159 protein-coding genes, 2 pseudogenes and 3 riboswitches (1 of these 164 only partly in view) are annotated in these 176,440 nt (G+C 48.7%); of the genes and pseudogenes, 29 read left to right on the forward strand and 132 right to left on the reverse strand.

All coding sequences use genetic code 11. From position 1 onward, the window contains the following. From ACFYU8_RS16240 to ACFYU8_RS16460, 45 genes are all read right to left on the reverse strand, one after another. Positions 1-407: the 5' portion of a peptidoglycan DD-metalloendopeptidase family protein gene (locus tag ACFYU8_RS16240; protein ID WP_390300737.1), read on the reverse strand. The gene continues 328 nt to the left of window position 1, outside the view; the window shows 407 of its 735 coding nt (coding positions 1-407); the start codon lies at positions 405-407; the stop codon falls past the left edge of the window. Between the two features lie 87 nt (positions 408-494). Further along, positions 495-1,511: a stage II sporulation protein D gene (gene spoIID, locus ACFYU8_RS16245; protein ID WP_390300739.1), complete on the reverse strand. Its 1,017-nt coding sequence runs from the start codon at positions 1,509-1,511 to the stop codon at positions 495-497. Between the two features lie 172 nt (positions 1,512-1,683). Next, positions 1,684-3,009, reverse strand: coding sequence for a UDP-N-acetylglucosamine 1-carboxyvinyltransferase (gene murA / locus ACFYU8_RS16250; protein ID WP_390300741.1), 1,326 nt, complete (start codon positions 3,007-3,009; stop codon positions 1,684-1,686). An 18-nt stretch (positions 3,010-3,027) separates the two neighbouring features. Continuing rightward, positions 3,028-3,771, reverse strand: a complete 744-nt coding sequence (locus tag ACFYU8_RS16255; RefSeq protein ID WP_390300743.1) for a YwmB family TATA-box binding protein — start codon at positions 3,769-3,771, stop codon at positions 3,028-3,030. A 97-nt stretch (positions 3,772-3,868) separates the two neighbouring features. Then, on the reverse strand, positions 3,869-4,099 hold the full coding sequence (locus tag ACFYU8_RS16260) for a DUF1146 family protein (protein WP_390300745.1): 231 nt from the start codon (positions 4,097-4,099) through the stop codon (positions 3,869-3,871). Between the two features lie 104 nt (positions 4,100-4,203). After that, positions 4,204-5,736: an NADH-quinone oxidoreductase subunit NuoN gene (gene nuoN, locus ACFYU8_RS16265; protein ID WP_390300747.1), complete on the reverse strand. Its 1,533-nt coding sequence runs from the start codon at positions 5,734-5,736 to the stop codon at positions 4,204-4,206. Positions 5,737-5,739: 3 nt separating this feature from the next. Continuing rightward, positions 5,740-7,272 (reverse strand): complex I subunit 4 family protein, encoded by a 1,533-nt coding sequence (locus ACFYU8_RS16270; RefSeq protein ID WP_390300749.1) that lies wholly within the window; start codon positions 7,270-7,272, stop codon positions 5,740-5,742. Continuing rightward, positions 7,265-9,178, reverse strand: coding sequence for an NADH-quinone oxidoreductase subunit L (gene nuoL, locus ACFYU8_RS16275; RefSeq protein WP_390300751.1), 1,914 nt, complete (start codon positions 9,176-9,178; stop codon positions 7,265-7,267). Before nuoL ends, ACFYU8_RS16270 begins: the two co-directional genes overlap by 8 nt. A 27-nt stretch (positions 9,179-9,205) precedes the next feature. Continuing rightward, positions 9,206-9,517: an NADH-quinone oxidoreductase subunit NuoK gene (gene nuoK, locus ACFYU8_RS16280; RefSeq protein ID WP_007722089.1), complete on the reverse strand. Its 312-nt coding sequence runs from the start codon at positions 9,515-9,517 to the stop codon at positions 9,206-9,208. Then, entirely contained in the window at positions 9,514-10,023 is a 510-nt protein-coding gene (locus ACFYU8_RS16285) for an NADH-quinone oxidoreductase subunit J (RefSeq protein WP_390300753.1), read from the reverse strand. Before ACFYU8_RS16285 ends, nuoK begins: the two co-directional genes overlap by 4 nt. Position 10,024: 1 nt before the next feature. Continuing rightward, complete coding sequence (gene nuoI, locus ACFYU8_RS16290) at positions 10,025-10,438, reverse strand: NADH-quinone oxidoreductase subunit NuoI (RefSeq protein WP_007722093.1); 414 nt, start codon at positions 10,436-10,438, stop codon at positions 10,025-10,027. A 134-nt stretch (positions 10,439-10,572) separates the two neighbouring features. Beyond that, entirely contained in the window at positions 10,573-11,583 is a 1,011-nt protein-coding gene (nuoH, locus tag ACFYU8_RS16295) for an NADH-quinone oxidoreductase subunit NuoH (protein ID WP_390300755.1), read from the reverse strand. After that, positions 11,580-12,728, reverse strand: coding sequence for an NADH-quinone oxidoreductase subunit D (locus ACFYU8_RS16300; RefSeq protein ID WP_390300757.1), 1,149 nt, complete (start codon positions 12,726-12,728; stop codon positions 11,580-11,582). Before ACFYU8_RS16300 ends, nuoH begins: the two co-directional genes overlap by 4 nt. Before the next feature lie 3 nt (positions 12,729-12,731). Further along, positions 12,732-14,048, reverse strand: a complete 1,317-nt coding sequence (locus ACFYU8_RS16305; RefSeq protein WP_390300759.1) for an NADH-quinone oxidoreductase subunit C — start codon at positions 14,046-14,048, stop codon at positions 12,732-12,734. Further along, a complete protein-coding gene (locus ACFYU8_RS16310) occupies positions 14,045-14,563 on the reverse strand; it encodes a NuoB/complex I 20 kDa subunit family protein (protein ID WP_390300761.1) in 519 nt (172 codons plus the stop codon). The genes ACFYU8_RS16305 and ACFYU8_RS16310 overlap by 4 nt, the downstream gene beginning before the upstream one ends. Next, entirely contained in the window at positions 14,554-14,925 is a 372-nt protein-coding gene (locus tag ACFYU8_RS16315) for an NADH-quinone oxidoreductase subunit A (RefSeq protein ID WP_007725457.1), read from the reverse strand. The genes ACFYU8_RS16310 and ACFYU8_RS16315 overlap by 10 nt, the downstream gene beginning before the upstream one ends. A 303-nt stretch (positions 14,926-15,228) precedes the next feature. Then, positions 15,229-15,969: a DUF6042 family protein gene (locus ACFYU8_RS16320; protein WP_390300763.1), complete on the reverse strand. Its 741-nt coding sequence runs from the start codon at positions 15,967-15,969 to the stop codon at positions 15,229-15,231. A gap of 222 nt (positions 15,970-16,191) precedes the next feature. Further along, positions 16,192-16,590, reverse strand: a complete 399-nt coding sequence (locus ACFYU8_RS16325) for a F0F1 ATP synthase subunit epsilon (RefSeq protein WP_017252349.1) — start codon at positions 16,588-16,590, stop codon at positions 16,192-16,194. A 27-nt stretch (positions 16,591-16,617) separates the two neighbouring features. Next, positions 16,618-18,027: a F0F1 ATP synthase subunit beta gene (gene atpD / locus ACFYU8_RS16330; protein WP_007725462.1), complete on the reverse strand. Its 1,410-nt coding sequence runs from the start codon at positions 18,025-18,027 to the stop codon at positions 16,618-16,620. Positions 18,028-18,075: 48 nt separating this feature from the next. Further along, positions 18,076-18,939, reverse strand: coding sequence for an ATP synthase F1 subunit gamma (gene atpG / locus ACFYU8_RS16335; RefSeq protein WP_390300765.1), 864 nt, complete (start codon positions 18,937-18,939; stop codon positions 18,076-18,078). Positions 18,940-19,013: 74 nt separating this feature from the next. Beyond that, entirely contained in the window at positions 19,014-20,525 is a 1,512-nt protein-coding gene (atpA, locus tag ACFYU8_RS16340; protein WP_106839721.1) for a F0F1 ATP synthase subunit alpha, read from the reverse strand. A gap of 43 nt (positions 20,526-20,568) precedes the next feature. Further along, positions 20,569-21,096, reverse strand: a complete 528-nt coding sequence (locus ACFYU8_RS16345; RefSeq protein WP_390300767.1) for a F0F1 ATP synthase subunit delta — start codon at positions 21,094-21,096, stop codon at positions 20,569-20,571. After that, the gene (atpF, locus tag ACFYU8_RS16350; RefSeq protein WP_390300769.1) at positions 21,093-21,596 is read right to left on the reverse strand and encodes a F0F1 ATP synthase subunit B; all 504 of its coding nucleotides are present in this window, start codon (positions 21,594-21,596) and stop codon (positions 21,093-21,095) included. Before atpF ends, ACFYU8_RS16345 begins: the two co-directional genes overlap by 4 nt. A gap of 174 nt (positions 21,597-21,770) precedes the next feature. After that, complete coding sequence (gene atpE / locus ACFYU8_RS16355; RefSeq protein ID WP_017252354.1) at positions 21,771-22,001, reverse strand: F0F1 ATP synthase subunit C; 231 nt, start codon at positions 21,999-22,001, stop codon at positions 21,771-21,773. A gap of 44 nt (positions 22,002-22,045) precedes the next feature. Next, a complete protein-coding gene (gene atpB, locus ACFYU8_RS16360; RefSeq protein WP_390300771.1) occupies positions 22,046-22,840 on the reverse strand; it encodes a F0F1 ATP synthase subunit A in 795 nt (264 codons plus the stop codon). A 112-nt stretch (positions 22,841-22,952) separates the two neighbouring features. After that, positions 22,953-23,321 (reverse strand): ATP synthase subunit I, encoded by a 369-nt coding sequence (locus tag ACFYU8_RS16365; protein ID WP_390300773.1) that lies wholly within the window; start codon positions 23,319-23,321, stop codon positions 22,953-22,955. Positions 23,322-23,334: 13 nt separating this feature from the next. Next, the gene (locus tag ACFYU8_RS16370) at positions 23,335-23,508 is read right to left on the reverse strand and encodes an AtpZ/AtpI family protein (protein WP_390300775.1); all 174 of its coding nucleotides are present in this window, start codon (positions 23,506-23,508) and stop codon (positions 23,335-23,337) included. Positions 23,509-23,673: 165 nt separating this feature from the next. After that, positions 23,674-24,864, reverse strand: a complete 1,191-nt coding sequence (locus ACFYU8_RS16375; protein ID WP_390300777.1) for an acetyl-CoA C-acetyltransferase — start codon at positions 24,862-24,864, stop codon at positions 23,674-23,676. A 148-nt stretch (positions 24,865-25,012) separates the two neighbouring features. Beyond that, positions 25,013-25,747, reverse strand: a complete 735-nt coding sequence (locus tag ACFYU8_RS16380; protein WP_390300779.1) for an ABC transporter substrate-binding protein — start codon at positions 25,745-25,747, stop codon at positions 25,013-25,015. Continuing rightward, positions 25,719-26,615 (reverse strand): helix-turn-helix domain-containing protein, encoded by an 897-nt coding sequence (locus tag ACFYU8_RS16385; RefSeq protein WP_390300781.1) that lies wholly within the window; start codon positions 26,613-26,615, stop codon positions 25,719-25,721. Before ACFYU8_RS16385 ends, ACFYU8_RS16380 begins: the two co-directional genes overlap by 29 nt. Before the next feature lie 99 nt (positions 26,616-26,714). Further along, positions 26,715-27,533, reverse strand: coding sequence for a malonyl-ACP O-methyltransferase BioC (gene bioC, locus ACFYU8_RS16390; RefSeq protein WP_390300783.1), 819 nt, complete (start codon positions 27,531-27,533; stop codon positions 26,715-26,717). Then, positions 27,511-28,239, reverse strand: a complete 729-nt coding sequence (locus ACFYU8_RS16395) for an alpha/beta fold hydrolase (protein WP_390300785.1) — start codon at positions 28,237-28,239, stop codon at positions 27,511-27,513. Before ACFYU8_RS16395 ends, bioC begins: the two co-directional genes overlap by 23 nt. 1 nt (position 28,240) lies before the next feature. Beyond that, positions 28,241-29,434 (reverse strand): 8-amino-7-oxononanoate synthase, encoded by a 1,194-nt coding sequence (bioF, locus tag ACFYU8_RS16400; protein WP_390300787.1) that lies wholly within the window; start codon positions 29,432-29,434, stop codon positions 28,241-28,243. A 15-nt stretch (positions 29,435-29,449) separates the two neighbouring features. Next, the gene (bioB, locus tag ACFYU8_RS16405) at positions 29,450-30,445 is read right to left on the reverse strand and encodes a biotin synthase BioB (RefSeq protein ID WP_390300789.1); all 996 of its coding nucleotides are present in this window, start codon (positions 30,443-30,445) and stop codon (positions 29,450-29,452) included. Between the two features lie 21 nt (positions 30,446-30,466). Continuing rightward, positions 30,467-31,186 carry a dethiobiotin synthase gene (gene bioD, locus ACFYU8_RS16410; protein WP_390300791.1) on the reverse strand — a complete coding sequence of 240 codons (720 nt, stop codon included), beginning with the start codon at positions 31,184-31,186 and terminating at the stop codon, positions 30,467-30,469. Positions 31,187-31,191: 5 nt separating this feature from the next. After that, positions 31,192-32,574 carry an adenosylmethionine--8-amino-7-oxononanoate transaminase gene (bioA, locus tag ACFYU8_RS16415; RefSeq protein ID WP_390300793.1) on the reverse strand — a complete coding sequence of 461 codons (1,383 nt, stop codon included), beginning with the start codon at positions 32,572-32,574 and terminating at the stop codon, positions 31,192-31,194. Positions 32,575-32,698: 124 nt separating this feature from the next. Continuing rightward, positions 32,699-35,863, reverse strand: coding sequence for a phosphodiester glycosidase family protein (locus tag ACFYU8_RS16420; protein WP_390300795.1), 3,165 nt, complete (start codon positions 35,861-35,863; stop codon positions 32,699-32,701). A 215-nt stretch (positions 35,864-36,078) separates the two neighbouring features. Then, complete coding sequence (gene wecB, locus ACFYU8_RS16425; protein ID WP_390300797.1) at positions 36,079-37,227, reverse strand: non-hydrolyzing UDP-N-acetylglucosamine 2-epimerase; 1,149 nt, start codon at positions 37,225-37,227, stop codon at positions 36,079-36,081. Between the two features lie 18 nt (positions 37,228-37,245). After that, positions 37,246-37,875: a uracil phosphoribosyltransferase gene (gene upp / locus ACFYU8_RS16430; RefSeq protein WP_106839707.1), complete on the reverse strand. Its 630-nt coding sequence runs from the start codon at positions 37,873-37,875 to the stop codon at positions 37,246-37,248. Between the two features lie 182 nt (positions 37,876-38,057). After that, complete coding sequence (locus tag ACFYU8_RS16435; RefSeq protein WP_390300799.1) at positions 38,058-39,308, reverse strand: serine hydroxymethyltransferase; 1,251 nt, start codon at positions 39,306-39,308, stop codon at positions 38,058-38,060. Positions 39,309-39,366: 58 nt separating this feature from the next. Beyond that, positions 39,367-39,936, reverse strand: coding sequence for a TIGR01440 family protein (locus ACFYU8_RS16440; protein ID WP_390300801.1), 570 nt, complete (start codon positions 39,934-39,936; stop codon positions 39,367-39,369). Next, on the reverse strand, positions 39,937-40,392 hold the full coding sequence (gene rpiB / locus ACFYU8_RS16445) for a ribose 5-phosphate isomerase B (protein WP_007725502.1): 456 nt from the start codon (positions 40,390-40,392) through the stop codon (positions 39,937-39,939). It lies immediately after the preceding gene. A gap of 139 nt (positions 40,393-40,531) precedes the next feature. After that, positions 40,532-41,002: a low molecular weight protein arginine phosphatase gene (locus ACFYU8_RS16450; protein WP_390300803.1), complete on the reverse strand. Its 471-nt coding sequence runs from the start codon at positions 41,000-41,002 to the stop codon at positions 40,532-40,534. Between the two features lie 32 nt (positions 41,003-41,034). Further along, positions 41,035-41,595: a manganese efflux pump MntP gene (locus ACFYU8_RS16455; RefSeq protein ID WP_390300805.1), complete on the reverse strand. Its 561-nt coding sequence runs from the start codon at positions 41,593-41,595 to the stop codon at positions 41,035-41,037. 56 nt (positions 41,596-41,651) lie between these two features. After that, positions 41,652-42,731, reverse strand: a complete 1,080-nt coding sequence (locus tag ACFYU8_RS16460; RefSeq protein WP_390300807.1) for an L-threonylcarbamoyladenylate synthase — start codon at positions 42,729-42,731, stop codon at positions 41,652-41,654. Between the two features lie 230 nt (positions 42,732-42,961). On the opposite strand from ACFYU8_RS16460, the gene ACFYU8_RS16465 reads away from it, so the two are divergent. Then, positions 42,962-43,759, forward strand: a complete 798-nt coding sequence (locus ACFYU8_RS16465) for a DUF3298 and DUF4163 domain-containing protein (RefSeq protein ID WP_390300809.1) — start codon at positions 42,962-42,964, stop codon at positions 43,757-43,759. Between the two features lie 57 nt (positions 43,760-43,816). On the opposite strand, the gene spoIIR is transcribed toward ACFYU8_RS16465, so the two are convergent. The 15 genes and pseudogenes from spoIIR to ACFYU8_RS16545 all read right to left on the reverse strand — a co-directional run bounded on the left by spoIIR (position 43,817) and on the right by ACFYU8_RS16545 (position 57,319). After that, positions 43,817-44,608: a stage II sporulation protein R gene (spoIIR, locus tag ACFYU8_RS16470; protein WP_390300811.1), complete on the reverse strand. Its 792-nt coding sequence runs from the start codon at positions 44,606-44,608 to the stop codon at positions 43,817-43,819. Between the two features lie 110 nt (positions 44,609-44,718). After that, entirely contained in the window at positions 44,719-45,609 is an 891-nt protein-coding gene (gene prmC / locus ACFYU8_RS16475; RefSeq protein WP_390300813.1) for a peptide chain release factor N(5)-glutamine methyltransferase, read from the reverse strand. Then, entirely contained in the window at positions 45,593-46,669 is a 1,077-nt protein-coding gene (gene prfA, locus ACFYU8_RS16480; RefSeq protein ID WP_390300815.1) for a peptide chain release factor 1, read from the reverse strand. Before prfA ends, prmC begins: the two co-directional genes overlap by 17 nt. Before the next feature lie 235 nt (positions 46,670-46,904). Further along, positions 46,905-47,402: a sporulation protein gene (locus ACFYU8_RS16485; RefSeq protein ID WP_390300817.1), complete on the reverse strand. Its 498-nt coding sequence runs from the start codon at positions 47,400-47,402 to the stop codon at positions 46,905-46,907. Between the two features lie 85 nt (positions 47,403-47,487). Next, the gene (locus ACFYU8_RS16490) at positions 47,488-48,063 is read right to left on the reverse strand and encodes a thymidine kinase (RefSeq protein ID WP_390300819.1); all 576 of its coding nucleotides are present in this window, start codon (positions 48,061-48,063) and stop codon (positions 47,488-47,490) included. A gap of 28 nt (positions 48,064-48,091) precedes the next feature. Next, positions 48,092-48,901, reverse strand: a pseudogene (locus ACFYU8_RS31495) (cryptochrome/photolyase family protein); the annotation flags it as partial. A gap of 107 nt (positions 48,902-49,008) precedes the next feature. Next, positions 49,009-49,206, reverse strand: coding sequence for a 50S ribosomal protein L31 (rpmE, locus tag ACFYU8_RS16505; protein ID WP_144618749.1), 198 nt, complete (start codon positions 49,204-49,206; stop codon positions 49,009-49,011). A 105-nt stretch (positions 49,207-49,311) separates the two neighbouring features. Further along, positions 49,312-50,577, reverse strand: coding sequence for a radical SAM family protein (locus tag ACFYU8_RS16510; RefSeq protein WP_390300825.1), 1,266 nt, complete (start codon positions 50,575-50,577; stop codon positions 49,312-49,314). Positions 50,578-50,647: 70 nt separating this feature from the next. Beyond that, complete coding sequence (locus ACFYU8_RS16515) at positions 50,648-51,550, reverse strand: peptidoglycan DD-metalloendopeptidase family protein (protein ID WP_390300827.1); 903 nt, start codon at positions 51,548-51,550, stop codon at positions 50,648-50,650. 75 nt (positions 51,551-51,625) lie between these two features. Then, positions 51,626-52,906 (reverse strand): transcription termination factor Rho, encoded by a 1,281-nt coding sequence (gene rho / locus ACFYU8_RS16520; RefSeq protein WP_390300829.1) that lies wholly within the window; start codon positions 52,904-52,906, stop codon positions 51,626-51,628. A 67-nt stretch (positions 52,907-52,973) separates the two neighbouring features. Then, positions 52,974-53,936, reverse strand: coding sequence for a class II fructose-bisphosphatase (glpX, locus tag ACFYU8_RS16525; protein ID WP_390300831.1), 963 nt, complete (start codon positions 53,934-53,936; stop codon positions 52,974-52,976). A 28-nt stretch (positions 53,937-53,964) separates the two neighbouring features. After that, positions 53,965-55,248: a UDP-N-acetylglucosamine 1-carboxyvinyltransferase gene (locus ACFYU8_RS16530; RefSeq protein ID WP_390300833.1), complete on the reverse strand. Its 1,284-nt coding sequence runs from the start codon at positions 55,246-55,248 to the stop codon at positions 53,965-53,967. 79 nt (positions 55,249-55,327) lie between these two features. Next, a complete protein-coding gene (gene fsa / locus ACFYU8_RS16535; RefSeq protein WP_007725535.1) occupies positions 55,328-55,972 on the reverse strand; it encodes a fructose-6-phosphate aldolase in 645 nt (214 codons plus the stop codon). 14 nt (positions 55,973-55,986) lie between these two features. After that, positions 55,987-56,841, reverse strand: coding sequence for a class II fructose-1,6-bisphosphate aldolase (fba, locus tag ACFYU8_RS16540; protein ID WP_327951251.1), 855 nt, complete (start codon positions 56,839-56,841; stop codon positions 55,987-55,989). A 103-nt stretch (positions 56,842-56,944) separates the two neighbouring features. Further along, positions 56,945-57,319, reverse strand: coding sequence for a response regulator (locus ACFYU8_RS16545; RefSeq protein WP_007725537.1), 375 nt, complete (start codon positions 57,317-57,319; stop codon positions 56,945-56,947). 171 nt (positions 57,320-57,490) lie between these two features. Here ACFYU8_RS16545 and ACFYU8_RS16550 point away from each other — a divergent pair, with 171 nt between their 5' ends. Continuing rightward, entirely contained in the window at positions 57,491-58,285 is a 795-nt protein-coding gene (locus tag ACFYU8_RS16550) for a lipid II flippase Amj family protein (protein WP_390300836.1), read from the forward strand. A gap of 72 nt (positions 58,286-58,357) precedes the next feature. On the opposite strand, the gene ACFYU8_RS16555 is transcribed toward ACFYU8_RS16550, so the two are convergent. From ACFYU8_RS16555 to speE, 18 genes are all read right to left on the reverse strand, one after another. After that, a complete protein-coding gene (locus tag ACFYU8_RS16555) occupies positions 58,358-59,953 on the reverse strand; it encodes a CTP synthase (protein WP_390300838.1) in 1,596 nt (531 codons plus the stop codon). 206 nt (positions 59,954-60,159) lie between these two features. Then, positions 60,160-60,720, reverse strand: coding sequence for a DNA-directed RNA polymerase subunit delta (gene rpoE, locus ACFYU8_RS16560; RefSeq protein ID WP_390300840.1), 561 nt, complete (start codon positions 60,718-60,720; stop codon positions 60,160-60,162). A gap of 257 nt (positions 60,721-60,977) precedes the next feature. Beyond that, positions 60,978-64,229 (reverse strand): fused isobutyryl-CoA mutase/GTPase IcmF, encoded by a 3,252-nt coding sequence (icmF, locus tag ACFYU8_RS16565; RefSeq protein ID WP_390300842.1) that lies wholly within the window; start codon positions 64,227-64,229, stop codon positions 60,978-60,980. A 120-nt stretch (positions 64,230-64,349) separates the two neighbouring features. Further along, entirely contained in the window at positions 64,350-64,982 is a 633-nt protein-coding gene (locus ACFYU8_RS16570) for a TetR/AcrR family transcriptional regulator (RefSeq protein ID WP_106839687.1), read from the reverse strand. A gap of 172 nt (positions 64,983-65,154) precedes the next feature. Further along, positions 65,155-66,297, reverse strand: a complete 1,143-nt coding sequence (locus ACFYU8_RS16575; protein ID WP_390300845.1) for an acyl-CoA dehydrogenase — start codon at positions 66,295-66,297, stop codon at positions 65,155-65,157. Positions 66,298-66,333: 36 nt separating this feature from the next. Beyond that, the gene (locus tag ACFYU8_RS16580; RefSeq protein ID WP_390300847.1) at positions 66,334-67,476 is read right to left on the reverse strand and encodes an acyl-CoA dehydrogenase; all 1,143 of its coding nucleotides are present in this window, start codon (positions 67,474-67,476) and stop codon (positions 66,334-66,336) included. Between the two features lie 31 nt (positions 67,477-67,507). Then, entirely contained in the window at positions 67,508-68,359 is an 852-nt protein-coding gene (locus ACFYU8_RS16585) for a 3-hydroxybutyryl-CoA dehydrogenase (protein WP_390300849.1), read from the reverse strand. A gap of 15 nt (positions 68,360-68,374) precedes the next feature. After that, positions 68,375-69,553: an acetyl-CoA C-acetyltransferase gene (locus tag ACFYU8_RS16590; protein ID WP_390300851.1), complete on the reverse strand. Its 1,179-nt coding sequence runs from the start codon at positions 69,551-69,553 to the stop codon at positions 68,375-68,377. A gap of 161 nt (positions 69,554-69,714) precedes the next feature. Then, positions 69,715-70,830: a hypothetical protein gene (locus ACFYU8_RS16595; RefSeq protein WP_390300853.1), complete on the reverse strand. Its 1,116-nt coding sequence runs from the start codon at positions 70,828-70,830 to the stop codon at positions 69,715-69,717. Then, positions 70,827-71,366 (reverse strand): sigma-70 family RNA polymerase sigma factor, encoded by a 540-nt coding sequence (locus tag ACFYU8_RS16600; RefSeq protein WP_390300855.1) that lies wholly within the window; start codon positions 71,364-71,366, stop codon positions 70,827-70,829. Before ACFYU8_RS16600 ends, ACFYU8_RS16595 begins: the two co-directional genes overlap by 4 nt. A 114-nt stretch (positions 71,367-71,480) precedes the next feature. Beyond that, positions 71,481-73,556, reverse strand: coding sequence for a heterodisulfide reductase-related iron-sulfur binding cluster (locus tag ACFYU8_RS16605; RefSeq protein WP_390300857.1), 2,076 nt, complete (start codon positions 73,554-73,556; stop codon positions 71,481-71,483). 268 nt (positions 73,557-73,824) lie between these two features. Further along, complete coding sequence (gene kamA, locus ACFYU8_RS16610; protein ID WP_390300859.1) at positions 73,825-75,189, reverse strand: lysine 2,3-aminomutase; 1,365 nt, start codon at positions 75,187-75,189, stop codon at positions 73,825-73,827. A gap of 164 nt (positions 75,190-75,353) precedes the next feature. Next, positions 75,354-76,772 (reverse strand): sigma-54 interaction domain-containing protein, encoded by a 1,419-nt coding sequence (locus ACFYU8_RS16615; RefSeq protein WP_390300861.1) that lies wholly within the window; start codon positions 76,770-76,772, stop codon positions 75,354-75,356. Between the two features lie 77 nt (positions 76,773-76,849). Next, complete coding sequence (locus ACFYU8_RS16620) at positions 76,850-77,242, reverse strand: hypothetical protein (protein WP_390300863.1); 393 nt, start codon at positions 77,240-77,242, stop codon at positions 76,850-76,852. Positions 77,243-77,317: 75 nt separating this feature from the next. Next, positions 77,318-77,731: a YwiB family protein gene (locus ACFYU8_RS16625; protein ID WP_390300865.1), complete on the reverse strand. Its 414-nt coding sequence runs from the start codon at positions 77,729-77,731 to the stop codon at positions 77,318-77,320. Between the two features lie 58 nt (positions 77,732-77,789). Next, positions 77,790-79,031 (reverse strand): MFS transporter, encoded by a 1,242-nt coding sequence (locus ACFYU8_RS16630; RefSeq protein ID WP_390300867.1) that lies wholly within the window; start codon positions 79,029-79,031, stop codon positions 77,790-77,792. Between the two features lie 179 nt (positions 79,032-79,210). Next, a complete protein-coding gene (gene speB, locus ACFYU8_RS16635) occupies positions 79,211-80,080 on the reverse strand; it encodes an agmatinase (RefSeq protein ID WP_390300869.1) in 870 nt (289 codons plus the stop codon). A gap of 19 nt (positions 80,081-80,099) precedes the next feature. Further along, positions 80,100-80,933: a polyamine aminopropyltransferase gene (gene speE / locus ACFYU8_RS16640; RefSeq protein WP_026043396.1), complete on the reverse strand. Its 834-nt coding sequence runs from the start codon at positions 80,931-80,933 to the stop codon at positions 80,100-80,102. A gap of 196 nt (positions 80,934-81,129) precedes the next feature. Here speE and ACFYU8_RS16645 point away from each other — a divergent pair, with 196 nt between their 5' ends. Beyond that, the gene (locus tag ACFYU8_RS16645; RefSeq protein ID WP_390300871.1) at positions 81,130-83,181 is read left to right on the forward strand and encodes a transglycosylase domain-containing protein; all 2,052 of its coding nucleotides are present in this window, start codon (positions 81,130-81,132) and stop codon (positions 83,179-83,181) included. 50 nt (positions 83,182-83,231) lie between these two features. Here the strand turns inward: ACFYU8_RS16645 and ACFYU8_RS16650 are convergent, their stop codons facing one another. The 9 genes from ACFYU8_RS16650 to ACFYU8_RS16690 all read right to left on the reverse strand — a co-directional run bounded on the left by ACFYU8_RS16650 (position 83,232) and on the right by ACFYU8_RS16690 (position 94,836). Next, positions 83,232-83,489, reverse strand: coding sequence for a hypothetical protein (locus tag ACFYU8_RS16650; RefSeq protein WP_390300873.1), 258 nt, complete (start codon positions 83,487-83,489; stop codon positions 83,232-83,234). 238 nt (positions 83,490-83,727) lie between these two features. After that, positions 83,728-84,225, reverse strand: a complete 498-nt coding sequence (locus ACFYU8_RS16655; RefSeq protein WP_390300875.1) for a YwhD family protein — start codon at positions 84,223-84,225, stop codon at positions 83,728-83,730. A gap of 82 nt (positions 84,226-84,307) precedes the next feature. Continuing rightward, positions 84,308-84,640, reverse strand: a complete 333-nt coding sequence (locus tag ACFYU8_RS16660; RefSeq protein ID WP_390300877.1) for a hypothetical protein — start codon at positions 84,638-84,640, stop codon at positions 84,308-84,310. A gap of 26 nt (positions 84,641-84,666) precedes the next feature. Continuing rightward, a complete protein-coding gene (locus tag ACFYU8_RS16665; RefSeq protein ID WP_390300879.1) occupies positions 84,667-87,453 on the reverse strand; it encodes a lipase/acyltransferase domain-containing protein in 2,787 nt (928 codons plus the stop codon). Positions 87,454-87,519: 66 nt separating this feature from the next. Continuing rightward, positions 87,520-91,197 (reverse strand): ABC transporter permease, encoded by a 3,678-nt coding sequence (locus ACFYU8_RS16670; RefSeq protein WP_391365889.1) that lies wholly within the window; start codon positions 91,195-91,197, stop codon positions 87,520-87,522. A 312-nt stretch (positions 91,198-91,509) separates the two neighbouring features. Further along, on the reverse strand, positions 91,510-92,409 hold the full coding sequence (locus ACFYU8_RS16675; RefSeq protein ID WP_390300883.1) for an S-layer homology domain-containing protein: 900 nt from the start codon (positions 92,407-92,409) through the stop codon (positions 91,510-91,512). A 36-nt stretch (positions 92,410-92,445) separates the two neighbouring features. Beyond that, on the reverse strand, positions 92,446-92,835 hold the full coding sequence (locus ACFYU8_RS16680) for a thioredoxin family protein (protein WP_390300885.1): 390 nt from the start codon (positions 92,833-92,835) through the stop codon (positions 92,446-92,448). Between the two features lie 182 nt (positions 92,836-93,017). After that, positions 93,018-93,548 (reverse strand): YwgA family protein, encoded by a 531-nt coding sequence (locus ACFYU8_RS16685; RefSeq protein ID WP_390300887.1) that lies wholly within the window; start codon positions 93,546-93,548, stop codon positions 93,018-93,020. Beyond that, positions 93,541-94,836 carry an HD domain-containing protein gene (locus tag ACFYU8_RS16690; protein ID WP_390300889.1) on the reverse strand — a complete coding sequence of 432 codons (1,296 nt, stop codon included), beginning with the start codon at positions 94,834-94,836 and terminating at the stop codon, positions 93,541-93,543. The genes ACFYU8_RS16685 and ACFYU8_RS16690 overlap by 8 nt, the downstream gene beginning before the upstream one ends. A gap of 197 nt (positions 94,837-95,033) precedes the next feature. Here ACFYU8_RS16690 and ACFYU8_RS16695 point away from each other — a divergent pair, with 197 nt between their 5' ends. Continuing rightward, complete coding sequence (locus ACFYU8_RS16695) at positions 95,034-95,852, forward strand: CPBP family intramembrane glutamic endopeptidase (RefSeq protein WP_390300891.1); 819 nt, start codon at positions 95,034-95,036, stop codon at positions 95,850-95,852. Between the two features lie 60 nt (positions 95,853-95,912). Here the strand turns inward: ACFYU8_RS16695 and ACFYU8_RS16700 are convergent, their stop codons facing one another. The 7 genes from ACFYU8_RS16700 to ACFYU8_RS16730 form a co-directional block, all read right to left on the reverse strand. Then, entirely contained in the window at positions 95,913-99,023 is a 3,111-nt protein-coding gene (locus ACFYU8_RS16700; protein ID WP_390300893.1) for an efflux RND transporter permease subunit, read from the reverse strand. Continuing rightward, positions 99,020-100,252, reverse strand: a complete 1,233-nt coding sequence (locus tag ACFYU8_RS16705) for an efflux RND transporter periplasmic adaptor subunit (RefSeq protein ID WP_390300895.1) — start codon at positions 100,250-100,252, stop codon at positions 99,020-99,022. Before ACFYU8_RS16705 ends, ACFYU8_RS16700 begins: the two co-directional genes overlap by 4 nt. 34 nt (positions 100,253-100,286) lie before the next feature. Further along, positions 100,287-100,910 carry a TetR/AcrR family transcriptional regulator gene (locus ACFYU8_RS16710; RefSeq protein ID WP_390300897.1) on the reverse strand — a complete coding sequence of 208 codons (624 nt, stop codon included), beginning with the start codon at positions 100,908-100,910 and terminating at the stop codon, positions 100,287-100,289. 127 nt (positions 100,911-101,037) lie between these two features. After that, positions 101,038-101,766, reverse strand: coding sequence for a polymer-forming cytoskeletal protein (locus tag ACFYU8_RS16715; RefSeq protein ID WP_390300899.1), 729 nt, complete (start codon positions 101,764-101,766; stop codon positions 101,038-101,040). A 14-nt stretch (positions 101,767-101,780) separates the two neighbouring features. Beyond that, positions 101,781-102,404, reverse strand: coding sequence for a YhbD family protein (locus ACFYU8_RS16720; RefSeq protein ID WP_390300901.1), 624 nt, complete (start codon positions 102,402-102,404; stop codon positions 101,781-101,783). 125 nt (positions 102,405-102,529) lie between these two features. Continuing rightward, a complete protein-coding gene (locus ACFYU8_RS16725) occupies positions 102,530-103,462 on the reverse strand; it encodes an RluA family pseudouridine synthase (protein WP_390300903.1) in 933 nt (310 codons plus the stop codon). A gap of 519 nt (positions 103,463-103,981) precedes the next feature. Beyond that, complete coding sequence (locus tag ACFYU8_RS16730; RefSeq protein WP_390300905.1) at positions 103,982-105,094, reverse strand: aminopeptidase; 1,113 nt, start codon at positions 105,092-105,094, stop codon at positions 103,982-103,984. 572 nt (positions 105,095-105,666) lie between these two features. Here ACFYU8_RS16730 and ACFYU8_RS16735 point away from each other — a divergent pair. Further along, a complete protein-coding gene (locus tag ACFYU8_RS16735) occupies positions 105,667-106,905 on the forward strand; it encodes an MDR family MFS transporter (RefSeq protein WP_390300907.1) in 1,239 nt (412 codons plus the stop codon). Positions 106,906-106,997: 92 nt separating this feature from the next. Next, positions 106,998-107,651, forward strand: a complete 654-nt coding sequence (locus ACFYU8_RS16740; RefSeq protein WP_390300909.1) for a hypothetical protein — start codon at positions 106,998-107,000, stop codon at positions 107,649-107,651. A gap of 50 nt (positions 107,652-107,701) precedes the next feature. Here ACFYU8_RS16740 and ACFYU8_RS16745 read toward each other — a convergent pair whose 3' ends face one another. Both ACFYU8_RS16745 and ACFYU8_RS16750 read right to left on the reverse strand, forming a co-directional pair. Then, positions 107,702-110,437, reverse strand: a complete 2,736-nt coding sequence (locus ACFYU8_RS16745) for a DUF4855 domain-containing protein (protein WP_390300911.1) — start codon at positions 110,435-110,437, stop codon at positions 107,702-107,704. A gap of 75 nt (positions 110,438-110,512) precedes the next feature. Further along, entirely contained in the window at positions 110,513-111,670 is a 1,158-nt protein-coding gene (locus ACFYU8_RS16750; RefSeq protein WP_390300913.1) for a THUMP domain-containing class I SAM-dependent RNA methyltransferase, read from the reverse strand. Positions 111,671-111,873: 203 nt separating this feature from the next. On the opposite strand from ACFYU8_RS16750, the gene ACFYU8_RS16755 reads away from it, so the two are divergent. Beyond that, on the forward strand, positions 111,874-112,680 hold the full coding sequence (locus ACFYU8_RS16755; RefSeq protein WP_390300915.1) for an Fpg/Nei family DNA glycosylase: 807 nt from the start codon (positions 111,874-111,876) through the stop codon (positions 112,678-112,680). Positions 112,681-112,698: 18 nt separating this feature from the next. Here ACFYU8_RS16755 and ACFYU8_RS16760 read toward each other — a convergent pair whose 3' ends face one another. After that, positions 112,699-113,607 (reverse strand): GNAT family N-acetyltransferase, encoded by a 909-nt coding sequence (locus ACFYU8_RS16760; RefSeq protein ID WP_390300917.1) that lies wholly within the window; start codon positions 113,605-113,607, stop codon positions 112,699-112,701. A gap of 143 nt (positions 113,608-113,750) precedes the next feature. On the opposite strand from ACFYU8_RS16760, the gene ACFYU8_RS16765 reads away from it, so the two are divergent. Both ACFYU8_RS16765 and ACFYU8_RS16770 read left to right on the forward strand, forming a co-directional pair. Then, entirely contained in the window at positions 113,751-114,155 is a 405-nt protein-coding gene (locus ACFYU8_RS16765) for a 2Fe-2S iron-sulfur cluster-binding protein (RefSeq protein WP_390300919.1), read from the forward strand. Between the two features lie 46 nt (positions 114,156-114,201). Next, the gene (locus ACFYU8_RS16770) at positions 114,202-114,843 is read left to right on the forward strand and encodes a thiamine diphosphokinase (RefSeq protein ID WP_390300921.1); all 642 of its coding nucleotides are present in this window, start codon (positions 114,202-114,204) and stop codon (positions 114,841-114,843) included. An 87-nt stretch (positions 114,844-114,930) separates the two neighbouring features. Here the strand turns inward: ACFYU8_RS16770 and ACFYU8_RS16775 are convergent, their stop codons facing one another. Beyond that, on the reverse strand, positions 114,931-115,620 hold the full coding sequence (locus ACFYU8_RS16775) for a uracil-DNA glycosylase (protein ID WP_390300923.1): 690 nt from the start codon (positions 115,618-115,620) through the stop codon (positions 114,931-114,933). A gap of 224 nt (positions 115,621-115,844) precedes the next feature. Here ACFYU8_RS16775 and ACFYU8_RS16780 point away from each other — a divergent pair, with 224 nt between their 5' ends. From ACFYU8_RS16780 to ACFYU8_RS16790, 3 genes are all read left to right on the forward strand, one after another. After that, positions 115,845-116,360, forward strand: coding sequence for a stalk domain-containing protein (locus ACFYU8_RS16780; RefSeq protein WP_390300925.1), 516 nt, complete (start codon positions 115,845-115,847; stop codon positions 116,358-116,360). Between the two features lie 203 nt (positions 116,361-116,563). Beyond that, positions 116,564-117,457 carry an arylamine N-acetyltransferase gene (locus tag ACFYU8_RS16785; RefSeq protein WP_390300927.1) on the forward strand — a complete coding sequence of 298 codons (894 nt, stop codon included), beginning with the start codon at positions 116,564-116,566 and terminating at the stop codon, positions 117,455-117,457. A gap of 76 nt (positions 117,458-117,533) precedes the next feature. Further along, on the forward strand, positions 117,534-117,857 hold the full coding sequence (locus ACFYU8_RS16790; RefSeq protein WP_390300929.1) for an antibiotic biosynthesis monooxygenase family protein: 324 nt from the start codon (positions 117,534-117,536) through the stop codon (positions 117,855-117,857). A gap of 56 nt (positions 117,858-117,913) precedes the next feature. Here ACFYU8_RS16790 and ACFYU8_RS16795 read toward each other — a convergent pair whose 3' ends face one another. The 4 genes and pseudogenes from ACFYU8_RS16795 to ACFYU8_RS16810 all read right to left on the reverse strand — a co-directional run bounded on the left by ACFYU8_RS16795 (position 117,914) and on the right by ACFYU8_RS16810 (position 123,291). Next, entirely contained in the window at positions 117,914-119,365 is a 1,452-nt protein-coding gene (locus ACFYU8_RS16795; RefSeq protein WP_390300931.1) for a sigma-54 interaction domain-containing protein, read from the reverse strand. A gap of 26 nt (positions 119,366-119,391) precedes the next feature. Next, on the reverse strand, positions 119,392-120,600 hold the full coding sequence (locus tag ACFYU8_RS16800) for a trans-sulfuration enzyme family protein (RefSeq protein ID WP_390300933.1): 1,209 nt from the start codon (positions 120,598-120,600) through the stop codon (positions 119,392-119,394). Positions 120,601-120,818: 218 nt separating this feature from the next. Continuing rightward, positions 120,819-122,532: pseudogene (locus ACFYU8_RS16805) on the reverse strand (GMC family oxidoreductase). Between the two features lie 15 nt (positions 122,533-122,547). Further along, positions 122,548-123,291, reverse strand: coding sequence for a gluconate 2-dehydrogenase subunit 3 family protein (locus ACFYU8_RS16810; protein ID WP_483862289.1), 744 nt, complete (start codon positions 123,289-123,291; stop codon positions 122,548-122,550). 156 nt (positions 123,292-123,447) lie between these two features. Here ACFYU8_RS16810 and ACFYU8_RS16815 point away from each other — a divergent pair, with 156 nt between their 5' ends. Continuing rightward, positions 123,448-124,143 carry a hypothetical protein gene (locus ACFYU8_RS16815; RefSeq protein ID WP_390300937.1) on the forward strand — a complete coding sequence of 232 codons (696 nt, stop codon included), beginning with the start codon at positions 123,448-123,450 and terminating at the stop codon, positions 124,141-124,143. A gap of 39 nt (positions 124,144-124,182) precedes the next feature. On the opposite strand, the gene ACFYU8_RS16820 is transcribed toward ACFYU8_RS16815, so the two are convergent. Genes ACFYU8_RS16820 through ACFYU8_RS16840 form a run of 5 tightly spaced genes read right to left on the reverse strand, consistent with a single transcriptional unit; the run spans position 124,183 to position 128,097 of the window. Beyond that, the gene (locus ACFYU8_RS16820) at positions 124,183-125,034 is read right to left on the reverse strand and encodes an alpha/beta fold hydrolase (RefSeq protein ID WP_390300939.1); all 852 of its coding nucleotides are present in this window, start codon (positions 125,032-125,034) and stop codon (positions 124,183-124,185) included. Positions 125,035-125,050: 16 nt separating this feature from the next. Continuing rightward, positions 125,051-125,839 (reverse strand): energy-coupling factor transporter transmembrane component T, encoded by a 789-nt coding sequence (locus ACFYU8_RS16825; protein ID WP_390300941.1) that lies wholly within the window; start codon positions 125,837-125,839, stop codon positions 125,051-125,053. A gap of 1 nt (position 125,840) precedes the next feature. Beyond that, complete coding sequence (locus tag ACFYU8_RS16830; protein WP_390300943.1) at positions 125,841-126,656, reverse strand: energy-coupling factor ABC transporter ATP-binding protein; 816 nt, start codon at positions 126,654-126,656, stop codon at positions 125,841-125,843. Continuing rightward, positions 126,653-127,495 (reverse strand): energy-coupling factor ABC transporter ATP-binding protein, encoded by an 843-nt coding sequence (locus tag ACFYU8_RS16835; RefSeq protein WP_390300945.1) that lies wholly within the window; start codon positions 127,493-127,495, stop codon positions 126,653-126,655. The genes ACFYU8_RS16830 and ACFYU8_RS16835 overlap by 4 nt, the downstream gene beginning before the upstream one ends. Then, positions 127,492-128,097: a QueT transporter family protein gene (locus ACFYU8_RS16840; protein ID WP_390300947.1), complete on the reverse strand. Its 606-nt coding sequence runs from the start codon at positions 128,095-128,097 to the stop codon at positions 127,492-127,494. The genes ACFYU8_RS16835 and ACFYU8_RS16840 overlap by 4 nt, the downstream gene beginning before the upstream one ends. 528 nt (positions 128,098-128,625) lie before the next feature. Between ACFYU8_RS16840 and ACFYU8_RS16845 the strand changes: the two genes are divergently transcribed. Then, the gene (locus tag ACFYU8_RS16845) at positions 128,626-129,054 is read left to right on the forward strand and encodes a GNAT family N-acetyltransferase (protein ID WP_390300949.1); all 429 of its coding nucleotides are present in this window, start codon (positions 128,626-128,628) and stop codon (positions 129,052-129,054) included. Between the two features lie 70 nt (positions 129,055-129,124). Here ACFYU8_RS16845 and ACFYU8_RS16850 read toward each other — a convergent pair whose 3' ends face one another. From ACFYU8_RS16850 to ACFYU8_RS16860, 3 genes are all read right to left on the reverse strand, one after another. Beyond that, complete coding sequence (locus ACFYU8_RS16850) at positions 129,125-130,459, reverse strand: APC family permease (protein ID WP_390300951.1); 1,335 nt, start codon at positions 130,457-130,459, stop codon at positions 129,125-129,127. 121 nt (positions 130,460-130,580) lie between these two features. Next, positions 130,581-132,248 carry a glutamine--tRNA ligase/YqeY domain fusion protein gene (locus ACFYU8_RS16855; RefSeq protein WP_390300953.1) on the reverse strand — a complete coding sequence of 556 codons (1,668 nt, stop codon included), beginning with the start codon at positions 132,246-132,248 and terminating at the stop codon, positions 130,581-130,583. 79 nt (positions 132,249-132,327) lie between these two features. Next, on the reverse strand, positions 132,328-132,945 hold the full coding sequence (locus tag ACFYU8_RS16860; RefSeq protein ID WP_390300955.1) for an SET domain-containing protein: 618 nt from the start codon (positions 132,943-132,945) through the stop codon (positions 132,328-132,330). A 279-nt stretch (positions 132,946-133,224) separates the two neighbouring features. Next, positions 133,225-133,313, forward strand: a riboswitch (cyclic di-GMP riboswitch). 182 nt (positions 133,314-133,495) lie between these two features. Here ACFYU8_RS16860 and ggt point away from each other — a divergent pair. Together ggt and ACFYU8_RS16870 are read left to right on the forward strand one after the other, a co-directional pair. Beyond that, the gene (gene ggt / locus ACFYU8_RS16865) at positions 133,496-135,214 is read left to right on the forward strand and encodes a gamma-glutamyltransferase (protein ID WP_390300957.1); all 1,719 of its coding nucleotides are present in this window, start codon (positions 133,496-133,498) and stop codon (positions 135,212-135,214) included. 79 nt (positions 135,215-135,293) lie between these two features. After that, complete coding sequence (locus ACFYU8_RS16870) at positions 135,294-137,282, forward strand: methyl-accepting chemotaxis protein (protein ID WP_390300959.1); 1,989 nt, start codon at positions 135,294-135,296, stop codon at positions 137,280-137,282. 55 nt (positions 137,283-137,337) lie between these two features. Here the strand turns inward: ACFYU8_RS16870 and ACFYU8_RS16875 are convergent, their stop codons facing one another. From ACFYU8_RS16875 to ACFYU8_RS16905, 7 genes are read right to left on the reverse strand one after another with little or no spacing between them, the layout of a single operon-like run. Then, positions 137,338-138,057, reverse strand: a complete 720-nt coding sequence (locus ACFYU8_RS16875) for a glycerophosphodiester phosphodiesterase (protein WP_390300961.1) — start codon at positions 138,055-138,057, stop codon at positions 137,338-137,340. A gap of 30 nt (positions 138,058-138,087) precedes the next feature. Next, complete coding sequence (locus ACFYU8_RS16880) at positions 138,088-139,416, reverse strand: ABC transporter substrate-binding protein (RefSeq protein WP_390300963.1); 1,329 nt, start codon at positions 139,414-139,416, stop codon at positions 138,088-138,090. 30 nt (positions 139,417-139,446) lie between these two features. Continuing rightward, a complete protein-coding gene (locus tag ACFYU8_RS16885; RefSeq protein WP_007720517.1) occupies positions 139,447-140,274 on the reverse strand; it encodes a carbohydrate ABC transporter permease in 828 nt (275 codons plus the stop codon). Between the two features lie 26 nt (positions 140,275-140,300). Beyond that, entirely contained in the window at positions 140,301-141,257 is a 957-nt protein-coding gene (locus ACFYU8_RS16890; protein ID WP_390300965.1) for a carbohydrate ABC transporter permease, read from the reverse strand. Then, positions 141,257-142,324 (reverse strand): ABC transporter ATP-binding protein, encoded by a 1,068-nt coding sequence (locus ACFYU8_RS16895; RefSeq protein ID WP_390300967.1) that lies wholly within the window; start codon positions 142,322-142,324, stop codon positions 141,257-141,259. The genes ACFYU8_RS16890 and ACFYU8_RS16895 overlap by 1 nt, the downstream gene beginning before the upstream one ends. A gap of 6 nt (positions 142,325-142,330) precedes the next feature. Further along, complete coding sequence (locus ACFYU8_RS16900; protein WP_390300969.1) at positions 142,331-142,993, reverse strand: HAD family hydrolase; 663 nt, start codon at positions 142,991-142,993, stop codon at positions 142,331-142,333. After that, a complete protein-coding gene (locus ACFYU8_RS16905) occupies positions 142,971-143,570 on the reverse strand; it encodes a glycerol-3-phosphate responsive antiterminator (RefSeq protein ID WP_390300971.1) in 600 nt (199 codons plus the stop codon). The genes ACFYU8_RS16900 and ACFYU8_RS16905 overlap by 23 nt, the downstream gene beginning before the upstream one ends. Before the next feature lie 304 nt (positions 143,571-143,874). On the opposite strand from ACFYU8_RS16905, the gene ACFYU8_RS16910 reads away from it, so the two are divergent. After that, positions 143,875-145,599 carry a SulP family inorganic anion transporter gene (locus ACFYU8_RS16910; RefSeq protein ID WP_390300973.1) on the forward strand — a complete coding sequence of 575 codons (1,725 nt, stop codon included), beginning with the start codon at positions 143,875-143,877 and terminating at the stop codon, positions 145,597-145,599. 24 nt (positions 145,600-145,623) lie between these two features. Continuing rightward, entirely contained in the window at positions 145,624-145,950 is a 327-nt protein-coding gene (locus tag ACFYU8_RS16915; RefSeq protein ID WP_390300975.1) for an ArsR/SmtB family transcription factor, read from the forward strand. A 317-nt stretch (positions 145,951-146,267) separates the two neighbouring features. Here the strand turns inward: ACFYU8_RS16915 and ACFYU8_RS16920 are convergent, their stop codons facing one another. The 7 genes from ACFYU8_RS16920 to ACFYU8_RS16950 all read right to left on the reverse strand — a co-directional run bounded on the left by ACFYU8_RS16920 (position 146,268) and on the right by ACFYU8_RS16950 (position 154,403). Next, positions 146,268-146,990, reverse strand: coding sequence for a nucleoside phosphorylase (locus ACFYU8_RS16920; protein ID WP_390300977.1), 723 nt, complete (start codon positions 146,988-146,990; stop codon positions 146,268-146,270). 1 nt (position 146,991) lies between these two features. Beyond that, complete coding sequence (locus ACFYU8_RS16925; protein WP_390300979.1) at positions 146,992-147,669, reverse strand: sulfite oxidase-like oxidoreductase; 678 nt, start codon at positions 147,667-147,669, stop codon at positions 146,992-146,994. A 43-nt stretch (positions 147,670-147,712) separates the two neighbouring features. Further along, positions 147,713-148,627, reverse strand: a complete 915-nt coding sequence (locus ACFYU8_RS16930; protein ID WP_390300981.1) for an ABC transporter permease — start codon at positions 148,625-148,627, stop codon at positions 147,713-147,715. Next, entirely contained in the window at positions 148,614-149,684 is a 1,071-nt protein-coding gene (locus ACFYU8_RS16935; RefSeq protein WP_390300983.1) for an ABC transporter permease, read from the reverse strand. The genes ACFYU8_RS16930 and ACFYU8_RS16935 overlap by 14 nt, the downstream gene beginning before the upstream one ends. Next, entirely contained in the window at positions 149,659-151,188 is a 1,530-nt protein-coding gene (locus ACFYU8_RS16940; protein WP_390300985.1) for an ABC transporter ATP-binding protein, read from the reverse strand. Before ACFYU8_RS16940 ends, ACFYU8_RS16935 begins: the two co-directional genes overlap by 26 nt. A 106-nt stretch (positions 151,189-151,294) precedes the next feature. Then, positions 151,295-152,323, reverse strand: coding sequence for a BMP family lipoprotein (locus ACFYU8_RS16945; RefSeq protein ID WP_390300987.1), 1,029 nt, complete (start codon positions 152,321-152,323; stop codon positions 151,295-151,297). Between the two features lie 200 nt (positions 152,324-152,523). Beyond that, a riboswitch (SAM riboswitch) is annotated at positions 152,524-152,646 on the reverse strand. A gap of 281 nt (positions 152,647-152,927) precedes the next feature. Beyond that, on the reverse strand, positions 152,928-154,403 hold the full coding sequence (locus ACFYU8_RS16950) for a methyl-accepting chemotaxis protein (RefSeq protein ID WP_390300989.1): 1,476 nt from the start codon (positions 154,401-154,403) through the stop codon (positions 152,928-152,930). Between the two features lie 155 nt (positions 154,404-154,558). On the opposite strand from ACFYU8_RS16950, the gene ACFYU8_RS16955 reads away from it, so the two are divergent. Together ACFYU8_RS16955 and ACFYU8_RS16960 are read left to right on the forward strand one after the other, a co-directional pair. Beyond that, entirely contained in the window at positions 154,559-155,176 is a 618-nt protein-coding gene (locus ACFYU8_RS16955; protein ID WP_390300991.1) for a DUF3298 and DUF4163 domain-containing protein, read from the forward strand. 201 nt (positions 155,177-155,377) lie between these two features. Beyond that, positions 155,378-155,791 carry a MarR family winged helix-turn-helix transcriptional regulator gene (locus tag ACFYU8_RS16960; RefSeq protein ID WP_390300993.1) on the forward strand — a complete coding sequence of 138 codons (414 nt, stop codon included), beginning with the start codon at positions 155,378-155,380 and terminating at the stop codon, positions 155,789-155,791. Positions 155,792-155,842: 51 nt separating this feature from the next. On the opposite strand, the gene ACFYU8_RS16965 is transcribed toward ACFYU8_RS16960, so the two are convergent. From ACFYU8_RS16965 to ACFYU8_RS16975, 3 genes are all read right to left on the reverse strand, one after another. Then, on the reverse strand, positions 155,843-156,118 hold the full coding sequence (locus ACFYU8_RS16965) for a hypothetical protein (RefSeq protein ID WP_173619803.1): 276 nt from the start codon (positions 156,116-156,118) through the stop codon (positions 155,843-155,845). After that, positions 156,111-156,425 (reverse strand): hypothetical protein, encoded by a 315-nt coding sequence (locus ACFYU8_RS16970; RefSeq protein ID WP_390300995.1) that lies wholly within the window; start codon positions 156,423-156,425, stop codon positions 156,111-156,113. The genes ACFYU8_RS16965 and ACFYU8_RS16970 overlap by 8 nt, the downstream gene beginning before the upstream one ends. Before the next feature lie 184 nt (positions 156,426-156,609). After that, a complete protein-coding gene (locus tag ACFYU8_RS16975; protein ID WP_390300997.1) occupies positions 156,610-158,043 on the reverse strand; it encodes an NAD(P)/FAD-dependent oxidoreductase in 1,434 nt (477 codons plus the stop codon). 53 nt (positions 158,044-158,096) lie between these two features. Then, positions 158,097-158,196: riboswitch (purine riboswitch) on the reverse strand. A 289-nt stretch (positions 158,197-158,485) separates the two neighbouring features. Between ACFYU8_RS16975 and ACFYU8_RS16980 the strand changes: the two genes are divergently transcribed. Together ACFYU8_RS16980 and ACFYU8_RS16985 are read left to right on the forward strand one after the other, a co-directional pair. Next, positions 158,486-159,673, forward strand: coding sequence for an amino acid deaminase/aldolase (locus tag ACFYU8_RS16980; protein WP_390300999.1), 1,188 nt, complete (start codon positions 158,486-158,488; stop codon positions 159,671-159,673). Then, positions 159,661-160,980: a D-arabinono-1,4-lactone oxidase gene (locus tag ACFYU8_RS16985; RefSeq protein ID WP_390301001.1), complete on the forward strand. Its 1,320-nt coding sequence runs from the start codon at positions 159,661-159,663 to the stop codon at positions 160,978-160,980. Before ACFYU8_RS16980 ends, ACFYU8_RS16985 begins: the two co-directional genes overlap by 13 nt. A gap of 75 nt (positions 160,981-161,055) precedes the next feature. Here the strand turns inward: ACFYU8_RS16985 and ACFYU8_RS16990 are convergent, their stop codons facing one another. After that, on the reverse strand, positions 161,056-162,465 hold the full coding sequence (locus ACFYU8_RS16990) for an amino acid permease (RefSeq protein WP_390301003.1): 1,410 nt from the start codon (positions 162,463-162,465) through the stop codon (positions 161,056-161,058). A 72-nt stretch (positions 162,466-162,537) separates the two neighbouring features. Beyond that, complete coding sequence (locus tag ACFYU8_RS16995; protein ID WP_390301040.1) at positions 162,538-163,302, reverse strand: dimethylarginine dimethylaminohydrolase family protein; 765 nt, start codon at positions 163,300-163,302, stop codon at positions 162,538-162,540. 346 nt (positions 163,303-163,648) lie between these two features. Here ACFYU8_RS16995 and ACFYU8_RS17000 point away from each other — a divergent pair, with 346 nt between their 5' ends. The 5 genes from ACFYU8_RS17000 to ACFYU8_RS17020 all read left to right on the forward strand — a co-directional run bounded on the left by ACFYU8_RS17000 (position 163,649) and on the right by ACFYU8_RS17020 (position 169,289). Beyond that, the gene (locus ACFYU8_RS17000; RefSeq protein WP_390301005.1) at positions 163,649-164,389 is read left to right on the forward strand and encodes an IclR family transcriptional regulator; all 741 of its coding nucleotides are present in this window, start codon (positions 163,649-163,651) and stop codon (positions 164,387-164,389) included. 58 nt (positions 164,390-164,447) lie between these two features. Next, positions 164,448-166,082: a M20/M25/M40 family metallo-hydrolase gene (locus tag ACFYU8_RS17005; protein WP_390301007.1), complete on the forward strand. Its 1,635-nt coding sequence runs from the start codon at positions 164,448-164,450 to the stop codon at positions 166,080-166,082. Between the two features lie 97 nt (positions 166,083-166,179). Further along, on the forward strand, positions 166,180-166,563 hold the full coding sequence (locus tag ACFYU8_RS17010) for an OsmC family protein (RefSeq protein WP_390301009.1): 384 nt from the start codon (positions 166,180-166,182) through the stop codon (positions 166,561-166,563). A gap of 18 nt (positions 166,564-166,581) precedes the next feature. Then, positions 166,582-168,246, forward strand: a complete 1,665-nt coding sequence (locus ACFYU8_RS17015) for a helix-turn-helix domain-containing protein (RefSeq protein ID WP_390301011.1) — start codon at positions 166,582-166,584, stop codon at positions 168,244-168,246. A 68-nt stretch (positions 168,247-168,314) separates the two neighbouring features. Beyond that, positions 168,315-169,289, forward strand: coding sequence for an ABC transporter substrate-binding protein (locus ACFYU8_RS17020; RefSeq protein ID WP_390301013.1), 975 nt, complete (start codon positions 168,315-168,317; stop codon positions 169,287-169,289). A gap of 366 nt (positions 169,290-169,655) precedes the next feature. Here ACFYU8_RS17020 and ACFYU8_RS17025 read toward each other — a convergent pair whose 3' ends face one another. Beyond that, a complete protein-coding gene (locus tag ACFYU8_RS17025) occupies positions 169,656-171,005 on the reverse strand; it encodes a nucleobase:cation symporter-2 family protein (RefSeq protein ID WP_390301016.1) in 1,350 nt (449 codons plus the stop codon). 205 nt (positions 171,006-171,210) lie between these two features. Between ACFYU8_RS17025 and ACFYU8_RS17030 the strand changes: the two genes are divergently transcribed. Further along, on the forward strand, positions 171,211-172,191 hold the full coding sequence (locus tag ACFYU8_RS17030; protein ID WP_390301019.1) for a Rieske 2Fe-2S domain-containing protein: 981 nt from the start codon (positions 171,211-171,213) through the stop codon (positions 172,189-172,191). Positions 172,192-172,270: 79 nt separating this feature from the next. Here the strand turns inward: ACFYU8_RS17030 and cls are convergent, their stop codons facing one another. Both cls and ACFYU8_RS17040 read right to left on the reverse strand, forming a co-directional pair. Further along, a complete protein-coding gene (gene cls, locus ACFYU8_RS17035; protein WP_390301022.1) occupies positions 172,271-173,719 on the reverse strand; it encodes a cardiolipin synthase in 1,449 nt (482 codons plus the stop codon). An 82-nt stretch (positions 173,720-173,801) separates the two neighbouring features. Further along, complete coding sequence (locus ACFYU8_RS17040; RefSeq protein WP_390301025.1) at positions 173,802-174,746, reverse strand: aminopeptidase; 945 nt, start codon at positions 174,744-174,746, stop codon at positions 173,802-173,804. 294 nt (positions 174,747-175,040) lie between these two features. On the opposite strand from ACFYU8_RS17040, the gene ACFYU8_RS17045 reads away from it, so the two are divergent. Continuing rightward, complete coding sequence (locus ACFYU8_RS17045; protein WP_390301028.1) at positions 175,041-176,324, forward strand: haloacid dehalogenase-like hydrolase; 1,284 nt, start codon at positions 175,041-175,043, stop codon at positions 176,322-176,324. The last annotated feature ends 116 nt before the right edge of the window (positions 176,325-176,440 follow it).

A 176,440-nucleotide genomic window follows, 5' to 3' on the forward strand; every position in this document is an offset into this window, starting at 1 on the left:
ATACCTGTATGCGGGTAGAAGGAGTGGTCGAAGCTCACCAATGCTTTTTGCTGATTGTCCTTGGAGGCCTTCTCATCGTAGTAGTTCATACCCACATTGTACTGCACGCCTTTTCCTACTGGCCAAGCGAGTGGTTGTACGCCACTTGTAGCAGGTACCGCTTCTTCGTTTTTCGGTGTAGTCGTCTCAGGAGCAGTAGGAGTTGTCACTGCCACGCCATCTCCGCCATTCGTCATTTTGGATACCGTGTTCATGACATTGCCCTGATACCACATCACAAAAGCGAGAATGATTGCTGCGGTGCCGATGTAGATTGCAGGAAACGCCCATTTCTTGCCCAAAACTTTTTTCCAAGAACTTGCCTTCTTGAATGGAATCGGTTGATTTTGATTTTTTTGATCTTCCATTTTATTCATCACCTCATCCCTCAGTATCGCCAGAATTTTGACGTATAAACCTGAGAGAGTAGGGAAAAGTAAAAATTTGCTTTTCTTTTAAGCTGGGATCACTTTTTTATACTCTTGCAGATTTATCCCTTGGTAGAAGTGCTTGACGATTTGCTCCGCGCTTTTGCCGCTTTTGGCCATTCCATTCGCTCCCCACTGGCTCATCCCGACACCATGTCCGTACCCTTTGGTCGTAATAAAAACTTGATTGCCGCGCAAGTCCAACGTAAAGGATGAAGAGTTCAGGTTGAGCTTTTCACGGAATTCTCGTCCGGAAAATTCCTTGCCACCTATACTGATCGTTCCAACGCGATTTCCGGTTGTACGTGACTCGATCCGATACCAGGAACCATTGGAGGAGGCCTCCTGCGTGAGCTTGACGCCCAAATTCTTTTCTAGCTCCCCCGTGGACATCACGACGGTTTCCTCATAGCGAGGAGATTGAATATCCCACGGACTCGCAACACTCTTCAAATAAGGAATGGGTTTTTCCCAATATTCATCCGAGTTTTCTGTAAAACCATTACTGGTGGAAAAAAACGTCGCGTCAATGGGCTCGTTCTGATAGGTCAGGATAATCCCTGCTGTCGCCATAACCGCTTGCTGAATGCGTTTGTGTTTCCATTCATACTGATCTCCCCAACGCTCACGCCGCTGCTTTTCATCCATATAGACTTGATGCTGCACCGTATCCAAGACCTCACCGCCTGATGGCACATCATCAAACTTGCCCTCTTTTAATCGGCGCACGATATAGGTCCTGGCCGCCAACGCCTGTGCTTTTAAAGCCTCCAGCTCGAACTCAGCTGGCATTTCTGCCGCTACCACTCCGGTAATATACGTTTCTAGCGGAAGTGTTTCCACGACCTTTTTTTCCGTACGGTACACCTTTACCGGCAGAGAGGAAGCTGCTTCTTTCATCGCCGGTATGGCAGGCTCTGAGACGGTCACAGTCGGCTGACTGACAGGGCTCATTGTTGGTGAAAACCAAAAGACCAAAGCAGCAGGCATCATGACGAGCAAGATCGGCAAAGCGATAAACCACATAAGTAGATAGCGTTTCATGCAAGAGATCCTCCCCGTTACGTACTAGACACAAAAAGTCTGAATAACCTACTAAAGTCTATGTTCTGTAACAGAGGGGTAGAACGAGAGAATGAGAGAGTCGAGAGAACGAAAAAAAGACCCCCTGCATACGCAGAGAATCTTTCGTTTTGCCATATGGTTGACGCATTTATCAAGCAAAATTAGGAGAGAAGCTCACTTTGATGGTTTCGGGAACTGCTTTTTCACGAGCCTTTTCTTCTGGAACCACACGTTCTACATCTGCCCCCAAAGCCAGCAGCTTTTCCGTAAAGTTCACGTAGCCACGGTCAATATGGTGCAGGGCAGAAACCTCAGTCTCTCCCTCAGATACGAGCCCAGCCAGTACAAGTGCTGCACCCGCACGCAAGTCAGTTGCTGCTACTTTGCTTCCTGTCAGCTTGGAACCGCCTTCGACAATGGCACTGCGGCCTTCGATCTTGATATTCGCATTCATGCGACGGAACTCTTCCACGTGCATGAAGCGGTTCTCAAATACCGTTTCGGTCACGATGCTCGTTCCTTCCGAAACAAGTAAAAGCGCCATCATTTGCGATTGCATATCCGTCGGGAAACCAGGGTAAGGCAGCGTTTTGAGGTCAACTGCTTTCAGTGGGCCTGTGCGGCGTACACGAATGCCGTTTTCTTGCTCCTCAATGTTCACGCCCATTTCACGAAGCTTGGCAGTCACGGATTTGAGATGATCGCAAATCGCACCTTCCACAAAGACATCCCCACCGGTAATCGCTGCAGCAACCATGAAAGTTCCTGCTTCAATGCGGTCAGGAATGACACAATGTGTGCAGCCCTTCATCATTTCCACGCCTTCGATACGGATCGAGCCTGTACCCGCTCCGCGAATCTTTGCTCCCATCCTGTTCAGGAAGTTCGCCAAATCAACGATCTCCGGCTCTTCTGCCGCATTTTCGATCAATGTGGTTCCCTCTGCCAAAGCAGCGGCCATCATAATATTTTCTGTTGCACCGACGCTAGCAATATCCAGGTAGATTTTCGCACCCTTCAATCGTCCTTCTACCGTCGCTTCAATAAACCCTTGTCCGATTTCGATCTTGGCTCCCATAGCCTCAAACCCTTTTAGGTGCTGGTCGATCGGGCGCGTACCAATGGCACATCCACCCGGAAGAGCGACACGAGCTTGTCCTTTTCTGGCTAAAAGCGGCCCCATCACGAGGAAAGATGCGCGCATTTTGCGAACCAGTTCATAGGACGCTTCTACACTCGTAAGCTTGGAAGCATCGATCGTCAGCACTTCATGATCATATGTAAGGGAGATTCCCATCGATTTCAAGAGGTCGCATATCGTCCGGACATCGTCAAGGCCTGGTACGTCTGAGATGACGCAAGTCCCTTCTTCTGCCAAGATAGATGCTGCAATAATAGGGAGTACGGCATTTTTGGCGCCAGATACTTTTACATTTCCAGACAATGCCTTACCACCACGGACAATAATTTTATCCAATGTGTACCCCTCCGCGTGCTAATATTCCACAGTGATGATTGGTGTACCTACCGTAATCCATGTCCCAGAATGGCTATCACGATGCGTAGCCACCTGTAGATTCATCTTTTGACCGTTTAACGCGATGAATGATTCCCACATGGGGGTATACCCTGAAATACTGACAACCGTTTCATCTTGCAAACGTTCCAATTCTGTCGCCTGGAGAGTGCCAAAAATCGACAATATTTTACCCTCCTGTTGGTCAACACCCATCTTAACATTGTACAATCCGCGAATACAAGTGCTAATTTGCGGAATAAAGTCGGCGCTTTGCAGGGCATTCGTGAAGGTTTCCTGTACTTGTCCAATATATAGTAGCGAATCACGGTTTCCAGATAACTGAAATACTAGATATACAGAAAATGCCCCATTTTTAGGAACTCCTGTCACCTCGTAGCTCAGCTCCACGCCGTTTTGTGTGTATGTAGTCCTATATGCGAGTATGTTGTGTTTACCCGATTGTTCGCTTGGGGAAAACGGAATCTCAAGTTGTTGTGCCCATTTCGTCGCCAACTCTTTTACTTGTTCAGGACGCAGGCCTTCTCCCATCGCCGTACGCATACGTACCTGAACCGATACACCCGTTGCGCCCGTTTCTTCTAGTACTTTCATCATTTCTGTCACAACCGGCTTTTCTTCCTTTGCTTGTGCAGGCATCCAGTACACGGCCCCCATCACGAGCAATAGAGCCAGCACGAACCAACCAGACCATTTCCCCATTGATATCCTCTCCCTATGCTTACATGTATCTCTTTGTACTTCTCATTTTGTACATGTAGCTGGGTGGATATACCAGCGAATCGTCGTCTTTGGGTATTTAGTTGAACAAATTCCCGAATGTCAGGGACCAGCCCAAGTAATCAAGGAAAAAGCGGGACAGTTCATATCCAATTACAATGGCAAGAAAAATTTGCAACAGCTTCGCCTGAGCACCATTTGGTTTTTTCAAAATCTTATCAAAGCGAAAAGATTGCAACGCCCACCAAGCGAGCCCAATAAACGCAATCGATAAAATGATGCTCAACAAGCCATATACTTCTTGTGACATGCTAGTTACCTCCTCATTGCCCAACCGAGAATCATAGAAAAAGGGACGGCCCGATCACGAGCCATCCCTTCTATTGTACCTGATGTGCTATTCAGTTACGAGTATCACTGAGAGCTGGGAGAGAGCATGTTCCCAAAATCAAAGGACGGATTGAAATGAATCTGGATATAGTCGGTGACCAGACCCGGAAAAGCACCGAAGAATACGGTAGCGATTGCCATGATGAGAATAAACGTCCAAATGCCTTTGGGCACAACCATTGGTGCTTCGGTTGTCCCAGGACGCATGTACATCTGACGAATAATCCCAAAGTAGTAGTAGTAGGAAATGACGCTGGTGATGATCATGATCGCCGCCAGCCAGTAGTTTTCTACCACTAATGTACCCATGAACAGATAGAACTTCCCGAAGAAACCAACCGTAATCGGGATACCTGCCAAGGACAAGAGGAAGATGCTCATCGCAATTGCCATCACTGGTGAGCGATGATACAATCCGGCGAATCCTTTCAAATCCTCTGTCTCTTGTTCACGAGATACTACCATAATTACAGCGAAAGCACCAAAGCTGACGAGCAAGTAACCGAACAGATAGAAGATCACTTCACTGAAAAAGAGAGAAGTCGGCGGTACAAACGGTACGAGCAAATAGCCCGCTTGCGCAATACCTGAGTAAGCCATCATACGCTTGACGTTTGTCTGTCTGAGCGCCATCGTGTTCCCGATAATCATCGAGGCCGCTGCCATCAGCCCTAGATAGAGACTTCCCTCTTCGAAAAAGAACCTCCCTGATCCCGTTCCATCGGAAACGTTGAAAAACGAGATCATCATCACTCGAAAGATCAGCGCGAACCCTGCTGCTTTTGACACAACTGCCAAGAAAGCTGTGACTGGGGTAGGAGCACCCTGATAAACATCTGGCGCCCACATGTGGTTCGGCGCTGCAGATATTTTGAAGGCAAGACCTACTGCGAGAAACGCAAACGCCGTATAGACGAGGAATTGATAGCCCGCCATTCCCGCTTCTGCCAATCGAAACGAGATTTCATAAATATGTGTGGTTCCCGTGAGTCCGTATACGTAAGACATCCCGAACAGGAGTACAGCCGTGGCAATACTTCCCGAAACGACGTATTTGAACGCCGACTCGTTGGAAAGCCGTGATTTTTTTCGCAAACCGACCAGTACATAGGACGAGAGAGACAACAGCTCCAGTCCCACAAACAAGGTAATCAAGTCAGCTGACGAAGCCATGACCATCGCCCCGAGAAGCCCAGTCAGCAACAAATAATAGTACTCGCCTCTGTGCTGGATTTCCCCTGATTTCAGATAGGACAGGGAGATGAGAATCGCAAAAGCCGTCCCTGTCAGGAAAATCAGCTTGAACGCATTGCCGTAATCATCGATCCGGATCATGTCGATCATGTAGCTGTATGGCTTATCGAGAGCATTCATATTGATGATCACAAAGATCGCCGCTATCACAGTTCCCAAGAAGGATAGCCAACCGATGACCTGCTTGCCGAGACGCTTACCCGCAAAAAGATCCAGCAGTGATAAAAAGGTAGCGAAGCCAAGAATGATAAACTCGGGCAGAAGGTAGCTCCAGTCATATGAGAAAATATCTTTAACTTCCATGGATTACCCTCCTATTCCCGTTACGATAGGTACGATCGTTTTCAGCGCCTGCTGCATCGGATTCCCCAGAACTGCTGGATAAACCCCGATGAGAATAATACATCCCATCAGGACCACCATCGGAATGACTTCCATCGGCTGTGCATCAGCAAGTCCTGTACATCTACCTGGAGTAGGGCCAAAAGTCGTTTTCATGATCGCTCTGAGCAAATAAACCGCAGTGAGGACAATCCCGATCGCTCCCACTGCTGCCAATACCGGCAAACGACCAAACAGACCGAGGAAGGCAAAGAACTCACTAATGAATCCGGACATGCCCGGGAGTCCGAGTGAAGCCATCCCGCCTGCCAACAATACGCCGCTGACAAACGGCATGGACTTGGCTAAACCGCCCAAATCGTCGAGCATCGATGTCTGCGTCCGATCCCAAATGATACCGATCAAGAAGAAGAGCAGTGCCGAGATAAAGCCGTGGGATACCACCTGGAACATCGCTCCCTGAAACCCGATCGTATTCATCGATGCGAAACCGAGCAAGACGATGCCCATATGGCTGATACTGGAGTAAGCCAGCACCATTTTTAAATCCTTCTGTACAAAAGCCAGTACCGCTCCGTACAAAATGTTGATAATCCCCAAAACTGCCATCGTTGTTGAGAAATCATAAGCCTGCTCTGGGAAGAAGCCGATTCCCATCCGCAAAAGACCGTACGCCCCCATCTTCAGCAAAATACCGGAGTGAATCATGACGATAGAAGGTGGAGCCTGTACGTGTACACGTAGCATCCACGTGTGAAACGGAAATACTGGCAGCTTGATCGCAAAAGCGATAAATAGCGCTAGGAAGATTCCAAAACGCATTTCCGGCGTTAGAATTTCGGTAATCGGATGCCCTGGTGTCGTCAGGATCGCCGTGATTTCATCCATATTGAGCGTCCGCATGATGACAAAAATCACAATGAAAGCCAACAGCATGATCCCGGAACCGATTCCGTTATACAAAAGGAACTTATTCGCCGCGTGCTCGCGCTCCCCATATCCCCAAATCCCGATGAGGAAGTACATCGGTACGAGTGTCAGCTCGAAGAATATGAAGAACAGAAACAGATTGTCAGCAGCAAAGACTCCCAACATGCCGATCAGCAGCAGGTGAAACAGGATAAAATACTCCTTCTGCCTCTTCTTGATCTGCCACGAAGCAATTGCCGCGAGGGTACCGATAATCGCCGTCAATAAAATCAATGGCATCGAAATACCATCTACGCCGAGTTCATAGTTGATCTCAAAAGCAAAGACGGTACCTGCCTGAGCCATTCCAATCGGAATCGAAATCCAACTGTACTTTTCTACGAACTGCAAGTTGGCTGTCTCGTAATCAAACATGCCGAACATCCAACCTGCCAAGATAAGTGCTGGCAACGTTCCAAAAATCCCGACCTGTTTGATCACACCTGCTTGTCGACTAGGGATAAAAGCCATGACGAGAATCGCCAGCAGTGGAGAGAACACCAGTGATGACAAAAGGATATTACCCAAAGAGTCCACCTCCCTTGGCCGTCAAACTGATGGCGATGATCAATAGTACCAGACCGAATATGACCATTGCCCCATAGGACTGAATCTGCCCACTTTGTACTCTTGCGTGCAAAGCTCCGATTCCTTGGGTAATTTTTGCTGTCAATCCAACCAAACCATCCACAATATACTTATCAAATACATCTAGGACAAATCCAAGCCAGCCTAATGGACGAACAATGACGTTGTGATACAGCTCATCGATGTAGTACTTCTTGTATGAGAGCTGATAGAGCCACGGCATTGCTTCTGGAATCTTGTCCGAGGAGATAGATCTCTTGCCGTACATCAAGTAAGCCAGTACGACTCCAAGGATGGAGATCAACAGTGCCACAATCTGCAACCAAGCAGCCGCGTGCTCTGTGCCTTCCCCAAAAATGCTCGTGATTGCCGTCCCTGTGTTCGTTGACATTAACCAATCAGAGAGTAATGGCGCGTACGGCGTATTCACAAAGCCTGCGACAACCGCAAGCAATGCCAAGACCAAAAGCGGACCTGTCATGACACTTGGAGATTCGTGTGCTTCGTGTTTGCCACGTGCCTTCCCTGCAAATGTCAGGAAGAACAAACGGAACATATAGAATGCGGTAAAGAATGCTGCTAGCAGCGCGATGAATAGCAAGTCGTAGCGGTGCGCTCCGTAAACAGCCCCCAGGATCGCTTCTTTGGACCAGAAACCAGCGAACGGAAAGATCCCCGCAATAGCCAAGCAACCGATCAAGAATGTCAAAGCGGTGATCGGCATCTTTTTCCACAAGCCACCCATTTCGAATACATCCTGCGTATGAACAGCATGGATGACACTACCTGCTCCAAGGAAGAGCAGTGCTTTGAAAAAGGCGTGCGTCATCAAATGGAAGGAACCTGCTACATAACCTGCAGCACCCGCTACACCTAATGCCAGCATCATGTACCCGAGCTGACTGACTGTGGAATATGCCAAGACACGCTTGATATCCCGTTGGGTCAGACCGATAGAAGCTGCAAATATGGCAGTGAATCCTCCTACATACGATACAACTGTCAAAGCTGTATCGGATGCGATGAACAGCGGATAGGTAGCAGCGACCAAATAAACACCAGCCGCGACCATCGTTGCCGCGTGAATTAATGCAGACACAGGAGTTGGACCTTCCATGGCATCAGGCAACCACGTATGAAGCGGAAATTGACCCGATTTCCCCATGGCCCCGACGAAAATGAGGATCGCCGCGAGCGTAATCATCCATGGTTCCAGCCGCCCGAGCGCGATACTTTCAAAAATAGCCCCGTACTCGAAACTTCCGGTCCACCAGAACAGAAGACATATCCCGATGAACAGACCAAGGTCCCCGATGCGTGTAACGATAAAAGCCTTTTTGGCGGCCGCTTTTGCCTCTGACTTGAAGTAATAGTAGCCGACGAGCAGGAAGGAACATACCCCTACCAGCTCCCAGAAAATATACACTTGCAACAAATTTGGCGAAATAACTAATCCTAGCATAGAGAACGAAAACAGTGCCAGGTATTGATAAAACACCGGAAAACGTTCATCCCCATGCATGTAGCCCTTGGAATAAATTTGGACCAATAGACTGACCAATGTCACAATGACGAGCATCATGGCATTTAGCGGATTCACTTCGAATCCCATGTTGATCACGATATCGCCAATATGCAGCCAATCTATCACATAATTGTAATCGGTACCCCCACCCTGGAATCTCTCCCAAAAGATGAGCACTGCGATTCCAAAAGAAACAGCCGTCAGGGTAATACCCACTATGGCCGCTCCTTCTTTCAATTGGCGACCAAATGAGACGATCACGATGAAAGCAAGAAGCGGAAACAGAGGGATCAGCCAGGCATAGTGCATTAGAGTATCCATCTTTGTCCTCCTTTTCAGGTTTCCCTCTTATCGTTTCATTTGGTCCATTTCATCTACATTCACGGTCTCCTTGTTGCGGTACAGCGCAATCAGAATTGCCAACCCTACGGCAACTTCGGCAGCTGCAACCGTCATCGTGAACAAGGTAAAGATTTGTCCTGTCACAGATGGATACAGTCCGAATTTGGAAAAGGCGACCAAATTAATATTTACAGCATTCAGCATCAGCTCGATTGATAACAAGACGACGACTGCATTTCGCTTCGTCAATGCCCCGTACAAGCCTACACAAAAGAGAATCAGAGCGACCATTAAGTAGGAGGAAATGCTTACTGTCATTCGTTATCCCCCTCCTTTTTCGCCATGATGATCGCACCGATCAACGCAACCAACAACAGAACAGACAATAGCTCAAATGGTATGACGAATTTGGTGAACACTTCGATACCGATTTCTTTTGGATTGTTTACAGGAGCCTCTGCAGGTGGCGGTGGCGCAGGCCACGGTGTATTTTGCACACCCCAGAACAATAATCCGAACAGAACGATTACGAAGAGCAGGACAAAACGGTTTTTCCATGTCCGGCCTGTTCCTTCATCGTTCGCATCGTGCTTGGTCAGCATGATTCCAAAGAGCATCAGAATGGAGATAGCCCCTGAATAAACCAAAATTTGCGCGACCCCGACGAACTCCGCTCCCAGCAAAACAAACAGACCTGCAATGCTGATAAACGTAACGCCCAATGAGATGACCATGTGAACGACGCGCGTAAAGCTGATCATAAACACCGCGCCACCGATCGTCAGGAGAGATAGGATAAAAAAGGCAACAAATTCGCCTGTCATACTAATTCTCCTCCCTGACGTTCGTATTGTTGTCGTCCAGCCATTTTAAGTTCTTGTATAATTCGTCCCGGCTATAGGCAGCCAGTTCGAAGTTGTTTGTCATTACAATCGCTTCTGTCGGACAAACCTCTGTACACAGATCGCATAAAATGCACAGCTCAAAATTGATATCGTACGTATCGATGATCTTTCCCTTTTTCTCCGGATCAGGATGGGGCTTCCCTGTCAGTTGAATACACTCTGTCGGACAAATGCGTGCGCATTGGTTACAGACGATGCATTTTTCAGGAGAAAAGTGCTGAATACCGCGAAAGCGAGGCGGCATTGGAAAGGGCACATCCGGATAGAAGTGGGTTACTTTTTTCTCCGTGAGCTTTTTAAATGTATACCCCAGGCCTTTGGCCAGTCCTAGCATGTGTGTCACCCCTCAGGATTTGAGAACTTGGCTGCACCACGTTTTTGATGAAGCAAGCTTTTGGCGAAATAAGCCTATGGTGAAGCCTGCGCTATGAAAACAATGGGACATAGTCGTTTTCGATCAAGTCGCTACTAGAACATGCCATTTTGGTAAGATACCACGACGGCTGTGAGCAGGATGTTGAACAATGCCACGGGTAACAGCACTTTCCAGGCAAACGACATCAGTTGATCGACACGTAAGCGCGGCATCGTGGCGCGAATCCAAAACTGGAGGAAGACGTAAAGAGAAAATTTAAGGATAAACCAGACGATTCCCGGAATGAAATCCAGCGATGGATGAATCGGCAACCATCCACCAAAAAAGAGAATCGTGATCAAGGCACCCATCCCGAACATGTACACATACTCCGCCAACATGAACATCGCAAAACGGAAACCGGAGTACTCGACGTGGTAACCGCCAACAAGCTCCGACTCTGCTTCTGGCAAGTCAAACGGTGTTCGATTCAGCTCAGCTTGGGCAGCAATGATAAATACAGCAAATCCGATAAACTGCGGAACAATATTCCAGACATCCCGCTGCGCCTCGACAATATCCTTGAGATTCATGCTGCCCGTCAATAGAACGATACCCACCACGGACATGACCAGCGGTACTTCATAGCTGATCATCTGCGCAGCGGAGCGGAGACCCCCGATCAGCGAGTACTTGTTATTCGAGGCCCAGCCAGCTGTGATCACGCCTAATACTGTGATCCCAGACAAGGCGATATAGTACAGCAGCCCTATTCCCAGATCAGCAAACTGAATGCTGTCTGAAAAAGGCATGACCGCCAATACGGCAAAAGCAGGGGCATAGGCCAATATTGGCGCTAAAGTGAACAACGCTTTGTCAGCGTGCTGCGGACGAACATCTTCCTTTAATAGCAGCTTGGCAACATCCGCAACCGTCTGGAGAAGTCCCAATGGTCCCACTCGATTCGGCCCGATGCGTAGCTGCATCCACCCAATCACTTTACGCTCAAAGTAAATGGCGTATGTAACGAATCCCAACACGACTGCAAGCAGTAAAACTGCCGCAATGATAAACCAAAGCGTGGTTCCCCATGAGGGTGCTTGCTCCAAAAGAGTACTCATCAACAGTCAACCTCCCCGAGGACGATGTCGATACTGCCCAGGATAGCAACCATGTTGGCGAGGTTTTCCCCCTGCAACAGCTTAGGCAGAATTTGTAGATTGGTAAACGAAGGCCGTCTAAACTTCAATCTCCACGGTTTATCCTTACCTTGACTGGCAATGTAACAGCCAATTTCTCCCCGCGGTGACTCGATGCGCACGTATGTCTCCCCAGCAGGCGGGCGAATCACACGTGGCACTTTCCCCATGACTTCGCCTTCACTCGGAAATTGCTCCAATGCCTGCTCCAGAATGCGCAGCGTTTGTTCAATTTCAGCCATACGCAGATGATAGCGCGCCATGCAATCTCCCTCAGTTGCAGTCGGCACATCAAATTCAAAACGATCGTAAATACAATACGGTTCGTCCTTGCGCAGGTCCCACTTGACACCTGTCGAGCGGAGCATGACACCTGATAGCGAGTAATCCAGTGCCGTTTTTGTATCGAACTTTCCAATCCCTCTGAGACGGCTGATAAAAATCTCATTCCCTGTCACCAGCTGGTGGTAGTTATTCAATTCTTTCTTCATGTATTGGACAAATTCTTTGGCTTTGTCGATCCAGCCTGGAGGTGCATCCCATTTCACTCCGCCTACGCGCATGTAGTTAAAGGTCATCCGCGCCCCGCATAGCTCGTTAAACAAATCCAGGATCGTCTCCCGATCTCGGAAAGCATACAGGAAAGGCCCCATTGCACCAATGTCCAAAAGGAACGTTCCCCACCAAACCAAATGGCTCGCCACCCGATTCAGTTCCATCGCGATCAATCGCAAAAACTGAGCTCGCTCTGGAATCTCCAATCCCATCATCGTTTCTACTGCGTGGCAGAGTACGTAGTTGTTGGTCATGGCGGACACGTAGTCCATACGGTCTGTATAGGGAATAATTTGTGTATAGGTCAAGTTTTCTGCCAGCTTCTCTGTACCTCGATGCAGGTAGCCCATCACCGGAATCGCTTCTTTAATGGTTTCCCCATCGATTTTTACTACCAAGCGAAATACCCCGTGTGTACTCGGATGCTGTGGACCTACGTTTAATAACATCTCTTCCGTACGAAGTCCTGTTTCAGAAGAGGTATCAACATGAGTCGTGAGGATGTTATGGTTCATCTGCTAAACCTCCTCGTCGTATTGCACATAATCTTTGCGCAGCGGATACCCTATCCAATCATCCGGCAACAGGATTCGACGTAAATCCTTATGTCCCGGGAAATGAATACCCAAAAGGTCAAAAGTCTCTCTTTCATTCCAATTTGCGCCATGCCAGAGGTCCATCACAGAAGCAACTTTTGAATCTTCTCTGCTCGTTTTGACCTTTACTGCCAAGCTTTGGCGATTTTTGTAGGAATAAAAGTGGTAGTATACCTCCAGGCGATCCTCGTAATCGACACCGTGAAGATCGGACAGGTACTCAAAGCTCAATTGCTCGTCATCTTTTAAAAATTGGGCAACCTGGTGCCAACGTTCGTTTTGAATGGTGAGTGTAGGCACTTCCTTTGCCAGCTCGTTAATATACGAAGCCTCGATGACTTCCTGTCCAAATGCTTCGGAAATTCGTGACACGTATTTATCAAGATAGGGCTGGTTTTTGGAAGGTGCTTTTGGTGCTTCCTCTGCCGGGGTCTCATCCCCAGTCGCCTGCGATGCTTTTGCCTTCGCTGCTGCTGCGGCGGCTGCTTTGGCTTTTGCTGCGGCAGCTGCCTTTGCTTTGGCATCGTCATCACCGGATTCATCGCCGCCTGCTTCCCGTGCGGCTTTTGCCTTTGCAGCGGCTGCTGCGGCAGCCTTGGCTTTTGCGGCAGCTGCGGCCTTCGCCTTGGCATCCGCATCCGTAGCTGAATCAGCTGTATCGGCACCATTTTCCGCGGCTTCTTTTGCTTCCTTCGCTGCTTTTGCCTTTGCTAGCGCTTCTGCGGCTGCCGCTTTCTTCGCTGCGGCTTTTTCCTCAGGCGTCATTTCGGATACAGGCTTTGTTGGTGGTGGAGCAGCTTCTGCCTGTTCCTTCGCCGCTTTTGCCTTTGCTAGTGCTTCGGCCGCTGCTGCTTTTTTGGCTGCAGCTTTTTCCTCTGGCGTCATTTCGGATACAGGTTTTGCTGGTGGAGCAACTTCTTCTGATTGTTGCTCGGCAACTGGAGTTTCCACTTCCGCAGCCTCTTTTGCTTCCTTCGCCGCTTTTGCCTTGGCAATTGCTTCAGCTGCAGCTGCTTTCTTCGCTGCGGCTTTTTCCTCAGGCGTCATTTCAGATACAGGTTTTGCTTCCGGAGCAGATACTTCCTCTTGTGTCTCTTGTGCTGCTTCCACTGGGCTCGCCTCTTGAGATGCCTGCGCTTCCTGTTCTCTTAATTTTCGCAAAGCTTCGGCCTTGGCACGGGCTTCAGCTGCTGCCGCTGCCTTTTCCTCCGGCGTCGGCTTGCGTTTCTCGTCGCTCATAGATTGGTCACCTGCTTCCCAGTCTTCGCTTCGTAACGGATTTTTTCTTGGAGCTTATTGATTCCGTAGATCAAAGCGGCAGGGTTCGGGGGACAACCCGGAATATATACGTCGACAGGCACAATCTGGTCTACACCTTTTACCACGCTGTACGAGCGCACGTACGGACCTCCTGCTGTCGCACAGGAGCCCATGGCAATCACCCACTTTGGTTCAGGCATTTGATCATACAGCCTGCGCAGTAGTGGTGCCATCTTTTTCGTGACGGTTCCGGCTACGATCATGACATCAGATTGTCTTGGGGATGCTCGAAAAATAACGCCAAACCGGTCGAGGTCATAACGCGCTCCACCCGTTCCCATCATTTCGATCGCGCAACAGGCCAAACCAAAGGTTAATGGCCACAACGAGTTGCTGCGAACCCATCCCTTCACTGTCTCCAATGACGTGAACATGACGTTCCGATTCAGTTCCTCTTGCAATTCAGGCGCAATGCTTGTCAGGTCTAGTTCCATTCCAGCACCTTCTTTCTCCACGCGTAAATCAATCCTACGATGAGCAAGGATATAAAGATGACCATCTCAACTAAGGCAAAAAGCCCCAGTTCTTTATAAGCGACGGCCCACGGATACAGAAAGAGTGTTTCTACATCAAAAATGACAAACATGAGGGCAAAGATGTAATACTTCACGTTGAAACGCACCCAACTGTCACCAACAGGAATGTTACCGCTTTCATAAGTAGTTTGCTTCTCCCGTGTCGGTTTCTTTGGACGAAGCAATGGACCAACAAAACTGACTGTAGCCACGGGCAACAACACACCTAGAATCAAAAAGATCGCGACAATCACATAATTGTTGGTATAGATGTCACTCACCCACGTTCCCTCCGCTCTTGAGAAAGGTATGAATCGTCTTGCGCTTTCCTCCAGAAGAAGTCGAGACTCCCTCAAAAGGGTACTGCTCGCAGCATCAAAGGTGTAGATATGAACGCTGTCGCTTATCGACACTGCTAGAAAAAAATACCTTTATCATTATAGCAAATTGCCAATAGGGTGTCTAACGAAAGCCTTCCTTTTGTGCCATATAAAGGGAAAAAACTCAGAGATTTCTCCCTGAGTTTTTCCAGCATAGTATGATGACCAAACGAATATGCCCGTCTGGCCCTCTTATTCTCTTAATTATTGAACGTTCTTAGAAAATTGCTGTCCGAGGAAATCCTCGTAAATGCGCTCCCATACAATCGTAAAGTTCATCTTCTCGTCTTCTGGGATCTCCAGCATATTTTCAATTGCCTCTTCCATATATGGAGTCAGCTTGATCAGAATCTCTGCCAGCATCTGGTCATTGGTGTTCAGCAATTGCTTTATTTCTGCTTTGGACATGCTAAACGTATTTTCTTCTTCCTCATGCAGCTTCATCACCAGGCGGCTAAACATCGGATGAACCAATGCTTCCAGTTTAACATGAGCCAAAGCAAGAGATTCTGCTTCACTCAACTTGAACAACTCAGATGCATCTGGGAATGGATAAACCGATACATCCCAAGCATCTCCATTATCAATTATCAGACCCCACTTCACGAAAAGCTCAATAGCCTCGTCAAGAGATGTCGGATATGCATAATCGGAACGGCTCATGAATGCTTTGAATCTGTTCAAGAGGTTCACGTAGCCTTTAAAATCATCTTCAGACTTAAAGCCTTCTTGAACAGGCTCGGTAAATGTGCCTTTCAATGCATCGAACTCGTCCAGAGCTTTTCTCATTTCTTCTTTTGTCTCATGCTTGGTTACTACATAGCACATTGCCTGGAACAAAACATTCATTTCATGAGATAGCACGCTTGTCCAGCCATTAGCCGCAAAGCTGCTAGGAATCACTATGCCATCTTGATTGTGGCGGATATCGCGAACGGTTTGCATCAATTACACTCTCCTTTAATCCCAATAGCCAATGCCGCTTTTTCCCGCTGTTTTTCATGCTAACGTAGCTCGTCGGCAGGGCATTAGGTCTATTATACACAGAAACATTAGGCAATTACCAACTGGAAATATCATGCCCGATTACCATGGCTCATCATTCATCGCCTGTTAACCGAAAAATCCCCGCAGCCACATGGGCGCGGGGATATCTAAGCTTACGCTTTACTTCGCTACGTCGAGACGTGCCATCGCACGTTGCAGCGCGCGTTCTGCACGCTTGACGTCGAGCTCGGCATATTTCTCAGCCAAACGCTTTTCAGCACGCTCTTTCGCTGCCTTCGCGCGTTCAACATCGATGTCTCCCGGCAATTCAGCCGTTTCAGCAAGGATGGTCACTTTATCGCCGCGAACTTCCATGAAGCCGCCGCTTACAGCCATCTTTACTTCTTTATCGCCTTCTGTCTTAATCCGAACTGGCGCTGTTTTCAGCGGGGTTACCAACGGCACGTGGTTCGGCATAATACCGATTTCCCCTTGCAAGCCGCGAGCAATCACCATTTCAGCCTGACCGCTGTAGACAACCCGTTCAGGAGTTACGACTTCAACTGTCATCTTACTCACTTACTCGTCTCCCCTTTCCAGGGTGTCTTACGCCATTTTCTTCGCTTTTTCTACCGCTTCTTCAATGGTACCTACGTACAGGAACGCGCCCTCTGGCAGGTGGTCATGCTTACCTTCGAGGATTTCCTTGAAGCTGCGAACGGTTTCTTTCAATGGCACGTATTGGCCTGGGTTACCAGTGAACTGCTCGGCAACGTGGAAGGACTGGGACAAGAAACGTTGAATGCGGCGTGCGCGTCCAACTACTTGCTTGTCGTCGTCGCTCAACTCGTCCATACCGAGAATCGCGATGATATCTTGCAGTTCTTTGTAACGTTGCAGGATTTTTTGAACGCTACGAGCCACATCATAGTGTTCTTGTCCTACTACATCAGGAGCCAGAGCACGGGAAGTGGATGCGAGTGGGTCTACCGCAGGGAAGATACCCAACTCAGCGATGGAACGCTCCAAGTTCGTTGTAGCGTCCAAGTGAGCAAACGTAGTAGCAGGAGCCGGGTCAGTGTAGTCATCCGCTGGTACGTAGATCGCTTGAATGGACGTTACGGAACCTTTTTTCGTGGAAGTAATACGCTCTTGCAGCTGACCCATTTCGGTAGCCAATGTTGGCTGGTAACCTACCGCAGATGGCATACGGCCCAAGAGAGCAGATACCTCAGAACCCGCTTGAGTAAAGCGGAAGATGTTATCAACAAAGAGTAGAACGTCGCGGCCTTCTTCATCACGGAAGTATTCCGCCATAGTCAGACCAGTCAACGCCACACGAAGACGTGCACCAGGCGGTTCGTTCATCTGACCGAATACCATCGCGGTTTTCGGCAGTACGCCTGCGTCTTTCATCTCGTGGTACAGGTCGTTACCTTCACGGGTACGCTCACCTACACCTGCGAATACGGAAATACCACCGTGCTCTTGCGCGATGTTGTTGATCAGCTCTTGAATAGTAACGGTTTTACCTACACCCGCACCACCAAACAGACCGATCTTACCACCCTTGATGTACGGAGCCAAGAGGTCAATAACTTTGATACCTGTTTCCAGGATCTCAACAGTCGTTGCTTGGTCTACGAACTCAGGAGCTTTACGGTGAATAGGGTCACGACGATCTACTTGACCAAGTTCTTGCAGGTCGATCGGCTCACCCAATACGTTAAATACGCGTCCAAGGGTTATTGCACCCACTGGAACGGAGATAGCTGCACCGGTATCAACTGCTTCCATGCCACGAACCAAACCGTCAGTGGAAGACATCGCAACGGTACGAACCAAGTTATCGCCCAAATGAGTAGCAACCTCAACAGTCAAATTGATGTCGCGCTCACCGGCGCTTTGTGCTTTATGTTGAATCTTGATCGCATTGTAAATGGCAGGCAGGTGTCCGCGGTCGAACTCGACGTCAACAACCGGACCCATTACCTGAACCACGCGTCCATTCGCCATCTTACTTCTTCCCTCCTGTAAAGCTAATTTGGGAGCTATTCGCTGCCACTAAGCCTGTGCGTTTGCACCTGCAACGATCTCGGAAATCTCTTGTGTAATGGCTGCCTGACGAGCACGGTTGTAGCTCAACGTTAAACGGTTGATCATATCCGTAGCATTGTCTGTCGCGCTGCCCATTGCCGTCATACGGGAACCTTCTTCGGAAGCTTTTGCTTCGAGGAGTGCACTGTAAACCAGTGTTTCCGCATATTTCGGCAACAGATCCGCCAATACTTCTTCCGAGGACGGCTCATACTCGTAATTCAATTCGCGCGCATTGTTGCTCTCGGGAGCTTCCAATGGCAGCAATTGTTTTACGGTAGGTATTTGCGAAATTGCACTTTGGAACTTGTTGTAGCACAGGTACAGTTCGTCAATCTGCTCGTTCTCGAACATTTGGACTGCTGCACCGGCAATTTTCTTGATATCAGCAAAGGCTGGGCTGGCTGGCAGACCTGTAACTTCCTCCAAAAGCGGGTAGTTCCGCTTGCTGAAGAAGTCACGACCTTTGCGGCCAATCACAAAAATACCATACTCATCCTTGGACTTATGCTTCTCGTTAATGGTAGTTACCACTTTACGGAGAATGTTGGCATTGTAACCCCCAGCAAGTCCACGGTCGGAAGTGATGACAATATAACCAGTCTTTTTCACCGGACGATTTTGCAACATTGGATGTTTGGAACCAGAGGTCCCACTCGCGATGCTTGCGATCACTTCTTGGATCTTGTCAGCATACGGGCGTGCCGCCTCAGCTTTATCCTGGTTACGGCGAAGCTTTGCAGCCGCCACCATTTTCATCGCTTTCGTGATTTGGCGCATATCTTTTTTACTTTTGATACTGCGTCGAATCTCACGTATTCCTTTAGCCACTCGTTTTCACCACCTTGAGGACGCATGCACGGGCAAATGGCCCGGCATGCATCTGATGTCTATCAGGTTAACGATTAGCGAGTTACCGAAAAGCCTTTTTTGAACTCTTCGATCGCTGCGTTGAATTCTTTTTCATCTGGAAGGTCTTTCGTTGTGCGGATGTGCTCCAACAGTTGCGGTTTGTTGGAATCCAAGAAAGACAACATCTCTTTCTCAAAGCGGCGCACTTCTGCTATTGGAATGTCATCCAGGAAACCTCTTGTAGCGCTATAGATAGAAGCAACTTGCTTCTCAACAGACATTGGATCGAACTGACCTTGTTTCATGATTTCCATCAAGCGCTCACCACGGGTCAGACGAGCTTGGGTCGCTTTGTCCAGATCGGAACCGAACTGAGCAAACGCAGCCAACTCACGGTATTGAGCCAACTCGAGCTTGAGTGGACCTGCTACCTTTTTCATCGCCTTGATTTGCGCGGAACCACCTACACGGGATACAGAAAGACCGGTGTTAACCGCTGGACGTTGACCTGCGTTGAACAAGTCTGTCTCCAGGAAGATCTGACCGTCCGTGATGGAGATCACGTTGGTTGGAATGTACGCGGAAATGTCACCCGCTTGGGTTTCGATGAATGGCAGAGCTGTAATGGAACCAGCACCCAACTCATCAGACAGTTTCGCAGCGCGCTCCAGCAAGCGGGAGTGCAAGTAGAATACGTCACCAGGATATGCTTCGCGACCTGGAGGACGGCGAAGCAAGAGGGACATTTCGCGGTATGCAGAAGCCTGTTTGGACAGGTCATCGTATACGCACAGAACGTGTCCGCCTTTGTACATGAAGTACTCAGCCATTGTTACACCAGTATAAGGAGCCAGGTACAACATTGGAGCTGGGTCAGACGCAGTTGCAGAAACGATGATGGTGTAATCTAGAGCACCTGCTTTACGCAGTGTTTCTACGATGTTTGCAACGGTGGATTGCTTTTGACCGATTGCAACGTAGATACAAATCATGTCTTTACCTTTTTGGTTGATGATCGTGTCGAGCGCCACTGCTGTTTTACCAGTTTGGCGGTCACCAATGATCAACTCACGCTGTCCACGACCAACTGGGATCATCGCGTCAATCGCTTTGATACCTGTTTGGAGTGGCTCGTGTACGGATTTACGCGCCATAACGCCAGGAGCTGGGCTCTCGATTGGGCGGAAACCGTCATTTGCGATAGGGCCTTGACCATCGATTGGTTGACCCAGTGGGTTTACAACGCGGCCGAGCAGTGCTTCCCCTACTGGAACTTCCATAACGCGGCCGGTACGTTTTACAGTGTCGCCTTCCTTAATGTCGCGGAAAGGTCCCATAATAACGACACCCACGTTATCTTCTTCCAAGTTGAGTACCATACCCATTACGCCATTTTGGAACTCGAGAAGCTCCCCTTGCATGGCCTTTTCCAAACCGTGAACACGAGCAATACCGTCACCTACTTGGATGACTGTGCCTACATCCACAACTTCGATTTCAGATTTAAAGTTAGCGATCCGCTCTTTAATGAGGGAGCTAATCTCTTCTGGTCTGATTGCACTCACTTAATTCACCCCATTCATCCAACTTCTTAAAAGCCATCGAACTTTACGCCTTTTGCGCAAAGGTTTCCAACTTCGTTTTCAGACTGCCATCGTACAGACGGTCGCCAATTTTGATAATAATGCCGCCGAGAATCGCTGGATCTACAACTGCTGTCATACGCAGCTTTTTGTTCAGCGTTTGACCGAACTTCTCAGCCAGCTCATTTTGCTCTTCAACAGAAAGCGGCTTTGCACTTGTCACAATTGCATCTGCGAATCCACGAGCTTCGTTCGCCAATTGTACAAAAGAACGGTAGATATCAACCAGGTCAACTTCGCGTCCGTTCTCAATCAGGACGTTCAGGAAATTGAAGGTCTCTTCCCCTACATGGCTTTTGAACAATTCGTCAGCGAGCTGGCTTTTCGCATCTGCTGCGATGTGCGGGTGCAACATGATCTTTTTCAGATCTTCATTGCCTTCTACCGCTTCCACGATCGCACCCAGGTCTCTCTCTACCTGATCAATCTTGCTACGCTCACTCGCTACTTCAAAGAGAGCGCGAGCATAACGTTTACCTACTGCGCTACTCATAGGCGATCTCCCACTTGTGCGAGAAATTTGTCAACAGTAGACTTTTGAGCTGCTTCGTCCAGTTCTTTCTCGATGATCTTGGAAGCCAAGAGCACGGAAAGACCTGTCATTTGCTCACGCAGTTCGAGTTTTGCTTTTTCTACTTCACGAGCCAGTTCAGCACTTGCATCTGCTTTCATGCGCTCAGTAGCTGCTTGTGCTTCAGCAACGATTTTGCTTGCTTCATCAGACGCTTGCTTTGCAGCACGGTCGATGATCGCTTTGGATTCAGCGCGAGCTTCATCCAAAAGACGGCGTTGTTCAGCCAAAAGCTTTTCGGATTCCTTGTGGTTGCGTTCCGCAGTAGCAAGCTCGTTCTCAACATGAGCACGGCGCTTTTCCAATACGCTCGCAATCGGTCCTGTTGCATATTTGGAAACAACGATCAACAGCAAAACGAAAATAATCACCTGGAGTAGTAATGTGCCCCATTCCAGGGATACGGCTCCAAACTCAACCATTTTTAGTTCACTCCTTCCTGACAAACGAAAGATTCTGCAATAAGTTCTTTGCGTACTTACCAGAATTATTACTAGAAGACTTCATTGCCAAGCTTTGGCCGAAGCCTGATTTTTCCCTACTAAAAGATAGGCGAAGGTGACCCTCCGCCTCTTAAATACTGTTCAACTGTTCGCTTAGCCCAGACGTCCCATCAAGATGAAACCTACAGCTACTGCGATAATTGGAATCGCCTCTACGAGACCCATACCGAGGAACATGATACCCATCAGGTTACCACGAGCTTCAGGTTGACGAGCAACACCTTCAATTGTTTTAGAGATTACGTTACTTGCACCAAAAGCACCACCAAGTGCTGCCAATCCGAAAATAAGACCCATAGCAATAGCTACACCCATAACTTCCATGTTAAAAATACCTCCCTAAATTGTTGTTAACAAAAAACTAGATTTTAGTGTTCATCATTCACAAGTTGTGAAATGTAAACCATAGAAAGAGTCAAGAAAATGAACGCCTGAATTGCACCTACGAAGACGGAGTAGCCGAGCCAAATAAACAATGGTGCCGCGGCCAAAACCCCTCCACTCAACAGGAAGGCAATCATGATCTCTTTTGCAAAGAGGTTACCGAACAAACGCAGAGGAAGCGTTAACGGTTTAATAATAAACTCCTCAAGAATGTGGATCGGATTGAGGAATACGTGCTTAAACCAACCACCTGGACTTTTCTTGATACCAAGGTAGTGGGAGTAAAGCAACACTACCAATGCCAAACCAAATGTTACGCTTGGTGTAGCAGTTGGAGACTTCCACCAGATTACATGAGCTCCTTTATCAGCCAGCTCGTGCTCAACGGTTTCGCGCTTCTTCGCTTCGGCTTCTGGCGTAGGAGCAATCGTCAGCATCTTCATAACACTTTCGCTGATTTCACCTTTGTGCACTGTGGTGACGTTGGCGATAACACCTAGCTGGTTCCCAATGAAGATGTAGAGAAACAACGTAATACCAAGCGTCATCATCATCATGACTTTCTTGTGATCCATGTATCCTGAAGTAACGTTCTTGACAAAGTCAAAAATCCACTCAACTGCATTTTGCTTAGCACCAGGTACTCCGGTTTCTAGCTTTCGTGTCATTACAAACAGGAAGATAAACACAAGCAGTGCGGTAAGAACCATCATGAGAATCGTAGCGATGTCAAATACCATGCCGCCTAACCCAAACCGTAACGTATAATGATGACCCATCTTTTCACCCCTTTCCATCGATAGATAGAGGTTGTCCGAAACTCTGTCTACACATTGCTATCGAACGCTCTCTGGTAAAATCACTTCATTAAAGATAATGCTGGTAACAAATCTATTTTGAATTGCGGAATACGAGTAGATAGCTGATCCCTTGGATCAAAAACACCCCAAGTAGAACCCCTGATAATGTGAAGATGTGAGGGAAAAGAAAGGTAGTATAGGCGGCTAGCCCGGCAATCATGAACCGAAGCATCGTGCCCGTTCCTTTTGGCCTGACATTAGGGTCATCTGCCATTTGCCCAACAACCCAGACCTTGCTTGCGAGAACGCTGGTATTTATGATTCCTGTCACTGTTCCAAGCAACAAACTCTGCAAGAAAACCTTGTGTTCAGGCAATACAACCATCAGTATCACAAACAATGCCATACACCACAAAGAATAGCGAAAAGTCTTTCGCATCGCCAAAGCAAACGCTTCCATCGTTCGTCACCCCCTACAAATATGGGCGAATGAGTCGATAGACAGTGTATACACCAACCGCAATCCCTGTAATCAAGCCAATGAGCAAGAACAAAGGATCAGTCGCTAGTAGGCGATCCGCGTATCTGCCGATCATAAAACCGGCAACCACACAAATGGCAAAGTCAAGACCAAGTACGCTGACCAAACCAATTGCTCGCCATGGATTGTCAAGTTTCGCCAGTTTATCCTTCTCCTTTCACATAAGGAGAGGGCACACAATTTCCAAATGCCCTCATCCATATTAACGAAGATTTATTCCCTTTGTCAACGCAAGCGTTTCTGTGTACACAAAGCGTTCACAATTTAAAAATTAAATTTTCTCGACAATTGTGGAGACCCCTTGTCCACCACCAATGCAAAGAGTCGCTAACCCATATTTTACCCCTTCGCGCTTTTGCAATTCATGCACGAGCGAGACCAAAATTCTCGCGCCACTCGCACCGATTGGATGTCCGAGCGCGATGGCTCCGCCGTTGACATTCAGCTTCTCGCGATTAAAGCCTAGTGCTTTGCCAACAGACAGTGATTGAACGGCAAACGCTTCGTTCGCTTCGATCAAATCGATGTCAGCAATCGACAGACCCGCTTTTTCCAGTACGCGTTTGGTCGCAGGAACAGGACCGTACCCCATGATGCTCGGATCGACACCTGCACTCGCATTGGCTACGATACGGGCGAGAGGTTTCACTCCCAGCTCTTCCGCCTTCTCGCGTGTCATAATCAAGAGAGCTGCTGCTCCATCGTTGATGCCGGATGCATTCCCTGCGGTCACGGTTCCATCCTTTTTAAATGCAGGCTTTAGCTTGCCCAGCGCTTCAGCTGTCACGCCAGCACGCGGGAATTCGTCCACGGCAAACAGCACCGGGTCACCCTTTCGCTGCGGGATCGGAACCGGCACGATTTCTTCTTGAAAACGACCACTAGTGAGCGCTTGCTGAGCCTTCTCCTGGCTCCACGCTGAAAATTCATCCTGCTCTTCGCGTCCGATTTCGTATTTGGTACAAAGATTCTCCGCTGTGATGCCCATGTGATAGTCGTTGAAAGCACACCACAGTCCGTCGCGAATCATGGAATCCACGACTTTTTGATCTCCCATGCGATACCCTGAGCGCGCACCTTCCATTAAATATGGTGCCTGACTCATATTTTCCATCCCACCAGCCAAGACAACTTCTGCCTCACCAGCAAGGATTGACTGAACAGCCAGATGAACGGCTTTGAGACCTGAACCACAAACCTTGTTGATTGTCAGGGAGGGAACTTCATGAGCAAGGCCCGCTTGAATAGAAGCCTGGCGCGCCGGGTTTTGACCCAAGCCTGCTGCCAGTACGTTCCCCATAATCACTTCATCGACCACATCCTTGGAAACACCTGCACGCTCTAGCGCTGCTTCCAGTACAATCCCGCCCAGCTTTGTCGCGCTGACACTTGCAAGTGTTCCTTGAAAGCTACCTATAGCAGTGCGTACAGCACTCGCAATGACGATTTCTCTTTGACTCATCTTCCACACACCCCTCGAATACACAGGATAGGCAACCTTCTTAAGATTCCATCTTTTCATGATAATTCCTGCCAGGAAATCGCTTTCTTTTCCAGTTCATGAAAAACCGTCACAGCTCTTGGGAGAAGAGGGTGACGGTCTGTATGATTTATAGCAGTGCTTCTGCAATTTCATCGACGATATTGTTGATGGCAATCGGGCCGTAGTAGGCGATCCACACGGTTGTGTTTACCTCGTACACCTTATTTTCCTTGGCGGCTTTTAGCCCTTTCCAAATGGAGCTGTTTTTGTACTCGTCCGTTAAAGCTTGATTCGCTTTGTCCGTTACGACAAATATGTGATCGGCATTTACCTCTGGCAACACTTCCAGAGAAATCATCGTCGCAGTATCTGATTTATCCATCGCTGGCTTGGGAGGAGTCAGTCCCAAATCGGTATATAAGATGGCGGCTGTACGGTGTTCAACGGTATGCAGTCGAATGGCATTATCACGCGGACGAATCAGTGCGACGGACTCACCCTTGAGCTTGGTTGCCAGTTCTGCTTTCAATTTGTTCGTTTTGTCCTGGTAGTCCGCTACGATTTGCTCCGCTTCTTTTTCTTTTTCGAGAATTTTCCCGAATGTAATCAGTGTCTCGCGCCAGTCTTCATTTCGATCAAGCATGATGGTTGGTGCGATTTTGTTCAAATTATCATAGATTTTATCTTGAAACTCCGTGCATATGATCAAGTCAGGCTCCATAGCAACTACCGCTTCTGAATTGGGCTCATCTTTTGTTCCGAGTACGTGAACATCTTTTAGCTTGTCCATGAGATACTCTGGAAACTTCGAACCGTCCCCCGTTGTAATGACACTACCAGCAGGCAGCTCGGCCCAAGGCAATCATTTGATCTGCGTACTGCGTATCCAGCACAGCGATTCTGACTGGTTTAAAATCAAGCGTCAACTCGCCTTTCATGTGCTTGTTTGTACGCGTCTCGCTTTTCTTCACTTCTTGATTCGCGCTAGATTGCGTAGTATTCGACTGCGTCGCCATCTGATTCGAAGCGCCTGTTGCTGTGTTACCCGAATTGCTAGTATTCGTACTGCCGCCTGAGCAGGCTCCCAGCAGCAAGGTAAGACTCAACATCAGATTCAGCGCCAGCATCGCTTTTGTACTCTTATACATCGGTACGGCTCCCCCATCTCTTGATCGCAAATGATTTTCATTTTCAATGTGATCATTATATTTCCACAGCTTTTGACCAGCAATGGAATATCGCGACAAGAGTAATGGACTTTGGCGACGAATTTCCGATGTCTGCGGATTTTCCTTATAAGCAGACGGTGAGAAGCCTGTATATTTTTTAAAAATACGACTGAAATAATAGCTGTCTGTATAACCTACTGATTCCGCTACCTCTTTTAGACCCAAATTCGTTTGACGCAGCAGTTCCTGCGCTTTTTGAATGCGCACCTGGATCAGATAGTCGATAGGGCCGACCGCCAACTGGGTTTTAAAGGTGCGTTGCAGGGACCGGGGGCTGCAGTTTAAGAGCGTCGCAAGATCATCGAGTGTGAAAGCCTCTGCGTAATGCTCCTCAATATACCGGACGGCCTGAACGACCAAATTCGGTACCGTTACGCCGATTCCTTGCGACTGCATCTGTGCCATTAGCTCACATACGAGTTGATAAAGCAGGGCCTTGGCCCGAAGCTTGTCCAGATTGCCGTTCTGATTCCATAACAAAATATGATCATCCACGTTCATTATCTGGCGCTCAACTCCTTGTTAGCCCTCCCATCGTTCTTCTTTTCATTTTATTTAATAATCATTCTCATATATATAGCAAAAATCATTTCAAGCACACTACATGGATGAAACCGCGCGAACGTAAATAACTTCGTAGGTGACAGGGATGCCCGTTTCTCTTTTATGCGTTTGCTCATAATGACGTATCATTTCTACAAGCAGCTTTCTGCGTCCAAGACCGCTCCCCTGCTCCCTACTTGCACTGGCGCCCACGGCTTTTACGGCATGCAAAAAATCTCTTACACTCGGGTAAGTAAGCCGTTCATACTTCCTAATCACCTCGATATCCGTAAACCCTGCTTGCTTCAACAGCTCGTACCAATCACGTGCAGAGAGAAATTCCAAGCCATGGCGTACTCCCTTCTCCCCCAAAATCGCATGAGCATTCGCAAACGAATCATGCAGCTCCCAAAAAGTATCGGGGCCAAATGTTGAAAAAACCAAAGGTGCTCCGGGCTTCAGGATTCTTCCCAGTCCTTTTAGCGTATGCGCTGGCTTGGCAAACCACTGAAAACACGCTCCTGAAACCATCAATTCCTTTGACTTCGCCGGTTGTTCCCAAACCCATTCTTCGGCATCGGCATGAAAAAATGAGCAATTCAGGCCGCCCTGCTCTAGATTGTTCTTCGCCTGCTCCAGCATGCCTGACGCAATCTCTACCACTTCGTAATGGGCATCAGAAAAATGGCTGCGAATGACGCGGGTTAATCCCCCTGTCCCACAGCCAATCTCCAGGATGTTTCGCATCTCGTTCTCGATCGTTATTTCTGTAATCATTTGACTCAAATGATCGGCCATCTTCTTTTGCACGAGTGCGTATTTTTCGTATGAGGCAGCCTTCTCACTGAATCGGCTACTGATTGTCCTTTTCTGCAAGCTGCTCCACCATCCTCTTTAGCGAATCTCCTACAACCTCCGGAGCAAATACATGCGGGGCATGACCACAATCAGGAATTTGCACGAAATGGGCACCTGCAAGACTACTCGCCAGTTCTTCGCCGGCTGCGAGCAAACAAACAGCATCCTCTGTTCCATGAATGACGAGAGTAGGAGATGCCAGGGAAGACAGGAACGGACGGCAATCCTCTTCTTCTAAATAGGTCAAGCCCGCAATCAACGCCGCCGTACTCCACTTCTGGCTGTCCAATCCCACATGCAGACCTGTTTGCTCGCGCTCACCTGGTGTTAGCATCTGTTCGACAAATGCGTCCATCACCCGCTCGCGTGCTACGGAAAGCTGCCTTTTCATCCTTTGCAAAACAACAGGATGCCACCCTTGGCGAAGGGCAGGCTGTTCGCAGATAAAGCGTGCTGTGGTGCCTATCAGAACAAGTCCTGAGACTGGGTACTGAGCAGCGAGACGTATTCCGAGCATCCCTCCCATAGACCACCCCACTACAATCAGCTCCTGGCCCGAAAGAGAGCGAACTTCCCCCTCTACCTTCTCGAAAAATTGCATGGGCGCAGCGACGTCCGAAAAATCGGGAGTGATATGCTCATAGGAAGGAAATTGTGAGCGTACTGCATCCCAAGAGCCATCCGACATCCCCCAGCCTGTTAGCCACAACATCACTTTTCTCACGTTACCGTCCCTCCCTTTGAAGCTCGTTCCTGATTTCCATCACTTGTTCGCAAGCCCACTCCAGCTCCTCGCGCTTATGCTCAGCCATCACCGTAAAACGGATACGGGCGGTTCCTGCTGGCACAGTTGGTGGTCGAATGGCAACCGCTGCAATCCCTCGCTGCCGAAGCCTTTTGCTAAATTGCAACGTCCATTCATTCTCTCCTAACGTGAGCGGGATAATTGGTGTATCTTCTTCGTCTACAGTAAACCCATGTGAGCGAAGCAACTGGCGAAACATGAACGCATTTTGCCTCACCGCACTTCTGCGCCAAGACTCCTTCTGCACCAAAGACAAGGCCGCCAGATTCGAGCCAATCACAGCAGGGGGCAGGGCGGTCGAATACACCAGCGAGCGTGCTTTCGTCATCAAATAACGAATGATGATCTCATCTGCACATACGTATGCACCATATACACCAAATGCCTTGCTAAAGGTTCCCATCAAAACATCGACTTGTCCAGAGATGCCCAGTTCATGGCATAAACCCTGCCCTTCTTCACCACGCACTCCCCCTGCATGGGCTTCGTCAACCATCAGCATGGCATTGTAGCGGTCTCGCAGTTGTACCAATTCAAGAAGAGGAGCTTTATCTCCGTCCATGGAGAATATGCTGTCCGTGACAATCCACTTCCGTCTTGCATCCTGATGCTTTTTCAGCAAAAATTCCAGATGCTCCATATCGTTATGTCTGTATCGAAAATGCTCCGCCCGACTGAGCACGATCCCATCGACGATGCTGGCGTGATTCAACCGATCACTAAAAACAGCGTCGCCCCTTCCGGCAAGCGCTGCAATTACCCCCGTATTTGCCTGATAGCCGTTTGCAAAGACAAGCGCGCCTTCTCTCTGCTTCCACACCGCCAGTTGCTTTTCCAGTTCGTCGTACAAAGCGTAGTTGCCATGGACGAGACGAGAGGCAGTTGCTCCTGCCCCCCACTCCTCTGCCGCCTTCTTGCCAGCTTCCACGATTCGTTGATCGTGGGCGAAGCCCAAATAGTTGTTCGATGACAGGTTTAATAATGGTTTCCCTTCGACTTGAATCCACGTGCCTACGCGATCACTGGCTGATTCTACGGTGTTCCATTCTCTTGCCAGCGATTGTTTCCGCAGCGAATCATATTCTTCTTCCAACCATGCGTACCGTTTGTTCATGGCAGACCTACTGTCCTACAGCGCACACAGCTCGATTTCAAACCCGAGGTCTTCAATCATCTGATGGTCTGTCGTGATTTCCTGCCCGGGCGTCGTCAAATAGTCGCCCACGAACAATGAGTTAGCCGCATACAAGGAGAGCGGCTGCAAGGTACGCAAATTCACTTCGCGACCACCTGCAACGCGAATTTCTTTGTCTGGGCAAATAAATCGGAACAAGGCGAGAACACGTAGAGCCTTCATTGCTGGAGTGCGTCCTTTATCCTCCAACGGGGTTCCTGGAATCGCATTTAAAAAATTGATCGGAATAGAATCTGCGTCGAGATTGCGAAGGGCAAATGCCATATCGACGATCTCCTCATCACTCTCCCCCATGCCGATGATCACGCCTGCGCATGGTGACATCCCTGCTCTTTTCACGGTGTCTACAGTCTGTACACGTTGATCGTACGTGTGCGTCGTCGTAATCGATTCGTAATGGTTGCGACTCGTATTGAGATTATGGTTGTAGCGGTGGACGCCTGAATCTTTTAGGCGGGTTGCTTGTTCGTCGCTTAATATCCCTAAGCAAGCACAAATTTTCAGTGGCATCGTCTCACGGATTTCTTTGACCGCCTCTATGACCTGCCCCAGCTCTTTTTCAGTGGGACCACGTCCTGAGGCGACGATACAGTATGTACCTGCTTGTCGATTCATGGCTTCTCGCGCACCTGCGAGCAATGTCTCCTTGTCCAGCATCGTGTACTTGGATACCGGAGCATTCGAAACAATCGATTGCGAGCAGTAACCGCAATCCTCCGGGCATAGGCCGCTCTTGGCGTTGATGATCATGTTCAGTTTGACCTTTTTCCCGAAAAAGTGCTTTCTGACGCGAAAAGCTTCGTTCATGACCAGCAGCAGCTCATCATCTGACGCTTGCAACACGTTCATTGCCTCTTCCTGCGTAAGCAGTTCTTTACCAATCGCTTTAGAAGAGTATCCCTTCCAATCCAGACAGGTGCTTTGCTCCATTTTCTCGTCTCCTCTTTTTTATTATTTATGGCTCCACTGACACAACTGTCCGATGTCTACACATTCTTGGATCAGCTGTGTCAGCTGCTGGCGCTCTAACGGTTGTTTTATCCACGGAAGTACGCCCCATACGGGAACTCCTCCATAGCTCTCGATCATGCTCGCGTTTGTTTTGACACTCTCATCAGTGATACCGGCTGAGTTGATTTGATTCAGGATGACACCTACCACCTCGATCCCGAGTTCCCGTGCATACCACACAGACAAGAGTGTATGGTTAATCGTGCCGAGCCCGGCCCGAGCCACGATGAGCATGGGCAGATTCAATCGAACAGCGAGATCGGCCATCGTTTCGGTTCGAGTCAATGGAACAATCAGACCACCGGCTCCTTCGACAAGGAGTGCCGGATAACGTTCCATCAGAGGTCGCCCTGCAGCGATTACTTCCTCCATGGTCAAGCTTTTCCCCTCTGCTTCAGCAGCCAGAAGAGGGGTAAGCGGTGCCTCAAAACAGAGCGGGGCTATCTCCTCACACGAATCAGGCACTCCGCTCCACAATCTCAAGTGCCTAGCGTCACTGTTTTCATCATGCGCTCGTGCTCCTGACTGGACTGGCTTCCAAACCCCTATATCCACTCCGGTCTCACGCAACACGGATGCGATTCCGGCGGTCACAACCGTTTTGCCTACCCCTGTATCTGTTCCAGTGATGAACAATCCGGAAAAGGGTCGATCAGACATGTCAATCACTCCTCCGCATTACCTGTGGTTACATCCTGAATCGATTCAGTCAAAATCCGAACCATGTCAGTCAATTCTTCGATTGTAGATACGAGCGGCGGGATGAAAACGATGATGTTGCCCAACGGTCGTGTCAGAAGTCCTTTTTCTCTCGCTACCTGACAGACACGCACACCGATCCGCTCATTCCAGTGATAGGGCTCCTTGGTCTCTTTTTCCAGAATCAGCTCGATTCCCGCCATCAAGCCTTTTTGCCGGATATCTCCTACATGGGGCAGGTCGTACAGTGGCGCTAGCAATTGCTCCAGATCGCTTGCTTTTTGTGCTACTTGTTGAACAATTCCGCGCTCCTCCATCAGCCGCAGGTTGGCGAGGGCAACTGCACAGCCAAGTGGATTTCCCGTGAACGAATGTCCGTGGAAAAAAGTTTTCTGTTCCTCATAGTCGGCGAAAAAGGCATCGTAAATCTGCTCGGTTACTAACGTAGCCGCTACAGGCAAATACCCTCCCGTAAGCCCTTTTGCAACTGCCATGATGTCTGGCACGACCCCATCATGCTCACAAGCGAACATTTTGCCCGTGCGTCCAAAGCCTGTCGCTACTTCGTCTGCGATCAAGAGTACATCATGGGCGCGCAACAGCTCCGCAATCTTTTTCAAGCATCCATCCGGCATGATAATCATGCCGCTTGCTCCCTGCACGACAGGCTCCACGATCATCGCCGCAATCTCATGAGCTCTTTCCTTCAGCAAACTTTCCAGATTGCTCAATGTGGCCTGCACGGCTGCTTCTTCGCCGCCTTGCCTGTATGGATACGGGTATGGAATGACATGTGGAGAAAAGAGGAGCGGTTTGTAGACCTGATGGTAGAGAGGAATGGCTCCAACACTGGTAGCTCCGATCGTATCCCCGTGATAGGCATTGTTCATTGTGATAAACGAATGCTTGCCGGTCTGCCCGCGATTTTGCCAGTATTGGAACGCCATTTTCAGTGAGATTTCGACCGCTGTTGCCCCGTTGTCAGAGTAAAAGACTTTGCTCAATCCTCTTGGCGCAAGGTGGATCAGCTGTTCTGCCAATAGAATGGATGGCACATTTGCCATGCCCAGCAAGGTAGAATGGGCGATCTGGTCGAGCTGCTCCGTGATCGCTTGATTCAGCTCGGGAACGTTGTGGCCATGGACGTTCAACCACACAGAGGAAAAACCGTCGTAGTAAGCCTTGCCGTTCACATCGAACAGCTTGATCCCTTCTCCTCTCGCAATAATCAACGGCTCCTGTGCGACGTAGTCTTTCATCTGGGTGAAGGGATGCCAAACGTATTGCTTGTTTTTGGCGGAGAGCTCTGCATAATTATTTAACAACCAAATCACAACCTTGGTTAACATATATTTGTTAACCGTTATTTTAAAATGGTTAACTCATTTTGGCAAAGCTTTTTTCTTCGCCTTGGGAAAAGAAAAAGGTCAAGCTCCTCTCCGCTAGAGAAGCTTGACCTTTCCTACTGCCATTTTATTTGGTTTGATGCAGGATGCGATATAGCGCTACGACACAAACTGCTCTTGTCGTCGATTTATTCGGCTGATAATTTCCTCCGACTGGATCAATCAGACCGAGTCCGACCATGTTGTTGATGGATGTAGATGCCCAGGATGGCCAGGTCCCTTTATCAGAGACCGTTTTCGTCGCTCCCTTTTTATTCACGAGGCGATCGAGAATGACTGCGGCCTCTGCACGAGTCACCGGCTGATCCGGACGGAAGGTGTTATCGTTATACCCCTTCACCAGGCCTTTGGAAACAGCAACCTGTACGGCACCTTGCGCGTAGGAAGGCACCTTATCCTTGAAATTCAGCTTTGGTGAGGAAGGGAGCTCCCATTCAAAAGTGCGCGCGAGCAGTGTGACGAATTGTGCTCTTGTCAAGGAAACCTCTGGACCGAACGTCGTCTCCGTCAAACCCTTCACGTAGCCCTTTTCCGCCATATACGTGATTTCTGCCTTGGCTGAATGCTTTGCAATATCTGTGAATCCAGCGCTGCTCGTGCCTGCATTGTCCAGGTAGTACGGAATATACTTGCCGTAGCTGTTGACTTCATATACCCACTGACCTTGTGCATTCACGGTTCCCATAAGCGGATCCAATGTATTGTTTACTTCGTTTACATACAAGAGTCCAACGCCTTTTCCAGCGAGCCATTGCTTCGGTGCCAAGGTCAACTTAATCGAAGAAGTCGAAATCGCGTCCTCTTGTCCTGCTTTTAGTTCGCCCGGCTTAATCGCAAACGAATAATCAGCAGGCACATAACCTGGCATTGGCTGGGTCACGATCGACTCCACATCAATCAGCGCACTATCCAGGTAAGATGCAGTATTTTCAAAGGAATAATGGAGATCGAGCTCCGCTCCGAGTGACATGCTGCCTGGCAGTTCAGGGACAACGGCCGCATCGCTCGGTTGACCTGTCTGGTTGCCCAAGAGGAGCGAGAATTCGTCGAAGTACAGTGTCCCTTTGTCGTGTGTAATACCATCATTGGCTTGGTCAACGACATACACACTCTTCAGTTGCAACGGATACGCAACATTGCTTGGGAAGTAGCCTTTGACCTGCTTCCAGCCTGTCCAATTGATCTCTTTTGCCAGATCGAGGTAGACCGGCTTGCCGTTTGCATCGACTACTTCTGCACGGAGCCAATGTCCGCTGTTGTCACCATTGACCCACAAGCCCAATCCGAGCGGCTTGCCAGGAATGGTCACAGGCTTCGCTCCCATAACGCCGTACGAAATCCGCATGTTGTTTGCTGGAGCTCCAGAGAAGTTATACACCAGCTTCGCTGCCTTTTTCGTGCGGAATGTCTGATCGGAGACAAGCGCGAACGAACCTGCGGAACTGATGCTGGTTGGATTTGCTGCATGGTACAAGCCAGCCTGATTATCAAAGGTGAGCCATGGCTGTTCAAATTGTCCGACGGCAAATGGTACGGTTGTCGCCACGCCATCATACGTAATCGTCAGGTTTCCGGTGCCTGGCTCATTGCCTGCTACCAGTTGCAGATTGTCGTTAATCGTCGCTACAGAAGAATCGACACTCGTTTTTACGCTAAGTGGCGTCGCTTGTACGGTAGAGCCCTTCTTCGTTTTGATTTTGACATCGAGATTAAGGGATTGTCCCGGTGCAATCGTAATTGGATTCGGGGAAACGACGATTTGCTGGACATCATTGCCGGAAATGACTTGAATGTCTTTATTTTGCGTCACATTGCCCAGTCGCGCAGTCAAAGTGATCTTGCCGGAACGAGCTGGTGTGAAGTGCTTGCCATTTACGGTTCCTGCTTCGGACTGACTAGCATCCCAGCTCACATCGCCTGCATTGATCGCATACGGCTGGTAATGAACGTCATAACCTTTGGATGCGCTGAGCGGGATAGATTGTCCGATAAGCACATCTGCTGGTACATCGATTTGGAAGCCTCTCAATTCTCCAGCAGGTGCCGTGTTGTATACGGCCAGTCCAGTAGGCACTCGACGCTCAGCACCGCCACTCGGCTTATTCGACAGATTCGCGTGTGTCTCACCCAGCATGCGAGCTGACATGGTCGTAGAGCCGCCACCGTCAAAGTTTACAGCCCGATAAGAGCCGAGCTCCGCCATGATTTTTGCCAGTTCGTCCAAATAAACACCTTGGCTCGCATCGATTGTGACCATGTACAAGGTCTTCCCGTCCTGGGAAACACCGACCGCTGTACGCGCCGTTTTGTTCGTGATGGACTTGTCCGCCTGAAAGGACGACAGTGCTTTCCCTTGATTGACTAAAAGGACATTACCACCCACCGCATGGTTTAAATCGAGTGTTTGCGGTGTCGTTTGATACTCAACTGTTGCAGTAGCGCCTACTGGGAAGTTTTGTTTGAGAAATGCTCCTGCTGCTCCATGTCCCCAAAGGACATAGCCGTTGTAAGGTATGTATACGCCAGGTTGATTCACACGAACTTCCTTGGCTACGTTGTCTACAAACAGAATCTCGACGACATCTTTGTAGCCCGATATCGTCCCTAAGCTGGTTTTGCCAAAGGAAGGGGTATAGACGTTCAGCTGGTTCTGGTGACTCTTTCGTCCGTCACTCGGGTTGTACTCTTCCTTATTGACACCCTGAATCGAATAGGTAGCGCCATTAGGAGCAGTAACCTTACCGCCAAAACCAAACTTATCGACGATAGCCATCTTGTCTCCGGTCAAGCCTAGGGCGTACCAGTAGGAGACCAAGCCCATGGAAGAAATGAGTTCATCGTCTTTCATGACAATACCAAACGGCGCTCCCCGCTTCGACATGTTAAAAAAGTCGGCATTGATCGCTGCTACAGCTCCGGTTTCACGCGCCATTTGTGTAACCGTCTGCCTGTCTGTCAGCTTGCCATTCGTTCCGTATACCGGTTTGACCTCAACGTAAGGATTGTTCAGATCAACCTTGGTCACCATGATCGTGACTACTTGGTTGGCAAATGATTTCGTATATTTCTGCAAAGTGGTCCCCTCACCAATTGGGGTTTGCCACATCATATTCAATGCACTGGTTTCCGCTCTGGCGTGTGCGACATTGGTCGCAAACGGCACAAACGGAACAAAAGCTCCCCAGGCCATGGTCGTGGCCGTGAGCAGCGTCACTATCCTTTGCGCTCTCATGTTGGTAACTCCTCTCCGTATTCCAAACTCTGTCTTTCTATCTCAGCAACTAAATATTAGACGCAAAAGGTCATGGATAGTTTCGCCAATTCTCTCGATTCTCTATTAGAAAAACATACCAAATCGTCAGTCTTCGAAACAAAAATTTCCCGCTTCCAACAAGAAACCCGCCTGGTTTTGACGAACGGTACCTGGCGGGTTTTCCTAGCTGTATGTTACTGACCTGGTTGGAAAGGCTCCGGTTTTTCAGCTCGCAAACCAAAATGATAGAGGATTGCTTCTACGATACGACGGGAAGCCTCGCCATCCCCGTATGGGTTGACAGCGTGCGCCATTGCATCGTATGCCGCTTGATTGGTCAGCAGTTCTTTTGCCATTGCATAAACTTGCTCTTCTTCGGTTCCCACGAGCTTCAACGTGCCTGCTTCAATACCCTCAGGACGTTCTGTCGTATCGCGCAAAACCAAGACTGGTACGCCAAGAGATGGCGCTTCCTCCTGCACCCCGCCAGAATCGGTCAGGATGAGATGGGCACGACGAGCGAAGTTGTGGAAATCAAGTGCATCCATTGGTTCGATCAACGAAATGCGATCGTGGTTTCCGAGAATCTCCTGCGCCACTTCTTGTACGGCCGGATTCAAGTGAACCGGATACACAACAGCAATCTCAGGATGTTCATCCACCAGTCTTCGAACTGCACGGAAAATTCGGCGCATCGGCTCGCCCAAATTTTCGCGGCGGTGTGCCGTCATCAGCACCAGCTTTTGACCAGCTACGCGATCAAGCACCGGATGCGTGTAATCCTCGCTAACCGTTGTTTTCAGCGCGTCAATCGCTGTGTTTCCTGTCACGTAGATGCTCTTTTCCGGCTTTGCTTCGCGACGAAGATTGTCAGCCGATCCATCTGTCGGAGAGAAGTGAAGGTCAGCCATTACACCTGTCAACTGACGGTTCATTTCTTCCGGGAACGGCGAGTACTTATCCCAAGTGCGCAAGCCCGCTTCCACATGTCCGATCGCGACTTGATTATAAAAAGCAGCCAGACTCGCAACAAAGGTGGTTGTCGTATCCCCGTGTACGAGGACAATGTCCGGTTTTACTTCCTTCATTGTTTCATCCAGACTCTCCAATGCGCGAGTGGTCACACCCACCAGCGTTTGGCGATCCTTCATGATGTTCAAATCAATGTCTGGTTGAATATCAAAAATGTCCAAAACCTGATCGAGCATTTGACGATGTTGGGCAGTCACGCAAACGACCGATTCGATCTGTTCGCTGTGCTTGTTCAATTCATGGACAAGCGGCGCCATTTTGATCGCTTCCGGACGTGTGCCGAATACCGTCATTACTTTTACAGTTTTCATCCGTTTTTCCCTCTCCGACTACTTCGTGCCGTACAAGCGGTCACCCGCATCGCCCAAGCCGGGCACGATGTATCCATGGTCGTTTAAATATTCATCAACAGCTGCTACGTAAATATCTACATCAGGATGCTCGTCCTGAACCAGCTTGATGCCTTCTGGAGCAGCGATAAGGCACATCAGCTTCAAGTTTTTCGCTCCACGTTTTTTCAAAGCGGTAATAGCGGCAACAGCAGAGCCACCAGTCGCCAGCATCGGGTCAGTCACGATCAACTCACGTTCAGCAACATCAGATGGCAGTTTCACATAATACTCAACAGGCTGCAGGGTTTCCGGATCACGGTAAAGACCTACGTGTCCTACTTTGGCAGCAGGGATCAGCCTCATCAGGCCATCCACCATACCAAGACCAGCGCGCAGAATCGGTACCAGCCCTACTTTTTTACCGGCAATTACATTCGACTGACAGGTAGCCACTGGCGTTTCGATGGTGGTTTCCTCCAACGGCATATCACGGGTAATTTCATAGCCCATCAGAGTGGTCACTTCATCTACCAGTTCGCGAAATTCCTTGGTCCCTGTATTCTTGTCACGAATATACGTAACTTTATGCTGAATCAGCGGATGGTCAAACACATATACACGGCTCATGTCATTTCCTCCGTTTCCCTATCAATACATCCTTTCTATAATAGCTGGTGAGAGTGGCGTCGTCAATTTGCCTAATCTTCGCACTTTTTTCGCATCCTTGATCCCTGTCAACAGCTGAGAAGTGGAAAAAAAGCAGACCCGTATGGGAAAAATTCCACGGGGTCTGCTTCTCGTTGCCTTGATTAGATATTCAAGCCTTCGTACATCGGGAAACGTTGGCACAAAGCTGCCACACGTTGGCGTGCTTCCTCGTGCTTCGCAGCATCCTCTGGGTTTTTCAATGTCAGAGCGATAATTGCTGCTACTTCTTTCATTGCTTCCTCATCAAAACCGCGGCTTGTTACTGCTGGCGTACCCATGCGCACTCCGCTTGTGACAAACGGGCTTTGTGTATCGTAAGGAATCGTATTTTTGTTCGTAGTAATGCTTACTTCGTCCAACAGATGCTCGGCTACTTTACCTGTCAGGCCGATTTTGCTTACATCAACCAATACGAGGTGGTTATCCGTTCCGCCGGAAACGAGAGTCAGACCTTCAGCAGTCAGCGCTTCAGCAAATGCACGTGCATTCTTAATGATGCGAGCTGCATAATCCTTGAAGTCTGGTTGCAGGTTTTCGCCGAAGGCAACTGCTTTCGCTGCGATGACATGCATCAATGGACCACCTTGAACGCCTGGGAACACGGATTTGTCGATGCCTTTCGCAAATTCTTCTTTGCACAAAATCAAACCGCCGCGTGGTCCACGCAAAGTCTTGTGCGTTGTAGAAGTAACGAAATGCGCGTGCGGTACTGGATTTGGATGCAGACCTGCCGCAACCAGACCAGCGATGTGCGCCATGTCCACCATGAAGTACGCGCCCACTTCATCCGCGATTTCACGGAACTTGGCAAAATCAATCGTACGCGGATAAGCACTCGCACCAGCAACAATCAGCTTTGGCTTGTGCTCCAACGCTTTTGCACGAACATCTTCATAGTTGATCAGGTGAGAGTTTTCGTCTACACCGTAATCAACGAAATTGTACAGCGTACCGGAGAAGTTCACTGCACTACCATGCGTCAAGTGACCACCGTGGGACAGGTTCATTCCCAGTACGGTATCGCCTGGCTGAAGAATAGTGAAGTATACAGCCATGTTTGCCTGAGCACCGGAGTGTGGTTGTACGTTTGCATGCTCAGCGCCGAAAAGTTCTTTTACGCGGTCGCGCGCGATGTTTTCCACGATATCCACATACTCGCAACCACCGTAATAGCGGCGGCCTGGATATCCTTCTGCATATTTGTTCGTCAATACGGTTCCCATTGCTTCCATGACTGCGCGGCTTACGAAGTTCTCAGAGGCAATCAGCTCAATCTTGTCGCGTTGTCTTCCGAGCTCCAATTGAACGGCTTCCAGTACTTGCGGGTCTTGTTTACGCAAAAAATCTAGCATAATAGTTTCTCCTCCTTAAAAGTTCGTGATCAAAAAGTGGGCTTGTCCCACATTCTTTTTAGGTACAGCTTTCATTCGGTGGTGTCTTCTCATACACGGCACGCGGCCCGCCAATTAGCTTGGGACGCGTTCGTGCTGCTGTAACATGTGCTTGTCCAACGAGTCGCTGTGTCGGACGCACCGGCACTGCCACATGCTTCAAATGCATGCCGATAAGCGTATGGCCGATATCAATGCCTGCATGCGCACGGATTTGCTCTACAACGGCTGCATCCGAGAATTGTGTAAATGCATGCGCGGCCATAGAGCCTCCAGCAGTTGGAACCGGAACAACCGAGACCTCTTCCAGTCCGTATCGCAATGCAACATCGCGCTCGACGACCAGAGCCCTGTTCAAATGTTCACAACATTGAAAGGCAACAGCAAAGCCGCGCTTCTCTGCAACAGATTGGATCCCACGATACAGAGCTTTTGCAACATCTTGGCTGCCAGCTTTACCGATATGCTCCCCAAGTACTTCGCTGGTACTGCAGCCGATCACCATGAGTTGTCCGGACCTCAGCTCTGCCAAATCGGCTACTTCTTCGACAATTTCACTGATTTGTGTTTCGATAGCGGATAAATCCACTTACTTCACTCCCGCATGCTTCGCTTCAATTTGGGAAATCTTTTCCACACGGCGCTCGTGGCGACCACCTTGAAACTCTGTTTCCAACCAAATTTTCACGATATCAAGCGCAAGACCCGGTCCAATGACCCGCTCCCCCATCGCCAACACATTGGTGTTGTTATGCTCACGGGTAGCTCGTGCAGAAAACGTATCATGCACAAGTGCACAACGTATGCCGGGAACCTTGTTGGCCGCGATCGACATGCCGATACCTGTTCCGCAAACGAGAATGCCTCGATCAAACTCCCCCGCTGCCACCTTTTCCGCTACTGGCAAAGCATAATCGGGATAATCAACCGATTCCTCGCAGGTGCAGCCGAAGTCTTCCGTCTGGATGTTCATGGAGGCCAGCAGAGTCTTGATCTCCTCTTTTAGCTTGTATCCACCGTGATCAGCAGCAAGTGCTACTTTCATCTGTCATCCCTCGCTTGTCTCATAATCTTCGTCTAGTATACATCAAAAAACGATAAGTAAAAAGTGAACATTTTTATGAAATCACTAAAAATCGTTCGTACTCTCGCAAAAAACAAGGCCCTGGCTATACACCAGCACCTTATTCATCCACTGATTTACGAAGACCCGGGTCCTTGAGTATCATGGAGAGCCTTTGGAGTGACTCATCGATTTCATCGGCACACCTGCGATAATCCATCAGTGATCCCCCATACGGATCTGCAATATCACTGAAGCCTTCTATCCCAACGAACTCTTGCAGGGTATGCACCTTTTCAGCCACTGAGGGGAAATACGTCAAGATCGCGCGCTTGTGACCGTGCGTCATCGTCAAAATGACATCAGACCATTCAATCAGCCCTTCGTCAACCTTGCTGGCCTTATGATCGTGGGCAATTCCTCGCTCATCTAATACTTGTTTGGCGTGCAAGGAGGCATCTTGACCGGCGAATGCCGCCACTCCAGCTGAGCGTATTTCAAACCCCTGCCCGTCTGTCTTCGCACGAAACATCGCTTCTGCCATTGGGCTTCGGCACGTATTTCCCGTACAGACGAAAAGTATCCGTTTCACGTATCGTTCCTCCTCTCCTATTAATTAGTCGGTTATATCATAAATTTTAACCCAAAACCAAACAAAATAAGTCCGCCTATTAATTCGCTATAATCCCCAAGCCACCCTCCCACACTCCTGCCTAACAATAAACCGAAGTAGGACATGGTGGCACCCATGATTCCAAAAAGGGAGATGGCCAAAAATCTGTTGACCTCGATCAAGCCGAACGAGAAGCCGACAGTGAAAGCATCCAGGCTGACACTTAATGCGAAGAGCATCAGTCCGAACCCTTTTGTCTTCAAAACACTTTTTTGATCCCCTTGAATGAAACCATTCCATAGCATATGCAAGCCGATGATCATCAGGACTCCGCCGCCAATAAACACGGCTATATCTCCAACCAAATCGGACAAATACGCTCCAACGACAATCCCGATGATCGGCATCATAATATGAAACAGTCCGATGGTGATACTTACTTTGATAATCTCTCGTAATCGAATCCCAACCATTCCTACGCCAATTCCCAACGAAAAGGCATCCATGCTTAAGGCGAAAGCAATAATGAGCAAGGTCAAAAATTGCCCCCATTGGAATAACACCTGATCCAAGTAGCTCCCCTCCCGTCTCTTCACCTTATGCGAACAAGGGGGAGTTTAGGACAGGTTTACATGGACAAGACACGGCCTCCAGCAGCTTTTTCCAATCGATTCATCACAGCCATACCCAACCCGTTTCGCGGGAAAGTCTCACCGACAATATACTGCACTTCTTGATCGTCGAATTCTCGTAGCACTGCATACAGCTGTTGGGCAACTACTTCCAGATCCGCTTGAGATCCGACCACAAGAACGACATCTGCCGCCGTGTGGCTTTGCCAAAAGGGAGCTGTTTCTTCCGTTGCCAGCACTCCCGTTTTTTGACCGTGCTGCTTCGCCTGTTGCAGCATATCTTCCATTTTCGCCCGAACTTTTTCACTCTCTCCTGACACTAACCACATTTCACCTTCAGGGGCGTAGTGGGTATATTTCATCCCGGGAGAGCGCGGTGCCTCGGCTGCTCCCACTTGAAAAGAAGGGTCTAGCTCTACGTAGCCAATCACTGGTTCCATTTGCTCTCGGGTGATTCCGCCTGGGCGCAGAATCATGGGTGGGTCCTGCGTAACATCAATAACAGTAGACTCTACCCCAACACCTGTTGCCCCACCATCGACCACACCTGCTACTCGTCCATCCAAATCAGCCAATACATGCGCGGCTGTCGTTGGACTCGGACGACCAGAGCGATTGGCACTCGGTGCTGCAATCGGCACTCCTGCTTCCTTGATCAACGCCAAGGCAATCGGATGGTCAGGCATGCGAACCCCGACTGAATCCAGCCCTGCCGTTACCAGCGAAGCTACCTGATCCGTTTTTGGCAAAATCACCGTCAAGGGACCTGGCCAAAACGCCTCCATCAGCTTTTTCGCTTTCTCCGGAACCTCACTTGCTACCGTAGACAACTGGTCCCATGCTCCAATATGTACAATCAGCGGATTATCGCTGGGTCTACCTTTTGCTGTAAATATTTTTTCCACTGCTTCATTTAATAATGCATTCGCTCCCAAGCCGTAAACCGTCTCCGTGGGAAACGCAACAACTGCCCCTTCTTGAAGAAAACGGGCTGCATCCACAATCTGTGCACAACTATGCTGATTTTCCACATCGTTATCCACAGACCAGACTTTTGTCACAAAATTCATTTCCATCGTTAAAAATTCCTTTCTCAAGCTCGTTTCTTTGTAAGGAGTGCCTTAAGTATAGATGTGCTCCAAAAAGTTTTCAACAGGCTGTGGGTAACTTGTGAATAACTTTTCTGAACAGCGTGGAAAACGGAACATTGTTACCTTTTCTTAACTTCATCCGTCTTAGCCTTGTAGTAGAATGAACACGAAAACAAAACAATAACTTTCCCTTTATCGAAAGGACCGTGAAAGAAATGTCATCTTTTAAATCCTTAGCTTCCAGCCTGCTTGGCACAGCTGTATTGTTAACAGCCGTCGCTGCTCCAGTATTTGCAGCACCTGCTGCACCTGCAACCTCCACAAAACCTGCTGTACAAGCGCCAAAGCCACAAGCTAACGGTGTCGTGTTCACACCGAAAACGATTACGGTCAATACGAAGGAATTTGAAGGTAAAGTGTCGATCCCGGTAATTAGCGGGATGAAGGATAAAGCTTTTGAAGCAAAATTGAACGCTACTCTGTTGAAAGAAGCGCAAACAGGCTTGGCGGAAGGGCAAAAAGCCGGCAAAGAAGATGCGGCAGAAGCGAAAAAACACGGATGGGAACCACGCCCTCATGCCCTCGACATCTCCTATGAGGTACACAATGCTGGCAAGCTCGTTTCTTTCTCCGTACAGACATACATTTATACAGGCGGAGCACATGGCATGACGGATGTTACGTATTACACTATCGATAATCAAGCCAAGGCAAAAGAGCTGAAGCTGGCTGACCTGTTCCAGCCTGGCTATTACTACCGTCCTATTCTCAATCAAATCATTTCCCAACAAATCAAAGCAAAAACCGAGGCGGATGGCTTTAACCCTTACGATGCATTCGAAAGCATCAGAGAGGACCAAGGCTTCTCCTTTAAAGATGGCAACCTGGTCATTCATTTTGGTCAATACGAAATTGCCGCTTATGCAGCAGGAATGCCAGAGTTCGCGATCCCTGCTCAACGTTACCAAAATCTGTTGAAGCCTGAGATTCGTGAGGCTTTGTTCAAAAAGTAAGCATAACAATTCAAAACGACACCTGCACATGCGGCGGGTGTCGTTTTTATGTCCAGCTTAGGAGAGCCAGCTCTCGATTTTTTCCCATAAGTAAAATCGTACTTCTACTTCAGGAGCAGAGGCAGTTGCTTCTTCTACTTCTTCTACTTTTTCTACCTCTTCGGACTCTTCTGCCTCTACTTTTGTTTGCTCAGCGTCCACCTTATTTGTTTCGGAATGTAGCCCTACTTCGTTTTCTTCTGGGGTTAAGACCGCTACTTGCCTTCTATCCAATCGATCGTAGTCTTCTTCCTGCTCGGATATGGATGCAGTCGTTTGCTCTGATTCTTCAGGTTCTGGAGTTGGCTCGGCTTGTACAGCATCGCCATTGGACATGTCAATAAAGCAGAGCGGCGGGAAAAGGACACACCACCAATTTTGACCTTTTGCTTCTCCAATTTGTACACGGACCGCTCGGTAATTACCCGCAGGATACACATAGGAGCCATACAGCTTCGTCGGAAAAGGGACTTGTCCGAAATCGACTACAGCTTTGTACGAAAAACCACGTTCCTTGATCGTCTTGTCTACGACTTGTTGAAGGACAGGCAATTGTGATTGAATCACTTGCTCCGCTTCCTCCAAAGACTCGATATCATCCGCCCACGTATTCATCTGAGCGATAATCGCATCTCTGACTTCTCGTTTTAACCATTGATCTTGGACAGAATCGCTGTTCGCAATAATGCGCAAGCGAACGGATTCCTGAGGGATCGGCCCATTATCCAACACATTAGCCGAAGTAAGCTGCCCCTCCCAGCTCATCATTAACATAAACAGGGTAAATGCCATTAACATGATCCGTTTCATCGTTATCCGTCTCCCTCTATACTGATCTTCTCTCTTTAGCAATCAGTATGGACGGATTCACACGATTCCAAACATTCATCCCTATGTAAAAAAGGCGAGACGAGCAAGCGCTATCGTCTCAAACCAATAACGACCCGCTCGATCCCCGCCAAATCCGGAACAATCTCTACATCATCCATGACACCGGATGCTTTCATCAATGCCGCTACATCCCCAGCCTGATAAATACCTACTTCAAACGCTACGACTGCTCTTTCTTTCAAAAGATTCGGCAGCGCCTCACACAGTCGACGATAGCAATCCAGACCATCTTCGCCACCATCCAAAGCCAAGCGAGGTTCGTGTACGAGCACCTCATCGTCCAACTCCTCGACATCGTGACTCGGGATATAAGGTGGATTGGATACGAGGATATCTACCTTTTCGCCTGCTTCCAAAAGCGGCTGCACCAAATCACCCTGTAAGAAGCGGACATCTGCACCAAGACGGCTTGCATTTTCCCGGGCGATTTTCGTTGCCTCAGGAGACAGGTCCACCGTAGTCACGCGCCATTGCGGTTTTTCTAACGCGAGTGTAATACAGATGACTCCGCTCCCTGTTCCGATATCCACTACCGCTAGCTCTTCACCCTCAGGCCAGAGCTTTGCAGCAGCAGCCATCACTTGCTCCACCAGTATTTCCGTTTCAGGTCTTGGAATCAGCACACCTGGACGCACCGTAAAGGGACGCCCGTAAAACTCCTGTTCGCCAAACATATATTGCAATGGCTCGTTATTCGCCCTGCGTATGCACAGTCCGTCCAGCTTCTCCAATGTTCCTGCATCAATTGAATCTGTCATCGCCATTAAAAAGCGCGTCCGATCCCAGTCGAGACAATGGCGGATCATTAGCTCCGCTTCGAACAAAGGATCCTTTGTCCCTTTTTCCCGCAAAAAGGAAGAAGCCCGTAATAGGGCTTCTCGAATCGTCGTAACATCAGACCAATCAAGCTGAGTGTGCATGGCTTTTCAAAAGCTCCGTTTGTTCATGCATGATCAGGTTGTCGATCACTTCATCCATTTCGCCTTCCAATACCGATTCCAGTCGGTGCAGGGTCAGACCGATGCGGTGGTCGGTCACGCGGCTTTGTGGATAGTTGTACGTGCGGATGCGCTCGCTTCGGTCACCAGTACCCACCAAGCTTTTGCGCGTAGCATCTGCTTCCGCATTTTGTTGTTGCATGTAGAAATCATACAGACGAGCACGCAATACACGCAGCGCTTTGTCTTTGTTCGAATGCTGAGATTTCTCGTCCTGACAAGATACCATGATCCCTGTAGGAATATGCGTTACGCGAACCGCCGACTTGGTCGTGTTAACGCTCTGACCGCCTGCACCACTGGAGCAGAACGTATCGATGCGGATATCTTTTTCATGTACTTCCACTTCCACGTCTTCTGCTTCTGGCAGAACCAGTACAGTCGCAGTAGAAGTATGGATACGTCCACCGGATTCAGTAGCCGGGATGCGTTGTACACGATGCGCGCCGCTTTCGAATTTCATTTTGCTGTAGGCACCACGACCGGACAGCGAGAAGACAATTTCCTTGTATCCGCCGATATCGGTTGGGCTTGCCTCCAACACTTCAATTTTAAAAGCGTTGCGCTCTGCAAAACGCGTGTACATACGGAAAAGCACAGCGGCAAACAGTGCAGCTTCATCGCCGCCCGCAGCACCGCGGATTTCCACAATCACGTTTTTCTCATCGTTCGGGTCTTTTGGAAGCAACAGGATCTTCAAGCGTTCTTCCAGTTGCTCCTTGCGTGCTGACAATTCATTGAGCTCGAGCTTGACCATTTCACGCATCTCGTCATCCAGCTTCTCTTCCAGCATCGCTTTGGCGTCGTCGATTTGACTCACCACTGATTTATATTCACGGTATGACGTTACCGTCTCTTCCAACGAAGATTGTTCCTTGGACAGTTCACGCAAGCGTTTTGTATCACTAATGACGTCGGGGTCACATAGGAGATTGGTTACTTCTTCAAAACGCTCTTCAACTGCAGATAAGCGTGTAAACATTTGTATTTCACCCCATCGCAAAGAATAATAGCCTTTTGGCGCAGGCGAAGCCTTGGTAGCATTTATGTCGATATGAATTGCGATAAATTATGTTCTACCAAAAAAACGGTTATAACAGATAAATTATAGGAGGAATGTCGCAAGAAGTCAAAGTACAATATTACTGGAAATGTTTTACGTGATGCCAAACAGGCCCGGCAATGCCGAGCCTTGCTACATACGTCCTGCTCACCTGTCAGCGATGGTAACCATCATGTGAGGTTAAATGAAAATCGTAGTTTGGAATTCTTTCTCGAAGAAGCGAAATCACCTGCTGCTCGATGGTACGCGCTTGATTCGCAGTGATGTTATGCACAAGGTCAAGAGTAACATATGCATTGCCATCACTGAGTGTGATGCGAGCATTTTCCACACCTTTCACCGACATAGCGAGCCTCTCCATATTGGTCACTTCGACGGGCGTATTGCGCACATTCGATTGACCGGTAACCATATTCGGATTCTGATTGCGCCCCATCAACGAATCACGATCCATAGCAATAGGTGCGCGTCCTTGCAATGTGTCGCCACTTTGATCCCCTTTTATCGTAGCACGGTGCTGCGTGTTTCTCATATCTGTACCATAGCTTTGTTGCTTCGTTGTGTTTCCACCGCAGCCGACGGTGAGGGCAGAAGTCAGTGTCACCAAGCCCAGTATGACCAACGAGCTTCGCCAAATAGGCTGTGTCCGCATGAAAAAGCCACCTCCTGTTTTGCTTAGTCTGCGCATCGCCTCTTGGGCTCATGCACGGAACAAACAGGGGTGGCTTATGCTTTCTTTATTCTGCTGCTGGAGGCGTATAGTAATGCTTGCGACAGACGCTGCTGTATGTATCATTTCCAGCAATTTCAATCGTCTCCCCGGAGTAGACGGGTTGTCCATTTTTGAACTTGAGAATATGCGTCGCCTTTTTATTGCAGTAGACGCAAACGGTTTTAATCTCTTCTACCTTGTCAGCCTCACACAACAGGGCGGCGCTGCCAGGGAAGAGCTCATTCTTGAAGTTTTTCAACAAGCCATAGACGATTACAGGGATGCCCAGCTTGTCTACAATCCTGACGAGCTGATCCACATGGTGGCGGCTGATGAACTGAGCCTCGTCAACCAATACGCAATGCGGCTTGACTGACTCTGCCTCTACGATTTGATACAGATCGGTCTCTTCGATAATCGGAATTGCTTCCCGGCTAATCCCAACTCGTGAAGCAACTTTTCCCACGCCATAGCGATCATCCACTGCTGGAGTAAACACTACTACTTTTTTCCCCGATTGCTCGTAGTTGTGGGCAACTGTCAATAATTGAATGGATTTGGAAGCGTTCATCGCTCCATACCGAAAATATAGTTGTGCCACGTCTCTATCTCCCTTTGCCTAAAAGTCGTTACTCAGTCTTTGCATGGCGGTCTTTTGCCTCCTGAAACAAGGCCATGGCCAGCTTTCTTCTTTAGTGCATGATCCACACAAGGAATCGGGTAGTCGAAGCCAATCTTGCAGCCTGCTTGCTCTTGGATAGGCTCCGGCATGTCCCACGGTTTATGAATATATTGTAGAGGTACTTCACGCAATACGGGAAGATATTTTTTGACGAATGCACCGTCTGGATCAAACTTTTCTCCTTGTGTGACAGGATTAAAAATTCGAAAGTACGGTTGCGCATCGGTACCAGTCGAAGCGCTCCACTGCCAGCCTCCGATGTTTGCCGCTTCATCGAAATCGATCAAGTGCTGTGCGAAATACGCCATGCCCCAACGCCAATCCACAAGCAAATCCTTTGTCAAAAACGAAGCGGTAATCATCCGCAGCCGATTGTGCATCCATCCCGTCTCATTCAACTGCTTCATCGCGGCATCGACAATCTCTCTTCCAGTGCGCTATGATACACCGTCCGGATAGACAGGGTACCTGCGTTAAGGGCAAAAGACAGCCGAGAGGTCGCATTCATCCCAGGCATGTCGCGTTTTTCTTTATAAGAATAAATGTCTCCATCTAAAAATTGCTGCAATCGTTTACGTGCCGCTTGCTCCCCGAACGGCTCTATTTCCCACTCGGTACCGATCGGTCGTTTTCGTCCAAACGCTTCCACAGTAGGAACTGGCTCACTCGCCAACTCCTTCAATCGATCAAATAGATTCCATTTTGTCGGCCGAGGGAATGGCACGTCTTTCGGTAGTGTCTGCCAAACGCGGCGATAACCAGACTATGGCAGTCATCGTTTAGTCCTCCCGAAAAATATCAGTGCCAGAAAAAGACAAAACCAGGCAGATTGCTCTACCTGGTTGTTCCCATACATTCTGATTATTACAGATTGTATTTGCGTTTGAAACGGTCTACACGGCCGCCTGCATCAACGAATTTTTGTTTTCCTGTGAAGAAAGGATGGCAGTTGGAGCAAACCTCCACTTTCAGCACTTGTTTCACGGAACCGGATTCAAATTCGTTACCACATGCGCAGCTAACGGTTACTACGTTGTACTTAGGATGAATGTTTTGTTTCATCTTATCTACACCTCTTTCCGCCCTGAATCGTTTGCCGAAACAGAGTTATATCAACACATATCAGATAGTAGCATGCCCACTGCCGAAATGCAACAGGTTGGCTGATTACGCCATGTTTTTCCTACGTTGGAGCTGATCTGGAGGAATATGTGTAAACGAACCGATCACCACATCTGGCAGCTCCTGCTGATAAATTTCGATGGCTTGCTTCATGCCGAATACTTCGCCTTGTGCCTTTGGAATCATCGCCAGATAACTCTCTGGATCGATATTCAGATTCCGCAGCTGAATCAGCTTAATATCTGTTCTACGGATGAACTCGATCATCGCTTCCATTTCCTCTTCGCGGTCAAACACGCCAGGGAAGCACAAGTAGTTAATGGAAGTATAAACACCCTTGGATGCAGCGTACTCGGCAGAACGCGCTACATTTTCCAACGTGTAGTTGCGCGGACGGTAGTAGGCATTATAGTGTTCGTCAATCGCACTGATGATACTCACGCGCATCAGATCAAGTCCAGCATCGACTATGCCTTTGATATGATCCGTCAAACCTGCATTCGTATTGATGTTGATAAAGCCCATATCTGTCGTTTCCCGTACACGACGCATCGCTGGAACGATAATGGAAGCCATCGTAGAAGGCTCACCCTCACAGCCCTGTCCGAAGCTGATGATGCTCTCCGGTGTCTTCAGGTGGTGCAGCATGACTTCCACCAGCTCGTCCTCTGTTGGCTTGAAGTTCATCCGCGTCTGTGGAGAAGGGAACCCACTATCATCTGGTTGCTCGGAAATACAGCCGTAGCAACCGGCATTACAGGTATAGGAAACAGGCAAGCTGCCTTCCCAGCGGTTGAAAAAGTTATTGGAGGCCGTCAAGCATTCGTACTCCAACGCACAGTTGGACAAGTGGTTCAAAATGCGGTTTTGCGGAAACGTCTCCAACGTCTTTGCCACTCGCTGGCGCAGTTCATCCATCGGGAAGTTCAACGGATCCCATTTGTAGATATCGTCACTCGCCCGACCCGTTACCCAGAAACGGTTATCCTTCCAAACGACTGCGGAGTAGCCGAACAACGGCAGCTTGCTTTCCTTGTTCGTTTTCACGTAGCCTGGCAGCAAGAGCCTTGTAATTCCTTGTGGAACCAGTGCGCCAACTGCCGTACAGCCATCTAACTTGACCATTTCACCTGTGTCGGGGTCCATCCCGATCGGCTCAGTGTCCGGCAAACTGACCAGCGTCGATCCTTCCGGGAGCGGGATCAGTTCTTCTTCCAGAATTTCTGTCAATATATCTCCGTTACGAGCCACTGCAAAAAGACCAGGGTGGTCGTATACATTGCCTTTTTCATCTGCGTAAACTAAATACATGGGAAAATCGCCTCACTTCTTTGCTTTGCCCATTGTATCGCATTGAAAAAGCAATGTAAATTGTATAGGGTTACCTGCCAAGATAGGGAAGCGGATTGATCGCCACATCATCCTGTCGCACTTCAAAATGCAAATGGTAGCCCGTAGAGTTACCTGTCTGTCCCATGTATCCGAGCATCTCACCAGCTTCAACGGTTTGACCTGGAGACACTAACAGCATACGCATATGGGCATAAAAGGTTTGCAAGCCATCTCCGTGATCGATCACGACCATCCGACCGTACCCAGAGCGATTGGCACCTGCCTCCACTACGATGCCTGCCCTCGCTGCCAAAATCGGGGTCTTCGATTCCTGTTCATTCCACAAATCCACGCCCTTGTGTGTTTTCCCCCAACGTGCACCAAAGCCACTTGTAATCGTAGCCTCTCTGACAGGCCAATCGAATCCTCCGCGAATCCTCGCGATGACTTGCCGACTAGCTGCTTGCACGGTACCTCGCTTCTGCTGCGGATCGTTACCTAACATCGGATTACCTTTTGCGATAGGGACATACACGACCTGTCCTACATACAGGTTGTCCGACAGCCATTTTAGCAGCGGATTTCGTTCGATTAACGATTCCCGACTCACACCGTACCGCCTTGCTATGTAATCCAGCGTTTCTCCGCGTTTCACCATATGTCCGACTTCATCACGTTTGATAATTAGTTTCATGCCTACGCTTAACAGATGGGGATTCGTAATGCTATTGGCCTCTACCAGTTTTTTTAAAGTAAGACCGTAGCGCTGGGCAATACCAGATAGCGTATCCCCTTGGCGAACAGCGTACACGACTGAATTTGCTTTTGTTGCTGGTGCAGGTGAAGCCAGACTGGCATACGGATTAAACGCTTGAAATAGCGCCTGCTCCACGACTGCTTTTTTGGCTTCCATCTGTGACTCCACCGGAGCGCTAACTTGCACGTACTCCACGAAGCATCTCCTCCTTCTTTTCCAGCTCCCTTCCTAACGGTATGCCAACGTCACAAAAAAAATGACGGTGAGTCATCATGAACTCACCGTCGTGTTAGCTGCTTTCCCTCTGCCGTGTTGCTTGGACTCCAGGGTTTGCAAAAATTCTTCGTTTGTTTTTGTATCAGCAAGCTTTTTAATAAAGGAGTCTACAAACTCATTTGTTTCATTCATGTTCTTCCGGATCATCCACAGCTTATCCAGCTCTTCTTTCGTGAGGAGAAGCTCTTCGCGGCGCGTACCCGAACGACGGATATCGATCGCCGGGAAAATTCTGCGCTCCGCCAGCTTGCGATCCAAATGAAGCTCCATGTTTCCGGTTCCTTTGAACTCCTCATAGATCACATCGTCCATACGGGAGCCGGTCTCTACCAAAGCAGTCGCCAAAATGGTCAAGCTGCCGCCTTCTTCAATGTTCCGCGCTGAGCCAAAAAAGCGCTTCGGACGATGGAAGGCTGCCGGATCAATACCACCGGACAACGTTCGACCACTTGGAGGAATAACCAGGTTGTAGGCACGAGCCAGACGTGTAATGGAATCCAGCAGGATCACTACGTCTTTTTTGTGCTCAACCAGTCGCTTTGCGCGCTCCAAAACAAGCTCAGCAACTTTGATGTGATTCTCAGGCAACTCGTCAAAAGTCGAGGCAACTACCTCTCCTTTGACAGATCGCTGCATATCCGTTACCTCTTCCGGACGCTCATCAATGAGCAGGACAAACAAGTGGATATCCGGACGGCTTTCGGTAATGCTGTTGGCGATCTCTTTGATTAGCATGGTTTTCCCCGCTTTTGGCGGAGCCACAATCAATCCACGCTGACCAAGTCCAACAGGAGAGAGAAGATCCATCAGGCGAGTGGACACACGTGCAGGGGCTGTCTCCAGTACTAGCTTGGTTTGAGGATACAACGGTGTCAATGCGGGGAAATGAAGACGCTCTGCTGCTATCTCAGGGTCTTCTCCGTTCACTGCCTCTACTTGAAGGAGTCCAAAATAACGTTCATTCTCCTTCGGTGGTCTTGCTTTTCCTGATACCACATCCCCCATCCGCAGATCAAAACGGCGAATCTGCGACTGGGAGATGTAGATATCTTCCGAGCTAGGGAGATAGTTAATGGGACGGAGGAAACCGTATCCCTCCGGCAATATTTCGAGAACGCCCTCCATAAACATGAGACCATCCCGCTCCGCCCGTGCTCGAAGAATCGCAAAAATCAATTCCTTCTTCTTCAGCTGGGAATAATACGGAATATGGTATTCCTTGGCCAGCTTATAGAGGTCGGTCAGCTTCTTTTCTTCTAGTTCAGAAAGTAACATACATCCACCACTCTTTATTTACTCTTGAAAAATCCTAGCTCAACATATAAATGCGAAAATTGTTTTCTTACAAACCGTTCTTCGGATTGCGTTCTAAGCGGTGGTTCCCTTCAATGAAACGTACCGTTCCGGTTTTTGCACGCATGACAACGGAATTGGTCGTCGCACGAGTTCCTTGAAAGCGTACCCCTTTGAGCAACTCGCCATCCGTCACACCTGTCGCTGCAAAAATGGCGTCATCACCTTTCACCAAATCATCCATGAACAGTACTTGATGAGGGTTCGTCAATCCCATTTTGACACAGCGTTTAATCTCTTCTTCATTTTGCGGCAAGAGCTTACCCTGAATTTCTCCCCCGAGGCATTTCAAGGCAACAGCTGCCAGAACACCTTCAGGAGCTCCACCAGAACCGAACAAAATGTCTACACCAGTATCCGGGAAAGCGGTATTGATCGCAGCGGCAACGTCTCCGTCTGAGATGAGGCGAATGCGAGCACCTGCCTCACGAATTTCATGAATGACCTTCGAGTGACGATCACGGTCAAGCACAATGGCGACCAAATCACTGATATCTTTCCCCTGTGCTTGCGCTACCGCTTTCAGGTTATCGCGAACCGGTGCGTTGATATCAACCTTGCCCACGGCTTTTGGCCCTACTGCCATTTTCTCCATATACATGTCAGGAGCATGCAACAAATTTCCCTGGTCTGCAATGGCAATGACCGAAATCGCTCCCCACGTACCTTTTGCGAGGATATTAGTTCCCTCCAAAGGGTCAACAGCCACATCGACTGCTGGAGCTACTCCTTGGCCCAGACGCTCACCGATATACAGCATTGGCGCTTCGTCCATTTCGCCCTCGCCAATTACTACGACGCCATCCATCGGCACTTTCATAAATTCATTGCGCATTGCGGTCGTTGCCGCATCGTCAGCCTCATCTTTTTTTCCGAGACCCATCCAACTGGCAGAAGCCAAAGCAGCCGCTTCAGTCACACGTACCAGTTCAAGTGTTAAACTGCGTTCCATTCTGGAAGACTCCTCTCCTGGTGATTGGTTAACGCTGGTGGTTTTCTAAGCTCTGCAAGCCCATCCGAGTAATGTCGGCTCCCAATGCTTGCAGCTTGCCCACCAAGTTTTCGTAGCCACGATCTATATGTTCGAGCCCTTCTAATTCTGTGGTGCCATTCGTTGCCAAGCCGGCAATGAACAAAGCTGCTCCCGCACGCAAATCCGAAGCTACCACCTTGGCACCATTCAGTTTGCTTCCGCCTTCAATGACAGCGGATCTTCCTTCAATCTTCAAGGAAGCTCCCATACGACGCAGTTCATCTACATGTCGAAAACGCGAGCTGTAAATATTGTCGGTCACGATGCTTGAGCCTCTGGCAAGAGTCAGCAAGGTCGTGATCGGCTGCTGTAAATCCGTTGGAAAACCCGGATACGGACTTGTTTTCACATCGATTGATCGATAAGAATCATGTCCGATGACTTGTATACTGTCATCCTGTTCTACCACATGCGCACCGATTTCGCGCAACTTGGCAGTAACAGACTCCAAATGCTTCGGAATGACATTCTCCACCATCACATTGCCGTTCGTAGCCGCTGCCGCAATCATGTACGTCCCCGCTTCGATCCGATCGGGGATAATCGTATGACGGCATCCACGCAAGCTCTCTACGCCTTGAATGCGGATCATGTCCGTTCCGGCACCTTTGATGTTCGCTCCCATATTGTTGAGCAAAGTCGCTACATCGACGATCTCAGGCTCACGAGCAGCGTTTTCAATAATCGTCACACCGTCCGCTTTGGCGGCAGCCAGCATGATGTTAATGGTCGCACCGACACTAACCAGATCGAGATAAATGCGCGCACCCTGCAAACGTCCATTTTGGGCACGAATAGTCATGACGCCGTTTTTGTTTTCCACCTCGGCGCCCATTGCTTCAAAGCCCTTGATATGCAAATCTACTGGACGCGGGCCCAAATCACAGCCACCTGGCAAGCCAACCTGCGCTTCACCGAACTTGGCGAGCAAGGCTCCCCACAAATAGTACGAGGCGCGAAGCTTTTTGATACGCCCATTTGGCATGAGCATCAGTTGCATCATGCGTCCGTCAATTTCCATCCAATCTTCTTCGAACAGCACGTCAGCTCCCATTTCCTGCAAGAGCTCGTGATAAATACCTACATCCTGAATACGGGGGAGATTCTCAATAACAACGGGCCCATCTGCCAGCAACGCGGCTGGGATGAGTGCGACTGCGCTGTTTTTTGCTCCGCTGATGGTCACCGTCCCCGCGAGCGGTTTTCCACCGTTGATGATCAGCTTATCCATGCTTTGCTCTCCTCAGGCTTAATCGGGAAAGAAGCACCTTCCCCAATGGAAAAGGTGCTTGGACTTTCAACTCGTGTCCTTATTTTTGCATGCTTGCCCAGTCAGCGAGGAATTTCTCCAAGCCACTGTCCGTCAGTGGATGGGCAATGAGTTGTTTGAAAACTTTCGCTGGAATGGTAGCGAAGTGAGAACCACGGCGAGCTGCCTCCGTTACGTGAACTGGGTGGCGCACAGATGCCGCAATGATCTCGGTATCGATACCGTGAACGGAAAAGATTTCTGCAATATCTTCGATCAATTGCATGCCGTCTTGACCAATATCATCCAAGCGTCCCAAGAACGGAGACACGAAGCTCGCGCCTGCGCGCGCAGCCAAAAGTGCCTGGTTCGCAGAGAACACCAGTGTTACATTTGTTCTGATTTTGCGCTTAGCAAAATACTTGGTTGCCTTCAAACCTTCTGCAGTCATCGGCAGCTTGATAACGATATTTTTGGAGAGAGCAGCGAGCTTCTCTCCCTCTTCGATCATGCCTTTTGCATCTGTGCTGATGACTTCGGCACTGATCGGACCGTCAACAATATCAAGAATTTCTTTCAGCGTTTCTACAAAATCACGCCCCTCTTTCGCTACCAAGGACGGATTTGTTGTTACTCCCGCTACAACTCCCCATTCGTGAATCTCGCGGATTTCTTCAACGTTTGCTGTATCGATCAAAAAACGCATGATTAGCCTCCCAGTTACGCGCGGTTGCTGCTTCCGAACAAGCGCATTTTTCCTTTAACAACTTCCTTGATCGCATCGCGAGCAGGGCTTAGGTATTTGCGTGGGTCGATCTCATTCGGCTTGGCAGCCAATACTTTGCGAACCGTTTCCGTGCATGCGACTTGGCTTTCTGTATTTACATTGATTTTTCCTACGCCCAAGCGAATCGATTCGATAATCGCATCGTCTGGTACGCCGGAACCACCATGAAGAACGATTGGCGCTCCAATGTTGCTCGCTACTTTTTCGATGATGTCGTAGCGGATTTTTGGTACACCTTTGTACATACCGTGTGCTGTACCTACAGCAATCGCTACGTAGTCTACTTTTGTTTCTTCCCAGAAGCGGATTGCTTCCTCAGGATTTGCCAGGGTAGCATCTTCCTCGTCAACAGACAGGTCGTCTTCTACCCCACCGATGGTACCGAGTTCACCCTCTACCGATACGCCAACAGCGTGAGCAGCCTCTACAACCTGTTTGGTCAGGCGAAGGTTATCTTCAAACGAATGGTGGGAACCATCGAACATAACAGAAGAGAACCCAGCGCGAATGCACTTCATTACCATGTCGAAATTGCTACCATGGTCAAGATGCAAAGCAACAGGAACTCCTGCGCGTTCAGCAGCCACTTTTGCAATCGCTACTGTATAATCGATCCCCATGTATTTCAGTGCTCCCTCAGAAACACCAAAGATCACAGGAGATTTTTCTTCCATCGCGGCTTCAGTAATCGCTTGAGTAAACTCCAAATTGTTCAGGTTAAATTGTCCGACGGCGTATTTATGCTTTTTGACGTCTTCGGTAAAAGCGGTCATAGGTACCAGTGGCATTTTGTAAATCCTCCTCTAGCAGACTTCAGTCATGTGGCTTATTATACCACAGACAAGCATTTGTTAACAGGGACGCTAGTACCCTGACCTTAGCAGTCAGTTCCTAGCAAGCTAATTGCTGATGCACTGCCATTCGTAGTTCATCAATATCAAACGGCTTCGTAAAATGAGTCAAAGCTCCCAGTTGCGTTGCTTCTTTGATCATGTCCAGCTCTCCGTAAGCTGTCATCATGATGACTTTGATTTCCTGATTGATCTTCTTGATGTGTTTCAAGATCTCAATACCATCCATCCCAGGGATCTTCATGTCGAGGATAACCAAATCCGGCGATTCTTTTTCCACGATTTCCAATGCCATTTTCCCGTTTGCTGCCTGAAAGGTCTTGTACCCTTCTTTTCCCAGCACCTCATACAGTAAAATGCGAATCCCATACTGGTCATCCACAACCAGTACCTTTTTATCTTGTTTGTCGAACATTCTGATTCCCCCCTGACGAATGCGTTTTCTTAATTACTATGGGTTCGCCTAAAATCAGGAAACTCCTTCACCTTTTTTACTGAACGTCCGCTTAAAATTTCCCATAGGCCTCATTTCGAGTATAATGGGAAAAACCAATTTCCCCTACACACAAGGAGCCAGATACTCAATATGGATGCTCTGTGGCTGATTTGCTTGTTAACATTTATTATCCATACGACAGAGACACTTACCTACGGAATCCGTTTTGCAGGGGTACAAACGGGCAGGATTGCTGTAGCAATGTCTCTGGTCGGAATCGTATTGCTCCTATCCCGTACTTCCAACCTGATTCAAGGACCATTTACTGGGGGATTGATGGATCAAGCCGCTATCGAACACTTTGATCCCAGCACGCAATTGCATGTGATCATTGCCGCGTCTTCACTCGGAACCTTAGCGGCTATCGTACTGTTTCCCACTTTTGTCCAAATCTCGAAGCGGTTGATTTCGCACTTGGAAATAGCGGGCTCGATTCCGCAAATGATTCGCACGGCGGTAACCGTCGAAAGCATCCGACGTGTCCGCTATCATGTCCGGATTCCTAGCTGGCAAGCCATCTCTCGGTTTCGAATCAAAGGAGTTCCCAAACGATTACTGCTATTAAATGCATTTGGGACAGCTATTTACACAAGCAGCGTACTGTCCGTATTGTACGCGACATTACTAGCCCCGGATTACAAAGCAACCGTGTTGATGTCTTCAGGGTTAATCAACGGTTTTGCCACGATTTTCATGACGATTCTGGTAGACCCGCAAATTGCCCTTTTGACAGAAAAAGCAATACAAGGGAAAACCACGCAGGGATCGATTCGTGACATGTACCTGTGGCTGATGATCTCACGTTTTATTGGAACGATTTTGGCTCAATTCCTGCTCATTCCCGCCGCCTACTGGGTAGCCTGGCTCTCGCCCTTGTTTCACTGATCTGCTTTTAAAAGCACAAGACGCACCAGCGACTCTACATCGCGGGTGCGTCTTTCTATTTATCGACCTATGTTATTTGTTCAGGGAAGCTTTCACGAAGTCACGGAACAGTGGCTGTGGACGGTTCGGACGGGATGTGAACTCTGGATGGAACTGTGTCGCTACATACCATGGATGTTCTGGAACTTCCACGATTTCAACCAGACGACCATCTGGAGTTGTACCCGCAAAACGCAAGCCCATTTGCGCCAATTGATCACGGTATTCGTTATTCACTTCATAACGATGACGATGACGCTCATAAACCAGGGTACTTCCGTATGCAGCCTCAGTCAGCGTGCCCTCTTCCACTTTGGTTGGACCGAGACCAAGACGCATTGTACCGCCCTTGTCCTCGATATCTTTTTGCTCTGGCAAGAGGTCAATAACCGGATACGCTGTATTCGGGTTGATCTCGGAGCTGTTTGCGCCGTCCATACCCGCTACGTGGCGAGCGAACTCGATCACAGCGATTTGCATACCCAGGCAAATTCCGAGGAATGGCACTTTATTTTCACGAGCATAGCGCGTAGCGATGATTTTACCTTCGATACCACGATCGCCAAAGCCGCCTGGTACGAGGATACCCTTTACATCACCGAGCAGTTCGCCAACATTTTCTGGCGTAACTTCTTCTGCGTGCACCCATTTGATTTCTACTTTGGAGTCGTTCGCATAGCCACCATGGTACAGCGCTTCTGCTACAGACAAGTACGCATCATGCAATTCTACATATTTACCAACGATTGCAATGGTAGTCGTTTTGGACAAGTTTTTGATTTTCGATACGAGCGAATTCCACTCGGTCATATCCGCTTCCTGGCAAGTCAGACCCAAGTGACGGCATACATAATCGTCCAAGCCTTGTGCTTGCAATTGCGGTGGTACATCGTAAAGACTATCAGCGTCTACACATTCCACTACCGCATTTTTATCGATATCACAGAACAGAGCCAACTTGTCTTTCATTTCTTGCGTCATCGGTTGCTCCGTACGTGTCACGATCACATTTGGTTGAATACCCAAGCTGCGCAGTTCTTTCACGCTGTGTTGCGTAGGCTTGGTTTTCATTTCACCTGCTGCCTTGATATATGGTACCAGGGTTACGTGAATGTACATGACGTTTTCACGACCGATGTCACTTTTGATCTGGCGAATGGATTCAAGGAATGGCAAGCTCTCGATATCCCCAACAGTTCCACCAATCTCGGTAATCACTACATCTGCACCGGTTTCGCGACCTGCACGGAAAATGCGATCTTTGATTTCGTTCGTGATGTGAGGAATAACTTGAACGGTTCCTCCCAAATAGTCGCCACGGCGTTCTTTGGCGATGACTGTAGAGTAAATTCTACCCGTCGTCATATTGGAGTTCGCGCTCAGGTTGATATCGATAAAGCGCTCATAGTGGCCCAAGTCCAGGTCTGTTTCCGCACCATCGTCCGTTACGAAAACTTCACCGTGCTGATACGGACTCATCGTACCCGGGTCAACGTTGATGTATGGGTCACACTTCTGGATGGTTACTTTCAGACCCCTATTTTTCAAGAGTCGGCCCAGAGAAGCCGCTGTAATTCCTTTTCCCAACGAGGATACAACCCCGCCTGTCACAAAAATATACTTCGTCATCGTTAACGTCCCCTCTTTCCCTCACCCTTAAGTTGTTATAAAAATCGAATGAAGACGGCTCCAAAAAAAAAGAAAAACAAAAGCGAGTCCTATCCCGTAAAGAAATGGGGTAGGGGCACTTTTGTTTTATAGTTTCCCATATTTGATCCTTCTTCATGTGAAGCCCAAGGAGTATTTTATCTGTCCCTCAGGCGGAAGTCAAGAACCTATTTCTCGTCTTCTTCGTCGAGCTCTTCGTCCGATTCTTCTTCCGCCTGCTCTTCGTCCTCTTCGAACATCTCATCATCTTCGTCTTCGAGTTCTTCCTCTTCGATTTCTCCATCGATTTCTTCTTCTTCGATTTCAGAATCTTCGTCGACGAATTCCTCTTCGTCCTCAAAGATGACAACATCGTCGTCTTCGTATTCTTCGACACCTTCGTCTTCGGAATCGTAATCGTCGAAGTCGTCTTCCGTGACGATTTTCTTCTTCTTCGTTCCGCCACCCTCTTGGGTTTCTTCCACGGTGTCGGTTGGGTACCAGCGTTTCAATCCCCATACATTGTCACCGAGGCACACGAAACGGCCATCAATGTTAATTTCTGTGTATACTTGCGCGATGATTGCCATGAGTTGTTCATTTGTCAGCTTGCGCACTGCAACCAGTTCATTCATCAGCTCGCGGAAGTTGTAAGTGCGGTTAGTTTCACGCAAAATTTCATACGCAATGTCAACTAACGCCATCTCACTCAGTTTCTCGGAATCAATATGAGCAAACAATTGACTCACTCAGGGCACGTCCTTTCCATATAAAAACGATTGATTTGAATACTGACCCGGTGCCCTGTTCGGGGGACGCAGGCTTGTATAAGTCATTCATAAATGATATCGATTTCTTCGATTGTACATCGTACAACATAAGAAGGCTATCATACAGTATTCCTTATTTTAGACGAAAATGCAAGGCTTTCAAACAGGGGCTGACTAATTCTTGTCGACACCAAAACCAAAGACATCCCTCGGCAATCGCTACCGAGGGATTTGTCTTACATATTTCTGCGGTATTGGCCGCCTACTTCATACAGGGCAGCACTGATTTGTCCAAGCGATGCTACATTGACCGTCTCCATCAGTTCGGCAAAGATGTTCTCTCCCGCCATAGCCACTTCCTGAAGACGTCGCAGAGCAGCCGCAGACACATCCTTGTGGCACTCCTGGAATGCTCGCAGGTTCACGATTTGCTGTTCTTTTTCCTCTTCGGTTGCCCGAGCCAATTCAATCTCGTAATCGTCCTCGGACGCATTCGGATTAACAAAGGTGTTCACTCCAATAATTGGCAGCTCACCCGTATGCTTTTTCATTTCGTAATACATGGACTCATCTTGAATTTTGCCGCGCTGGTATTGAGTCTCCATCGCCCCCAGCACGCCTCCGCGAGAACTGATGCGCTCGAACTCTTGCATGACTGCCTCTTCCACCAGATCAGTCAGCTCATCGATGATGAATGCACCTTGAAGCGGGTTCTCATTTTTTGCGAGTCCCATTTCCTTGTTGATGATCATCTGAATCGCCATGGCACGTCGCACAGAGTTCTCTGTCGGGGTCGTAATCGCTTCATCGAACGCATTCGTATGAAGAGAATTACAGTTGTCATAAATCGCAATCAAGGCCTGCAAGGTCGTTCTGATATCGTTAAAATCCATCTCCTGCGCGTGCAAGGAACGGCCGGATGTCTGGATGTGGTACTTCAGCTTTTGACTGCGGTCATTAGCACCATAACGGTTTTTCATCACAGTTGCCCAAATCCGGCGAGCCACTCGTCCAATCACGTTGTATTCCGGATCAAGACCATTGGAGAAGAAGAAGGACAAGTTGGGCGCAAAGTCATCGATGTTCATTCCGCGGCTCAAATAGTACTCGACATAGGTAAATCCGTTAGACAGCGTAAACGCAAGCTGGGTAATCGGATTCGCCCCCGCCTCCGCAATATGATAGCCGGAAATCGACACGGAGTAGTAGTTCCGCACCTTCTGGTCGATAAAATACTGCTGGATATCCCCCATCATTCGCAAGGCAAATTCTGTCGAGAAGATACACGTGTTTTGCCCCTGATCCTCTTTCAAAATATCTGCCTGAACGGTTCCGCGAACAGTCGACAGCGTGTACGCTCTGATTTGCTTCGCTTCGTCCTCGGTAGGCTGACGCCCTTCTTTTTGGACAAAAGCATTCAGTTGCTGCTCGATTGCCGTATTCATGAACATGGCCAAAATCATGGGCGCAGGACCGTTGATCGTCATGGACACCGAAGTGCTGGGTGCGCAAAGGTCAAAGCCGGCGTACAGCTTTTTCATGTCATCCAGGGTGCAAATGCTGACTCCACTCGTACCGATTTTTCCGTAAATATCAGGGCGGTAGTCAGGGTCCTCACCATACAGCGTAACCGAGTCAAAAGCCGTACTGAGTCGCTTCGCATCATCATTTTGAGACAGGAAGTGAAAGCGCCTGTTCGTCCGCTCTGGAGTACCTTCACCTGCAAATTGCCGCTTGGGATCTTCTCCCTCGCGTTTAAACGGAAAAACTCCTGCCGTATATGGGAATTCACCGGGGACATTTTCTTTTAACGACCACTTTAAAATTTCGCCCCAATCCTCGTAATCAGGGACGGCGACTTTTGAAATGCGTGTACCCGACAACGATTCGCTGAATAGCTTGGTAACCAATTCTTTGTCGCGAATTTTCGTAACGAATTGATCCTTCCGATACGCTTCCTTGAGCTTCGGCCAATTTTCGAGGATACGTCGGCACTCCGGATGCAGCTTTTCTTCAAAGAGAACGATTTGTTTATTGAGCACCACCGCCAGCTCGGCAGCAGCAGAATCTCCCGAGGCAAGCACCGTCTCCTTTGCCCCTTGCAACTGAAACACCTTACGTGCAATCGCCGACTGCTCTTCTGCATAGACCCGGTATTGGCGGACAGTGTTGGCAATGTCTTGCAAATAATTGATTCTCTCTGTCGGAATCAACGAAGTTTTATGAATATGAACAGGAGTCGTATCCAAATGCTCTACAGACCAGTCAACGCCAGTCTTTTCTGCAATTCGATGCATCAGGGCAGCAAACAACACATTCGTTCCCGGATCGTTAAACTGGCTCGCAATCGTACCATATACAGGAACCTTCTCATCCGGCAGCTCAAAAAGCTGATGATTGCGTCGATATTGCTTGCGAACCTCGCGAAGAGCGTCTTCCGAGCCTTTGCGCTCAAATTTGTTGATCGCAATTACATCAGCAAAGTCGAGCATATCAATCTTTTCCAGCTGGGATGGTGCCCCGAACTCACTGGTCATGACGTACATGGAGACGTCACACACTTCAGTGACCTGCGCATCCCCCTGACCGATCCCGCTCGTTTCCACAATAATCAGATCAAAGTGGGCAGAACGCGTTACTTGAATCGCGTCTTTTAATGCAGCAGACAACTCCATGCCCGATTTGCGGGTGGCGAGACTGCGCATGTAAACCCGCGGCGTCGAATTGGCATTCATGCGGATACGGTCACCTAGTAACGCTCCGCCTGACTTTTGCTTGGACGGATCGACAGACAAGATCGCGACCGTCTTCTCAGGATAAGTGCGAATAAATCGACGAACAAGCTCATCAGTCAATGAGCTTTTTCCTGCTCCACCCGTACCCGTAATCCCTAATACCGGAATGGTTGAATCGGCTTCCACTAAACTTGTGCGGAGAGGTTCTGTCCATTCGGGCTGATTTACTGCATACTCTGCAACGGAAATAAGCCGGGCAATCGCCTGATGGTTTTGCTCGTGCAAGCCTGCTACTTCCTCCTCCAACTGCTTGACGGTCGGGAAATCGCTATGTCTGATCATGTCATTGATCATGCCCTGCAAGCCCAATCGTCTGCCGTCATCTGGCGAGTATATTTTACAGACTCCGTACTCTTCCAATTCCCGAATCTCGCGTGGAACGATAACGCCGCCACCGCCGCCAAAAACACGGATATGCTCTGCTCCCCGCTCGCGTAATAAATCAATTACGTATTTGAAATACTCCACATGACCGCCTTGGTAGGAACTGATGGCAATCCCTTGCACATCCTCCTGGACAGCGGCTGTTACAATATCGTCAACAGAGCGGTTGTGTCCGAGATGGATCACTTCTACTCCCGACGATTGTAAAATACGGCGCATGATATTAATCGAGGCATCGTGACCGTCATACAGACTGGCTGCGGTCACAAAGCGAACCTTGTTTTGCGGACGATACACTTCCGTTTCCATCGTTCCACTCTCCTTTTCATAAGCTTAAAAAGGAGGAAAAACAGGGCCAAGCAAATCAAAGCGCAGTAGACGCGAGGTATGCTTGGCACCCTATATTTCCAGGCTTTTTAAACTCTCTTCTTAATCGGAGACACTGATTTCGCGAAGCAGAAGCGCGATCTGCTTCTCTGTGTACTCCTCAATGGTATAGTGCTTTTTCAATGCCCAGCGGCGGAAGACCCACATTTCGCCCAGCACCATGATATTGTCCGCCATCAGCTTGACGTTCTTTTCGTCTATGCGCAGCGAACCGTCAGCAATCCCTTTTTCCAGGATTTCGACGAAAATGTGTGAAATGGCTTCTTCACGCCCCAACACGTAGCGGAGTGTTTCTTTTGGCAATGACTTGGCTTCCTGATAAATAAGCAAAACGCGGTCGCTCATCTGATCCATCACGCGGATCAGGCTCTTTAGTGCTACTTTTAATGTTTTCAAGCCAGTTCCGTTGAAGTTGATCGCTTCACGCAAACGCGTCTCCATCTCCGCATGAATGGCATCACAAACAAGATAGAGCACGTCTTCTTTTGACTCGATATACTCGTACAGCGTACCAATACTAAATCCAGACGCCCTGGCAATCTCCCTCGTCGTCGTTTTATGAAAACCTTTATTAATGAAGAGATGAACCGCAGCCTCAATGATCTGCTCTCGTCTTCTCTCGATCAGTTTTGGGTCCTTTACCAGGGACGGTATCGCTTTTCTCTTATCAGACATTCCAAAATCCACCTTTCCAACCGACTGAGCGTTTGGTCAGACACCTCATAGAAAAGAAGGCGCAAACACTCTACTTTTGTATCATTCGCAGATCATTATACGCGAGTAAGAGCACAAAGCCAAACTTTTCTTTTCTACGCTTTCAATCGTGTTGGATGACTGGACCCGCTTCCTACTCTTTTAGCAGAAAGCTGCTGATCACGACACGTTGGATTTCATTTGTTCCTTCATATATCTGTGTAATTTTGGCATCACGCATGAAGCGCTCCACAGGATACTCACGCGTATAACCGTAACCCCCAAAAACTTGAACGGCCTCGGTAGTCACTTCCATCGCGGTATCCCCGGCGAAAACCTTGGACATGGCCGATGCTTTACCATAAGGAAGACCTTGATCCTCCAACCACGCTGCTTGGTAAGTGAGCAAACGGGATGCCTCGATCTTGGTTGCCATGTCTGCCAGCTTGAACTGAATTGCCTGCAAGGATGCGATTGGTTTGCCGAACTGATTGCGTTCTTTGGCATAGTTCCGCGCATGCTCGTATGCACCTTGTGCTATTCCCAATGCTTGAGCAGCGATACCGTTTCTTCCACCGTCCAACGTCATCATCGCGATCTTGAAGCCTTGGCCTTCTTCACCCAGTCTATTTTCTACCGGCACACGCACATCTTCCAAATTGACCGCAAGTGTTGGCGAGGAACGGATACCCAGCTTTTTCTCCTTTTTCCCCATCGTGAAGCCATCCATGCCTTTTTCTACGATGAATGCCGTGATGCCTTTATGCTTCAACTCAGGTTGGGTGACCGCGAATACGATGTAGATTTCTGCTTCACCCGCATTGGTAATGAAAATTTTGGTGCCATTAATAATGTAGTGATCACCATCGCGTACGGCTGTCGTGCGCATCCCAGCAGAATCGGAGCCAGATCCCGCCTCGGTCAAACAGTACGCGCCCATCTTCTTGCCTTCTGCTAATGGACGCAAAAACTTTTGCTTTTGCTCCTCTGTCCCGAATTTGTAAATCGGCCAGCTCGCCAAGGAAACATGTGCGGACAGTGTCACACCGATAGAGGCATCCACACGGGAGAGTTCTTCCACTGCAATGACGTAGCTCAGGTAATCTGCACCTGCCCCGCCGTATTGTTCCGACCAAGGAATTCCTGTCAGTCCAAGCTCAGCCATTTGCTCAAAAATGGAACGATCAAAGCACTCTTCTTCGTCGCGCTCGGCTGCTGTCGGAGCAACTTGATTCTCTGCAAAGTCGCGAATCATTTTGCGCATCATTTCATGTTCTTCCGTCAGTTGGAAATTCATATGGATCACTCCCCCATGTCTTTTTCATCTGTCTATTTAATCAGCAAGCAAATGCTTGGCGATAACGATTCGTTGAATTTCGTTGGTTCCCTCATAGATTTGCGTTACTTTCGCATCCCGGAATAGACGCTCTACCGGATATTCTCTGGTGTAGCCATAGCCCCCAAAGATTTGCACGGCTTCAGTGGCAAGCTCCATCGCGGAGTCTGTGGCAAAACGCTTTGCCATCGAGGCTTCCATTCCACAAGCGACTCCTTGACTGCGCAGCCATGCCGCTCGGTATACCAGCAAACGGGCTACTTCTGCTTTCGTCGCCATGTCAGCCAGCTTGAAGGCGATGGCTTGTTGCTTGGCAATCGATTGCCCGAACTGCTTGCGTTCCCGCGCGTACTCTGTCGCGTACTGGACTGCAGCCTCGGCAATACCAAGTGCCTGTGCAGCAATACCGATTCGACCGGAATCCAGATTCGCCATCGCGATACAGAAGCCTTCCCCTTCCTGCCCCAGCAGGTTGGCAGCCGGTACACGCGCATTGTCGAATACGAGCTCTGTCGTATAGGAACCGTGAAGTCCCATCTTCTTTTCTTTTTTCCCAACCGTGAAGCCCGGTGTATCCTTGTCTACGATAAAGGCCGATATTCCCTTGGTTCCCTTTGTAGAGTCGGTAACGGCAAACGCGATATACGTATCTGCCTCCCCACCGTTTGTGATGAACACCTTGTTTCCGTTCAGGATGTACTCATCGTCTTTTTTCACGGCTGTGGTTCGGATACTGCTCGCGTCAGAACCTGCATGCGGCTCGGTCAAGGCAAAAGCTCCGAGGTATTCCCCACTCGCAAGCTTGGTCACGTATTTGCGTTTTTGCTCCTCGGTACCGAAGTAGAGAATCGGGTTCGTCCCGACTGAGGTATGCACGGACAAAATGACGCCTACAGTCGCACTCACCTTGGAAATCTCGTGAATGGCCAAAATGTAGGAAATAAAATCCGCTCCTGCTCCTCCCCACTCCTCGGCGACCGGAATGCCCATGAGTCCCATCTCGCCCATCTTTTTGAGGATCTGGCGCGGGAACTGGTCCGTCTCTTCCATCACAGGGACGAAGGGTGCGATCTCTTTCTGGGCAAAGTCTCGCACCATGCGGCGCATCATCTCTTGCTCTTCGTTCAATCGGAAATCCATGTCCGTCCTACCTTTCTGCGAAAATCTTCGGTTAGCTATACACGTAGAAACCGCGACCGGATTTTTTGCCTAGCCATCCTGCTTTGACGTACTTGCGCAGCAATGGGCATGGGCGGTATTTCGAATCACCGAACCCTTCGTGCAGTACCTCCATAATGTAGAGGCAAGTGTCCAGCCCGATGAAATCAGCCAGCTGAAGTGGCCCCATCGGATGGTTCATACCCAGCTTCATGACTTCATCGATCGCTTCCGGTGTTGCAACTCCTTCGTACACACAATAAATCGCTTCATTCAGCATTGGCATCAGTACCCGATTGGACACAAACCCAGGGAAATCGTTTACGCTCACGGGTACCTTGCTCATTTGCTTGGACAAATCTTCTGTCAGTTGATAAACCTCATCGGATGTTTGCAGGCCGCGGATGATCTCGACCAGCTTCATCACCGGAACGGGATTCATAAAATGCATCCCGATTACTTGTTCCGGCCGCTTCGTAACTGCGGCAATCTCTGTAATTGGCAGGGAGGATGTATTGCTCGCGAGCACCGTATGCGGCGGACATACCTCGTCCAGCTTGGAAAAGATTTGCGTTTTGACCGCCATGTTTTCCGTCACCGCTTCTACCACAAAATCTGCATCAGACGCATCTGCCAGATCAGTAGACAATGTCAAACGACCGAGAATCGCTTCCTTTTCCGCTTCGCTGAGCTTGCCTTTTTCCACGTTGCGCGACAAGTTTTTCGTAATCGTAGCAAGACCGCGTTCCACAAACGCCTGCTGAACGTCGTTCAAATAAACGCGAAAGCCAGCCTGCGCCGCTACTTGGGCAATCCCACTGCCCATTTGTCCTGCCCCGATAACCATAATCGTTTGTACGTTCATGCAAAAAGGCCTCCCTTACTCTACTTTAATCAAGATGGCGTCACCCTGTGCGGCACCACTGCAAATTGCCGCGATCCCCAAGCCGCCGCCTCGTCTTTTCAATTCATAGGCGAGGTGCATAATAATCCGAGCCCCACTCGCCCCAATCGGATGTCCAAACGCGATCGCTCCGCCGTTCACATTTACTTTCTCCGCGTCCCAGCCGACAATTTTGCCACTGGTCAAAATCACCGCAGCAAACGCTTCGTTCACCTCGAACAAATCGATGTCAGAAAGAGCTACTCCTGTCTTCTCCAGGAGCTTGTTAATGGCAAGCCCCGGAGTTGTCGCGATATAAGGTGCATCTGCGCCGACCTCGGCGTGACCAAGAATCGTCGCAAGCGGCTTGATACCCAGTTGCTGTGCTTTTGCATCCGACATCAACACCATCGCTGCCGCTCCGTCGTTGATTCCTGGAGCATTGCCTGCCGTGATCGTCCCGTCCTTTTTGTACACAGGAGGCAACTTCGCCAATCCTTCCTCGGTGGTATCTGGACGCGGTCCTTCATCCACGATTACTTGCAGCGGCTCCCCTTTTCTTTGCGGAATGGAAACCGATACTAGCTCTTCGGCAAAAAGTCCTTTTTCCATCGCTTGAGCAGCTCTCTGCTGACTGCGCAGTGCCCACGCATCCTGCTCTTCTCGCGTAATCCCGTTCTCTTCCGCCACATTGCTGCCATGCACAGCCATCGCTACTTGATGAAACGGGCAAGTGAGGCCGTCATACATCATGAGATCGCGAACCGTCGCATCTCCCATCCTCATCCCGTTACGTGCATCCGGCAGTGCGTACGGTGCGTTGCTCATGCTCTCCATGCCGCCAGCGACGATGATTTCTCCGTCTCCTGCGCGAATGATCTGGTCCCCCAACGTCACTGCACGCATCCCGGACGCACATACCTTGTTAATCGTCTCGCTCGCTACATTCCATGGCAAACCAGCCTTACGAGCTGCTTGGCGTGAGGGCACCTGACCCGCACCTGCCTGCAAGACCATGCCCATAATCACTTCGTCTACCTGTTCGCCAGAAATGCCCGCGCGCTCTACCGCTTCCTTGATTACGATGGAGCCGAGCTCTACTGCCGATAGCGCTTTCAAAGATCCGCCAAACTTACCAAACGGGGTACGCGCTGCCCCCACAATGACTGTTTTCATCGAATGACCTCCATTCGGATGATGTTTCACATCAACAATAACTAAATTGATCGAGCGTTCGTTCACTTTTCATACTTTTATTTTGCCGTCTTACGTACGAATAGTCAATCAATAATGAAAAAAAGAGCAGCCTGACTTTTGGGAGAGTCAGGCTGTTCTTGCTATTGTCGTGCCATCCAGCTTAGTTTCCAGATGCCTTGTTTGTTTTTCTGCATTTTATATCCAACCTTATCACTGTTGTCCTTGAAGGTCACCCATACAACCGCTTCCTTTTCAGACGTTTGCTCAAGCGTTATGTCACTTGCCAATTCTCGCATCTTTTTCAACTGCTTCCAGCTATTTCGTGCTCCAACCGGATCTTTCTTCATATCTTCCAAGTATTGTTCCGGTGTTGGCTTCTCTGATCCATCGTCCTCGATATGCAAAGCGTACTGCATTTCGAGTTGACCCTCTTGCTGTGCTTTCACATACAGCTTCAATACATCGATTGGAGATAAACCACGCAAAAGCTCATCTTTTTTCTCATACATGTAATTGTAATAACGATCCTGTTCCTCTGGCTTTAAATCAAATACGGACGTAGCTACTGGTGTTTGTGTGCCATCCTGGGGGACATCTACGACATCCTCATTAACGGTACCGTTACTGTTCATTTTGAAAAGATAGACGTCTTTGCCTTGGACATAGCTTACGGTATACCAATGAAGCTTTTTATCCTTCCATCCAACTAACAGCTCCAAGCCCACGTCTCTTTTTAACAGACCTTCTGTTTCGATCATCGCCCAATCTTTTCGTTTATACCCTTCTTTTGCGAAAATCGAATAGCCCCAATACTCATCTGCACCATCGTCCCCGCCGGCTCCGTAATCATCCATGGCTGTGTAAGTCATCGAAACTTTGTCTTTGATTTGATCTTGTGTCATCCCAACACGCAAGACACCGACGATTTCATCCACCGTTTCCATAATCGCCTGATCATCAGAGGCAGGGTGAGCCTTTGGATCGGGCTTTTGATTGGTACCTGGCTCGGCAGACGTTCCGTTCGGCGTATGTGTACTCGTAATTTCCTTTTGCAGTAGATAAGGGGTAAACCCAATGACAAGCACAACCGCAACAAGTGCTGCGCTTACAGGGTAGATGAAACGAAACCTTTTCTTGCCTTTCTTCTCGATATTCATGCGAATCCGCTCCTCCAAGCCAGTCGTATCGTCCATTTCGCGCAACAGTGTCCGGTCAGCCGCTTCCTTGAATTCCTCCAGCAATTTATCCAATTTCATTCGATCCCCTCCTTTTCCAGGAGCACTTTGAGCTTTTGACGTGCACGGTGCATTTTCGTATAAATCGCTCCTGCGGACGTGTCCATAATCACCGCAATCTCCTCGACGGACAACTCTTCGTAGTAGTGAAGAACAATCAACTGACGATAGCTATGCGGCAGCTTCATGACGAGATGGGCAAAACGGGCGCGAAGGTCATTTTGCAAAACGGTCGACTCTGCTCCCTCGACTACCTCTATGTCCACTTCTGGCTTGAAAAACAGATGACGAAACGACCACGAGCGCAGATGCTTTTTCGCTTCGTTTACGGCAATTCGGTACACCCATGTTTGCATCGAGCTTTGTTGGCGGAATTTCCCCAAGTTTTTGTAAGCTATCAGGAACACTTCCTGTGTGATATCTTCTGCCAGACTCCGGTCCTTGACTATCAAGTACACAAGTCGCAGCACCTTTTTCAAATAGTGTCGGATTAACTCATCAAATAATGCCTCTTTTGTTTTGGTTAAGCCTTTCTCTGCAAGCTCCAGCTTCCTCACTCCCTTCCCACTCCTTTAGATTCAGCTGGCTCCTCTATCTTACAGTTTTTTTGCAAAAAAATAATGCGCAAGCCTCGTCGCTTGATCAGCACGAGACTTGCGCATGGTATGAACCTAGATGGCGTCTGCGAGAATTTCCGCGACGTCGCGTGTTTTGACGTGATCTTCCTGCTCTTTGGTCTTGATTCCGTCGTTCATCATTGTCAGGCAGTACGGGCATGCACTGGCGATTTCCGTCGGCTTGACCTCCAGAGCTTGCTCTGTACGTGTGACGTTGACACGGGAGCCCTCATGCTCCTCCATCCACATCAAGCCGCCGCCCGCTCCGCAACACATACTGTCGCAGCCGCTGCGCTTCATTTCGACCACCTCTACGCCAGGAATGGCTTCGAGAATCACGCGTGGCTTGTCATAAATTTCGTTGTAGCGGCCCAAGTAACAAGAATCGTGGTAAGTGATGCGCTCTTTGACTTCCTTGGTTGGCTTCAATTTGCCTTCCTTCACCCACTCCGCCAACAGCTCGGAGTGGTGATACACCTCTGCATTCAATCCAAACTCTGGATACTCGTTCTTAAACGTATTGAACGCATGCGGGTCGCAGGTGACGATTTTTTTGACTTCATACGCTTCAAACAAAGCGATATTTTCTTGGGCGAGCTGCTGGAATAAGAACTCGTTACCAATGCGGCGAGCGGTATCGCCAGAGTTCTTTTCCTCGTTGCCCAAAATGGCGAACTTCACGCCCGCTTCGTGCATGAGCTTCACAAATGCCTGCGAAATTTTTTGGCTGCGCAAGTCAAACGATCCCATCGAGCCTACCCAGAACAAGTACTCAAACTCCTCGACCTGCTTGACCGTCGGCACCTCGTACTCGCCATTCAGACCTTCAATCCACTTCGTCCGGTCTTTACGGTTGATTCCCCACGGGTTGCCCTGACGTTCAATATTGTTCAACGCACGCTGCGCTTCAGCTGGCATGCTGCCTTCTGTCATAACCAAATAGCGGCGCATGTCGATGATTTTATCTACGTGCTCGTTCATTACCGGGCATTGATCTTCGCAGTTACGACAGGTCGTACAAGCCCACAGCTCCTGCTCGGTAATGACATCGCCGATCAAGCTTTTCTCATAGACCGCAGTTGCTCCTTCCGCCGTCGCCGCTACTTCAGATGCTTGGATCGCAATCTGGTTGGCAGTCGTCTGCGAAAAGGCGAAGTTCGGCATCCAAGGTGTACGTGATGTCACCGACGCACCTTTTTCGGTCAAATGGTCGCGCATTTTCGTAATCAGATCCATCGGGGAGAGCATTTTTCCCGTTCCCGAGGCTGGGCACATATTCGTACAGCGGCCACACTCTACACAAGCGTACAGGTCGATCAGCTGTGTTTGTGTAAAATCCTCAATCTTGCCGACACCGAATACTTCCTGCGTCTCGTCCTCGAAGTTGATGCTGGTCAGCTTGCCTGGTGGGTCCAGCTTCTTGAACCATACGTTAACGGGTGCAAACAGCAAGTGCGCGTGCTTGGACTGCGGCACATACACCGCGAAGCTGAGCAAGATGATCAGATGCAGCCACCAGAAAACGTAAAAGCCTACCGCTGCACCTGTTGTCCCTACCCCAATCGCGGAGAATACAATCGCGAAAACAGATGAGATCGGAGCAAAGCCGGACGGTTCGTGTCCGAGCCAAATTTGTTCAAAAGCGAGCGAGAGCAACACGGTCGCCATCAGAGAGGAGATCAGCAAGAGGACGAGTCCTGATTTGAAGCCGCGCTTCAGACGCTTGAGCTTTTCGATATAGCGACGGTAGAAAGCGTAGCCGACCGCTGCCAAAATGAGAAACGTGGTGATCTCCTGCATGACAGAGAAGTATTTGTGAGCGCTACCAAAAGGGAGCTCGTAGCCTTTCGAAAGCCCTTTGATAACAAGCTCGATGGCTCCGAATTGCAGAGTGATAAAGCCGTAAAACATGACGACGTGCATAACGCCGCTCTTTTTGTCCTTCAGCAGCTTCTTGTGGAAAATGACGTTGTCCAGCATCAGATTGATGCGTGCCCCAAAGTCATTTTTCACATCTGGCTTTTTCCCCAGCTTGATGAACAAGTATCTGCTGTATACGACATGCCCAGCTAAATACAGCCCGTAAGCGAGAACTAGGAAAAAGGCGATCAAATTAATGAGTGCCAGCATGATTTCTACTCCCCTCTAGTGCTAGTTTGTCTTTGGACGTGAAAATCGTTTTTTTCTATCTTATCAGAATCATGGAAATAAATGAATGAGTATTCAGTCAGTTTGTTTATTTTTTTCGAAAAATGAAACGATACTGAGCGACCGCTCATAATGGGTACAACTCGATCTTATCACACAAGTTGCGAATCATCCATCCTCTTCGAAGAGTTGGAAATATTCTTACGAAAAAAGAAACAGCTACCTTCATACGGGTAGCTGTTGATCCTGCTTATTTTCCCGAGGCTTCCTTCGTCTCGGCAGTAGGCTGTTCTTTTTTGGTCTTTTGCTCCGACCGCACATCTGCGAGTGATTTGACCTTGGTGGCCTTGATGCGCTTGTTGCGCGGGAGATCAGTCGGCTCCAGATTGTCTACCTCGTCTTGCATGAGTGCTGCGATACCAACTGCTTTGCCTTTTGCAGCAATGCAGTATTCGCAGTTGTCTTCATCATGCTCATGGTATTGCTTCGGCTCTGGGTAGGAGGTGATCACACCTTCAAAGTTGCGCAGGACGACTTTATCAGATGCTTGCGAAATGATGTAATTCGGGCTTACAGGAATTTTGCCTCCGCCGTGTGGAGCGTCTACTACAAAGGTCGGAACTGCATAGCCAGAAGTATGGCCGCGCAGGTGCTCAATGATTTCGATACCTTTGCTAACAGGCGCGCGGAAGTGTCCGATTCCTTCTGACAGGTCGCATTGATAGATGTAATACGGGCGGACACGGATTTTGACCAGGTCCTGCACCAGCTTTTTCATCGTATTCGCACAATCGTTAATGCCAGCTAAAATAACTGCCTGATTGCCGAGCGGAACACCAGCGTTGGCGAGCATTTCGCAAGCCAGCTTCGCTTCTGGCGTAATTTCTTTCGGATGGTTAAAGTGTGTATTGAGCCAGACTGGATGGTATTTTTTCAGGATATTGCACAGGTTTTCGGTAATGCGCTGCGGGAATACAACTGGTGCACGCGTACCGATTCGAATAATTTCAACATGCGGGATGTCGCGCAGGCTGCTAATGATGTATTCCAATACGCGGTCGTTGATCAACAGACCGTCTCCACCGGAGAGCAGTACATCGCGGACTTCTGGTCTGCTACGGATGTAATCGATACAGGCATCTAACTGTTTCTTAGGCACGCCCATGCCAATCTGTCCGGAAAAGCGGCGGCGCGTACAGTAACGGCAATACATGGAGCATTGGTTTGTTACCAGGAAAAGCACGCGATCTGGATAACGATGCGTCAGACCAGGTACGGGAGAATCGGTGTCCTCGTGGAGTGGGTCTTCCATGTCGTATTTCGTACGAACCATCTCAGAGGACAAAGGTACAGACTGCATGCGAACCGGATCGCTTGGATCATCTGGATCCATCAGATGAGCATAGTACGGTGTGATGTTGAGTGGAATGGTTTGCGTAGAAATACGTACGCCCTCTTCCTCTTCCGGTGTCAGGTTGATTACCTGCTTCAAATCATCGACCGTCTTGATGGTGTGTGTAAGCTGCCACATCCAGTCATTCCATTGCTCGTCCGTGACATCCTTCCAAAGTTCTATCGAACGCCAATCGCGTTTTGTCGCTACTGTCATGTGCATCCCGTCTCCTCTCGTCTTATGGTGAACCCATTCGTTTCACTCAACCAACAAGAGATGCAAGTGCCATGCCAACAAATCAAAAGATTTAGAAAATAAGGAATAGAGCGTTTTGTGAGCGTTTCATCCTGATTTGCGCTTATGTGAGTCTGCCGAATTTTCGGCACTCAACAGGGAGGGACCATCCGCTGAGAGAGCTTATATTGCAGCGTCTGTCTTGGGATGCCCAAGAGCTTGGCGGCACGAAGGACATTGCCTTCCGTTTGCTGCATCGCATCTTTGATCACCTTTTCCTCCACCTCACGTAAAATCTCGGGCAACGTACAGCCTTCCTTTGATAGGAATTGCGGAGAGATAGGCGCTTCTATTTTCTCTGACTGCGAGCGTTCCAGCAAATGAGCCGGAAGATGATCCAACAAAATGATGTCAGACTCCACCATGTTCATGGCTGCTTCGATGACATGTTCCAGTTCACGTACGTTCCCCGGCCAATCATACGCAGCAAACAAACGCGCTACTTCACTGCTGATTCCACGCACATTCATATCGAAAATCCGATTGAATTTTTGCAAGAAATGATCAATCAGCATATCCACGTCTTCTCTGCGCTCACGCAGCGGCGGCAATTCAAAAGAGACGACGTTGATCCGGTAGTACAGGTCCGTTCGCATGACTCCCCGCTCCACGAGTGACTGTGGTGCTTCGTTGACTGCGGCGATTACCCGTACGTCCACTTTGGTCGATTGGCTCCCGCCGATTCGTCTGATCTGACCGTCCTGGAGGACTCGCAGCAGCTTTGCCTGCAAATCGAGCGGCATACTGTTCAGTTCATCGAGAAATAAAGTACCACCATCCGCCAGCTCGAATAACCCTGGTCGATCATCTGCTCCCGTGAAGCTCCCTTTTGTCGTGCCAAAGAGCAAGCTTTCGAGCAGCGAGGCTGGCAGCGCGGCACAGTTTTGTGCGATGAATGGCTTGCTGCTGCGTATGGAAGCCTGATGGATAGATTGGACAAACAATTCTTTTCCCGTCCCAGTCTCGCCGTATATCAACACGGGAGAGGTTGTCCGGGCAGTTTTTCGAGCGCGTTCTTTGAGGCGCTTCATTTTTTCACTCATCGTCAAAATGTCTTCGAAATGGAAAGTCGTCTCATCTACCGTGCGTTTTGTTCGTTTCGGCTTACTAATCTTGGCCTGAAGATCGACCAAGCGCTCCGATAGTTCCTTTAGCTTGCCGATATCCTTCGCCACCTCGACTGCACCGACTAACCGTTTGCCTACTCTCACCGGAAGTGTCGTGTTGATGGTCTCCACACGCATTCCCTTCCAGTTCTTATATGTCTGTGTCTGGTTGTAGATTGATTCGCCACTATCGATGACACGAAGCAGGGTACTCGACTGTCGATCAAGCGAAGGAAAGACTTCCAACAACGGCTTCCCCAATACCTCTTCTGAGGTCAGCCCATCGAGCTTGGCTGCGACGTGGTTGTAAAAAATGGTAATGCCATTTGCGTCTACAACGTGAATTCCTTCATCGATTGCACCCAAGATTGCCTGCAACATTTCTACCGTATCTGACAACGGCATCCTCGCTTTCACTCCTTCCTTCCATCCATGCTGCCAAAAAATCATCACTTCGCCGAATATTCGGCACTTTTACGATATTATCGATTACGTCCCACCTGAATGGCAAGCATTCCGGTATACAGTAAATGTCCCAATACCCAGATGAGAAACGCTGTCAAACTCATCGCGGATTGACTCAACAGGCTAAATGGGAAAAACGCGACAGAGAAACCGAGCATCCAGTACAGCAAGTATCGTACCGATTGGGCTTTTCGTTCCCGCGGATAAAAATGCATGAGAAAAAAGGCTACGATCACACTGATCAACAAGTGTATCAAGAGTTCTACAATAGAGGGCAGGTTTTCCATGCCCGGTACATAGCTGACATCAATTAAAACGGGAAAGGTATTGGTATCAAACAAACCATCTCCAAGCGCCAAAAAAGCAGCAAGACCCAGACCGGCTATTAGTCCATTTACGAGTACAAACATGCTGTATCCCCCTTTCACATCCAGCCGCAAGTACTCCTATTGTACGTGCAAAAAACCGCCCTTGCAAAGGGCGGCTTATTTTCCTAGCACTATTTTCAGCTCATGCTCACCAGCGTACTGCTCATTCATCCACAGCTGATACGCGATTTCTACCTGTACAGGAACCTCTTCTTCGTAGCGGATTCGCAGCTTGTTCGTATGCGTCTCCATCGCAAACGGGCCATAGGGACTTTGATAGGTAGAATGGGTGCTGGCTCCTTTTTCGAATTGCTGTCTGGTTGATACACCACCCTGACGAACCAGCGTAATGGACGTATCTGTCAGCTTCAGTGTCGTGCTTACTTCGCCTACGCCTTCCATCTGCTCTTTGTAGGTCAAGTACCACGCGGATGCTTTTTGCACGCGCTTGCCTTCATAGCTGTGGGTCGTTTCTTCCCAGTTGCCTTCGACATGATGCCGTGCCGTCAATTTCACTTGTATGTCTTGCATGCTGCTTCCACACTCCACTTTCTTTCGCTTCCCATTTATCCCTACATTCTACCCTTCATCACTCTTGTGTGGCAACCGCCGCCTCTGCTTTGGCATCCGCCAGCAGGTATCTCATGGTAGCAGCAATCCCGATCGCCGCAAGCAACAGCAGACCTGCCAACACCAAGTACCCGACTCCTGCCCCCGTATAATCGATCATAGACGTAAATAAACCGATAAGAACCAAACGCATCATCATGCCGATAGAGTTGAAAAAGCTCATCACCCGCCCCATCTGATGCTTTGGCACAACTGTCATATAGAGCGATTGCCGAATCAAGCGGACAGAAGCATTACTCCACCCGTAAAACGTGTACGCCGCAATCAGCGCCCAGCCATACGGCAAAGCAATCATGACGACAATGGCAATCGCGAACAATATAGTATTGCCGATCATGGCTGCCAGTTGCCCCATCTTGCGAACAACGACAGCAACGAGCACACCTGCTGCTACCGCACCCAGCGCATACGTGACCTCGCCTAGCGAATAAACCGAGACACCCGCCTGCAACGTTTGGCTTATGTAGACAGGCTTCAATAAGTTCGTAGCCATAACAGCAATGAAGGGCATGAGTGCCGATATACCAAACAGGAGGAAGCCTTTCTTTTGCCGAATGTACCGCCAGCTTTCCATCAGCTGCCCCGTCCAGGCGACACCCTGGTTTTGCTTCGCTTCTTTTTCCAGCGTGAATGTATACGTCATGGTAGTCAGCAAGGCAAAAGCGAACAAGTACGTAATGGCATTAAAAATAATGACCACATGCAGCCCGTAGGAACTAAGCAAAATCCCTGCAAATGCGCCAGCAAGAACAGATGCCGTTTGTCCTTCGATTTCGAGCAGACTGTTGATGCTGTTGTAATGCTTGGGCTCGAACGTCTCCTGAACTAGTGCGGACTGCGTCGGATAATGAATCTGGTACATAAAGGTCGTCGTCAAATAGATAACGATCAGCATCCACTCGGTGTACTCTCCGAAAAAGCCCCAGATCGCAAGCATGCCAAGTACGCCAAATCCGATCAAGTTTTCTACCAGTAGCATTTTTTTGCGGGAATAACGATCGATGAGTGTACCAATATACGGACCGATGAAAAACATCAGTACCGCTGAAGTAAACATGGTGGAGCCTAGCAACTGAGCGGAGCCCGTCGTTTCCACGAGGAACCAAGCAATGCCGATCATCGTCATGCCTTGCCCAAAACCGGAGAAAAGATTGGAAAAGAACAGCTTTCGAAATGGTGCGTAGGCAAATACTTCTCTCATACAGACAACCCCTTTGTAAGAAAACCTCCGTTTACTCATCAATCATCTCACTATTATGATTGTACTGACAATTCTATACTTTGTAAATAAAAATGTTTATTAATATATTTGAACGTCTACCTCCAATAGAAAAAGCCCCCGGTTCTTATACAAAACCGGAGGCTTTTTCAGTGGATATCTTATTTTACAAAGCTCAAGAGCAGCTCACGAACAATTTTGGATGCCGCGATTTGCGTCATTTCACTGTGGTCATACACAGGAGCAACCTCCACCAGGTCACAACCGATGACATTCGCACCGTTGTTTGCCATGAAGTGAATGGTATCGAGCAACTCACGAGACGTGATGCCGCCTGCTTCTGTTGTACCTGTTCCTGGAGCGTGCGCAGGGTCCAATACATCGATGTCAATCGACAGGTAGATCGGACGGTTGCCGATGGTAGGCAGCACTTGCTTCACTGGCTCCAGTACATCGTATTTGTACAAATGCATGTTTTCTTTTGCCCACTCAAACTCATCCTTCATCCCGCTGCGGATTCCGAAAGAGTATACATTTTTACCGCCAATCAGGTTGCATACCTTTTTGATCGGGGTGGAGTGGGAGTATTCGTATCCCTCGTAGTTGTCGCGCAGGTCGGTATGCGCGTCAAAGTGGAACACGACCATGTCTTTGTACTTTTCATAAACGGCTTGGAATACTGGCCAGGAAACCAAGTGCTCTCCGCCCAGACCCAATGGGAATTTGCCATCTTCCAATACTTTTGCCACGAATGTACGGATCGCATCCAGACTACCTTCCACGTTTCCAAAAGGAAGTGGAATATCGCCAGCATCAAAGTATTTGATATCTTCCAACAGCCTGTCCAAGTACGGGCTGTACTCTTCCAGACCGATGGAAACCTCACGAATACGGGAAGGGCCAAAACGAGAGCCTGGACGGAAGCTCACTGTCCAGTCCATCGGCATTCCGTAAATAACCGCTTGGCTTTCTTCATAATTCCCGTGACTACGGATAAAAACATTTCCAGAGTATGCTTCGTCAAAACGCATAGTTGTTGTTCTCCCCCGATTAGTCGCGGGTCAGCTCAGCCACAAAGTTAGGCAGTTTGAAAGCAGCGTGGTGAACTTCCGCATTGTAGTATTTGGTGCCCAAATCTTTGATTTTCGCTGGATCTACTTCCAACGGATCATGTTGCTTGGAAGCGATGGTGAAGCTCCACAGTCCGGATGGATAAGTAGGGATGCTGCAAGTGTAGAGACGAGTAACCGGGAAGATCGATTTCAGGTCTTTGAACACGCGCTTGATCAGTTCACGATTGAACCAAGGAGATTCGGTTTGAGCAACCATGATACCGTCTGGTTTCAAAGCATCGTGAATGCCTTGGTAGAAACCTTTTTCGAACAGACCTACAGCTGGGCCAACTGGCTCTGTAGAGTCTACCATGATCACATCGTACTCACCTTTGTGGTCATGGATATGTTTAATACCATCGATAACTTGTACATCTACACGCGGATTACCTGTCAATGCACTCGCAATCTCAGGGAAATATTTTTTGCAAGATTCAATGACGCCACCGTCGATTTCAGCCAGAACTGCTTTTTCTACTGACGCGTGCTTTACGATTTCACGAATAGCACCGCCATCGCCGCCGCCTACAACCAGAACCTTTTTCGGGTTTGGATGCGTATTCAACGCGATATGAGAAATCATTTCATGGTAGACAAACTCATCGACATCGGTAGTCATAACCATGCCGTCGAGCACTAACATGCGACCGAACTGCTTCGTATTAATTACGTCGATTTGTTGAAACTCGGATTTCTCACTGTATAGGGTTTCTGTAATTTTCGTTGTTATCCCGTGATTTTCCGTCTGTTTTTCGGTGTACCACAATTCCATATTCATGGCTATGTAACCTCCTTCAATTAACCGCATGAAAATACAATATAACAAGAAAATTATAGTAGCTGTCTTCCAAATTGCAAGATATTTTTCTGACGAGGAAAGTTTAACCAGCTTGCAAGAGACACATACTACTAGTAACGTAGTATGTCCTATTTTATTGATTCAACCGCAGAAAGGAGGAGAGGCACACATGGAAGTCATTCGCGAAGCCCCATTGCTGCGCTATTTGCGTTGGGCTAAGAAATTCTTAAAATTTACCATTCTCAGCCTATTATGTTTCTCTTTTGCCATTTTGCTACTCATTTTGTACTTACGCTCACAACCACTCCCAGAAACGTTCGTGAAGCAAACCACGACAATTTACGCTTCCAATGGAGAGGTTTTGGATACGATGCACCGTGGCGAGAACCGGATTTCTGTGCCACTTGCAGAGATTTCACCAGCATTGCTTGATGCGACCATCGCGATCGAGGATCGTTCGTTCCGCGAACATTTCGGCTTTGATTGGAAGCGATTGGCCATGGCCGCTTATGTCGATGTCATTAACATGGACAAGCGTCAGGGTGCCAGCACCATCACCCAACAATTGGCAAGAAATTTGTACCTCAGTTTGGACAAGACGTGGGAGCGGAAAATCAAAGAAGCCCTGCTTTCGATTCAGCTTGAACTGAATTACAGCAAGGATGAAATTTTAGAGATGTACGTCAATCAGATTTATTACGGGCATTCAGCCTATGGCGTACAAGCTGCTGCCCAAACTTATTTCGGCAAAGACGCTAAAGATTTGACCGTTGCGGAAAGCGCCATGCTGGCAGGCATCCCTAAGGGTCCTACTTATTTTTCACCATTTGTCGATTTAGAACGCGCCAAAGCCAGACAAAAGCTTATTTTGAATGCCATGGAGCGTGACAACCTACTGTCATCGAAGGAAGTAGAGCAAGCCTACGCGGAACCACTCAAGCTGAAGCAGCGAACAAACGAGAATGTAACCGAGCCAGCTCCGTATTTCCGCGATTACATCGCCAATTTGGTAAAAAACAAATATGGGATTGATGAAGAAAAATTTATCCATGGCGGTCTGAAAATCCACACGACCCTTGACCCCGTTATACAAAAAAAGGCCGAGGATATTGTTGCCTCCGTCTTGCCGAAGAATAATCCGAATTTGCAAGCAGCCCTCGTCGCCATGGACCCTTCTACCGGCTATATTAAAGCGATGGTAGGAGGTCGCGATTACAAGGTGAGCCAGTACAATCGCGTGCTGGGCAAGCGGCAACCCGGTTCCTCTTTCAAGCCGATCATGTATTTGTCCGCCTTGCAAAACGGCTATACACCGCTCACTTTGATGAAAAGCGAACCAACTGTTTTTACCTACGATAACAATAAACAGTACATTCCCGGCAATTTTGGTGGGAAATATGCAAACGCACTGATCAACATGCGCGAAGCGATCAAAACCTCCGACAACATTTATGCTGTTAAGACCATTGATTTTCTCGGGCCGCAAAAAGTGGTTGATCAGGCAAAGCAATTAGGTATTACCAGCTCGATGCAAGCAGTTCCCTCTCTGGCATTAGGAACTTCACCTGTCTCTCCCTTAGAGTTAAACGCAGCTTATGTAGCAATCGTCAACAAGGGACAAGCAGTGAAGCCCATTGCCATCACCTCCATCGAGGACAGCGAGGGCAATATTTTAGCCGAGGAAAAGCCAGAGAAAACACAGGTAGCTGATCCTGTTGCGTCTGCTCTCTTGGTGAATATGATGCAAAGCGTATTCGAACAAGGCGGTACGGGATATCGCGTTGCGGGTGAAATGAACCGACCTGTAGCAGGGAAAACAGGATCAACGGACTATGACGCTTGGCTGAGTGGATTCACTCCGCAGCTGGTTTCGACCGTATGGATAGGTTACGACAAAAATCAAAAGGTCGATGATGTAAAGGAAGGCTATCTGTCCAAAAAAATCTGGGCCCAGTTCATGGAAAGTGCGCTCAAAGGTCAGCCCCCAGCACTCTTTGACATGCCAGCTGGTGTTGTTTCTGTCTATATTGATCCTGCTTCTGGAAAATTGGCGACCGAGCATTGTCCGAATCCACAGCTCTTTTATTTCGCCAGTGGCACAGAACCACAAGATTACTGCACGGATCACATCCCGGCGAATGAGACACCGACACCTTTGAAGCCGCCAGATTCTTCAACCTTCTGGCAGCGCATGGGCAGTTGGTGGAAACCGAATAACTAAAGAAAAAAGGACGTTTCTCTTCAGCGAGTACGTCCTTTTTCGTATGCCTATTAACCTTGCGTGCTCTGATTGTCCCCGCCGCCCACGACTCCATCTCCATCGGCAAAAACATGGTCGTTGACGATCGTAATCAGACCGGCACTATCAAGCTGTTCCAATACTTCAAACAAGCTGTCCCTTTTTCCAGCAGGGAGCTTGCGTACAAAGTTGTTTATCTCGGTCGGAGTCACGTGTGTGCGGAAATGGACGCCACCGTGCTTCACAAAATGATCATGCGATTGTTCATTACCACGGAGATCTTCTCCCAATGGGTACCGCCCCTTCCGTCAAACAGTTTGGTTCAATCCTCATTAGTGTTCCGCGATATCCCAAAAACTATGATCAATAAAAGAAAATGTATACACAAACAGGGAAAGAGTGACGGCTCTCTCCCTGTTTGTTGACCTAGTGTACATATACACAGATATGGAAATAAGTTTACCTGACTTCAATTGTGTGAACAATTGATTTCACGATTTGTTCACAGACCGTTCACGATTTCCAACTTTAGGACAAATTTTGCTTCAATTCCTCGGTGGAGTTCTCAAACATGTCCGCGTTATTATCAATCAAAAGCTTTTTCAGAGCGGCTTTTTCCTTCTCGGACAAATCAGACAGCATAATACGTCTCTTCATGGAGTAATCCATGCGATTCACGTGATCTGCCAAAATTTTATATCCCCGACGCGCTTCCCGATCGATTTCCATGTAGCACGCAGTTGCCCCTGCATAGTAAGGACCAACTTCATTGCGATCGACTGTTACCCAAACGAGCCAATAAGGCTTTCCATTTGGTACTTCTTCTTTATTCATCGTCCATTTGATGCCCTTTTCAACTGCACTCTTGGCATGCAAAGCACCCATGTCAATGTACGCTTCGTCCCCATCGATAATGACCGAGGACACAGCATTCAGGTCGAGTACACCTTGACCAAACCCTCCGTGTACATCGGTTTTTCCACTCATGATGGTAAAGCCGCCTTTTTTATTATCAAAAATATCCATTTACATAACCTCCAGCAATCATTCTCCTTCCTTTTATTCTACTCGAAATACGTGCAGTGACGCAATTTGCCTATGTGCCCAGTTATTTATCCATGGACTTTTGGCTGTTTCGTTTTTTGTTTACGAACCGGATGGCTTTTTCGACTCCCCATACGATCAGGATCGTTACGACTGCTGTGTTGACAGCCATGGCAGCTTTCATGACTAACAGTTCACCTAGCATCGTGTCAGAGGGAACAATAAACAGGTAGTACACGAAGCTGATAAAAAGGACACTTAGAAAGATCAACCAGCCTCGAAAGCCTAGCGTGAAGCGAATGAAAGCGGCGATGAGCAAACCGATCAAAGGTCCCGCAAACATCAATGAGAAAATGAAAGGACCGAGTATGAACCAGACAAACCAATTATCATCCATTGTCTTACTCCCTTTGCTTTTGATGGCTACTCATCATGAGAATCCGTAGATTCTTCTACCTCTGCCAGTCCACGTTCATCGAGTACGTAACGTCTGCCTGTTTCTTTGTAACGCTCCGAATCATCTGAAGAGAAACGTTTGATCAGAAAGCGCGCTGGCTCCTCTCCCTCTACAACTACAGGCGGCTGGAATTCCAGGTCTTCACCATCTCGAACATGGATGACAACGATGCGATCGTGGTATTCAATAGACAGATCTTCCCGTACTTCTTTTTTATTGGCATCGAGCGTAAAGTTCTGGCCCGATTTGTGTATCGTCACTTCAGGAAAGCTTTTGTCATCTTGTGCAATGATGTAGTACAGGTAGTCAGCATTTTGATCCGGGGCATTGCGCAATCCTGGTTGTGATTCCTCATCTCCCTGTAGCAGCCGCGTTACTTGGTCGATGACTTCCGGTATGGTCGGCAGCTTGGCGTGTTCACCTTTCACGTAGTAACGTTTTTTCATATCCTTTTGGGCGTAATTGGCACTCATATACGGAACGGTACCGTCCCCAACGCCAGGATCGAGAATCGGGGACCATTCGTTATAAAACGAATCATAAAAGTAACCGAGTAGTGTTACTTGGCCTGTACCCACGATGGAATACTGTGGAACATTGATCGTTTTGTTATCCCACTTTTCATGCATCTTGCCGCCATGTCTGACGAGCGGCGCATAGTCGAGGCGAATATTTTTGTCTTTTAAAAATTCATCGTAGGTGTAGTACTGGATGTTACTCTTTTTCAGGAAGCCAACCGTTTCAAAGTATTTTTTGGAGGGTAACAGCTCGTAAACGGCAGGTGCATAAGAGGAAATCACTTTCCCTGTTTCCTCATCCAGCCAAGGGATCGAAAAATTGTATCCGTGCTTAAGAGCCTGATAGGCCCGTGGAGAGCCAAGGAAGGGTGTGCCCATATACACGACACGATTCACTTTGCGCTGGTAGGACACATTGGATAAGAGTGTTTCTTTTACCAAGAGCCCACCCATGCTATGTGCCACCAAATGTACCTGATTTGCTCCACTTGCCTTCAGTGCAGCATCGATTTCTTCTTTTAGAAGTTGGGCATTTTTGGTGCTGCTGTATCGCCAATCGTACGGCAGTGCAAATAAGCTGCGATGCTTTTTGTACCCTGCCTTCTCCAGTTCCTTCACCATGCTGTAATACTGTTCGGTAAGTTCTTTTAAAAATGGCGCATAGGAAAGATATTCGATCGCGTAAAAATCGTCTTTCTCCGGGTGGATCGTCGCATCACGAACGACTGGCTGTACTTCTACACTATTTGGTTTGATCGGCTCCAGGGAGAGTAGCCTGCGGTGTTTGGGATCATTAATACCAATGAGACTATCGCCAAGTCCCAACCAGATTTCCGATCTCTTTCCATTCTCCTCTACTTCGAGTCGCGATCCACCCACTCCCGGGATTAAGATGACCGGGATCGTTCTGTCACCTATATAAAGACTGTAGGAATTCGCGGTAAATCCCGAGCGTTTACTGGCCATTACCTTGACTTTGTAGGTTCCAGGATAGGCATTGAAAATAATATGCTCATCCGAGTTCTTCGCTTTCTCGGATTTGGCGACTACTTTTCCTGCCTCGTCGAGCAGAAATACATCCATATCCATTCCAGTAGGGATATCCTTGAGGGAGACCTCCACAGTAGAGGAGAGCTTAAAGGATAAGCTATAAAAATCCACATCCGTCTTTGAATGAAGATTTCCTACGATATTTCGGTTATACGCATCAAGCTCGTAGGCCTCTTCCATTGTGTTATTCGGCTCGTATCCATCTGCCTTGCCCCCTCCTTGATCCACAAGAAAATCGGCTCGCAAACGGTAGTAGTAATCTTTTGAAAACGAGCCCTGCTTTCCAACGACCTTGATGTAATACCATTTGTCTTTTTCCAGTGCCAGTCCCTCGATTAACTCAGGCTCATTTCCATGCTGATCAGAACGGGCAAGCTCCCGCTCCTCCTCATCATACACATACAAATCGTAGTCCTCATTTGCCTGAATATCTCTAAGGGATATACTCATCTGCCCATTTGTTGTTCCTCTGATTTTCCAAAAATCAACATCATCTTTGCTGCTAATCTTCCCATGACTATCCTTTCCATCAAATAGCCAGTCCGATTTGCTGCCCAACGTATCATTCGGTTCTACCTCAAAGCGAGCTTCTCTACTGCGCAATTCTGCTTCTTCTGGCTTATTCTCGCCTGAATAATGCGCATAAAATTCCTCTGCCAGCCGCGAAAGCTCTTCATCGGTGGTATCCTGCACCTGTTCTTGTTCTGCCTCTTCTGGCGGGGCTTCGTATTGGTCTTCGATCTCTATTTCGATCAACTCTAATGCTTCTTCCTGATCGGGAGCCATTTCGTCCCAAGGTGCCTTTTTGCTTTTTATTTTCTCTTCCGTCAGCTCTATATGTTCAGGCAACGCTAGCTCCCAGCTACTTAATGGCTCCTCTGAATCATCTATGAACATAGTTATCTGGATAGGACTATCATCCATCGGCATTACTGCAAGGGAAATCTGAGACTCCTCGTGAAAAGAACGGGTTATGCTGTCTCTGTCCTGATTGAAAGACAGCTCGACTTTATCCGGAGTATCCGATAATTGTGCCTGAAAGCGCACCTCTCCCTCTTCGAGCCATGCCCACGCCTCCTCTACGAATATCTCCCGTTCATTTGCCCAGCCCTGCTCCACTGTATTTCCCAAGCATAATGCGAATAGGAGAAGTGCACATAGCAAGCGCCGCGTGATTGTTCTCACAAAAATCCCCCTCATCCTTTTTCTAGCTTTACAGTAGAAAAAGACAGAGAGGGGGTGCAAATATTTTTACTGAGTCGTATGGTTGCGGATTCCTTGTCGTTCCCATGCATTTGCAATAATACGGAAGGGTAAATGATAATCTTTTAGCTCGTGCCCTTGCCCGGAAGCTTTCTTTTGATAGGGAAAGCCTTTATTCACGTCAAAACGAAAGGAAACAGAGTAATAGACAACGTAGCTTGCATCTTTTTGGAAGCCATGTTGTTTATCCCCCATCAAAGGCGTATCTACGCCCACTTCACGAGTTCCTAGCTTGGAAGCAGAATAGGAAGGTCCTCTCCATAGCTGGGGAGTCGCTTGTTGCAAGGTTAACAACGATTGTAACGGCGTTTGGCGTAAGCCAGTTTCTGAAATCCACGCCCGTGCAGATGTCATTACAGGAAACTGGTTGCTCACGGGATGGCGGTGTCGTTCCTGCAGCTCCACTTGTGTCAAGATGCGCTCCCCCGCGTAGTAATCGTTGGGCTGGCTGTTTGGATATCGATCTCTGGCATGGTACGCTGCCCATTCGTCTGTATGGAGAATCGAGCCTGTTGCATTCGGTTCAAACACTTCAAAGGAACGCTCTCCCCCTTTTACCGTAATGGTATAGCGTCCTGCCATTGTTTTGGAAATGTTCTGTGGTTCGCACACCTCTTCATCTTCTTCGTTCATAGCACAGCTCTCGTAGGACAGTTCAAAATCGACTTGATAATCCATCACGATGACAAAGCCGTTGATTTCCGCTTTGTACTTTTGCGATTGCAGGACTTGGCGCCAAGTCGTCTGCGTTGGGACAGTGGTTCCTGTATACACGACCTCTGTGCCTGTAGATGCACTGCTTACCTGCCATTGCATCGGTGCCCCAGGGCCTGTCAGCTTCAAATCAAGCTGCGACGGTGTATATACTGCCATGCTCTTAGCATCTGAAATCCACCCCGGATTCGCAGTGACGGTTATGTTTTTACTATTTTCCCCGCTAACTGCTCTCTCTAATTGTGCTTTGAATTCCGTTATCTTCTGATTGAGTTCCTGCTCTGTTTTTTGGAAGCCTTCGTTTATTTTCGTCTGATCAATGACCACGCGAATCGTAGCAGGCTCACGTTCCCACACACCATCTGCATGTAGCGGCAGTTTTTGTAGCTGTCGACCATCACTGTCATAAATCTCCAAACCAATTTCACCGCCATCAAAATCACCTCCACCACCAGGCGGATTGGGAACTTCTCCACCGACAATCTTCACTGGCCAAGTCGCACGATTGTCCGTCCAGATCGTCTCATTCTCCGGCATAGATTTCGCAGGGTTGATATGGGCGATGAAATCCTCGGATTTTTGCGGATACTTCGTCGGAACCGTGATCTTACGTACCTCGCCCGGCTTGAATTCATCCACGTCCAAGCTGGTTTCCTTTTCTGAGCTAGCCCAGCGAACAGCCAATTTCGTATCATGCGTTAATTTCCCGGCATTCTTCACGTTGAATGTAATTGTCGCATCGGTTCCTGCGGCTTGAGGGCTCTTCGGATCAATTTGAAAGCTCGATTTCACAATAAGCAAATTCTCTCCATCCGGTTTCGGAGAGCCTTTGCCGATTTGCACAAAAAAATGACCGTCGCACCCATCACTCTGGGTTGAATAAAATTGCACCTTGTACAGCCCTTCTAAAAGAAGATCATTTTCATCCTTAGGGAAATACACCCAGTGGCTATTTGTGGAGTTGTTTGAGCTATCGAGTGCTTTTCCGTTTCGCTTTCTTTCCCAGGAGCCTATTGCTGGGTCGAACCATCTCATAGAAAAGTGACTATCATCCGACAAAAACATACGAAACCGAAACTTGTCCGGAATCTCATCTGCTGTTAGTTCAATTGTTTCACCACGTTGAATATCCTTGCTCCACTTTTGGTTGTTTCTATCGATTTCTACTGACGCTAGAATATCCCAGCATTTTTGGTCAGATTCAATAGTAAATCGTACCTCACCCGTGCAGTCCGTCTCAGACTCAAACAGCAGTACGATTTCATCGCCAACATCCACGCTTGCCGGCAACATGAGCCTGAATTGCTCGTTCGCCGCAAGCTTGTCGGTTAACGCTATTTTTCCTCCGGGGTTCTTCCAATACCAAGTACCAGATACCTTCGAGGAAAACGATAGATTGGTATCGTATTGATCTCCGGCCTCCGTAAAGTACTTGATGTATACGGGGTCTTTCAGTGTAAAGCCTGAGCTGACTGACCCATTCATGCTTTCCCCTTCAGGAGAAAATGGCAGAGGTGGTTCGCTATGCACCAAAAACGCCACCTTTTTTTGATCAGCGATTGTGCAGGAAGCATCTTTTACGACGATCGTGATTTCCCAGTTGCATTCAGGTCGCTCCCTCCACTTTGTCCCATCAAAGTTTAGCTTCAGTTTGTATGTTTTTCCGCGCTCGAATTGAAAATGATACGGGTTATGAACATTCTCGTACGGAAGCTTTAAACTGGAGGAAGGATAGGGTCCCCATCTGCCATTGTCATTTTCCTGAACCGGCAAGGTATAGATCTTTCCGTTTGGAAGGGTTACGTCCCACTTGAGTGATGCTTCCGAGCTATCCCCGTATTTGGTTGTGTATTTGGCTCGGAACGTAAGCGTGTCGAACGGCATAATCTCAATCGTTTCACCGTTTCTCACTGCAGATGCCGAAAGTGTAACGATGGGGCATGAGTCTTCGCCGTCTGGCGACTCGACTCTCAAATATTTCTCCCAGCATTCCGTTCCATCCTCACTGATGTAGACGACTTTCACTCGGCCAGAACTCCCCACACTTCCCGTTGCGACCTTCCGATTCCCATTCGCTCCAGGCTTCATGTCATAACCATTCATCGTGTATTTTCCAGGTTTATTGGCATAAAGAGTGATTTCGGCATTTTTTTCGACAGGGATATCTGAACCGCCGCTTGCAACAGCATTGTGGTCTTTTATATCCTTATCGCCAACGACTTGAATGTTCAGCTTGGTTTTTGTCGACCCAATTGAACATGCTGGACCTGGGTCTGGCTTTTCGGGGTCTGGCTTTTCCGGTGGAGTTACATCGCCTACCGTGAATTGTGCTGTGTACGGTGTGGAAACGCTTATGCTGCTTGATCCTTGGCGGCTCCTTTGATGCAGGTCAGTGACTGTTAGCGATACCTCATAGACGCCCGGCTCCGTAGGTCTATATGCTGTATTCGTATAGGTCCACTTGTAGCCTGGGGGACTGCTTGTCTCGTTCACCGTGGGAATAGCCGTGCTTGGATCGTTGAATTTTTGATTAGATAAGATGCTTTTGTATCCACGTCCTGTTGTCTTGTTGATCACATTTAAAGACCATACAAAAATGCCGCGGTCATAGTAAGAAAAGTCCGTGGCATTTGCATGGATCTCAACTGTTTCGTTGAGATTGTATTTGGTTTTGGCGGTGGTTACGCTGCCGCTGGGTTGTGGGGTTGTTCGGAAGTGGCCTACGGAGATGTAGCCGCCTTTGCCGTCGGGGACGAGGTTGTCTCCTTTGGTGTAGCCTGCGCCGCCTGAGGCGGAGGCTAGTTCTGCGAGGTTGTAGGCTTGGTATGGTTTGAATTCTGGAACTTCATTAGCTGTTACCCATTTACTATAAACATTGGCAGATCCGCCAAGTATGTAGTTGGGATTCCCGCCAAACTTGCTGATCCAATAGGGAGCCTCATCTCCGTCCACATAGTACCATCCTCTGTCTGCCTTTTTATGTGTGTCAGCAAAACCTAACACTCTATTACTATCAATAACTCTGTCAATTTCAATTTGCGAAACTGTTGAACCAAGCTGTGCATCAATTTCTTCAATTGAAATGATATCGAACCTCCCCTTTGGAGCAAGCTCTTTATTAGAATCTACAGTCGCAACTGCAATACCGTGATAGTTAGGTGAAGCATCAACAAAATTTGGCTGTAGTGTAATTAACCCACACAAAAGGACAAAGGAAAGCACAGAAAAAGATAATTTTCTGTGCTTAGTTAATTGTTTTCTCAATTACTCGTCACCCTTTTCTATATAAAATCTTCGGGTGTTATTCTTTTGTTCTAAATTAGGTAATTTTGTATACAAGTAGATACCTGCATCAGTTGAATCATTTGTATTTATTACACTAAAAGATAAAGAACTTACATTGCTTAAAGAAATGTTAAAAGATTGGTTATTTAGGAATCCTTCTCTACCATTTTCTTTCGTAATGAACATTGCTTTTATCATAAAATTACTATCACCCTTTGGCACCTTCCCACTAATCTTCCCATTCACAACCTTCAAGCTCTTATGAAACTCATCCGCATACTTCGCCCCCTGCTCAAGCTGCCACTTATCCTTCCACAAATAACGCAAAATCTCGGCCGCTTCCCCTCGCGTCACAGGTAAATCCTCACGAAATTTAGGCTGACCACTAGGCGCAGGCTTCATCCATCCCCACGTGATAAGCGCACCGGTATTAGTTAAATTCGGATTCTTTTCACCCCGAATCGGCTTCCATGCAGCATACACCAGCGCTGCCGTCTCTTCCTTCGTCAACAGTCTGTTCGGCTCTACCTTCACCCCCGCCAAAATCCCCGCTTTCTGCGCCTTCTCATAGCTCGTCTTTGCCCAATGCCCTGCTGGGAGCTGCTGTACGGCCGCTACCTCCTTCAAACCGCGAATGGCTACTAAACTCGCGATAAACTGCCCTTGCGTCATTTGACTATTCGGATAAAAGTTCCCCTTGCTATCCAGCCATAAGTATTTCTTCTGTACACCGAATTCAATTGCTGCCTTTGCTGAATGTAAATTGTAATCCTTCGCTGGTGCAGCAGCTTGTACGATATGATTGTCAGCAACTCCAGTAAACCCTGCCATTGCAAGGACAGATGCTAGTAGGTATGACAACATTGCACGTTTGTTCATGGAATGACCCCCTCTTTATCGGATATTTTACCTATATTATCCATTTTTAGATAGAGTCTGTTCTAGGTTCCTTTGCAAAAAACTTCGCAACATATTCTCGGGAACGGCTCCTTCCAGCTTGTCGACCACCTTACCTTTTTCGACGACAAAAACAGTGGGGGTTGCCTCTGCACCGAGGCGCGACGCTTCATCCAGCTCTTTCTGCTTATGGATATCCAGTCGTTGGATCATTTCCGGTGGATACGCCTTCACGACTCTCTCGAAGGTCGGGCCAAACTCCGTACAATATCCGCAGCTATCACTATAGACGTACACCACTCTTACTTCATGCGCACTGGCTATCCCCCACGCACTTATACCGACGGCAAAAATAACGGCACCGAGCGCGATCCACAACCACCATTGCTTGATTCTACTCAAGTCCATCTTCCCTCCGCTAATCAAAATGTTTCATACCTATGTACTTGTCAAAGAACGATGCCCGTATTATGCAGCTCCAATCTGAGACAAAAAAAGCCAGCCCCATTGGACTGGCTGACATGGATAAAAAAAGACGTACCACAACTCTTGCAAGTTCGTACGCCGTGCTTGTCCTCGTATGATGTTCCCTATTGCTCAAGTGCAGTGCCGCCGTCTTCCTTCATCAGCACACGTAGTTCTTCAATAAACGCCTGTCCTTTTTGAATCTCTTCTTCGGTGTAGCGTTGCTTGCTCTTAAACGTAAAGATTTTGCCCTTCATTTCCTCATACGATAGGTGGTTGAAATACAGAATCGTAGAAACCAGCTCGAGAAAACGGGAATTCTCCTCATTCATACGCAAAATTGCACGTTCTCCACTACCGAAGTCAACCTCATGAAACTTGAGAAAATCATGACCGGTTTCGTTCAAGGAGTAACGATACATATGAATGGCACCTTTACTCTCCATTTGCTCATCCAGAAGCCCCATGTTGCACAGCTCGTCGACTCTGAGCGTCAGTTCCTCCGAATATGGACCGTACATGTGAAACTCGTAGCGCTCATCGAAATCCATCTCCAGATGTTTTCCTATGTACACCATCTTTTGCAATTTTTTTCGCCCGCTCACTTCGCCGACTATCTCAATCAGGCGTATGATCTTGGCGTGACGATTAAGCATCCTCCATCACTCCCAGACGTTCTCGAATCTTACGGGAGAGATCCCCCGGCAAAGCCATGACTTTATCCAATGGAAAGTACAGCTTGTAATCAAAACGCCGCTTTCCGCTAATGGCCTGTACAATCTCTGACTTCTGTGACAGCTCGACCAGTTCGCCTGAAGGCATTTGGAGCATAATCGGAATGCGCTCCTCTTCTTCTCCGGCACGGTAAAAATCATACGGAAGATCGGAGGTCGTGTCTACCTCCAAATAATACATCGGATCAATTCCGGCAGATTGAAATAGTTCTTTGAGCTCAGACAACAAGCGAAAATCCCTCGGATTATATTCGACGTATTTAAAGAGATTCCTGTCCAAAAAACGGCCGCACAAATCTTTCAACACCGGGTCTTGCTCTCTGCGCCATAGCTGCATATAGAAAAGAATAATCGACTCATCGAGCGCCAAATAGTCAGCGAGCTCTACCTTTTCCTGCAAGAAAGGAAGCAGCATGACAGGCTCCTGCATGAACGGATAGCCTTGGGAGAACAAGAGCTTCGCCCGTTGAAAAATTTTGCACAAGATTACTTCGGCACTGCGTGTCACGGGATGAAAATAGACCTGCCAGTACATTTGATAGCGAGACATGATGTAGTCCTCGACGGCATGCATCCCGCTGAACTTAAAGACAATGCCATCCTCCTGCGGCCGCATGACGCGCAAGATTCGCTCAATCTCAAAATTGCCGTAATTGACGCCTGTATAGTAGGCATCACGCAGCAAGTAATCCATCCGATCAGCATCGAGCTGGCTGGAGATCAGGCTGACAATCAGTTTGTTGTCATATGTCTTATTAATCACTTCTGCCAATTTCTTCGGGAAGCTCTCATCAAAACGACGAAGAATTCGGTTGATTTGCGTATCTCCGAGCAAAATGGCGCGCGTCCAATCCTCGTGGTGGTACTTGAACACCTTTTCAAACGAATGGGAAAACGGACCATGTCCCACATCGTGGAGCAAAGCCGCACATAGGCATAATAACTTTTCTTCATAAGTTAACTGGATTCGCCCTTCGAACGTCTCCAAAATTCTGCGCATCAGTTCATATACACCAAGCGAGTGGTTAAAACGACTATGCTCTCCACCATGAAAGGTAAAAAAACTGGTGCCCAGTTGCCTGACTCGGCGCAAACGCTGGAATTCTGCCGAGTTGATCAAATCCCAAATGAATTTGTCACGCACGTGGACGTAGCGGTGGACAGGGTCTTTGAATACCTTTTCTTCATGAAGAAGCTGTGGCTGTTGCATCCTGGACACTCCCTTCCTGTACTGCGTTCTCTCTATTAGTGACAGTGAATGTTGATTCTATCATATCATACGTCTGCTACCGTTTCTTGCTCAATCAAACTCTTACAAAAATCTGAAGAATGCCGCTTTAACTTAGACCAGTTAATTACTATATAGGATTATATAGGAAAACCCGTGTGATTGAGAGGTTTTTACGAATGTGGACAAACACATTTCGATACGTTACCAAAAACCCACTTTTACTCATTTTGTTGATGAGTCTACTCTTTCTGCCCTTGATTGCCTCTTGGGGGCAATTTCTCTCATCAGGCTTTTTGCGAGAAACGGATTGGAAGATCGCTGTCCCGCTTCCCGGCTGGCTCATTTTTGGTGTGAATTCACTGATTTACACTGGCGGAATCTTATGGCTCGTACAAAAGAAAAAATTGGGCCAAGTATTTCTTTTCATCCTCGTCGGTCTCATAGTGGCAAAAGCCGGCGGAGTTGCCTTTCAAGCGATTAGCGGTTGGTCTACCACGCAGCAAATCGACGCACAGCAAATCGCTGGCAAAGCAAACCTGCTTGTGTTTGCCACTTGGCATAATCCTTTGTGGGAGGAGCTTGTCTTTCGCGGTATCCCACTTTTATCGCTAACACTCATCTATCGAAGCCGCGCGGACCTACCCGCTGTTGCGAGGTGGATCTATCTTCTCATTCCTTCGATGATTTTCGCCTACTACCACATACCTGGGCATGGTCTAGGAGCTCTTTTCGAATCGTTTCTCATTGGTGTTTTGTGGGCATGGGCAGCACTTCGCTGGGGATTGCTCTCTCCGATCGTCCTGCACATTTATGCAGACGCGATGATCATTCCTTCTCTCCCCAAAATGAAAAACATGCCTCTGGAGGAGATTCCCTGGCTGGTCAACCAAAGCATGCTGCTACAGTCGATCTGGGCTCTATGTGTACTCGTTTTTCTCATACTGGTTCTTGCTCTTTTGATCGTCGGCTGGCGAAAAGCAAGAAAAGCTTACTAAAACAAACAGCGACAAACTCCCGAAGAAAATCTATCAGAGAGTTTGTCGCTGTGAAATGCGTTATAATGTCTCCGCCTCTGGCCCATACAAATCCGGACGCTTCGCGGCTTTTTTCGCCAGCTTTTTGATCTTGCGCTGCGTCAGTACCGTATAAAAGGATGGCACGACGATCAAGGTCAACAGCGTCGAGAACGCCAAACCGGAAATAATGGTGACCGCAAGTGGTTTGAACAAAACGTCACCCGAAATGGCCAGCGGCATCATACCTGCAATCGCTGTAAGCGAGGTCAAAAGAATCGGCCGCAGTCGCGCCTCGCACGCAGAAATAACCGCTTGCTTGAGCTCCATGCCCGTATGGCGTGCCTCCTCGATGAACTCGATCAAAACGATCCCGTTACGCACCACGATACCCGCCAAAGCAATAATTCCCATCATCGTCATAAAGCCAAGCGGCGTCTGCGTTACGAATAATCCAATCAAGCTACCCGCTACAGCGAGATAAATTGTACTCGTAACCAGTACAGGAATGGTCAAGGAGTAGAATTGCATCGCAATCAAAATCAGGATTAGGAATACGACAAGGATCGAGAGTTTGCCCATGTCGATAAAAATATCGGTCTGCTCGGAAGTCTCGCCACCGATTTCATAGCGGTATCCTTCTGGGAAGGACATGCTATCGAGCATCGGCTTGATCTCTGCCATCACTTCTGTCGCAGTTCGGTCTTTCAAATCACTGGTAACTGTCACGCTCCGCGACAAATCACGGTGCGGGATCGTCTGTGTGCTAAAGGTCGGTTTTACTTCCGCGAGCTGTGACAACGGAATCAGCTCACCCCGTGCATTTGCGATACTGAGTCGTTGGAACAGCAAGGCAGGGTCTTCCTCGCCTTTTTGCAAGAACAGCTTCATATCTACCAGGTCTGAGCCTGTATCAAACTCGCTGACGGTAATGCCTTCACTCACCAGACGCAATGTCGTGGACAAGTCCGTGTAGTTGACGAGCTTTTGCTCCATTAATTCTTTATTGACGACAAATTCCAAGGTGTAGCGTTCTACCCCGAAATCGTCTTGCACGTTGTACGTTCCCTTTAAACCGGCAACCTTGTCTTTTACTTGTGCGGAAAGAGAGCGCAGTGTCTCAATATCCTCTCCGTACAAACGAATCACGACTGGTTTGCCTACCGGAGGACCTGCCTCCAACTGCTTCGGCAGGATACTCGCTTCCGGATACAGCTTTTTGAATTCCTCCGTCCACGGCTCCAGCATGTTTTCGAGTTTTGTCTCTTTTTCATTATAGCGAACGACGAGTTGGCCGACGGTAATGCCACTTCCGGCACCTGTATCGCCCCCAAACATTTTCGGAGCGCTGTTACCCGCGTACGCAGATACTGTCTCGATCCCTGGCTGCTTCAAAACCCAATCCGCCGTCCCACGTACCACTCGGTCTGTTGCCTCCAGACTGTTACCCACAGGGAGACGAATATCGATGAGAAACTGCGGGCGATCATCATTCGGGAACAATTCCACCGGAGTGAGCGGTATCAATCCATATGCCGCCGTTCCGATCAATACCCCAATCATTCCCGCCAAGAGCGGACGCTTCAAAATTCTCGGCATGAGCTTACTCGCATACCACTTGGTCAGCTGCTGCAATTGTTTCCCCAACAGTCCAGCAGGCTTGCGATAACCCTCTACGCCAGCTTTTCTCCGTTGCTCATACCACTGGCGAAAGATCGGGATGATCGTCAGCGACATGACCATCGACGCCAGCATCGTCATGGAAATAATAGCTGGAACCGGACGAATGAACTGCCCGACGTTACCGCTAAGAAACATCAACGGGGCAAACGACGCAATCGTAGCCAACGTAGCGGTCGTGATCGAAATCGATACTTCCTTGGCGCCATTAACGGCCGCAGCCATTGGTTTTTCGCCCAGGACAGACAGTCTCCGCTCGATATTGTCATTCACTACTACGGCGTCATCGACCAAGATCCCAAGCACAATAATCAAGGAAACGATCGAGATCATGTTGAGTGAAATACCCAGAGAAGGCAGGAACATGAGTCCCACTGCCAAAGAAATCGGAATCGCCATCGCTACTACCAGCGATGTGATCAGGTTCAATCCAAGCGCACACACCACCAAAACAGCGACGATAGCAATCATCATTTCCCGGGTAAGGTCGCTAAAAAGCTCATCTACGCGTTCATTTTGACTGTAAATCGAGTGTCTCTCGGCCCCTGCTGGAAGTGTTTTATCCAAGGTGACCATCATCTCGTCTACACGCTTCTGCAAGGACGGCACATCACTGCCCGTCTCTGCATTGACACTGATCGTAATCGAAGGCTTTCCATTGAAATACGAAGTCGTTTTAACCGTCTCCGTCGCCATTTTGACCGATCCGATGTCCTTCAAATAAATCGGGAAGCCCTCTTTTGAACGGGAGATAATGACTTTGTTCAGTTCTTCGACATCTGTATTTTCCGCCAGCTTGAGCTGATAGGTCCGTTTTTCTGTGGTCAGGTCGCCAAGCGGAATTTTTTCATTTTCCTTTTTGACTGCCATCAACACCTGGCTCCACGTGATCCCGTACTGGCTCAGCTTTTGCGTATCGACCTCGATGTGGACTTCTTGCTCCGGTAGACCTTCCACTAATACATCCGCGACGTTTGGAATCGTTCGCAGTTGTTCTTTCCACGATTTCAGCATGGTACGCATGCTGTACAATTCCTCACGAGTGTTAGCGGTAACCGCAAACGATTGGACAAACGTACGGTTCAAATCATCATTGATGATCGGTTGTTTCGCATCGGCTGGCAGATCCGCTTCTGCGTCCTTTACCTTCTTCCGCAGCTCATCCCATTTTTGCTTCGGGTCTACATCACTCTTTGTTTCCACCATGATAAAAGAGACCCCGAGGGAAGACGAAGATGAAATATAATTGAGTCCCTGTAATTCATTGATTTTTTCTTCCAGCTTTTTCGTAACGGCCTGCTCGACCTTTTCCGGCGAAGCTCCCGGGTAAATCGTCGTGATCGTCGCGAGGTTAATAATGATATCTGGCGACTCTTGCTTGGGCAGCTGAAAAAAGCTGAGGGAGCCTACAAGTACAATCATGGTGAAAAACAGGAGCGTGATTTTGCGCTTTTGAACGATGTACTTGATCACGGTTGTGTACCTCCTGCCGCCTCGATTGGATCACCGTCAAACAAACGGTCCACCCCTTTGACGATCAGTTGGTCTCCTTCTTTTAGTCCGTTCTTGATCTCGAGCTTGTCACTAGCAATCTGTCCAATGACTACGCTTGTTTTGACAGCCTTACCGCCTGTATTGACGAAGACATGCGCGTCATCCTTTCCTCTGCTGATGACTGCTTCTACTGGAACGTAGATACCTTCCTGCCCTGTTACCATTTTGGTCGCTTTCACCACCTGTCCAGCAAACCAGTCACGAGCTTGGTTGGCGATTTGGACCTCTACGCCAATCGTTCCGGTGCTTTGGTTCGTGGCAGGAAATATTTTTGTCACTTTGCCATCCCGTTTTTGTCCATATAGGTCAAGGGAAATCGCCTCGCCTACTTTCCATGCAGAGATTTCACGATCGGGAACGGGCAATACGACTTTTAATGTGTCGATGTTGCCGACTTGATAGACAGGGGTACCTGAGCCGACCAAATTGCCCGCAGACGAGAGCTTGGCGATGATCGTCCCGTTAATCGGTGAACGAAGCTGCGTTTTTGCAAGCGTATTGGCTGCCACTTCTTTAGCGATAACCGTCTGATTGAACACAGCCTGCGTCAACTGTTTGTCTTCCGTACGAGCCCCTTGGGTAACCAGCGAATAGGACTGCTGGGCATTTTGCAAATCTTTTTGCGCAATCGTCAGTCCATTTTGTGCGCTTTCATACTCGCTCTTGGAGATAGCATTTTGTTGGTAGAGCTTTTCAATGCGGTTGAAATCATCCTGCATTTTTTGCAGACCCACCGTTGCCTTCTCCACCAGCAATCGCGCCTGCGTCACTTCTTGCTCTCTCGCCCCATTGTTTACCTTGCTAAGATTTGCTGCACTCTGCTGCATGGCAGCGTTGGACGAAGCGACTTGGAGCGAGTAATCTGTGGCGTTCACGCGGGCGAGTACATCACCCGCTTTGACCGTGTCTCCTTCTTTACGGCTCATCTCCACGATACGACCGCCGACTTCAAAAGAGACGAGTGCTTCCTCCAAAGGAGCCAGCGTACCAGACAACTCCGTGACGGTAACAGCCTGTTCCTTCTTCACTTGTGCAACGACGACATGCTTCATTTCCTTCTGGGGTGCCGCAGCAGGCTGTTGCTCGCTGCAAGCCGTCGTTGCCAATAGTCCGATCATCATTACAGATACAAGCCATCTTCTCTTCATGACTTCCTCCACCCCTATGTAGCTATGCTGTTTTTTAAAGTCCCTTGATGCCTTGTAGCAAGATTTCAGAAGCATTTTCAAAAAGCTCTTCTTCTACCATTTCGATATCGAGATTGACCCGATGCTTCGCCATGAAGGCATAGAAGAAGGTGGAGACGAACATAAGAGCTGCCGTGAGCGGATCTGCCTTTGGCAAATGACCTTGCTCCTGAAACGCTAAGAGCTTGTGGGATAGTACCTCGACTGCGGTCATCGGCAAGCTGCTGAAGATCTGCACGACTTCCGGATGGTTATCCGCTTCAATCATGCAGATCATGAAAATTTCTTTGCGCTCGACCAATAAGCCGTAATACGTGCGTGCGTAGCTGACTAGCATTTGCTTGAGATCAGAAAACTCGCCTTGCAACCCTTGCTCCAGCTGCTCCCGGACATCCATGATTTCTTTCAGGAGTTCTGTCAAGATGCCTACCTTGTTCTTGAAGTGACGAAATACCGTCACCTCATTCACCCCTGCAAGCTCAGAAATCTTGCGTGTAGTCGCTCCCTTGTATCCCTTTTGTGCCATTAGCTGACGTGCGGCTGATAATATTCGCTCACGGGTTTCCTGTTCCTCTTCGCCTCTCCCCCCCAGCTTCTGTTCTATACCTGGGTGATCCATAACGCACCTCCGTGCCAAGCAAGCAATTACTTGCATTTTCATTTTTTTCCAAACTCATTATATAAAGGAACTGCATGCATGTAAATACTTGCATACAGTTCCGAATGTTAATTTTTCCTTGTCAGCCTTACCGTTGTGTCAGCGTCTTGATCTGTGAGCTTGGGTCTTGCTTACATTCTGTACTGTATTCAACCAAATCGATTTCGCAGTCGGGCCCAATCTCGATCTTGTTGCCGCGAACGACCTTGGCCTTTGTGTTTTCCAGATAGATTTCGTCTCCTTCAATCGTCTCTACGGACAAGGTATTGTTGAGAAAATGCTTCAACAATTTGCCCAAGGTGCTATTCCCAGTCCGGCGCACCTCGATGTACTCTCCGCCCATTTCTTTTGCTTCACAGCTACCATGCAGAAGTACCTCGATTCGCCCCGCATTCAGCAGTCCCCCGATACTAAACGCACCGTTTGCCCGGAACACTTCCGCTTCGCAATCCCCTGCGGCTTTCAATGACCCGAGAACCTTTACGTCCTCGCCTGCCATATTGCCCTGTACCTTGACGTTGCCACCTACTTTTAGACTCGTAAAATTCAAATCCTCCGCAACATCAAGCTGACCATATACGGATAACGTATCCATTTTCACTTTGCCTTTAATAGACGCGTTGCCCTCTACTCTTGCCGAAGAGCCAGTGAGATCTCCCGTGATACTGACATGTCCCGCACAATGAAGCGACTCGCACTCTACGTCGCCATTGATCTTACCGTAACCCTGCACATCTACTTTGTTGTATACGCCACCCGTAGCATTCACTGCCCCATGAAAGATCAAATCTGGTTTGTTATTGTTCTCGTTCTGCATGGTATAGTCTCCTCCTACATAAATTTTGCTTTTAATTCTTCGATGCAATTGGCAAAAACGAGCCGCGTCACTACCTTTACACCGCTGTCAAAATACATTTCGGTAGAGCCAGATACCAACACGAACGTGGAAATCCCCATCTTGCGCATAAAAATCAGCTCACAAGGCTTCCCTTCGAATTTGGGATAGTGGCTAGCCAGTACCTGCAGCAATCCGCCGCCTTCTTCTACAGTTAAGTCTCCTGCTGCCAAAAGCTTCTCCAACACATAGACGTACAGCGCTTGCTGGAAGGTAAAGGTTCTTAGGCTCCCGAGAAAAACATTGAACACTTCTAAAGAGGTAACAGAAACAATGTTTCGTGCCAATAGTTCATCTGCGGACAACGACGTTTCACTCATATTCGGTGAAAACATATCCGCCAATTCATCTAGCGACAAGTCGTCTTTCATATTAAGGATCTTGTCGATTCGAGCTAAAATCTGTTCGCGCGGAAAGAAGGTTTCTTGCCCTGTAAAAGTCGCTCGGCGAATGAACCACTCCTCTGGAATCAAGTTCTTTCGTTTCCAACGGTATAACTGTCCGTACGAAATGCCTGTCAGCTCGAGCAGGTCCTTCTTCGAGATTACATTTGCGTCCAAGTGAAGCACCTCCAAAAACAATGTAACATAACACTGTTACGTTATTCAACTACGGACTGTTTGACACTCGGAAGACTTTTGCACAGAAAAAAGGACTTCTGTCGTAGAAGTCCTTCTGTCCGTTCTTATTTAAACTCCGCTTGCATCAAGCGTTTCATATCAGTTGGTATCGGTGCCTCGACCACAATCTCTTTTTCGAGAAGCGGATGCAAAAAAGACAACTTTGAAGCATGCAGAGCCTGTCGGCGTAACAAACCTCTCGCTCCCCCGTACATCGTATCGCCAGCAAGCGGGTGTCCCATGTGGGCAAAGTGAACGCGAATCTGATGGGTACGACCCGTTTCCAGCCAGACGCGAGAGAGAGTCATTCCCTCAGAGGTCTGTTGTACTTCGTAATGCGTGATAGCAGGATCGCCACTCTCCACGACACGGCGCTTCGTCGGATGGCGCGCATCTCTGCCGATTGGCGCATCAATCGTTCCAGCCTGCTCTGACAGTACACCACTGGCAACCGCTAGATACTCCCGGTGAATGCCCCCTTCGCGCAGCAGCCTGTCAGCCAATTGATGACCATAGCTGCTTTTGGCTACGAGGATAGCACCTGATGTATCCTTATCTAGCCGATGCACGGGATGTACGCTCGCCTGCTCGCCACGTGCCGTCAGTACGGCAGCAAGTGCATGTACCAACGTGTCGGTCTCCTGTTTAATCGGGTGCACCATCATGCCTGCCGGTTTGTTTATAATCAAGAGATGATCGTCCTCGTACAAAATGTCGATGGACGGCATTGGCGTGATCGGTCCCTCGGGCTTCGTATCATGCTGGGGCTGGCTAGACGGTTGCTCTTGTCGCTCGATGACCCGAACAGCGATTGTATCTCCTGCTTTTACTTGTCTTTGCAGGAAGGGCTGCTTGCGATTGAGCAAAATCCCCTTGCTTCTCGTCAGCCGCTGCATCATACGACCCGACACGTTGAGCTTTTGCCGGACGATTTGTTCCACGTTCATTCCCGCGTCTTGTTCACTGACGATGTATTCGATCCAATCTTTGCGGCTCACGTCTAATCCCTCTGTTCCATGCTTTTTTCTTATTGTAGCAAAAGGATGCCAGAGATGCTCGTTTGTAGTCGTTCTCTTACGTTTTGGGGGAAGCCCTGCCACATGTCTTCCAGTCGCCTGTATCCTCTCTGCGTTCGGGCGGTCTCCTTCCAGACATGTGACAGTGCTTACGGACAGCTTGTGTTTACTTCGTGCTTTTAGAGCGGTCTGTTTGTTACTCAGGAGGGTAAAGAAGTTAAACAACAGCCACATAGAAGAAGCCCATTTCCAGTCCAAGCGCCTCTGGAGCCCGACCCAGCGGAGGGATGAATGGCGGGGAATTTCACTTATGAAATCCTTCCTCGGAACTTCTACGTTTGAAGCGCTCCCGCCATTTATTCCGGTGCGAACAGTCAATCCCCCCTTGTGGGGCGTAGGCCGAAGCGTAGACTGGAAATGCGATTCTTCCCTCACGACAGCCACTATTTAAACATCATAAAAAAACCACCATGCTAAGCATGATGGCCCTGTAATTTAACTTTACCCTTTTAAGTTTTCCGGATTGAGTCCTTGCAGCTCTGGCAAAACGAACAAACCGTCTTTGCGAATCAGCACATCATCAAACCAGATTTCTCCGCCGCCGTACTCGGGACGCTGGATGTTTACCATATCCCAGTGGATTTGGCTGCGGTTACCGTTATCTGCGTTGTCGTATGCACGGCCTGGCGTGAAGTGGAAGCTGCCGGCAATTTTTTCATCGAACAAGATATCATTCATTGGGTGCAGGATGTACGGATGCACACCAATTGCGAATTCTCCGATGTAGCGCGCGCCTTCGTCCGTATCAAAAATTTGGTTGAGTCTCTCGGTGTTGTTAGAAGTCGCCTCGACGATTTTTCCGTCTACAAACTTCAGACACACATTTTCGAATTTCGTACCCATGTAGCTTGTTGCTGCGTTGTACGTAATCGTTCCATTCACAGAGTCACGCACAGGGGCTGTAAAAATTTCACCGTCTGGAATGTTGCGAAGCCCGGAGCAAATGATACTAGGGATGTCCTTGATCGAGAATTGAAGATCTGTTCCAGGTCCAACAAGACGCACTTTGTCCGTGCGATCCATCAATTGCTGCAAAGGCAAAAAGGCTTCGTGCATCTTTTTATAGTCAACGGAACATACGTCAAAATAAAAATCTTCAAAAGCAACTGTAGACATGTTGGCATTTTGCGCCAAAGCCGTGGTCGGGTAGTTGAGCAGTGTCCAACGTACATTGTTGGTCAGGTAGTCATTCAATTCTTGCATCACACTTTGGTGTGCACGACGACGCTCTACCGGGACATCGGCCATCTCACTGTCGTTGGACGGACCATTGATGACGATATATGTATCCAAATCTTTGTACATTGGCTCTTCCCATCTCGCCAAATGAGTCGCACGCTCTGCACTTGCACCGAGCATCAGCTCACGTTGGATAGACGGGTCAATAATCCGTACGAACGGATAAGCTCCCAATTCATACGCCTGCTTAACCAATTCTTTTGCTAAAGCGTGACCCTCGCCACGAACTTCAATCAACAAGCTTTCTTTTTCCTTCAGGCGTACAGAATGGCTCAGCAAATTTGTAGCCAGCTTGACGATGCGTGCATCCAGCATGCGATATCCCCCACATTCCTAACATGATTGGTTATTGTTAAAAAATATTTTACCGAATGAAAGCACCTTTTTCAATTCTCGATGTTCTTGGTACTATTCAAAAAAAACCCAAAAATTATCTTGCATAAATTCGACTCTTTCGAGTATTCTAATCAACAAGAGTTTACCTATGTAAAAAATTTGAAAGACGGGAGTGCTGAGTTCATGGTGTTTTCTGTAGTTATCTTCGCTTAGGTGGGGCCTCTGTTAAGGGGCACTGCCTCTTACAACCCTATCCAAAAGCTAGAAGCTGCAGGATGCCTGAACCGCTTCCGTCTTTTTCCCGATATGAATTGCGGGCCTTGTTCTACGGGTGAGCAGTCGGTTTAATGTACCTAAAATCAGTAGGTATAGAACCGTCTCTCTTTTGTCCTCCGTTGAACGGGTTATTTCCCGCCACCCTTGTATCGTCTGATAAAGCGCAAGCGGAAGAGCATCGTCTCTATCCCGTTTGCGCTTTTTTACTTGCCATTTATCCAAGAAAGCAATCGAGTTCAAGGCACCTGCAGATAAAGAATGGAGGAATCTGTGTCATGATTTGGCGTTCGTGGGATCTTAACTTGAAAGTACGTCTGTTTGGCGAATTGATCACGCACACCTTCTTTTGGATGTACTTTCCGTTTATGGCGATTTATTTTAGCGATACGTTTGGGAAGGATGTAGCGGGACTTCTGTTGATGGTGCCGCCGCTGCTCGGGATGCTGTCCAACCTGTTTGGCGGATATTTGGCTGACCGGGTAGGGCGCAGATTCACCATGCTGCTCTCGCTCTGTACATCGACGGTGATGTTCGCGCTGTTTGCGTTCTCTCCGTCTCCTTGGATCGATTACATTGCCTTCATCGGGATCGGAATCGCTGGGGCTCTCTACTGGCCTGCCAGCTCCGCCATGGTGGCTGATTTGACGACAGAAGAAGATCGAAGAATTGTCTTTGCCACCTTTTACACAGCGATGAACGTCGGGGTGGTCGCGGGTCCCGTATTGGGTTCAGTCTTTTTTGTTCATTATCGCCCGCAGCTGTTGATGTTCTGCACTATCGTTGAGCTGCTTTTTGCGGTCACCGTCTTTTTCCTGATCAAAGAAACGCTGCCTGAACACGTCCGTCAGGAGAAGGCAAAGGAGCGTTTTTCCCTGATTCAGCAATTCAAGAGTTACGCCATTATTTTCCGAGACAAAGCATTTGCCCTGTACATTGGCGCAGGGGTTTTGATCGCCATTGGATTCATGCAGCTGGATATTTACATGGCGTTGTATGTCAAAGAGCATGTCATGCAGCAATCATTATTTTCATGGGGCAATTGGAGTTATTCTGTCGGCGGAACCAGCGCATTCGGCTGGCTCATGGCCTTAAATGGTTTTTTGGTGGTTCTGTTTACACTGCCGGTCACACGCTGGTTTGAAAACTGGAGCGATCGAAATAGCCTCGTCATCTCCTCAATCTTATTCGGTGTCGGTCTGTTCTTGATGGCCTTTACGACGAATATCTGGCTCCTGTTCGGCTGTATGGCGATTTTGACATTCGGCGAGCTGATGCGCACACCAGTCGCCCAGAGCTTCATCAGTAAATACTCGCCGGAGGATGCACGCGGTCAGTACATGGGAGCTTCTTCGCTCCAGTTCTCGATTGGTCGCTTCATCGCTCCCCTGACGATCGGTCTATCCCAATGGGTCGCTCCTGTCGGCGTATTCGGTGTCATCCTGGGCTTAACCTTAGTCAGTGCGTATCTGTATATCATTTTGTTCCGGATGATTGGTGCCAAAGAAGTTAGCTAGAGTAGCTAGCTAGAGTAGAGCATATCCGTTCTACCAAATCCCCTCCTCTCATATAAATGGGTCATAGATAGCTTGACCAGGAGGGGATCGTCATGAATCAGCCGAATGCCTTTGCTACATTCAGAGAACATCGAGGGGTCGTCTACCGAACTTCTACCTATCTTCAATGGGGACCGAATTCAGAGGGCCATCATTCTCTTGGGAGCTGTCTCTTACTCAATCCTGGTAGTGCCAAGCTTTTTCGTGAAAGACCTGCATCCGGTCATAGCATGATGGGTCAAACCACACTCGATCCTACGATGCGACAACTGATCCGGCTGGTGGAGACGCTCTACGGAAAACGGGCATTGGCAGGCAGATTTCACATTTACAACCTGTTTTCCGTACAAAATGCTGCTGCCGTGAATGCCATTTCTCATTTCGAGCAACTCATTCATGAGAAAGAGACGACGCTCGAGGCTCAGCTCGTATCTACACAGGAACTGCAAAAGCATCCGTGGCTCCTGCTCGGTTGGGGGCTTTCCCACCACCATTCCTGGCAGCATTTTTCTTCGCTCAAGAAACTGTGGAAACAACGGATCGCAGCAGCAGGAGTACCGACTTTTGGCAAGCCATGTCCCAAGAGAATTGACTACTACCATCCGAGTCCCCCTCTACATGCATCGAAAGAAATGATCGTGGAGGAACTGGTGGAGATCTATAGGAAAACGATTGGGCGAAAGTCTACCCATCCGCTTTCGCATTGAAAAAAGAGTCTGTCTCCCCACAAAGCGGGAAACAGACTCTTTTCCTTTCACTACGGCATCTCGCTGCCCTCGAAAAATTCGGTTCTATCAAAACGTCCGCGCATCCATTTGTACGTATCATCATAGATGGCGCGCTTGACAGGGTCCGTGCTCTTGACAGACTCTAGCAATGTCTTGGAGCCGAAGTAGTAAGCGTGTACGTTGTTTTTATCCATCCCCAGCTTGTGGGTAGCTACTAGCTGATTATAGTAGGTCTGATAGAACTTCGGATCGTTGTACATCTTCCAGTCGCCTTCGATCTCGATGTCCATGTCGTACTTGTTAACGACGTCCAGTACCCCTTGAATACGGTCAATTCCCACCGGCTTGTCGCTGTAATAGCTCGGCTGCAGGAATGCCTTATCGAAATAAAGAGATTTCCACTCGGACACTCCCGGTGCACCGAAATACGGAATCCAATAGTAACGCAATGCCTCGTCATGTACCATGCTACCCATGTCACGAATCAGTTGGCGTTCTTTCGGTGCACTATCCTCCACCAGCTCATGGAACCAATAGATTCCTTCCAGTTTCAGATAGGCGTATCCTTCCTTGTTCCAGCGCTTCATGAGCTCTTGGAAGTACCATTCCATCGCAACTTTGCGGTTCAGATACGCTTGCTCTTCCCCGATTCCCGCAGGGCTGAAGGAAAGGGATGGTTTCTTTTCATCCAGCTGGCCAAAATTGGTCTGACTGGCATTCGGATACGGCAGCGCCAGCACGACATTTTCCTGCGTCGGTGTTGAATATAGCGTTCCGCGCAGGCGGTTGTACTCTCTCATAGCCTGGTTGAGAGCGTCGAGCTGCTTATTCGAGCCGAACAAATCATTCATATACTTTGTCCAGCTTTCCTTCGTAGCAGGAATAGTCTGATACGGCAGGAACAGAATCGTGTCAAACATCTGGTCACGCATATAACCATCTACGGTGCGATAGCCAACCATCGGAAGGAAATCCTCTTTGGTCCATGTCCCAAGTTCGGCATGCTCCCCAGTATAAGCGAGCAGCATATTTTCCACACGACGACCTGCTTGTTTGGCTTCTTCCAGCTTCGCCGGGTTTGGTGGCGGCAGCAAGACAGCGCCATTGTTCCACTCGCTATCCGATTTTGCCCATACCTCTAGCTGGCGAGCGAACGTAAATACTTTCACCGGGAAGGATACCCGGACGTAGCGAGTGTTGACGTCAGGCAAGGTCACGCTCAATGTGCGTGTAACCAGCTTGTCCTCTTTGGCGGAAACATCGTGAACGGCTCTTCCCGCATACGACCACACTTTCCCGTCGCGAGATACCTCGACTTCCATGTATTCTGGCATCGTGATTCCCGATGTCTTCTGCTGTTTAAACGTCAGCGCAACTCTCTCCAATGGCTTCGCCTCTGCGAGCTCAACGGTCACCTTGCGCCCAAACTGACGGTGATACCCCGTCCAATCTTCCGTAGGCGTTACAAGCCCGCCTACCGGACCCGGGTACTGCTTCTCCAGCTCTTGGAAATACGAGTCTGGCGCTCCAAAAGTAGTAACAGATGTATAACTGCCTGGTGCGATATTGACCAGTTCGTCCTTCTCTGCTGGCTCCTTTGTCTCTTCCTCTGGATCAGCAGGCTTCGTTGCATCCGTTTCTGTTGCTGCCTTGTCTGCGTCTGACTTTTCTCCGTCGACTCCCGTCTTGCTTTCATCGACTTTCGTTGCGGAGTCATTGGAGGAAGTCACCGGTGCAGTCTTTGGCGTGTCCTCTGCCTTTTCGACAGCTGGCTTACCAGCGTCCTTGATCTCAACGGGAATCGTCGTCGTTTTGTAGCCGACTGTTACCGTGAGATTCCCTTTTCCTGCTGTAGAACCAGCAACAAAGGTTCCGTCAGCTGAAACAGTTCCCAGCTCGGGACGATCAAAAGCGAAAATAGGTGTAAATGGCAGTTCATCTCCGCCGGCACTGCTTACCTTCAAGCGTTGGCTCGTGCCAGCAGCCAAACTCAGCCGCTCTACATCTACCTTGTATTTCACCTGTTCTGCTTGCTGATAGCGTGCATCCAAGACACGCTCAGCGATCACAGCAGCCTCCGCACGCGTGACGGTTCCTGTCGGATTAAACTTGCCGCCTGCACCTTGCATCCAGCGCTGATTCGTCACTTCTTCCACTGCCGTTTTGGCGTAGTCGGCGATTTCTTCTTCATCGCTGTAGGCAACAGCAGTCTGACCTGCCACTTTGGTCACAGCGCTCTCTTTCATCAAGCGAGACAGCATGACAGCCAGCTCTTGTCGTGTAAGCGGGTCTAGAGCACCCATGGTATGCTCACTTCTGCCGTTCATCACACCTAACTCAGAGAGTCCATATACGTACGGTGCATAAGGACTTTCCAATGGTACATCTTCAAAAGCGGCATCCTCAATTTCTGTTGGTTGAAGACCGATCACTTTTGTCAAAAGAACCGCAATATCCTGTCGAGAAATCGTGTTTTGCGGATGGAAGCGGTTATCTCCCTGACCACTGATCATATGAAGGGATGCAAGTCTGTTTACGGCTTTACTGGCGTAGCTGTTACCCAAATCCGTAAACTCCGTGCGCGCTTCTTCTTGTTTTTTGAACTGATCATCCAGCTTTTTGGTCTCGTCTGCTGGTTTCTCACTCTCCACCGCCGATTTCACTGGCTCTGTCGCAGCATGAGTCAACGGCGTGCTTTGGACCAGTAATGTAGTCGCTGCCAATAGAGCGGCTAGCATTCTGCTCCCGAATCGTTTCTTGCTCATTGCATTTTCTCCTCCAATTATGCCCCTTCTTTATGAGATGGTTCAAACAGTCAACTGTTGAACACACCCCTTTGTCTACTCGGTCGGGGTAACCATTGGCCCGCGCGGCGGTCTAGGTCCGAAAAACTGATAGTAATCTACCTTGATATTTCCGTTGTAGAGCTTGCGTTTTTTACTTGCTGTACGGCCAAAATGCTCCTCAAACTGTTCGTCGGACGTAATAACGTAGAAAGACCACGTATCCATGGCAGCAAAGGTTTCCCCCATTTCACCATACATCTTGGCAACCTGCTTCCATTCTCCCAAGCGCTCCCCATAAGGTGGGTTGCAAATCAAGTAACCGTACTTGCGCTTAGTTCGCACATCCCGCACATCCATGCGCTGAAAGTGAATCAGGTCATCTACACCAGCCTCGGTTGCATTGTGGCGGGCAATTTTCAAGATCTCGTCATCCATATCTGTCCCGATAATCTCCAGCTTTTGATCATACCGCGCCAAATCATGTGTTTCTGCGCGAGCTTCACGCCAAGCTGTTTTCGGAATAATAGGCCACGACTCCGAGACGAATTCGCGGTTCATCCCCGGAGCAATGTTTTGCCCGATCAGCGCCGCCTCAATCGGAAGTGTTCCCGATCCACAGAATGGGTCCATGAATACGCGATCCGGCTTCCAGCGAGACAGCATAATCATTGCTGCCGCCATGGTTTCCTTCAATGGCGCTTGGCCGATCAATTCCCGGTAGCCGCGCTTGTGCAGGCCCGGTCCTGACGTATCAATCGTCAGCGTCGCCACATCCTTGAGAAGTGCCACCTCGATCTTGTACAGCGGACCTTGCTCATCGAACCATTCGCGCTTGTAGGTCTTTTTCAGACTTTCTACCACTGCCTTTTTCACGATAGCTTGGCAATCCGGCACACTGAACAAGGTCGATTTGACCGATTTCCCTTCCACAGGAAACGTCCCGTCCTCGGTGATCCAATCAGCCCACGGCAATGCTTTTGTCTTTTCAAACAGTTCGTCAAACGTAGTCGCTGTGAACTCCCCTATCTTAAGACGCACGCGGTCGGCAGTTCGTAACCACAAATTTGTGCGGGGAATCGCAGAAATATCTGCGGTGAACGTTACCCTGCCGTTTTCCACCTGTACCGGACCGTATCCGAGCGCCTTCACTTCTTCTGCTACTACTGATTCCAAACCAAAAGTCGCCGTAGCGATCAATTCTACTTTTTGCATATGTAATCTCCTGTCCGTCCATTAATCCTTCGGGCTATGCCCTGATCCTACTACCTATATTATATTACCCCATTTGATAATAGGGTTGGTAAACTTGTCTAAATTAAAACGACCCCCTCACCGAATAACAGTGAAGGGTACGGCATGCGAATCATCCATATGGGAAATCCTATCAAAAACTTTGCGTACGGGAGGGAGTCAGCATGCCGGAATTGCCTGAGATGGAGACCTATCGTCGATTGCTACAGGAGAAAATCGGTGGAGGAACGATCACAGCCACACACGTTCAGCGGGAAAAAACGATCAATCTGCCACCTGCGGAATTTGCTCGTCTTTTGCAAGGCAATCGCCTGACACTTGTCGATCGACGTGGCAAGCATCTTCTTTTCCATCTGGAAAGTGGGCATGTCTTGCTGCTTCATTTGATGCTCGGCGGCTTTTTATACGTGGGCTCTGCAGAAGACAAACTGAAGCGAACGGCCCAAGTGACTCTTGCCTTTGGGGAACGCATCTTATATTTTCACGGCCTCCGCTTAGGCTACCTGCACTTGCTCACCAACGTTCAGATCGACGAAAGGCTTTCTCCTCTTGGGCCAGAACCTTTGGACCCCCTGTTTACCTTCACCCGTTTTACAGAACTCCTCGCTGACAAGCGCAGTGTCCTCAAAACAGCATTAGTCAATCAGCATTGGCTGGCTGGCATCGGTAACTGCTATGCGGACGAAATCTGCTTTCATGCCGCCATTCTGCCTACCCGGACAATCCCGACGCTTTCTTACGAGGAACAAAAATGTCTGTACCAATCCATGCAAACCGTACTCAAAGAAGCGATTCGATTCGGCGGTTACATGCAGCCGCTCTTTTCCGGCGATTCCCTGACAGGTGGCTTCGATGAGCGTTGCCAGGTGTACGATCGCGGCGGAGAGCCTTGCCCGCGCTGTGGACAGCCTATCGAAAAAAGCGAGCTCTCCTCCCGCAAAGTATTCGCCTGCACGAACTGCCAGCACTGATTGAGACGTTTCCACGCTCTAGACGACAGGGGTCTGTGCAGTTTCCATCTGCTTGACCATATACACCTGCTCCGTCTCGGAAGGACCGAATCCCGCCGCTTGCAGTATTTCGACGAGCATAGTATCAGCCACGCGCAAATTAAACGTAGACCGGCGACAATCATGCGCAATCGGGCCATACACATGAGCGAGGGCGGTTTTCAAAATGTCTTGTGCATCAGGATGCTCTGGTTGCGCTACACATTGACGCAGCACGATCCCACTCACTTTGCCTTCTTCGTTTATCGAACTCTTGTACATCGCATAGCCGACTGCCTGACCCTCTTTGTCTTCTACGAGCACAGCTTGCGCATCTCGCAAGTTCAGCCAATAATTTTGCCAAGGGACATCAGTCACGTAAAACGGGAGCATAGCGGCTTCCGGGGCCAAAATGCGTCGAACCCGATAATCAGCCTGTAAATTTGTCCGAAAAGCGTTCTCTGCCAAAGGTCCACTCTGCTGCAAAAACAACAGACGATCCACGACGTCATAGCCTTTTTGCTCATATAAGGCAATCGCTTTTGTATTTTGGCTCAATGCTTCCAAGGTAGCTACATCCACCCCAGCTGCCCGGTATAAATCCAATGTCGCCTCAATCAGTTGCTTCCCTACTCCTTGTCGACGATATTCCGTGGCGACACCTGTTCCACCATTCCACGCGACTTTTTTCCCGGCAATGGTCCTCATACCGCTGGCCACTACGCCAATCGGCTCCGTGTCGTCAAAAGCAACCACAGACAAGGACAGCACGTATCCCTCGCCCCCCAGTCGCTGAACAAGCATTTCTTCTGTCATCGTAAACTCGATAAAATAACCTTCAAATCCTCTGTTCCACGCTTTGGTTACTTCTGCAAGGGTACAGTCACTCATCCGTTTGATGGTAATCATGGTATCACCTTCCTGATTTTTGATAAAATTATTTTAATCGATAAAATCTAAAAATTCAATTATTTTCGAGCGCTTTCTCTAGCTTTGTCACCTACTCACCTGACATGGTAATATGAAAAAAATCACTTACTCGGGAGGTTCCTATGCGCAAACAGCTTACGGTCGGCTCGCTCATTCCTGGACGATCTGACGTACAGATGTCGAGTCCAGCTCCCGTTCCCCTGTACACGCCGTTGAAAAAAACAGAAATGAGCCCGGCACGCCCCAAATCAGAGCAGAAGCTCGTACAGGTGAAGCAGCGCTCAAAAACGATGCCAGTCGAGTACACTCCCTCTCAGACACTATTACAAGCTGCACTCACGCAAGATCAACCCATCGCTTACAAATGTCAACAAGGGCATTGCGGCAAGTGCAGTGTACAAATCGTAGCTGGTGCATCATTACTCGACACCCCAACCGGACAGGAAAAAGCAAAGCTGGGAGAAAAACTCGCTACAGGCTATCGCCTCGCTTGTCAGAGCACATTCCGCTCTTCGATTACTTCATAGAGGTTGTTCCAATGAACACTCACTCATAGAAAAAGGTGGCCGTAGCATGAATCCTACACGCATCCTACTATTCGCTGGGGGCAATCTGGGCAACTGGGCGATACAAGAAATACGCGAAAATGATTGGCTCGTCGGTGTTGACAGAGGTGCCTTGTTCCTCATTCGCAACGGTCTTGTGCCGAGATTGTCGATCGGTGACTTTGATTCTGTCAGCAACACGGAAATGGCAGAAATTGAACGCCACAGTATGCACGTCTCCTCCTGCGATCCCGTTATGAAAGATTTAACCGATACAGAGATGGCCCTTACTTGGGCAATCGAGCAACAGCCGGAGGAAATCGTGCTGCTCGGTGTGCTCGGTTCTCGTTTTGACCATATGCTGGCAAACGTACACTTGCTGAACAAAACGTTGCAGACTGGCATCAGCTGCCGTATCCTCGACGATACGAATGAAATCCGTCTGATTGACCGCCATAGCACGATAGAGCAGGATCATTTTGATCACATCTCCCTGCTTCCTTTTACACCGGAAGTCACAGGGATTACCTTAACCGGATTCCTCTATCCGTTGAAAGACGCCACCCTGCGCATTGGCGACACGCTTGGCATCAGCAATCTACTAACGGCACAGACTGGAACGATCACGATTCAAACAGGCAAACTGCTCGTTGTAAAAAGCAAAGACTAATTGCTAGAAAAAGAAAGGATCTCCCGAATGATGCAAACAATGGAGATCCTTTTCCTTTACATTCATAAATACATTCACAAATCCAGGTTACTCTTCCTCTACCTGCATCGGCAACTGCCAATCAATCTCTTCGATCCCACGCGAACACAAAAACTCATTTGTCCGCGAAAAAGGACGACTGCCAAAAAAGCCGCGATTCGCCGAAAACGGGCTCGGATGCGGGGAGGCGATGACGAAATGCTTGTTTCGATCAATGAATGCCGCCTTCTCCTGCGCATGCTTTCCCCACAGGACGAAAACCAGCGGTGTCTCCCGGTCGTTCAACAAATGAATAATTCGATCCGTAAACGTCTCCCACCCAATGTCCTTGTGCGAATTCGGAGTGCCACGACGAACCGTCAGAACGGTGTTCAGCATCATGACGCCTTGCTTGGCCCAATGGTTCAGGTAACCATGCTGGGGAATTTCAAAACCGACATCGCTTTTCAGCTCTTTGTAGATGTTGACCAGAGAAGGCGGCGGCTTGATTCCTGGCTTGACCGAAAAGCTCAATCCATGTGCTTGTCCCGGTCCGTGATACGGGTCCTGTCCCAAAATCACGACCTTTGCTTTCTCATATTCAGTCAGGTGCAGCGCTGTGAATATATGATACATATCTGGATAGATTGTCTGCGCCTGATACTCTTCTTTCAACGTCTGACGAAGCTTTACATAATAGGGCTTCTCGAATTCATCAGCCAATACGGGGGCCCAGTCATTTTGCAATATGGTAGTCATGTTCCTCACCTTGTCCGCTGTTTTTTTTCTACCTTACCACAAACCTTTCAATCACTGAACCACTGATTCGAGAACTAGGACTATTCTGATTTAGTCCTATCTTTCCCATGATTCCTAGTCCTTGTTTCCTAGTACCCTCGTTTGATAGCTTTTCTCCTATGATCTTTGACATAATGATTGCTGGGAAGATTTAGAGAAAAGAGAAAGGGAGAGGGTTTCACATCATGAAATGGGACATCAAGTCATTTTTGGGGGGCATTGTTGTAGGTTCGGTGCTCTTCTCCGGAATTGCAATTGCAGCACCCGCTTTTCCAGATGCGAAAGAAGGCATGAAAACACCGTTCACCTACTACTTTGACGGGTTGCCGAAATCACCAAACAGCGACGTACAAGGCATTATGTACAAAAACTCCGTCTATGTGCCAATCCGCTTCGTAGCAGAGAACCTGAACAAACCGGTCATTTACGATGCGAGAACCAAATCGATTTTCATCGGTAAAATTCCAACAGCAAAAATGTACTCCAAAATGGAAGCGATTGAGCTGGTGAAAAAGAAATTCGCTGGCAAACTCTCGCCGACACATGTAGTCGAGTACGCTCATGACGACGAAAAAGGGCACTATGTCATTCAAGTGTACCAAACGGTCGTGAACAACTTCCAATCTGGCGACAGCTACACCAGTACGTATGGCTGGTTCGTAGTGAACCCGAATAACGGGGAAATTAAGTCGTTGCTATAATTTAATTGCACTTATCTATTTGTACAAAAAAGACAGCGGACTAGGGACCCGCCAGCACCGAAGGAATTATCTTCGGTGCCTTTTTTTGTTTCTTGGAAAATTTTTGATTGATTACCACTTGTCCGTTGTGATACTATCTCCATACCGCTAATTAATAAACATTTTTATTTACTATTTATTTTATATAAGGAGTGAACTTGTTTATGTCCACCTTACCGAACTGGGCGAGTTTATACCTTCAACGTCTACAGCTAGACCATAAATCCCCTAGCCTCTCTTATCTTAGCCAGCTCTGTCGCGCGCATCTGCAGACCTTCCCTTATGAAAATGTAAGCAAGCTGCTCTTCTTCCAAGCTGGGAAACACGTGGTACCGACCCCTGAGGAATATGTACACAATGCGATCCACTATCATTTCGGCGGCACATGCTATACCAACAACCATAGCTTTCTCGCACTGCTTCGCGCCCTTGGATTCTTCGGTCACCTCATCTTGCCAGGCGGTGGGCATGCTGCTATCCTAATCGATGGTCCGAACACAGGGGAGACACCCGTCTACGTAGATACGGGGGCTACCGCTCCTATCTTTGAGCCGATTCATTTTCTGGAAAGCGGGAACCATGCCAGACCCTTTGGCACTATTTCGATGGAATTGACCAAAAGTCCCGATCATCCTGAGCACTATCGCTTTACTCGGTATGAAAACGGAAAAGTGGCAATTCCTCCGTGGGATTTTCATCCGAATGAACGAAAAGAACCGTCTGACTTGTCGGAAGTCATTCGCTCCTCTTTTTTACCAGACGCCTTCTTTTTGAATCGACTTCACATTCATCGTTTTCAGCTGGAGCAAGATCGCTTCGTGCTCCTCAAAAACAACACTCTCCACATCGGTTATTCAGATGGCACAGACCAGATAACACCCCTCCACACGATCTCTGATATAGAAGCTGCCGTAGCCGATGAAATGCAATTGCCACTTCTCCCTGTTCGCAAAGCGGTAGAAATCCTACTCGAACGCGGTATTGATATTTTCACTGCCCCCAAAAAAGAAGAAGTCCCACTTGAAAACGAAGCTCTCGATCGCCCTACCATTTGCTAATATTTGGTTGACAATGATAATATTTCTCACTAATATGAAAAAGTAAGGAAATGGGATATAAGGAGTGTCGCACTTCATGATGATGGAGATAAAAACATTCGTCGTCCAGGAAGGTCATTCTGACAAAATTGTACAAGGCTTTAGCGAGCCTGGTGTTGTTGAGAAGGCTCCTGGTTTTGTAGATTTGAGCGTTCTGGTACAGAAACCGCGCAAAGGTGAAGAAGAAGTGGTCGTCATGATCCGCTGGGAATCAAAAGAAGCGTGGAAGCAGTGGGAGCTGAGTGATGTTCATCTGGCAGGTCACCGCGAAGCACGCGAAGAAAAAACCCCTGAGTGGTACATTAGCGGCAATACCGGTCATTACGAGCTGAAAGCGAAAAAAGAACCGCAGCCTTCGTAAATACAAACAAACCAGCCCAGACCTCGGAAAAACTCCGATCCATCCAGGCTGGTTTTTTATTTTTCCAATCCGTATTTCTCCATCTTCCGGTACAAGGTCGACAAGCTGATTTGCAGCTCATTGGCAATCGCGGCTTTATCCTGTCCATACTTGCCTGCGTTCAAGTAGCGCTGGAGAATGGAGCGTTCATAGTCTGCTACCAGCTTTTCCAATCCCAAATCGCTGCTTACTGTCGTCAGCTCATCCTCCAACAGCAGATACTCAGGAAGTTCCTCGTTGCCAATGACTTGCCCTTCTGCCATGTTGGCCATATACTCGACGGCATTTTCCAGCTGACGAATATTCCCCGGCCATTCGTATGCTTGTAAACGCTGGACGAGCTGAGCTTCGAGCTCCAGTCTACCTTTTTGCAGCAACGTCCCGTACCGATACAGGAAGTGTTGCAAGTAAAGCGCGATATCCTCCGTTCGTTCACGCAACGGCTTTAACCGCAGGGGGATGACGTTGAGTCGATAATACAAATCCTCGCGAAACGTCCCTTCCCTGACCATGCTCTCCAAATCTCTGTGTGTAGCAGCAATGACGCGTACATCGACATCCAGCGTTTTTACGCCGCCTACCCGATCTACTGTTTTCTCCTGAAGGACGCGAAGCAGCTTGGGCTGGAGAGACAACGGAATATCCCCTACCTCATCCAGAAAAATCGTCCCCTTGTGGGCCAATTCAAATTTCCCCGGCTTCCCTTCGCGCCTGGAGCCTGTGAATGCCCCGCCTTCGTACCCGAACAATTCGCTTTCTAACAAGGTCTCGGGAATCGCCGCGCAATTGACCGCGACAAATGGCTGTCTGCTGCGCCCACTCTCGCAGTGAATGGCTTTTGCCAACAGCTCCTTGCCCGTTCCGCTCTCCCCCCGGATCAAAACAGTGGAAATACTGTTCGTCACTTTTTTCGCTTTGGCAATCACATCACGCAAGCCTGTTTCTGCACCAATTAGCTGGGCGAAATACACCGGATGAACCGAGGCCTGCGGCATTTCCTCCTGAATGTTACAGCTCTTCTCCCGCTCCGCATCCAGCTCCAGCAGCTTGTGCTCAATCAAGGAGCTCGTATGCTGCAAAAACGGCATCCACTTTTCCGAATGGTGCAGCATTTTTTCTTTTTGTTCAGGGGAAAAACCGATAATTCCGATGACCCCTACCGTCTTCTCCCGTTTGTGCACCGGAAATCCAATCGTCGCCAGCTCCCGGCATTGCTGCAAGAACTTGCAATTCCCACACTCCGCCTCGTTCTTTTTCATGTCAAAAATCATTCCCGGCTGTCCGGTTTGCAGGATCATTCGAAAAAACGATCCCTCCGGTGCAGGCAATCCAATCAGGTCCTGATAGTAGCCGGTTCCGCTCACACGTATCCCTTGTTCATCCAGGATGGTGACATCGAGTCCCAGTACCTTGGAAATATTGTCGGCGTACGATTGAATGAATTCCTCAATCCGGGAAAACTCTGTCATGCCCCATCCTCCAGTTTCACGTTCCTTTATCCCCTCGACGCTGCCGCCATTGGCAGACTAGCTAGCGCCTGCTCCAAATCCGCGATGATATCCTCCACATCCTCCAAGCCAGTCGATAAGCGAATCAGACCGTCCGTAATGTTGAACTTGATCCGCTCGCTGGCTGGGATTGAGGAATGCGTCATCGAGGCAGGATGCTGTACCAGCGTCTCAGGATCTCCTAAACTAAACGATATCATAGCCAGGTGCAGAGCGTTAATGAAAGATTTGGCTGCCTCGTAGCCGCCCTTTACTTCAAAGGAAACGATCCCGCCCATTCCAGCCATTTGGCGTTTGGCCAGCTCATGCTGTGGGTGCGAAGGCAGACCAGGGTAGTAGACGTGTGAGATTGCCGGGTGCTGCGCCAAAAACTCCGCTACTGCCTGCGCGTTTTGCCCATGCTGTCTGACGCGCAAGCCGAGTGTCTTCAGCCCGCGCAGGATCAAGAAAGCATCCCATGCATTCAAATTTTGCCCCAAGTCTCCCATGACGTTTTTGCGCATGAATTGGATGTGTTCCTGCTTCCCGACGATGAAGCCCGCGATGACATCGCCATGTCCGTTCAAATATTTGGTGGCGCTATGCACGACGACATCCGCCCCCAGCTCAAGCGGTCGCTGCAAATACGGCGTGAGGAAGGTGTTGTCGACGATTACCACAATGCCATGTTCGTGCGCCAAACGTGACAACGCTGCGATATCTAATACAGTCAGACACGGGTTCGAGGGTGTTTCGATGTACAGGACTTTTGTATTCGGCAAAAAAGCTCTCTCGACTGCCAGCAAATCGGTACAATCGACGAAGTCCGTCGTAATGCCATAACGAGGGGCCATCGTTGTTAGAAACTTGTAGCTGCCTCCGTATACATCTCGCGTACACACGACATGATCACCCTGCTTCAAAAAAGCGAGCAAAGCTCCCGAAATGGCTGCCATCCCACTGCTCACGCCCAAGGCAGCTTCACCATTTTCCAACGCGGCGATTTTTTGCTCCAAGGTAGTAATTGTAGGGTTGCCGTATCTTCCGTAGTACGTTCCTTCCCGCTCGCCAGCCACGCAAGCCGCTGCTGAGTCTGCATCTGGAAACGCGTAAGCCACGGCAGGCACTACCGCGGATACGACTGCTCCTGTTTTTTGGCAAGGCTTTTGTGCGATATGAATAATGGAGGTGTCCATCTTCCACTTGTTTGTTGTCATTTCTCGTCTCTCCCTTTGGCTTCAACTGTTACCAAAGGGTATAGCAAGGAGCATGCCAACATGGGAAACCGCATCATTCCAACGTTCTTCCCTTTTTGTACACGCAGACATTCGCAATCATGCAAATAGACTTTTTCAGATACACGAAAAAAAGCCGTTAGTTGCCCCAACGACTTTTCGCATAGTTGCAATTGTGTTTTGCATAACTAGAAATACAATTATACGAGCATGCCGCCCGCGCTTTTCCTGTATTTCAAAATGCCTTCTGCCGCTCGATAGGAGAGAGCACCCATCGTTCCGGTCGGATTGTAGCCGCTATTGTGCGCAAAGGCAGAAGCTCCGACGACAAATACGTTTTCCGCATCCCACATCTGCAAGTAGTTGTTAACTGCTGAGGTTTCTGGAGAGGCTCCCATGATGACGCCACCTGTATTGTGCGTCGATTGGTATGGTGTGATATCGTAGGGGCCGAGCTTGCGGTTGATTTCGAGCTTCTCGTTCGCTCCCATTTCTTTTACAATTTCCGCGCACTTATCTGCACAAAAAGCCGCCAGCTCCCTGTCCTGATCGACGAAATCATACGTAATGCGAATCAACGGATCTCCAAATGCGTCCTTGTACGTCGGGTCAAGATCAAGGAAGTGCTGTCGAAATGGCATGGAAGATCCTTGGGCGCCTACCGATATGAACCGGTTCGTGTATTTGATCGATGCTGCCTTGAACTCCTTGCCCCAGCTAGGGGTTCCCGGCGGTACCTTGTTCGTGCCGATTGGTCGGAAGCCGGTTTGTGTGACAGAGATATTCGCACCATGGATAAACTTCAGATCGGAATGATCGAAGTTGTCGCCGTTGTAGTCATCCAGACACATCCCCAAAGATCCGGCTCCCGCGAAATTGTTAAACTCCCTGTCGTCGAAAAAGCCGACTGCGCCTCCTCTCATGACCTGGTAGGCGTAGTTTTTACCGATTGCGCCTTTTCCTGTAGCTGGATCATACGGTTTCCCCAGTTTGGACATGAGTAGGATTCTCGTGTTGTTGAATACATAGCTGGTCATCACCACAATATCGGCGGGCTGTTCGAATTCCTCCCCTGTCGTGACGTCCGTATACAAGACGCCTGTCGCCTTGTTCCCTGTATGTAAAATTCTGCGGACATGGGAATGCGTACGAATATCAAACTTTCCTGTCTTCTTAGCTACCGGGATCACCGTCACCACTGGATCGGCTTTGGCTCCGTACTCGCAACCGAACCTTTCACAGAAGCCGCAATATTGACAAGCTGCCCGTGCCACCCCGTCTGGATTGGTATACGCTTCCGAGAGGTTTGCTGATGGCAGGATGCAGGTTTTTCTTTTTCGCCGTATCCGCAAACAATTTCATACTCGGTGTAGTACGCATCGGTGGTACCGGATAAGGACTGGAGCGTTTTCCCCCCAATGGATTCTCTTCGCCCGCGATTCCTGCCATCTTTTCAAACTTATCGAAGTACGGCTCCAGTTGATCGTAAGTAATACCCCAATCCTGGATCGTCATTCCCTCCGGAATTTTCTTTGCGCCATACCGTTCAATCGTCTTGGAGTGGATTTCGAAATCATACGGCAGAAAGCGGAAGGTCTGTCCGTTCCAGTGGATGCCAGCTCCCCCAAGCCCAGTACCCAGCAAAAAGGAACCGTATGACCGCATAGGAAGCGCACGAACGTCCATTTTACTACGGAACGTGATCGTTTCCTTGGACAAATCTTGCATCATCTCGTAACGGAGAGCGTAACGCAATTCGTCGTGTACCATGAAGTAATCTTCGGTTTTGCGCTCCTTGCCTCGCTCTAGTCCCACTACCGTCAGACCTTGCTTGGTAAGCTCGGAAGCAATAACACCTCCACCCCAGCCCACCCCCACGATCACGACGTCAACCTTGGGCAACTTTTTGGCCATGTGTACAGTCCTCCCTCAATGTTGTTGATGATCCCGCAGACTTAAGGGAGCCATCTTCACAAACTCAGGCTTATCGATCAGCTGTGTATACGCCATCTGATTCCCTGGGAAATTCTTCATTTTCCAGCCGTCCATATTTTTATTGCCTCCGTACAGAGGGTCTGCGTAAACACCTTCGATCGTACTGGCCCGCAGCATATTGAAAAAAGTGCTCGCCGAAATGGTTGTCAATTTTACTTCATCGGTTTCAAAGTCCTTTAAAACAGCGTCCTGCTGTTCCGCCGGAAGTTCATAAAACCGTTTTCCATGGGTACTGTTGCTGTAGTTGTTCATCTCTTGAAGGCCGATATCGAATATTTCCCTTCGTTTCAACCGGCCTTGATAGCCCTGTGTAATCTCACCCGGAAAAAAGGGCGCTTGCATGTATTCACGAGAGTTAAAACCCCAATCACCTGCTAGCTGGTGGTCAATGAAATAAGCTGCACCGAGTGCCTTGGCGCCAGGGCCCAGCTCATCCTCAGGAAAAATGCGCTCACAGGCGGCATCCGCCACCTTAAATTGCTCAGGAGTAAAAAACATGAGCGCCTGGTTGTAATCGGCAGCAGGGGGCGGTGCTGCTGGCTGCGGCGGAGGTTCCGGTTTGCGGAGCAAGCTCCCTGCTACGCCACCCACTACCAAGCTGCCGAGCACCAAGCCGGAGTTTTTCAAGAAGTTCCTTCGGGATACTGGCTGCTCTTTCACGTTGTTTGAATCTGCCAAATCTACCACCTCCAGTGATTTCCTTTCTTTGGTTTGTGCATTTTTTCTCCAAGATAATCGTGGGCAACGGAATTTTTTCCAACATGCTCCACTCATAACTTGATGAAGCAAACAAAGGATAAGTTTATCTTAGTAGGAAGACTTGGAGGGATCGTGATGAAGTATTTCCATACATGGGTAGGAACTGCGGGATTAGGGGCTGTACTTTTGATGACAGCTTGTACGAATCAGGCGGCTCCACCTACGAAGCCGCATCCACCTGCACACACACAATCCACCGTACAGACTCCCAATGGCGCAACCGTTATTCCAAGCGTGGATCGTAATAAGAAATTCACGACAAACTCGCATGGCCATACGTATAGCGGAATGGGCAATGCTCTCTACAGCTCCATGGGCAGCTCACACCTGCACGCGGGTGGTCCTTCTACAAAGCTGGAAGCCCAACTGAAGGCAGCGGGCGTTCACGGTGTTCAGGCGTTGATCGTAAATGATGCCATCTACTTGGCCCCTTCTACTGCCAATACGCAATCGATCAATCAAATGGACCCGATGCAATCCCATCTCATCAGCAATTACTCCGGTAGCTCCAGTCGAGGGCATGATGCTGCCCGTACAAAATCAGGGAGCGGAACCGCGGGAACATTGGGTACGAGCGATCATCAAAACACATTCGCACAAGCACGCTCTCAAATCGAGCGTATCTACGGAACAGATACACCCGTGAAAGTCGTGAGCTCGAAAAAAGGCATCAAAGCGTTAGAAACGGTGAAAAAGGAAATGAGTGATCAAAAGAATAAGCAAGTCATGGCTGAACAGCTGAACGTGCTTATGCGCGAAGCGAAGCGGTAAACAAAGAAAAAGGGACAAGCATTTTCGCTTGTCCCTTCCTTATTTCGATAAGAAATCATGGATTTCGTTCACTGTCTCTTGCGGATGCGTCACCATCAGTAAATGTTGTGCTTCCGGTATCATTTTCACCTTGGCCTGCTTCACAATTTCCTGATAATTGGCGATTGCCTGGCGATGAAACTGCTGCTCTTCTTTTGACAATAAGCTGCCGTCAGCCAGCAGTAAAAGCACGGGACATGTCAGCTGTTGGAACAAATCCGGTTGGCTATGGACGCTGTACTCTTGGAAATAAGCGGAGAACGCTTCCCTCGGCAAACGGTATCCGTAGCTGCCGTCTTCCCTTTTCAAAAGCTCCTCTCGCATCCAACCCTCTGGCATCACTCCCGTACCATACCGCTCTGCGAACTGCCTTTCTGCTTCCTCCACGGAAGAAAACCGCGTGGCAGCCAGCCGCTCGACAACCTTCTCCCTATTGAATCCGGGCACTTCTCCCAAGGAATAATAGCCTCCATCAAGCAAAACGAGCGACGCTACTCGCCTGGGTTCGCGAATCGCAAGCATTTGAGCAGGCACAGCAGAAAAAGACGCTGCGACAATCGTCACTTGTTCGAGTTGTTCTTTCTCCAAGAGTTGAATCAAGTCCGTTACGATCTTCTCAAACGAATAGGAGTTTCCCTGGCTCTCAGAATTCCCGTGACCACGGATATCTACCGCAATCACCCGATATCGCTCTGCCAGTGCTGGCAAGATGGGCGCAAACAGTAGCTTGGTGTTGCGAATGCCGTGCAAAAGCAGCAGTGTGGGGGCATGTGGCTTTCCTGTTATGCCGTACTCCAGCGTGCCCCCTTCTACCTGTAAACGATTGACATGCGAAAACAACGCCTCGTCCATTTTGCTTGCCTCCTTACTAAATACGCCCCGGAATCAGCACGCCAATATGATCAGGATGCAGCCTGGCGATGTAAAACAGTGCTGCGACAATACATACACCAGCCACGAGTGTGATTACTTCTGTTTTTTCCCATCGCTTGCTGCGGTAAAACCGGTGCTGACTATTTCGCATGCGAAAGCCTTTGGCATCCAATGCATTGGCGATCAATTGCACACGTTTTAGAGAGTTGAATATGAGTGGTACGAGCAAATAGCTGTACTTCCTGATGCGTTCTGGAATATTCCCTTCGCTCGTCGACATCCCTCGTACCATCTGCGCCTCCCGAATGATCGCCAAATCATTTTTGACGAGTGGGATAAAGCGAAAAATGAGCGAGAGCAAATAGCTAATCGAAAACGGAACGCCAATCCCGCGAAGTCCCATTGCTATTTCTCTGGGCGAAGTCGAAAGCACATAATACATCGACAATAATGCTACATTTGCCAGTCGTAGTCCCATTCCCAATGCCCATAAGACACCGACATCGGTATTTTGCACGGGATAGTGGATCAAAGGAATTGTGCTGCTCCAGTACGGATTGCCTACATTGGTAAACGGTAGCCACGTAATCACAGCAAAGCACGAACCGACTCCACCAACCAATACATACGCCTTAATCATGGAGCGCTCCCAGCCCAGCTTGGCAATCAACGCGATGTTTATCGCCAACAGAATGATAAGCGCGCGCGGGTCCTGGAATAAAAAAGGGAGCAAGCCCAGCAGCACAAATACAAGCAGCGCGTAGCTCGGGTGGGCATTTTTCATCTTACTTCCCCTCTCCCAGCAGCTGTTTTTTCATCGCTGTCAGCGTGAGTGGAATCGGGTCATCGACCTGCACAGCCTTCCCGAAACGATAAATGGCAGGCGCTTCTACTTGGGCAGCTGCTAATACTTGCGGCTGCGAAAATACGTGCTGTGGGTCCCCGTCGCATAGCAGCTTTCCTTTATGCATAACGATCACTCGCTGGGCGTACTCAGCTACCAGCCGCATATCATGCGTGATGACGATGATCGTATGACCTTCCGCGTGCAAATGCCGCACCAACTCCATCATTTCTTGCATGCCTCGGTAATCGAGACCGGTCGTAGGTTCGTCCAACACGATCACTTGCGGCTTCATCGCCAGGATCGAAGCGACCGCAATCTTTTGCCGTGTGCCTTTGCTCGAAAAATGGGGCTCTTCGTCACCCTTGTCGGATAACCCCACTGCTGCCAACGCCTCCGCGACAGCTTGCTCTATTTTTTCAGGCGGCCAGCCCATGTTTTTGGGCCCGAATGCTACCTCCGCCTTTATGGTCGAATGAAAGATTTGATGATCAGGATTTTGATAGCAATACGCCACGATTCTCGATAGTTGGGCAACGTTCATCGTCTTGGTATCGAGACCATTCACTTTGACGGTACCTTGTGTCGGCTTGTATAGACCGTTACAATGCTTGGCCAATGTCGTTTTACCGGAACCGTTTCCCCCGATGATGGCGACGAATTCTCCCTGTTTCATTTGGAGCGAAACGCCATGCAGCACGGGCTTTTCCTTTTCATAGCTATACCAGACATCATTAAATTCAATGACGACACTCACAGGCTACCCTCCCGAACGAGCCGTGCTGCTTTGAAGTGGAGTGCCAGCTCCTCAACAGTCAGAGGCACACCAGCAGAGAACGCCGACATGACGCCTTCCTGGCATAGCATGTGATAAAGTCGGATGACATCTGGAACCAATATGCCCTGCTCGTCCAACACGTCTACTTGGGCAAAAAATTGGCGAGTTGGCAGGTCCAAAATGATTTTCCCCTCTGCAATCAGAATCATTCGGTCGCAAAAGGCGGCGAGCTCTTCTGTCGCATGGGACGATACGACAATCGTCATGTCTTTTTCCTGCTTGAGTCGTGAAAGCAGTGAGAAGACCTCCCGCGCTCCCACCGGGTCCAGCTCAGAAGTAGGCTCATCCAAAATGAGCAACTGTGGACTGTGGGTGAGAGCAGATGCAATCGCGACTCGCTGTTTTTCTCCTCCCGACAGCTCAAGAGGTGAACGATCAGTAAAACCATTCAATCCGATCAGGTCCAGCACCTCTACCATGCGTTGTTCTATGCGTTCATCCGACCACCCGGCATTCTCAAGCGAGAAGGCTAGCTCCTCCTCGACTGTCAGCCCGATGAACTGGGTTTCCGGGTCCTGAAAGACGATGCCCTGCTCGCTTTTGGACTCGACGCTCCCCACGAAATGTCCACCGTAGTTAGATGGAATCAGGCCTGACATCGTTAATAGCAGCGTCGTTTTCCCAGCGGCAGCAGGCCCGACAACTCCGACCACTTCTCCTGGATAGAGAGCCAGATGAATGTCCGCTAGCGCTGGCTGTGCTCCTTCTTCATAGTGCCAATAGACTCCGCTTACTCGCAGCAATGGTTCTGTTTTCACCTTGCGATCCTGCTTTCATTCCCGAGGTAGTTGTAATCCTGCAAGGGACGTCCCCGGTACAGTCCAGAGCGCTTCACGAATGGGTACAACAGCTTCAAGAGGATTGGCCCCAGAATCGCCGTTGATATGGCTTGGTTCAAGAACACCGTCGGGATGAATACAGCAACTACCTCTTTCGGAGTCAAGCCCAGTGCAAAATTAACGAGAATCCCGCATGCTACTACTGCTGAGCTGATGAAAACGACAAACACAATGTATTGAAGCACACTGCGTTTTGTTTTCAGGGCAGGGTGACTCACAGCAAGCAGCCCGATAAAGCCACCCATAAAATTTGAAAAGAAACCGACCGCGATCGCATGAGGCGGTGCGCTTCCGGTTAACAAATCACTGACCATATTTCCAAAGGCAAGGCCGATGCATCCCGGAAGGCCGAATAACATGCCAAATACGGGCTGCAGGGCATTGGCTGGACGGATTGGTACGGAAGGAATGAGCTTGATATTGGCAAGCGTAATAATAGCAACAGCGTAGAGCGCGGCGGTGACGACAATCAGGACGTAATCTACTGTTGTCCACTTCCGCCGGAACAGATTCGAAAGCATCAGAATAACCCCTCCTTGTGTCAAGTGTTAATGTTTGGAATATTCCTGTAGCCAGTTTACTCTCTCTTCTCTAGAACGTCTAGCAGGGGATGGGGGAACACTTTGATCTGGCTGTAGTGGTGGGGAGGAAACAGGAGAAAACGCTTAGCTTCTAGGGCCACCCCCTGGGGGATTGACTGCACGACTCCATGCAAAAAGCGAAACCGCGTCCAAAGTGGTCCGTTCAGGATGTGTTTCAGAGGTGGACGCTTAAGGGCGTGTTTCGCTTTTTGCATTCCGTCTCGGTCGGTGCCCTAAGATCTTCGCTGTTTTCTCCTGCTTCCTCTGCGAAGCTGCTTGCTGTTACCCTGCTTTTTTAAGGATCAAAAATGAATAAAAAAAAGAGAGAATCATTGTTCTCTCCCTCCTGAAGTCACTTTCAAATATTGGTTACCAAAGCCACGTGCGGCGGTGTCTTCCATACACCCTCGTGATATACTAGTAGTCAAACTAATCAAATATTCAAGATAACTAAATAAAGGAGTTATCATGGGACAATATTTAATCAGAGAGAGCACGAAAGATGACGCTGATTTAATTGAGCAAAGAATCGTTGAATACAATGAATCGAATGTTCCGTTTGAACTGACCATTCCTTTTTCAAAAATCAATAAACACGTTCGTGATGAAGATGGCAATATCATTGCGGGAATAAACTGTGTGTACTATTCTTGGAGATGTTTGTATATTGATGCTTTATGGGTCAGAGATGATTTGAGAAAGAACGGATTGGGAACCAAGCTTCTTCTTGAAATTGAAAACACAGCTAGGGAGTATGGAATTCATTTGATTCATTTAGATACTTTTGATTTTCAAGCAAAGGACTTTTATGTAAAACACGGGTACGAGATACATGGTGTACTCGATGATTGCCCTCTTTCCCATCAGAGATTTTACCTACAGAAGAGAATTGATTAGCAGTCTAATCTTCCGCAAAAATGTAGCCCCACATCCAGTAATGGGTGTAGGGCTCTTTGTGTTCCACATGTTACTCCTCAAACTTCATCATTTTCAAATTGCTTTTCTTGATTTTCACCAAATACAACAAATAAATCAGTCCGATAAAGCTCCATAGCAAGCCCAGCATCATGGACGTTGTTTCGAGGTTGACCCACAGAAAGGCGATGAACGTCGTCCCGATAAGTGGAGACAACACGAAGCCCCACCAATCCTTGATATGCTTGTTCTTTTGTTTGCGGAAATAGTAAGCCATCACGCTGATGTTCACAAAGCTAAAGGCGATCAGCGCACCGAAGTTAATAAAGGAAGTTGCCGTTATCAAATCCATATACAAAGCGAACAGCATCAATGCTCCGACCAGCAAGACGTTAAGCAAAGGTGTTTTCAGCTTCGGATGTACATAACCAAACCAGCGTCGAGGCAAAAATCCATCCCGTCCCATTGCGTACAACAAGCGCGTCACGCTCGTGACAGATACGAGCCCGGATGCCAACGTCGAAGACAAAGCTGCCGCCAAAAACACCAATTGAAAAATCGTCCCTCCGATAAACAATGCAATCTCCGCAGAGGCCGCTTCTGGATCAGACAATACCGAAACATCAGGAAATAATGATTGCATGAAATAAGAGGCCGTAATAAATAACGCTCCCCCTGCGATTGCCACGAGCATGATCCCGCGAGGAATTGTCTTTTTCGCATCGACGGTTTCCTCTGTTAACGTGGTTACTGCATCAAAGCCAAGGAAGGAAAAGCAAAGAATCGACGCACCGGAAAGGAGTGCAATTACAGACAGGTCCGGTGACACAAATGGACGAAGATTAAATACTTGCCCAAGCCCATCGCCTTGCATAAGACCACGGATTGCCAATCCCGCAAACAACACGACGACCACGACTTGAAAAAGCACCAGAAACGAGTTGACGGATGCTGTCACCGTTACGCGAAATACGTTTAACCCCGTCACCAAAACAATGAAGCCAATAATCCACCACGCCGTCGACACGTCAGGAAACACAGACGATAGGTATACCCCCGTCAACAAGGCGTTAATCATCGGTAAAAACAAATAATCCAGCAAGGACGCCCACCCTACCAAAAATCCTGCATAGGGATGAATCGTTTGCTGCGTATACGTATACGCGGTTCCTGCTGAGGGGAATAGCCGTACCATCTTTCCGTAGCTTGCCGCCGTAAACAGGATCGCAAGAAGTGTGACTGCATAAGCAGCAGGAACGTGCCCCCCCGTTTCTCCAGAAACAATGCCAAAGGTGTCAAAAACGGCCATCGGGGCCATGTAGCCCAGTCCAATTACGACAATATGCCGCAACTTCAAACTACGTGTTAGTTCTGCTCTCCCGTTCACTGCCTGTCCCCCTTTATGTAACAGAATAATTATACACGCTGATTTATAATCACGAAAGAAAAAAGCACTGCTGCACACGGGTTCTCCATGCACAGCAGCGCTTGATTTATATGAGTATTCCCTATGCTTTTGGCAGTTCAAAGGAGCTCTTCAACGATACAATCCGGTTGAATACGAGCTTATCATCTGTCGTATGCTTCGGATCGACATTGAAATAACCATGACGGAAAAATTGATACTTGTCTTGTGGTTTGGTTTCTTTCATATTTGGCTCCACATATCCTTGCACGACTTCCAACGAATTCGGGTTAATGTTGTCGAGGAAAGTACCCTCCGCATCTTCATCATCCATAATCAATGGCTCGTACAATCGGAATTCAGCAGGAACCGCATTAGTCGCATCCACCCAGTGAATCGTACCTTTTACCTTGCGACCTGTAAAACCGCTGCCGCTCTTGGTCTCAACATCATATGTGCAGTGCAGCTCGATCACGTTGCCGTCCGCATCCTTCACGACGTCATTGCATTTGATGAAATACGCGTGCTTCAGACGCACTTCATTTCCCGGGAACAAGCGGAAATACTTGCTCGGAGGGTTTTCCATGAAGTCGTCCTGCTCGATGTAGATTTCGCGGGAGAACGGAATTAGGCGGTTGCCCATTTCTGGGTTCTCTGGATTGATTTCCGCATCAAGCATCTCGACTTGTCCTTCCGGATAGTTCGTGATGACGACCTTCAACGGATTCAAAACAGCCATCGTACGTGGTGCCTTCAACTTCAGGTCCTCGCGAATGAAATACTCCAGCATTTTCTCGTCAACGGTGCTGTTGGCGCGCGCTACCCCTACTTCACGAGCGAATGTACGAATCGCTTCCGGTGTATAGCCGCGACGACGGAAGCCTGCGATGGTTGGCATGCGCGGGTCATCCCAGCCGTCTACTACATTCTCATCGACGAGCTGTTTCAGCTTGCGTTTACTCATAACGGTATTGGTCAGGTTCAAGCGGGCGAATTCGTACTGGCGTGGTACACTCTCCATTTCGCACTCGCGGACTACCCAGTCGTACAGTGGGCGATGATCTTCGAACTCCAGTGAGCACAAGGAGTGTGTCACGCCCTCAATGGCATCCTCCAACGGATGAGCGAAGTCGTACATCGGATAGATGCACCATTTGTCGCCCGTATTGTGATGGGTTGCATGGGAGATTCGATACAGAACCGGATCACGCATGTTGAAGTTCTGAGAGGCCATATCGATTTTCGCACGCAGCACCTTTTCCCCGTCCTTGAATTCCCCTTGGCGCATCCGTGCAAACAGATCCAGGTTTTCCTCCACAGATCGGTTGCGGAACGGACTATCTGTGCCTGGCTCTGTCCATGTTCCACGCATTTTACGCATGTCTTCTGCAGACAGATCGTCTACGTAAGCCAGACCTTTTTTAATCAACAGCACTGCACGGTTGTACATCTCTTCAAAGTAATCAGATGCAAAAAACAACCCGTCCCATTTAAAGCCAAGCCATTGAACGTCCCGCTTGATTGCTTCTACGTATTCGATGTCTTCCTTCACCGGGTTGGTATCGTCAAAACGCAGGTTGGCCTTTCCGGAAAATTCCTGTGCCAACTCAAAGTTGAGGCAAATCGCTTTCGCATGTCCAATATGAAGATACCCGTTCGGTTCTGGGGGAAAGCGGGTAATGATTTCCTTTACTTTGCCCTCTTGCAAGTCATCAATCATGATATTGCGGATAAAATTGGATGCCGCTACCTTGTTTTCCAATGAAATCAACCTTTCACTTCACCTTTACATTCCATAATACTGATTCTCTACCCAGAGTTCAACAAAATCGGGTCGTTGACCGACCCGCTCACGTCTTCCATTGCTGCCTCGTTTGCCATTGTGGCCTGCAATACAGATGAATGACAGAATCAACCGCTAAGCGCTGCTCCGTGATCCCTCGAATCGTTGCGAGATGCTTTGGGGAAATCAGATGCAGCAAGGGCTGTTCAACATGATTGAAACGTTGGAATGCTTCCACTGCAATTCGATCCCACTGTGGATAATATCGAAGCAAATCATCAGGCATCACCCTAGAGCGATCCGTGTCGGACTCTGGCAAACAATCAAAAGGTTCATCCAGATTCAACGTCCCATAATCATCAGTCAGCTCTTCACCCGGCAAAATATCCCGTGCAGCCAATTCCAGATCATACATGGTAGGCACACAATTCGCGTGAAAGCTGTGGTTCACGTACCTTGCCTTATCCCAACAAAGAATGTACTTTCCGAACTGGTTCTTGAATGAATATTTTTGTACGTCCTGTTTTCGTAATGAGTCAAGTCTTTCCACAAATGCCGGGTCCAATACCTGATCCAGATCGTCTTGTGCCCATACAATGGTTCCTTTGGGAATCAGCTTTGTCGCAAACACACCGTACCCGATCTGAGCGTTCCTATAGCGCAATTCTGTATCGGGATGCATCATGGCTGATGTTTCACTCCTTGGCAATTACAATGCCTTTTTACTATCATAAGCAGTTCAGCCCCAGGAGGTGTGTGAAACTATGACAATCCACACTCCATTTTTCAAGCCCCTTTTTCACATTGGAGCCATCTTCAACACTTATTTTCTGGATGAAAATAATTTTTCTTATTTACCCCAAATGTTAAATAGTCTATATTATTGGCAAACGGAGTTTTATTAGGAACATTTTCCCACGACGATCAAATCAGTATATGTGTCAATTTACTACTTCATCCATTGATATCGAAACGGCATACCCGGGGAAATCCGGCGACGCAAAGCTACAGGGGCTACCTCCGGAACAGCGGACACGCTTGCCAGCTACCGAAGTATTGATGTAGGACGAGACCAATGATCCTATATCATTGGTCTTTTTTTGCGCTCATTATGTCTATTTTTGTCTATTTTTGTATGTTTGTGTATTTTTAACTTTTAAAGGAGGTGGGGCAACAGCGGATAGCCGGTTTAATGAAATCATTATTCTATTCATCATGAAGGAGGTTTCATAGGAATGTCATTCTGGAAGAAACTCTCGACCGTCGCGCTGACTGCTGTCTTCGGGTTATCAACATTCTCTGGGGCACAAGCTGCAAACCGTCCAACATCGATGTCACCGAACGCAATGGTGACGACTCCTCACTATCTGGCTACGGCTGCGGCCCTGAAGACATTGGAAGACGGTGGAAATGCAGTAGATGCTGCTATTACAGCCGCTTCCACATTAGCTGTCGTCTATCCTCATTACACAACCATTGGCGGAGATAACTTCTGGCTCATCTACAATGCCAAAACAAAAGAGCTGAAGGCGCTGAACGGCAGTGGTCGCGCAGGCGAAAAGGCAACCATCGACTATTACAAAAACAAAGGCTACGAAAAAATCCCGTCCCGCGGTTATGAATCGGCAAACACTGTCCCTGGTGTCGTCTCCGGCTGGTGGGAGGCGTACAACTACGCCCATAAAAGCATGGGCAACAGTAAGCTTCAATGGAACAGACTGCTGGAGCCTGCCATTGGATACGCCGAGAACGGATATCCAGTCTCCCCCAACCAAGTATATTGGACGAAATACGCCACAGATCCAACTGACAATGACTTGAAGAATCTTCAACGTTTTGATGGATTCCGTAAAACATTCCTGAAGCCCAACGGCGATCCCTATGCAGCAGGCGAAATCCTCAAACAAAAGAATCTTGCCAATACTTTGCGAATCATTGCAAAAAAAGGCGCTGACGGTTTTTATAAAGGAGAAGTTGCTAAAAAAATCGTAGCAGACATGCAAGCCAACGGCGGATTACTCACGTTGAAAGATTTTGAGAAGCACACCTCCACTTGGGCAGATCCAATTTCGGTAGACTACCGCGGTTATAAAGCGTACAACGTTCCGCCTAACTCCCAAGGCATGGCATCACTCTCTATTCTTAATGTTTTGAATAACTTTGACCTCAAGAGCATGGGTGAAGGAACACCCGATTACTATCACACGATTGTGGAAGCTACCAAACAGGCTTTTGCTGACCGCGACAAATGGCTGACTGACCCTGCCTTTGTGGATATCCCTGTGGATGAGCTGTTGTCCAAGCAGCACGGGAAAGATTTAGCTGCGCGCATTGATATGAAGCAAGCCGCCAAATCCGTAGAACCGCTTGATCCAAAAGGCGATACAACCTGGTTCGGGATCGTCGACAAAGATGGAAATGCAGTGTCCATCATTCAGAGTCACTATTTTGACTGGGGTTCCGGCATCGTAGCGAAAGATACGGGCGTCCTTTTACAAAACCGCGGAAGCTATTTCTCTTTGGATTCCAAACACATCAATCACTTGGAACCAGGAAAACGCACCTTCCACACAATTAACCCAGCTATGCTCTTTAAAAGGGACAAGCCTTATCTTCTCTACGGAACACAAGGGGGAGAAGGACAGCCGCAAACGCAAGCCGCTCTCGTCACGCGTATCATCGACTTTGGTTTCAGCGTGCAAGACGCAATCGAAGCGCCAAGATGGCTGCATGGACGCAACTGGGGATCTGCTTCCAACAATCTCAAGGTGGAAAGCCGCATCCCTCAAGAAGTCCTGGACGAGTTAATTAAACGTGGGCATCCAGTCGAAAAGCTGGAAGCAGCCTATACCGATACGATGGGACAATCCGGCGCAATCCTGATTGACCCACAAACCAATGTAAAATTTGGCGGTGCTGACCCTCGCGGTGAAGGCGCAGCAATGGGATATTGATATTTTGTCAGACTGCTGAGTTAATCTCAGCAGTCTACCTTTATTATATTCAATCACGGATTAGGAGCGGAAAAACCCTATGTTTTTGTTCAACAAACTCAGGAACAAAATGATCCTTTGGTTTCTCGTCGTGGCCGTCATTCCACTTGCTGCCGTTTCGTTGTTTATCACGAGTAGCTTTTCATCCATTCTGATTGATAAACAAAAATCATCCTATGTTGACCTTACTTCCAGTACAGCCATAGCTATGGATCAATATCTGGACCGGCGTATGACAGAAATTCAAATTTTAGCCCGTACCTCGGATATTCAATCCGATGATGCAGCGGCAAAAAATGAATTCATCCGCAAGTTTACCGAGGAAATGAAACTGTATGACGGAAATACGTTTATCGCAAGCGATGGAAAAGTAACGGCTGATACGTTCCCCAAAAGCGTTGGAATCAATCTTGGCGAGCGCCAATTCTTCAAAGACGGTATGCAGGACAAGCCCAGCTTCTCCGATGTCCTTGTTGCGAAGACAACTGGCAATCGCTCTATCATCGTCGCTTCCCCTGTAAAAGCGAAAAACAATGAGAAACTTGGTGTCTTGACCGGGCTCGTCAATGTAGATGACTTCACAGCTACATTTCTCAAGAATTTGAAAGTAGGCAATGATGGTTATCCGATTCTCGTTGATAACAAGGACCAGATTCAGTACCATCCTACCCAGGATCTGATCGGAAAACCGCTTGAGGAATCCGCTCTGCCGCAACCATTAATAGAAATCCTTAAATCAGGAAAAACGGAAAAGGGCTCATACAGCTACTCGGACAATGGCAAGGAATACGTTGTCACCTACTCCCCCATTCCTAAGACCAACTTTGGCTTGTATCTGCATATCCCTGTCGAATCCATAACGTCTGCGGTTTCATCCGTTACCACCATGGTTACGATCATTGTCATCGTTGTTGTTGCTGTCGTGATCGCAATCGCATACGCTGTTTCTCGGCAAATCTCACGCCCTATTGCGGCAGTTGCCTCTGTGGCTAACCGCATTTCCGAGGGTGAACTGACTGTACAACCCTTGCAAATTCGAACCAAGGATGAGGTTGGACAGCTATCCCAATCAGTAAACACAATGGTGCTCAACCTGCGAACGATTATTCAACAAGTAAATGATTCAGCTTCAGATCTTGCTTCTGCAGCAGAGGAATTGTCGGTCAACGCCGACCATACGAGCAAAGCTACCGAGCAAATCGCAATAACGATTCAGGAAGTAGCTTACGGTGCGGAAAAGCAAGTGAAGAGTGTAGAGGAAAGTGTCACGGCAATTCAAGGCGTATCGACAGGGGCTCAGCAGGTTGCCACGAATGCACAGCAATCCGCCGAATCGGCTTTGGGCGCTTCCCAAATTGCAGTGGAAGGCAATCAGGCCCTTCAGGTCGTTATCAACCAGATGCAATCGATCGAGAACACTGTCGGTAACATTGCCGATATCGTCAAACGATTAGGAAACAGCTCGCAGGAAATCGGACAAATCGTACAAGTCATCACCGCCATAGCTGAACAAACAAATCTGTTAGCGCTTAACGCAGCTATTGAAGCGGCGAGAGCTGGTGAACAGGGGCGCGGATTCGCCGTTGTGGCAGACGAAGTGCGCAAATTGGCTGAGCAGTCCGCGCAATCCGCGCAACAGATCAAACTGTTGATTACGACGATTCAGCTCGAATCAAACCAGGCTGTTCTTTCGATGGAACAGGGCACCAAAGAGGTCGCCACTGGACTTACGGTCGTTAACAATGCAGGCAAGTCCTTCGAACAGATTCAAGATGCTGTCACGCAGGTGGCAAGCCAAATTCAAGAAGTAAAAGCTTATTCTGAGCAAATGTCTTTTGGCACCAAACAGGTGGTAGAATTGGTCAGTGTCATTGAAGACGTAGCGGAGAATTCTGCTGACGGAACACAAAGCGTGTCGGCCGCCACAGAAGAACAGCTGGCAGCTATGGAAGAAGTCAGTTCATCAGCTACTTCTTTGGCAAGAATAGCCGAAGAACTGCAATCTCATGTAAGCAAATTCAAGATATAGTCCAAACAAAGAAAGCCGCCCGGCATGTTGCCTGGCGGCTCTTTCCTGCTTTCACTTATACAAACTCCCACATCCGGTCAGGATGGTTGGTGCAAATTTGAACCTGGGGATGCCACGAAATGACTTCGCGGATATGCTTCGGATCATCCAAAGTCCACACGATGACTTTGAAGCCTTTTTCGATCGCGGCTACAGTTAGCTCACGAGTCAGGAACGGATAGCCCATGGAGAGAATCGTCGCACCTGCTGCCTCCATCTGTTCCAGCATGAGTACAGGACGGCCATATACAATCAGGCCTGTCTGCACTTCTTGATCGAGCGTGCGAACGTGACGGATCAAATCGTGGTCAAATGAAGTCAGGTACACCTCTTGCTTCATTCCATGCTTTTCTACAAGCGCGAGCACCTTTTCTGCGATACCAGGATACATGTCACTTGTTGCTTTCAACTCGATATTTAGCGTGCAACGACCTTTTACTGCGATCAGCACTTCCTCCAGTGTAGGGATTCGCTCGCCAGCAAACTTGTCGCCAAACCAGCTCCCTGCATCCAGCTCACGCAGCTCTGCCAAGGTATGATCCATGACCAGACCGCGGCCATTGGTCGTGCGTTCCAGCGTAAAGTCATGAATCAGCACCGGAACACCGTCACGCGTCAGCTGTACATCAATTTCCATTCCTTTGATAGCTGGCTCTGCCAAAGCCAGTCGAATCGCTGTCATTGTATTCTCCGGGGCTTTGCCTGACCACCCGCGATGTGCCATACAAATGTTCATGTCGCCAGCTCCTCTATCGTTTCGATTCTGTTATTTTTTCAAAAGCTTGCTGCCTTTTTCCGTCGCCGCTTGCATCGCTTCATCTACAGTCGCTTGGCCAAGCATAGCACGCTGGAGTTCTTTTTGAATCACATCCTGCAATTCTTTGTAGCCTGGAGCCATTGGACGAGGGTAGCCGTATTGCAGCTGATCTACCGCGACCTTGAAGTTTGGATCTTTTTCATAGAACGCCTTCATTTCAGCCGAATCGATTGCTTCTGTTGTGACAGGCATATAACCGGAAGCGATCGACCAAGGAACCGTTTGCTCAGTATCGGTCATCCACTTCATGAATTCCCACGCCGCTTTTTTCTCCGCATCGGTCGACTTCGCCAGCATCACGAGATTCGCACCGCCCGTTGGCGTACCAAATGTTTTATTGGCTGGCAAAAAGGCTGCACCCATGTCAAATTTGGCATTTTTCTTCAATTCCGTCAAGGAACCTGTCGAGGTAAAAATCATGCCCACTTTTTGATTCAAGAAGTCTTGCTCCGCGACATCCCACGCGTTGTAGTTCTCACCTGGAGGGTTTTTCATAATGCCTTCCTTCACCATTTTGGACCAGAGCTCAAGCGGTGCTTTTCCTGCTTCGTTATTGATGGTCAGCTCCTTGCCGTTCTCGCTCAAGAGGTTGCCCCCGCCTTGGAAAACAAGCGCTTCGTAGAACCAGATATCAACAGGTGTCGAGAAGCCATAACGAGTAATTTTGTCCCCTTCTTTTTTGCTCAGCTTTTGCGAGAAGCTAACGAGCTCATCCCATGTTTTCGGACCGTTTGAATCAAGTCCTGCTTCTTTTAACATATCGCGGTTGATGTACAAGAGTGGAGTGGAGCGGTTAAATGGCACTGCATACAGTTTGTCATTCCAATAAGAGTTTTTCATGAGACCCGGAATGTACTTCTTTTCATCCCCTTGCGAGTAGGGGGTCAAATCTTCCAAAACCTTTGCATCAGCAAATGCCGCGATCGAAGCGATCTCGACCATCGTGACATCAGGATTGTTGCCCGCTGCTACAGATGCCAGTACTTTGGAGTGGTTCTCTTGATACGCGCCTTGGTAGGCTGGTTTGACGATAATATCTTTATGTGTTTCATTGAATTTTTTGACCATATCCTCGATGGTTTTCCCACGAACGCCACCCAACGCATACCAGAAATCAATTTCGACAGGACCGCTGGATGCTGTAGACGTTGCAGGCTGAGAAGTGTTGCCTGTATTAGCAGACTGTTCTTTTCCAGATGATCCGCATCCAGCCAATACTCCTGACAAACCGATAGTCAATGCACATAGAATCGTTCCAGTCTTTTTCATTAAAAACATGGTTTGATTTCCTCCCTAAAGCTATCTTTTTTATTTGGATTGGTAGATAAACGCTTTGATAATATGCCGTTGTGCCACGAAGAAAATCACGAGAATCGGTAGAATGAGGATCATGTTGCCCGCCATCATCACGTTCCACAAGGTTCCGCCGTCGGACATGTGCAAGCTGGATATTCCAATCGGCAAAGTGCGCACCTCGTCGCTGTTGGTCATAATCAACGGCCAGAAATAGTCGTTCCAGTGGTAAATAAAGCTGAATAGTCCGAAAGTGACCAGCACAGGTTTTGCCATCGGGACCATGATCGTCCACATGATCTTCCATTCGGACGCGTTATCCAGACGTGCTGCCTCGATCACTTCATCGGGAACCTGCATGAATGCTTGCCGCAGCAGGAAGATTCCGAAAGCACTGGCTGCGTACGGTAGAATAAGCGACCACAGCGTGTTGACGAGTCCCCAGCCACTCAATTGCACGTAAATCGGCAAAAAGATGACTTGTCCAGGAATCATCAAGACAATCAAGACAAGACCAAACAACAGATTGCGACCGGGAAACTTGTAGCGGGCAAAAGCGTAAGCCGCGGGCACCGCCGTCAAAAATTGCAGGATCAAAATCCCTACCGCAACCAGAATGCTGTTCCACGTATACATAAGGAACGGACCTGATTCCCACGCTTGGGCGAAGTTGCTCCACTCCCACGTCTCAGGCAATAGCGTCGGGGGAAATTGCCGGACCTCTGGCATCGTTTTGAAAGCCGTCGAGGCCATCCACAGAAACGGGAAGACAAACAGGAAAGCCACGATCAAAAGTCCAATCCATTCCACAGTCTTGCGTGAAGCCAAAACCACTCGATACATGCTTCTCCTCCTTTCTCACGAGTTCATCAACGATAATGCACGCGCTTGGACATCACTAGAAAATGCAAAGCTGTTAAAATCGCTACCAAGATCAGCAAAATGACAGAGGCAGCCGAAGCAATCCCGCCATTGTAGAAGTCCATACCTTGCTCGTAAATGTAGTAGACAAGCATGTTCGTACTATTGATGGGGCCACCCTGCGTCATAATGGCGATCGTGTCAAACGCTTGAAAGGATGAGATCGTATTAATAATGAGCAAAAAGAAAATCGTCGGCGACAGCATCGGAATGGTAATGCGCCTCAGCGTCCGCCACCACGGCGATTGATCGAGCGCCGCTGCCTCGTATATATCGCCCGGAATACTTTGCAGTCCTGCGATGAAAATGAGCGTGTTATAGCCGACACCTTTCCAAATGCTGACGATAATCAGTGACAGCAAGGAGCTTTTCGGGTCAGTCAGCCATGTATAGGCAGGCAATCCGACCGCTTCCAACGCTGCGTTCAAGAGGCCAAACTGCGGGTCCATCAGCCACATCCACAACATCGAGACAGATACCAGTGAAATGATATGCGGACTGAAGACAGTCGCCTGAATAATGCCGTACACCTTTGCCTTTTTGTTCAGCCATAGTGCGAGCAGGAAGGATAGCGTCAGGCCGATCCCTACTGTCGCGAAGGTAAAGACCGCGGTATTTCCCAATACTTGATGAAAATCTCCGTCCTGCATCAAGTCCTGATAGTTTTGCAAACCTACCCATTCCATTTGCTCCAGATTGATCAATGACCAGTCCTGAAAGCTCAAATAAATGATCGAACCAATCGGGTAAAAGAAGAACAAGACAAAGCAAATCAATGCGGGTGCCAGATACAAGTACGGACGCAGCCGGGACGCGAGGGCAGACCATGCAAATGCCGACGAACGCACTTCTGTTTGCGACTGGCTTATACCCGGCAACTCCTGTACAGTTGCCGCTTTTCGCATCAGCTATCCCCTCCTGCACGTGTCGATACAGGCTCTCGTCCACTTATGCGACCCACTCGTTTTCCGCTACCCTTTTCGAACACATATATGTACTCCCACGGCACAGTGACCGTGACCGAGGAGCCGACCTGCATCGCTACCTCTGAGTCCGCTTTGACGATGACCCTGCCTTTTTCTGTCTCTACATGAAGGAGCATGTCTGAGCCGAGAATTTCCCTGGATACGACCTGACCTCGTGCGTTCCACATCTCTTCATTCGTGATAGCAGAGACAGCAGCAGGCAGCAACACTGCTTTTTCCGGGCGGAATCCCCATACATGCTCACTCCTGCCCTCCGCTGAGACAATGTTCATCGCCGGAGAACCGATAAATTGGGCGACAAACAGATTTTCCGGCTCCTGATACAAGTCCATCGGGGCTGCTACTTGCATAATGTGACCGTCATTCATGACAACAATCTGATCGCCCATGGTCATCGCTTCTACCTGATCATGTGTGACGTAGATGAAGGTGCTGCCGAGTTGCTTGTGCAGGCTGGTCAATTCCACGCGCATCTGATTTCGCAGCTTCGCATCGAGATTGGAGAGCGGTTCGTCCATCAGAAATACCTTTGGCTTTTTCACCATGGCCCTAGCAAGTGCGACACGCTGCCGTTGACCACCAGAGAGCTGAGACGGCTTGCGTTTGAGATAATCGGATAAGCCGACGATTTCTGCGATCTCCTCTACCAGCACCTGACATTCCTTTTTCGACGTTCCACGGTTTCTCAAGCCATAGGCGATATTGTCGTACACGTTCATGGTTGGGTAGAGGGCGTAATTTTGAAATACCATCGCAATATCACGCTTGCCAGGTGGCAACTGGTTCACCGTTTGGTCACCGATCATGATTTTACCGTCCGTCACTGTTTCCAAGCCAGCGATCATCCTGAGTGTGGTTGATTTCCCACAGCCGGACGGACCTACCAGAACCGTAAAGGAGCCGTCTGGAATGACCAAATCCAATCCTTTGACCACGCTTTGATTCTGAAAGGTTTTCGTTACCTGCTCCAATACCACACGTGCCATCTGTTGTTATTTCCCTCCTTGTGCCTTTGCGGCCAGCAATTCCATTACAAATGTCTCGAAATCGGCGTAGCGGTAATCCGGAGAAGCGTAGAGCCAGTTCTCTTGTCCGTACCACTCCAGCACGACAGATTGCACACCCGCTCCTACAGCAGCCAGTACATCATAGCGACTGTCACCGATCATCATGGCTTGCTCGGGGCGTTTGCCTAGCGCCCCCAGCGCTTTTTGTACAGGCTCAGCCGACGGCTTGCCCCGTGATACATCATCGACAGTGACGATTGCCTCAAACAGATGCTCAATCCCTGCCATCTCCAGACCAGCCAATGTAAACTCCCGTTGCTTGTTCGTGACGATCGCGAGCTGATACCCTGTCGCCTTGAGTTTCTCCAACCCTTCGCGAACAAACGGAAACAATCTGACATGATCTTCATGATGCTCCCGGACGTAGGCGAAATATCTTTGCAGCACTTCCTTTTTGTCAGGAACGCCTGCTGCGTTGGCCACAGCCGCCAAAAAATCATCAAACGATTCGCCAAAACGCGCGAGCAGTTCTTCCCTGCTAAAATGTCCCGGTGCGTACTGCTCAGCCGTAAAAGCAACGGCATCCACGACCGCATCCCGACTGTCCAGCAAGGTTCCGTCCAAGTCAAATAACAATGCTTGAATCACGGTTCATACACTCCTTCCACAACAGGGGACTTCCGACTGAAACAGCTGTCGCTCCATGCTGCAATACTTCCTCCATCTGTTCCCGCTTGCGAAGCAGCCCGCCAGAAATGATCGGGATATCGATCACACTTCGAAATTCTTCGATAAACTCTGGCAGCAAAGCTGGCATCAGCTCGACGGCGTCAGGCTGTGTATCCTGTAGGGAGGTTAGGCCTGTTTTAATCGAGTCGCTATCGACCAAAAACAATCGCTGAATGGTCAGCAGTCCTTGCTTTTTCGCCAGCTTGACCAGTGTGTTGCGCGTAGTAACGATCCCGTCTGGCTTGACGTAATGCGCCAGAAATGCGATGCCTTCCCGGTCATGGCTGATTCCGCCAATCCGCTCCAAATGAAGAAATACAGGGATATTCTTTGACTTGAAATAATCCACGTAGCCTTTGATCACACCAATGTTGCCGATCGAGAGTACCGCAGCACCCAAGTCTGCCTCTGCCGCTTTTTCCAGGTACTTCGCTTCTTTTACGGAAGCGATCAGCTTGTACTGTGCCAATTTTGCATGAAACTGTTCCTGGTTCACTCGCTTAAGCCTCCTTTGCCCAAGACAAAAAACCCTGCGACATGACAATGCCAAAGAACTCTCGATGAAAGTGCTTGGAAAGGCTGTCGGGGGTTTCTCCATGGCTCCAACCGAAGGGATGTGTTCACTTGTTACTTTGAATGGTACTGTACGAGCATTAAGGAATCTTGAAGCAAATGTTAATAAACGGAAAAGATCATGTAAGGATGGAATTGACGGAACGGAATAGCGGATGTATGATCCATCTATATTCAAATAATCAAATATTCGAAAATACGAAAATGTGTAAAGAAGGGTTGCAATCATGAAGTGGGCACCAAGATTCGAAGGCTACGATCTCGTTTCCTTTCGAAAAGACTGTGTATCAGGCTTAATCGTCGGCATTATCGCGATACCGTTGGGCATGGCATTTGCTATCGCCTCCGGAGTAAAGCCTGAGTACGGGATTTACACAACCATTATCGCCGGAATATTGATTTCTCTCTTTGGCGGTTCCCGCTATCAAATCGGGGGACCTACGGGCGCTTTTATCCCGATATTATTTGCAATCGTCATGCAATACGGCTATGCAGACTTGCTCCTCGCTGGATTCATGGCAGGAATTCTCCTTGTCTTCATGGGGGTTCTACGGCTCGGAGGGCTGATCAAATTCATTCCGCGCCCCGTCATCATTGGATTCACTTCGGGGATTGCAGTTATCATTTTCTCCGGTCAAATTGCCAACTTTCTCGGCCTGGAGCAGCTGCAACGACACGAGGATTTTTTGTCCAGCATGGGGGAAATTCTCCTTCACCTAAACACGATTAATCTATACAGCGTAGCCATCGCTATTTTAAGTCTCGCCCTTATTTTAGTGACTCCCCGATTTTTCCGAAGCATACCGGCCTCTCTCGTCGGACTCGTAGTCTCTAGTGTCATTTCCGTCCTCTTTTTGGAAGGAAAGGTAGCGACGATTGGCTCTACCTTTGGTGAGATACCGAGTACATTACCCGGCTTTCAATTCCCTGAAATCACATGGGAACGCGTCCAAAAGTTACTGAGTCCTGCCCTGATCATTGCTATACTAGGAGCGATAGAGTCTTTATTGTCAGCTGTCGTCGCCGATGGGATGACACGCAGTCGCCACAACAGCAACCGGGAATTAATCGGCCAAGGAATTGCTAACATCGTGACCCCGTTATTTGGGGGAATACCTGCTACTGGCGCGATTGCGAGAACAGCCACCAACATTCGAACCGGGGCAACCTCCCCCATGTCTGGCATCATTCATGGTCTTGTCGTTTTGCTCATCCTCGTTCTGTTCGCCCCTTACGCCTCGCATATTCCGCTGGCGAGTATGGCGCCGATCTTGATGTTAGTTGCCTGGAATATGAGTGAGCGCAAGGAATTTGCCCACATGCTAAAAGCGAAGACGAGTGATTCTCTTGTGCTGGTGCTCACCTTCCTTTTGACCGTTTTCACCAATTTAACCGTCGCCATTGAAGTGGGATTGGTGCTGTCTATCCTGTTGTTTGTCAAACGAACGCGCGATAGCTTGCGAGTAGCTCAGGTGCTGCCTGATCCCTCTTCCAAGAACGACAAGGTCATGCCGCATATGGTTACAGAGGGGCACGATTGCCCGCAAATCAGCATCTACACGATTGAAGGTCCGCTGTTTTTCGGGGATGCCGACTTATTTGAAAGCTCCCTCATGCAAACCCTTCAGCGACATCCAAAGGTATTGCTACTGCGGATGGGAAAAGTCCCCCTGATGGACATGACCGGGGAAGCGAACTTGTCCCGGATTGTGAAACAATGTATGGACCAAGGGACAACAGTCCTTATTTCAGGAATCCAATCTGGCCCCAAGAAAATTTTGCAGCGTACGGGGCTATATGGCCTTGTAGGCGAAGCTCACTTTTTTACTCATACTGGAGACGCGATCGCGTATGCCCTCAGTCTACTGGACACTGGGAAGTGCCTCGGATGCAAGCATTTTGCCTTCCGGGAATGCGCGCGCCTGTCCGCTCCTACTGAAACTTCCACATGATGTTACGATCGGAGGAACCTATCATTGAATTTGGAACTACAGCAATTTAAAGCGAATTTCTTCAAGGCGTTGGGACATCCCCTGCGGATTCGGATTCTGGAGCTGCTGGCGGAAGGAGATAAGAATGTAAACGAGCTTCAGACACTAATCGGGAGTGAAGGCTCCGCTGTTTCCCAACAGCTCGCTATTTTGCGGAACAACAATATCGTATACGGAACGAAGGACGGAAACAAAGTCACCTACTCGCTGCGTGATCAGATGATCATCGAGCTATTGAGTGTAGCCAGACAAATTTTTAACAATCACCTGATTGATACAATCTCTATGCTGGATCGTTTTAACGAGGAATGATCGCTTGAGTCAACATAGTGGAGGAGAAGAAAAAGCACAGTTCTCTTCGACTCTGACACGCTAGCATGGGTGATTGACTGCTCGTCTCCATTTCAAAAAGGGGACCGTCGAGCCAAAGCCACCCTACCGGCGGAAGTTTCTCAAGGAAGAAGTGTTCGACAAGCGGGTCCGCTTTTTGAAGTTCCGACTGGGTAGGCGTTGTCAAGGTCTACGAGCTCTGTGCTTTTTCTTCTCACCAGCTTTATTGGTTCATCGATGCCTTTTAAAACTACAAAAAAGCCCAGGACCTGTAATCGTCCTGGGCTTACCTATTTTTACTAGGAAACCGCAATAACCGCATCCAATGCGATCAGTGCTTCCGCTTCAATGGCTTTTGCCATCACATCGGTGTGGGGGTTATACGATTCGAGCAGGTCTGCATCTGCATACCCGTCAATCGCCAAAATAGAGCCTGCTTTCATACCGCGAAGTGCCGCAATCACGAACAGGGCGGTGTTTTCCATCTCGACTGCCAAAACGCCAGCTTTTTGGTACTGCTTGTGCGGGAACTCCAGCACCCCACTGTAAAATACATCGAGTGTCAGCGTGATTCCTTCGAATACCTTCAAGTCTGATGCGTTTGCTCCCGCTGCTTGTACAAGTGCGTCTACGACATGACGATTGGCAACAGCCGGAAATCCTTCCGGAACCAATTGGCTGGTCAAGCCGTCTTGGCGAACCGCTGCCGAGCTGATGACGAGGCTGCCTGTCTCGATTTCTTTTTGGTATGACCCGGCAGTTCCTACGCGAATGATGGCCTGAACGCCGCCCTTCGCCAGCTCCTCAAAGCATACGGCTGCTCCCGGTGCGCCTACACCATGGCTCACTACCGCTACCTCGACGCCTTTCCAAGTACCCGCATAGCTGTGATACTCACGGTTTTCCCCGATTTGACGCTGATCGTCGAGTTTCGAAGCAATCAAGGCTGCGCGCTTTGGATCACCGCATACGATGACGCGCTTTGGCAATTGTTCTGGATCTACCTTTAGATTCGTCAACATCTCAATCGAACTCCTTTTTCTCCCACTCATCCTCTGGTATCGGCAACGCTTCACCGGAGAACCGCTCTTCACGGAACGGGTCTGCGATCAAGTGAAAACCATTTTGCTCCCAGAAGCCGGGCTTGTTTTCCGTCATAAATTCAATTCCTCTGAGCCACTTCACGCTTTTCCAGAAATACAGATGAGGAACGACCAAGCGAAGCGGCCAGCCGTGCTTGTCCGTCAGTCGCTCTCCATCAAAGGAGTGAGCCAGCAACACATCATCACGCTCCAGATCAGCGAGCGGCACATTGGCGGTATAGTCGTGGTCACCGTGCAGCATGACGAAACTCGCTCGCGGAGTCACGCCAATCGCCTGTAGAAAATCACGAAAACGCACGCCTGTAAACGCATTGTCAAAACGGGACCAGCGCGTCACGCAGTGAATATCGCTCGTCATTGTCACCTGTGGCATCGCCATGATCTCTTCGTAGGTGAGCGTCACTTCCCGGTCTACCTCTCCGAAAACGCGCAGTGTCCAGTCACTCATGTCATTCATGTCATACACCGGCACGTCTCCCTCATGCAAAATGGGAAAGCGCTCTGTCAGGATTTGTCCGGGCGGAAGTCGTCTGGCGAGTCCCGGTCCCACTGGGGCGGGTACTTTCATTCTTTTGATCCGATCTGCCTTGTTGTTCATCTCGCATTTCCCCCTGTCTTCGCTGTCTGACTATCTTCATGATTTAGCGGGTGCTCTGCTGATTGTTACTGCCGATCTGACTCTTGTTCTTCAAGAAGAACATCGCCGCAATCGTCAGCACGTATGGCAGCATGGCTGTAAATTGCGTCGGAAGCGAAAAGCCCTGCAAACGAATACTAAGGGCATCCATCAACCCGAACAAAAAGCTCGAAGCCAAAATTCCGAGTGGATGCGACTGCCCCATCATCATCGCTACCAATGCGATAAAGCCCCGACCAGCCGTCATCCCTTCTGTAAACATCGTGACTTGCCCCAGTGAAAGCTGTGCCCCTGCAATCCCGCACAATGCGCCACTCATCACAATCGCCAGCACCTGAAGTCCCGTCACTTTCAGACCAATACTACGTGCTGCAACCGGATTGAGACCCACTGCAAGGACGCGGAAGCCCGTAACCGTCCGATAAAAGAACACATACAGCAGAATGGCGGCCAAAAACGCAAAATACACGAGCGGCGAATGACCAGAAACAATGCTCCCGACGACAGGGATATCGTGAATGATCGGAATCTCGACTGTCGGCAAGCCAACCATATCCTTATCGTAAAACGCCCCTTTGACACCGAAGATCGCCCGCAGTGCAAATGTCGTTAACCCCAACGCGAGAAAGTTAATCGCCACACCGACGACGATTTCATTCGCCCTAAGCTTGATCGTCATGTAGGCGAATAAGAGAGAAAAGACAATGCTGACCAGCGCTGCAATCAAAACAGCCAGAAAGAGATTCCCGGTAAAATGATTGCCGACAATCGCGGAAAAGGCACCCACCAGTACCAATCCTTCCAGGCCAACATTAAAAATTCCGACACGTGTGCAGAGCGCTCCACCCAAAGCTGCCAACAAGATCGGCGTGACCATCCGAATGGTAGAACTGAGGAGGGACCAATCAAAGAGCTCCATGCGATTCCCCTCCTTTTGCCTTCCGCTTTTTCCACCAGTCGTAGCTGAACTTGGCAGAGATGAACAAAATCAGTACGGCTTGTATAACACTTGCCAGCTCCAGCGGCACGTCCGTATTGCGCTCCACACCCATAGCTCCTGTCTGAAAAGCAGCAAGCAGGATTGAAGTCACAATGATGCCAAGCGGGTGCGAGTTCGCAAGCAGAGCTGCCATCAGGCCCGTCCAGGCAAACCCTGGTACAGTCAGGGCACCGTCAACAAAGCGATAGTGCGCCCCCATTACCTCGACGGTTCCCGCCAGCCCAGCCAGTCCACCACTGGCAAACATCCCGGTCAGCATCACCCGGGTCCGATTAATTCCTCCGTATTGAGCGAACAGCGAGTTTTGACCCAGCATCTTCACTTCATAGCCAAAAGGAGTAAAGCGAAGTACCCAGAACAACAGCAGTGCTGCAACGATCGCAAACAAAAACCCTGTGTGCACGCTCATCCCAGCAAACAGCTTCGGAAGCCAAGCGCTTTTCTCCAGCATGGCGGTCTGTGCCAGTGCCGCAGAACCCGAGCGATCCCGGAATGGCTCTGTCACGAGATAGCTCGCAAACAAAACGGAGATATAGTTGAAGAGCAACGTAGAGATGAGCAACGGAATACGAAAACGGGCTTCCATAAAGCCTGGTAACAACGCCCAAATCCCGCCGACTGCCATTCCTGTGAAAATACCCGCCACAATTTTGATCATTCCTGGTGCTGGCAAGTAGATCGCGACTAACGCAGCACTGACGGCACCTAGCACCATTTGCCCTTCCGCCCCCAGGTTGAATACCCCTGCCCGAAATGCGAGGGAAAGACCCAAGGCAATTAGCATGATAGGCGTGGCTCTCGCTAATGTAGACGTAAAGAAATAAAAACTGCCAAAGGCGCCTTTCCACATTTCCTGATAGGTGCCCAAGATTGATTCGCCAACTGCGGCAATGACCAGCGCCCCGGTCAACAAACCGATGACGACAGCCAAGAACGGCTGAACCAATGACTTAGATAGCTCTTTGATTGCTGCCATGAATGCTTCCTCCCGCCATGATCACGCTGATTTTTTCTTCGGTTGCCTCCAGGCGTGAAAGCTCTCCAGCGATTCGCCCTTTATACATGACCAAAATCCTGTCAGACAAGGCGAGAATTTCGGACAACTCGGAGGAGACTAGCAAGATCCCGTCTCCCTGATTGCGTTTTTCGATCAGCGCCTGATGGATGTACTCCATGGCACCGATATCCACCCCTCGTGTAGGCTCAGCCGCAATTAAAAACGGGGTTTCATGTCCCAGCTCCCTTGCGACGATCAGCTTTTGCAAGTTTCCTCCTGACAGATTCCCCGCCAGCTCCTGCAATTGCCGGGAGCCTGTCTTGATGGCAAACTGATCAACCCAGCCTTTTACGACTTGGCGGAATTTCTCCCGCAAAACGACGCCGCGGCGGTTGTAAGCAGGCTTCCGCTGATAGCCCATCAACGCATTCTCCTCGACGCTTGAGAGTTTGGCCGTCCCCCACAGGTAGCGATCCTCCGGAATATGCGCCAAGCCAGCATCCCGAATGGTGGTTACTGATTTGTTCGTCACGTCCTTGCCGCCTAACCGCACCGTGCCCTCCTGCGCTGCCCGCAAGCCGCTAATCGCTTGCAACAGCTCGGATTGACCATTCCCGGAAACACCGGCGATCCCTACGATTTCCCCGTGGTGCACGGTAAAGCTGACTTGATCGAGTAGCGTCTGCTTTTCTCGAACCGTGAGATTTTCCACCTGCAAGAGCGGTAGAGGTTCCAGAGGGATACGCTCAGAAAGCTCCTGCAATTCACGGCCGACCATCAGTCGTGCCAAATCGTCCGCGTTCGTCTCGTCCCGAGAAACAGTTCCCGTCACCTTGCCTCCGCGCAGCACCGTAATACGATCTGCTACCTCCATGACCTCCTGTAACTTATGCGTAATCAAAATGACGCTCTTGCCACTCTCCGCCAGGTTTCGAATCGTTTGCAGCAAGTCGCGTACCTCCAACGGGGTAAGGACAGCGGTCGGCTCGTCCAGCACGATAATATCCGCTCCCTGATACAGGACCTTAAGAATTTCGACCCGTTGCTGTTCCCCAATCGAGCAACTCGCTACCTTGGCCTGCGGATGAATCGGAATGCGATACTGCTCACTAAGCGCCCGCACCTTGTCATTCGCGTCATTTCTTTTGAAAAAACCCGCTTGCTTCGGCTCGTAGCCGATCACGATATTTTCAGTCACACTGAATTCTCCGAAGAGCATAAAGTGCTGGTGAACCATCCCGATTCCATTTCGAATCGCGTCCTCTGGTCCGCGAAAAACGACTGGCTTGCCATTTAACACGATCTCTCCCGACGTCGGCTGCTCCATCCCGTACAGCATCCGCATCAGTGTCGTTTTGCCCGCTCCATTTTCCCCGACAATCGCGTGGACTTCTCCTGCTGCCAGTGAGAACGACACCTTGTCGTTGGCGGTAAAATCTCCGTACTTCTTGGTCATGGCCCTCATTTCCAAGCGATCGGTCATTCCCACTCCCTCATTTCTGTACGTCCTTTTATGAAAATGGAAGACCGACTACACAGCCGTAGTCGGTCACATCCATCACTGTGCACAAGCTTTTTTACGTGCGTATTTAGAACTTGTCTGGTACTTGGCGGGTGCCCGCTACAATCTCATCGCTGATCGCTTTCACTTTATCCACCACTTCTTGACCAATAAAAGCGTTCAGAGGCGTTTTGCTTTCATGCGTTACATAGGTTACGCCTACGCCTTTTTCCTTCAAGCCATACGCAACCACACCTGGTTTGAACGTTCCTTCTACAAAGTTCTTCACCGTTTCATAAGCTGCCGCGTCGGTCCCTTTCAATTGGGACAGAACAATATGCTCTGGATCAATCGTCGTACGGTCAACGTCCTGACCTGCTGTGAAGAAGCCTTTTTCCTTCGCCGCTTCGAAAACGCCGAGGTCGCCTACTGCTGCTGCACCGTTAATGAAGTCAGCGCCTTTGGAAGCCTGGAGCAAAGCCAATTCCTTCGCTTTTGCCGGGTCAGTGAAGCTTCCTACATAGTTGACCATCAGCTCTGCATTTGGATTCGTCGCTTTCAAGCCCTCTTCGAAGCCAACTGTCCATTTTTTCAACTGCGGAATATCAAGAGCGACAACCATACCGACTTTGTTCGTTTTCGTTGCCAGACCTGCTGCTGCTCCCACCAGGTAAGCCGCTTCCTGTTCGCGGAAGGTAACACTGCGAACGTTTGGCAAATCGACGACGGTATCAATAATCGCAAAATTGCGGTCAGGATTTTCGGTAGCTACTTTCTTCAATGCATCCTCTGCTGTAAAGGAAGAAGTGATGATCAAATCATAATTTTCTGCAACAGCCACGCGCAGATTCTCTTCAATCGCTCCATGGTCCGTAGATTCAATCGTTTTTACTTCTGCGCCCAGCTCTTGCGCGGCTTTCTTCGCACCTTCATCCATTTGTTGGAAGAATGGATTCACACCGATTTTCTCGGGCAAAATCAAGGCAATTCGCTTTTTACCCGCGCCCTCTTGTCCTGTTGCTTGTCCTCCTGGCTGATCTGCAGGTGCATTTGTGCCAGTCGAGCACCCTGTTGCCAATACTGCGAATGTCGTTAATGCCAGCAATAACTTCTTCATGATGTATCTCTCCCCATCCGAACTTTGCGTTTTTCTTTATCCTATTAGGTAATGTACGGCTTTTTACCCATTTTTTCAATACTATTTACGAATATTCTCTTATAAAATTAATTTATCGTTCGTTTATTCCTCCCTTCCCTTTACAAATACAACAAAAAAACTCTTCCCGGAGGAAGAGTTTGCGTACGAAGCCGTTCTCTTCCTCATCTGTCAAAACCATGGTACAGGTTTTGCAGGAATTGGCACCTTTCTGTTCATGTATACACATGTCCAGTGGTTGCCGGGCATCATCGGGCCAGTCCCTCCGCCGCTCTTGATAAGGTAGGTGAATATATATAGTTACAATGGAATTCATTCTAGCAGAATGGTTCAAAAAATCAATTCTTTTTTCTCAATTCCAAATACTTCTATAAGTGAACCGAAGTTGAAGTTTAAAAAGTCGTCTTTTCAGCACCGAGAAATTGGCGAGAACCTGAAGAAGGAGGAGCGGAGTGTAGGAGACCTACATGAGCACCGGACTTCGAAGGTGAACGTCAATTTCGATGCCGAATCAGCTTTCAGAACTACTTCGTGATCAAAATACGACTTTTTAAACAACCTTTAATTAATTTACATGGAAGGTTTGCTGGAGACGATGAGACAACGTATTCAGCTCGCCCAGCTCTTCCGTAATCTCACGCACTTTTTGATGCTGGTTTTCGGCTGTCGCAAACAGCTCTTCTAAGTTGGCAACTGATTCCTCGGTTACAGCTGTAATAGTCGACATCTCGATGGCAACCTCTCCGGAGCGCACTTTTACCCGGTCCATGCTGGAGCTTACTTGATCAGCCGCTTCCAAGAACGCCATCATCCCAGCGCGTACCGCTTCGATTGACGCCACTGTTTTCACTGCCAACTCTCGGCCTTTTGCAACAGAATTCTCGCCATTGCTCATATGCTGAACCGCATTTTCGCTTTCCTGGTGCAGAGACTTGAGAATGTCGGTAATTTCCTGCGTAGCTGTCGCGCTTTGTTCTGCCAGCTTGCGTACCTCATCCGCTACAACAGCAAATCCTCTACCATGCTCGCCTGCACGCGCCGATTCAATCGCCGCATTCAGTGCCAAGAGATTCGTTTGTGTCGCGATCTGATTAATAGCGCCGACAATTTCCTCTACGCGATTCGCCTGCCGATTGAGCTGATGAATCGTAGAAGCTGCTACATTGACTGCTTGCACAATTTGCTCCATCTGCGAGGACAGCTCGTTCATCATCTGAACGCTATCTGCCAGACGACGGTTGTTTTGTTGCGATTCTGTTTTCATTGCGTTGGTCTGTGTTGTGACCTCTTCGATTTCCTGATCGATGGATTGAACCTCTTCTTCGATCTTCACCGTAGAATTCGCCTGCGATTCCATACCTGTGGCGACTTCCTTGAAGGCTACCATCATTTCATCTGTATTGCGCTTCGTACCTTCCGCATGCTCATGCACATGATCGCTTGTACGATCCAACTGCTCCGTCATTTGCTGGATGTTCAGAAGCATTTCTCCCAGACGGCGCTCCTTCTCTTCCGCTTCCTGCCTTGCGTCATGAGCTTTTCGCAAGGAGGCTTGTCCGGCGAGACATAGATACGTGACGGCTCCCATCATCATGAGAATCGTGACAATACGCATAAGCAAATTGAGCTCCGTAAAATCACCTTCGAAAATCTCGTAGGTTCCTGTGTAGAACCCGATAACCGTGACAATGATTTGGGTAATTCCAGCTGTTACGACTAGCTTCCAATCCAAATAGGCTGCCAAAAAGCCCATGACGATAAAGGCGAGGAAGGTAACCTCCTGGTAATCGGTAAAGTGATCGAATGAAATCGCATAAAACATGAGTCCAATTGCTACCAGATAACGAATCACATGACTATCTTTGCGAATGAAATAATACGGCGAAACAATTAGAGTGACTAGCAATCCCAAGGACGTCACTTTCCAGAAGTTCACATCCACTTGGTAGGCAATGAGTCCCGCCATCCATAAATGATTCCATAGGATGAAAATCATAAAACCTTCTTTGTCAGTCAAGGTATTGCGAATCAATTGAATCATAATTGCCCCCCTTTTCCCTATTACTTATGTATCGGATTCTTTCCCCATTATATAGCCAAACCTTTGCCAAATTTGTGAAAAAAGTAAGAACAGCCAAAAACAATTTCGAATAGGCTATTACACAACTCACACGTACAGGAGGCAAACGGAGAAAAGTGGAACTCAATCAATTGCCAGCTACCGTGCTGACGCGGACGATTAGCCGTCCGAACACCACGATCTACTATCCGCAATTGGCAGGCCTAGCCAATGTGCAAGCGGAAAAAGATATCAACCGGGCGATTTATCAAACGGTTCAAGGCTTAATTCACGAGCAGCAACGGGTCCAAGTACCGGGAAATACACAAATGCAAGGAAGCTACGAAATAAAGACAAACGAACGCGGCATTTTCAGTGTCGTGTTGAGCAATTACGCCTACACACCGCAAATGGCTCACGGCATGACCTTCCTCGGGTCGATCACGGCAGATATCCAAACAGGCAAGCTGTATACGCTGCGTGAATTATTCAAGCCAGGAAGCGATTACGTCAAGGTGATTTCCGAAAACATCAAGCGTCAAATCAAAGAAAGAAGCATCCCCACACTAAACGGTTTTACCTCGATTAAGCCCGATCAGGATTATTACCTCGCTGACAAAGCACTGGTCATCTACTTCCAGTTGTACGAAATTACGCCTTACTACGTCGGTTTCCCCATGTTCCCCATTTCGGTCTATGAGCTGGAGCCGCTCATCAATGAAAAAGGGCCGCTCGCCATCTTGTCCGCGGATTAATGCATCACCGTATTCTATAGCCAGGTGAGAGTCTTTTTCCATGACACTTGCCTGGTTCTATTTGTGTCAGAAAATCCATTATTTCACCATCGAATAAACGTTTACTTATATGTCCAGAACTGCTAGTATGTTATTGTACATATTTACTTAAGCAATAAAGTGTACGATATATCGGACCAGCTTTCCTGGAGGTATATATTCATGCAATATTATGGTCATCGAATTAGCCAAACCGCAAGAATATTCAGTAAATCTTTGAATGGGACTATGGCTCCCATGGGATTATACAGCTCGCAATGGGGTATTATCCTTTGCTTGCATTATCGTGAATCGCTCACCCAAGTTCAATTGAGCAACTACCTGAATGTAGAAGCGCCGACGATTACCCGGACACTCACCCGATTGGAAGAGATGGGCTGGATTATTCGCTCAGAGGGTGATGACAAGCGTGAGCGCTATGTGTCCTTGTCCCCGCAAGCAATCGCACGGTTCCCGGAATGGCTGGAGGCAGCCAAAGAGCAAGAGGAGCTGGCACTCCGTGGCCTTGACGAAGCAGAACTCGCTATCTTCAACCGCGTCTTGAAGAAAATGAACGATAATATGCAACCGTCGTAACACGTAAAAAAATGACTTCGCCCAAAAGCAGTTTGGAGAAGTCATTTTTTGTTAGCCATTTTTCCTTGTACTATGGATGATGGTGTTGAGCTCTTGTTCCAATTGAATCAGTTCAAGCTGTATCTGTTGCTTTTGCAATTGTTTTTTCTGTTGCAGCACTTGTTTTTTCAACTCATTTGATTCTTTGTCATTTGCTACGTTCGTTGTAGAAGTATCCTGATCCGGTTCCACCTGTCCAGTCGTGCCTATAGCCGATAGGAAGGCAGCCAGAACAGCGATCCACCCGCCTACCGCTGCCAGCTCATTCGCCAGATTTTTGTCAATCATCCTTCTTCCCTCCATTTTTGGATGGCTTCTCCTGCAAATTCTTCTTTATATCTTGCATACTGTCTCGTAATTGAGCAATTTGCTGTTCAATTCGTTTGAATTGCCTATCTTCATCGTCGTCATTGCCATTCTTATTCTTCCCATTGACTTGCTTGTTTAATTGAATGAGCGGCTGCACTGACTTCTCATTGTTGCAGGCAGGCTTTTGACTTAATCTGGTTGTTTTATCAATGGCCAGTATGACAAAGCCAATCGAAATAATCCAAAGTGCTATTACAGCGGTATCGTCATCCTCACAAAAAAACATAGATACCTCCCTGCCAACAAAAGGTCGTGGTTTGATTATTGGCCCTTCTATACAATACGCTTCTGCCTAATTCCTCGTGACATCGGGACGATTACTTTCCTGATGATGTTCTGTCATGAAAAAAAGCTCCCCACCAAGCACAAGCGTGCCCGGCAAGAAGCCTATTTGCTTTTGATCGTATTCTTTATTGCATGCGTTTCGTGATATTGCGAGACATCCAGACCCCAGCAGCTCCGGCCTGTGCCAGACCACGCGTTATTCCGGCACCATCCCCGCCACAAAACAATCCCTTGATCTCTGTTTCGAATTCCTCCGTCAGTTTCGGACGTGCCGAGTAGAACTTCGCTTCCACTCCATAGAACAAAGTGTGCTCGGAAGCGATTCCCGGCGTTACCTTGTCCAGTGCTTCCACCATCTCAATCAGACTTTTCATCGTATTGTAGGGCAACACGAGTCCCAAGTCACCCGGCACCGCTTCCTTCAGAGTAGGCTCCAGGAAACCTTCTTTAATACGCGACTCCGTGGAACGTCGACCGCGCAAAATATCACCGTACTTTTGCACGATAACCCCACCGTTTGAAAGGTCGTTCGCCCGCTTGCAAATTTCTCTCGCGTACTCATTCGGCTTGTCAAATGGCTCTGTAAACGTATGGGATACCAAGAGCGCAAAGTTCGTATTCATCGAGCCCAGCGCCGGGTCTTTGTAAGAGTGCCCGTTTGCCGCCATGACCCCACTGTGGTTTTCCACAACCACGTGACCGGATGGATTGCTGCAAAACGTCCGTACACGCGTTCCGACAGATGTATTGAAAATGAATTTTCCTTCGTACAGGTGTTCATTGATTTCGCGCATGACGACATCGGACGTCTCTACACGTACGCCTACGTCGACTTGATTGTTGTACATTTTCAGGCGGCGTTTTTTCAAGATATCCGTCAACCATGCAGAGCCGTCGCGGCCTGGACCGATTACCACGTAATCACTTTCGTACGCTTGGCCGTTTTTCAAAACGACACCTTTTACCTGATGGCCTTCTTCTCCTTTTACCGTAATGATGTCCTCCACCTCTGTCTTGAACATCATGTCGATGTGCTTCTTCAAATGCTCGAAGATCGACTGGAGAATCTCCAGGTTTTGCTCCGTTCCCAAGTGACGTACCTGCGCTCGCAACAGCTTGAGTCCAGCTGCATAGCCGCGCTGCTCAATGCTCTTGATCGTCTCTGTAGTCGGGTCCGTAATCGATTGGGTTGCCCCGTGCTCCAAATTGATTTCATCCACGTATTTGATCAGCTCGAGTACAGTGGAAGGGCTGAGATAGTCTGTCATCCAACCGCCAAATTCGGTGGTGATGTTAAATTTTCCATCGCTATAAGCGCCTGCTCCACCAAAACCACTAGTAATCGAACAGGCCGGCAAACAGCCTGCGAATTCTTTTTTTCCTGCTGGCGGCGGGCAGAGCTTGATCTTTTCCTCCAAGATCGGACAGCGTCTGCTATAGATGTCATGCCCTTTATCAATCAACAGCACCTTGGTATTCGGTGCTTTTCTCATTACCTCGTAGCATGTAAATATCCCTGCTGGTCCTGCTCCTACAACGATTACGTCATACTTATTCATTTCGTTCCCTCCCCCGAAAAAATGAAAAAAATTCCCGGCCGACGAATAGGGTATACCAAATCTGCCCTATTCGTAGCCGGGAATTTACGGTTCCCTGTAGAGACCCTCAAACCATATTTCTGAGGATATACGAATACAAATAACTATTTCATTCGTCAAGCCTGCGTTGTTCTTCACAACAATATGTATAGTAGCTTATAAGCTGAATCAAGTCAACTGCAATCAGCCTATTTATTCGTCTTTTAAAGATTATTTTAATGTTAACACGCCTTTACAATCGATAAACACACCAAAACACGAACATTAAAACGCGAACATTCGCTTTTTCTGTACACGACGCTCATCTGCTCAGGAAGGAATCAGTCACAAACAGGTAGAATAGAAAGAATTTTATGAAATATTTTCCGTATATTATATCTCTTAAAAAGGATGAGGCATGTACATGCGGGATTATCGCTATTATCAGTCTGCCTTTGCCGGTGTTCCAAAGCCGTTCGCTTTCGTCGACCTAGATCTCCTGGAGGAAAATGCGGAGCAAATCTGTTTGCAAAGCAATGGAAAACCCGTTCGAATCGCGAGCAAGTCGATCCGAAGCGTTGCCATTCTCAAACATGTACTACAGTTGGACGATTGCTTTCGTGGTCTCATGTGCTATTCCGCTCCTGAGGTGCTTCACCTGTGCGAGGCAGGCTTCGATGACCTGCTACTCGGCTATCCGCTCTGGGAAAAAAGCTGGCTTTTGTTAATCGCCTCTGAGATTAAAAACGGACGCTCCATTACTTTGATGATCGACTCTCTCCCTCATGTCGAACAGCTCGAACAAATCGCCCGGGAAACGGGAACCAGGCTACCTGTCTGTCTCGATATTGACATGTCATCTGATGTGTTTGGGCTGCATTTCGGCGTCTGGCGCTCCCCTCTTCGCTCTCTCGAGGCGTCCCTCTCCCTTGCCAAGCGCGTCGCTTCCTCCGATCATCTTTACCTAGATGGTGTCATGGGGTACGAAGCTCAGATTGCCGGGGTGGGTGATCGGTACCCTCGTCAATTCCTGAAAAACAGCATCATTCGTCTTCTCAAGCAGTATTCCGTGAAAGAAGTGGCACAGCGACGCGCCACACTGGTGCATGCCATTCGGGAGCTAGGCATTTCTCTTCGCTTCGTAAACGGTGGGGGAACGGGCAGCTTGCACTTGACCGGGAAAGAAGACGCCGTTACAGAGGTGACAGCAGGCTCCGGATTTTTTTCGCCTGGGCTGTTTGACTACTTTCAAGATTTTCGCTTTCATCCTGCTGCTGGATTTGCCCTGGAGATTATCCGCAAACCCACTCCGCATATTTACACCTGTGCGGGTGGTGGTTACATCGCCTCTGGTTCTGCGGGGCAGGACAGACTCCCCAAGCCTTACTTGCCAGCGAGAGCAAAGCTGTTCCGCAACGAAGGAGCAGGTGAGGTCCAGACACCGATCCACTATCAAGGCATGGAAACGCTCGAGTTGGGAGATCCGATCTTTTTTCGCCATGCGAAAGCAGGAGAGCTCTGCGAACGTTTTACCCGTCTGTATTGCATCTCTGGCGGAAAAATCATCGAGGAAGTGACCACCTATCGGGGGGATGGATTATGCTCACTGTAAGGAAGCACGCGAATCACTGGACCAATTGGACAGGAAATGTACAAAGTCAGCCGAAACAAATCGCGATGCCAGAGTCCGTCGATGAGGTCGTGCAGCTTGTCCTTGCTTGCAAGAAGGCAGGTACACGGATACGAGTCGTCGGCTCAGGTCATTCCTTCACGCGACTCGTTCAGACAGAAGACTGCTTGCTTTCCTTGAATCATCTCCAAGGAATCGTAAGTGTAGTAGACCCTGCCGATGATACCGTTGAAGTCTGGGCAGGCACCAAGCTCAAAACACTCGGACACCTCCTGCATCAAGCGGGATACTCTCAAGAAAACCTCGGAGACATTAACGCCCAGTCCATTGCAGGGGCCGTCAGCACCGGAACACATGGCACAGGCATTCATTTTGGCAGCATCTCCACGCAAGTCATTGGGCTGACAGTCGTGACCGCATCTGGGGAGGTTTTGGAAGTATCCGAGCACGCCCGGTCGGAGCTGTTCAAAGCCATACAGGTCTCTCTTGGTCTCTTGGGCATCATTGTACGCGTCAAGCTGCGTGTCCTCCCAGCCTATCGCCTGCGCTACCAAAGTCGTCGTATGCCACTAGAGGAGTGCCTGTCTTCTCTGGAGACGTTTAAAACCGAGCATCGGCATTTCGAATTTTTTATCTTCCCATATTCGGACACCGTTCAAGTGAAATTCATGAACGAGACCAGCGATCCCCCCAGCGGCAATCAACGTTGGAGCTATTTGAAGAAAATGGTGGTGGAGAATGGGCTGTTTTGGCTCTTATCGGAGAGCTGCCGATTGCGCCCTTCTCTCTCCAAAAGCGTCAGTAGACTGTCCGCCCAAAGCGTTCCCTCTGTCCATGAGAGCGGCTACAGTCATCAGCTTTTCGCCACCCCGCGCCTTGTTCGTTTTTACGAAATGGAATACTGCTTACCCGCTGAAAATATGGGCGATGCCATACTAGAGCTGCGTCAGGCGATTGAGCAGGAGGGCTTTGCCGTTCATTTTCCACTGGAATGCCGATACGTCAAAAAGGACGACATCTGGCTCAGTCCCGCTTACGAACGGGATAGTGCCTTCATTGCCGTCCATATGTACAAGGGCATGCCTTACGAAGCGTACTTTGCCCGGATGGAGGAGATTTTCGCCCGATATGGCGGACGTCCACACTGGGGGAAAATGCACAGCATGACCACCGAGAAGCTTCATCAGGTTTATCCGCGCTTGCCCGATTTCCTCGCCATTCGCTCTGAGCTCGACCCTGACGGCTTGTTCGTGAACCCGTATTTGGCCGATCTGTTCGGCATCTCCTGAAGATAATCATTACACCACAAAAATGCCCCGACCACATCATCATGGCCGGGGCATTTTTGTATCGATCATGAAGGCTTAGCCTTGCGTTGGGAGATTCGGTTTATGCACCTTTTTGCGTCCATACCGCACATAATAGAACGTATAGAATAGCACCAACGCACCGATTCCGTAGAAGAGTCCAATACGTTGTGTCGGGTCAAACGCCGGGAAGATGAGAATGAATGTGCAAATAGCCAGACACAGGATCGGCATCACCGGGTAAAACGGTGCTACGAACTGCAAATCTTCTATTTTTCCACCCTCGCGCAAGTATTGACGGCGGAAATTGAATTGAGAGAGAGCAATCCCCATCCACGTGAAGGTAACCGCAATACCGGATACAGACATGAGCAGCACGTATACCGTATCTGCTGCAACTACACTGGTTAACAGAGACAGAAGCGAGAACGCCAACGTCGCCAAGAGCGCGTTCAAGGGCACTTTACGCTTGGTCAATTTTCCAAAAGCAGGATGCGCCATATTGCTATGGGAAAGTGACCACAACAAGCGAGTTGCTGCGTACAAGCATGAGTTGCCGACAGACAACAGAGCCGTCAAAATGACGAAGTTCATGATATCCGCTGCAAAAGGAATCCCCACTGAATCAAACACTGTCACAAACGGGCTTTCCAAGAGTCCCAGCTCACTCGATGGAAAGAGTGCGGACAAGATCGTGACCGACGCCACATAGAACACGAGAATACGAAACACAACGTTGCGAATCGCCCGCGGAATGGTCTTCTGAGGGTTTTCTGCTTCCCCCGCTGCAATTCCGATCAGTTCAGAGCCTTGATAAGAGAATACGACGTTCATCATCGTCACAAAGACGATCATAATGCCAAACGGGAATAGTCCCCCATCTGCCGAGAAGTTGGAGAGAAACGGAGCAGGTCTTCCTTCCATACTGACAATACCGAATATAGCACCTAGTCCGACAATAATAAAAATAAGGACAGCTAATACTTTAATTCCGGCAAACCAGTATTCGGTTTCCGCAAACCCTTTTGTCGTCAGCGCATTGAAAGCAAAGAGCAAAACGATAAAGAGCGCGCACCAAATCCAGATCGGCGTATCCGGGAACCATCGTTGCATGACCATGCCCGCTGCAGTGAACTCTACCCCGGCCGTTGTAGCTGACCCTAACCAATACATCCATCCCAGCGTAAACCCGCTCGCCGGGCCAATATACTTGCTGGCGTATGTTTGGAAAGAGCCTGTTACTGGCATTTTTACAGAAAGCTCACCCAGACACGTCATGACCAGATACAGCAAAATCCCGCCGACGATATAAGCGACAAGCGCTCCGCCAGGTCCAGCCTGATTGATCGTAAAGCCAGCATTGAGGAAGAGCCCTGTTCCGATCACGCCACCTAACGACAGCATAAACAAGTGGCGACTTTTCATGGAGCGTTGTAGCTCTGTATCTCTTTCATTCCCAGTGTTCATATGATTCCTCTCTTTCACCAGCTTTTTAAGAGGCCTATCAGGGGTCGAGAAACAAAGAGAGAACTGCCTGCGTTAGAAGCGCAGGGACAGGCAGCTCAATCCTCCGTCTTGTTTACGGAATTCAGACATATCCAGCTCAATCACATGATAACCAGCGTCCGTGATTTGCTTTTTCGTGCTCTCAAAGCCTTTTGGAATAATGACGTAGTCGTTGATATGGATGCAGTTCGCGGAGTATTCTACTTCTTTTTCCACGATCAGATGCTTGTATTTGCTAAATACCTCAGAATCGATGAACTCCCCTGCCAGGACAAGCAGGTCATTGCCAAGGTAGGCGATTCCTGTTTTCAGGTGGAAAAATTCTTTCAGTGGAACAATGATGACTTCATATCCGTATTTGGAGAGAATCTCGCGGAACTGGATAGCTCCTTCTTCATTCGTACGGGTAGAGAGACCGACATAGAAATGGTTGTCTACCTGCATGACGTCTCCGCCATCGAGGAAGCCAGGGGACTGAATATATTCAATCGTGTCATAGAAACGAGGAAGCACCAATTTCATATCCTCAATTTCACCATTGCGGCTTTCTGCACCGGGATTGGTGATGACGGCGCACTTTTCCGTGAGGACCGCTGTATCTTCGACAAATGTAGAATCCGGAAAACGCTCGTCCGCTTCCAGAACGGTTACATCCAGACCTGTCTGTTTCAGCGCTTCTACGTAAGCGGCATGCTGCTTGAGAGCAAGTTCAAAATCGGGTGTACCCAAATCAGAAGTCGTCAAACCATTTACATAACTGTTTCCCGGTTTTCTTACAATCGCACGTGAAAATTTCATGATGATAGATCTCCCTTCTATTTTCGAATCTTGCTTTTGACAGTAGGCGACGAGAAACGAGCATGTAAACGCTTCCGCATCTGCTACTTTTGCATGTTCATCGCCACCATGTTGCATTCATTCTCCTCTGAGTAATCACTCAGAAATATTCCGCATTGTGGAATTGCTTCTGCAATACAAAATTACACTCTTAATGTAAAATAGTTTCAAATTTTTTGTCAACAATTTTTATCTAGTCTAAATTATATTGATTCGGCTGAAAAATTCTGATAGATTGAGGTCATATTAGGCTGGCGTGACATTCGATGAGCAGTCACTATGCAACAAGGCCAGGAGGTAACCTACGTTGGTACAATCGATTGACCGGGCAATGAGCATCATCTCCGTCCTGGTATCAGATCCAAACAAGCAGCATTGGTCCATCTCGGAAATTGCTGAACAAACGAACCTGCCACTAAGTACGGTCCACCGTTTAATAAGCAGCCTCATCAAGCATGGACTCATCCTCCAGGTTCCTGAGAGCAAACAGTACAAGGTCGGCTATCTATGGATGGAAATCGGGCTGCGCATCCTGGACAAGATGGATATGCGCGCAGTCGCCCGAACTGTCATGGAACAATTGGCAACAGATGTACGAGAAACGGTCTATTTGAACATTCCGCAAGGCTCTCATGCCATCGTACTCGAACGAGTGGAAGGTCCAATGTCTGTCAGAAGCATGGATAATCTGGGCGAGCGTATTCCGCTACATATCGGTGCGGCAAACAAAACGATTCTCGCCAGCATGAATCCGACCGAAGCAGAGCAAATCGTGATCGGTTTAATCCCGGATACAGAAAAACGTCGCGAGCTGTTGGAACGACTGCCAGAAATCAGACAAAACGGCTATGCAGTCAGCTACAGTGAGAAAACCGAGGGCACCGCATCCATTGCCGCTCCTATCTTCGGCGTTAACCAAAAAGTCATAGGCGCTTTGAGTATCGGCGTTCCAAGCTATCGGATCAATGATAAACTCTTGTCCTCACTGATTGAGCAAGCACAACAAAGTGCCAAAGAAATTTCTCACAAAATCGGTGCCTTACCTTAATTTTTTTGCCCACTAACCGGAAACAGTTTTCACTATACGGAAAACGGAGGCGTTTTTAATGCAAAAATGGCAAACAAAGGAGCAACTCGTTGATCTATTGTGCAATTTGGTAAGCATCCCAAGCATTACAGGGTCATCTGCCGAGAAGGATTTGCCTGGCTACGTCGTGGATCAGCTGCGTACCCTGCCTTATTATCAAGCCAATCCTGATCATGTGCGTGCGAATCCAACTGGAGATGGGCGCCATTTTGTCACCGCTTTGGTTAAAAAGGAAGGCGTACGGGACACCGTCATTCTCGTCAGCCATTTTGATGTAGTCGATGTCGAGGATTACGGCGCCTGGATGAAGCATGCTTTTGATCCGAAGACCCTCACTCCTCTATTCCAGCAAAACCAAACAGATATGCCAGCTGATGTTCAACAGGATATCCGCACTGGAAACTGGCTGTTTGGCCGTGGAACCATGGATATGAAGTGCGGACTGACTCTGCACATGTCGATGATTGAGCAAGCGATTGCCGGAGAGTTCGACGGCAACATTTTGCTTCTGACCGTCCCTGACGAAGAGGTGAATTCTGTCGGAATGCGAGCAGCAGTCCCAGCGCTGTTGAAAATCGCCGAAGAGTTCGACCTGAGCTACACCACCGTACTCAACTCCGAGCCGATGTTTACCCGCTATCCAGGGGATACGAATACGTACTTGTACACTGGCTCCATCGGAAAAGTGCTGCCAGGCTTCCTCTGCTACGGCAAAGAAACACATGTCGGCGAGCCTTTTGCTGGCTTAAACGGCAATTACATGGCCTCTCAAATGACATGTGAGCTGGAGCTGAACACTTCCTTTTGCGAGGTCGTAGAAGGGGAAGCCTCTCCTCCGCCGACGAACCTGATTCAAAAGGATCTGAAAAAAGAGTACTCTGTGCAAATTCCGCACCGCGCTGTGACGCTGTTCAACCTGTTCCTGCTGGAGAAGCAAATGGAGGATGTCGTAGAGCCTCTGCTTGAAGCAGCACGAAATGTCGCAGAGAGTATGAAGCAAAACTACCTGAAGCAAGCGAGCCAGTTTGCCAACTTCGCGCCGTTCAGCCCGCGGGATCTGTCCATTTCCGTCATGACTTACGAAGAGCTATATGCCTACGCGAAGAAAACGTACGGGGAAGAAAAGCTGCGCCAGCTGGAAGCAGATGTTATCGCCAACCGCGGCAACAAGGACGACCGCGACACCACGATCGAGCTGGTGGATCAATTAGCGATTCTTTGCAAAGAGCTGTCGCCGATGATGATCTTGTTCTTTGCTCCGCCGTTTTACCCGGCAGTCAGCTCGCGCAATCATCCTCTGATTCAACAAACAATGGAAGAGATGAAAGCATACGCAAGAGATCAGCACCAGGTCAATTTGGTCAAACAAAACTACTTTGGCGGTATCTCTGACTTAAGCTACGTCGGACTCCAATATCCGGCGGCATCCATGAAGCCATTGGTAGCGAACATGCCTTTATGGGACAACGGCTACTCCATTCCGCTTCAGGAGCTCGAAGCTTTTGATGTACCTGTCATGAACCTCGGTCCAGTCGGACGTGACGCTCATCAGTGGACGGAGCGTCTGGACGTCGACTATGCATTCGATACGTTAAAAGACATGCTTCCTCGTTGCATCCAGTCTCTCTTGCAAAATGGGAAAGTATTGAAGTAATAGAAAAAGGGGAAAGGTTCCTGTACCGATAGATTACTGTCGCGCGGGAGCCTTTTTTCTTATAATGAAGAAAAGCAATCTCACGGGAGGGTTACGCATGGAATTTCAAGCGAAAGAAAATGGCTTTATCACTCAACTGTCCTACGGTGAGCTACACGTATCGGGTGATGAACAATATGGCTTTCGTCCCTACCAGCTATTGGTCTCTTCCATCGCTGTTTGCAGTGGCGGCGTTTTGCGAAAAGTATTGGACAAAATGAGAATGCCGTGCACAGACATGAAGGTAACGGCAGATGTTCAGCGCAATGAGGCAGAAGCAAATCGTGTTGAAAAAATTCACCTGCACTTCATCATTACGGGAGAAAACATGAAAGCAGAAAAAGTGCAAAAAGCCATTGAAGCCGCGAGCAAAAACTGCCCGATGGTCCAATCCGTCAAGGGAAGCATCGTCGTAACCGAGTCCTTCGAATTGGTATCTTAATGGAAATGTGAGGTAATCATGCGCGACAATCGTGCTGCACATACAAGTACGTCTCTACCGCCAACTTCTTTGTTTCTTCTAAAAGACATACAGCAGATCACCTTGTCCCAAGCAGAAGAATGGCTATTTTCAGGGGAATCTACCCATGCCATACTCATCGTGACAAAAGGAACAGGTCGCATACTGGACGAATCGGATCAAGCCAACTTGCCAGAGGGAGGTGTTCTCATCATTCCACGAGAATCTTCCAGACAAGTACGGGCTGATACAGAAGATCCACTCCGCTTCCTTGTGTTCTATTTTGACTTACTGCAACAACAAGATGCGCTCACCAATGCCTATATCCCGAATCGTTCCTGGCAGCTTGACCAAAACCAAAATGTCTTCAGCCAGATCGACAACTGCACGGAGCTTGCCCTCACTTTGTACGCCCACCAGCAAGCCAGTGAGCCGTTGGAAGTGTTTCAAAATCAGATTCGCTTCCAGCAATTGCTGCATCTGATATGGAGCTATGCAGAGCGACAAGCTGCTGTAGAGACGTCCACAGTCATTGATCAGACCATTTCCTACATCCATGCGAATTATGCGGAGTCCATCTCCTTGGATGATTTGGCGAATCGAGCTGGCCTGACCCCTCGGTATTACACCGAGCTCTTCAAAAAAAAGGTCGGAAAAAGCCCGATTGATTACTTGACAAGCTGTCGGATGGAGCATGCGAAGACACTTCTGCGAGAATCGAATAAACGCTTGCGTGAGGTGGCACGCCTCGTCGGATATGCAGATGAGTTTTACTTCAGCAGACGTTTCAAGCAACAGATTGGGGTATCACCCACCGTCTTTGTCCGCATGAACCAGAAGCAATTGGCTCCCGTCACCTTCCACTATGCCGAGTATTTATTGGCTCTCGGAATCAGACCGATTGGCGCTCCAGAAGAGCAAGTCTTATATTTACGCGAGCAATTACGCATGAAAGAAGCAGATGAAATCGTTAGCTTGCCCGAGAACACACCGGACTTGATCAAGCCATTGCAACCGACGTTTATTTTGACGGAATCGACAGGAGATTGCGCTGCTTTCTCCAAAATCACCCCTACCTTAGCACTCCCCTGGCTTGCGCATGATGTATTCGGTCATTTGAACATGCTGGCCGATATGTTTGATAGGAAGGATCAGGCACACTCGTGGCTCAAGCAGCATGAACAGAAGGTTGTAAAGGCGAAGCAATCCATCGACGCTCATATTCAGAAGGACGAAACATTCTTGATCCTCAATGTGCGTCCAACGAGCCTATTGGCATACGGCGCCAGAAACATCGGGCATGTTCTGTACAAATCTTTGAAGCTGACGCCGCCCAAAATGATTCAAGAGGAGCTGCAACGGAACCCAAATTTTTGGGCGACCCAAATCAACGAGGCTCAATTGAGTCAGTATGCCGCCGATTGGCTGTTTGTCCACATTTTTGATGATGATCTCTCACGGGCACATTTCAAAAAGCTGATGGAACAGGATCTATGGCAACAGATTCCGGCTGTGCAAAAAGGCCAGGTAGCCGTACTCAACCCGATCTGGTTTTCGTACGACCCCCTCTCCCTCGACGTTCAACTGGAAGAGGCTGTCCATATTTTGACTCAATCAACCACCGCCACATTGTCCAAGGAAAAACGGAATATTCTCCATGGATAATAAGAGCAGGTTCAGGGTAAGATGATCCTTGTTGTTGAGAATCATTTTCAACCTTGGAGGATATACGAATGAAACCATTACGCATACATGCTTGGCTTCCCGGATTCATGATTCTTTCCTTGCTCTTGCTCACTGCATGCGGTCAGACTGCCAGCCCTAATCCATCGGCACCTGCGCAAGAGAACAAAGGTAGCGAAACACGCGTATTGAAGCACGCGAAAGGCGAATCCACCATTCCTTTGAAACCAAAACGTGTCGTAGCCCTGCAATATGTGGGCTCTATGCTTGCTCTAGGTGTGAAGCCAATCGGAGCATTGAAGGGACACATGGAAGGTGCCGACATGGCTCCGTTGGTCAGTGGCATCGAACTCGTGGGAGATTATGATGCCTACAATCTGGAGAAAATCCTTGAATTGCAGCCTGACTTGATCCTGACAGGCTCCGATGACGAACAACAAGTATATGAGAAGCTGACGAAAATCGCCCCCGTTGTTGCAATCGATTTTGATCAACACGATGTCTTTGGTCATGTACAGAAGGTAGCGGAAGCACTAGGCATGGAGAAAGAAGGAAAGGCTTGGGAGGAAAAGTACAAAGCAAAGGTGGAAGAAGCTCGCAAGCTCGTACAAGCCAAGGTCGGAAAAAACGAAACCGTCGCAGCTATGAACGTCCGTGCGAAAACAATCAAAATGTACGGCGCTCGTAATATGGGGCATGTTTTGTACAACGATCTACAGTTGACTCCACCTGCACTTATCAAGACTGAGATTGAAAAAGACCCGCTGTTCTGGTCAAAAGACCTGTCCATGGAGCTCTTGCCAGAATATGCGGCCGACCATATTTTCCTGATGCTGTTCCCAGGGGAAGATGCCACCCAATATCTAAAAGAAATCGAACAAAGCAGCTTGTGGAAAAACTTGCCTGCCATTAAAAATAACCATGTGTATGTTGTCAACGTGGACAGATGGCTAGGATACGACGCCATTCTGATTGAAAAGCAGCTGGATGAAGCTGTGCAGTATTTGACTGGGACAAAGAAATAATAAGCAAGACCTATGAAGGGCATTCTGGTTTGAGTCCACATAGTGGAGGAGAAGAAAAAGCACAGTTCTCTTCGACTCTGACACGCCTGCAAGGGGGATTGACTGTCCGTCTCCACTTCCAAAAGGGGACCGTCGAGCCAAAGCCACCCTACGGGCGGAAGTTTCTCAAGGAAGAAGTGTTCGACAAGCGGGTCCCCTTTTGGAAGTTCCGACTGGGTAGGCGCTGTCAAGGTCTACGAGCCCTGCGCTTTTTCTTCTCGCCAGCTTTATTGGCTCATCGATACCTTTTAAAACTTAGGATGATCATAACCTCTTAACTAAAGTATAAAAACAGCCCGGCAGCTTAGTGCGCCGGCCTGTTTGTCATTAGTTGCTGACAGGCTGTTGCTGTGGAACCTTCACTCGGTTCTTTTTGCCTTCTGGAATGAGGACATTCAAAAGAACTGTTGCCAACGCCCCTACTGTAATCCCTGAAGATAAAATGTAGTTCACGAAATCAGGTACTCCTGTGAGCGCATCTTTTGGCAAGACTGTTACCGCCATCGTCAAGAGGATCGGCAAACCAATGACCATCATCGTCCGATCATCAATCGTTATGTTTTGAATGACTTTGATTCCGTTTGCCACAATCGCTACACACACGATCCCAAAAATTCCGTTGATGACTGGCTCCGGAATACAGGTAATCGCCGCCGACAGCTTTGGCACCAACCCAAGGGCAATCAAGATCAACCCTCCAGACATAATCGCCATCCGGCTTCCTACTCCTGTCACCGCGATCAACCCTGCATTGGAGGAATATCCAGTCGTAGGTGTACCTCCGAACAATGCGCCAATAAAGCATCCCAAGCCTTCACCGACAGCACCGCGATTCAGTCGCTCCTCCGTCAATTCACTGTTCGTTACCGTAGAGACCACGAACCAAGTCCCTGTTGTTTCAATCATGATAATCAAATAAACAAATAGCATCGTCAAAACAGCACTGAGATCAAATACAGGGGCCCCATACGGAAACAGCTGCGGCAAGGACAGCCATGACGCTTGTCCAACCGGACTAAAATCTACCGTTCCAAAAAAAGCAGCCGTTACCGTTCCGACGAAAATCGCAATCAGGACCGATACAAGTCTAAAAAACGCACCCGCTACCTTTGCTCTTGTGCCAAGCAGCATACAGATGACAAGCACACCAGCAGAAACGGCGGCAATCAAAATGTTCGTCCAAATATTTCCCGGGGAGTGATAAATGTTCCCCATCCCTGTTGGCATCAAAGCAATACCCACGATGATGATCACCGTACCGCCTACGAGTGGTGGAATGAATTTGCGAACCGCTTTGGCAAACCACTTCAATGGATAACCCATCAGGGCCACAAACAGAGCTCCAGGGATCATGCTGCCAATCATCGCACCCATGCCCAGCTTACTGCCGATTGCAGCCAGCGCACCGATTGGTACATAGGAAGGGCCTTGTACGACAGGCAAACGCAATCCAAATCCGGTCTGGATTAACGTCCCGATACCCGTCGCGAGAAAACACATTTGAATAAAGAAAGAAGTGCTTGAAGCGTCCATGGTCAGCAGCCCAGCAATAATAATAGGAGCAATGTACAAGTCCATAGCCAACACGTGCTGCAAACCAAGTAAAAATGCCTTGCCCACACTGATTTTGTCATCGACGCCCACAACAAGCTGATTGCTTTCTCGATGTTGTTCCACTTTCAAAAGGCCTCCCTAGTGGTATTTTAGCTAATCACGAACGATATAAGTGGGATTATAACGGATAATTACGGTATTAGGCAACTATTTACGTAATAAATAGGTAGTTTCACTTAATAATGTTCGTGTTTTCTGTTGACTTCCCTTCTAATCACCCGCTACAATGGGTGAATAACCGAAGTATCGACAAAGGAGTGTCTCATCAATGATCGTGCAAGATACCGTGCTACGTAATGAGTGGATCGTCGCCTGTCGTTCGGTGGATGTGCAAGACCGCCCGATCCAGGTCACCATTATGGGCGAGCGGGTCGTCCTCTTCCGAAACGAAGAAGGAATCCATGCGTTTAAAGACCTCTGTATTCACAGAGGCGCTGCCCTGTCTCTGGGCTGTGTCCGAGAAGGAAAGCTGGTCTGTCCGTATCACGGATGGGAATATGAAGCATCCGGAGCCTGTGTAAAAATTCCTCAGCTGCCTGCCGATCAAGCGATTCCCGGCAAGGCGCGCGCTATTTTATACGGCTGTGCAGAGCGTTATGGATTCGTGTGGGTGAATCTCGCCAACCAATCTCCAGAGTTTTTTGCACTGCCGGAATTTGAGGATGAACGTTTTCGAAATGTCATTTGGGGGCCACAAACCGTGATGGCCAAGCCTCCACGCGTCGTAGAGAACTTTTTGGATGTAGGCCATCTGGCTGTCGTTCATGAGGGTTATTTGGGTGTCGAAACACACATGGAAATCGGGGACTACCGCGTTCACCGCGACGAGAACGGTGTCATTCGCACAGATGAGATCAAGATTTTTCAGCCTGACCCAGACGGTACTGGTCAAGCAAAGCACGTCTATTACACCTACGAAATCCTCCGTCCACTCACGGTTAAATTTACGAAACGCGATGCAGAAAACGGCAATCTGATGTCTATTTTGCTTACTGTGATGCCGCTGGATGAAGCGCGAAGCGTAGCTTATGGCGTACTTTCTTTTAATTATGAGACGAACCTTTCCGATGAGGAAATCATTAGCTTCCAAAACCTCATCTTCGCACAAGATAAACCGATCGTGGAAAATCAAAAGCCTGAGGACCTGCCACTCGATTTGCAAGTAGAGCTGTCCTTAAAATGCGACCGTGCGAGCATCGCTTACCGTCAATACTTGACGGAGATGGGTGTTACGTTCGGAACCGCATAAAGTATAAACAGAAAGGACCTGCCAGCCCGTGTTTGTTCACATAGGCTAACAGGTCCTCTTTTGCTTTCCAGTCCCATCTTTATAAAAGCGGAGACAACAGGCGTGTCAACGATTCCAGCAAGCGCAAACGCAGTGGTCGGTTCACATACTCTCCCAATGTCATTTCCCGGCAATCAGCCAGATCGGAGACAAACAGTTCCTCCAGCTCCTCTGCCATTTGCGAATCGTACATAAATGCATTCGTCTCGAAATTCAGCTTGAAGCTGCGAATATCGACATTGGCCGTTCCCACAGACGACAGCTGGGTATCGACCACGATTGTTTTGGCGTGCATAAAGCCTTTTTCGTAGAGGAAACAGCGCACACCGCTCTTTAACAAATCACCGAGATAAGAATGAGTCGCCCAGAACACCATCAAATGATCAGGTTTTCCCGGGACCATCACCCGCACATCCACGCCGGACATCGCCGCCATTTTCAGTGCCGTCAGCATACTCTCATCGGGAACAAAATAGGGCGTCTGCAAGTAGATCTTCTTCCGTGCCTTGTAAATCATCTTCAAAAAGGCATGTTTAATTTGCTCTTTTTCCGAGTTTGGCCCGCTCGATACGATCTGAACGCCAATCGTGCCCTCGGCCTCTTGAATCTCCGGAAAATACGCGAGTGACTCATGCATTCTTTTCGGTGCGGACAAATTCCAGTCCAGGAAAAAGCGTGCTTGCAGCATGTACACCGCTCTTCCCTCTATCAGCAAATGGGTGTCACGCCAATACCCCAGCTTCTTATCTTTGCCCAAGTATTCATCCCCGATGTTGAAGCCTCCGATATAGCCAATCTTGCCATCAATAATCGTCAGCTTGCGATGATTCCTGAAGTTGACCCGAAAATTAAGGAACGGAATCTTCGCCGGGAAAAAGGAGGCGACTTCTCCCCCTGCTTCTACCAGTGGGCGCAGGAAACGGGACGAGACACCAGAAGAACCTACCGCATCATAGAGCAATCGAACCTCGACGCCCTCCTGTGCCTTCTTCGTCAACAGTTGAATGAGCTGTTTCCCTAAATCATCGTCATTCAAAATATAGTAGAGCAAATGTATATGCTCGCGTGCTTCTTCCATCTGTTTGAACATGAGGTTGAACAGACTATGGCCTTCTCTAAAAACCTGAATGGTATTATCCTGCGTATAATACGCTCCATCACTGACCACGTTCATGAAAATCATGTCGCGGTGTCTCTCCATCTCAGGGTCGTTCACCTGTAGTTCACCATGGGCAAGCAACTGCTTTTGTCTATCGACCGCAGCCCGAAAATGGGAAAATTCCCCTTCCTTGAGCCGATACAGCTTTTTCTTGCTTAGCTTATGTCCAAAAATCAGGTAAACGATAAACCCGATGCCCGGCAAAAACAGCAAAACCATCAACCAGGCCCAGGTTGCCGCAATGTTTCGCCTCTCCATGAAAATAAGAACGGCAGCCAAGATCAGGTTACCTATTGTTATAATCGCAAATATTTTTTCAAACATTGCCATCACACCACATCCACCTCTAGGATAACTCCCATCTTACAGCATTTCGTTTCGGGATTCATCCTTCCTATCCATCTAGTTTGTCCTATGTTGCCAATAGCTTTCCGCTTTTCATGATACATTTGTCGTCCAAATATACATCCGGCTCTTTGACAACCAGATCAATATGTACACCCGCGACAATCGTCCCGCCAAAAGTATTGTTGCTGCCAAAGGCTACGTGGATCGTTCCGTACACCTTTTCGTCCTCTAAAACAACTCCCGTGATACGTGCCTTGTCATTCGTTCCGATTCCGAATTCACCCAGCATCCGCCCGTCTTGGTCACCGAGCATTTGCAGGAGGCGTTCAGCCGCCGTTCCTTCTGCCTCTGTGATTCGGCCATTTTGGACCGTCAGTAGCAAGGGCGAATCGATTTTCCCGATACCAGCGATAGAACCATCGACCAGGATCTGTCCCTCTGCTGTCCCTTCCAGTGGGGCGATATACGCTTCCCCGGAAGGCAAGTTGCCCGATTCACCAGGATTGACGTACATACCTGTACTCGGCACCCCTTTGCGATCTGCGATAGAAAACGTCAGTGACTTGCCCGCTTTTTCGATCCGCACGGTACTTGCCCGGGTTAGCATCTCGGTCACACGCTCGGTGAGAGCCTTTACTTGTGTATAGTCGGCAGAAATTGCTCCAGCTAGGAACATATCTTCCGTAATGGCTGGCATGGTAGCCAGTCTCGTACCATTTGCTGCTGCTTCTTTTCGTGCTTTTGTATGCGTCAAAGAGTGCTGGGTCACACATACCACCACATCTGCACTCTTCATCGCCGCTGCAACAGCAGCAGGGGGCTCTTGACCGGACTTTTCCCGCTCCTTCATGACCATCAGCATCGCTTCTGCCCCTAGCTGTTTCCCTGCTTCCCAGAGCGCCTCACCAATGTCCCGCTTCCGCTCGTCGGCCACCACCAAAAATGTCTCATTCGCTTGCAATGCCAAGCAATTCATCAAAATGGCTTTGCTGGATTCTATCAACGTCATGTAAGAATCATCCCTTTTCATCTATCTTATGGTTAGATTATATCCACTTTTTTCTTGCAAACCCTTTTGTCTTCGCTAAATAGATCGTTAGTCCTGCCCTTATGATGTTTATCGGAATCTTCTTGCTTTTGCTGTAAGATTTAGTATGATTAGAATACAAATGAAAACGCTTAAGACAATGAGGTCTTCTACCCGCGCTTTGCAAAAGGCGTGGGGAAGGCCTTTTTCTTTTTAAAGGAAATGACAGCGTTTTCATTTAGAGGGTTCGAGAAAAAGAAGAAGGGGATGACAACAATGTCACACAGAAAAGCACAACACAAAACATGGTGGCTGACCATGCTGATGATCGTCGCTCTACTCGCGATGCAGATGCCAGCTCTGGCCAAAGACACCAGCGTGCAGATGCTCGACAAGGGGAAATGGGCACCTGCTACTTATCAAGCCGTCCATGAATTGATTGAGAAAAACGGCATCAAGAGCGCTACCTATGATGCCAAGAAAAAGCCGTATGCCGTTTTTGACTGGGACAATACGAGCATCATGCATGACACAGAAGAAGCGCTGTTTGTCTATCAGATCAACCATCTGGCTTACAAGCTCACACCAGAAGAATTCGGGAAGGTCATCCGCACGAATGTACCAGAGGGACCGTTTTCCGATTCGTATAAAAATGTCGACGGCAAGCCTGTCACACTCGATGCCATCGCGACTGATCTCGTAGCTGACTACACGTACTTATATCAAAATTATCAAGGTCTCAAAGGAACAAAGTCGCTGGAAGAAGTGACAGCAACAGAGCAATTCGCAGATTTCAAAGCTAAGCTATTTTTCCTGTATGAAGCGATCAATGATACACACAGCAACTCGATTGGCTATCCGTGGGTGCTCTACCTCTTCACGAACATGACCGTTGAAGAAGTACAACAATTGGCAGAGGCATCCAATGATCTCAGCCTGGGCATGTCGATTCAAAAAGTAACCTGGACGAGCCCGAAATCGTTGGCAGGCAAAACTGGCGTGGTTAAAGCCTCTCACACAACAGGCTTGCGCCTCACCTCAGAAGTAGCAAACCTGATGAACACGCTTCGCGCCAATGGCATCGACGTGTATGTCGTGTCAGCCTCCTTGGAGGATGTTGTTCGTGTCTTTGCCACTCTCCCGAAATATGGCTACAATCTCCCAGCGGAGAACATCATCGGCATGCGTCTGAAAACAGAAAACGGACGGATCACGAATGTGTACCAGCCTGACTACCCGATTACGGTCAGCCACGGCAAGACTGTAGTGATCCAGGATGTATTGGTGAAAAAGTATGGTCATGGCCCAATCTTTATCGCGGGCGATAGCAACGGTGATTTCGAAATGATGACGGAGTTGGACAGCGTGCAACTCGTGCTCGTCGTGAACCGCGTCAAGGGCGGCAAAATTGGGCAGCAAATTACCAAAGGTGCAGAACAAATGGGCAAAGGCAATCCTACGGTAGTCCTGCAAGGACGTGACGAGAACACAGGCATGTGGATTCCGAATGAAGCGACGATCCGACTTGGGCAGAAAGAGCCGCAGTTAGTCGCGAAATAACGTAGAAAAACCGCCCTTGTACTTGAACTGCACCCCAATTGTTAGACACAACTAACGATTGGAGGTGCAGTTTTTTCTATGACTAAATTTTCTACAGACGATAAACTATCAGCGGT

Source organism: Brevibacillus sp. NPDC003359, assembly GCF_042878995.1.
Taxonomy (GTDB): Bacteria; Bacillota; Bacilli; order Brevibacillales; family Brevibacillaceae; genus Brevibacillus.

Bases quoted from the DNA above. Each gene is read 5' to 3' on its own strand.
- spoIID (WP_390300739.1), bottom strand. From the start codon at position 1,511: ATGAAACGCTATCTACTTATGTGGTTTATCGCTTTGCCGATCTTGCTC.
- ACFYU8_RS16255 (WP_390300743.1), bottom strand. From the start codon at position 3,771: ATGGGGAAATGGTCTGGTTGGTTCGTGCTGGCTCTATTGCTCGTGATG.
- ACFYU8_RS16260 (WP_390300745.1), bottom strand. From the start codon at position 4,099: ATGTCACAAGAAGTATATGGCTTGTTGAGCATCATTTTATCGATTGCG.
- nuoN (WP_390300747.1), bottom strand. From the start codon at position 5,736: ATGGAAGTTAAAGATATTTTCTCATATGACTGGAGCTACCTTCTGCCC.
- nuoL (WP_390300751.1), bottom strand. From the start codon at position 9,178: ATGGATACTCTAATGCACTATGCCTGGCTGATCCCTCTGTTTCCGCTT.
- nuoK (WP_007722089.1), bottom strand. From the start codon at position 9,517: ATGACAGTAAGCATTTCCTCCTACTTAATGGTCGCTCTGATTCTCTTT.
- ACFYU8_RS16285 (WP_390300753.1), bottom strand. From the start codon at position 10,023: ATGACAGGCGAATTTGTTGCCTTTTTTATCCTATCTCTCCTGACGATC.
- nuoI (WP_007722093.1), bottom strand. From the start codon at position 10,438: ATGCTAGGACTGGCCAAAGGCCTGGGGTATACATTTAAAAAGCTCACG.
- ACFYU8_RS16300 (WP_390300757.1), bottom strand. From the start codon at position 12,728: ATGAACCATAACATCCTCACGACTCATGTTGATACCTCTTCTGAAACA.
- ACFYU8_RS16305 (WP_390300759.1), bottom strand. From the start codon at position 14,048: ATGAGCGACGAGAAACGCAAGCCGACGCCGGAGGAAAAGGCAGCGGCA.
- ACFYU8_RS16310 (WP_390300761.1), bottom strand. From the start codon at position 14,563: ATGGAACTAGACCTGACAAGCATTGCGCCTGAATTGCAAGAGGAACTG.
- ACFYU8_RS16320 (WP_390300763.1), bottom strand. From the start codon at position 15,969: ATGCAAACCGTTCGCGATATCCGCCACAATCAAGATGGCATAGTGATT.
- atpD (WP_007725462.1), bottom strand. From the start codon at position 18,027: ATGGCGAATGGACGCGTGGTTCAGGTAATGGGTCCGGTTGTTGACGTC.
- ACFYU8_RS16345 (WP_390300767.1), bottom strand. From the start codon at position 21,096: ATGAGTAGCGCAGTAGGTAAACGTTATGCTCGCGCTCTCTTTGAAGTA.
- atpF (WP_390300769.1), bottom strand. From the start codon at position 21,596: ATGGTTGAGTTTGGAGCCGTATCCCTGGAATGGGGCACATTACTACTC.
- atpE (WP_017252354.1), bottom strand. From the start codon at position 22,001: ATGGAAGTTATGGGTGTAGCTATTGCTATGGGTCTTATTTTCGGATTG.
- atpB (WP_390300771.1), bottom strand. From the start codon at position 22,840: ATGGGTCATCATTATACGTTACGGTTTGGGTTAGGCGGCATGGTATTT.
- ACFYU8_RS16365 (WP_390300773.1), bottom strand. From the start codon at position 23,321: ATGGAAGCGTTTGCTTTGGCGATGCGAAAGACTTTTCGCTATTCTTTG.
- ACFYU8_RS16375 (WP_390300777.1), bottom strand. From the start codon at position 24,864: ATGAGTCAAAGAGAAATCGTCATTGCGAGTGCTGTACGCACTGCTATA.
- ACFYU8_RS16385 (WP_390300781.1), bottom strand. From the start codon at position 26,615: ATGAACGTGGATGATCATATTTTGTTATGGAATCAGAACGGCAATCTG.
- bioF (WP_390300787.1), bottom strand. From the start codon at position 29,434: ATGAACAAACGGTACGCATGGTTGGAAGAAGAATATGATTCGCTGCGG.
- bioB (WP_390300789.1), bottom strand. From the start codon at position 30,445: ATGGAGCAAAGCACCTGTCTGGATTGGAAGGGATACTCTTCTAAAGCG.
- bioD (WP_390300791.1), bottom strand. From the start codon at position 31,186: ATGTCTGATCGACCCTTTTCCGGATTGTTCATCACTGGAACAGATACA.
- bioA (WP_390300793.1), bottom strand. From the start codon at position 32,574: ATGTTAACCAAGGTTGTGATTTGGTTGTTAAATAATTATGCAGAGCTC.
- ACFYU8_RS16420 (WP_390300795.1), bottom strand. From the start codon at position 35,863: ATGAGAGCGCAAAGGATAGTGACGCTGCTCACGGCCACGACCATGGCC.
- wecB (WP_390300797.1), bottom strand. From the start codon at position 37,227: ATGAAAACTGTAAAAGTAATGACGGTATTCGGCACACGTCCGGAAGCG.
- upp (WP_106839707.1), bottom strand. From the start codon at position 37,875: ATGAGCCGTGTATATGTGTTTGACCATCCGCTGATTCAGCATAAAGTT.
- ACFYU8_RS16435 (WP_390300799.1), bottom strand. From the start codon at position 39,308: ATGCTAGATTTTTTGCGTAAACAAGACCCGCAAGTACTGGAAGCCGTT.
- rpiB (WP_007725502.1), bottom strand. From the start codon at position 40,392: ATGAAAGTAGCACTTGCTGCTGATCACGGTGGATACAAGCTAAAAGAG.
- ACFYU8_RS16460 (WP_390300807.1), bottom strand. From the start codon at position 42,731: ATGGAAATGAATTTTGTGACAAAAGTCTGGTCTGTGGATAACGATGTG.
- ACFYU8_RS16465 (WP_390300809.1), top strand. From the start codon at position 42,962: ATGTCATCTTTTAAATCCTTAGCTTCCAGCCTGCTTGGCACAGCTGTA.
- spoIIR (WP_390300811.1), bottom strand. From the start codon at position 44,608: ATGAAACGGATCATGTTAATGGCATTTACCCTGTTTATGTTAATGATG.
- prmC (WP_390300813.1), bottom strand. From the start codon at position 45,609: ATGCACACTCAGCTTGATTGGTCTGATGTTACGACGATTCGAGAAGCC.
- prfA (WP_390300815.1), bottom strand. From the start codon at position 46,669: ATGTTTACACGCTTATCTGCAGTTGAAGAGCGTTTTGAAGAAGTAACC.
- ACFYU8_RS16485 (WP_390300817.1), bottom strand. From the start codon at position 47,402: ATGCGGACACAGCCTATTTGGCGAAGCTCGTTGGTCATACTGGGCTTG.
- rpmE (WP_144618749.1), bottom strand. From the start codon at position 49,206: ATGAAACAAAACATTCATCCTAAGTACAACGTAGTAACCGTTAGCTGC.
- ACFYU8_RS16510 (WP_390300825.1), bottom strand. From the start codon at position 50,577: ATGTATTTAGTTTACGCAGATGAAAAAGGCAATGTATACGACCACCCT.
- rho (WP_390300829.1), bottom strand. From the start codon at position 52,906: ATGTTACTTTCTGAACTAGAAGAAAAGAAGCTGACCGACCTCTATAAG.
- glpX (WP_390300831.1), bottom strand. From the start codon at position 53,936: ATGGAACGCAGTTTAACACTTGAACTGGTACGTGTGACTGAAGCGGCT.
- ACFYU8_RS16530 (WP_390300833.1), bottom strand. From the start codon at position 55,248: ATGGATAAGCTGATCATCAACGGTGGAAAACCGCTCGCGGGGACGGTG.
- fsa (WP_007725535.1), bottom strand. From the start codon at position 55,972: ATGCGTTTTTTGATCGATACAGCAAACGTTGAAGAAATCCGCGAGATT.
- fba (WP_327951251.1), bottom strand. From the start codon at position 56,841: ATGCCACTGGTACCTATGACCGCTTTTACCGAAGACGTCAAAAAGCAT.
- ACFYU8_RS16545 (WP_007725537.1), bottom strand. From the start codon at position 57,319: ATGTTCGACAAACAAGATAAAAAGGTACTGGTTGTGGATGACCAGTAT.
- ACFYU8_RS16550 (WP_390300836.1), top strand. From the start codon at position 57,491: ATGGATGCTCTGTGGCTGATTTGCTTGTTAACATTTATTATCCATACG.
- ACFYU8_RS16555 (WP_390300838.1), bottom strand. From the start codon at position 59,953: ATGACGAAGTATATTTTTGTGACAGGCGGGGTTGTATCCTCGTTGGGA.
- icmF (WP_390300842.1), bottom strand. From the start codon at position 64,229: ATGGAAACGGAAGTGTATCGTCCGCAAAACAAGGTTCGCTTTGTGACC.
- ACFYU8_RS16570 (WP_106839687.1), bottom strand. From the start codon at position 64,982: ATGTCTGATAAGAGAAAAGCGATACCGTCCCTGGTAAAGGACCCAAAA.
- ACFYU8_RS16575 (WP_390300845.1), bottom strand. From the start codon at position 66,297: ATGAATTTCCAACTGACGGAAGAACATGAAATGATGCGCAAAATGATT.
- ACFYU8_RS16580 (WP_390300847.1), bottom strand. From the start codon at position 67,476: ATGGATTTCCGATTGAACGAAGAGCAAGAGATGATGCGCCGCATGGTG.
- ACFYU8_RS16585 (WP_390300849.1), bottom strand. From the start codon at position 68,359: ATGAACGTACAAACGATTATGGTTATCGGGGCAGGACAAATGGGCAGT.
- ACFYU8_RS16590 (WP_390300851.1), bottom strand. From the start codon at position 69,553: ATGAAAACAGTCATTGTGGGGGCAGCGCGTACCCCGTTTGGTAAGTTT.
- ACFYU8_RS16595 (WP_390300853.1), bottom strand. From the start codon at position 70,830: ATGAAATTGGATAAATTGCTGGAGGAATTCAAGGAAGCGGCTGACCGG.
- ACFYU8_RS16605 (WP_390300857.1), bottom strand. From the start codon at position 73,556: ATGCTGGCACTCATTAATTTGATCGCCTTTTTCCTAGTTCTCGCTTAC.
- kamA (WP_390300859.1), bottom strand. From the start codon at position 75,189: ATGCACATGACAGTAGCGACAAAACGCGATTGGCGTTCGATAGAACTT.
- ACFYU8_RS16615 (WP_390300861.1), bottom strand. From the start codon at position 76,772: ATGCCGTTGTCAGATACGGTAGAAATGTTGCAGGCAATCTTGGGTGCA.
- ACFYU8_RS16620 (WP_390300863.1), bottom strand. From the start codon at position 77,242: ATGTTTGTACTCGTAAATGGACTAATAGCCGGTCTGGGTCTTGCTGCT.
- ACFYU8_RS16625 (WP_390300865.1), bottom strand. From the start codon at position 77,731: ATGCAAGACATACAAGTGAAATTGACGGCACGGCATCATGTCGAAGGC.
- ACFYU8_RS16630 (WP_390300867.1), bottom strand. From the start codon at position 79,031: ATGAGAGAAGTATTTGCCTACGCACCATTTCGAAAGCTGTTCTTTTCC.
- speB (WP_390300869.1), bottom strand. From the start codon at position 80,080: ATGCGTTTTGACGAAGCATACTCTGGAAATGTTTTTATCCGTAGTCAC.
- speE (WP_026043396.1), bottom strand. From the start codon at position 80,933: ATGGAATTGTGGTACACCGAAAAACAGACGGAAAATCACGGGATAACA.
- ACFYU8_RS16645 (WP_390300871.1), top strand. From the start codon at position 81,130: ATGGAAGTCATTCGCGAAGCCCCATTGCTGCGCTATTTGCGTTGGGCT.
- ACFYU8_RS16655 (WP_390300875.1), bottom strand. From the start codon at position 84,225: ATGGATATTTTTGATAATAAAAAAGGCGGCTTTACCATCATGAGTGGA.
- ACFYU8_RS16660 (WP_390300877.1), bottom strand. From the start codon at position 84,640: ATGGATGATAATTGGTTTGTCTGGTTCATACTCGGTCCTTTCATTTTC.
- ACFYU8_RS16675 (WP_390300883.1), bottom strand. From the start codon at position 92,409: ATGAACAAACGTGCAATGTTGTCATACCTACTAGCATCTGTCCTTGCA.
- ACFYU8_RS16680 (WP_390300885.1), bottom strand. From the start codon at position 92,835: ATGGACTTGAGTAGAATCAAGCAATGGTGGTTGTGGATCGCGCTCGGT.
- ACFYU8_RS16685 (WP_390300887.1), bottom strand. From the start codon at position 93,548: ATGCTTAATCGTCACGCCAAGATCATACGCCTGATTGAGATAGTCGGC.
- ACFYU8_RS16690 (WP_390300889.1), bottom strand. From the start codon at position 94,836: ATGCAACAGCCACAGCTTCTTCATGAAGAAAAGGTATTCAAAGACCCT.
- ACFYU8_RS16695 (WP_390300891.1), top strand. From the start codon at position 95,034: ATGTGGACAAACACATTTCGATACGTTACCAAAAACCCACTTTTACTC.
- ACFYU8_RS16705 (WP_390300895.1), bottom strand. From the start codon at position 100,252: ATGAAGAGAAGATGGCTTGTATCTGTAATGATGATCGGACTATTGGCA.
- ACFYU8_RS16710 (WP_390300897.1), bottom strand. From the start codon at position 100,910: ATGGATCACCCAGGTATAGAACAGAAGCTGGGGGGGAGAGGCGAAGAG.
- ACFYU8_RS16715 (WP_390300899.1), bottom strand. From the start codon at position 101,766: ATGCAGAACGAGAACAATAACAAACCAGATTTGATCTTTCATGGGGCA.
- ACFYU8_RS16730 (WP_390300905.1), bottom strand. From the start codon at position 105,094: ATGCTGGATGCACGCATCGTCAAGCTGGCTACAAATTTGCTGAGCCAT.
- ACFYU8_RS16735 (WP_390300907.1), top strand. From the start codon at position 105,667: ATGATTTGGCGTTCGTGGGATCTTAACTTGAAAGTACGTCTGTTTGGC.
- ACFYU8_RS16740 (WP_390300909.1), top strand. From the start codon at position 106,998: ATGAATCAGCCGAATGCCTTTGCTACATTCAGAGAACATCGAGGGGTC.
- ACFYU8_RS16745 (WP_390300911.1), bottom strand. From the start codon at position 110,437: ATGAGCAAGAAACGATTCGGGAGCAGAATGCTAGCCGCTCTATTGGCA.
- ACFYU8_RS16750 (WP_390300913.1), bottom strand. From the start codon at position 111,670: ATGCAAAAAGTAGAATTGATCGCTACGGCGACTTTTGGTTTGGAATCA.
- ACFYU8_RS16755 (WP_390300915.1), top strand. From the start codon at position 111,874: ATGCCGGAATTGCCTGAGATGGAGACCTATCGTCGATTGCTACAGGAG.
- ACFYU8_RS16760 (WP_390300917.1), bottom strand. From the start codon at position 113,607: ATGATTACCATCAAACGGATGAGTGACTGTACCCTTGCAGAAGTAACC.
- ACFYU8_RS16765 (WP_390300919.1), top strand. From the start codon at position 113,751: ATGCGCAAACAGCTTACGGTCGGCTCGCTCATTCCTGGACGATCTGAC.
- ACFYU8_RS16770 (WP_390300921.1), top strand. From the start codon at position 114,202: ATGAATCCTACACGCATCCTACTATTCGCTGGGGGCAATCTGGGCAAC.
- ACFYU8_RS16775 (WP_390300923.1), bottom strand. From the start codon at position 115,620: ATGACTACCATATTGCAAAATGACTGGGCCCCCGTATTGGCTGATGAA.
- ACFYU8_RS16780 (WP_390300925.1), top strand. From the start codon at position 115,845: ATGAAATGGGACATCAAGTCATTTTTGGGGGGCATTGTTGTAGGTTCG.
- ACFYU8_RS16785 (WP_390300927.1), top strand. From the start codon at position 116,564: ATGTCCACCTTACCGAACTGGGCGAGTTTATACCTTCAACGTCTACAG.
- ACFYU8_RS16790 (WP_390300929.1), top strand. From the start codon at position 117,534: ATGATGATGGAGATAAAAACATTCGTCGTCCAGGAAGGTCATTCTGAC.
- ACFYU8_RS16795 (WP_390300931.1), bottom strand. From the start codon at position 119,365: ATGACAGAGTTTTCCCGGATTGAGGAATTCATTCAATCGTACGCCGAC.
- ACFYU8_RS16800 (WP_390300933.1), bottom strand. From the start codon at position 120,600: ATGACAACAAACAAGTGGAAGATGGACACCTCCATTATTCATATCGCA.
- ACFYU8_RS16815 (WP_390300937.1), top strand. From the start codon at position 123,448: ATGAAGTATTTCCATACATGGGTAGGAACTGCGGGATTAGGGGCTGTA.
- ACFYU8_RS16820 (WP_390300939.1), bottom strand. From the start codon at position 125,034: ATGGACGAGGCGTTGTTTTCGCATGTCAATCGTTTACAGGTAGAAGGG.
- ACFYU8_RS16825 (WP_390300941.1), bottom strand. From the start codon at position 125,839: ATGAAAAATGCCCACCCGAGCTACGCGCTGCTTGTATTTGTGCTGCTG.
- ACFYU8_RS16840 (WP_390300947.1), bottom strand. From the start codon at position 128,097: ATGCTTTCGAATCTGTTCCGGCGGAAGTGGACAACAGTAGATTACGTC.
- ACFYU8_RS16845 (WP_390300949.1), top strand. From the start codon at position 128,626: ATGGGACAATATTTAATCAGAGAGAGCACGAAAGATGACGCTGATTTA.
- ACFYU8_RS16860 (WP_390300955.1), bottom strand. From the start codon at position 132,945: ATGATGCATCCCGATACAGAATTGCGCTATAGGAACGCTCAGATCGGG.
- ggt (WP_390300957.1), top strand. From the start codon at position 133,496: ATGTCATTCTGGAAGAAACTCTCGACCGTCGCGCTGACTGCTGTCTTC.
- ACFYU8_RS16870 (WP_390300959.1), top strand. From the start codon at position 135,294: ATGTTTTTGTTCAACAAACTCAGGAACAAAATGATCCTTTGGTTTCTC.
- ACFYU8_RS16875 (WP_390300961.1), bottom strand. From the start codon at position 138,057: ATGAACATTTGTATGGCACATCGCGGGTGGTCAGGCAAAGCCCCGGAG.
- ACFYU8_RS16880 (WP_390300963.1), bottom strand. From the start codon at position 139,416: ATGTTTTTAATGAAAAAGACTGGAACGATTCTATGTGCATTGACTATC.
- ACFYU8_RS16885 (WP_007720517.1), bottom strand. From the start codon at position 140,274: ATGTATCGAGTGGTTTTGGCTTCACGCAAGACTGTGGAATGGATTGGA.
- ACFYU8_RS16890 (WP_390300965.1), bottom strand. From the start codon at position 141,257: ATGCGAAAAGCGGCAACTGTACAGGAGTTGCCGGGTATAAGCCAGTCG.
- ACFYU8_RS16895 (WP_390300967.1), bottom strand. From the start codon at position 142,324: ATGGCACGTGTGGTATTGGAGCAGGTAACGAAAACCTTTCAGAATCAA.
- ACFYU8_RS16910 (WP_390300973.1), top strand. From the start codon at position 143,875: ATGAAGTGGGCACCAAGATTCGAAGGCTACGATCTCGTTTCCTTTCGA.
- ACFYU8_RS16920 (WP_390300977.1), bottom strand. From the start codon at position 146,990: ATGTTGACGAATCTAAAGGTAGATCCAGAACAATTGCCAAAGCGCGTC.
- ACFYU8_RS16925 (WP_390300979.1), bottom strand. From the start codon at position 147,669: ATGAACAACAAGGCAGATCGGATCAAAAGAATGAAAGTACCCGCCCCA.
- ACFYU8_RS16930 (WP_390300981.1), bottom strand. From the start codon at position 148,627: ATGGAGCTCTTTGATTGGTCCCTCCTCAGTTCTACCATTCGGATGGTC.
- ACFYU8_RS16935 (WP_390300983.1), bottom strand. From the start codon at position 149,684: ATGGCAGCAATCAAAGAGCTATCTAAGTCATTGGTTCAGCCGTTCTTG.
- ACFYU8_RS16940 (WP_390300985.1), bottom strand. From the start codon at position 151,188: ATGACCGATCGCTTGGAAATGAGGGCCATGACCAAGAAGTACGGAGAT.
- ACFYU8_RS16945 (WP_390300987.1), bottom strand. From the start codon at position 152,323: ATGAAGAAGTTATTGCTGGCATTAACGACATTCGCAGTATTGGCAACA.
- ACFYU8_RS16950 (WP_390300989.1), bottom strand. From the start codon at position 154,403: ATGATTCAATTGATTCGCAATACCTTGACTGACAAAGAAGGTTTTATG.
- ACFYU8_RS16960 (WP_390300993.1), top strand. From the start codon at position 155,378: ATGCAATATTATGGTCATCGAATTAGCCAAACCGCAAGAATATTCAGT.
- ACFYU8_RS16965 (WP_173619803.1), bottom strand. From the start codon at position 156,118: ATGATTGACAAAAATCTGGCGAATGAGCTGGCAGCGGTAGGCGGGTGG.
- ACFYU8_RS16970 (WP_390300995.1), bottom strand. From the start codon at position 156,425: ATGTTTTTTTGTGAGGATGACGATACCGCTGTAATAGCACTTTGGATT.
- ACFYU8_RS16975 (WP_390300997.1), bottom strand. From the start codon at position 158,043: ATGAATAAGTATGACGTAATCGTTGTAGGAGCAGGACCAGCAGGGATA.
- ACFYU8_RS16980 (WP_390300999.1), top strand. From the start codon at position 158,486: ATGCGGGATTATCGCTATTATCAGTCTGCCTTTGCCGGTGTTCCAAAG.
- ACFYU8_RS16985 (WP_390301001.1), top strand. From the start codon at position 159,661: ATGCTCACTGTAAGGAAGCACGCGAATCACTGGACCAATTGGACAGGA.
- ACFYU8_RS16990 (WP_390301003.1), bottom strand. From the start codon at position 162,465: ATGAACACTGGGAATGAAAGAGATACAGAGCTACAACGCTCCATGAAA.
- ACFYU8_RS16995 (WP_390301040.1), bottom strand. From the start codon at position 163,302: ATGAAATTTTCACGTGCGATTGTAAGAAAACCGGGAAACAGTTATGTA.
- ACFYU8_RS17005 (WP_390301007.1), top strand. From the start codon at position 164,448: ATGCAAAAATGGCAAACAAAGGAGCAACTCGTTGATCTATTGTGCAAT.
- ACFYU8_RS17010 (WP_390301009.1), top strand. From the start codon at position 166,180: ATGGAATTTCAAGCGAAAGAAAATGGCTTTATCACTCAACTGTCCTAC.
- ACFYU8_RS17015 (WP_390301011.1), top strand. From the start codon at position 166,582: ATGCGCGACAATCGTGCTGCACATACAAGTACGTCTCTACCGCCAACT.
- ACFYU8_RS17020 (WP_390301013.1), top strand. From the start codon at position 168,315: ATGAAACCATTACGCATACATGCTTGGCTTCCCGGATTCATGATTCTT.
- ACFYU8_RS17030 (WP_390301019.1), top strand. From the start codon at position 171,211: ATGATCGTGCAAGATACCGTGCTACGTAATGAGTGGATCGTCGCCTGT.
- cls (WP_390301022.1), bottom strand. From the start codon at position 173,719: ATGGCAATGTTTGAAAAAATATTTGCGATTATAACAATAGGTAACCTG.
- ACFYU8_RS17040 (WP_390301025.1), bottom strand. From the start codon at position 174,746: ATGACGTTGATAGAATCCAGCAAAGCCATTTTGATGAATTGCTTGGCA.
- ACFYU8_RS17045 (WP_390301028.1), top strand. From the start codon at position 175,041: ATGTCACACAGAAAAGCACAACACAAAACATGGTGGCTGACCATGCTG.